The organism is Pseudomonas sp. RIT-To-2 (assembly GCF_029623465.1).
Taxonomy (GTDB): Bacteria; Pseudomonadota; Gammaproteobacteria; order Pseudomonadales; family Pseudomonadaceae; genus Aquipseudomonas; species Aquipseudomonas silvicola.
Genome location: NZ_JAPYKM010000001.1, coordinates 165,083 through 393,571 on the forward strand (window position 1 = coordinate 165,083; position 228,489 = coordinate 393,571).

205 protein-coding genes, 1 tRNA gene, 3 pseudogenes and 1 riboswitch (2 of these 210 only partly in view) are annotated in these 228,489 nt (G+C 63.3%); of the genes and pseudogenes, 95 read left to right on the forward strand and 114 right to left on the reverse strand.

The window, feature by feature from the left end:
• Nucleotides 1-413, reverse strand: partial view of a C40 family peptidase gene (locus QBK88_RS00845; RefSeq protein ID WP_277960523.1) — the 5' portion only. 265 nt of this gene lie to the left of the window's left edge; 413 of the gene's 678 nt are visible here — the first part of the coding sequence; its start codon is at nt 411-413; its stop codon lies off the left edge, out of view.
• 248 nt (nt 414-661) lie between these two features.
• On the opposite strand from QBK88_RS00845, the gene QBK88_RS00850 reads away from it, so the two are divergent.
• Nucleotides 662-1,084, forward strand: a complete 423-nt coding sequence (locus tag QBK88_RS00850) for a TM2 domain-containing protein (protein ID WP_277960524.1) — start codon at nt 662-664, stop codon at nt 1,082-1,084.
• Nucleotides 1,085-1,219: 135 nt separating this feature from the next.
• On the opposite strand, the gene QBK88_RS00855 is transcribed toward QBK88_RS00850, so the two are convergent.
• From QBK88_RS00855 to gshB, 7 genes are all read right to left on the reverse strand, one after another.
• On the reverse strand, nt 1,220-2,491 hold the full coding sequence (locus tag QBK88_RS00855) for a dihydroorotase (RefSeq protein WP_277960525.1): 1,272 nt from the start codon (nt 2,489-2,491) through the stop codon (nt 1,220-1,222).
• A complete protein-coding gene (locus tag QBK88_RS00860; RefSeq protein WP_158153392.1) occupies nt 2,488-3,492 on the reverse strand; it encodes an aspartate carbamoyltransferase catalytic subunit in 1,005 nt (334 codons plus the stop codon). The genes QBK88_RS00855 and QBK88_RS00860 overlap by 4 nt, the downstream gene beginning before the upstream one ends.
• Before the next feature lie 12 nt (nt 3,493-3,504).
• Nucleotides 3,505-4,023, reverse strand: coding sequence for a bifunctional pyr operon transcriptional regulator/uracil phosphoribosyltransferase PyrR (pyrR, locus tag QBK88_RS00865; RefSeq protein WP_277960526.1), 519 nt, complete (start codon nt 4,021-4,023; stop codon nt 3,505-3,507).
• A 53-nt stretch (nt 4,024-4,076) separates the two neighbouring features.
• A complete protein-coding gene (ruvX, locus tag QBK88_RS00870; protein WP_158153390.1) occupies nt 4,077-4,517 on the reverse strand; it encodes a Holliday junction resolvase RuvX in 441 nt (146 codons plus the stop codon).
• On the reverse strand, nt 4,517-5,086 hold the full coding sequence (locus QBK88_RS00875; RefSeq protein WP_158153389.1) for a YqgE/AlgH family protein: 570 nt from the start codon (nt 5,084-5,086) through the stop codon (nt 4,517-4,519). Before QBK88_RS00875 ends, ruvX begins: the two co-directional genes overlap by 1 nt.
• A 63-nt stretch (nt 5,087-5,149) precedes the next feature.
• Nucleotides 5,150-6,055, reverse strand: a complete 906-nt coding sequence (locus QBK88_RS00880; RefSeq protein WP_277960527.1) for an energy transducer TonB — start codon at nt 6,053-6,055, stop codon at nt 5,150-5,152.
• 110 nt (nt 6,056-6,165) lie between these two features.
• The gene (gene gshB / locus QBK88_RS00885; protein ID WP_277960528.1) at nt 6,166-7,119 is read right to left on the reverse strand and encodes a glutathione synthase; all 954 of its coding nucleotides are present in this window, start codon (nt 7,117-7,119) and stop codon (nt 6,166-6,168) included.
• Nucleotides 7,120-7,385: 266 nt separating this feature from the next.
• Between gshB and pilG the strand changes: the two genes are divergently transcribed.
• The 15 genes and pseudogenes from pilG (at nt 7,386) to madM (ending at nt 24,789) form a co-directional block, all read left to right on the forward strand.
• A complete protein-coding gene (pilG, locus tag QBK88_RS00890) occupies nt 7,386-7,784 on the forward strand; it encodes a twitching motility response regulator PilG (protein ID WP_277960529.1) in 399 nt (132 codons plus the stop codon).
• A 21-nt stretch (nt 7,785-7,805) separates the two neighbouring features.
• A complete protein-coding gene (pilH, locus tag QBK88_RS00895) occupies nt 7,806-8,171 on the forward strand; it encodes a twitching motility response regulator PilH (RefSeq protein WP_277960530.1) in 366 nt (121 codons plus the stop codon).
• Between the two features lie 9 nt (nt 8,172-8,180).
• Nucleotides 8,181-8,714: a chemotaxis protein CheW gene (locus QBK88_RS00900; RefSeq protein ID WP_277960531.1), complete on the forward strand. Its 534-nt coding sequence runs from the start codon at nt 8,181-8,183 to the stop codon at nt 8,712-8,714.
• 73 nt (nt 8,715-8,787) lie between these two features.
• Nucleotides 8,788-10,836 carry a methyl-accepting chemotaxis protein gene (locus QBK88_RS00905; protein ID WP_158153383.1) on the forward strand — a complete coding sequence of 683 codons (2,049 nt, stop codon included), beginning with the start codon at nt 8,788-8,790 and terminating at the stop codon, nt 10,834-10,836.
• Between the two features lie 26 nt (nt 10,837-10,862).
• The gene (locus QBK88_RS00910) at nt 10,863-16,703 is read left to right on the forward strand and encodes an Hpt domain-containing protein (protein WP_277960532.1); all 5,841 of its coding nucleotides are present in this window, start codon (nt 10,863-10,865) and stop codon (nt 16,701-16,703) included.
• Nucleotides 16,696-17,154 carry a chemotaxis protein CheW gene (locus QBK88_RS00915; protein ID WP_277960533.1) on the forward strand — a complete coding sequence of 153 codons (459 nt, stop codon included), beginning with the start codon at nt 16,696-16,698 and terminating at the stop codon, nt 17,152-17,154. The genes QBK88_RS00910 and QBK88_RS00915 overlap by 8 nt, the downstream gene beginning before the upstream one ends.
• Before the next feature lie 345 nt (nt 17,155-17,499).
• The gene (gene mdcA, locus QBK88_RS00920) at nt 17,500-19,176 is read left to right on the forward strand and encodes a malonate decarboxylase subunit alpha (protein WP_277960534.1); all 1,677 of its coding nucleotides are present in this window, start codon (nt 17,500-17,502) and stop codon (nt 19,174-19,176) included.
• Entirely contained in the window at nt 19,176-20,036 is an 861-nt protein-coding gene (locus QBK88_RS00925) for a triphosphoribosyl-dephospho-CoA synthase (RefSeq protein WP_277960535.1), read from the forward strand. The genes mdcA and QBK88_RS00925 overlap by 1 nt, the downstream gene beginning before the upstream one ends.
• Nucleotides 20,036-20,335 carry a malonate decarboxylase subunit delta gene (locus QBK88_RS00930; RefSeq protein WP_277960536.1) on the forward strand — a complete coding sequence of 100 codons (300 nt, stop codon included), beginning with the start codon at nt 20,036-20,038 and terminating at the stop codon, nt 20,333-20,335. Before QBK88_RS00925 ends, QBK88_RS00930 begins: the two co-directional genes overlap by 1 nt.
• A pseudogene (locus QBK88_RS00935) lies at nt 20,328-21,188 on the forward strand (biotin-independent malonate decarboxylase subunit beta); the annotation flags it as partial. The gene QBK88_RS00930 and the pseudogene QBK88_RS00935, both read left to right, overlap by 8 nt.
• Nucleotides 21,189-21,191: 3 nt before the next feature.
• On the forward strand, nt 21,192-22,037 hold the full coding sequence (mdcE, locus tag QBK88_RS00940; RefSeq protein WP_277960686.1) for a biotin-independent malonate decarboxylase subunit gamma: 846 nt from the start codon (nt 21,192-21,194) through the stop codon (nt 22,035-22,037).
• Nucleotides 22,028-22,627, forward strand: coding sequence for a malonate decarboxylase holo-ACP synthase (locus tag QBK88_RS00945; protein ID WP_277960537.1), 600 nt, complete (start codon nt 22,028-22,030; stop codon nt 22,625-22,627). The genes mdcE and QBK88_RS00945 overlap by 10 nt, the downstream gene beginning before the upstream one ends.
• Nucleotides 22,624-23,550: a malonate decarboxylase subunit epsilon gene (mdcH, locus tag QBK88_RS00950; RefSeq protein ID WP_277960538.1), complete on the forward strand. Its 927-nt coding sequence runs from the start codon at nt 22,624-22,626 to the stop codon at nt 23,548-23,550. Before QBK88_RS00945 ends, mdcH begins: the two co-directional genes overlap by 4 nt.
• Before the next feature lie 62 nt (nt 23,551-23,612).
• Nucleotides 23,613-24,020, forward strand: a complete 408-nt coding sequence (madL, locus tag QBK88_RS00955) for a malonate transporter subunit MadL (protein WP_277960539.1) — start codon at nt 23,613-23,615, stop codon at nt 24,018-24,020.
• A 1-nt stretch (nt 24,021) separates the two neighbouring features.
• Nucleotides 24,022-24,789, forward strand: coding sequence for a malonate transporter subunit MadM (gene madM / locus QBK88_RS00960; protein ID WP_277960540.1), 768 nt, complete (start codon nt 24,022-24,024; stop codon nt 24,787-24,789).
• Nucleotides 24,790-24,818: 29 nt separating this feature from the next.
• Here madM and QBK88_RS00965 read toward each other — a convergent pair whose 3' ends face one another.
• A complete protein-coding gene (locus QBK88_RS00965) occupies nt 24,819-25,733 on the reverse strand; it encodes a LysR family transcriptional regulator (RefSeq protein ID WP_277960541.1) in 915 nt (304 codons plus the stop codon).
• Between the two features lie 82 nt (nt 25,734-25,815).
• On the opposite strand from QBK88_RS00965, the gene trhA reads away from it, so the two are divergent.
• Entirely contained in the window at nt 25,816-26,433 is a 618-nt protein-coding gene (gene trhA / locus QBK88_RS00970; protein ID WP_277960542.1) for a PAQR family membrane homeostasis protein TrhA, read from the forward strand.
• On the opposite strand, the gene QBK88_RS00975 is transcribed toward trhA, so the two are convergent.
• Both QBK88_RS00975 and QBK88_RS00980 read right to left on the reverse strand, forming a co-directional pair.
• Nucleotides 26,430-27,149, reverse strand: coding sequence for a 16S rRNA (uracil(1498)-N(3))-methyltransferase (locus QBK88_RS00975; protein ID WP_277960543.1), 720 nt, complete (start codon nt 27,147-27,149; stop codon nt 26,430-26,432). The genes trhA and QBK88_RS00975 overlap by 4 nt on opposite strands.
• A gap of 41 nt (nt 27,150-27,190) precedes the next feature.
• Complete coding sequence (locus tag QBK88_RS00980; RefSeq protein WP_277960544.1) at nt 27,191-28,597, reverse strand: adenosylmethionine--8-amino-7-oxononanoate transaminase; 1,407 nt, start codon at nt 28,595-28,597, stop codon at nt 27,191-27,193.
• Nucleotides 28,598-28,849: 252 nt separating this feature from the next.
• Here QBK88_RS00980 and QBK88_RS00985 point away from each other — a divergent pair, with 252 nt between their 5' ends.
• Together QBK88_RS00985 and QBK88_RS00990 are read left to right on the forward strand one after the other, a co-directional pair.
• On the forward strand, nt 28,850-29,401 hold the full coding sequence (locus QBK88_RS00985) for a cytochrome b (protein WP_277960545.1): 552 nt from the start codon (nt 28,850-28,852) through the stop codon (nt 29,399-29,401).
• A 30-nt stretch (nt 29,402-29,431) separates the two neighbouring features.
• Nucleotides 29,432-30,028: a YceI family protein gene (locus QBK88_RS00990; RefSeq protein ID WP_158152935.1), complete on the forward strand. Its 597-nt coding sequence runs from the start codon at nt 29,432-29,434 to the stop codon at nt 30,026-30,028.
• A gap of 51 nt (nt 30,029-30,079) precedes the next feature.
• Here the strand turns inward: QBK88_RS00990 and QBK88_RS00995 are convergent, their stop codons facing one another.
• From QBK88_RS00995 to ahcY, 5 genes are all read right to left on the reverse strand, one after another.
• On the reverse strand, nt 30,080-31,996 hold the full coding sequence (locus QBK88_RS00995) for a DEAD/DEAH box helicase (protein ID WP_277960546.1): 1,917 nt from the start codon (nt 31,994-31,996) through the stop codon (nt 30,080-30,082).
• 220 nt (nt 31,997-32,216) lie between these two features.
• The gene (locus QBK88_RS01000) at nt 32,217-32,999 is read right to left on the reverse strand and encodes an ABC transporter substrate-binding protein (RefSeq protein WP_277960547.1); all 783 of its coding nucleotides are present in this window, start codon (nt 32,997-32,999) and stop codon (nt 32,217-32,219) included.
• Nucleotides 33,000-33,039: 40 nt separating this feature from the next.
• A complete protein-coding gene (locus QBK88_RS01005) occupies nt 33,040-34,119 on the reverse strand; it encodes a hypothetical protein (protein ID WP_277960548.1) in 1,080 nt (359 codons plus the stop codon).
• Between the two features lie 87 nt (nt 34,120-34,206).
• The gene (metF, locus tag QBK88_RS01010; protein ID WP_268147496.1) at nt 34,207-35,052 is read right to left on the reverse strand and encodes a methylenetetrahydrofolate reductase [NAD(P)H]; all 846 of its coding nucleotides are present in this window, start codon (nt 35,050-35,052) and stop codon (nt 34,207-34,209) included.
• 178 nt (nt 35,053-35,230) lie between these two features.
• Nucleotides 35,231-36,640 (reverse strand): adenosylhomocysteinase, encoded by a 1,410-nt coding sequence (gene ahcY, locus QBK88_RS01015; RefSeq protein ID WP_277960549.1) that lies wholly within the window; start codon nt 36,638-36,640, stop codon nt 35,231-35,233.
• Nucleotides 36,641-36,661: 21 nt separating this feature from the next.
• Nucleotides 36,662-36,766: riboswitch (S-adenosyl-L-homocysteine riboswitch) on the reverse strand.
• 195 nt (nt 36,767-36,961) lie between these two features.
• Here ahcY and QBK88_RS01020 point away from each other — a divergent pair.
• Nucleotides 36,962-37,363 (forward strand): hotdog domain-containing protein, encoded by a 402-nt coding sequence (locus QBK88_RS01020; RefSeq protein WP_277960550.1) that lies wholly within the window; start codon nt 36,962-36,964, stop codon nt 37,361-37,363.
• 40 nt (nt 37,364-37,403) lie between these two features.
• Here the strand turns inward: QBK88_RS01020 and QBK88_RS01025 are convergent, their stop codons facing one another.
• The gene (locus QBK88_RS01025) at nt 37,404-38,660 is read right to left on the reverse strand and encodes a cation:proton antiporter (protein WP_277960551.1); all 1,257 of its coding nucleotides are present in this window, start codon (nt 38,658-38,660) and stop codon (nt 37,404-37,406) included.
• A 285-nt stretch (nt 38,661-38,945) separates the two neighbouring features.
• Here QBK88_RS01025 and QBK88_RS01030 point away from each other — a divergent pair, with 285 nt between their 5' ends.
• Nucleotides 38,946-39,332, forward strand: a complete 387-nt coding sequence (locus tag QBK88_RS01030; protein ID WP_277960552.1) for an MAPEG family protein — start codon at nt 38,946-38,948, stop codon at nt 39,330-39,332.
• Nucleotides 39,333-39,342: 10 nt separating this feature from the next.
• A complete protein-coding gene (locus QBK88_RS01035; protein ID WP_277960553.1) occupies nt 39,343-39,792 on the forward strand; it encodes a cytochrome c in 450 nt (149 codons plus the stop codon).
• Nucleotides 39,793-39,801: 9 nt separating this feature from the next.
• On the opposite strand, the gene QBK88_RS01040 is transcribed toward QBK88_RS01035, so the two are convergent.
• From QBK88_RS01040 to QBK88_RS01060, 5 genes are all read right to left on the reverse strand, one after another.
• A complete protein-coding gene (locus QBK88_RS01040; RefSeq protein WP_277960554.1) occupies nt 39,802-40,197 on the reverse strand; it encodes a DUF1090 domain-containing protein in 396 nt (131 codons plus the stop codon).
• Nucleotides 40,198-40,269: 72 nt separating this feature from the next.
• Nucleotides 40,270-41,952, reverse strand: coding sequence for an NAD-dependent DNA ligase LigB (gene ligB / locus QBK88_RS01045; RefSeq protein ID WP_277960555.1), 1,683 nt, complete (start codon nt 41,950-41,952; stop codon nt 40,270-40,272).
• Between the two features lie 92 nt (nt 41,953-42,044).
• Nucleotides 42,045-42,284, reverse strand: coding sequence for a hypothetical protein (locus QBK88_RS01050; RefSeq protein WP_277960556.1), 240 nt, complete (start codon nt 42,282-42,284; stop codon nt 42,045-42,047).
• Between the two features lie 156 nt (nt 42,285-42,440).
• The gene (gene metK, locus QBK88_RS01055) at nt 42,441-43,631 is read right to left on the reverse strand and encodes a methionine adenosyltransferase (protein WP_277960557.1); all 1,191 of its coding nucleotides are present in this window, start codon (nt 43,629-43,631) and stop codon (nt 42,441-42,443) included.
• An 18-nt stretch (nt 43,632-43,649) separates the two neighbouring features.
• Nucleotides 43,650-44,645, reverse strand: a complete 996-nt coding sequence (locus tag QBK88_RS01060) for a metalloregulator ArsR/SmtB family transcription factor (RefSeq protein WP_277960558.1) — start codon at nt 44,643-44,645, stop codon at nt 43,650-43,652.
• Nucleotides 44,646-44,905: 260 nt separating this feature from the next.
• On the opposite strand from QBK88_RS01060, the gene tkt reads away from it, so the two are divergent.
• From tkt to QBK88_RS01095, 7 genes are all read left to right on the forward strand, one after another.
• Nucleotides 44,906-46,903, forward strand: coding sequence for a transketolase (gene tkt / locus QBK88_RS01065; protein ID WP_277960559.1), 1,998 nt, complete (start codon nt 44,906-44,908; stop codon nt 46,901-46,903).
• A 165-nt stretch (nt 46,904-47,068) separates the two neighbouring features.
• A complete protein-coding gene (gene epd / locus QBK88_RS01070; protein WP_277960560.1) occupies nt 47,069-48,127 on the forward strand; it encodes an erythrose-4-phosphate dehydrogenase in 1,059 nt (352 codons plus the stop codon).
• A gap of 12 nt (nt 48,128-48,139) precedes the next feature.
• Nucleotides 48,140-49,303: a phosphoglycerate kinase gene (locus QBK88_RS01075; RefSeq protein WP_277960561.1), complete on the forward strand. Its 1,164-nt coding sequence runs from the start codon at nt 48,140-48,142 to the stop codon at nt 49,301-49,303.
• A gap of 32 nt (nt 49,304-49,335) precedes the next feature.
• The gene (locus tag QBK88_RS01080) at nt 49,336-49,560 is read left to right on the forward strand and encodes a hypothetical protein (protein ID WP_277960562.1); all 225 of its coding nucleotides are present in this window, start codon (nt 49,336-49,338) and stop codon (nt 49,558-49,560) included.
• A 96-nt stretch (nt 49,561-49,656) separates the two neighbouring features.
• On the forward strand, nt 49,657-49,980 hold the full coding sequence (locus QBK88_RS01085; RefSeq protein ID WP_277960563.1) for an MliC family protein: 324 nt from the start codon (nt 49,657-49,659) through the stop codon (nt 49,978-49,980).
• 103 nt (nt 49,981-50,083) lie between these two features.
• Nucleotides 50,084-51,148: a class II fructose-bisphosphate aldolase gene (fba, locus tag QBK88_RS01090; protein WP_158152915.1), complete on the forward strand. Its 1,065-nt coding sequence runs from the start codon at nt 50,084-50,086 to the stop codon at nt 51,146-51,148.
• A 157-nt stretch (nt 51,149-51,305) separates the two neighbouring features.
• On the forward strand, nt 51,306-52,430 hold the full coding sequence (locus QBK88_RS01095) for a hypothetical protein (RefSeq protein WP_277960564.1): 1,125 nt from the start codon (nt 51,306-51,308) through the stop codon (nt 52,428-52,430).
• A 70-nt stretch (nt 52,431-52,500) separates the two neighbouring features.
• Here QBK88_RS01095 and QBK88_RS01100 read toward each other — a convergent pair whose 3' ends face one another.
• Complete coding sequence (locus QBK88_RS01100; RefSeq protein WP_277960565.1) at nt 52,501-53,172, reverse strand: polysaccharide lyase family 7 protein; 672 nt, start codon at nt 53,170-53,172, stop codon at nt 52,501-52,503.
• Between the two features lie 335 nt (nt 53,173-53,507).
• Between QBK88_RS01100 and QBK88_RS01105 the strand changes: the two genes are divergently transcribed.
• Genes QBK88_RS01105 through QBK88_RS01115 form a run of 3 tightly spaced genes read left to right on the forward strand, consistent with a single transcriptional unit; the run spans nt 53,508 to nt 56,486 of the window.
• Nucleotides 53,508-55,628 carry an EAL domain-containing protein gene (locus QBK88_RS01105; protein ID WP_277960566.1) on the forward strand — a complete coding sequence of 707 codons (2,121 nt, stop codon included), beginning with the start codon at nt 53,508-53,510 and terminating at the stop codon, nt 55,626-55,628.
• Between the two features lie 48 nt (nt 55,629-55,676).
• A complete protein-coding gene (locus QBK88_RS01110) occupies nt 55,677-56,171 on the forward strand; it encodes a M48 family metallopeptidase (RefSeq protein WP_277960567.1) in 495 nt (164 codons plus the stop codon).
• 18 nt (nt 56,172-56,189) lie between these two features.
• Nucleotides 56,190-56,486: a winged helix-turn-helix domain-containing protein gene (locus QBK88_RS01115; protein WP_277960568.1), complete on the forward strand. Its 297-nt coding sequence runs from the start codon at nt 56,190-56,192 to the stop codon at nt 56,484-56,486.
• Between the two features lie 36 nt (nt 56,487-56,522).
• Here the strand turns inward: QBK88_RS01115 and QBK88_RS01120 are convergent, their stop codons facing one another.
• A complete protein-coding gene (locus tag QBK88_RS01120; protein WP_277960569.1) occupies nt 56,523-56,987 on the reverse strand; it encodes a GNAT family N-acetyltransferase in 465 nt (154 codons plus the stop codon).
• 144 nt (nt 56,988-57,131) lie between these two features.
• On the opposite strand from QBK88_RS01120, the gene QBK88_RS01125 reads away from it, so the two are divergent.
• On the forward strand, nt 57,132-57,872 hold the full coding sequence (locus QBK88_RS01125; RefSeq protein WP_277960570.1) for a transporter substrate-binding domain-containing protein: 741 nt from the start codon (nt 57,132-57,134) through the stop codon (nt 57,870-57,872).
• Here the strand turns inward: QBK88_RS01125 and yccS are convergent, their stop codons facing one another.
• The 7 genes from yccS to betI all read right to left on the reverse strand — a co-directional run bounded on the left by yccS (nt 57,873) and on the right by betI (nt 68,469).
• On the reverse strand, nt 57,873-60,074 hold the full coding sequence (gene yccS / locus QBK88_RS01130; protein ID WP_277960571.1) for a YccS family putative transporter: 2,202 nt from the start codon (nt 60,072-60,074) through the stop codon (nt 57,873-57,875).
• 119 nt (nt 60,075-60,193) lie between these two features.
• Complete coding sequence (locus QBK88_RS01135) at nt 60,194-61,372, reverse strand: NAD(P)/FAD-dependent oxidoreductase (protein WP_277960572.1); 1,179 nt, start codon at nt 61,370-61,372, stop codon at nt 60,194-60,196.
• A 77-nt stretch (nt 61,373-61,449) separates the two neighbouring features.
• Nucleotides 61,450-62,787, reverse strand: coding sequence for an ATP-dependent RNA helicase DbpA (gene dbpA, locus QBK88_RS01140; RefSeq protein ID WP_268151306.1), 1,338 nt, complete (start codon nt 62,785-62,787; stop codon nt 61,450-61,452).
• Nucleotides 62,788-62,892: 105 nt separating this feature from the next.
• Nucleotides 62,893-64,314: a multidrug transporter subunit MdtD gene (gene mdtD, locus QBK88_RS01145; RefSeq protein ID WP_268147567.1), complete on the reverse strand. Its 1,422-nt coding sequence runs from the start codon at nt 64,312-64,314 to the stop codon at nt 62,893-62,895.
• A gap of 163 nt (nt 64,315-64,477) precedes the next feature.
• On the reverse strand, nt 64,478-66,181 hold the full coding sequence (gene betA, locus QBK88_RS01150) for a choline dehydrogenase (protein WP_277960573.1): 1,704 nt from the start codon (nt 66,179-66,181) through the stop codon (nt 64,478-64,480).
• 168 nt (nt 66,182-66,349) lie between these two features.
• On the reverse strand, nt 66,350-67,822 hold the full coding sequence (betB, locus tag QBK88_RS01155) for a betaine-aldehyde dehydrogenase (RefSeq protein WP_176572147.1): 1,473 nt from the start codon (nt 67,820-67,822) through the stop codon (nt 66,350-66,352).
• A gap of 53 nt (nt 67,823-67,875) precedes the next feature.
• The gene (gene betI / locus QBK88_RS01160; protein WP_158152902.1) at nt 67,876-68,469 is read right to left on the reverse strand and encodes a transcriptional regulator BetI; all 594 of its coding nucleotides are present in this window, start codon (nt 68,467-68,469) and stop codon (nt 67,876-67,878) included.
• A 334-nt stretch (nt 68,470-68,803) separates the two neighbouring features.
• Between betI and QBK88_RS01165 the strand changes: the two genes are divergently transcribed.
• Complete coding sequence (locus QBK88_RS01165; RefSeq protein ID WP_277960687.1) at nt 68,804-70,363, forward strand: BCCT family transporter; 1,560 nt, start codon at nt 68,804-68,806, stop codon at nt 70,361-70,363.
• A 58-nt stretch (nt 70,364-70,421) separates the two neighbouring features.
• Here the strand turns inward: QBK88_RS01165 and choV are convergent, their stop codons facing one another.
• The 3 genes from choV to QBK88_RS01180 all read right to left on the reverse strand — a co-directional run bounded on the left by choV (nt 70,422) and on the right by QBK88_RS01180 (nt 73,459).
• Nucleotides 70,422-71,600 (reverse strand): choline ABC transporter ATP-binding protein, encoded by a 1,179-nt coding sequence (gene choV / locus QBK88_RS01170; RefSeq protein ID WP_268147575.1) that lies wholly within the window; start codon nt 71,598-71,600, stop codon nt 70,422-70,424.
• Nucleotides 71,597-72,442: a choline ABC transporter permease subunit gene (gene choW, locus QBK88_RS01175; RefSeq protein ID WP_268147577.1), complete on the reverse strand. Its 846-nt coding sequence runs from the start codon at nt 72,440-72,442 to the stop codon at nt 71,597-71,599. The genes choV and choW overlap by 4 nt, the downstream gene beginning before the upstream one ends.
• Before the next feature lie 69 nt (nt 72,443-72,511).
• Nucleotides 72,512-73,459: a choline ABC transporter substrate-binding protein gene (locus QBK88_RS01180; RefSeq protein ID WP_277960574.1), complete on the reverse strand. Its 948-nt coding sequence runs from the start codon at nt 73,457-73,459 to the stop codon at nt 72,512-72,514.
• 135 nt (nt 73,460-73,594) lie between these two features.
• Between QBK88_RS01180 and QBK88_RS01185 the strand changes: the two genes are divergently transcribed.
• The 3 genes from QBK88_RS01185 (at nt 73,595) to QBK88_RS01195 (ending at nt 76,757) form a co-directional block, all read left to right on the forward strand.
• Nucleotides 73,595-73,924, forward strand: a complete 330-nt coding sequence (locus QBK88_RS01185) for a hypothetical protein (RefSeq protein ID WP_277960575.1) — start codon at nt 73,595-73,597, stop codon at nt 73,922-73,924.
• A complete protein-coding gene (locus QBK88_RS01190; protein ID WP_277960576.1) occupies nt 73,905-75,284 on the forward strand; it encodes an L-serine ammonia-lyase in 1,380 nt (459 codons plus the stop codon). The genes QBK88_RS01185 and QBK88_RS01190 overlap by 20 nt, the downstream gene beginning before the upstream one ends.
• 369 nt (nt 75,285-75,653) lie before the next feature.
• Nucleotides 75,654-76,757 carry a choline metabolism transcriptional regulator GbdR gene (locus tag QBK88_RS01195; RefSeq protein ID WP_268147585.1) on the forward strand — a complete coding sequence of 368 codons (1,104 nt, stop codon included), beginning with the start codon at nt 75,654-75,656 and terminating at the stop codon, nt 76,755-76,757.
• Here the strand turns inward: QBK88_RS01195 and QBK88_RS01200 are convergent.
• From QBK88_RS01200 to choX, 9 genes are all read right to left on the reverse strand, one after another.
• Nucleotides 76,747-77,589: an amidohydrolase family protein gene (locus QBK88_RS01200; protein WP_277960577.1), complete on the reverse strand. Its 843-nt coding sequence runs from the start codon at nt 77,587-77,589 to the stop codon at nt 76,747-76,749. The genes QBK88_RS01195 and QBK88_RS01200 overlap by 11 nt on opposite strands.
• 7 nt (nt 77,590-77,596) lie before the next feature.
• Nucleotides 77,597-78,961 carry an MFS transporter gene (locus QBK88_RS01205; RefSeq protein ID WP_277960578.1) on the reverse strand — a complete coding sequence of 455 codons (1,365 nt, stop codon included), beginning with the start codon at nt 78,959-78,961 and terminating at the stop codon, nt 77,597-77,599.
• Between the two features lie 166 nt (nt 78,962-79,127).
• Nucleotides 79,128-79,388, reverse strand: coding sequence for a hypothetical protein (locus QBK88_RS01210; RefSeq protein WP_277960579.1), 261 nt, complete (start codon nt 79,386-79,388; stop codon nt 79,128-79,130).
• A 253-nt stretch (nt 79,389-79,641) separates the two neighbouring features.
• A complete protein-coding gene (locus QBK88_RS01215; RefSeq protein ID WP_277960580.1) occupies nt 79,642-80,217 on the reverse strand; it encodes a hypothetical protein in 576 nt (191 codons plus the stop codon).
• 33 nt (nt 80,218-80,250) lie between these two features.
• The gene (locus QBK88_RS01220) at nt 80,251-81,198 is read right to left on the reverse strand and encodes a hypothetical protein (RefSeq protein ID WP_277960581.1); all 948 of its coding nucleotides are present in this window, start codon (nt 81,196-81,198) and stop codon (nt 80,251-80,253) included.
• A gap of 12 nt (nt 81,199-81,210) precedes the next feature.
• Nucleotides 81,211-81,669 (reverse strand): thioesterase family protein, encoded by a 459-nt coding sequence (locus QBK88_RS01225; protein WP_445764875.1) that lies wholly within the window; start codon nt 81,667-81,669, stop codon nt 81,211-81,213.
• On the reverse strand, nt 81,666-82,631 hold the full coding sequence (locus QBK88_RS01230) for an L-carnitine dehydrogenase (protein WP_277960582.1): 966 nt from the start codon (nt 82,629-82,631) through the stop codon (nt 81,666-81,668). Before QBK88_RS01230 ends, QBK88_RS01225 begins: the two co-directional genes overlap by 4 nt.
• Nucleotides 82,632-82,640: 9 nt before the next feature.
• Nucleotides 82,641-83,528 carry a 3-keto-5-aminohexanoate cleavage protein gene (locus tag QBK88_RS01235; protein ID WP_277960583.1) on the reverse strand — a complete coding sequence of 296 codons (888 nt, stop codon included), beginning with the start codon at nt 83,526-83,528 and terminating at the stop codon, nt 82,641-82,643.
• Between the two features lie 69 nt (nt 83,529-83,597).
• A complete protein-coding gene (gene choX, locus QBK88_RS01240) occupies nt 83,598-84,542 on the reverse strand; it encodes a choline ABC transporter substrate-binding protein (protein ID WP_277960584.1) in 945 nt (314 codons plus the stop codon).
• 167 nt (nt 84,543-84,709) lie between these two features.
• Between choX and QBK88_RS01245 the strand changes: the two genes are divergently transcribed.
• A complete protein-coding gene (locus tag QBK88_RS01245; protein WP_277960585.1) occupies nt 84,710-85,654 on the forward strand; it encodes a GlxA family transcriptional regulator in 945 nt (314 codons plus the stop codon).
• A 48-nt stretch (nt 85,655-85,702) separates the two neighbouring features.
• On the opposite strand, the gene QBK88_RS01250 is transcribed toward QBK88_RS01245, so the two are convergent.
• Both QBK88_RS01250 and QBK88_RS01255 read right to left on the reverse strand, forming a co-directional pair.
• A complete protein-coding gene (locus QBK88_RS01250; RefSeq protein WP_277960586.1) occupies nt 85,703-86,125 on the reverse strand; it encodes a DUF3010 family protein in 423 nt (140 codons plus the stop codon).
• Nucleotides 86,126-86,148: 23 nt separating this feature from the next.
• Nucleotides 86,149-86,574 carry a lysozyme inhibitor LprI family protein gene (locus QBK88_RS01255; RefSeq protein WP_277960587.1) on the reverse strand — a complete coding sequence of 142 codons (426 nt, stop codon included), beginning with the start codon at nt 86,572-86,574 and terminating at the stop codon, nt 86,149-86,151.
• Between the two features lie 346 nt (nt 86,575-86,920).
• Between QBK88_RS01255 and QBK88_RS01260 the strand changes: the two genes are divergently transcribed.
• From QBK88_RS01260 to etfB, 6 genes are all read left to right on the forward strand, one after another.
• The gene (locus QBK88_RS01260; protein WP_158152883.1) at nt 86,921-87,898 is read left to right on the forward strand and encodes a dipeptidase; all 978 of its coding nucleotides are present in this window, start codon (nt 86,921-86,923) and stop codon (nt 87,896-87,898) included.
• A gap of 51 nt (nt 87,899-87,949) precedes the next feature.
• Complete coding sequence (locus tag QBK88_RS01265) at nt 87,950-88,480, forward strand: DUF5943 domain-containing protein (protein WP_277960588.1); 531 nt, start codon at nt 87,950-87,952, stop codon at nt 88,478-88,480.
• A gap of 15 nt (nt 88,481-88,495) precedes the next feature.
• Complete coding sequence (gene dgcA, locus QBK88_RS01270) at nt 88,496-90,556, forward strand: dimethylglycine demethylation protein DgcA (RefSeq protein ID WP_277960589.1); 2,061 nt, start codon at nt 88,496-88,498, stop codon at nt 90,554-90,556.
• A gap of 150 nt (nt 90,557-90,706) precedes the next feature.
• A complete protein-coding gene (gene dgcB / locus QBK88_RS01275) occupies nt 90,707-92,653 on the forward strand; it encodes a dimethylglycine demethylation protein DgcB (RefSeq protein WP_277960590.1) in 1,947 nt (648 codons plus the stop codon).
• On the forward strand, nt 92,653-93,873 hold the full coding sequence (etfA, locus tag QBK88_RS01280; protein ID WP_277960591.1) for an electron transfer flavoprotein subunit alpha: 1,221 nt from the start codon (nt 92,653-92,655) through the stop codon (nt 93,871-93,873). Before dgcB ends, etfA begins: the two co-directional genes overlap by 1 nt.
• A gap of 7 nt (nt 93,874-93,880) precedes the next feature.
• Nucleotides 93,881-94,651 (forward strand): electron transfer flavoprotein subunit beta, encoded by a 771-nt coding sequence (gene etfB / locus QBK88_RS01285; protein ID WP_277960592.1) that lies wholly within the window; start codon nt 93,881-93,883, stop codon nt 94,649-94,651.
• 5 nt (nt 94,652-94,656) lie between these two features.
• Here etfB and QBK88_RS01290 read toward each other — a convergent pair whose 3' ends face one another.
• The 4 genes from QBK88_RS01290 to gbcA form a co-directional block, all read right to left on the reverse strand.
• The gene (locus tag QBK88_RS01290; RefSeq protein WP_277960593.1) at nt 94,657-96,321 is read right to left on the reverse strand and encodes an ATP-binding cassette domain-containing protein; all 1,665 of its coding nucleotides are present in this window, start codon (nt 96,319-96,321) and stop codon (nt 94,657-94,659) included.
• 37 nt (nt 96,322-96,358) lie between these two features.
• On the reverse strand, nt 96,359-96,622 hold the full coding sequence (locus QBK88_RS01295) for a hypothetical protein (RefSeq protein ID WP_277960594.1): 264 nt from the start codon (nt 96,620-96,622) through the stop codon (nt 96,359-96,361).
• A 93-nt stretch (nt 96,623-96,715) separates the two neighbouring features.
• Nucleotides 96,716-97,201: a hypothetical protein gene (locus QBK88_RS01300; RefSeq protein ID WP_277960595.1), complete on the reverse strand. Its 486-nt coding sequence runs from the start codon at nt 97,199-97,201 to the stop codon at nt 96,716-96,718.
• A gap of 182 nt (nt 97,202-97,383) precedes the next feature.
• Complete coding sequence (gbcA, locus tag QBK88_RS01305; protein ID WP_277960596.1) at nt 97,384-98,679, reverse strand: glycine-betaine demethylase subunit GbcA; 1,296 nt, start codon at nt 98,677-98,679, stop codon at nt 97,384-97,386.
• Between the two features lie 285 nt (nt 98,680-98,964).
• On the opposite strand from gbcA, the gene gbcB reads away from it, so the two are divergent.
• Complete coding sequence (gbcB, locus tag QBK88_RS01310; RefSeq protein ID WP_268147625.1) at nt 98,965-100,065, forward strand: glycine-betaine demethylase subunit GbcB; 1,101 nt, start codon at nt 98,965-98,967, stop codon at nt 100,063-100,065.
• A 92-nt stretch (nt 100,066-100,157) separates the two neighbouring features.
• Here gbcB and QBK88_RS30760 read toward each other — a convergent pair whose 3' ends face one another.
• Together QBK88_RS30760 and QBK88_RS30765 are read right to left on the reverse strand one after the other, a co-directional pair.
• Nucleotides 100,158-101,030 carry a methyl-accepting chemotaxis protein gene (locus tag QBK88_RS30760; RefSeq protein ID WP_445764878.1) on the reverse strand — a complete coding sequence of 291 codons (873 nt, stop codon included), beginning with the start codon at nt 101,028-101,030 and terminating at the stop codon, nt 100,158-100,160.
• Nucleotides 101,013-101,783 (reverse strand): annotated as a pseudogene (locus QBK88_RS30765) (MCP four helix bundle domain-containing protein); the annotation flags it as partial. The gene QBK88_RS30760 and the pseudogene QBK88_RS30765, both read right to left, overlap by 18 nt.
• 283 nt (nt 101,784-102,066) lie before the next feature.
• On the opposite strand from QBK88_RS30765, the gene QBK88_RS01320 reads away from it, so the two are divergent.
• The 4 genes and pseudogenes from QBK88_RS01320 (at nt 102,067) to QBK88_RS30775 (ending at nt 104,741) form a co-directional block, all read left to right on the forward strand.
• Nucleotides 102,067-102,297, forward strand: coding sequence for a hypothetical protein (locus tag QBK88_RS01320; RefSeq protein ID WP_158152872.1), 231 nt, complete (start codon nt 102,067-102,069; stop codon nt 102,295-102,297).
• Nucleotides 102,294-102,596: a cell division protein ZapA gene (locus tag QBK88_RS01325; protein ID WP_268147627.1), complete on the forward strand. Its 303-nt coding sequence runs from the start codon at nt 102,294-102,296 to the stop codon at nt 102,594-102,596. The genes QBK88_RS01320 and QBK88_RS01325 overlap by 4 nt, the downstream gene beginning before the upstream one ends.
• A 255-nt stretch (nt 102,597-102,851) precedes the next feature.
• Nucleotides 102,852-103,877, forward strand: a pseudogene (locus tag QBK88_RS30770) (HAMP domain-containing protein); the annotation flags it as partial.
• Nucleotides 103,878-104,012: 135 nt separating this feature from the next.
• Entirely contained in the window at nt 104,013-104,741 is a 729-nt protein-coding gene (locus QBK88_RS30775; protein WP_445764879.1) for a methyl-accepting chemotaxis protein, read from the forward strand.
• Nucleotides 104,742-104,822: 81 nt separating this feature from the next.
• On the opposite strand, the gene QBK88_RS01335 is transcribed toward QBK88_RS30775, so the two are convergent.
• Nucleotides 104,823-105,860, reverse strand: a complete 1,038-nt coding sequence (locus QBK88_RS01335) for a threonine aldolase family protein (RefSeq protein WP_277960598.1) — start codon at nt 105,858-105,860, stop codon at nt 104,823-104,825.
• A 253-nt stretch (nt 105,861-106,113) separates the two neighbouring features.
• Here QBK88_RS01335 and glyA point away from each other — a divergent pair, with 253 nt between their 5' ends.
• The 7 genes from glyA (at nt 106,114) to fdhA (ending at nt 114,906) form a co-directional block, all read left to right on the forward strand.
• On the forward strand, nt 106,114-107,367 hold the full coding sequence (glyA, locus tag QBK88_RS01340; protein WP_277960599.1) for a serine hydroxymethyltransferase: 1,254 nt from the start codon (nt 106,114-106,116) through the stop codon (nt 107,365-107,367).
• A gap of 16 nt (nt 107,368-107,383) precedes the next feature.
• Nucleotides 107,384-108,634 (forward strand): sarcosine oxidase subunit beta family protein, encoded by a 1,251-nt coding sequence (locus tag QBK88_RS01345; protein ID WP_277960600.1) that lies wholly within the window; start codon nt 107,384-107,386, stop codon nt 108,632-108,634.
• 15 nt (nt 108,635-108,649) lie between these two features.
• Nucleotides 108,650-108,946, forward strand: coding sequence for a sarcosine oxidase subunit delta (locus QBK88_RS01350; protein ID WP_277960601.1), 297 nt, complete (start codon nt 108,650-108,652; stop codon nt 108,944-108,946).
• Entirely contained in the window at nt 108,943-111,960 is a 3,018-nt protein-coding gene (locus QBK88_RS01355) for a sarcosine oxidase subunit alpha (RefSeq protein WP_277960602.1), read from the forward strand. Before QBK88_RS01350 ends, QBK88_RS01355 begins: the two co-directional genes overlap by 4 nt.
• Nucleotides 111,961-112,035: 75 nt before the next feature.
• Nucleotides 112,036-112,668 carry a sarcosine oxidase subunit gamma family protein gene (locus QBK88_RS01360; RefSeq protein ID WP_277960603.1) on the forward strand — a complete coding sequence of 211 codons (633 nt, stop codon included), beginning with the start codon at nt 112,036-112,038 and terminating at the stop codon, nt 112,666-112,668.
• A gap of 85 nt (nt 112,669-112,753) precedes the next feature.
• Entirely contained in the window at nt 112,754-113,611 is an 858-nt protein-coding gene (purU, locus tag QBK88_RS01365; protein ID WP_277960604.1) for a formyltetrahydrofolate deformylase, read from the forward strand.
• A gap of 95 nt (nt 113,612-113,706) precedes the next feature.
• Nucleotides 113,707-114,906 carry a formaldehyde dehydrogenase, glutathione-independent gene (fdhA, locus tag QBK88_RS01370; RefSeq protein ID WP_027980277.1) on the forward strand — a complete coding sequence of 400 codons (1,200 nt, stop codon included), beginning with the start codon at nt 113,707-113,709 and terminating at the stop codon, nt 114,904-114,906.
• A 133-nt stretch (nt 114,907-115,039) separates the two neighbouring features.
• Here fdhA and QBK88_RS01375 read toward each other — a convergent pair whose 3' ends face one another.
• Both QBK88_RS01375 and QBK88_RS01380 read right to left on the reverse strand, forming a co-directional pair.
• The gene (locus QBK88_RS01375) at nt 115,040-115,714 is read right to left on the reverse strand and encodes an anti-sigma factor (RefSeq protein WP_277960605.1); all 675 of its coding nucleotides are present in this window, start codon (nt 115,712-115,714) and stop codon (nt 115,040-115,042) included.
• Nucleotides 115,711-116,277: a sigma-70 family RNA polymerase sigma factor gene (locus QBK88_RS01380; RefSeq protein WP_277960606.1), complete on the reverse strand. Its 567-nt coding sequence runs from the start codon at nt 116,275-116,277 to the stop codon at nt 115,711-115,713. Before QBK88_RS01380 ends, QBK88_RS01375 begins: the two co-directional genes overlap by 4 nt.
• A 177-nt stretch (nt 116,278-116,454) precedes the next feature.
• Between QBK88_RS01380 and QBK88_RS01385 the strand changes: the two genes are divergently transcribed.
• Nucleotides 116,455-117,003 (forward strand): DUF2780 domain-containing protein, encoded by a 549-nt coding sequence (locus QBK88_RS01385; RefSeq protein WP_268147647.1) that lies wholly within the window; start codon nt 116,455-116,457, stop codon nt 117,001-117,003.
• Nucleotides 117,004-117,097: 94 nt separating this feature from the next.
• On the opposite strand, the gene QBK88_RS01390 is transcribed toward QBK88_RS01385, so the two are convergent.
• Nucleotides 117,098-117,988: an acyltransferase gene (locus QBK88_RS01390; RefSeq protein WP_268147649.1), complete on the reverse strand. Its 891-nt coding sequence runs from the start codon at nt 117,986-117,988 to the stop codon at nt 117,098-117,100.
• 192 nt (nt 117,989-118,180) lie between these two features.
• Here QBK88_RS01390 and rloA2 point away from each other — a divergent pair, with 192 nt between their 5' ends.
• The 4 genes from rloA2 to creD all read left to right on the forward strand — a co-directional run bounded on the left by rloA2 (nt 118,181) and on the right by creD (nt 122,221).
• A complete protein-coding gene (gene rloA2, locus QBK88_RS01395; RefSeq protein ID WP_277960607.1) occupies nt 118,181-118,684 on the forward strand; it encodes a retropepsin-like aspartic peptidase RloA2 in 504 nt (167 codons plus the stop codon).
• A 4-nt stretch (nt 118,685-118,688) separates the two neighbouring features.
• Nucleotides 118,689-119,363 carry a two-component system response regulator CreB gene (gene creB / locus QBK88_RS01400; protein ID WP_277960608.1) on the forward strand — a complete coding sequence of 225 codons (675 nt, stop codon included), beginning with the start codon at nt 118,689-118,691 and terminating at the stop codon, nt 119,361-119,363.
• Complete coding sequence (gene creC / locus QBK88_RS01405; protein WP_277960609.1) at nt 119,363-120,787, forward strand: two-component system sensor histidine kinase CreC; 1,425 nt, start codon at nt 119,363-119,365, stop codon at nt 120,785-120,787. Before creB ends, creC begins: the two co-directional genes overlap by 1 nt.
• Before the next feature lie 72 nt (nt 120,788-120,859).
• Nucleotides 120,860-122,221, forward strand: a complete 1,362-nt coding sequence (creD, locus tag QBK88_RS01410; protein ID WP_277960610.1) for a cell envelope integrity protein CreD — start codon at nt 120,860-120,862, stop codon at nt 122,219-122,221.
• Between the two features lie 85 nt (nt 122,222-122,306).
• On the opposite strand, the gene QBK88_RS01415 is transcribed toward creD, so the two are convergent.
• The 7 genes from QBK88_RS01415 to QBK88_RS01445 form a co-directional block, all read right to left on the reverse strand.
• Nucleotides 122,307-122,477 carry a hypothetical protein gene (locus QBK88_RS01415; RefSeq protein WP_176572128.1) on the reverse strand — a complete coding sequence of 57 codons (171 nt, stop codon included), beginning with the start codon at nt 122,475-122,477 and terminating at the stop codon, nt 122,307-122,309.
• A complete protein-coding gene (locus QBK88_RS01420; protein ID WP_277960611.1) occupies nt 122,474-123,574 on the reverse strand; it encodes a PepSY-associated TM helix domain-containing protein in 1,101 nt (366 codons plus the stop codon). Before QBK88_RS01420 ends, QBK88_RS01415 begins: the two co-directional genes overlap by 4 nt.
• 62 nt (nt 123,575-123,636) lie before the next feature.
• On the reverse strand, nt 123,637-126,078 hold the full coding sequence (locus QBK88_RS01425; RefSeq protein WP_277960612.1) for a TonB-dependent siderophore receptor: 2,442 nt from the start codon (nt 126,076-126,078) through the stop codon (nt 123,637-123,639).
• A gap of 102 nt (nt 126,079-126,180) precedes the next feature.
• The gene (locus QBK88_RS01430; protein ID WP_277960613.1) at nt 126,181-127,161 is read right to left on the reverse strand and encodes a FecR family protein; all 981 of its coding nucleotides are present in this window, start codon (nt 127,159-127,161) and stop codon (nt 126,181-126,183) included.
• Entirely contained in the window at nt 127,158-127,676 is a 519-nt protein-coding gene (locus QBK88_RS01435; protein WP_268147665.1) for an RNA polymerase sigma factor, read from the reverse strand. Before QBK88_RS01435 ends, QBK88_RS01430 begins: the two co-directional genes overlap by 4 nt.
• A gap of 157 nt (nt 127,677-127,833) precedes the next feature.
• Nucleotides 127,834-128,541 carry a 3'-5' exonuclease gene (locus QBK88_RS01440; RefSeq protein WP_277960614.1) on the reverse strand — a complete coding sequence of 236 codons (708 nt, stop codon included), beginning with the start codon at nt 128,539-128,541 and terminating at the stop codon, nt 127,834-127,836.
• Nucleotides 128,538-130,475, reverse strand: a complete 1,938-nt coding sequence (locus QBK88_RS01445; RefSeq protein ID WP_445764876.1) for a putative nucleotidyltransferase substrate binding domain-containing protein — start codon at nt 130,473-130,475, stop codon at nt 128,538-128,540. Before QBK88_RS01445 ends, QBK88_RS01440 begins: the two co-directional genes overlap by 4 nt.
• Nucleotides 130,476-130,691: 216 nt before the next feature.
• Between QBK88_RS01445 and QBK88_RS01450 the strand changes: the two genes are divergently transcribed.
• Nucleotides 130,692-131,135 (forward strand): response regulator, encoded by a 444-nt coding sequence (locus QBK88_RS01450; protein ID WP_277960615.1) that lies wholly within the window; start codon nt 130,692-130,694, stop codon nt 131,133-131,135.
• Nucleotides 131,136-131,254: 119 nt separating this feature from the next.
• Here the strand turns inward: QBK88_RS01450 and QBK88_RS01455 are convergent, their stop codons facing one another.
• On the reverse strand, nt 131,255-133,432 hold the full coding sequence (locus tag QBK88_RS01455; protein WP_277960616.1) for a malate synthase G: 2,178 nt from the start codon (nt 133,430-133,432) through the stop codon (nt 131,255-131,257).
• A gap of 332 nt (nt 133,433-133,764) precedes the next feature.
• Here QBK88_RS01455 and QBK88_RS01460 point away from each other — a divergent pair, with 332 nt between their 5' ends.
• Nucleotides 133,765-134,283, forward strand: coding sequence for an ACT domain-containing protein (locus QBK88_RS01460; RefSeq protein ID WP_277960617.1), 519 nt, complete (start codon nt 133,765-133,767; stop codon nt 134,281-134,283).
• A 213-nt stretch (nt 134,284-134,496) separates the two neighbouring features.
• On the opposite strand, the gene rarD is transcribed toward QBK88_RS01460, so the two are convergent.
• The 5 genes from rarD to QBK88_RS01485 form a co-directional block, all read right to left on the reverse strand.
• Nucleotides 134,497-135,384, reverse strand: a complete 888-nt coding sequence (gene rarD / locus QBK88_RS01465) for an EamA family transporter RarD (RefSeq protein ID WP_277960618.1) — start codon at nt 135,382-135,384, stop codon at nt 134,497-134,499.
• Between the two features lie 120 nt (nt 135,385-135,504).
• Nucleotides 135,505-136,479, reverse strand: coding sequence for a serine/threonine protein kinase (locus QBK88_RS01470; RefSeq protein ID WP_277960619.1), 975 nt, complete (start codon nt 136,477-136,479; stop codon nt 135,505-135,507).
• A 75-nt stretch (nt 136,480-136,554) separates the two neighbouring features.
• Nucleotides 136,555-138,423 carry a PhoX family protein gene (locus QBK88_RS01475; protein ID WP_277960620.1) on the reverse strand — a complete coding sequence of 623 codons (1,869 nt, stop codon included), beginning with the start codon at nt 138,421-138,423 and terminating at the stop codon, nt 136,555-136,557.
• 101 nt (nt 138,424-138,524) lie between these two features.
• Nucleotides 138,525-139,289, reverse strand: coding sequence for a TOBE domain-containing protein (locus tag QBK88_RS01480; RefSeq protein WP_277960621.1), 765 nt, complete (start codon nt 139,287-139,289; stop codon nt 138,525-138,527).
• 62 nt (nt 139,290-139,351) lie between these two features.
• On the reverse strand, nt 139,352-140,089 hold the full coding sequence (locus QBK88_RS01485) for a ComF family protein (protein ID WP_277960622.1): 738 nt from the start codon (nt 140,087-140,089) through the stop codon (nt 139,352-139,354).
• Between the two features lie 91 nt (nt 140,090-140,180).
• Between QBK88_RS01485 and bioB the strand changes: the two genes are divergently transcribed.
• The 10 genes from bioB (at nt 140,181) to QBK88_RS01535 (ending at nt 151,008) form a co-directional block, all read left to right on the forward strand.
• A complete protein-coding gene (bioB, locus tag QBK88_RS01490) occupies nt 140,181-141,239 on the forward strand; it encodes a biotin synthase BioB (protein WP_277960623.1) in 1,059 nt (352 codons plus the stop codon).
• 6 nt (nt 141,240-141,245) lie between these two features.
• Nucleotides 141,246-142,418 carry an 8-amino-7-oxononanoate synthase gene (bioF, locus tag QBK88_RS01495; RefSeq protein ID WP_277960624.1) on the forward strand — a complete coding sequence of 391 codons (1,173 nt, stop codon included), beginning with the start codon at nt 141,246-141,248 and terminating at the stop codon, nt 142,416-142,418.
• The gene (locus tag QBK88_RS01500) at nt 142,411-143,145 is read left to right on the forward strand and encodes an alpha/beta fold hydrolase (RefSeq protein WP_277960625.1); all 735 of its coding nucleotides are present in this window, start codon (nt 142,411-142,413) and stop codon (nt 143,143-143,145) included. Before bioF ends, QBK88_RS01500 begins: the two co-directional genes overlap by 8 nt.
• On the forward strand, nt 143,138-143,962 hold the full coding sequence (bioC, locus tag QBK88_RS01505; protein WP_277960626.1) for a malonyl-ACP O-methyltransferase BioC: 825 nt from the start codon (nt 143,138-143,140) through the stop codon (nt 143,960-143,962). Before QBK88_RS01500 ends, bioC begins: the two co-directional genes overlap by 8 nt.
• A gap of 1 nt (nt 143,963) precedes the next feature.
• The gene (gene bioD / locus QBK88_RS01510; protein WP_268147696.1) at nt 143,964-144,644 is read left to right on the forward strand and encodes a dethiobiotin synthase; all 681 of its coding nucleotides are present in this window, start codon (nt 143,964-143,966) and stop codon (nt 144,642-144,644) included.
• A gap of 107 nt (nt 144,645-144,751) precedes the next feature.
• The gene (locus QBK88_RS01515; protein ID WP_268147698.1) at nt 144,752-145,048 is read left to right on the forward strand and encodes a pyrroloquinoline quinone biosynthesis protein PqqE; all 297 of its coding nucleotides are present in this window, start codon (nt 144,752-144,754) and stop codon (nt 145,046-145,048) included.
• A gap of 264 nt (nt 145,049-145,312) precedes the next feature.
• A complete protein-coding gene (locus QBK88_RS01520; RefSeq protein ID WP_277960627.1) occupies nt 145,313-147,118 on the forward strand; it encodes a phenylacyl-CoA dehydrogenase in 1,806 nt (601 codons plus the stop codon).
• Between the two features lie 196 nt (nt 147,119-147,314).
• Complete coding sequence (locus QBK88_RS01525) at nt 147,315-148,601, forward strand: GGDEF domain-containing protein (RefSeq protein ID WP_268147702.1); 1,287 nt, start codon at nt 147,315-147,317, stop codon at nt 148,599-148,601.
• A 107-nt stretch (nt 148,602-148,708) separates the two neighbouring features.
• Entirely contained in the window at nt 148,709-150,487 is a 1,779-nt protein-coding gene (locus QBK88_RS01530) for an acyl-CoA dehydrogenase C-terminal domain-containing protein (RefSeq protein WP_277960628.1), read from the forward strand.
• Between the two features lie 362 nt (nt 150,488-150,849).
• The gene (locus tag QBK88_RS01535; protein ID WP_003228885.1) at nt 150,850-151,008 is read left to right on the forward strand and encodes a YqaE/Pmp3 family membrane protein; all 159 of its coding nucleotides are present in this window, start codon (nt 150,850-150,852) and stop codon (nt 151,006-151,008) included.
• Between the two features lie 259 nt (nt 151,009-151,267).
• Here QBK88_RS01535 and QBK88_RS01540 read toward each other — a convergent pair whose 3' ends face one another.
• The 26 genes from QBK88_RS01540 to QBK88_RS01665 form a co-directional block, all read right to left on the reverse strand.
• The gene (locus QBK88_RS01540) at nt 151,268-153,103 is read right to left on the reverse strand and encodes an alpha/beta hydrolase family protein (RefSeq protein ID WP_277960629.1); all 1,836 of its coding nucleotides are present in this window, start codon (nt 153,101-153,103) and stop codon (nt 151,268-151,270) included.
• Entirely contained in the window at nt 153,069-154,229 is a 1,161-nt protein-coding gene (pqqE, locus tag QBK88_RS01545; protein WP_268147712.1) for a pyrroloquinoline quinone biosynthesis protein PqqE, read from the reverse strand. Before pqqE ends, QBK88_RS01540 begins: the two co-directional genes overlap by 35 nt.
• A complete protein-coding gene (pqqD, locus tag QBK88_RS01550; protein ID WP_268147714.1) occupies nt 154,201-154,476 on the reverse strand; it encodes a pyrroloquinoline quinone biosynthesis peptide chaperone PqqD in 276 nt (91 codons plus the stop codon). Before pqqD ends, pqqE begins: the two co-directional genes overlap by 29 nt.
• Nucleotides 154,473-155,228, reverse strand: a complete 756-nt coding sequence (gene pqqC / locus QBK88_RS01555; protein WP_158154975.1) for a pyrroloquinoline-quinone synthase PqqC — start codon at nt 155,226-155,228, stop codon at nt 154,473-154,475. Before pqqC ends, pqqD begins: the two co-directional genes overlap by 4 nt.
• 10 nt (nt 155,229-155,238) lie before the next feature.
• A complete protein-coding gene (gene pqqB / locus QBK88_RS01560; protein ID WP_277960630.1) occupies nt 155,239-156,150 on the reverse strand; it encodes a pyrroloquinoline quinone biosynthesis protein PqqB in 912 nt (303 codons plus the stop codon).
• Nucleotides 156,151-156,219: 69 nt separating this feature from the next.
• Nucleotides 156,220-156,291 (reverse strand): pyrroloquinoline quinone precursor peptide PqqA, encoded by a 72-nt coding sequence (pqqA, locus tag QBK88_RS01565; protein ID WP_008365141.1) that lies wholly within the window; start codon nt 156,289-156,291, stop codon nt 156,220-156,222.
• Nucleotides 156,292-156,463: 172 nt separating this feature from the next.
• The gene (gene pqqF / locus QBK88_RS01570; RefSeq protein ID WP_277960631.1) at nt 156,464-158,917 is read right to left on the reverse strand and encodes a pyrroloquinoline quinone biosynthesis protein PqqF; all 2,454 of its coding nucleotides are present in this window, start codon (nt 158,915-158,917) and stop codon (nt 156,464-156,466) included.
• A 121-nt stretch (nt 158,918-159,038) separates the two neighbouring features.
• Nucleotides 159,039-160,118 carry a polysaccharide biosynthesis/export family protein gene (locus QBK88_RS01575; protein WP_277960632.1) on the reverse strand — a complete coding sequence of 360 codons (1,080 nt, stop codon included), beginning with the start codon at nt 160,116-160,118 and terminating at the stop codon, nt 159,039-159,041.
• Between the two features lie 53 nt (nt 160,119-160,171).
• Complete coding sequence (locus QBK88_RS01580) at nt 160,172-161,584, reverse strand: undecaprenyl-phosphate glucose phosphotransferase (RefSeq protein ID WP_268147723.1); 1,413 nt, start codon at nt 161,582-161,584, stop codon at nt 160,172-160,174.
• Between the two features lie 15 nt (nt 161,585-161,599).
• A complete protein-coding gene (locus tag QBK88_RS01585; protein WP_268147725.1) occupies nt 161,600-162,802 on the reverse strand; it encodes a glycosyltransferase family 4 protein in 1,203 nt (400 codons plus the stop codon).
• A 42-nt stretch (nt 162,803-162,844) separates the two neighbouring features.
• Complete coding sequence (locus QBK88_RS01590) at nt 162,845-163,951, reverse strand: glycosyltransferase family 4 protein (protein ID WP_277960633.1); 1,107 nt, start codon at nt 163,949-163,951, stop codon at nt 162,845-162,847.
• 31 nt (nt 163,952-163,982) lie between these two features.
• A complete protein-coding gene (locus QBK88_RS01595; RefSeq protein ID WP_277960634.1) occupies nt 163,983-165,290 on the reverse strand; it encodes a hypothetical protein in 1,308 nt (435 codons plus the stop codon).
• A 7-nt stretch (nt 165,291-165,297) separates the two neighbouring features.
• Nucleotides 165,298-166,617, reverse strand: a complete 1,320-nt coding sequence (locus QBK88_RS01600) for a hypothetical protein (RefSeq protein WP_277960635.1) — start codon at nt 166,615-166,617, stop codon at nt 165,298-165,300.
• Nucleotides 166,586-167,833 carry a glycosyltransferase family 4 protein gene (locus tag QBK88_RS01605; protein WP_277960636.1) on the reverse strand — a complete coding sequence of 416 codons (1,248 nt, stop codon included), beginning with the start codon at nt 167,831-167,833 and terminating at the stop codon, nt 166,586-166,588. The genes QBK88_RS01600 and QBK88_RS01605 overlap by 32 nt, the downstream gene beginning before the upstream one ends.
• Nucleotides 167,830-168,831, reverse strand: coding sequence for a glycosyltransferase (locus tag QBK88_RS01610; protein ID WP_277960637.1), 1,002 nt, complete (start codon nt 168,829-168,831; stop codon nt 167,830-167,832). Before QBK88_RS01610 ends, QBK88_RS01605 begins: the two co-directional genes overlap by 4 nt.
• A gap of 38 nt (nt 168,832-168,869) precedes the next feature.
• Nucleotides 168,870-169,373, reverse strand: a complete 504-nt coding sequence (gene rfaH / locus QBK88_RS01615) for a transcription/translation regulatory transformer protein RfaH (protein ID WP_268147737.1) — start codon at nt 169,371-169,373, stop codon at nt 168,870-168,872.
• 58 nt (nt 169,374-169,431) lie between these two features.
• Nucleotides 169,432-171,642, reverse strand: coding sequence for a polysaccharide biosynthesis tyrosine autokinase (locus QBK88_RS01620; protein WP_277960638.1), 2,211 nt, complete (start codon nt 171,640-171,642; stop codon nt 169,432-169,434).
• A 38-nt stretch (nt 171,643-171,680) separates the two neighbouring features.
• Complete coding sequence (locus tag QBK88_RS01625; RefSeq protein ID WP_277960639.1) at nt 171,681-172,610, reverse strand: glycosyltransferase; 930 nt, start codon at nt 172,608-172,610, stop codon at nt 171,681-171,683.
• A complete protein-coding gene (locus QBK88_RS01630) occupies nt 172,607-174,124 on the reverse strand; it encodes an oligosaccharide flippase family protein (RefSeq protein ID WP_277960640.1) in 1,518 nt (505 codons plus the stop codon). The genes QBK88_RS01625 and QBK88_RS01630 overlap by 4 nt, the downstream gene beginning before the upstream one ends.
• Nucleotides 174,125-174,127: 3 nt before the next feature.
• Nucleotides 174,128-175,237 carry a DegT/DnrJ/EryC1/StrS family aminotransferase gene (locus QBK88_RS01635; RefSeq protein WP_268147745.1) on the reverse strand — a complete coding sequence of 370 codons (1,110 nt, stop codon included), beginning with the start codon at nt 175,235-175,237 and terminating at the stop codon, nt 174,128-174,130.
• A 42-nt stretch (nt 175,238-175,279) separates the two neighbouring features.
• Nucleotides 175,280-176,050 carry a hypothetical protein gene (locus tag QBK88_RS01640; protein ID WP_277960690.1) on the reverse strand — a complete coding sequence of 257 codons (771 nt, stop codon included), beginning with the start codon at nt 176,048-176,050 and terminating at the stop codon, nt 175,280-175,282.
• Between the two features lie 654 nt (nt 176,051-176,704).
• The gene (locus QBK88_RS01645; RefSeq protein ID WP_277960641.1) at nt 176,705-177,505 is read right to left on the reverse strand and encodes a carbon-nitrogen hydrolase family protein; all 801 of its coding nucleotides are present in this window, start codon (nt 177,503-177,505) and stop codon (nt 176,705-176,707) included.
• Between the two features lie 9 nt (nt 177,506-177,514).
• Complete coding sequence (locus QBK88_RS01650; protein WP_268147751.1) at nt 177,515-179,197, reverse strand: flavin monoamine oxidase family protein; 1,683 nt, start codon at nt 179,195-179,197, stop codon at nt 177,515-177,517.
• A 144-nt stretch (nt 179,198-179,341) separates the two neighbouring features.
• Nucleotides 179,342-179,803: an Lrp/AsnC family transcriptional regulator gene (locus tag QBK88_RS01655; protein ID WP_277960642.1), complete on the reverse strand. Its 462-nt coding sequence runs from the start codon at nt 179,801-179,803 to the stop codon at nt 179,342-179,344.
• A 192-nt stretch (nt 179,804-179,995) separates the two neighbouring features.
• Nucleotides 179,996-180,724, reverse strand: coding sequence for a CbtA family protein (locus QBK88_RS01660; RefSeq protein ID WP_277960643.1), 729 nt, complete (start codon nt 180,722-180,724; stop codon nt 179,996-179,998).
• Nucleotides 180,725-180,745: 21 nt separating this feature from the next.
• On the reverse strand, nt 180,746-180,958 hold the full coding sequence (locus QBK88_RS01665; RefSeq protein WP_268147755.1) for a CbtB domain-containing protein: 213 nt from the start codon (nt 180,956-180,958) through the stop codon (nt 180,746-180,748).
• A gap of 258 nt (nt 180,959-181,216) precedes the next feature.
• On the opposite strand from QBK88_RS01665, the gene QBK88_RS01670 reads away from it, so the two are divergent.
• A complete protein-coding gene (locus tag QBK88_RS01670; RefSeq protein ID WP_277960644.1) occupies nt 181,217-182,170 on the forward strand; it encodes an NAD-dependent epimerase/dehydratase family protein in 954 nt (317 codons plus the stop codon).
• Between the two features lie 72 nt (nt 182,171-182,242).
• On the opposite strand, the gene QBK88_RS01675 is transcribed toward QBK88_RS01670, so the two are convergent.
• The 5 genes from QBK88_RS01675 to rpsU all read right to left on the reverse strand — a co-directional run bounded on the left by QBK88_RS01675 (nt 182,243) and on the right by rpsU (nt 190,718).
• Nucleotides 182,243-182,319, reverse strand: a tRNA-Ile gene (locus tag QBK88_RS01675).
• 15 nt (nt 182,320-182,334) lie between these two features.
• A complete protein-coding gene (locus QBK88_RS01680) occupies nt 182,335-186,069 on the reverse strand; it encodes a bifunctional diguanylate cyclase/phosphodiesterase (protein WP_277960645.1) in 3,735 nt (1,244 codons plus the stop codon).
• Nucleotides 186,070-186,219: 150 nt separating this feature from the next.
• The gene (rpoD, locus tag QBK88_RS01685) at nt 186,220-188,067 is read right to left on the reverse strand and encodes an RNA polymerase sigma factor RpoD (RefSeq protein WP_268147784.1); all 1,848 of its coding nucleotides are present in this window, start codon (nt 188,065-188,067) and stop codon (nt 186,220-186,222) included.
• 67 nt (nt 188,068-188,134) lie between these two features.
• Complete coding sequence (gene dnaG / locus QBK88_RS01690; RefSeq protein WP_277960646.1) at nt 188,135-190,117, reverse strand: DNA primase; 1,983 nt, start codon at nt 190,115-190,117, stop codon at nt 188,135-188,137.
• A 385-nt stretch (nt 190,118-190,502) separates the two neighbouring features.
• Nucleotides 190,503-190,718 carry a 30S ribosomal protein S21 gene (gene rpsU, locus QBK88_RS01695; protein ID WP_002551877.1) on the reverse strand — a complete coding sequence of 72 codons (216 nt, stop codon included), beginning with the start codon at nt 190,716-190,718 and terminating at the stop codon, nt 190,503-190,505.
• Between the two features lie 201 nt (nt 190,719-190,919).
• Between rpsU and tsaD the strand changes: the two genes are divergently transcribed.
• Entirely contained in the window at nt 190,920-191,945 is a 1,026-nt protein-coding gene (tsaD, locus tag QBK88_RS01700; RefSeq protein WP_268147789.1) for a tRNA (adenosine(37)-N6)-threonylcarbamoyltransferase complex transferase subunit TsaD, read from the forward strand.
• A 25-nt stretch (nt 191,946-191,970) separates the two neighbouring features.
• On the opposite strand, the gene plsY is transcribed toward tsaD, so the two are convergent.
• Nucleotides 191,971-192,540 carry a glycerol-3-phosphate 1-O-acyltransferase PlsY gene (plsY, locus tag QBK88_RS01705; protein ID WP_268147791.1) on the reverse strand — a complete coding sequence of 190 codons (570 nt, stop codon included), beginning with the start codon at nt 192,538-192,540 and terminating at the stop codon, nt 191,971-191,973.
• Nucleotides 192,541-192,615: 75 nt separating this feature from the next.
• Here plsY and folB point away from each other — a divergent pair, with 75 nt between their 5' ends.
• Together folB and folK are read left to right on the forward strand one after the other, a co-directional pair.
• Entirely contained in the window at nt 192,616-192,969 is a 354-nt protein-coding gene (gene folB / locus QBK88_RS01710; RefSeq protein ID WP_277960647.1) for a dihydroneopterin aldolase, read from the forward strand.
• Complete coding sequence (gene folK, locus QBK88_RS01715) at nt 192,960-193,469, forward strand: 2-amino-4-hydroxy-6-hydroxymethyldihydropteridine diphosphokinase (protein ID WP_268147795.1); 510 nt, start codon at nt 192,960-192,962, stop codon at nt 193,467-193,469. The genes folB and folK overlap by 10 nt, the downstream gene beginning before the upstream one ends.
• A gap of 24 nt (nt 193,470-193,493) precedes the next feature.
• Here folK and QBK88_RS01720 read toward each other — a convergent pair whose 3' ends face one another.
• From QBK88_RS01720 to QBK88_RS01770, 11 genes are all read right to left on the reverse strand, one after another.
• Nucleotides 193,494-194,585 carry a multifunctional CCA addition/repair protein gene (locus tag QBK88_RS01720; protein WP_277960648.1) on the reverse strand — a complete coding sequence of 364 codons (1,092 nt, stop codon included), beginning with the start codon at nt 194,583-194,585 and terminating at the stop codon, nt 193,494-193,496.
• Nucleotides 194,586-194,648: 63 nt separating this feature from the next.
• On the reverse strand, nt 194,649-196,211 hold the full coding sequence (locus tag QBK88_RS01725) for a SpoVR family protein (RefSeq protein WP_268147799.1): 1,563 nt from the start codon (nt 196,209-196,211) through the stop codon (nt 194,649-194,651).
• Complete coding sequence (locus tag QBK88_RS01730) at nt 196,208-197,482, reverse strand: YeaH/YhbH family protein (RefSeq protein WP_158153222.1); 1,275 nt, start codon at nt 197,480-197,482, stop codon at nt 196,208-196,210. Before QBK88_RS01730 ends, QBK88_RS01725 begins: the two co-directional genes overlap by 4 nt.
• 136 nt (nt 197,483-197,618) lie before the next feature.
• A complete protein-coding gene (locus tag QBK88_RS01735) occupies nt 197,619-199,541 on the reverse strand; it encodes a PrkA family serine protein kinase (protein ID WP_268147803.1) in 1,923 nt (640 codons plus the stop codon).
• Nucleotides 199,542-199,821: 280 nt separating this feature from the next.
• On the reverse strand, nt 199,822-200,151 hold the full coding sequence (gene glpE / locus QBK88_RS01740) for a thiosulfate sulfurtransferase GlpE (protein WP_277960649.1): 330 nt from the start codon (nt 200,149-200,151) through the stop codon (nt 199,822-199,824).
• Between the two features lie 145 nt (nt 200,152-200,296).
• On the reverse strand, nt 200,297-201,145 hold the full coding sequence (locus tag QBK88_RS01745) for a symmetrical bis(5'-nucleosyl)-tetraphosphatase (protein WP_277960650.1): 849 nt from the start codon (nt 201,143-201,145) through the stop codon (nt 200,297-200,299).
• Nucleotides 201,145-201,525: a Co2+/Mg2+ efflux protein ApaG gene (gene apaG, locus QBK88_RS01750; protein ID WP_277960651.1), complete on the reverse strand. Its 381-nt coding sequence runs from the start codon at nt 201,523-201,525 to the stop codon at nt 201,145-201,147. The genes QBK88_RS01745 and apaG overlap by 1 nt, the downstream gene beginning before the upstream one ends.
• Nucleotides 201,526-201,629: 104 nt before the next feature.
• Nucleotides 201,630-202,436 carry a 16S rRNA (adenine(1518)-N(6)/adenine(1519)-N(6))-dimethyltransferase RsmA gene (gene rsmA / locus QBK88_RS01755; protein WP_277960652.1) on the reverse strand — a complete coding sequence of 269 codons (807 nt, stop codon included), beginning with the start codon at nt 202,434-202,436 and terminating at the stop codon, nt 201,630-201,632.
• The gene (gene pdxA, locus QBK88_RS01760; RefSeq protein WP_277960653.1) at nt 202,433-203,422 is read right to left on the reverse strand and encodes a 4-hydroxythreonine-4-phosphate dehydrogenase PdxA; all 990 of its coding nucleotides are present in this window, start codon (nt 203,420-203,422) and stop codon (nt 202,433-202,435) included. The genes rsmA and pdxA overlap by 4 nt, the downstream gene beginning before the upstream one ends.
• Nucleotides 203,419-204,747, reverse strand: coding sequence for a peptidylprolyl isomerase (locus tag QBK88_RS01765; RefSeq protein WP_277960654.1), 1,329 nt, complete (start codon nt 204,745-204,747; stop codon nt 203,419-203,421). The genes pdxA and QBK88_RS01765 overlap by 4 nt, the downstream gene beginning before the upstream one ends.
• Nucleotides 204,728-207,547, reverse strand: a complete 2,820-nt coding sequence (locus QBK88_RS01770; RefSeq protein WP_277960655.1) for an LPS-assembly protein LptD — start codon at nt 207,545-207,547, stop codon at nt 204,728-204,730. Before QBK88_RS01770 ends, QBK88_RS01765 begins: the two co-directional genes overlap by 20 nt.
• A 128-nt stretch (nt 207,548-207,675) precedes the next feature.
• On the opposite strand from QBK88_RS01770, the gene QBK88_RS01775 reads away from it, so the two are divergent.
• Genes QBK88_RS01775 through QBK88_RS01785 form a run of 3 tightly spaced genes read left to right on the forward strand, consistent with a single transcriptional unit; the run spans nt 207,676 to nt 210,138 of the window.
• A complete protein-coding gene (locus QBK88_RS01775; RefSeq protein WP_277960656.1) occupies nt 207,676-208,701 on the forward strand; it encodes a phosphotransferase in 1,026 nt (341 codons plus the stop codon).
• Nucleotides 208,698-209,369, forward strand: a complete 672-nt coding sequence (murU, locus tag QBK88_RS01780; protein WP_277960657.1) for an N-acetylmuramate alpha-1-phosphate uridylyltransferase MurU — start codon at nt 208,698-208,700, stop codon at nt 209,367-209,369. The genes QBK88_RS01775 and murU overlap by 4 nt, the downstream gene beginning before the upstream one ends.
• Before the next feature lies 1 nt (nt 209,370).
• The gene (locus QBK88_RS01785) at nt 209,371-210,138 is read left to right on the forward strand and encodes a TerB family tellurite resistance protein (protein WP_277960658.1); all 768 of its coding nucleotides are present in this window, start codon (nt 209,371-209,373) and stop codon (nt 210,136-210,138) included.
• Nucleotides 210,139-210,198: 60 nt separating this feature from the next.
• Here the strand turns inward: QBK88_RS01785 and QBK88_RS01790 are convergent, their stop codons facing one another.
• Nucleotides 210,199-211,179, reverse strand: a complete 981-nt coding sequence (locus tag QBK88_RS01790) for an alpha/beta hydrolase family protein (protein WP_268147824.1) — start codon at nt 211,177-211,179, stop codon at nt 210,199-210,201.
• Between the two features lie 94 nt (nt 211,180-211,273).
• Here QBK88_RS01790 and QBK88_RS01795 point away from each other — a divergent pair, with 94 nt between their 5' ends.
• The 14 genes from QBK88_RS01795 (at nt 211,274) to QBK88_RS01860 (ending at nt 226,533) form a co-directional block, all read left to right on the forward strand.
• A complete protein-coding gene (locus tag QBK88_RS01795; RefSeq protein WP_277960659.1) occupies nt 211,274-213,667 on the forward strand; it encodes a sensor histidine kinase in 2,394 nt (797 codons plus the stop codon).
• Nucleotides 213,664-214,293: a response regulator gene (locus QBK88_RS01800; RefSeq protein WP_268147828.1), complete on the forward strand. Its 630-nt coding sequence runs from the start codon at nt 213,664-213,666 to the stop codon at nt 214,291-214,293. The genes QBK88_RS01795 and QBK88_RS01800 overlap by 4 nt, the downstream gene beginning before the upstream one ends.
• 252 nt (nt 214,294-214,545) lie before the next feature.
• Nucleotides 214,546-215,667, forward strand: a complete 1,122-nt coding sequence (locus QBK88_RS01805; protein ID WP_277960660.1) for an ABC transporter ATP-binding protein — start codon at nt 214,546-214,548, stop codon at nt 215,665-215,667.
• 55 nt (nt 215,668-215,722) lie between these two features.
• Nucleotides 215,723-216,757: an ABC transporter substrate-binding protein gene (locus QBK88_RS01810; RefSeq protein ID WP_268147832.1), complete on the forward strand. Its 1,035-nt coding sequence runs from the start codon at nt 215,723-215,725 to the stop codon at nt 216,755-216,757.
• 65 nt (nt 216,758-216,822) lie between these two features.
• A complete protein-coding gene (locus QBK88_RS01815) occupies nt 216,823-218,070 on the forward strand; it encodes an ABC transporter permease (protein ID WP_277960661.1) in 1,248 nt (415 codons plus the stop codon).
• 13 nt (nt 218,071-218,083) lie between these two features.
• A complete protein-coding gene (locus QBK88_RS01820) occupies nt 218,084-218,908 on the forward strand; it encodes an ABC transporter permease (RefSeq protein WP_268147836.1) in 825 nt (274 codons plus the stop codon).
• Between the two features lie 105 nt (nt 218,909-219,013).
• Nucleotides 219,014-220,162 carry an iron-containing alcohol dehydrogenase gene (locus QBK88_RS01825; protein ID WP_277960662.1) on the forward strand — a complete coding sequence of 383 codons (1,149 nt, stop codon included), beginning with the start codon at nt 219,014-219,016 and terminating at the stop codon, nt 220,160-220,162.
• A gap of 89 nt (nt 220,163-220,251) precedes the next feature.
• Nucleotides 220,252-220,926 carry a ribulose-phosphate 3-epimerase gene (rpe, locus tag QBK88_RS01830; protein ID WP_277960663.1) on the forward strand — a complete coding sequence of 225 codons (675 nt, stop codon included), beginning with the start codon at nt 220,252-220,254 and terminating at the stop codon, nt 220,924-220,926.
• Nucleotides 220,923-221,738: a phosphoglycolate phosphatase gene (locus tag QBK88_RS01835; RefSeq protein ID WP_277960664.1), complete on the forward strand. Its 816-nt coding sequence runs from the start codon at nt 220,923-220,925 to the stop codon at nt 221,736-221,738. Before rpe ends, QBK88_RS01835 begins: the two co-directional genes overlap by 4 nt.
• 72 nt (nt 221,739-221,810) lie before the next feature.
• Nucleotides 221,811-223,301 carry an anthranilate synthase component I gene (gene trpE, locus QBK88_RS01840; protein ID WP_277960665.1) on the forward strand — a complete coding sequence of 497 codons (1,491 nt, stop codon included), beginning with the start codon at nt 221,811-221,813 and terminating at the stop codon, nt 223,299-223,301.
• Nucleotides 223,302-223,312: 11 nt separating this feature from the next.
• Complete coding sequence (locus QBK88_RS01845) at nt 223,313-223,912, forward strand: aminodeoxychorismate/anthranilate synthase component II (RefSeq protein ID WP_277960666.1); 600 nt, start codon at nt 223,313-223,315, stop codon at nt 223,910-223,912.
• Between the two features lie 9 nt (nt 223,913-223,921).
• The gene (gene trpD, locus QBK88_RS01850) at nt 223,922-224,971 is read left to right on the forward strand and encodes an anthranilate phosphoribosyltransferase (protein ID WP_277960667.1); all 1,050 of its coding nucleotides are present in this window, start codon (nt 223,922-223,924) and stop codon (nt 224,969-224,971) included.
• Nucleotides 224,968-225,783 (forward strand): indole-3-glycerol phosphate synthase TrpC, encoded by an 816-nt coding sequence (gene trpC / locus QBK88_RS01855; RefSeq protein ID WP_277960668.1) that lies wholly within the window; start codon nt 224,968-224,970, stop codon nt 225,781-225,783. Before trpD ends, trpC begins: the two co-directional genes overlap by 4 nt.
• A gap of 45 nt (nt 225,784-225,828) precedes the next feature.
• Entirely contained in the window at nt 225,829-226,533 is a 705-nt protein-coding gene (locus QBK88_RS01860) for a lipoyl protein ligase domain-containing protein (RefSeq protein WP_277960669.1), read from the forward strand.
• Here QBK88_RS01860 and crp read toward each other — a convergent pair.
• The gene (gene crp / locus QBK88_RS01865; RefSeq protein WP_277960670.1) at nt 226,530-227,168 is read right to left on the reverse strand and encodes a cAMP-activated global transcriptional regulator CRP; all 639 of its coding nucleotides are present in this window, start codon (nt 227,166-227,168) and stop codon (nt 226,530-226,532) included. The two genes, QBK88_RS01860 and crp, sit on opposite strands and share 4 nt — an antisense overlap.
• Nucleotides 227,169-227,380: 212 nt before the next feature.
• Between crp and QBK88_RS01870 the strand changes: the two genes are divergently transcribed.
• Entirely contained in the window at nt 227,381-227,803 is a 423-nt protein-coding gene (locus tag QBK88_RS01870) for an OsmC family protein (RefSeq protein WP_008365263.1), read from the forward strand.
• A gap of 59 nt (nt 227,804-227,862) precedes the next feature.
• Here the strand turns inward: QBK88_RS01870 and coq7 are convergent, their stop codons facing one another.
• Nucleotides 227,863-228,489, reverse strand: partial view of a 2-polyprenyl-3-methyl-6-methoxy-1,4-benzoquinone monooxygenase gene (gene coq7 / locus QBK88_RS01875; protein ID WP_277960671.1) — the 3' portion only. Its footprint extends 21 nt past the window's final position; 627 of the gene's 648 nt are visible here — the last part of the coding sequence; the start codon falls outside the window, past its right edge; its stop codon occupies nt 227,863-227,865.

Below are 228,489 nucleotides of genomic sequence, written 5' to 3' on the forward strand. Positions count from 1 at the left end.
CGTGGCAGGTCGACTGCCTTGACGTCGTTGAACGCATATTTCACGAAACCACTGCAATCGAACCCTTTGGTTGGGCTGCTACCGCCCCAACGATAAGGGGTGCCCAGCGCATTCACCGCGCGCGACAGCACTTCGCTGCTTTGCTTGGGCGACATCTGCGCGACGGCCGGGCCGCCGACAGCGATGGTCTTGCGGCCGGTGTGGCGGTTGCGCGCCGACTGGCGTTTGCCGCGGCTGGTGGTGTTGGTGGCCAGTTCGGTGGTTTCCACCGGGGTCTGGGTGTGTTCCGCGGCACCGGTCTTGGCGGCGTGACCGGTGAAGCCGGCGGGAAGTCTTTGCTCACGATTGGTGGCGTGGGCAGCCAATGGCAATAATAGGCAGATGGTCAGCCATGTCTTCAAAAATGGACGCATTAGGCAGGCTCGTATGGGTAAGCGCGCAACTTTATAACAGCTTTTTGATCAGTTTTTAACCCGTTGGTCGGTAGTGATCCTGAGTGAAAAATGATCAATCTACGGCAAATTCCCACAAAAATTCTGTGGAAGTCAGGCGGGGCAAGGGTTTGCTCGACTTGTCGGTCACGCGACCACACGTCGGCAAGAGACAAAAAAGTCACATAAACGTTTAGAAAATTTAATTATCAGAGGGTATCAGAGCGCTCATGAACAGCTATCAGAACGACAGCCGCTACCAGGATACCCACAGCAAATTGCTGGGTTACCTGCTGTGGATTTTTGGTTTTACCGGGGCACATCGCTTCTATTACGGCAAGCCGATCACCGGAACGATCTGGTTCTTTACCTTCGGTTTGCTAGGCATTGGCTGGTTGATCGACTTGTTCCTGATCCCGGCCATGGACCGGGAGGCGGACCTGCGTTTTTTCGCGGGACCATTGGATTACAACGCGGGGTGGATCCTGCTGACCTTCCTGGGGGCATTCGGGGTGCACCGGATGTACCAGGGCAAATGGATCAGCGGGATCATCTACTTCCTGACACTGGGCGTGTGCGGGCTGGGGGTGCTGTATGACTTCTGGACCTTGAACGACCAGATTTCCCTGAAAAACGCGCAAAGCACCCGATAAGTCCCGGGACCGGGTGCACCGGCTTTCTGTCGGGCTGGTTGATGCTCGGGAGGGGCCGGCCCGAGCAACCGCGGTGCCTGTTTCCCGGGCTTGCGCCCGGTCCCACAGGACCGCGTCCGGCTGCCCGGGCAGGTATCAGTCGGTATGAGCGATGTGGCCATCCACCAGGGTGTAACGCACCGCGCCTGGCAGGCTGTGGCCCAGGAACGGGCAGTTCTCGCCCTTGGACAACCAGCGTTCGCCCGCCACGGTGGTGACGTTCTGGGTGAACAACACCAGGTCGGCCGGGCTGCCCACGCTCAGTTGCCCCACTGGCAAGCGCAGCGCCGCGGCTGGGCCGCTGCTCAGGCGGGCCAGCAGGGTCGGCAGGTCCAGCAGGCCGTCTTCCACCAGGGTCAGTGCCAGGGGCAACAACAGCTCCACGCTGCTGATGCCGGGCTCGGTGGCGCCAAAAGGCGCCAACTTGGCATCACGCTCGTGGGGCTGGTGGTGGCTGGAAATGGCCTGGATCACCCCCGACCTGACCCCTTCACGCAAGGCATCGCGGTCGGCGCGGGTGCGCAGTGGCGGTTGCACGTGGTACAGGCTGGAGAAGTCGATCAGCGCCTCATCCGTCAGAATCAGCTGGTACAGCGCCACGTCAGCGGTCACCGGCAGCCCGCGGGCCTGGGCCTGGGCAATCAGCTCGACACCACGGGCGGTGGTCAGCTGGCTGAAGTGCGCACGCACACCGCTTTGTTCCACCAACAGCAGGTCACGGGCCAGGGCCACGGTCTCGGCGGTTTCGGGGATGCCCGGCAGGCCGAGGAAGCTGGCCGTCGGGCCTTCGTGGGCCAAGCCACCCTGGGCCAGGTCGCGGTCCTGGGAGTGGAAAATCACTGTCAGGTCGAAGGTAGCAGCATATTCCAGGGCGCGGCACAGGGTGCGGGTGTTCTGGAAGCTGGTCAGGCCATTGCCGAAGGCCACGCAACCGGCGTCACGCAGGGCTACCAGTTCGGCCAGTTGCTCGCCTTCCAGGCCCTTGCTCAAGGCGCCGATGGGGAACACCTTGGCATGGCCGGCTTCGCGGGCGCGGTCGAGGATCAGCTCGGCTACGGCCGAGGTATCCAGTACCGGTTTGGTGCGCGGCGGGCAGCACAGGCTGGTGACGCCACCAGCGGCGGCGGCGCGGGTTTCGCTGGCGATGGTGCCCTTGCGGCTGTAACCGGGTTCGCGCAGGGCAACGCTCAGGTCCACCAGGCCAGGGGCGGCGATCAGGCCATTGGCTTCCAGGGTATGGTTTGGGCTGAAGCCTGCGGGCGCGGCGCCGATGGCCACGAGCTTGCCTTCGCTGATGTGCAGGTCGGTGACCTGGTCCAGGCCGGTGGCCGGGTCGATGACGCGAGCGCCTAGGATACTGAGGCTCACTGGGCGTTCTCCTGCTCGAATTGACGCTGGGCGTTCTGGCCGCTCATGGCCATGGACAAGACTGCCATGCGCACGGCGATACCGTACGTGACCTGGTTGAGGATGACCGAGTGGGCGCCATCGGCCACGGCCGATTCGATCTCCACGCCGCGGTTGATCGGCCCCGGGTGCATCACGATGCAGTCAGGCTTGGCCCCGGCCAGGCGCGCGGTGGTCAGGCCGAACAGACGGTAGAACTCGCCTTCGCTGGGCAGCAGGCCGCCGGTCATGCGCTCACGCTGCAAGCGCAGCATGATCACCACGTCGACGTCTTTCAGGCCTTGTTCCAGGTCGGTGAAGACCTTCACGCCATACTGCTCCACGCCAATTGGCAGCAGGGTCTTGGGGGCCACCACGCGGATGTCGGGGCAACCCAGTGCCTTGAGGGCGATCATGTTCGAGCGGGCCACACGCGAATGCAGGATATCGCCGACGATCGCCACCGAAAGGTTCTCGAAACCGCCCTTGTGCCGGCGGATGGTCAGCATGTCGAGCATGCCCTGGGTGGGGTGCGCGTGACGACCGTCACCGCCGTTGATGATGGCCACGTCGGGGCACACATGTTCGGCGATGAAGTGGGCGGCGCCGGAGTCGGCGTGGCGTACCACGAACATGTCGGCAGCCATGGCCTCCAGGTTGCGCAGGGTGTCGAACAGGGTCTCGCCCTTGCTGGTGGAGGAAGTGGACACGTTCAGGGTGATCACGTCGGCCGACAGCCGCTGGGCTGCCAGCTCGAAGGTGGTACGGGTGCGCGTGGAGTTCTCGAAGAACACGTTGCACACGGTCTTGCCGCGCAGCAGCGGGACTTTCTTGACCGCCCGGGCGCCGACTTCGAGGAACGAGTCGGCGGTGTCGAGGATTTCGGTCAGCAGCTCACGGGGCAAACCGTCGAGCGAGAGAAAATGGCGCAGCTGGCCCTGGTCATTGAGCTGCAGCGGGCGCTTGGCGTCGATAGGCGTCATCGCGGGGGACTCTTAAAAGGCGGAAGCGGAGGCGAGGTCCTGGCGCTCGAGGGCGAGCGGTGCGGGCCCGGTCAATTTTACCCGTTCATGGGGTGCCAATGACAGGGTTGCGCCAACAACATTGGGGCGGATCGGCAATTCGCTGGCGTCCAGGTCCAGCAGGCTGACCAGGGTGACGCTGGCAGGGCGGCCATAATCGAACAGTTCGTTGAGGGCGGCACGGATGGTACGGCCGCTCATCAGCACGTCGTCCACCAGGATCAGGTGCTGGCCCTCGATCTCGAACGGCAGCTGCGAAGGACGCACTTGCGGGTGCAGGCCATTCTGGCTGAAGTCGTCACGGTAGAAGGACACGTCCAGGGTACCCAGCGGCGAATCGCTGCCCAGTGCTTCGAGCAAGGCCTGGGCCACCCACACGCCACCGGTGCGAATGCCGATGAAGCGTGGCTCGGTGATGGTGCGGCGGGCCAGGTGGGCCTTGAGGTCGACCGCCATCTGGCTGATCAGTTGGGCGGGGTTTGGAAGGCTCATCACTTGCTCCTTGAAAGGCCGGGCGGCCAGCGCCCGGCTTTTGAAACGGGGGGTCAGGATTGGAAGGTGCCGGCGTTTTCCTCAAGCCAGCCCTGCAGCAGCAGCGCGGCGGCAATGGCGTCCACCGGGTTGTCACGGTAGCTGCCCTTCTGGCCGCCACGGGCCATGCGCTGGCCCTTGGCTTCGAAGGTGGTCAGGCGTTCGTCGTGGGTGTGCACCGGCAGGTTGAAGCGACCGTTGAGGCGGCGTGCGAATTTTTCCGCGCGCTCGCACATCTCGCTGGGGGTGCCGTCCATGTTCAGGGGCAGGCCCACCACGATGGCGTCGGGTTTCCACTCCTTGATCAGGGCTTCCACCTGGTTCCAGTCGGGCACGCCGTTCTGGGCCTTGAGTGTGCACAGCTCGCGGGCCTGGCCAGTGATGACCTGGCCAACCGCGACGCCGATCTGTTTGGTGCCGTAGTCGAAGCCCAGCAGCAGGCGTATGGCGGCCATCAGGCGTGCCCCGCCTGGTTGGTGAGCAGGCTGAGGTTGACCCCCAGCAGGGCCGCGGCGGCGCCCAGGCGTTGCTCGCTGTCCATGCCGAACAGAATGTCGGCGTCGAACGGGCAGGTCAGCCATGCGTTGTCGGCAAGCTCGGCTTCCAGTTGCCCGGCTTCCCAGCCGGCATAGCCCAGGGTGATCAGGCTTTGCTTGGGGCCCAGCCCGTCGGCGATGGCGAACAGCACGTCCTGGGACGTGGACAGCGAAATGCCACCCAGCTCCACCGTGGCCTGATAGGTCGGGCCGCTGGGGTGCAGCACGAAGCCGCGGTCGGTCTGCACCGGCCCGCCGCCATAGATAGGGATGAGCTGGCAACTGGCCGGCGGTTCGATGTCCGGGCGCAGCTGTTCAAGGATATCGGCCAGGTTCAGTTCCTGGGGCCGGTTGACCACCAGACCCATGGCGCCACTGGCCGTGTGCTCGACGATGTAGGTCAAGGTCTGTGCAAAGTTCGGGTCCGCCATGTGGGGCATGGCGATCAGGAATTGATGCTTGAGGTAACTCGGGTCGACGTTCTTCATACCTGTAGTGTGGCGTCGAGCAGCCGGGCTGACAAGCCGCCGTTAAAGACTGTTTCGTCGCTATCAGTTACTGGAAAGACGATCACCCTTGGCGAAACGCCAGGTGCGGATGATTTCCAGGCGGTCGACGTCCGACAGGTCGCCGGTAAAAGGCGCGAATGGCGCGGCCAGGCGCACGATGCGCTGGGCGGCCTGGTCCAGCAAGGGCTGCCCGGACGACTCCAGCACCATCACGTCATACAAGGAACCGTCACTGTTGATCGACACCATCAGCCGCAGGCTGCCGTAGATCTGCTGGCGCCGTGCTTCCTCGGGGTAGTTGAGGTTGCCAATGCGCTCGACCTTCTTGCGCCAGTCGTCTTTGTACCAGGCCCCCTTGTCGTGCATGGTCGAGGCGGCCGTCAGGCGGTGGATGCGTGGGCGCTTGGCGTACAGCTGTTGTTCGTGGGCCAGTTCGGCCTCCAGGCTGGAGATCTCGCTGGACAGCTTGGTGCTGTCGAAATCTGGCGTCGCGGGTTTGGGCTGGGCCTCCTGCTTGACTGCTTCGCGGCGCGTGTCGACCTTCTGCGGCTTGGGCGCCACGGTGGTCACCGCCTTCTTCACGGGTGCCACCTCGGGCTTGACCTCGGGTTTCACCGCGGGGGGCGGGGTGACCTTGTTGATCACGTTGTCCTGGAAAGGCGCCACCTGGGTAGTCTTGGGCAGTGCCTTCTGCTCCAGGGTGCCGCTGCCCTGCTGGTTGTCCTGGGCCAGGTAGTCGGCCTTCTTCGGCGCCTTGGCGTCCTTGAAGGTAGACAGGGTGATCTCCAGGGTCTGGCGAATTTCCTCAGGCTTGGTGACGGTGAAACTCACGCCCAGGATCACCACCACGTGCACCAGGGCGGCCACGAACAGGGTAAAGCCGAGCCTGTCCGCCGGGCGCACGGCAGCACGGGAAAACTTGGCAGGGATGTCGGTTGCGGCAGTCATCGGTTATCCGGCAGTCGTGCGGCGCGGGGGTGTTCCGGCAGCGCACGCCCAACAGCAAAAAATGGGCGTGCATCATAACTCACCGCGCGGAAAAACCCCTGCCTTGTCGCTCAGCGGGCCTTGAGCTTGCGATCGATGGCGTCCATCAGCTGGCCGCCGATATTGGTGCCGAAGGCAGCGTCGATCTCGCGGATGCAGGTGGGGCTGGTGACGTTGATCTCGGTCAGGTGCTCGCCGATCACGTCCAGGCCCACGAACAGCAGGCCCTTGGCGCGCAGGGTGGGGCCGACCTGTTCGGCGATCCAGCGGTCCTTGTCGGTCAGCGGGCGGGCTTCGCCACGGCCGCCGGCGGCCAAGTTGCCGCGGGTCTCGCCTGCGGCGGGAATGCGCGCCAGGCAATAGGGTACCGGCTCGCCGTCGATCATCAGAATGCGCTTGTCGCCGTCCTTGATGGCCGGCAGGTAGGTCTGCGCCATGATCTGCTGGGTGCCGTTGGCGGTCAGGGTTTCCAGGATCACCGACAGGTTGGGGTCGCCCGGGCGGTGCCGGAAAATCGAGGTACCGCCCATGCCGTCGAGCGGCTTGAGGATTACGTCGCCGTGTTCGGTGGCGAACTGGCGCAGGATATCGGCCCGGCGGCTGACCATGGTGGTCGGTGTCAGGTGCGGGAACAGCGTGGCGAACATTTTCTCGTTGCAGTCACGCAGCGATTGCGGCTTGTTCACCACCAGTACGCCGTCGTTTTCCGCCTGTTCGAGCAGGTAGGTGCTGTACACGAACTCCAGGTCGAAGGGCGGGTCCTTGCGCATCAGGATCACGTCCAGGTCGGCCAGGGGGGCATCGACTTCGGACTCGAATTCGAACCAGTGTTCGGGGTTGGCGAAGACTTTCAGCGGGCGCATGCGCGCGCGGGCCTTGCCACCGGCCTGGTACAGGTCCTGGATTTCCATGTGGAACAGGGTCCAGCCGCGTTCCTGGGCAGCCAGCAGCATGGCCAGCGAACTGTCCTTTTTATAGGAAATTTCGGCGATGGGGTCCATGACAATGCCGAGGCGTACGCTCATGGGAAGCTCCTTGGGACGGCTGGGGCCGCCGGAAATAGGTGTGCAAAAGTGGCGTCAGGGTGGCGCTGCCAAGGCCCGGGGTCAAGGGGGGCGTGAATGGAACCCGCCGCCTGAGTGTGCTAAAAAGGCTTGTTATTGTGGAAGAACCCCGCAGCCGCGAGGGCTACGCTGTCGTACAGAGAACATGCGGATGGTGAAGCGCCGCTGCGCCCCCGCTGCCGCATCGGTATGGTCAGCTCGTTTGTCAGCGCCCAAAGCAGATCCCTATGAAACAGCACCCCGTAGCGCTCAAGGTGATGGTGATCGACGACTCGAAGACGATTCGCCGCACCGCCCAGATGCTCCTGGAAAACGTCGGCTGCGAGGTGATCACCGCCACCGACGGTTTCGACGCATTGGCCAAGATCGCCGACAATCATCCGCGTATCATCTTTGTGGATATCATGATGCCGCGCCTGGACGGTTACCAGACCTGTGCGCTGATCAAGAACAACAGCGCCTTCAAGGCCACCCCGGTGATCATGCTGTCGTCCCGCGACGGCCTGTTCGACAAGGCTCGTGGGCGCATCGTGGGTTCCGATCAGTTTCTGACCAAGCCTTTCAGCCAGGAAGAACTGGTGGGGGCCATCAGGGCTCATGTACCGGGTTTCGCCGCCGCGCACTAACTAATGAAGATGGGGAACAGCATGGCTCGTATTCTGATCGTCGATGACTCGCCGACCGAAATGTACAAACTGACCGGCATGCTCGAAAAGCACGGTCATGAAGTGCTCAAGGCCGAGAACGGCGCTGATGGCGTGGCCCTGGCACGCCAGGAGAAGCCCGATGCAGTGCTGATGGACATCGTCATGCCCGGCCTCAACGGCTTCCAGGCGACCCGCCAGTTGCACAAGGAGGAGGAGACCGCTCACATCAAGGTGATCATGATCACCACCAAGGACCAGGAAACCGACAGGATCTGGGGTACCCGCCAGGGCGCCAAGGACTACCTGACCAAACCTGTGGATGAAGAAACCCTGATCCGGACACTGAACGCCGTGCTGGCGGGCTGACCCCCGGCCATGGCGCAGACAGCCTTTGAACTGCTGCTGGACATCGACCAGCGCTGTCGGCAACGAGCGGCGCAGTTGCCGTCGCAGGAAAACCGCCTGCAGACCTGGAGCGGCATCGGCTTTCGCCTGGGCGAGCACTGGTACGTGGCGCCCATGGGCGAGGTGGCCGAGGTACTGCACGAGCCACGTCTGAGCCAGGTGCCCGGGGTCAAGCCGTGGCTGCTCGGCGTGGCTAACGTGCGCGGGCGGCTGTTGCCGGTGATGGACCTGTGCGGGCTGCTCGGTCATGAGCTGTTGCAGCCGCACAAGCATCGACGGGTACTGGTGATAGACCGTGACGAGCTGTTTGCCGGCCTGCTGGTGGACGAGGTGGGCGGCTTGCAGCACTTTCCGCTGCACAGCCTGGACCCCGCCGTGACCGCCGGCCTGCCCCAGGGCATGTCCGCCTTCGTCCAGGGGCACTTCCAGCGTGACCAGCTATGGAACGTCTTCAGCCCCAATGCACTGGTGCAGACCCCTGGTTTCATGAATGTGGCACTTTGAAACTCCCTACTCGTCAGCGGCGCGCCGGCAGTGGAATGAACAACGCACGGCAGTGCAGGCGGGGACCTGAGCAATGAACAAGGCAGCAACCGGAAACACGGTACAACGTTCGCGCAGCAGTGCGCAGATCGCGGGGCTGTTCGTCGTCCTGATTGTCTCGATCATGCTGTTGTTCGCCAACTTCGCCTACCTCAACACGCAGTCCAACTACGACAAACAGTACATCGGCAACGCCGGCGAGCTGCGGGTGCTGTCGCAGAACATTGCCAAGAATGCTACCGAAGCCGCCTCCGGCAAGCCCCAGGCGTTCAAGCTGCTGGCCGAGGCGCGCAACGATTTCGACCGCCGCTGGGCGTTGCTCAAGTCCGGCGACACGGGTACAGGCCTGCCGCCGGCCCCGGCCTCGGTGCACCAGGAAATGCGCCTGGTGCAACGTGACTGGGAGAGCCTGCGCAAGAATACCGACGCCATCCTGGCCAGCGAGCAAACCGTGCTGTCCCTGCATCAGGTGGCCGCCACCCTGGGCGAGACCGTGCCGCAGCTGCAGGTGGAATACGAGAAGGTGGTGGAGATATTGCTGCTGCGCGGTGCCCCGGCCAGCCAGGTGGCGGTGGCGCAGCGCCAGTCACTGCTGGCTGAACGAATTCTGGGGTCGGTCAACACCGTGCTCTCCGGTGACGAGTCGGCTGCTGCCGCGGCCGCCTCTTTTGGCCGCGATGCCAACCGTTTCGGCCAGGTGCTCAAAGGCATGCTCGATGGCGACCCGAGCATCCAGATCAGCCAAGTACAGGACCGGGATGCCCGGGCGCGGCTCAAGGAAATCGCCGAACTGTTCGAATTCGTCTCGGGCTCCGTCGACGAGATACTGGAGACCTCGCCGCAGTTGTTCCAGGTGCGCGAGGCCTCCACCACCATCTTCGGCCTGTCGCAGACCTTGCTGGACGAAGCGTCGCACCTGGCCAACAGCTTCGAGAACCTGGCCGGCAGCCGCACCCTGGATACCGTGGGTGGCTACGTGCTGGGCCTGCTGGCGCTGGGCTCGATCATTCTGATCGGCCTGGTGATGGTGCGTGAAACCAACCGTCAGTTGCGGGAAACGTCGCAGCGCAACGAACGCAACCAGGCCGCCATCATGCGGCTGCTGGATGAGATCGAAGACCTGGCCGACGGCGACCTGACCGTCACCGCTTCCGTCACCGAGGAGTTCACCGGCACCATCGCCGACTCCATCAATTATTCCATCGACCAGCTGCGCGACCTGGTGGCCACCATCAACCTCACCGCCGAGGAGGTGGCCGCCGCGGTGCAGGACACCCAGGCCAGCGCCCGGCAGCTGGCCCGCGCCTCGGAAATGCAGGCCCAGCAGATCAGCGAAGCGTCCATGGCCATCAGTGACATGGCCGAGTCCATCGACCGTGTCAGCACCAATGCCTGGGAGTCGGCCAAGGTGGCCGAGCGCTCGGTGACCATCGCCAGCAAGGGCAGTGAAGTGGTGCACAACACCATTCGCGGCATGGACAACATCCGCGAACAGATCCAGGACACCTCCAAGCGGATCAAGCGCCTGGGCGAGTCTTCCCAGGAAATCGGCGATATCGTCAGCCTGATCGACGACATTGCCGACCAGACCAACATCCTGGCCCTGAACGCCGCTATCCAGGCATCCATGGCCGGTGAAGCGGGCCGTGGCTTCGCCGTGGTCGCCGACGAAGTGCAGCGGCTGGCCGAGCGTTCGTCTTCGGCCACCCGGCAGATCGAGATGCTGGTGCGGGCGATTCAAGCCGACACCAACGAAGCGGTCATCTCCATGGAGCAGACTACCTTCGAGGTGGTGCGTGGCGCGCGCCTGGCCCATGACGCCGGCGTGGCGCTGGAGGAGATCGAAGGTGTGTCCGAAGACCTCGCCGCGCTGATCCAGACCATCTCCGCTGCCGCGCAGCAGCAGACCAGCTCGGCGGGGCAGATATCCCATACCATGTCTGTTATTCAGCAGATCACCGAACAGACCTCGTCCGGCACCACCACCACCGCCGAAAGCATCGGCAACCTGGCGCAGATGGCCAGTGAAATGCGCCGCTCGGTGTCCGGCTTCACCTTGCCCAAGGCCCGGGAGCCCGGCTGAGTTGACGTATCTTCAGGGGAAGCGACATGGCTGACCGCCACGACTATGTAGCGCTGGAGTGGGTCAAGGGCGAAATCGTCGAGACCCTCGGGCAGGCTCGCGCGGCCCTCGAAGCCTTTGGCGCCGAACCTCACGCAGGCGAGGCCATGGGCCGTTGCCTGGGCTACCTGCACCAGGTGCATGGCAGCCTGCAGATGGTTGAGTTCTACGGCGCCGCCTTGCTGGCCGAGGAAATAGAACACCTGGGCCGGGCATTGGCCCATGGCCGCGTCAACCAACAGGCCGAGGCAGTGAAATGGTTGCTTCAGGCGTTTACCCAACTGCCGCTCTACCTGGACCAGGTGCACCTGGCCCGCCGCGATCTGCCCTTGGTGGTATTACCTTTGATCAATGATTTACGCAGCGCACGCGGTGCGCCGCCGCTGGCTGAAACCAGCCTCTTCGCTGTCGAACTGCCTACCCCGGAGCCGCTGGACGCCAGCGAGCTCGCCAGGCTCGACGAGCCGCCACTGCTCGACTCGCTGCGCAAATGGCATCAGAGCCTGCAACAGGCACTGGTGGGCCTGATGCGTGAACAGGAAGTCGCCAGCCACCTGGGGCAGATGGCCCGGGTGTTCGAACGCCTGGAAACCCTGTGCGCCGGTGCGCCGCTCAACCCCTTGTGGCAGGTGGCGGCGGGGTTGGTCGAAGGCCTTCAGAGCGGCGCGGTGCATAACACCCCGGCGCTGCGCAGCCTGCTCAAGGACTGCGATCGCGAACTCAAGCGCCTGCTGGAACAAGGGGCGGTGGGGGTCAACCAGCCCGCCCCGGCGCAATTGCTCAAAGGCCTGTTGTTCCACGTAGCCACCGCCACTGGCCAGTCGCCGCGCCTGCAAGCCCTGCGCGCTGCCTATGAACTGGATGACTCGCCGGCCCCCGGGCGCAGCCTGGCGCAGGAGCAAGCCCACCTGGTGGTACCGGACCCCGACGCCCTGCGTTCGGTGGTCAGCGCCCTGTGCGAAGAGTTGGTGAGGGTCAAGGAGCAGTTGGACCATTTCGTCCGGGGCGATCGCCAGCACGTGGCTGAACTGCACGCCCTGGTGCCACCGTTGCGGCAGGTGACCGACACCCTGGCGGTATTGGGCTTTGGCCAGCCGCGCAAGGTCATCCTCGACCAGATGGCGGTGGTGCTCGGCCTTGCCCAGGGCGTGCGTGAAGCCAATGACTCGGTGCTGATGGACGTGGCCGGGGCCTTGCTTTACGTTGAGTCGACCCTGGTAGGCATGGTCGGTCCCGATGAGCCTGCACGCGCCGACGACAGCCAGCTGCCCGGCACCGAGCTGGTGCACATTCATCAATTGGTGATCAAGGAAGCCCGTTTTGGCTTGCAGCAGGCCAAGGACCTGATCAGCGACTACCTGGAGTCGGGTGGCGACCATGAGCGCCTGCAGCCGCTGCCCGCCTTGCTGACCCAGGTGCGCGGCGCATTGGCGATGATACCGCTGGCGCGGGCTGCGGGCCTGCTGGAAACCTGCAACGAATACATCCAGGCGCATCTGCTGGCCGACCCCCAGCCGCCCGAGGCACCGCAACTGGATGCCTTGGCAGACGCCATCAGTGCCATCGAATATTACCTTGAACGCCTCAGCGAAGACCCTCAGGCCCCGGGCGAGCGCATTCTGGACGTGGCGCAGGAGCGCTTGGCGGCGCTGGGCTACCTGCCCCTGGCCGCGCAAGTGCCCGTGTTGCAAGACGTTCTCAGCCCCACCGAGGCCCTGGTGATGCGTGAGTTGCAGCCGTTGGACAGCCTCGGCATCACGCAGTCTCTGGCCCAGGTGCTGGCCAACCCGGTGTCAGGTTTCAATCCGCCGGCCCAGTCCGCCCCCGCCAGCCTGTTGCCACCCCCTGCTGAAGAAGCCGCGGTGGACGATGAACTGCGTGAAGTGTTCATGGAAGAGGCCGATGAGGTGCTGCAAGTGCTGCGTGAGTACTTGCCCCGTGACGACGCACGCGCCCTGGGTGAAGTGCGGCGCGGCTTCCATACGCTCAAGGGCAGCGGGCGCATGGTGCGTGCCCTGGTCCTGAGTGAATTGGCCTGGGCGTGCGAAAACCTGCTCAACCGGGTGCTGGAGGGCAGTGTCGAAGTGGGGCAGCAGGTACGCGAACTGCTGGAACACGTGCTGCAGACCCTGCCTTTGATCATCGAGGACTTTGCCAGCCACCAGCAACGCCAGCGCGACGATGTCGATCAATTGGCGGCGCGGGCTCATCAACTGGCCAATGCCGCTGCCGGCGACCACGGCCTGGACCCGCAACTGCTGGAGATCTTCCGCAGCGAGGCCCAGGGCCACCTGGCCACCGTGGAGGCATTTCTGTCGGCAGCCGATGCCCATGAGGCGCCAGTGGATGATGCCCTGCAACGTGCACTGCACACCCTCAAGGGCAGCGCCTACATGGCGGGTGTGGTACCCATGGCTGAACTGGCCAGCCCGCTGGATGCCTTGACTCGGGAATACAAGGCCCATCAGTTACCCATGGACACCACCGACCTGGCCTTGCTGCGCCAGGCCGTGGGTTGCTGGCATCAGGGCCTGGGGCAATTGGCGACCACGCCGCTGGCACCGCTGGCCGGCGCCAGCGTGCTCATCGAGCAACTGCGCACGCGCCTGCCAGAGCGTCTGGGGTGTCCTGGCGAGCGCCCTGTGGCCGCCAAGCGTGACCCCCGGGTAACCCAGGCCTTCCTGGGCCAGGCCATGGACATTCTGTTTGATAGCGAATCGCTACTGCGGCGCTGGCGCCAGCAGCCCGCCAGCCGTAATGAACTGGAGCGCCTGCTCGATGAGCTGACGCGCCTGGGCGAGGGCGCGCAGTTGGCCGACGTGCCCGAGGTGGACGAGCTGTGCGAGGCCCTGCTGGACCTGTATGGCGCGGTGGAAGAAAGCAGCGTCAGTGTCAGTGAGCGGTTCTTCGAGGAGGCCGAGCAGGCTCACGACGCCCTGATCGACATGCTCGACCAGGTGGCCGCCGGCCAGGCGGTGGTACCGCAGCCGGGCCGTATCCGCGCTCTTCACGCGTTGCTCGACGAGGGGCTGGCGCCCGATGCCATGGGGCACGTGGGCCAGAACGGTATCACCGACCTGGCTACCCTGACCGGCCAATTGCAGCAACAGGCTCCTGGGGTGGGTGCAGCGGACGACGGCATCACGGCATTCTTCCTGGACGAGGCCGCCGACATTCTCGAAAGCGCCGACCTGGCCTTGCAACGCTGGCTGCTGGAGCCCGATAGCCAGGCATCGCTGGCCGCGCTGCAGGGCGACCTGCACACGCTGAAGGGCGGCGCGCGGATGGCTGATATTGCCGCCGTCGATGATCTGGCCCAGGAGCTGGAACTCACCTATGAAGCCCTGGGCAAGCGTCGCCTGGGCTTCAGCGAGGGCCTGGCAACGTTGTTGCTCGACTGCCATGAGCAACTGGCGACCATGCTCGAACAGCTTCAGCGGGGACAACGCGCCAGCGATGCGCCGGACCTGATCCAGGCGCTGGTCGACGAGCGCCAGGGCGGGGTGCCGGCTACCGTCGAGCCAGCACCCAACCCGGCGCCGGCCGGCGATAAGGAGTTGCTGGCGGTGTTCCTCGAAGAGGGCCTGGATATCGTCGAAAGCTCGGGCGCGGCCTTGCAACGCTGGCAGGCCGACCCGCGTAACAGCCTGGAAGTGGAGAACCTGCTGCGTGACTTGCACACCCTCAAGGGTGGCGCGCGCATGGTCGAGGTCGCACCCATCGGTGACCTGGCCCATGAAATGGAGTTTCTCTACGAGAACCTGTCCGCAGGGGTGCTGGCCCCCAGCCCGCCCTTGTTCAGCCTTCTGCAGAATGGCCACGACCGGCTGGCGCACATGCTCGATACCCTGCGCCAGAACCAGCCGGTGCAACCGGACCCCACGCTGATCGCCGCGATTCGTGGTTTTGTCAGCCCGGTGCCGGCCACGCCCCAGCCCGAGCGCGCGGTGTTACTGCCTGAACAACCGGTGTCGGCACCCGAGCGCGCGCCCGGTGACATGGTCAAGGTCACCGCCGAGCTGCTGGAGGACCTGGGCAACCTGGCCGGTGAAACCTCGATCTTTCGTGGCCGCATCGAACAGCAGGTCAATGACACCCAGATCGCCCTGGGGGAAATGGAAACCACGATCGAGCGCATGCGTGAGCAACTGCGGCGCCTGGATACCGAAACTCAGGGCCGCATCCTCAGCCGCGAGCATGCTGACAACGAACGCCAGGGCTACGAAGATTTCGACCCGCTGGAAATGGATCGACACTCGCAATTGCAGCAATTGTCCCGGGCGCTGTTCGAGTCGGCCTCCGACCTGCTCGACCTGCACCAGACCCTGGCCTCGCGTAACCACAAGGCCCAGGCCCTGCTGCAATTGCAGGCGCGGGTGAACACCGAACTGCAGGAAGGCCTGATGCGCACGCGCATGGTGCCCTTCGAGCGCATGGTGCCGCGCTTGCAGCGCCTGGTGCGACAGGTAGCCGGCGAGCTGGGCAAGCAGGTGGAATTCGAAGTGGGCAACGCTGAAGGGGAGATGGACCGCAGCGTGCTGGAGCGCATGCTGGCACCCCTGGAGCACATGTTGCGCAATGCAGTGGATCACGGCCTGGAACCGACCGAAGTGCGTCTGGCCAAGGGTAAGCCGGAGGCCGGGCGCATTACCCTGAACCTGCTGCACCAGGGCGGAGACATCGTCATCGAACTCAGCGACGACGGCGCCGGGGTGCCGCTGGAGGCCGTGCGGGCCAAGGCCATCAAGCGCGGGCTGATCGACGCTGGCAGTGAAATCAGTGACCACGATGTGCTGCAGTTCATCCTTGAGCCCGGCTTTTCCACGGCCGCCAAGGTGACCCAGATATCCGGGCGCGGGCTGGGCATGGATGTGGTGCACGAAGAGGTCAAGCAACTCGGCGGGTCGATGATCATCGACTCCAAGCCGGGCCAGGGTGCCCGCTTCCAGATTCGCCTGCCGTTCAGCGTGTCGGTAAACCGCGCCCTGATGGTGCAATGCGGCGATGACGTCTACGCGCTGCCGCTCAATGGCCTGGAAGGGATCGTGCGGGTGATGCCGGCTGAACTGGAAGCCCATTACCAGAATGACCCGCCGCGTTACCACTATGGCGGCCAGACCTACGAGCTGCGTTACCTCGGCGACCTGCTATACAACACCCCTAGGCCGAAACTGCTGGGCCAGAGCCAGCCGTTGCCGGTGTTGCTGATACACGGGCATGAACAGCAGATGGCGGTGCAGGTTGACGCCCTGGCCGGTTCGCGGGAAATCGTGGTCAAGAGCCTGGGCCCGCAGTTTTCCGCGGTGCAGGGCTTGGCCGGGGCGACCATCCTGGGCGACGGCAGGGTGGTGATGATCCTCGACCTGCCGGCGCAGATCCGTGCCGCCAATGTCCGCCAGTTGCAGGCCCCGCCAGCACAGGCGCCGTTGCCGCCGATGGACTCGGACTCAGGCCGGGCACGCCTGGTGATGGTGGTGGACGACTCGGTGACCGTGCGCAAGGTCACCAGCCGCTTGCTGGAACGCCACGGCATGAACGTGCTGACCGCCAACGATGGGGTCGACGCCATGGCCTTGCTGCAGGAGCACGTTCCCGACGTGCTGTTGCTGGACATCGAAATGCCGCGCATGGACGGGTTCGAAGTGGCCACCGAGATCCGCCGCGACCCTCGGCTCAAGGACCTGCCCATCATCATGATCACCTCGCGTACCGGCCAGAAGCACCGCGAGCGGGCCATGGCCATCGGCGTCAACGATTACCTGGGCAAGCCGTATCAGGAGTCGGTGTTGCTCGACAGTATCGCCCAATGGAGCCGCAGCCATGCTTGAGCGCACCATTGGCCGGCGCACCACCCTGACCGCGCTGTTGCTGCCACTGGCGGACCGCACCCTGGTGCTGCCCAACGTTGCCGTGGCCGAGTTGATTGGTTACCAGTATGGGCAGCCAGCGCCAGACCGGCCGGCCTGGCACCTGGGCCACATCACCTGGCGCAACCAGTTGCTGCCGCTGGTCAGCTTCGAGGCCGCCTGCGGTGCCCAGGCGGTGGTCAACGAGCAGGCGCGCATCGTCGTGCTCAACGCCGTGGGTGAAAGCCCGCTGCGCTTTATCGGCTTGCTGATTCAAGGTGTGCCGCGGTCGTGCCGGCTGGACAGCCAGCTGAGTTACATCGACGTGCCGCTGGCGCCGTTGGAGATTGCCGCCGTGCAGGTGGGCGAACAGGTCGCGCGGGTGCCCGACCTTGAGGGCCTGGAACGGCTGCTGGATGAAGCCGCGCTCTGATAACCCAGGCGGTGGCATTGCGGTGTCGGCTTCCCGAGCTTCGCCCGGTCCCACAGACAACCCCGCCACCGCATTAACCCCTGTGGGACCGGGCGCCAGCTCGGGAAAGGTGCGGTGCGGTGGAGCTGGGAGACCGCGGCGTCTGGTTCCCGAGCTTCGCCCGGTCCCACAGAGACAACCCCGCCATCGCATAAAACCGTGTGCCTACCGAAATCTACTTGGACCATCATAGGTCCGCCAGCTTTTAACGTTAACCTCAGGGTAACGGTTCCACCGGCTGCTTGATTGATGCCACGCCACCACGCGCCTATGGTCTACCCACGACATTCCCGCCGTGGAGGCCCCATGACAACGACAATCACCCCCGAGCCACAGTGGACGCGGCGGCGCAGCGAGAAGCAGCGGCGCCTGGAGCAGGTTCGCACCATGGCCGATGGCGTGGTGCTGCCCACCGAGGGCATTGTCGCCGCCCTCGAAGCGCTGCTGATGCCTGGCGACCGGGTGGTGCTGGAAGGCAATAACCAGAAGCAGGCCGATTTCCTGTCGCGCTCCCTGGCCCAGGCCGACCCCGGCAAGCTCCACGACTTGCACATGATCATGCCCAGCGTCGGCCGCCCCGAGCACCTGGACCTGTTCGAGAAAGGCATCGCCCGTAAACTCGACTTCTCCTTCGCAGGTACCCAAAGCCTGCGAATCAGCCAACTGCTGGAAGACGGGCTGCTGGAAATCGGCGCCATCCACACCTACATCGAACTCTACGCACGCCTGGTGGTGGACCTGATCCCCAACGTGGTGCTTTCCGCCGGCTTCATGGCCGACCGCCAAGGCAATATCTACACCGGGGCCAGCACCGAGGACAGCCCGGCGCTGATCGAGCCGGCTGCGTTCAGCGATGGCATTGTCATCGTCCAGGTGAACCAACTGGTGGACGACGTCAGCGACTTACCGCGGGTGGATATTCCCGCCTCCTGGGTCGATTTCGTGGTGGTGGCCGACCGGCCTTTCTACATCGAACCGTTGTTCACCCGCGACCCCCGGCATATCAAGCCGGTGCATGTGCTGATGGCGATGATGGCTATTCGCGGCATCTACGAGAAGCACAACGTGCAGTCGTTGAACCACGGCATTGGGCTCAACACCGCGGCCATCGAGCTGATCCTGCCTACCTACGGTGAGTCTCTGGGCCTCAAAGGCAAGATCTGCCGCAACTGGACCCTCAACCCGCACCCCACGCTGATTCCCGCCATTGAAAGTGGCTGGGTGCAGAGTGTGCACTGCTTCGGTACCGAACTGGGCATGGAGAACTACATCGCCGCCCGGCCCGATGTGTTCTTCACCGGCCGCGATGGCTCGATGCGCTCCAACCGCATGTTCTGCCAACTGGCGGGGCAGTACGCCGTCGATCTGTTCATTGGTGCGACGCTGCAAGTGGACGCCGACGGCCATTCCTCCACGGTCACCCGTGGGCGCCTGGCCGGGTTCGGCGGCGCCCCGAACATGGGCCACGACCCACGCGGCCGCCGCCATGGGACACCGGCGTGGCTTGACATGCGCCGCCCCGGTAGCGATGACACCAGCACCTTGCTCGAGCGCGGGCAGAAACTGGTGGTGCAGATGGTCGAGACCTTTCAGGAGGGCGGCAAGCCCACCTTTGTCGAAACGCTGGACGCGGTGGATGTGGCGAAGAAAACCGGCATGCCCCTGGCGCCCATCATGATTTACGGCGACGACGTTACCCACCTGCTCACCGAAGAGGGCATTGCCTACCTGTACAAGGCGCGCAGCCTGCAAGAGCGCCAGGCGATGATCGCCGCCGTGGCCGGGGTCACTGCCATAGGCTTGCGCCACAACCCCAAGGACACCGAGCGCATGCGCCGCGAAGGCCTGATCGCCTTGCCTGAAGACCTGGGCATCCGCCGCACCGACGCCACCCGCGAATGGCTGGCGGCCAAGAGCATCGCCGACCTGGTGGAATGGTCGGGCGGCCTTTACAACCCTCCGGCCAAATTCAGGAGCTGGTGATGCACGCACTCAACCCGATACCCAACGCCTGCCCCTTGGCAGACCTGGCCGTGGAAGCACTGATCGATGAAGCTGACCTGTCGCCCAAGCCGGCGCTGGTCGACCGCCGTGGCAATGGCGCCCATACCGACCTGCACCTGGGCTTGATGCATGCTTCGGCGCTAAGCCTGTGGCCTGCGTTTCAGGGCATGGCTGACGCGGCCGAGCACCACGGGCATGTCGACCTGCCATTGCGCGAAGCCCTCGGCGAATTGGGCCGTGAGGGCGAGGCCGATATGCTGCGCACCACGGGCGGGGTGAACACCCATCGGGGGGCCATCTGGGCCCTGGGCCTGCTGGTGGCAGCAGCGGCATTGGCGCCGCACGACACGGGGGCCGCCGCACTGGCGGCCAGGGCGGCAGCGCTGGCGTGCCTGCCAGATCGCTCGGCGCCGCAATCCCTGAGCCACGGCCGAGTCGTGGAGCAGCGCTATGGTGCCGGTGGCGCCCGCGCCGAGGCCCAGGCCGGCTTCCCGGCAGTGCTGGAGCACGGCCTGCCACAACTGCGTGCCAGCCGCCTCGCCGGCCATGGCGAGCAGAATGCCCGCCTGGATGCCTTGCTGGCGATCATGGCCAGCCTGGCCGATACCTGCGTGCTGTACCGCGCCGGGCCCGAAGGTCTGGCCGCCATGCAGGCGGGCGCCCAGGCAGTACTGGCCGCCGGTGGCAGCGCCAGCCTGGCAGGCCGGCGTCGCCTGCACCAACTCGACCAGCGCCTGCTGGCGCTCAATGCCTCCCCGGGGGGCGCCGCCGACCTGCTGGCCGCCTGCCTGTTCATCGATCGCCTGGAACGTGGCGAGCATTCACGGAGCCTTGCCTGATGGAAACCCTGACCTTCGAATTTCCCGCCGGGCAACCGGCCCGCGGCCGCGCCCTGGTGGGCTGTGTTGGCTCGGGCGACCTGGAAGTGCTGCTCGAACCCGGCCAGGCCGGCACCCTGGCGATCCAGGTGGTGACCTCGGCCAACGGCGCTTCCCAGCGTTGGGAGCACCTCTTCACCCGCATGTTCAGTGGCCAGGCGCTGCCGGCCCTGCGCATCGACATCAATGATTTCGGCGCCACCCCGGGGGTGGTTCGCTTGCGCCTGGAACAGGCCCTGGAGGAGATCGGCCATGACTGACACCGCGCGCCTGTTGCAACAACACAGCTTCATCGAACTGGGTGCCCGTCAGCGGGCCAAGGCCTTGCTTGACCCAGGCAGCTTCCGTGAACTGGTCGACCCGTTCCAGCGGGTCATGTCCCCGTGGCTGGAACGTCAGGGCGTGGTAACGCAGGCCGACGATGGCGCGGTCATCGCCAAAGGAACCGTGGGCGGCCGCCCGGTGGTGCTGGCGGCTATCGAAGGTGCCTTTCAGGGCGGCAGCCTGGGCGAGGTCAGTGGCGCCAAGATAGCCGGTGCGCTGGAGCTGGCGGCTGAAGACAACCGCAATGGCATCCCCACCGCCGCGATCCTGTTGCTGGAAACCGGTGGTGTGCGCCTGCAGGAAGCCAACCTGGGCCTGGCCGCCATCGCCGATATTCACGCGGCCATCGTCGACTTGCGTCAATACCAGCCAGTGATCGGTGTGGTGGCTGGCAGCGTCGGTTGCTTCGGCGGCATGTCCATCGCCGCTGGGTTGTGCAGCCACCTGATCGTCACCCGCGAAGCGCGCTTGGGGCTCAATGGCCCACAGGTGATCGAGCAGGAAGCGGGCATTGCCGAATACGACTCCCGTGACCGGCCGTTCATCTGGAGCCTGACCGGTGGTGAGCAGCGGTTTGCCAGTGGCCTGGCCGATGACTATGTCGTTGATGATGCCGTCGAGATTGGCCAGCGGGTGCGCGAATGCCTGGAGCAGGGCGCGCCGAAGCGGGTGCGCAGCCAGCAGCATGAAGAGTATCTGGCGCGCCTGGCAGCGGTCGACACCGAGGTTCAGATCACTGCCCAGGCCGTACGCGATCTCTATACCGCCGCGCGCGCCTCCAATGCTTCAGACCTGCCACGTCGCAACCTTCCCGAGCTTCGCCCGGTTCCACAGAACGCGGGGCACGGTCGTGGCGCAACCTGGTTCCAGGCGCTGGCTGGTACCGCTACTCCAGCCGTTGGCCTGCCAGCCTCGGTCCTCGTCGCCGACAGCTGCCTCGATAATTACCCAGCCCGCTACCTGGCGGTTATCCCCGACCCCAACAACCCTTTTCCCCGCGCTCGGCAGGGCGAGGTTGGCCTGCTGGAAGGCTGGGGCCTGGCCAAGGCCGTCGACGAAGCCATCGAAGCCGACCGCGAGGCGCCCGAAAAGCGCGCCCTGGTCGCGATCGTTGACGTGCCCAGCCAGGCCTACGGCCGGCGGGAGGAAGCCCTGGGCATCCACCAGGCCCTGGCTGGCGCCGCCGATGCCTACGCCCGTGCACGCCTGGCCGGCCACCCGGTGATCGCGCTGCTGGTGGGCAAGGCCATGTCCGGCGCGTTCCTGGCCCACGGCTACCAGGCCAACCGCTTGATCGCCCTGCGCGACCCGGGTGTGCAGGTACACGCCATGGGCAAGGCTTCGGCGGCGCGGGTGACCCAGCGCAGCGTGGAGGCACTGGAAGCCTTGGCCGCCAGCGTCCCGCCCATGGCTTACGACATCGATAGCTATGCCAGCCTTGGCCTGCTGTGGGAAACCTTGTCGGTGGCGCAGATCGAGCAACCCGGCGGCGACGACCTGGCCCGAGTGCAGGCGTGCCTGGGGCAGGCCCTGGCCGACATCGCCCAGCGCGGCCGTGATCTGTCCGGGCGCCTTGGCGCGCCCAACCGGGCGGCTTCCGCACGAGTACGGCAACTGCTGCGCGAGCAATGGCAGTGATACGCCCCCATGACCTGCTCTGGGGCCTGACGCCCCGGCACCTGCCGGCCGATGCGCCGGCCTGGGTAGCGGCTGCCTTGGCTGATGGCCAGCCCGTGGTGGTGCGCCGCGATGCTGCGGCCCCGGGGCAGGTGGCGGTGGGCGTGCGCGGCAGCCGGCGCGAACAGCGCTATGCCACGCACATGCCCGTGGCCACCATCAGCCGGCAGGTCAGCCCGGAAGCCTTGTGCCACCGTACCGGACAGGCGAACTGGCCCGCCCTGCAGGCCTTGTACCGCTTGCGCCCGTGCCTGGACGAGCTGGGGTGGGTGTGGGGTGTGAGCGGCAGTGCCGGTTTCGAATTGGCCAGTGGCTTCGGCGCGCTGCATGCCGACAGCGACCTGGACCTGATCATGCGTACCCCGCAGCCCGTGCCACGTGACGACGCACGGCGGGTTCTGGCCTTGCTGGAGGATAGGGTAGACATGCAATTGCAGACCCCCGCTGGTGCGGTGGCCCTGCGCGAATGGGCAGGCAATAGCGCCAAGGTGCTGCTCAAGGCCGCCGATGGCGCGCGCCTGGTCAGCGACCCCTGGAGCCTGCCGGCATGAGCACACTACTGGCATTCCCCGGCCAGGGTGCCCAGCAACCTGGCATGCTCCATGGCCTGCCAGACCATGGGCGGGTGCGGGAGTGCCTGGCCGAGGCGAGCGACGCCCTGGGCCAGTCGGTGCTGGAGCTGGACAGTGCCAGCGCCCTGGCATCGACCCGTGCGGTGCAACTGTGCCTGCTGGTAGCGGGGGTCGCCAGTGCGCGCCTGCTACTGGCCGATGGGCCGGCGCCAGACTACGTCGCCGGGCTCTCCATCGGCGCTTACCCTGCGGCCGTGGTCAGCGGCGCCCTGGCTTTTGCCGACGCGGTGCGGTTGGTGGCGCTGCGCGGTGAGCTCATGCAGGCCGCCTACCCGCAGGGCTATGGCATGACCGCTATTGTCGGGCTGGACCTGAGCCGCGTTGAACAGCTGCTCGCCGAGACCGAAGGGCCGGTGTACCTGGCCAATATCAATGCCGACAACCAGGTGGTGATCGCCGGCCGCGACGATACCATGGCCGAGGTAGCCAAGCGCGCCCGGGCCGAGGGCGCCGCCCTGGTCAAGCCGCTGGCGGTCAGCGTGCCGTCCCATTGCGCGTTGCTGGCTGAGCCTGCCGCACGCCTGGCCGAAGCCTTTGCCGCTGTGCCGCTGCAGACACCGAAGCTGCGCTATCTCAGTGGCACCACTGCGCGGCCCATCGCCCAGCCGGGCAAGCTGCGCGACGACCTGGCCTTCAACATGTGCCGCGTCGTCGACTGGCGCGCGCTGGCGCGAACCGCCTTTGAGCGCGGCGTGCGCCTGCAGATCGAAATGCCGCCTGGCAGCGTGCTCACCGGGCTGGGACGCCGAGCGTTTGCCGAAGGCACCCTCATCGCTTTCCAGGGCGCACGCCTGGATACCCTGCTAGCCCTGATGCAGGAGGAGGCCCGCCGACCCCAATAGACCCGCAACGTTTTCGAAGACAAGAACAACAACTTCGACTGTGCAAACCGAGGACAACAATAATGATTATTTACGGTGTGGCATTGCTGGCTATCTGCACCCTGGCCGGGGTCATCACGGGCGACATGCTCGGAGTGCTGCTAGGGGTGAAATCCAATGTGGGCGGCGTCGGGATCGCCATGATCCTGCTGATCTGCGCCCGGTTGTACATGGGCAGGCAAGGCGGCCTGAGCAAGGACTGCGAGATGGGCGTGGGCTTCTGGGGCGCGCTGTACATTCCGGTGGTGGTGGCCATGGCCGCCCAGCAGAACGTGGTCACCGCGCTGCACGGTGGCCCGGTGGCGGTGATAGCGGCGATTGGCTCAGTGCTGATCTGCGGCGCCACCATTGCCCTGATCAGCCGAACCCACAAGGGCGAACCCTTGCCGCCCGAAGAGCCGGTAGCGGCTCAACCGCTGGGGGCGCGCTGATATGTGGAACCTCATCGAACATGCATTGGAAGCCAACGGCCTGGTCACCGCTTTTGCCTTCGTCGGCATCGTGATGTGGGTGTCGGTACAGCTGTCCAGGCGTCTCACGTTCGGCCGTGTCCATGGCTCTGCCTTCGCCATTGTCATCGGCCTGGTGCTGGCCTGGGTGGGCGGCACGCTCACGGGCGGGCAGAAGGGCCTGGCTGATCTTTCGTTGTTTTCCGGTATCGGCTTGATGGGCGGGGCGATGCTGCGCGACTTTGCCATTGTCGCCACGGCGTTTGAAGTGCAGGCCACCGAAGCGCGCAAGGCGGGCTTCATTGGTGCCTTTTCGCTACTGCTGGGCACCCTGTTGCCATTCGTGTTCGGCTGCTGCGTGGCCTGGGTGTTCGGCTATCGAGATGCCGTGAGCATGACCACCATCGGCGCGGGGGCAGTGACCTATATCGTCGGGCCGGTGACCGGCGCCGCGATCGGTGCCAGTTCGGATGTTGTCGCGCTGTCGATCGCCACCGGGCTGATCAAGGCGATCCTGGTAATGGTGGGCACGCCCATGGCGGCACGCTGGATGGGGTTGGACAACCCGCGCTCGGCGATGGTGTTCGGTGGGTTGGCGGGAACGGTCAGCGGCGTGACCGCGGGGCTGGCGGCGACGGATCGGCGGTTGGTGCCCTATGGCGCATTGACGGCGACTTTCCACACCGGGCTCGGCTGCCTGCTGGGGCCTTCGGTGCTGTACCTGGCCGTGAGGGCGCTAATAGGAGCGTAGCTGCTGGCCACCCCCACGGAAGCTGCCACTCAACCCAATCGGTTGGCGTACATGCGGCATTCGGCGAGCAGCGCCAGCAGGTTAGGGTCACGCTCCTTGGCCTTGAGGAACACCACACCGATGTGCTGCTGCAGGTGGTAACGCGCCTGCAATGGCACCAGCCGCACACGGTTTTCATACACCGCCGCCACTCGCCCCGGCAGCAACGCGTAACCCACCCCCGAACTGACCATGCTCAGCAGCGTGAAGATATCGTTGACCTGCATCGCCACCTTGGGCTCGAAACCGGCCTGCTGAAACACGCGCACCCCGTCCTGGTGGGTAGCGAAGCCCTGGGTCAGGGTGATGAAGGTGTCTTCGCGCAGGTCGGCCAGGTCCACTTCACTTCGCCCGGCAAACGGCGAATCAGCTGGGGTAGCGAGGAAAATATCGTCCGAGAACAGCGGCAATTGCTCGCAGTCCGGGTCGCTGATGCTTTCGTCCAGTGACACCAGGATGGCATCCACCTCCATGTTCTTTAGCTTGTACAACAGGTCGATGTTGGAGCCCAGGATCAGGTCGATATTCAGTTCGCTGCGCCGCAGCTTGAGGCCCATGATCAACTGGGGCACGGTCTTCACCGTCAGAGAATAAAGCGACCCCAGCCGAAAACGCTCGGCGGAGAAGCCGGCCGCCTCGCGCGTCAGCCGAACCGCGCCAAGCACATCCTGCACCAGCTTCTGCGCGTGCTCCTCCAGCACATAGGCACTCTCCAGCGGCGTCAGGTTGCGCCCCTCATGCTTGAACAGCGGGCAGCGCAGGGCACTTTCCAATGAGTGAATGGCCCGGTGCACGCTGACATTGCTGGTGCAAAGCTCCGCCGCCGCACGGCCCAGGTTGCCGGTGCGCATGAAGGCCAGGAATATTTCCAGCTTCTTCAAGGTCAACTCTTCGTCGATCAACATGGCACGAGCTCTGGTAGGGTAGGAGAGGATTGTGCCTGAGACGGCATTGTCGACCCAATGGAAACCAAGGAGAAACGACTGCATGTATCACGGCGAACGGTTCAACGCCTGGACACACCTGGTCGGTGCCGTGCTGGCTTCAATTGGCGCAGTATGGATGCTGGTGCTGGCCAGTCTTCAGGGGGATGCATGGAAGATCGTCAGCATGGCGATCTACGGGGTAACCCTGGTGACGCTCTACAGCGCTTCCACGGTTTATCACAGCGTGCGAGGGCGCGCGAAAGTGATCATGCAAAAGGTTGATCATTTTTCGATCTACCTGCTGATTGCCGGCAGCTACACGCCTTTCTGCCTGGTGACGCTGCGCGGGCCCTGGGGCTGGACGCTGTTCGGAGTGGTCTGGGGGCTGGCGGTGATCGGCATGCTCCAGGAAATAAAACCGCGCTCGGAAGCGCGGGTATTGTCCATCATCATCTACGCCGTAATGGGCTGGATCGTGCTGGTGGCGGTCAAGCCACTGCTGGCCACCCTGGGCACTGCCGGGTTCACCTGGCTGGCCACCGGTGGGGTGTTGTACACCGTCGGCATCATCTTCTTCGCCTATGACACGCGCTTCCGCCACTGGCACGGCATCTGGCACCTGTTCGTGATCGCCGGCAGCCTTTTGCATTTCGTGGCGGTGTTTTTCTACGTGCTTTAGAAATCGCCCCATAACTGCTGGGCGACCGCCAACGCCACCACCGGCGCCGTTTCGGTACGCAGCACCCGCGGGCCGAGGCGCGCCGAATGGAAGCCTGCCGTCTGAGCCTGGCTGACCTCGGCATCTGCCAGGCCGCCTTCAGGCCCGATCAGGAACGCCAGAGTGGCTGGCCTGGCATGGCTCACCAAAGGTTCGGCCACCGGGTGCAGCACCAGTTTCAGTTCCGCGTCGCAGGCTTTGAGCCATTCGCTGAGCAGCAGTGGCGGGTGAATGACCGGCACCGTGGAGCGCCCGCACTGTTCGCAAGCACTGACGGCGATCTGCTGCCAGTGGGCCTGACGCTTTTCCGCGCGCTCGTCCTTGAGGCGCACTTCGCAGCGCTCGCTGATGATCGGGGTGATCTCGCTGACGCCCAGCTCAGTAGCCTTCTGGATGGCCCAGTCCATGCGTTCGCCACGGGAAAGGCCCTGGCCCAGGTGAATCTTCAGGCTGGACTGGGGCTGGCCGGCGAAGGCCTCGTCCAGTTGCACGCGCACGCGCTTCTTGCCGACTTCCAGCAGCGCGCCGCGGTACTCCTGGCCTGAACCGTCGAACAACTGCACGGCGTCGCCCTCGGCCATGCGCAGCACGCGGCCGATGTAGTGGGCCTGGGCCTCGGGCAGCTCGTGCTCGCCCAGGCTCAGGGGCGCATCAATGTAAAAGCGGGAAAGTCTCATGGAGTGTCTCGAATCTGATGGTGGGGCCGGGTAGCGGGCTACTAGCCCGGGTCGCGGAAGTCGGGGTGGAAGTCGCTCGGCACGGCCACGCTGACGCTGGTGCGGGTGGCGATGTCGATGCCTTCACTGGCCACTTCGGCGAGGAAGTCGATCTGCTCCGGGGTAATGATGTAAGGCGGCAGGAAATACACCACGCTGCCCAAGGGGCGCAGCAGGGCACCGCGGGTCAGGGCGTGGTTGAACACCTGCAGGCCGCGGCGTTCCTGCCAGGGGTAGGCGGCCTTGCTGGCCTTGTCCTGGACCATCTCGATGGCCAGTACCATGCCGGTCTGGCGAATCTCCGAGACGTGGTCGTGGTCGGCCAGGTGCGCGGTGGCGCTGGCCATGCGCGCAGCGAGGGCCTTGTTGTTCTCGATGACGTTGTCCTGCTCGAAGATATCCAGCGTGGCCAGGGCCGCCGCGCATGCCAGCGGGTTGCCGGTGTAGCTGTGCGAGTGCAGGAAGGCGCGCAGGGTGGGGTACTCGTCGTAGAAAGCGCTGTACACGTCATCGGTGGTCAGGCACGCGGCCAGGGGCAGATAGCCGCCGGTGAGGGCCTTGGACAAGCACAGGAAGTCCGGGCGGATGCCGGCCTGCTCGCAGGCGAACATGGTGCCGGTGCGGCCGAAGCCCACGGCGATCTCGTCATGGATCAGGTGCACGTTGTAGCGGTCGCAGGCTTCGCGCAGCAGCTTGAGGTACACCGGGTGGTACATGCGCATGCCACCGGCCCCCTGGATCAGCGGCTCGACGATGACGGCGGCGACACTGTCATGGTTCTCCGCCAGGGTCTGCTCCATGGCCTGGAACATGTGCCGCGAATGTTCTTCCCAGCTCATGCCCTCGGGGCGCAGGTAGCAGTCGGGGCTCGGCACCTTGAGGGTGTCCAGCAGCAGTGCCTTGTAGGTCTCGGTGAACAGCGGTACATCGCCCACAGCCATGGCGGCGATGGTCTCGCCGTGGTAGCTGTTGGTCAGGGTGACAAAGCGCTTCTTGTTCGGCTGGCCGCGGTTGACCCAGTAGTGGAAGCTCATCTTCAGCGCCACTTCGATGCAGGACGAACCGTTATCGGCGTAGAACACCCGGTTCAGGCCCTCGGGGGTCATCTTGACCAGGCGCTCGGACAGCTCGATAACCGGCTGGTGGCTGAAGCCAGCGAGGATCACGTGCTCCAACTGGTCGACCTGGTCCTTGATGCGCTGGTTGATGCGCGGGTTGGCGTGGCCGAACACGTTTACCCACCATGAGCTGACGGCATCCAGGTAGCGCTTGCCTTCGAAGTCTTCCAGCCAGACGCCTTCACCGCGTTTGATCGGGATCAGCGGCAGCTGCTCGTGGTCTTTCATTTGGGTGCAGGGGTGCCACAGGACCTTGAGGTCGCGCTGCATCCACTGGTTGTTGAGGCCCATTTTCTCTCTCCTGGCAGCGGCGTGGTCGCCATGCTCGGCAAACAATCGCGCAAGCCTATGCAATGGCTGCCTTCGGGGCAACCGCCAACCCTGAAACCTTGATGATCGGCCCCGTCGCCGTGTTAACGATCGCTTAACGCTTTACGTCTAAGGTATTGCATCGTGTATTTCGATATTTCAAAGCGAAATTTTCCGCTTTAATTCGATAGATAAAAAGCTAGTCTTTGTATCAGAACCTACAGGATGACCGTGATGCAGTTACGCAACTCAACTTCCCGCTACGGCTGGGTCAGCATGTTCCTGCACTGGGGTGTGGCGCTGGCGGTATTCGGTTTGTTCGCCCTGGGCCTGTGGATGGTTGACCTGGGGTACTACGACCCATGGCGCAAGGCTGGCCCCGACCTGCACAAAAGCATCGGCCTGACGCTGTTCCTGTTCATGGTGTTGCGCGTGGTCTGGCGCTTCATCAGCCCACCGCCGCCGCCTCCACCTACCCAGGGCCGGTTGACGCGTATCGCTGCAAAACTGGGTCATGCCTTCCTTTACCTGGACCTGTTCCTGGTGATGGCGGCCGGTTACCTGATCTCCACGGCTGATGGCGTGGGAATTCCGGTGTTCGGCCTGTTCGAAGTACCCGCGCTGGTCAGCGGCCTGCCCAACCAGGCGGAAACCGCAGGCGACGTGCACCTTTACCTGGCCTGGATCCTGGTGATCTTTGCTGTACTCCATGGCCTGGCTGCGCTCAAGCACCACTTTATCGACCGTGACGCGACCCTGGTACGCATGCTGGGACGCAAAGCCTGAACCTCAACTCAATCCCAAGGAATATTGCACATGTTGAAGAAGACACTGGCCGCTCTGGCTCTGGGTACCGCACTGCTGACGGCCGGCCAGGCCATGGCTGCTGACTACACCATCGACAAGGAAGGCAACCATGCCTTCATCAATTTCAAGATCAGCCACCTGGGCTACAGCTTCATCTACGGTACGTTCAAGGACTGGACCGGTACCTTCAGCTTCGACGCCGCCAAGCCTGAAGACAGCAAGATCAGCATCACCCTGAACACCAAGAGCGTGGACACCAACCACGCTGAGCGTGACAAGCACATCCAGAGCAAGGACTTCCTGGAAACCGACAAGTACCCGACGGCTACGTTCGTCTCCACCAGCGTCAAGCCAACCGGCAAGAATGCTGATGGCAAGCTGACCGCCGACGTGACCGGTGACCTGACCCTGCACGGTGTGACCAAGCCAGTCGTGGTCAAGACCGTGTTCCTGGGTGAAGGCAAGGACCCATGGGGCGGCTACCGCGCCGGCTTTGAAGGCACCACCACCATCAAGCGCTCTGATTTCGGCAAGATGATGGACCTGGGCCCGCAGTCCGACACCCTGACCCTGGACATCACCTTCGAGGGCGTGCAGAAGAAGTAATTTCTTCAGGCACAAAAAAACCGCAGCCAATGGCTGCGGTTTTTTTTCGGCTCAACCTTCGCGGTTACGGGTCAGCAGCGCTGGCTTTTCACCGTTGCGACGGCTCGGCAGCGACTCCAGCTGTTCCAGCTGTTCGGCGGTCGGGAAGCGATCGATCTTCGATTCCTTGTGCACGATGCGCGGCTGGTTCTGCGGTGCGCGCGAGTTGCTCACGGCCGGTTCCTGACGAGGTTGCTCGTCACGGGCCGGTCGACGGTTGCGGCCGCCGCCATTGTTGTCGCGGCGTGGCTGGCCATCACGGGCGCCACCACCATTGCTGCGTGGGCCGTTACGCTTGTCACCGGCCGGTTTGCCAGCGGCTGGCGTGTTGCTGCGCGGCGTGCCCTGGCGGGGCGGGCGCGGCGCCGAAGCCGGAGCCGCGCCGCCTGCTGGTGCCGGGGCACCTGGGCGGCGGTTACGGCCCTGGTTCTTGTTCTGGTAAGGGCTGACGTAGTCGGCGCGGTTACCAAAGTTGTCCACTTCGTCATCCAGGAACTCGTCCGGCGCGCGGTCGGCAGGAGCTACCGGCGGCTTTGGAGTGGACTGGGCCTGACGCGGCTTCTGGTCACGGGGTTGGCGTTCAGAACGCGCCCCGGCGGGCTTTTCCTTGCCTTGCTCCTTACCTTGTTCCCTGGCCTTCTCGCGGCCCTTGTCCTTGCCTTTGTCCTTGCGGCCAGCACCGTTGCTGGCGTTGGCACCGTCACCACGCGGGCCACGGGCGTTGCGCGGGGCGTTGGCCTGCGGGCGCTCGCGCACCTCGGGCTTCTCGGCCTCCACGGCATTGATGTCGAAGCCCATCAGGTCGCCGTCAGGGATCTTCTGCTTGGTCATGCGCTCAATGCTCTTGAGCAGCTTTTCCTCGTCCGGGGCGACCAGCGAGATAGCCTCACCGCTGCGACCGGCACGGCCGGTACGGCCGATACGGTGCACGTAGTCTTCATCGACGTTGGGCAGCTCGAAGTTCACCACGTGCGGCAACTGGTCGATGTCCAGGCCGCGGGCAGCGATGTCGGTGGCGACCATGATGCGCACGGCACCGGCCTTGAAGTCGGCCAGGGCTTTGGTGCGGGCGTTCTGGCTCTTGTTGCCGTGGATGGCAACGGCGCTCAGGCCGTGCTTTTCCAGGTACTCGGCCAGGCGGTTGGCGCCATGCTTGGTGCGCGTGAACACCAGTACCTGTTCCCAGGCACCCAGGGTGATCAGGTGAGCCAGCAGCGAACGCTTGTGGGCGGCAGGCAGGCGGTAGACCCGTTGCTCGATGCGCTCCACCGTGGTGTTGGGTGGCGTGACTTCGATGCGCTCTGGGTTGTGCAGCAGCTTGCCGGCAAGGTCGGTGATGTCCTTGGAGAAAGTGGCCGAGAACAGCAGGTTCTGGCGCTTGGCCGGCAGGCGTGCCAGCACTTTCTTGACGTCATGGACGAAGCCCATGTCGAGCATGCGGTCGGCTTCGTCCAGCACGAGGATTTCCACGTGGGAGAGGTCGACGCTGCCCTGGCCGCACAGGTCGAGCAGGCGACCGGGGCAGGCCACCAGAACGTCGACGCCGCGGGCCATGGCCTGCACCTGTGGGTTCATGCCGACGCCGCCGAAGATGCAGGTGCTGACGAACTTCAGGTCGCGAGCATAGATCTTGAAGCTGTCATGCACCTGGGCCGCCAGCTCGCGGGTGGGGGTCAGCACCAGCACGCGCGGTTGGCGCGGGCCATGACGCTGGGATTTGTCCGGGTGACCGTTGGGAAACAGCCGTTCCAGGATCGGAAGGGCGAAACCACCGGTTTTACCTGTACCTGTCTGTGCCGCGACCATCAAGTCACGACCTTGCAACACGGCGGGAATAGCCCGCTGTTGCACCGGAGTAGGCTGGGTATAGCCCGCCGCCTCGATGGCGCGGACTAAAGCCTCGGAGAGACCGAGGGAAGCAAAGGACATGAGTAATCCTGTTCTAGTGAGGGCTTTGCCCAATGGGAATCTTGCCTGGCGCGACGGGTGCACGAGGGCACTATCGCGTCCGGTCCTGCCGGGCCTTCAATGCGCATCCGGACCTCGCTGAGCGGGCATGAGCCGGGCAGTCGAGCGGGTCGGGGTGCCTTTTGCAAGGCCGGGCGTCCGGGCGTAAGCCTGGCGGGAAGGTCGGAGTATAACAGAGCAATCACAGCGCGCTGCTTTCATGCTGCTCAACGGTTTTATTCGCCGAAGATACAGTAGCATAGCGAGTCGTCAGCTCCGTGTAGGCGGGCTCGCGCTTGAAGCGTCGAAGCTCGATGGCAAAGCGCAGCGCCAGCTGGTCCATGCCGGCGCCACGGCGTACCGCCAGGTATTGGGGCTGGCGGTTGATCACCAGGGGCAGGGCACTGACCTTGCCCTGCAGGCCCATGGTCTCGAGGGTGTATTGCCCCACGCGCAGGTCAGTGATGACCAGGTCCACCCGGTTGCGGATCAGCTTGCCGAAATTGGCTTCCTGGCTGGCGGCGGCCTCGCGGTTGAATTCGCTGGCTTGCATGAACGCGTCACCGTAGTTGTAGCCAGCGGACGTTCCGATGGTTAGCCCGCCAAGGTCGCCCAGGCTGTTGACGGCATGGGGGCTGGAATTGGCCTGGAACAGCACGAACTGAGTGTCGGACAGCGGTTCGTCAGGGTACAGCAGCTTCGCTTCGCGCTCCGGGGTGCGGAAGATATCCAGCACGCCATCGGCTTCGCCCTGGTCGAGCATGGCCAGGCAGCGCTTCCAGGGCAGGAACTGCCATTCTATTTCCACGCCCAGGCGCTCGAAAACCTTGGTGGCGACCTCGTAGTCGATGCCTTTTCCCTGGCCATCCTCCTGGTAGGCATAGGGCGCCCAGGGGTCGGTGACAATGCGTAGCCGCTCGGCCTGGGCGCTCAGGCTCAGGCAAGTCAGGAACATGGCTGTCAGCAGCGTTAGGAAAGCGGGCATGGCGGCAGAGTACGACGCCGCCCATGGGTTGGCAACGCCATCAGTTGCTCTGGTTGCTGACCAGGTGCTGGTAGATGGCCTTGCGGCGCTTGCCCAGAATCAGGCGGTTTACCGGTGAATCCAGCCAATGCTGCAGTTGCCCGGCCTCCATGGGCGCGGCCTGGCGTTCCTGCAGGTTCTGCCGAGCCTTGTCCCACCACACCGGGGCGCAAGCCCGGTCGAATTCGTTGGCATGCTCGTAGCAGCCGTAGAGGATTTCGCGCATGAACTGGCGCTGCTGGCGCGGCAGGGCCAGGGTCACGGTCTTGTATAGCAGGCGCTGCAAGGCCGGTGGCCTTGGAATGTGGCTGCTGACCTGGCGTATATCCGCCAGAGCCTGGGGGGCCAGGGGCTGTTCGCGGTGTTTGCGCAACCAGGCCTGAACCTTGGCTCGCATCAGCAGCTTGCGGCTCCAGTAATGGTGGATCAGCTCGGGGCATTCACGCACCTGGTACTGCTTGTAGGCAGCCAGCGTCAGGCAGAACTCTTCCAGGGTGTAGGCGGTGGGCGTGCGAGGGTAAAAGTCGTCCATCAGTTCGATGGAGCGGTCCAGCAGGCCGATGTCGCTCTGGTACAAGCCGATCACCCCGGAGTTGAGCAACCACATGTCATCATCGGCCATGCCCGCGGCCTTGAGCTCGTCACCCAGTTCGTCATACAGCGGTGAACCATTGGCCTGCTGGTAGCGCATGGTGAAAGCATTGCACAGCAGTGTGCCCGGTTGGATACGCTCGAACAGCGCCAGGGGCGATACATGGAAGAACGTATCGGTGTCGATCAGCAGGGCCAGTTCCGATTCCTGGAGAATTTCACGCAACGCCACGTGCTTGGTGCGGAAGTGGTAGCCGTGGGGCAAACTCCAGGCCTGACGGGTTTCGGCACTCAATGGGCGTACGCGTACCGGCAGCCGTGCGTAGGGCGCGGGGTTGTCGGTGAAGACCTGGATATCAAGCGGCAATTCAGCTGCCGGCCCCAGTTGAGCAATGGCGCTGGCGATGCTGAAGATGGCTTCCTGGTGATAAGTGTCGGAACCGAACACCAGGTAAACCAACTGCGGGCGCACCGCGGTTACAGAAGGCATGTCGTGTGTCGTCCTTGAAGCAAAGTGGAAATAAAAAAGGCCTTGGTACTTTACCAAGGCCTTGCTGAATTTCCCCTTAAGTTTTGACTAGCGGGGCAATTTCAGGTTGTTCCATACCGCCAGGCTTGGCTCGGCCTGGTTCAGCGTATAGAAGTGCAGCCCCGGGGCGCCGCCTTCCAGCAGTTGCTCGCACATCTGCGTGATCACTTGCTCGCCGAACCGCTGGATGCTGGCGACATCGTCCGCGTAGGCTTCAAGCTGCTTGCGGATCCACCGTGGGATCTCGGCGCCACAGGCGTCGGAGAAGCGTGCCAGCTTGCTGTAGTTGGTGATCGGCATGATGCCCGGCACGATCGGGATGTCCACGCCGGCCTTCTGCACGCGCTCGACGAAATGGAAGTAGCTGTCGGCGTTGAAGAAGTACTGGGTGATGGCGCTATCGGCACCGGCATTGGCCTTGCGCACGAAGTTCTTGATGTCGTCTTCGAAGTTGTGCGCCTGGGGGTGCATCTCCGGGTAGGCGGCCACTTCGATATGGAAGTGATCGCCGCTCTCGGCGCGAATGAACTCCACCAGGTCATTGGCATGGCGCAGCTCGCCGCTGGCCATGCCCATGCCAGAAGGCAAGTCACCGCGCAGGGCGACGATGCGCTTGATGCCGGCATCCTTGTACTGCGCTAGCAGGGCGCGCAGGTCGGCCTTGCTGTCACCAACGCACGACAGGTGCGGGGCGGCAGGGACCTTCACCTCGTTTTCCAGCTGCAGCACGGTGTTGAGCGTGCGGTCGCGGGTAGAGCCCCCGGCACCATAGGTGCAGGAGAAGAAATCGGGGTTGTAGCCGGCCAGCTGGCGGGCCACGTTCAGCAGTTTTTCATGCCCAGCGTCGGTCTTGGTCGGGAAGAACTCGAAGCTGAAGCGGCGTTCCTGGGACATGGTTGTTCCTCAGCTGCAAGCTTTTAGCTGCAAGCTGCAAGGAGGACCGGGTCCGCCTGCAGGTTTTGCAGAAGCTTCAGCGCTATCAGGGAGCAAATTTCGCGAAGACAAAAAGCTGCAAGCAGGTCAGCACGGTCGCGCTTCTGCTTGCAGCTTGCAGCTCACAACTTGCCGCTGCTTAGTAGCGGTAAGCGTGCGGCTTGAACGGGCCGTCGACGGTCACGCCGATGTAGTCGGCCTGCTGTTTGGTCAGTTTGGTGACCACGCCGCCGAAGCCGCGGACCATTTCCAGGGCCACTTCTTCGTCGAGCTTCTTCGGCAGTACTTCAACGGTCAGGCGCTCGGCTTTCTGGGCTGGCGACAGGTCGGCGTACTTCTGCTCGAACAGGAAGATCTGTGCCAGTACCTGGTTGGCGAACGAGCCATCCATGATGCGGCTTGGGTGGCCGGTAGCGTTGCCCAGGTTAACCAGGCGGCCTTCGGCCAGCAGGATCAGGTAGTCGTCGTTCTGAGCGTCGAAGGCGCCCGGGCCGGTACGGTGGATCTTGTGTACCTGTGGCTTGACCTCTTCCCATGCCCAGTTCTTGCGCATGAAAGCGGTGTCGATTTCGTTGTCGAAGTGGCCGATGTTGCAGACAACGGCGCGCTTCTTCAGGGCTTTGAGCATGTTTGCATCGCAGACGTTGACGTTACCGGTGGTGGTGACGATCAGGTCGATCTTGCCCAGCAGGGCCTTGTCGATGCTGGCTTCGGTACCGTCGTTTTCACCGTTGACGAACGGCGAGACCAGTTCGAAACCGTCCATGCAGGCTTGCATGGCGCAGATCGGGTCGACTTCGGTGACCTTGACGATCATGCCTTCCTGACGCAGGGACTGGGCCGAGCCCTTGCCCACGTCGCCGTAGCCGATCACCAGGGCTTGCTTGCCCGACAGCAGGTGGTCGGTGCCGCGCTTGATGGCATCGTTCAGGCTGTGACGGCAGCCGTATTTGTTGTCGTTCTTGCTCTTGGTCACCGAGTCGTTGACGTTGATGGCCGGGATTTTCAGCTCGCCCTTGGCCAGCATGTCCAGCAGGCGGTGAACGCCAGTGGTGGTTTCCTCGGTCACGCCGTGGATGCGCTCCAGCATGGCCGGGTATTTCTTGTGCAGGATTTCGGTCAGGTCGCCGCCGTCGTCCAGAATCATGTTGGCGTCCCAAGGCTGGCCATCCTTGAGGATGGTCTGCTCGATGCACCACTCGTACTCTTCCTCGGTTTCACCTTTCCAGGCGAACACAGGAATGCCGGCGGCGGCGATGGCGGCAGCGGCCTGGTCCTGGGTGGAGAAGATGTTGCACGACGACCAGCGTACTTCGGCACCCAGGGCAACCAGGGTTTCGATCAGCACGGCAGTCTGAATGGTCATGTGGATGCAGCCCAGGATCTTCGCGCCCTTGAGCGGTTGCTCGCCAGCGTATTTGCGGCGCAGGCCCATCAGTGCAGGCATTTCCGACTCGGCGATGATGGTCTCGCGACGGCCCCAGGCGGCCAGGGAGATGTCGGCAACCTTGAAATCGGTGAAACCTGCAGGCGTGTGTACAGCGCTCATGAAGAGCCTCCATTCGTAATGTGCGAATGGGCGCCGTTGTGCGTTTAGAGCCCGTACGGACCAACCGTGCGGGCAACGCCCCATCCGAGCCTGACAGGTGTCCCTGCTGCAGCGCCCCTCGGACAGGTGGCGGGAGCGGCCTGGAAACACGTGGCCGCTGTAATCGAACGCAGCGATTATATAGAGGAAGGCGGCGCTGCCCAAGGCTTTCTGCTGATAACCGCTCGAAGGTTTATCGACGCCATAGCGATAGTCCAATGGAGGCTGTGGCGAAGGTCTGCGATGATGGGGGCATCAAAGGCAAGACGGTCAGGAGCGAGCATGAACTTCCACACCCGCAAATGGGTAAAACCCGAAGACCTCAACCCCAACGGCACGCTGTTCGGTGGCAGCCTGTTGCGCTGGATCGACGAAGAGGCGGCGATCTACGCCATTGTCCAGTTGGGCAACCAGCGCGTGGTCACCAAGTACATCTCGGAGATCAACTTCGTCAGCGCCTCGCGTCAGGGCGACATCATCGAGCTGGGCATCACGGCCACAGAGTTCGGCCGCACTTCCATCACGCTTACGTGCGAAGTGCGCAACAAGATCACCCGCAAGAGCATCCTCACGGTCGACAAGATGGTGTTCGTCAACCTGGGCGAAGACGGCCTGCCCGCGCCCCATGGTCGCACCGAGATCAGGTACATCAAGGATCAGTTCGACGTGGAATCGGTCGAGTAACGACTGTTTGTGGGACCGAGCCTCGCCCGGTCCCACAGGTTCAGTGTGCGGCTTCTTCCTGTTGCGCATCGCGGGTCACGCTTTTCACCAGCTTGCCGATGCTCAGGCCTTGCAGCAGGATCGACGACAGCACCACGATGTAGGTGATGCTCAGCAGCAGGTCGCGCTCCGGGCCCACTGGCAGCGCCAGCGCCAAGGCCACCGATACGCCGCCGCGCAGGCCGCCCCAGGTCAGGATGCGGATGGTGCCCCGCGGCACGCTGCGCCAGCGGCGCAGCAGCAGGATCGCCGGGGCCACGGTCAGCAACCGCGATAGCAGTATCGCTACCGCCAGCAGGCTGGACGCCACCACGTGCATCCACGAGAACGGCAGCAGCAACAGCTCCATGCCGATCAACGCGAACAGCAAGGCGTTGAGCATGTCATCCAGCAGTTCCCAGAAACCGTCCATGTAGCGACGGGTCATGTCGTTCATGGCCAGCTTGCGGCCCAGGTTGCCGATGATCAGGCCTGCGGTGACCATGGCGATGGGCGCCGAGACGTGCAGCTCGTAGGCCATGGCCGAACCACCAATCACCAGTGCCAGGGTCAGCATGACCTCGACCTGATATTGCTCGATGCTCTTGATCATGCGGTACACCACGTACCCGATCAGCGCGCCAAACAGCACGCCGCCGATGGCTTCGTGAACGAACAGCATGGCGGTTTCGCTGATCGACGGCGTCTCACCCTGTTGGGCGATGCCCAGCAGAACGGTGAACACCACCACGGCGGTACCGTCGTTGAACAGCGACTCGCCGACGATGGTGGTCTTCAGTGGTTTCGACGCATTGGCCGTGCGCAATACGCCCAGCACGGCGATGGGGTCGGTAGGCGAAATCAGCGCGCCGAACAGCAGGCAGTAGAGGAAGCTCACGTGCCAGCCAAACATGCCGAAGATATAGAACGCCAGGGTGCCGATCACCAGCGTGGCAATCAATACACCGAAAGTGGCCAGCAGGCCGATGGGCCAGCGGTAGCTGCGCAGGTCGTTGAGGTTGACGTGCAAGGCGCCGGCGAACAGCAGGAACGCCAGCATCCAGTTCATCAGCAGGTCGCCGAAATCGATCTGGCCGATCAGGCTCTGCACGCGTGCTTCCAGGCCGGGGTAGCCCAGCACGCTCAGGCCTTGCAGCAACAGGGAAAACATCAGCGCCGTGACCATCACGCCGATGGTGGGCGGCAGGCCGATGAAACGGAAATTGACGTAGGTGAGGAGGGTGGTAAGGCAGATGAAGGCGGCAACTAATTCGAGCATCCGGGCTCCCATGGTGGTGTGGTGGTGTGGTGGTGGGGCGTGGTGAAACGCCTGTGTACTGTCTGGGACGGGCCAGCGTTGGGCCGGGGCACAGCTGAAATGTCGCAGTTGTTACAGGCTGTTACTGCGGCAGGGATACTCATGGAGGTTGTCGTTGCCCCGGTTTGGCGATGAGTTCCGACAGGCCACGGTACGTTGCATCAACAGCGGGACCGCATTGATCAGCTACAGTTTGCGGGCCTTGTGATATGTATTCCCATTCTTTCGTTTAGAAAAGGAACAAGCATGACCGTCGCATTCTGGTGTGTATTGATCGCCATCCTGCTGCCCTTCGTGTGCACGGGCATCGCCAAGTTCAGCGGTGGCCAGTTCGGCGCTCGGCAGAACCACGACCCGCGGGCTTTCCTGGACAACCTGGACGGGTTCGCCAAGCGTGCCCATGCGGCGCAGATGAACAGTTTCGAAGCATTCCCCGCGTTCGCCGCGGCGGTGATCATCGCCGATATCTGCCACAACGCTCAGCAGGTGACCATGGACGTGCTGGCCGTGATGTTCATCACCAGCCGGCTGCTGTACATCATCTGTTATCTGGCCGATTGGGCTATGCTGCGTTCGCTGGTGTGGCTGGTTGGCGTGGGGCTGATCGTCAGCCTGTTCTGCGTGTCCGTCTGACAGGAATGCCATGAGCTTGAAACGTCTGAGCGCGGTGATGCTCGCCTGCCTGGTGCTGAGTGCCTGTGGCGGGGTGGACCCTGCTTCGCCACTGGGTAAGCGCAAGGCCATCTTCAAGCAGATGCTGCACACCAGCGAAGACATGAACGGCATGCTGCTGGGGCGCCTGACGTTCGATGCCGCGACGTTTGCCGCCAGCGCCCAGACGCTCGACGGCCTGGCGCACCAGCCCTGGCAGCATTTCCCCCAGGTGCGTGAGCAGGACCATACCAGCGCCAAGCCTGAAGTCTGGGAGCGTCAGGCCCGATTCCAGCAATTGGCGCGGTCACTGGAGGCGGCCACCGGTGCATTGGTGGTGGCCAGCCGCGCCCAGCCGCTCAAGGACCTGGATCTGGACCAGCCCATGCAGAACGTGGAAAACGCCTGCAAGGCGTGCCACCGGGAGTTCCGCGACCACTGACCGTGTGGGTTACTGGTCGATTTCGTCCAGCGCCTGCTGCAATTCCTTGCGCGACTCGGCGAGTTTGTCCTTGCGCTTGTTGATCTTGTCCGAGTCGCCTTTCTTCATGGCCTTGTCCAGGTCGGCCTGGCGTTGCGCCACTTCACGACGTGCATCCAGTACCTTGTTTTCCCGTTCCTTCTGCAAGCCGGCATCGGTGCAGTTGGCCTGGCTCTGGGCCAGGGCTTTCTCCAGGCCCGCCTGCTGGTCGGTATTGCCGTGGGCCTTGGCCTGGTCGATCTGGGTGCGAATGGCCTGTTGTCTGGCCGCGCACCCCTTGAGTTCCAGCGGGGCTTGGGCGGCCATCAGCGGGGTGCACAGGCTGCCGCACAGGGCCAGCACAGTCAGAAGGGGTAGTGGTTTCATGGTGACTCCGTGTAAAGACTGCGCTATTGAACGGCTTATTGAAGCCAAAGTCTGTAAGAAGTTTCTTAGTTTTTAACCAGTAAAGCCCTCAATGCCTACAGTACGGAGTGTGTCGGCGACGGAGAGCACATCCGGGTGACGGAAGAATTCGAACAGATGCCTGGCCCGCGTCGCACCGATGCCAGGCTGCGCTTGCCATTGCTCAAGGCTCCGGTTGGCCAGTTGTTGCCAGGTCTGTCCTGTACTTGACGTACCCATGGCAGGTGCCCCGAGCGCCTTGAGCCAGCCCTGCAGGCCATGGCGGCGAGCCGCCTGCAAGCTTTCCAGCAGGCGGGCGCTGCTGCGTGCACCCAGTTGTGGTACCTCGGCCAGGGCCTGCGCGTCCAGCAGCAGCCAGCCGGCCAGGTCGTCGACTTTTCCGGCCTGGATCAGGCGCTCCCACGTCCCGGCCCCGACGTGAGGCATGTGCAACCCCTGTTTACCGCTCAGCCAGGCCAGGCGCGCACGAAACTGCGCCTGGCAACCCTCGGTGGGGCGCCAGCAACTGAGCGCGTGGTAGGCACCCGGGTCGGGAACCGTGAGGGGCTGCCTTTCGGGCGCGCGCCATACCACGTCACCCAGCCGTGGGATGGTCAGGCCGGCAAGCTGCACGGCCACCTGGTCCCCGGGCCGGATGTCCATGGCGCGCCAACGGTCGAGCGAGCCGACGCTGACGCGCCTTACCGTGCGGTCGTCCAGGCGCACCGGCAGCAGTTCCAGCACGGGTGTTATGCGCCCGGTGCGGCCGATGCTGAATGTCACCTCGCGCACATGGGCCAGCGCCTGGGCATAGGGATATTTCCAGGCGGCTATCCAATACGGCACCTTGGCCTGCCAGCGGCTGGCGGGTGGCCGCTGGCTCAGGCGCAGTATCAGGCCGTCACTGGCGAAGGGCAGGGGGGTGTTGTACCAGTGGTTGCGCCACTGGTTGGCCTGGTCGGCGTCTGTGATGGGCTGGCTGTAACGTGCCTCCAGCTCGAACCCCAAGGCCGCCAGCCCCGCCAGGCGTTCGGGCAATGTGGGCGGCCCCTCTGGCCAGTCCCATGCGAACAGGCCTATACGAGCACCGTCGGCGGCGTCCAGCTGGGTACGAGCCATGAGCCCAGCGACCCTGCCCCGGGCGTTGTCGCTGCCATCGCGGGCCTGGACATGCCCTTCGTAACGCCAGTAAAGCTCGCCCTGCAGGACCAGGTCCACCGGCTGGGGCAGGGGCCGGGACAGGGCGGCGATGGCACGGGCATTGGCGGTCCAGTCATGCCCCTGCACGCCGTCGCCGCGGCTGATGACCTGGTGCAGCCTGCCTTGCCGGTAGGTCACCGTTACCGCTACGCCATCCACCTTGGGCTGCACCCAGACATCGGTCTTGTGCCGCAACCAGTCGGCGACCGTGGCCTGCTCGGCATGCTTGCCCACGCCGGTGTGGGGAACGGGGTGCGCTATCGTGCCACGGGCAGCCTGCAGCGGGTGCGGGCTGCCAGAGTCCAGCGCGGAAAAGCACTGCTGCCAGTGGTCTAGCCGAAGGCGGGCCTGGTCATAGAGTTCGTCGGCGATGGCGGAGACGCCGTCGCGGTGATATTGGGTGTCCCACTGGCTGAGTTGTGCTTGCAGTGCAGTGAGCTGAAGCGCGGCGTGGGCGGGGTTCCAGTCCGGGCAACTATCAGCAGTTGCCAGGGCCGGTACCAGCAGGGCACCCAGCAGCAGAAGGGCGGGGTTCATTGTCGGCTTCCTTGCGCGACCCAGTGGAACCCCAAGCCTAGGAAAGGCTTGCTGCGGATGCTCGGTGGCGTGGTTACCGCATGTTGCTCAACTCAGCGCTGGTTGGGCGTGTCGTGCTGGGCGCGGGTGGAGTGAACCAGCGGCTTGTGCGGCGGGGCCTTCTTGACCACGACCTTCTTGTGCACCGGTTGTGGTGCCTTGTGCTTCTGTTGCTGGCTGTGAGTGTCGTGACTGTCGGGGGAATTGGCCATGGTTGCCATGTTGGCGGCCTGGGCATTGATGGCAAACAGGCCCAGCAGGGCAGCGGCGGGGGCGAACAGCGAAATGCGCATCGGAACCTCAAAAGTCTGGAAATAAAAGCGACCCGCTCAGCGAGGGGCGGGCATAGGAACGAAAAAGCCCCGGCCAGTTTCCTGGCCGAGGCTTTTTATTTTGTAAGCTGCAAGCTACAAAACTGAGTGCCGTCCGTTGTTGCTTGCAGCTTCCCTTTACAGGCCGGCAGCAACGCGCAGTGCGTCAGCGCGGTCGGTGCGCTCCCACGTGAAAGTGGTGAAGGTGTCTTCGCCCACGGTCACTTGTTCCGGGGTGCGGCCGAAGTGGCCGTAGGCCGCGGTACGCTGGTACATCGGGTGCAGCAGGTCGAGCATGGTGGTGATTGCGTACGGACGCAGGTCGAAGTGCTCGCGGACCAGCTTGACGATCTTGTCGTCGCTGATCTTGCCGGTGCCGAAGGTGTTGATCGAGATCGAGGTGGGTTGGGCCACGCCGATGGCGTAGGACACCTGGATCTCGCAACGGTCGGCCAGGCCGGCGGCGACGATGTTCTTGGCCACGTAGCGACCGGCATAGGCTGCCGAACGGTCAACCTTGGACGGGTCCTTGCCGGAGAAGGCGCCGCCGCCGTGACGGGCCATGCCGCCGTAGCTGTCGACGATGATCTTGCGGCCGGTCAGGCCGCAGTCGCCCACCGGGCCACCGATGATGAAGTTGCCGGTAGGGTTGATGTGGAACTGGGTGCCCTTGTGCAGCAGTTCGGCCGGGATCACCTTCTTGACGATTTCTTCCATCACGCCTTCACGCAGGTCGGCGTAGGAAACGTCCGGGTTGTGCTGGGTCGACAGCACGATGGCGTCGATGCCCACCACGCGGCCGCCTTCGTACTGGCAGGTGACCTGCGACTTGGCGTCCGGGCGCAGCCATGGCAGTGTGCCGGCCTTGCGTGCTTCGGCCTGGCGCTCTACCAGACGGTGCGAGAAGCAGATCGGCGCTGGCATCAGCACGTCGGTTTCGTTGCTGGCATAGCCGAACATCAGGCCTTGGTCGCCAGCACCCTGGTCTTCAGGTTTGCTGCGGTCGACGCCCTGGGCGATGTCCACCGACTGCTTGCCGATGATGTTCATCACCGCGCAGGTGGCGCCGTCAAAACCCACATCGGAGCTGTTGTAGCCGATGTCGACGATGACCTTGCGCACGATGTCTTCCAGGTCGACCCAAGCCGAAGTGGTCACTTCGCCGGCGATGATGGCCACGCCGGTTTTCACCAGGGTTTCGCACGCCACGCGGGCAAACTTGTCTTGCGCAATGATGGCGTCCAGGACCGCATCAGAGATCTGGTCGGCGATTTTGTCCGGATGCCCTTCAGACACGGACTCGGAGGTGAAAAGGGAGTATTCGCTCATCTCGACGGTTTCCTAAATTTACCGATGGTGAGTGTCGCCAGCCGGTCGCTGAAAGTGGCGGACCTGGATCTGGAAACCATTACGTAAGCCCACATACAGGCTTTCCCCGGGAACGAGTCCCGCAGCGGTGGCCCAACGGGCCAGGTCTTCCTGTTCAAAACCCAACCAGAGATCACCGCAGGCCTCCCTGGCCCAACTCTGGTTGTGACTGCACAACTCGGTCACCAGCAGGCTGCCGCCGGGGATCACCCGGGCGGCCAGCCGTTCGAGGGCCATGGCCGGGTCGGGGAAGTGGTGCAGCACCATGTTCAGCACCACGCAGTGGGCCTGTACATGGCTGTCGCCCAAGGCATCGGCCAGGGTCAACTGGACATTGCCCAGTTGGTCGCGCTGGCAGAGCTGGCGGGCCAGTTCAAGCATTTCGGCGCTGTTGTCCAGCGCGGTGACCCGGGCAAAGCGCCGGGCCAGATCCGGCAGAAAGGCGCCGTCACCGGGGCCTATCTCCAGGGCGCTGGCCTGCTCGCCGAAGCTGAGCTTGTCCAGCAGCGCCAGGACGCTGTCGCGGTATTGCGCCAACCCGGCGATCAGGTCCTGCTGTGCACGGAATTTCTCTTCCATGCGCGAGAAAAAATCTTCGCTGGCTGCCGCCCGCTGGCGCTGTACCAGGGCCATGCGGGCCCGCACGTCGACGGGCAGGGCAAGGTCGTCGGCTTCATCGAACAGCGCCGCGTGCAGGCGTCCACCAGGGGCCTCGGCGGCGGGCAGGGCGCGCCGGTAGAAGATCGCATTGCCCTCGCGCCGGGTCGCTACCAGGCCTGCCTGGGCCAGCACCTTGAGGTGGTGGCTCATGCCCGACTGGCCGATGGCGAAGATCTGCGCCAGCTCCAGCACGCCGAAAGAGTCGCTCGCCAGTGCCCGCAATACATTCAGGCGCAAGGCATCGCCACCGGCCTTGCACAGGGTGGCAAGGGCGTCGTGGTGCTCAGGGCGGATCTCGGGTGCGGGCAAGTTCATAGGTTCGGCAGTCTAGTCAGCGAAAACCAGCACCGCAAGGGCAATATCAAAAAGTTTTGATATTGCACGATGGGTGGAGCCGAATGGGGCGAATAGTGGTCCATTGCAGGAAGACGTTGCAGGCAGACTGACAATTACCTCCCCGACGGGCAGGAAAAACGCTGCCCTTTGACTATCTGTCATTGCCCAGAGGCGTGACGTGGGGGAAAATGCCGGTCTTTTCAAAATCCGTACTTTTTATAAAGCCCAGGAGATAAGCGATGCCCAGCCGTCGTGAGCGTGCCAACGCCATTCGTGCCCTCAGCATGGATGCCGTGCAAAAAGCCAACAGCGGCCATCCCGGTGCCCCGATGGGCATGGCGGATATCGCCGAAGTGCTTTGGCGTGATTTCTTGAAGCACAACCCGACCAACCCGTCGTTCGCCAACCGTGACCGGTTCGTGATGTCCAACGGTCACGGTTCGATGCTGATCTACTCGCTGCTGCACCTGACCGGTTACGACCTGTCGATCGACGATCTGAAGAACTTCCGCCAATTGCACAGCCGCACCCCAGGCCACCCGGAATACGGCTACACCCCAGGTGTCGAGACCACCACCGGCCCGCTGGGCCAGGGCGTGGCAAACGCCGTGGGCTTCGCCATCGCCGAAAAGACCCTGGCGGCCCAGTTCAACCGCCCAGGCCATAACGTTGTGGACCACCACACCTACGTGTTCCTGGGTGATGGCTGCATGATGGAAGGCATTTCCCACGAAGCGGCTTCGCTGGCCGGTACACTGGGCCTGGGCAAGCTGATCGCTTTCTACGACGACAACGGCATCTCCATCGACGGCGAAGTCGAGGGCTGGTTCACCGACGACACGCCAAAGCGTTTCGAAGCGTACCACTGGCAGGTGATCCGCAATGTCGACGGCCATGACGCCGACGAGATCAAGACCGCCATCGAGACCGCCCGCAAGAGCGACCGCCCGACCCTGATCTGCTGCAAGACCACCATCGGTTTCGGCTCGCCGAACAAGCAGGGCAAGGAAGAGTCCCACGGTTCGGCCCTGGGCGCTGAAGAAGTGGCCCTGACCCGCGCCGCGCTGAAGTGGAACCATGGCGCCTTCGAAATCCCGGCCGACATTTACGCCGAATGGGACGCCAAGGAAAATGGCCGCGCGCTGGAAGCCGAGTGGGACCAGCGTTTCGCTGCCTACTCGGCCGCCCACCCGGAGCTGGCCAACGAGTTCATCCGCCGCATGGCCGGTGAACTGCCAGCCGACTTCGCGCAAAAGGCCGACGCCTGGATCGCCGAAGTGGTCGCCAAGGGTGAAACCATTGCCAGCCGCAAGGCCAGCCAGAACGCCCTGAACGCCTTCGGCCCGCTGCTGCCTGAGCTGCTGGGCGGCTCGGCTGACCTGGCCAGCTCCAACCTGACCTTCTGGAAAGGCAGCCAGAGCATCAGCGCCGAAGCCCCGGGTGGCAACTACCTGCACTACGGCGTTCGCGAGTTCGGCATGAGCGCCATCATGAACGGTATCGCCCTGCACGGTGGTTTCGTGCCCTACGGCGCCACGTTCCTGATCTTCATGGAATACGCCCGCAATGCCGTGCGCATGTCGGCACTGATGAAGAAGCGCGTGGTATACGTGTTCACCCACGACTCCATCGGCCTGGGCGAAGACGGCCCGACTCACCAGCCGATCGAGCAACTGGCCAGCCTGCGCTGCACGCCGAACCTGGACACCTGGCGCCCAGCCGACGCCGTTGAATCCGCCGTGGCCTGGAAGCACGCCATCCAGCGCAACGATGGCCCTTCGGCCCTGGTCTTCTCCCGTCAGAACCTGCAGCACCAGCCCCGTGATGCCGCGCAACTGGCCGACATCGAGCGTGGTGGCTACGTGCTGAAGGATTGCGACGGTGAGCCGGAACTGATCCTGATCGCCACCGGTTCCGAAGTGGGCCTGGCCATCAACGCCCAGGCCAAGCTGGCCGAGCAGGGCCGCAAGGTGCGTGTGGTTTCCATGCCGTGCACCAGCGTGTTCGAAGCCCAGGACGCCAGCTACAAGCAGGCCGTGCTGCCGCTGGAAGTGGGTGCGCGCATCGCTATCGAAGCGGCGCACGCGGACTACTGGTACAAGTACGTGGGCCTGGAAGGCCGCGTCATCGGCATGACTACCTTCGGCGAGTCGGGCCCTGCGGCTGAGCTGTTCGAAGAGTTCGGCTTCACCGTCGACAACATCGTCGGTACGGCTGAGGAACTGCTGGAAGACTGATGTACCGCCTGCCCTTCGGGGCAGGCACCGCATGCCTGGTTTGTGTGGGAGCGGGCTTGCCAGCGAGCTTTGAGTGCATCAGAAGCTCGCTGGCAAGCCCGCTCCCACACAAGCATGGGCATGTTGAGCAGCAAGGTTTGACCCATTGTTTTCAGTGAGCACCTCATGCCCCAGCCGCGTCCCTATAAAGTTGCACTCAATGGCTACGGCCGCATTGGCCGCTGCGTCATGCGCGCGCTTTACGAACGCGGCGCCGAAGCGGGCGTCGAGGTGGTCGCCATCAATGACCTGGCCGACATGGCCAGCCTCGAATACCTGACACGCTTTGACTCCACCCATGGCCGCTTTCCTGGCCAGGTGCGCAGCGAAGGCGATTGTCTGATGATCAATGGCGACTGCGTGAAAGTACTGCGCAGCGCTACCCCCGAGGGCATCGACTGGGCGGCGCTTGGCGTCGACCTGGTATTGGAGTGTTCCGGGGCCTGGCATACCCGTGCCGACGGCGAGCGCTTTATCGACGCCGGCGCGCCGCGGGTGCTGTTCTCCCAGCCCATGGCCAGCGAGACCGATGTCGACGCCACTGTGGTGTTCGGCATCAACCAGCAGGTATTGACCGGTACCGAGACGCTGGTGTCCAACGCTTCCTGCACCACCAACTGCAGCGTGCCGTTGCTGCGGTTGCTGGATGAGGCCTTGGGCCTGGAGTACATCTCGATCACCACCATCCATTCAGCCATGAATGACCAACCGGTGATCGATGCCTACCATGCCGAAGACCTGCGCCGTACCCGCTCGGCCTTCCAGTCGATCATCCCGGTGTCCACCGGGCTGGCGCGGGGAATCGAGCGGTTGCTGCCGGAACTCGGTGGCCGTATCCAGGCCAAAGCAGTGCGCGTGCCGACCGTGAACGTGTCCTGCCTGGACATCACCCTGCAAGTGAAACGCGACACCGACGCCCGGGAGGTCAACCGTATCCTCCATGACGCCGCGCTCAGCGGGCCACTCAAGGGGCTGGTGGCCTACACGGAACTGCCGCACGCCAGCTGTGACTTCAACCACGACCCGCATTCGGCCATCGTCGATGCCAGCCAGACCCGTGTATCAGGCCCGCGCCTGGTCAATATCCTGGCCTGGTTCGACAACGAGTGGGGTTTTGCCAACCGCATGCTCGACGTGGCAGAGCACTTTCTGTACGTCGTGAACCAACAATCAAAACAGGCTTGAAGGACTGAACACATGACTGTGTTGAAGATGACCGACCTCGATCTGCAGGGTAAGCGCGTGCTGATCCGCGAAGACCTCAACGTCCCCGTGAAGGACGGTGTGGTCACCAGCGATGCGCGTATCCTGGCCTCGCTGCCGACCATCAGACTGGCCCTGGAGAAAGGCGCCGCCGTGATGGTCTGCTCACACCTGGGCCGCCCGACCGAAGGCGAGTTTTCCGCCGAGAACAGCCTCAAGCCCGTTGCTGATTACTTGAGCAAGGCGCTGGGCCGTGACGTGCCGCTGGTGGCCGACTACCTGGACGGTGTCCAGGTGAACGCTGGTGACCTGGTGCTGTTCGAGAACGTGCGCTTCAACAAGGGCGAGAAGAAAAACGCCGATGAGCTGGCACACAAGTACGCCGCTTTGTGCGACGTGTTCGTGATGGACGCCTTCGGCACCGCCCACCGTGCCGAGGGTTCCACCCATGGCGTGGCCAAGTTCGCCAAAGTCGCCGCGGCGGGCCCGCTGCTGGCCGCCGAGCTGGATGCACTGGGCAAGGCCCTGGGCGCGCCGGCCAAGCCGATGGCTGCCATCGTTGCCGGCTCCAAGGTCTCCACCAAGCTGGACGTGCTCAACAGCCTCAGCCAGATCTGCGACCAACTGATCGTCGGTGGCGGCATCGCCAACACCTTCCTGGCGGCTGCCGGGCACCCGGTCGGCAAGTCGCTGTACGAGCCGGACCTGCTGGACACCGCCCGTGAAATCGCCGCCAAGGTCAGCGTGCCGCTGCCGGTGGACGTGGTGGTCGCCAAGCATTTCGCCGAAACCGCCGAAGCCACCGTCAAGTTGATCAGCGAAGTGGCCGATGACGACATGATCCTCGATATCGGGCCGAAAACCGCTGAACAGTTCGCCCAGTTGCTGAAGTCCTCCAAGACCATTCTGTGGAACGGTCCGGTTGGCGTGTTCGAGTTCGACCAGTTCGGCAACGGCACCAAGGTGCTGGCCAAGGCCATCGCCGAAAGCCCGGCGTTCTCCATCGCCGGCGGCGGTGACACCCTGGCTGCCATCGACAAGTATGGCGTTGGCCAGGATATTTCCTACATTTCCACCGGTGGTGGTGCCTTCCTCGAGTTCGTCGAGGGCAAGGTACTGCCAGCCGTCGAGATGCTGGAGCAGCGGGCCAAAGGCTGATCCTCATGTACAGGTGGAAAGGAAGCGTCCAGATGACCAAGGCATTGCCGTTGTTGCTGTTGGCCACCGCGCTGGCGGGCTGTGCCCACAAGGCAGGCACCGCCCCGGCCCAGCCCGACCACGTGCCGGGCAAGGGCGGTTGTTACCAGTCCGACTGGCAGGCCGAGACGGCGCCGGTCATCAACAAGCGCCTGGGCCCGGATGGCCTCGAAAAGTACGACACCGAGCGCCAGGCTCCGGGGCAGGGTTGCCCTTGAGTCGACCGCTGGTCGGAACAACCGGCGGGCTTTTCAGTCCGATGGAATTGAACGGCAGGCCATGGCCTGCCGTTGCGCTGCGATCGAGGAAGTAAAATGAAAGGCTTTGTGGCCATGATGGCGTTTGCAGTGCTGGGTGGTTGTGCAAGTTTCAACCAGGCCCCGGCGCCCGCTGACTGGGCCCACTGGACCTGCGACAGCCAGGCGACCGTCGATTGGCGCTACCTGGATGCCAGCAAGAACAGCGTGGAAGTGAAGCTTGGTGGCAGTGCGCAGGTGTATCACCTGAAGGCTGAACCAGGTGCGTCGGGCGAGCTGTACAGTGATGGCGTGCTCGCGTTCCACAGTAAAGGTAACGAAGGCCTGGTGTACTGGGTCGCGACCAACGATTTGATTGGCCGGGCCTGCAAGGCCCAGTGATGAGCAGGGCCGGGCCCATGCCCGGCCTACACTACTTGAATGGCAGCCGCCGCTACGGCAGGCTTGCACGATTAACGACCCTCGACCGGGAGAGAGACTCACAATGGCACTCATTAGCATGCGCCAGATGCTGGACCACGCCGCTGAATTCGGCTACGGCGTTCCAGCCTTCAACGTCAACAACCTTGAACAGATGCGCGCCATCATGGAAGCCGCTGACAAGACTGACTCCCCGGTAATCGTCCAGGCGTCCGCGGGCGCCCGCAAATACGCTGGCGCACCTTTCCTGCGCCACCTGATCCTGGCGGCGATCGAAGAGTTTCCGCACATTCCGGTGTGCATGCACCAGGATCACGGCACCAGCCCTGACGTGTGCCAGCGCTCCATCCAGCTGGGCTTCAGCTCGGTGATGATGGACGGCTCCCTGGGCGTCGACGGCAAGACCCCGACCGACTATGACTACAACGTGCGCGTGACCCAGCAGACCGTGGCCATGGCCCACGCCTGTGGTGTGTCGGTGGAAGGCGAGCTGGGCTGCCTGGGTTCGCTGGAAACCGGCATGGCCGGCGAAGAAGACGGTATCGGTGCCGAAGGCCAACTGGACCACAGCCAGATGCTGACCGACCCTGAGGAAGCCGCTGACTTCGTCAAGCTGACCCAGGTCGACGCCCTGGCTATCGCCATCGGCACCAGCCACGGCGCTTACAAGTTCACCAAGCCGCCTACCGGCGACGTGCTGGCCATCGACCGCATCAAGGAAATCCACAAGCGCATCCCCAACACCCACTTGGTGATGCACGGTTCTTCCTCGGTACCGCAAGAGTGGCTGGCGATCATCAACCAGTACGGCGGCGACATCAAGGAAACCTACGGCGTGCCGGTCGAAGAGATCGTCGAGGGCATCAAGCACGGCGTGCGCAAGGTCAACATCGACACCGACCTGCGCCTGGCGTCCACCGGCGCCATGCGTCGTCTGATGGCCACCAACCCGAGCGAGTTCGACCCGCGCAAGTTCTTCGGTGAAACCGTGAAGGCCATGCGTGACGTGTGTATCGCCCGCTACGAAGCTTTCGGCACCGCCGGCAACGCTTCGAAGATCAAGCCGATCTCCCTGGAAGCGATGTTCCAGCGTTACGCCAAGGGCGAGTTGGCTGCCAAGGTCAACTGAGTTTCCTGCTTCGGACAAAACCGCTCTTCGCAGAGCGGTTTTTTTTTGCAAGCGGCATGGAAGTCCTTGTCCGCCGGGAACAACTTGAATATTAACCCGATCATTTGCCCACCCTATATTCGCCGGTAGAAACCAACCCGATATAAAGGACGGCAACATGAACATTGATGTGACTGCGGATGCCTCGGTCAATCCGCTGGATATTTCGGTGGACGGAACAATCCTGCCCTATGTGCCTGCTTGCGATAGTTTTGATATCGACGCAGGTGCGCCTGCTCCGATCGAGGATGCGCCTCTGTTCGGCGAAGAGCCGATAACCCCCGAAGAGCCCGGCTGTGAAAGTGGTGACGACGATGGGGGTGGCATGGAAATCATGGCGGGTTATTGCCCGAACGGGAGCTGGTCAGGCGGTATATGCAAGGCCTACAACAATGTCCGCGAGGACTGGATGCGGCGCTACAGTGGCGCGCGTTCCCTTAGGATTCAGGATTGCATCCTGCCTGGCACGCACAATTCGGCCTTCGACAAGGAGGCGCCTTCCACGCCGTCCAGCGAAACCTGCCAGGATGTATCGCCGCTCAAGCAACTTCGCGCCGGCATTCGGGTTCTGGACCTGAGGGTACAGTTCTTCTCTGGCTATTCGGCTGGGGACCCGCGCCGGTTCTCGATTTTCCATAGCACCACCTCCGGGCGGACCGTCGCCAATGACATCCTGGGCGCTCTCAACCAGTTCAGGGCGACGCCGGGGTACGACACGTCCAGGGAAATCGTCATTCTGGATTTCCATGAATTCAGGAACTTCACCGACGCGGCCCATGTGGAACTCGCCAACCTGATCAAGTCAAGGCTGGGTCAAGACCGGATTCTGCCAACTTCCATGGCCGCCAAGACGATTGGCGAGATCTGGAGCAGTTCCTCTGCCAATACCGTGATCGCCTACAACGACCGCCGTCGCGACGCCTTGTTCTGGGCTGGGGTGAATCAACGCTGGATTGGCAAAAACACGCCAACCAACAATCAGCTTCGTGACTTCATCAAAAAGGTGGGGAACGAGAAGAAGGGGGCGTGGGAGCTACGATCGGTTCAGGCGGCCAAATACGCCTTGCCCATGTTTGTACCCAATGACCGGTCCGGTGATCTCATGAGCTGGTTCAGTTCCAGCGGTAGCCAGCCTATCTTGAGCCACTACATTATCAATACTGACTGGTCGCTGCGTCAGCGGCTGGTCGACAATTGCATCCATGGCAATTCGTTGCGCGCCAAATACCTTTCTTATCTCTGATAGTTGAACCAGCCGCGAATAAACCGCAGCGGGGGCGGTTTATTCGCGGTGCGCCGGGGGTGAGGGGCCGTCAGTCTGACGTATGAGCGATGGCGAGCTTGTAAAAGGTCACCGTGCCGCCTTCGCTGGTATCGCCGGTGTTGTCCTGGGTATACACCCCTGCCTTGAAGTACAGCTGCGACGCCTTCCAGGTGGCGCTGATCTGGTCCACCCACTGGTAGCCCGCGGAGTCGACGCTGAGTGCGCCACCCGGGCTCAGGTGAATCAGGTAGTTGAACTGCTGGCCCAGCGGCACGCCGGTGGCCACCTGAATCACCGTGGGCTCATCGTCATCCAGGTGGTAGCGCACCTTGGCGACTATGTTGCCGGTCTGGGTCTTGGTCTTGTACTGGTACTCGACCTTGAGCAGCGGCTGGTTGCTGCCGTACACGTGGATCTGGCCAATCACCACCTTGCCCGACGAGGGCACCTGGTCGACGCTGAGCGTTGCGCGCAGGGTATTGTCGGCGGCGCCGTACAGCCAGTTGCGCACCGAGCCGTCGGCATTGGCCTCGCGCAGTTCGCAGCGGGGGTAGATGGCGCTTTCGGTCACGGTGCCGGTGACGGGTGCCCAGAAGAACAGGGTGCCGGTGTCGGAATGGAAATACTTGTCCTTGAAGCCGGACACCAGAGTTGGGGTGCTGATGGTCTGGGCCGGTGTGCCTTCCGGGACACTCAGCATCCAGGTCGATAGGTCGATCATGATAATAGCCTTCCATTTTATCGCGGCGGTCGACTGCCGAGAAACCAACCCGGCCGCTTCAGCTCGGGATTGAGAGGGCGCTCTTTATAGAGTCTTGAAAATAGTTTGTTAATGATGGCTAGTCGACAACTTGGCGCCAACCTTACGTCGAATTCCCTGCAGCCCTTTATTTACAGGGGCTGCGGGAACTTACCGTTAGTCGGGTAAGTCTGTATTGGCAAGGTACTGGCACGTCCGCTGCTCCCGCTCTCTTGGATCCTTGTCTAGAGTAAGGAGCAATCTGTATCCGGTTTATGCCTGAACGCCGGTGCCAAACGTCTCGATGAGAAGCATGCATGGAATGCGCGCAATCCCAGCCTAACGACGGCGGCTCGACGCTGCTGGTCGTTGATGATTATCCGGAAAACCTGATCAGCATGCGGGCTTTGCTCGAGCGTCAGGACTGGAAGGTGGTGACGGCGGCATCCGGGGTGGAAGCCTTGAGCATGTTGCTGGAGCACGAAGTCGACCTGGTCCTGCTCGATGTGCAGATGCCAGGCATGGACGGGTTCGAGGTGGCGCGCCTGATGCGTGGCAGCCAGCGCACGCGTTTGACCCCGATCATCTTCCTTACCGCCAACGAACAGAACCAGGCCTCCGTGCTCAAGGGCTACGCCAATGGTGCGGTCGACTACCTGTTCAAGCCTTTCGACCCGCAGATACTGCGCCCCAAGGTCCAGGCCCTGCTGGAGCAGCAGCGTAACCGCCGAGACCTGCAGCGCCTGAGCCGCGACCTGGAAACAGCCCGCGCCTTCAATGCCTCGGTGCTGGAAAACGCAGCCGAAGGTATTCTGGTCATCGATGAGAAAGGCCGGATCAGTTTTGCCAACCCAGCCATCTCCCGATTGCTCAACGCTTCGGTGGCTGAACTGACGGGGGCTGACCTGCTCAAGTTTGTCGCCAAGCCCGCCGTCGCCCAATGGCAGGATTCGGAGTTTTACCGCGCTTACACCAACCGCGAGACCTTTCGGGTTCACGATGCCGTGCTGTGCACGGTATCCGGCCAGCAGCTGCCGGCGGCCCTGTCCTGCGCACCGCTGCCCGGCGAGCAGCACGCCATGGTCGTCACGGTGCTGGACATGTCCGTGGTGCGCAACCTGCACCAGCAACTCGAATACCAGGCAGTGACCGACCCGCTGACCGGCCTGCTCAACCGTCGTGGTTTCTACCAGACCGTGGAAAGCGCCCTGGTGCGCAACGAGCGCTCGGACAAATCCCAGGCGTTGCTCTACCTGGACCTGGATGGGTTCAAGCGCATCAACGATATCCATGGCCATGACGCCGGCGACCGGGTGTTGCGGTGGGTAGCCGAGCAGCTCAAGGATTGCCTGCGCTCTTACGACATCGTGGCGCGCATGGGCGGTGATGAATTCACAGCGTTGCTCGACACCCTGGAATACCCGGAGCAGGCGGCCAAGGTCGCGGAGAAGCTGATTGATCGGGTTTCCATGTGCCAACAGGTCGATGGCCTGGACGTGACCCTGGGTGTCAGCATCGGCATTGCCACCTACCCTGAATGCGGCTCCAATCTGGACAGCCTGCTGCGCGCCGCCGACATCGCCATGTATGCGGCCAAACAGGCTGGGCGCCAGCAATACCGTTATTACGACCAGGACATGAACGGCCGCGCGCGTTCGCGCCTGATGCTGGAAGACAGTGTCAGCAGCGCCATCGAAAAGAAAGACTTCACTCTGGTCTATCAGCCCCAGGTGGCCATTGCCGATGGCCGCCTGCGCGGTTTCGAGGCCCTGTTGCGCTGGCGTCACCCCAGTGTTGGCGACGTGCCGCCCGGCCTGTTCATTCCCTTGCTGGAAGAAGCCCGCTTGATCAGCCGTCTCACCAGCTGGATCTACCAGCAGGGCGCCGCCCAGCGCCACGCCTGGCGGGACAGCTTCGACGACCAGCTTATTCTGAGCATCAGCCTGAGCAACGCCCAGTTTGCCATGCCCAACCTTGTGCCGGAGCTGCAGCGCGCCATTGCCATGAATGGCCTGCAGGCCCAGCAACTGGAAGTGGAAGTGGTGGAAACCTCGCTGATGCATAACCAGGAGGAGGCGCTGCGCCAGTTGCACGAACTGCACAACCTGGGCGTGCGGGTGGCACTGGACGATTTCGGCACGGGTCACTGTTCGCTCAAGCTGCTGCGCGACTTGCCCATCGATACCCTCAAGCTCGACCGCCACCTGGTGGCACGCCTGCCCGAGTCCAGCCGCGACGCGGCGCTGGCGCGCAATGTCATCGAGCTGTGCCAGGACTTCGACATCACCGTGATTGCCGAAGGGGTCGAAACCCGCGAGCAATATCAGTGGCTGCAAGCCAATGGCTGCGAGCTGGCCCAGGGCTTCATCGTTGCCAAGCCACTGACGTCCGAGGATGCCACCGGCTTCCCCGGGTACTTCGATTGGGCATCAGTGTAGCCACGCAATTGGGTACACTGGTGACCGATCTCACTGTGCAGCGCCACCATGACTCCGCTCAAATACCTCCAGGCCTACCCCGCGCACCTGCAAGAGCAGGTGCGCAAGTTGCTGGCTGAAGGCCGCCTGGGCGACTACCTGCAGCAGCGCTACCCCGGCCGGCATGACGTGCAGAGCGACAAGGCGCTGTACAGCTACGCGCTGGAGCTCAAGCAGGAGCACTTGCGCAATGCGCCGAACCTGGACAAGGTACTTTATGACAACCGCCTGGACCTGACCCATCGGGCTCTGGGGCTGCATACTGCTGTGTCACGGGTGCAGGGCGGTAAGCTCAAGGCCAAGAAGGAGATACGCATTGCCTCGTTGTTCAAGGAGGCCGCGCCGCAATTTCTGCGGATGATCGTGGTGCACGAGCTGGCACACTTCAAGGAATCCGATCACAACAAGGCGTTCTACAAGCTCTGCGAACATATGCAGCCGGGTTACCATCAACTGGAATTCGACCTGCGCATTTACCTGACCTGGCGCGACCTGCCGCAATGACCGACCAAGGATAGTTCGATGGATGTCAGCAAGACCAAGACCAGTTTCTACCGCCGCCTGTACGTGGCATGGCTGATCGACAGCGGCACTGCCAGCAGCGTGCCGGCCATCACGGAAGCGACCGGCATGCCCCGGCGCACTGCTCAGGACACCTTGCTGGCACTGGCCGATCTGGACATCGTCTGCGAGTTCGAACAGAGCGAAGGCGAGCGCAACCACATCGGCCAGTACCTGATTCGCGACTGGGGCGCCATCGACAAGGCCTGGATCGGCCGCAACCTTTCGACCATCAAAGCCACCCTCGGCTACCCCTGACTCCGCCACTGCGCCCTCGTGTGGGGCCGGGCATGCTCAGGTGACGGGTTGCGATCGGCGCATGCCAATATGGGGAATGCCGTCTTCCAGGTACTGCTCACCCTGCGCCACAAACCCGTACCGCCCGTAATACCCCTGCAAATGAGACTGGGCTGACAGATAGATCGGCACCTGCGGCCATAGTTTGTCCGCGTGCCACAGTCCCTGCTCCAGCAATGCGTTCCCCAACCCCTTGCCTCGCGCGAACGGCGCGGTCACCACGCGGCCGATGACCACATCGCCGTCGTGGGCCGCTGGGTCCAGCAGGCGCAGGTAGGCGGCCAACTGGTTGCCTTGCCAGCCCATCAGGTGGCAGGTGTCGCCTTCCAGGTCCTGCCCGTCGACTTCCTGGTACGGGCATTGCTGCTCGACCACGAAAACTTCGGTTCGCAGTTGAAGAATCCGGTAGAGCTGGTCGATACCTAAATCAGCGTGGTGTTTGCAGACCCAGTCGAGGGACATGTGTGCTCCTGAGAATAAAGGCCGGTTGCCTACCGCCATCATAGTGACAGACACGGTTGATGTTGAGCTAAGGTTAGAATCGGGATGTTGAACGCAAGGCTTGACCAACACGCCGGGCCAGGAGCCCGCTACAGGATCTTGAGCATGCTGCATTTGCTTCGAGTCTCGTATTTGCTTGGATTGCTGTTGGTCGCCCAGCCGGCGTCAGCAGACAGGTTGCGGCTGGTGGCTGACGCCTGGCCACCGTTCACTGACGCCACCATGGTCAATGGCGGCCTGGCCACGGAGCTGGTGACCACGGCTCTGGCCCGGGCCGGCTATGCCAGCGAGTTCGACCAGGTGCCGTGGGCCAGGGCGCTGCTGGGTATCGATGAAGGCCGCTACGACGTCCTGGTCAATGCCTGGTACAGCGACGAGCGCACCCGTATCGGCCAGTTCTCCGGCAGCTACCTGCAGAACCGCATCCTGTTCATCAAGGCCAGGGGATCGCCGATCGGCTTCAGCGGCAACCTGGACGAACTGCACCCGTACCCCATTGCCATCGTGCGCGGCTATGCGTACTCCGGCGCGTTCGACAGTGACGGCGAATTGCAGAAAGTACAAGTGCACAACTTTCCCATGGCCGTGCGCATGCTGGCCGCCGGCCGGGTACAACTGACCCTGGAAGATGAGCTCGTGGCGCGCTATTACCTGGGGCGCGAAATACCGCGGGTGCGCGATGCCGTGGAATTTTTGCCGGTGCCGCTCAGCCTCAACCACTTGCACATTCTGGTCAGCCTGCGAAACCCGGACCATGCCAAGATCGTGGCGGCGTTCGACAAGGCCATCGGCCAGATGCAGGCCGATGGCACGTACAGCAGGTTGCTCAAGCAGTACGGCCTGTAGTCAGGCGGCCACTGGCGAATCCTGCTGCGTCTTGTCCTTGATCAGGTGGGCCGCCAGGGTACGCAAAGGCCCCAACTGCCGGCAGATCAACGCCAGTTGGGTCTGCACCAGGCGCTGGCCCTCGTCGACCTCTTCGGGCATCTGCTCCAGGGCATTGGCCAGGGCCTCCTCGGCATCGCTGTGCAATGCCACCGGGGTCTTGTTGGCCAGGCTGGTGGCGATTTCTTCGATGCTGGCCGCCAGGGTCTGGCCCGTGCCTTCGATCAACTCGCTGCGCACCGGCTCAGGCAGCTCGGTGGCACGGTGCGCGCCCAGGCCCGACAGGTAACTGAGCAAGGTGTGCGACAGCACCAGGAAGCGGAAGCCCACGTCCGCCTCTTTGCGGAAATGGCCGGGCTCCATCAGCATGTTCGCCAGGGTAGTGGACAGCGCGGCGTCGGCGTTGTGTGCGTTGCGCCGGGCCAGGCGGTAACTGAGGTCGTCGCGCTTGCCGCGTGCGTACTGCTCCAGAATCTGGCGCAGGTAGATGCTGTTGCAGCTCAGGGTGTTGGCCAGCACTTTGTTCAGCCGGCGGCCCTGCCAGTCGGGCAGGAACAGGAATACCGCGACAATGGCGATCAGGCTGCCCAGCAGCGTATCGAAAAGGCGCGGCAGGAACAGGCCATAGCCATCACCCACCTGGTTGAAGCAGAACAGCACCATCAGCGTGATGCCCGCGGTGGAGACCGTGTAGCGCGTGGTGCGGTTGACGAAGAACACCAGGCCAGCGGCGATGGCGAACATGGACTGCACCAGGGGGCTGGGGAACAGGTTGAACAGCGGCCAGCCGATCACCAGGCCAATGGCCGTGCCGATGATCCGCTGGCCCAGCTTGCGGCGCGTGGCGCCGTAGCTGGGCTGGCAGACGAATACCGTGGTCAGCATGATCCAGTAGCTCTGGGTCGTGGGCACCACATGCACCATGGCGAAACACACGATCAGTGCCAGCGGCAGGCGCAGTGCGTGGCGGAACAGCAGCGAGGTGGGTGTCAGGTTCTGGCGGATACGGCCCCATACGTCCTTCAGGTTGCGCGGTGAACGGTCCAGCAGGCTGCTGTCGCTCTCGTCGGCGAGCTTGTCGGGGTTGCTGGCGTCGCTGAGCAGGCGGTCCAGGGTGCCGAGGTTGGCCGCCAGCGCGCGCAGGGAGCGCAGCAGCCCGCGCCAGGCCGGGTTGCTCTGAATGCGCAGGTGCTCCAGCGACGCATGCAGGTCGCCCAGGGCCTCGGCAAAGCTGTCGTCGTAGACGAACGGCTGGCGCAGCTGGATAGACTCCGACAGGCGCCGGCACGCAGCGCCTTGCTGGCGCAGCAGGCGCTGGCAGCGGAACAGTACGTCGCTGTGGAAAAAGGCTTCGGACAGGGCGTTGTAGGGGTAGTGCGAAGAGCTGGCGCGCTCGTGGATATCCTGCGCCAGGAAATACAGCTTCAGGTACCGGCTGATCTTCGAGCCGGGCCGGCCGCCGCCTACCCGGTGCAGGATGATTTCCTTGGTGGCGTTGAGCGCCGCCACCACCCGGCCATTCTGCTTGGCCAGCTCCAGGCGTCGGGCCTCGATGTCCAGGCCGCGAATGGGCTCGAACAGGCTCGCCTTGAGCTTCAGGTAATAACCCAGTTCACGGAACAGCCGGGCCAGTGCTTGCTGCACGGGCTGGTTGGCGAACAGCGCCTGCCACAGTACCGACAGCAGTCCGTACCAGGCTGCCCCGGTCACCAGCAGCAGCGGCTCCTCCCAGAAATTGCTGACTTCGCCGCCACGCTGGTCGACGCCAATCATGGTGTACACCGCAACGATCAGCGTCGCATAGGCCACGGCGTTGTAGCGCTCGCCCAGCGCCCCGAGCATGGTCAGGCCAAAGGCCGCCACAGCCAGGGCGATGATGAACAGGTAGGGGTAGGGGAACAACAGTTCAACTGACAGCGCCGAGCAGCTGAAACACACCAGCGTCACCGCCAATGCCTTGATCCGGCCCTGCCAGTTATCATCGGTCTCGGCCAGGGCGCAGGCGATGATGCCCAGGAAGATCGGGATCAGCGCATGCATTTCCCTTTGGTACCAACAGAACGCCATGGACCCGGTGAGGGCGATGAATACCCGCACGCTGTAACTGAACTTGTCGAGCGCCCATAAACGGCGCATGGATTGGCGGAACGAGGTCGATGCCATAGAGGGGACGCGAACCTGTTGGGCAGTTGATCTGAATAAAGCGGGTGCGTGCGGCGATTCACTGTCGCCGCTCTCTTATTACCAGCAAAATTTGTTCCGGGATACTGCCTGCCGCGTTATTACACGAACTGCGCCGCGGCGTAGCCCGACGCCCATGCCCACTGGAAGTTGAAACCACCCAGGTGCCCGCTGACGTCCAGCACCTCGCCCACGAAGTAAAGGCCAGGGCTTTTCAGGGACTCCAGCGTCTTGGACGAGACTTCGCGGGTATCGACGCCCCCCAGGGTGACTTCAGCGGTGCGGTAGCCCTCGGTGCCCGCTGGCACCAGTTGCCAGGCGCCCAGCTTGTCGGCGACGTCGCGCAGCTCGGCCGGCGTGTATTGCTTCATCGGCCTGGAGGTGAACCACTGCTCGGCCAGCAGGTTGGCCATCTTCTTGGTGAACAGCTCGCCCAGCAGGGTCTTGAGTTCGCTGTTGGGGCGCTCGGCCTGCTGCTGTTGCAGCCAGGCCAGGGCGTCGTGGTCGGGCAGCAGGTTGATTTCCACCGTGTCGCCGGGGTTCCAGAACGAGGAAATCTGCAGAATCGCCGGGCCGCTGAGGCCGCGGTGGGTAAACAGGAGGTTCTCGCGAAAGCTCTGGTCGTTGCAGCTCACCAGGCAGTCCACCGAAGTGCCCGACAACTCGGTGCACAGGGCCTTGAGCTGGTCGGTAATGGTGAAAGGCACCAGGCCGGCGCGGGTGGCCAGCACGTTGTGGCCGAACTGGCGGGCGATCTGGTAGCCGAAGCCCGTAGCGCCCAGGGTCGGGATAGACAGGCCGCCGGTGGCCACCACCAGCGACTGGCAGGTGACCTGGCCCAGGCTGGTGTCCAGCAGGTAGCCTGCCTCGGTCTTCTCGATGCTTTGCACCGAAGTGTCCAGGCGCAGGTCGACCTTCACCCCTTCGCATTCGCTGATGAGCATTTCCAGGATGTCGCTGGACTTGTTGTCGCAGAACAGCTGGCCCAGTTTCTTCTCGTGGTACGGCACACCGTGTCTGGCGACCATGGCGATGAAGTCCCACTGGGTGTAGCGAGCCAGTGCCGACTTGCAGAAGTGCGGGTTCTGCGACAGGAAATTGGCCGGTTCAGTGTACATGTTGGTGAAGTTGCAGCGCCCACCGCCCGACATCAGGATCTTCTTGCCGGCCTTGTTGGCGTGATCGATGAGCAGTACCCGTCGGCCGCGGGCGGCAGCGCTGAAAGCGCACATCAGGCCGGCGGCACCTGCGCCAATGATCACAACGTCGGTAGAGCGCACAACATCATCCTTTCATTCGAGTGGAACCCTGTGGGGCTGGGCGAAGCTCGTTCCCACAGGAGAGGGGTTGCAGGGGGTTACAGGATGCGCACGCGCAGCGAGCGGCCCTTGATCTTGCCGTTGTTCAGGCGCTGCAGGGCCTGTTTGGCGATTTCGCGGTCCACGGCCACGTAGGCCTGGAAGTCGAAGATCGCGATCTTGCCGACCTGGGTGCCCGGGATGCCGGCATCACCGGTCAGCGCGCCCAGGATATCGCCTGGGCGAACCTTGTCCTTGCGCCCGGCAGCGATGCACAGGGTGGCCATGGCCGGCAGCAACGGGCCGCCTGCCTGGGCGGTCAGGCTGTCCAGGGGCTGCCAGTTGAGCGGCGACTTCTGCAGTTGCTCGATGGCCTGGGCGCGCTGCGCTTCGGCCGGGGCCACGAAGCTGATCGCCAGGCCGTTTTCGCCGGCACGGCCGGTACGGCCCACGCGGTGAATGTGAATTTCCGAGTCGCGGGCCAGCTCGACGTTGATCACCATGTCCAGGGAATCGATGTCCAGGCCGCGGGCCGCCACGTCGGTGGCCACCAGCACCGACGTGCTGCGGTTGGCGAACATGGCCAGTACCTGGTCGCGATCGCGCTGTTCCAGGTCGCCGTTCAAGGCCACGGCGCTGATGCCTTTGGCGGTCAGGTGGTCGACGACTTCCTGGCACTGCTGCTTGGTGTAGCAGAACGCCACACAGGACTGCGGGCGGAAATGGCCCAGGGCCTTGGTCACGGCGCTCAGGCGGTCTTCCGGGCTGATCTCGTAGAAACGTTGTTCGATCTGGCTGTCGGCATGCAGCGACTCGGCCTTGACCGTCTGCGGGTCGCGCATGAACTTGGAGGCCAATTGCTTGATGCCCACCGGGTAGGTCGCGGAGAACAGCAACGTCTGGCGACGGGCAGGGGTCTGCTCGATGATGTCTTCGATCGAGTCGTAGAAGCCCATGTCCAGCATGCGGTCGGCTTCGTCCAGCACCAGGGTGTTCAGGCCGTCGAGCACCAGCGAGCCCTTGCGCAGGTGCTGCTGGATACGCCCCGGGGTGCCGACGATGATGTGCGCGCCGTGCTCCAGCGAAGCGATCTGCGGGCCGAAGGACACGCCGCCGCACAGGGTCAGCACCTTGATGTTGTCTTCGGCGCGGGCCAGGCGACGGATTTCCTTGGCCACCTGGTCGGCCAGTTCGCGGGTCGGGCACATGATCAGCGCCTGGCAACCGAAGTAGCGCGGGTTGATCGGGTTCAGCAGGCCGATGCCGAAGGCCGCGGTCTTGCCGCTGCCGGTCTTGGCCTGGGCGATCAGGTCCATGCCCTTGAGAATCACCGGCAAGCTCTGCGCCTGGATCGGCGTCATCTGGGCATACCCGAGTGATTCGAGGTTGGCCAGCATGGCGGCGGACAATGGCAGCGTATTAAAAGCGGTGGCGATGGTGGTCACGGGACTGGCCTGCAAAACAAAATGTCGCGCAGTGTACCAGCCCTGTGGCCTTTGGCCCTAAGCCTCTATCTCCGGTTCCGGACGAACAGCGTTGCTGCTGTCCTTTTTGCCGTCGCTGTTGGACAGCTGCACGAAGATTGCCGCGGCCAGCATCGCCATGATGCCGATGGTCAGGAAGGTCAGGTGGAAAGCTTGCAGCACGTTGGTATCGGCCTCGGTGGTGAAACCGCCCAGCAGCGCGCCGGCGCAGGCCACGCCCAGGCTCAGGGACAGCTGCGCCACCACCGAGAGCAGGCTGTTGCCGCTGCTGGCGTTGGCGTCGTCCAGGTCGATCAGGGTCACGGTGTTCATGGCCGTGAACTGCAACGAGTTCACCGCGCCCATGATGCCAAGCTGCACCAGCAGCACGACATAAGGCGTGTCTGGCGTCACCAGGCCCAGGCTGGCAAGCATCACGCCCAGTGCCAGGGTGTTGGCGGTCAGCACGATGCGATAGCCAAAGCGCTCGATCAACGGCCGCGCCACCGACTTGGCCAGCATCGCCGAAGCCGCCAGGGGGATCATGCTCATGCCGGCCTCGGCGGGCGAATAGCCCAGGGCTACCTGCAACAGCAGCGGCACCAGAAATGGCAGGGCGCCGCTGCCCAGGCGGGCGAACAGGTTGCCCAGAATGCCCACCGCAAAAGTGCGGGTACGGAACAGCGTGGGCGAGAACAGCGGCTCCGGGTCATGGGCGGCGCGTACCCAGTAGGCGGCCAGGCAGGCCATGCCGCCGAACAACAGCAACATGACCCGCAGGTGCGGCAGCTGCAGTTCGCCCAGGCCTTCCATGGCGATGGTGATCAGCACCATGGCGGCGCCGAACATCAGGAAGCCCAGGGTATCGAAGTGCGTGCGGCTGCTGCCGCGCAGGTCCGGCACGATGGTCCACACCGCCCAGCAGCCCAGCAGGCCCACGGGCAGGTTGATCAGGAAAATCCAGTGCCAGCTCAGGTATTCCACCATCCAGCCGCCCAGGGTCGGGCCCAGCAGCGGCCCGAGCAGGCCTGGGATGGTGACGAAACCCAGTATGCGCACCAGCTCCGAGCGCGGGTAAGCGCGCAGTACCACCAGCCTTCCCACCGGCAGCATCAGCGCGCCACCCAGGCCTTGCAGCACCCGCGAGCAGACCAGCACCGTGAGGCTGCCGGAAATGGCACAGGCCAGCGAGCCGAGGCTGAACAGGGCGATGGCGCTGAAGAACACGCGTTTGGTGCCGAAGCGGTCGGCTATCCAGCCGGAGGCCGGGATCAGCAGCGCCACGGTGAGCATGTAGGCGATGACCACCGACTGCATGCGCAGCGGGTCTTCGGCCAGGTCGCGGGCCATGGCGGGGAGGGCGGTGTTGAGGATGGTGCCGTCCAGCGACTGCATGAAGAAGGCGATGGCGACTACCCAGGGCAGTAGTTTGGCGGTGCGGGGGTCTAGTGCGGTGGGCATGACATCCCTTTTTTGTGAGGTGGGGTGTCTAGCTTAGGTGGCTGCGGTGATTTGTCGCAAGGATTGTAGTCGGTGTGGCCCTTTTTCCCGAGCTCCGCCCGGTCCTGCATGGGATCGTGTTTCCCTATAGGACCAGGCGAAGCCCGGGAAGCAGGCGCCGCGGTTACTGGGCGGTACGGCTCACTTCACGCAGCGGCTTGCCACGCACCGGCGCGTCCCCGGCCACGTAGTAGTCGGCGGTGCTGCGGGGCAGAGGCTGGCGGCCACGGATCTTGTCGGCGATTTTCTCGGCGATCATGATCGTCGGCGCGTTGAGGTTGCCGGTGGTGATGATCGGCATGATCGACGCGTCGACAACGCGCAGGCTTTGCAGGCCATGCACGCGGCCCTGGTGGTCAACCACCGCCATCTCATCGGTGCCCATCTTGCACGAGCAGGACGGGTGGAACGCGGTTTCGGCGTGCTCACGCACGAACTTGTCCAGTTGCTCGTCGGTCTGCACGTCGATGCCAGGGCTGATCTCACGGCCACGGAATTCGTCCAGGGCCGGCTGCTGCATGATTTCACGGGTCAGGCGGATGCCGTCACGGAATTCCTGCCAGTCCTGTTCGGTAGCCATGTAGTTGAAGAGGATGCTCGGGTATTCGCGCGGGTTCTTCGATTTCAGCTGCACGCGGCCGCGGCTAGGCGAACGCATGGAGCCCACGTGGGCCTGGAAACCGTGCTCCTTCACGCCGTTGCTGCCGTTGTAGTTGATCGCTACCGGCAGGAAGTGGTACTGAATGTTCGGCCATTCGAATTCCGGACGCGAGCGGATGAAACCGCCGGCCTCGAACTGGTTGCTGGCGCCGATGCCAGTACCGTTGAACATCCACTCGGCACCGATGGCCGGCTGGTTCCACCACAACAGCGACGGGTAGAGCGACACCGGCTTGGTGCAGGCGTACTGCAGGTACATTTCCAGGTGGTCCTGCAGGTTCTGGCCCACGCCCGGCAGGTCATGCACAACCGGAATGTCCAGGCTCTTGAGCAAGTCTTTCGGGCCGACGCCGGAACGCTGCAGAATCTGCGGCGAGGCGATGGCGCCGCTGCACAGCAGTACTTCCTTGCGGGCACGGGCTTCTACCGGTGTATTGCTCTCGCCCACCAGGTACGACACGCCCACGGCGCGCTTGCCGTCGAACAGGATACGGTCGGTGAGGGCGTGGGTGACGATGGTCAGCGTGTCGCGCTGCTTGGCGGTATCCAGGTAGCCGCGGGCGGTGCTGGCGCGACGGCCCTTGGGCGTCACGGTGCGGTCCATGGGGCCGAAGCCTTCCTGCTGGTAGCCGTTCAGGTCGTCGGTGCGCGGGTAGCCGGCCTGCACGCCGGCCTCGACCATGGCGTGGAACAGCGGGTTGTTGCCGGCCTTGGGCGTGGTGACGCTCACCGGACCTTCACCGCCGTGGTAGTCGTTGGGGCCGATGTCGCGGGTTTCGGCCTTGCGGAAGTACGGCAGGCAGTCCAGGTAGGTCCAGTCTTCCAGGCCTGGCAACTTGGCCCAGCCGTCATAGTCCATGGCGTTGCCGCGGATGTAGCACATGCCGTTGATCAGCGACGAGCCACCCAGGCCCTTGCCGCGGCCGCATTCCATGCGGCGGTTGTTCATGTGCGGCTCCGGGTCGGTCTCGTACGCCCAGTTGTAGCGGCGGCCCTGCAGCGGGAAGGCCAGGGCGGCGGGCATCTGGGTACGGAAGTCGAAGCGGTAGTCGGGGCCGCCAGCTTCCAGCAGCAGGACGGTGACGCCCTGGTCTTCGGTCAGGCGGGTGGCCAGGGTGTTACCGGCCGAGCCGGCCCCAATGATGATGTAGTCGAATTCTTTGGACATTTCTGCTCCCTCGTTTTGGGTGGGGGAAAATCGTCGTGGGGTTGCGCGGCCCCCGCTCATGTGGGGCCGGGCGTCAGCTCGGGAAGGGGCGCCGCGGTGGATGGCGGTGGCCTTTTCCCGAGCTTCGCCCGGTCCCACAGGGAATGGCGGGCCGGGCAGGGGGCGGCTTTAGAACACCGAGGCGTAATCGCCCAGTTCAACCTGGATCGATTTGATCCGGGTGTACTGGTTCAGCGAGCTGATGCCGTTCTCGCGGCCCACGCCCGATTGCTTGTAGCCGCCGACCGGCATCTTGGCGTCGGATTCGCCCCAGGCGTTGATCCAGCAGATACCGGCTTCCAGTTGGTGAATCACGCGGTGGGCGCGGGTCAGGTTCTGGGTGACGATGCCGGCGGCCAGGCCGAAGTCGGTGTCGTTGGCACGGCGGATCACTTCGTCTTCGCTGTCGTAGCCGAGGATGGCCATCACCGGGCCGAAGATCTCTTCGCGCACGATGGTCATGTCGTCACGGCAGTCGGTGAACACGGTCGGGGCCACGTAGGCGCCCTGGGCGAATTCACCCTCGGTCAGGCGCTCGCCGCCGCACAGTACGCGGGCGCCTTCTGCCTTGCCCTTGGCGATGTAGCCCAGCACGCTTTCCATGTGGGCGAAGCTCACCAGGGGGCCGAAGTTGGTGTTTTCATTTTCCGGGTTGCCGACGCGGATACGCTTCACGCGCTCGACGATCTTGGCTTCGAAAGCTGCCTTCAGGGCGTTGGGTACGAACACGCGGGTGCCGTTGGTGCACACCTGGCCCGAGCTGTAGAAGTTGGCCATCATGGCGATGTCCGCGGCGCGGTCCAGGTCGGCGTCGTCGAAAATGATCAGCGGGCTCTTGCCGCCCAGCTCCATGGTGACTTCCTTCAGCGAGCTGCTCGACGCGCTGGCCATGACCTTCTTGCCGGTGTCGGTGCCGCCGGTGAAGGAGATTTTCTCGATGCGCGGGTGCTCGGTCAGCCAGCTGCCCACTTCACGGCCGCTGCCGGTCAGCACGTTGAACACACCGGCTGGCAGGCCGGCTTCGGTGTAGATCTCGGCCAGCTTCAAGGTGGTCAGCGAGGTGACTTCGCTGGGCTTGAAGATCATCGCGTTGCCTGCGGCCAGCGCCGGGGCGGATTTCCACAGGGCGATCTGGATCGGGTAGTTCCAGGCACCGATACCCACGGTCACGCCCAGCGGCTCGCGGCGGGTGTAGACGAACGAGGTGTCGCGCAGCGGGATCTGCTCGCCTTCGATGGCGGGCACCAGGCCGGCGTAGTACTCCAGTACGTCGGCACCGGTGACGATGTCCACGTAGCGGGTTTCCGAGTACGCCTTGCCGGTGTCCAGGGTTTCCAGGGCAGCCAGCTCGTCGTTGCGCTCGCGCAGAATGTCCACGGCGCGGCGCAGGATGCGCGAACGCTCCATGGCGGTCATGGCGGCCCAGACTTTCTGGCCCTTTTCGGCGCTGACCACGGCGCGCTCCACATCGGCCTCGGTGGCCCGCTGAACCTGGGCCAGCACTTCGCCGTTGGCCGGGTTGATGGCGTCGAAGGTGGCGTCGCTGGAAGCGTCCACGTAACCGCCGTCAATGTAGAGTTTTTGCAGTTCGAAACGGGCCATAGTGTCCTCGCAAGTGCTTGTCTGGGTAGCGGGCAGATGCGAGCGTGTCACCGCTAGTTCATCTGCTTCGCCAGTTGCTGATCCATGTATTCGTAGGCGATTTGCTGCGCCTGCTCAGTGTCAAACGCGTCGCCCGAAAGCGCGCCGCGCAACCACAGCCCGTCGATCAGTGCAGCCAGCCCGCGGGCGGCGCTGCGTGCCTGTTCCTGCGGCAATACGCGGCGGAACTGGCAGCACAGGTTGGAATACAGGCGGTGGTCGTTGATCCGCTGCAACCGGTGCAAAGACGGCTGGTGCATGCTGGCGGCCCAGAAGGCCAACCAGGTTTTCATCGCCGGGCCGTTGACCTGGCTGGCGTCGAAGTTGCCTTCGATGATCACCTGCAGGTGGGCGCGGGGGCTTTCGTCCCCCAGTGCCTGGCGCCGCGCCCGGACATTTTCGATCAGGGCGTTCATCAGGTAGCGCATGGTCGCTGCGATCAGGCCGTTCTTGTCCTGAAAGTAGTGACTGATGATTCCATTCGAGACCCCCGCCAGGCGGGCGATCAGCGCAATGCTGGCATCTGCCATGCCGACCTGGTCGACCGCCAGCAACGTGGCTTCGATCAACTGCTGGCGGCGTATGGGCTGCATACCGACCTTGGGCATTGAAAACTTCTCCTTTGGCCTTGCGACGGACAGCAAGCCGCCCGTCTCGGCGAAGACCAGTCTATTTTGTTTTGATTGAACGTTCAATCAACAAAGAATAAGATCTGCGACAATTTGTGCCATTGACATGCTTTGCGGGCGTCCGAATGGCACAAATGGCACCCCGAAAAAAATCGAGGTGCTTTATATCACTCCTTGGCGTGTGGGCATTGCCCCATTCACCTAAGGAATGAGTCCCTGTGTGTCCTTCTCTCGCACTGCCTGGAGCATCTGTGCCATGAGTTCTGCCTCCTTGATCAAGAACCCCACCGAAAGGGTTCGGCTCAACCCCGTCGTGTTTTATGCGTCGACGATTCTGATACTGCTGCTCACCGCGGTGCTGATTGCCGCGCCCCAACAGGCCGGGCATGTGCTCGGCCAGGCCCAGGATTGGCTGTCGAGAAGTTTTGGCTGGTATTACATGCTGGTCATTGGTGCTTACCTGGTGTTCGTGGTGGGCCTGGCATTCACTTCGTTCGGCAAACTCAAGCTGGGCACCAAGGACGACACTCCCGACTTCAGCTATGGCGCCTGGGCGGGCATGCTGTTCTCCTCTGGCATCGGCATTTCCCTGCTGTACTTCGGTGCATCGGAGCCGCTGGATCACTTTTTCAACCCGCCCGAGGGCGTTTCGGCCAGCAGCGCTGCCGCTCGTCAGGCCGTGCAACTGACCTTCCTGCACTGGGGCCTGCATGGCTGGGCCATCTATGCGCTGGTAGGCCTGGCCGTGGCGTATTTCGCCTACCGGCACAATCAGCCGCTGGCGCTGCGCTCGGCGCTTTACCCGCTGGTAGGGCAGCGCTGGGTCAAGGGCCTGGCGGGTGATGCGGTGGACGGGTTCGGCATGTTCGTGACGCTGCTGGGCCTGGTCACCAACCTGGGCATCGGTGCCATGCAGGTGTCCTCGGGGCTGGAACACCTGTTCGGCATGCAGCACAACAACACCAACCTGCTGATCGTGATCCTGGTGATGAGCACGGTGGCGACCATCGCTGCGGTGTCGGGGGTGGAGAACGGTATTCGCCGCTTGTCGAACCTGAACATCATCCTGTTCAGCGGCCTGCTGTTGTTCGTGCTGCTGGCCGGTGACACGCTGCACCTGCTCAACGGCTTCATTCAGAACATCGGCGACTACCTCAACGGCGTGGTGCTGAAAACCTTCGACCTGTACGTGTACACCGGCGACACCGCCAAGTCGGAACGCTGGTTGGGCCTGTGGACCCTGTTCTACTGGGCCTGGTGGATTTCCTGGGCACCATTCGTGGGTATGTTCATCGCGCGTATCTCCCGTGGCCGCACGGTGCGTGAACTGGTGTTTGGCGTATTGCTGATTCCGTTGGGTTTCACCCTGGCGTGGCTGTCGGTGTTCGGCAATACCGCCCTGGACCTGGTGATGAACCAGAACGTGGCGGAGCTGGGCAAGACCGCACTGGAGCAGCCGTCCATGGCCATGTACCAGTTGCTGGACCACTTCCCGGCGTCGAAGATCGTCATCGGCGTGGCCATTTTCGTCGGCTTCGTGCTGTTCCTCACCCCGGCGGACTCTGGCGCGGTGATGATGGCGAACCTGTCGTGCAAAGGCGGCGATGTGGATGAAGATGCCCCTCACTGGCTGCGTATCCTCTGGTCGGCGATCATCACCCTGGTGACCATCGGCCTGCTGTTCGCAGGCAACTTCGAAGCCATGCAGACCATGGTGGTACTGGCGGGCCTGCCGTTCTCGGTGGTGCTGTTGCTGTTCATGTGGGGCCTGGTCAAGGCCATGAAGCAGGACGCCAAGGCTGAAGAAGACCGCTTGGAGCAAATGCAGGCCGAGCTGCTGGCACTGGGTGGGCGCGAGTTCATCCGCCGCTGAGGTAGCCCCTGTTCAGGCCTCTCGCGAGCAACGCTTGCTCGCGATGAGGCCATCAGCTTCACCCCAGGTTCTTGCCCAACAGCGCGTGATACAGCTCGCTGTCACCCAATATCCCCACCACCCGGTTGTTGTCGTGCAGCACCAGCTTGTTGCCCGTCTGGTAGCGAATCTGCAAGGCATCGCGCATGCCGATGTCGGCACCCACCAGCGTCGGCTGGCGGCCCAGGCCTTCTACCGCTTGCCCTGGTGCCCAGTTCTGCAGGTCCAGTACCCCGGCGCCCTGGCGGGCACCCTTGATGGTGTTGCCTTCGGCCAGGTCTATCCAGGAGTCACCACCGGGGTCCAGGCACACTGAGCCGTTGATGCGTTTGCAGTTGTCCAGGGTGCGCATCAGGCTGCGGCCGCACAGCACGTTGAGCGGGTTGGTATGGGCGACGAACGTGCGCACGTAGTCGTCGGCGGGGTTGAGCACGATTTCTTCAGGCTTGCTGTACTGGATGATCTTGCCGTCTTTCATGATGGCGATGCGGGTGCCCAGCTTCAGCGCCTCGTCCAGGTCATGGCTGACGAAGACGATGGTCTTGCTCAGCTTGTTCTGCAGGGCCAGCAGTTCATCTTGCAGGCCTTGGCGAATCAGTGGGTCGAGGGCGGAGAACGGTTCGTCCATCAGCAGAATATCGGCGTCCATGGCCAGGGCGCGGGCCAGGCCCACGCGCTGCTGCATGCCGCCGGACAACTCATCGGGCTTCTTGTTGCGCCATTGGGTCAGGCCCACCAGCTCCAGCTTCTCGTCCACCAGCTTGCGCCGTTCCTTTTCGGGGCGGCCCTGCATTTCCAGGCCGAAGCTGATGTTCTCGCGCACCGTCAGCCAGGGCATCAGGGCGAACTTCTGGAACACCATGGCGATGCGCTTGGTGCGCATCATCTTCAATTCCGCCGGCGTACAGTGGGCGATGTCGATCTGCGCCCCTTCATGCTCGATGTACAAGTTGCCGCGGCTCACGGTGTTCAGGCCGTTGATGCAGCGCAGCAGGCTGGACTTGCCTGAGCCCGACAGGCCCATCAGTACGCAGATCTCGCCTTTGTTGATGTCCAGGCTGGCTTTCTCGACGCCCACCACCAGGCCGGTCTTTTTCAGGATCTGGTCCCGCGAGAGGCCTTGGTCCAGCAGGCTGAGCGCCTCCCGCGGTTTATTGGAGAAGACGACGTCTACCTGGTCGAAGCGGATTATGCTCATGCGTCACCCCCTACTTTTGCATCGGGTTGTTTGCAGATACGGTCGAGCATGATCGCCAGCAGCACGATCGCCAGGCCAGCTTCGAAGCCCAGGGCGATATCGGCGGTGTTCAGTGCGTTGACCACGGGTTTGCCAAGGCCGTCGGCACCTACCAGCGCGGCGATGACCACCATCGACAGCGACAGCATGATGCACTGGGTAATGCCGGCGGCAATGCTCGGCATGGCATGGGGCAGTTCAATGCGCGACAGCAGTTGGCGGCGCGAGCAGCCGAAGGCCTTGCCCGCGTCCAGCAGTTCATGGGGCACGTCGCGGATGCCCAGGTAAGTCAGGCGGATGGGCGCGGCAATGGCGAACACCACCGTGGAAATCAGCCCGGGAACCACGCCCAGGCCGAACAGTGTCAGGGTAGGGATCAGGTACACGAAAGTGGGCACGGTCTGCATCAGGTCGAGCACGGGGCGCATCATGGTATAGAACATCGGCTTGTGCGCCGCGACGATACCCAGGGGAACGCCGATGGCCACGCACACCAGGGTCGCGAACAACACCTGGGCCAGGGTCTCCATGGTTTCCTGCCAGTAGCCCAGGTTCAGGATCAGCAGAAATGAGAGCACCACGAACGCGGTCAGCCCCCACTTGCGCTGAATGAAATGCGCCAGCGCGGCAACCAGGGCGATCAACACCAGCGGATTGAACCAGGTCAGGCCGAACGTCAGGCCATGGATCATGGCTTCGAGAGTTGATGAAATGGCGTCGAAGGTGTTGGCGCCATGTTTCGTCAACCAGTCGACGAAGCTGGCGATGTATTGGCCCAGCGGGATTTTATGATCAGTCAGCATGGTAGTGAACGTCCGCATGCAAGTTGAAAGAACGGCTTGCGGCGGGCGCACCCGCCGCAAGTTCTGCGGTTACTGCGTCAGCTTTGCCTTGGCGGCCTCCAGGCCTGGTTTACCGTCCACGGTGGTCACGCCCGCCAGCCAGGTTTCCAATACCTGCGGGTTTTTCTTCAGCCACGCCTTGGCGGCCACATCAGGCTTCATCTTGTCGTCGAGGATGTTGCCCATCAGCGCGCTTTCCATCGGCAGGGTGAACGACAAGTTTTTCAGCAGTTGGCCCACGTTGCTGCATTCCTGGGTGTAGCCCTTGCGCACGTTGGTGTAGATGGTGGCCTGGCCGAAGTTGGGGCCGAAGTAGTCGTCGCCGCCGGTCAGGTACTTGATCTTGAAACGGGTGTTCATGGGGTGCGGTTCCCAGCCCAGGAACACCACGGCAGTGTTGCGCCGCTGCGCACGGTCCACCTGGCTGAGCATGCCGGCCTCGCTGGATTCCACCACCTTGAAGCCTGCATCCTTCAGGCCAAAGGCGTTCTTGTCGATCATGCTCTGGATCAGCCGGTTGCCGTCGTTTCCGGGTTCGATGCCGTAGATCTTGCCGTCCAGCTCCTTCTTGAATTTGGCGATGTCGGCGAAGTCATGCAGGCCCTTGTCGTACAGCTCTTGAGGCACGGCCAGGGTGTATTTGGCGTTTTCCAGGTTGGCGCGCACGGATTCCACGGTGCCCGCGTCTCGGTAGGGCTTGATATCGTTTTCCATGGTCGGCATCCAGTTGCCGAGGAATACGTCCATGTTCTTGCCGTCGGCCAGGGACTTGTAGGTCACGGGCACGGAAATCATGGTGGTGTTGGTTTTGTAGCCCAGCGACTGCAACACGGCGCTGGTGACCGCGGTGGTGACGGTAATGTCGGTCCAGCCGACGTCGGAGAAATTCACGGTCTGGCATTGGGCCGGTTCGGCGGCCTGGGCCAGCATCGGCAGACTCAACATGGCGGCCAACAACAACGATGGTGAACCTTTCATGGGGTTGCGCTCCTGGATGTTTTTTCTCGGGCGGCCTGCTCAGGCTGACCCGCTTTCTGGTCGCGGTTGGGTGGCGGGCAGCGCTTGAAACAGACAGCGCTGGCCGGGTGCCTTGCAATCGAGTCGAGACTGATCATGTACCAGCGAAAAACCGTCGCCTACAGGGGGGGTCGTAACCAGTACATAGGGGGTCGCTTCCAGTGCCGGTGGTGTCGTTTACAGATTTTCCGAACCCTGCAAGCGTGGTTTTCGACCGTTGGCGTCGCTGAAAACGCCTTCCTGGCGGCGTGGGCGCTGGTGGGCATGGGCGGGTCGGTTGCAGACGTCGCACCCGTGGCAGGAAGCCCGATGATGAAGGCAATCCGGCGCACGCCGCTCAAGCGTAGCAGTTGCGCCAGCGGCCGCAGTGACGGCCCGGTCTGCCCAATTCAGGAGGTGCTCGGCAATGGCTATCAGCGTGTTTGACCTGTTCAAGATCGGCATCGGGCCATCCAGCTCCCACACGGTCGGCCCCATGCGCGCCGCCGCCCTGTTCGTGCAGGGCCTGCGTGAACGGGGTGAACTGGAACAGGTACAACGCGTTGAAGTGCGCCTGTATGGTTCGCTGTCAGCCACCGGGGTTGGGCATGGCAGCGACAACGCCGTGGTCATGGGCCTGATGGGCGAGTGGCCTGACGCCGTCGACCCCTCGACCATCGGCCTGCACATCGCCACCTTGCGGGAAACCGACACGCTGCAGTTGGCCGGCGCCCGTGCGATACCTTTCGTGTGGCAGCGCGACATGCTGTTGCTGGACGAAAACCTGCCTTACCACCCCAACGCCATGACCCTGATCGCCGAAACCGCGCAAGGGCGCGAGTTGCACCGCGACACCTATTATTCGGTAGGTGGCGGCTTCGTGGTCGATTCGGCCCAGGCCGCCAGCGGCGTACTGGATGCCGACAACACCGTGCTGCCGTACGACTTCGATAGCGCGGTCGAACTGCTGGAACTGTGCGAGAAAAACGACCTGCGCGTGTCGCAGTTGATGATGGCCAACGAGAAGGTCTGGCGCAGCGAAGAAGAGATCCGCGCCGGGCTCATGAAGCTCTGGCACGCCATGCAGGACTGCGTGGAGCAAGGCCTCAAGCACGAGGGCATCTTGCCTGGGGGCTTGAACGTCAGGCGCCGCGCCGCGCGCCTGCACCGCAGCTTGCAGGAACTGAACAAACCCAATGTCATTGGCTCCACCCTGAGTGCCATGGAGTGGGTGAACCTGTTCGCCTTGGCGGTCAACGAAGAGAACGCCGCTGGCGGGCGCATGGTGACCGCTCCGACCAACGGTGCTGCGGGGATCATCCCGGCGGTGCTGCATTACTACATGAAGTTCAGCGACGAGGTCAGCGAAGCCAGCGTCGTCGACTACCTGCTGGCGGCTGCGGCCGTTGGCATCCTGTGCAAGAAGAACGCTTCCATCTCCGGCGCTGAGGTAGGGTGCCAGGGTGAGGTCGGTTCGGCGTGCGCCATGGCCGCGGCGGGGTTGGCGGAAATCCTCGGCGCCACCCCGGCGCAACTGGAAAATGCTGCGGAAATCGGCCTGGAGCACAACTTGGGGCTGACCTGCGACCCGGTGGGCGGCCTGGTGCAGGTGCCGTGCATCGAGCGCAACGCCATTGCCGCGGTAAAAGCCATCAACGCTGCGCAGATGGCCCTGCGCGGCGATGGCCAGCACTTCATTTCCCTGGACCGGGTGATCCGCACCATGCGCGATACCGGTGCCGACATGCACGACAAGTACAAGGAAACGTCGCGCGGGGGTCTTGCGGTCAGCGCCATCGAATGTTGAACCTTTTTTGCACACACCGAGTTTCGCTCGCGACGTTTTGGCGCGTTTAGCCTTGTACGATCGTTCCTACGGCGGCCTGCCCCGGATGGCCGCCTCTCCGTGCTTGCGGTGACACTGTGGCGGTGCCACCGCCTGTCGCTTCACACAAGTGCTACCGAATTGCTCACAGCCCTTGATCTCAGCCAAGGGTGGCATTTTGCCGTGTGCGGCAAGTGGCCGCAGAGCGACGTCGTTTTCAGGTTTAATTGAATGGGCATTCAATTTCAGGCATGGCATTTGCGTTGTCATTGCAAAGCCCTTCTGCGAGCAGGGCGATAAGAAGAGCCTCCGCCTGAGGCCATCACCCGCTTTGAGTGAGGAGATACCGCGATGACGTCGTTCAACTCCGGGGCCCAACCCCAGACCCGTACGCCTCAATCCATCGGCTTTCTGCTGCTGGATAATTTCACGCTGATTTCCCTGGCCTCCGCGGTCGAACCGCTGCGCATGGCCAACCAGCTGTCCGGCCGCGAGCTGTATCGCTGGACCACCCTGAGCGTGGACGGCGGGCAGGTGTGGGCCAGCGACGGCCTGCAGATTACCCCGGACGCGGCCATGCACAAGGCGCCGGCCATGGACACGGTGATTGTCTGCGGCGGTATCGGCATTCAGCGCACGGTCACCCGCGAACACGTGACCTGGCTGCAGAGCCAGGCGCGCCAGTCCAAGCGCCTGGGCGCGGTATGCACGGGCAGTTGGGCACTGGCCTGCGCCGGTTTGCTCGACGGTTTCGACTGCAGTGTGCACTGGGAATGCCTGGCCTCCATGCAGGAAGCTTTCCCCCGAGTGGCCATGAGCACGCGCCTGTTCACACTGGACCGTAACCGTTTCACCAGTTCGGGCGGGACCGCGCCGCTGGACATGATGCTGCACCTGATCAGCCGCGACCATGGTCGCGAACTGTCGGCGGCCATCTCGGAGATGTTCGTCTACGAACGCATTCGCAACGAGCAGGATCACCAGCGCGTGCCGCTCAAGCACATGCTGGGCACCAACCAGCCGAAGCTGCAGGAAATCGTCGCGCTGATGGAAGCCAACCTGGAAGAGCCCATCGACCTGGATGAACTGGCGGTCTATGTGGCGGTGTCACGCCGGCAGTTGGAGCGGCTGTTCCAGAAGTACCTGCACTGCTCACCGTCGCGTTACTACCTCAAGCTGCGCTTGATCCGCGCCCGGCAACTGCTCAAGCAGACGCCCATGTCGATCATCGAGGTGGCATCGGTCTGCGGGTTCGTGTCTACGCCGCATTTCTCCAAGTGCTACCGCGAATACTTCGGCATTCCGCCACGTGACGAGCGTGTGGGGTCCAACACCACCCAGCAGGTGGCGATGATGCCGATCCCGCAGGCCATGGTGCTGGCGCCGCTGTCGGGGCCCATGTCGGCGTTGAGCCAGGCGCGCAACGAGTCGACGTTCGCCAGCGTCAGGATCTGAGGCTATTGGCGAAGCCGAACAGATGCCTGGGCGTGCTCCACAGTATCTGTTCGCGCACGGTTTCATCGGGGAACAGCTGCTCTACCAGCAGCAACAGGCTGCCGATGTCCATGCGCTCGTTGGCGCGCAGGAACGGCCAGTCCGAACCCCACATGCAGCGCTCGGCCCCGAATGCTTCCAGCAGCGCCCGTTGGTAGCAATGGCCGTCGGCCCAGGGATAGGCCTGGCGGGAAAACTTCGACAGCCCCGACAACTTCACGAAGGTGCGTTCCTGGCCGGCCAGCGACAACAGCGCCCGGAACGCCGGCTGGCCAACGCCAGCGCGCACGTCCGGGCGGCCGCTGTGGTCGATAAGCAGTGGCGTGCGGTTGCGCTTGAGCAGTGGCATCAACGCGGGCAACTGATCGTCCATCACTTGCACCTGGGCGAACAGGTCCAGTTCGGCCAGGCGCCCCATCAGGCCATCCACGTCCAGGAACGGTGCAGTGCCGAGCATGGCCACGTTGAAAGCGATGCCGACCACGCCCTGTGCCTTCAGCGCCGCCAGCTCATCGCTGGTGATATCCAGCGGCACCACCGCGATGCCCTTGGACCGTCCCGGGCGTTCGGCCAGCGCCGCCAGCAGGCAGCGGTTGTCGGTGTTGTAGCCTGACGTAGGGCCCACGATCACCGAGTGGCGAATGTTGTAGGCCTGCATCACAGCGCTGTACTGCGCTGCGGTACCCAGTTCATGGCCCTCGGGGCGGTACTGGGTATCGGCTACGTACGGGAACCGGGCAGGGTCGAAGATGTGGTGGTGGCAATCAATCTTGGGTTGGGTCAATACACTCATGAATCACTCATCGGGCAGGTGCTTCAAGCAGGCGCGCAGCGCGCTTGATCGGTGGGGCCACTACGGCATTGCGATGATTGACGATCGCCAGCGCGGCGAACAGCGCAGGGATCGACAACACGATGAAGATACTGGTTGTGCCAGGGAACGCCCCCAACAGCAGGCCGCCCATCGACGAGCTGATGATAGCGCCGCTGCGGCCAATGCCATGCATCCAGCTGACGCCGGTGGCGCGCATTTCGGTAGGGTAGAAACTCGGTGAGAAGGCTTGCAGGCCGGTTTGCGCACCGTTCACGCACAGGCCGCTGACAAATACCAGCATGCCCAATACCGCCGGGCCGAAGCCGAAGATGCCTTCGGCCAGAAGGCAGCACATGCCCAGCAGGTAGAACAGGCCGATGACCTTCTTGCGGGCCTGGAAGTGGTCCATCAGGCTGCCCACCAGCAGGCCGCCCAGGGTGCCGCCCAACTGGAACAGGCCGGCAGTGATCGCTGCTTTTTCCAGGCTCAGCCCGCTGGTACGCATGATGGTTGGAAGCCAGCCGTTGAGCAGGTAGATCACGAACAGGCCCATGAAATAGGTGAGCCAGAGCATCAAAGTACCTTGGGCATAGCCTTTGGAAAACAGCTTGAGCACCTGGGCTTTCTTGTCGATGGCCGGGGTCTTGAGTACAAAGCGTGTACCCTGGGCGAAGGTGCCGCCCATGCGCCGCAGCACCGCACTGATACTGCCTTGGGCATGGTTGCGTACCACCATGTACAGGGCTGACTCGGGCAACAGCCAGACCAGTAACGGCAGCGCCAGCAGCGGGCCAAGGCCGCCCACCAGCAAAACAGCCTTCCACCCGCCCTGTGGTAACAGCCCTGCGGCGATGAAACCGCCAGCGCCGGAGCCGATGTTGAAACCGCAGTACATCAGGGTGATCAGCAAGCCGCGACGGCGCTCGGGCATGTACTCCGAAACCAGGGTCACGCAGTTGGGCATCACCGCGCCCAGGCCCAGGCCGGTCAGGAAGCGCAGCAGCGCCATTTCATAAGGGTTGCGAGCAAATACACAAAGCACGCTGAACACACCGAAGCTGGCAATGGACACCAGCAGGACGCGCTTGCGCCCCAGTCGGTCAGAGTAGGGGCCGGCCACCAGCGCGCCCAGGGCCACGCCGAACATCGCCGCCCCGAGTATCAGGCCCATCTGTGCCGGGGCCAGCCCCCAGTCCTGGGACAGGGCAGGGGCAATGAAGCCCATCACCGCGGCATCGTAGCCGTCGAACAGGATGATCAGTGAGCACAGTGCAAGCACCAGCCACTGGTACGGGGAGATGGCACGGGCGTCGATCCACGCCTTCACGTCAACGGCTGCACGTTGGTTCATCGGCATACACTCTCTTTATTTTCATGGCGCCAAGGCGCTGTAAAGAGACGGTACGACCAGATTTACCCCACGTCTGCCGCGAAACGGTTATGCAGGTATGTGTTCTGTTTATGCCGTGCTGAACGAAAAGCGTCTGGCCCGCTGCTTTCGGGCCAGTGCCGGGATGTCATGCGCGGGCCTGCTGATACTGCGCCAAAGCCGGGAGCAGCTGCTTGTCGATGGCCTGGCGCACGGCAGGCAGGATGGTCGCGCTGCCGGTCAGCAGTTGCTCGACCATCTTGCGCAACGCCTTGGCGCGCGGTTCATCCAGGCCGCGCACCGCGCACTCGCAGGCTTGATCTGCGCTGGCCCCGGCCGGCATGTCGAAACCCAGGGCCCGAAGATGGCCGAGCAGGTCGTCCTGGTCAATCAGATCCACGTGCATCATGAGGCGAGTCCTTGTACAGGGGGCTTTGGGCTGATTCTGTAAGCGCCCGCAACGCGCGGCAAGGGGTGAGCGGCGAGATGGCCGCGGTGGGCATGAGCGTGTCGTTTTCGGCTAAATGAAGGGGGGCCGGCCCGGGGCACACTGGCATCGGCTTCCAGCGTGCGGGTCTGGTCACCTTGGTCACGCTGTTCGCCGCACTGTGCCCCGATCCGGATACGGCTGGATCGGGGCTTTTTTATCAGTGCCTGTGCGGTCAATCTTCGGCGACGGCCTGAAGGCAATGCAGATTGCGGGTCACGTAAGCGCCCACCGACGTTTGCAGTTGTGTGCTCAGGTCCCAGAAATCCGGGAAAATGCGGTATTGGCTGCAGGTCAGTTGCAACAAGGCCGGGTCCTGATACACGGCCGTGATGACACTGGCCTTGGCAGCAGAGGCCACGGTTGCCAAAACCAACGAACCCGTGGGAGCCGCGCCCAGCAGTGCAGGTGGCGCGGTCTGTGTCATCAACTGTTCAATGAGCAAGCGGATGGCCGACGCCTGATCAGCGGGCAAGTACCGCTTGGCAAAGCTCGCCACCGCCGGCCCCACGCCCAATGGGGCCTCATCGGTGATGGACTGTTCCCGTGTCTTGGCCCACTCCAGGTTTTGCAGCACTTTGGAGTGTGCGTGCCCCCAACGAGTGCCAGGCGCTTGTTCTTGCTGTTGGTCGGCTCGTAGTTGTGCGAAAACCAGACCCTGTATCAGCGTGTCACGCTGCTCTCCTACCGTTGCATTCACGTTGCAGGCGGTACGCGAACAAATGAATGCTTCCAGTTGCGACGTGTTCATGGGAACCCCCGTCCTGTGATTCAGAAGTCGAGATTATTTTTTCTTGTCGTCGTCCAGTTTCATCCTGGCGAATTCTTTGGCAGCGTTCTGTTTCAACCACCGGCTTACTTCTTGGCGCGCTTCGTCATCGTAGTCTTCGCGGATGAACAGGGTACGCTGTGCGCTGCCATAGATTTCGATCTTGGATTTGTTCCACGACACGAACAAAACTTTGCCTTTATTGATTGAAGTCTTGAAGTAAGTACATGACAGCAGCACGATGCAACTGCCGTTCACCTTCTGCGCCGCTGGCATCATCTGGAAGTTGGCACCTGTCTTGTGAGAGCTGCGCTGTTCAAATACACCCAGGGCCTTCTCGTCATCCTTGATGGCCGCGAGCGCATCCTTCATGGTGGCAATCAGGATCTGGCCAGCCTTGCCTGCGCCCAGTGCAGCGCCGCCCAGCAGCTTGAGGGCCACGGCATCAGCTTTGATGGATGTGTCGCTGGTGCCCAGTTCCTCAAAGCCGAAGCTTTGTACTCCGAGGCCCAGGGTCTTCATCATCTTCGCGTATTCGCGGTACCAGTTGCGGGTATCGGCTTCCAGGTCAGCCCTGCGGTCGGCATAGGCCGCCGCGTAGCGTCCCATGTTGTTGATGTCGCGTTCGTTCGCCAGCGACATTTCACCTTCGAACGTGTTGATACTGTTGCCTGCCACGACTCCACGCCGTTCGCTTTCGTCCGGGGCGTCTTCATCGCTCATCAGGTCAAGGGCATTGAAATCCGAGACCGGCAGGTCAGGAAGTGCCATGGCCTGGAAGTCGGCCAAACGTCGGGTGATGGAGTCTTCATTGGTAATAAGCATGGTGTAATCCTCGTGAGTGTCGTCATTGCGAAAGTGTTCTTTCGCGGGACTTACAATAAGCTGGGCACGAGGGGCGAACGAGATGGAAGTACAATCATTATTGCCGGGGAATGAGGGGTAGAGAACATAGAAGCGCAAGGGGCACTATTATCAGTGCCCCTGGTGAAGACTTATGGCGCGCCCGCTGTGCGCTGGCAAGGGCAAGTGTCGAGTACCTTCCAGCCAGTGTTCCAGGCACTGCACCGTGGACTCGCTGAAGGCGGTGGCGTGGGGGCCTTGCAAGTCAACATGCAGCAGCATCTGCTCATTTGCGGCCAGCAAGTTGTCCTGCCCAGCAGCTTTCAGACAGTGATAGAGCTGCAAGCGCTTGCTGTCATGGGCTATCACGCGGGTATGCACTTGCACTGGCGTGCCTGCCTTCACCTCCTGCAGATAATTCAGATGGCACTCCAGGGTGAACAGCGACCGCTGATCACGCAGCGGGTCGATGCCTGCGAGCGACATGAACGCATCGGTGGCATAGCTGAAAATCAGCAGATAGAAGGCATCGCGCAGATGCCCGTTGTAATCCACCCACTCCTCCAGCACCGGGGTCTGGTAGGTAATCATTCGCTGAATGCCATGCCATGTTTCGCCTTGGTAGTGCGCACCGCCTCCAGCACCGCCAGCAGGCAGTCGTCGCGGTAGCGTTCGAGTGCCGCGATGCTGTGGTGGCCCAGTTGCTCGCTGGTGCCCCGGACCACGTCATCAATCAGGTGGGCGGTCAGTTCCGGGGCCGGCAGGTAGGTCCAGGGTAACTTCAGCGCAGGGCCGAACTGGTTCATGAAATGGCGCATGCCGGCGTCACCGCCGGCCAGCGTGTAGGTCAGGAACGTGCCCATGAACGACCAGCGCAGGCCGGCGCCAAAGCGAATGGCATCGTCGATTTCGCCGGTGGTGGCCACACCGTCGTTGACCAGGTGCAGGGCTTCACGCCAGAGCGCTTCCAGCAACCGATCAGCGATGAAACCGGGGACTTCCTTGCGCACGTGCAGAGGGCGCATGCCCAGTGATTCGTAGACCTTGATCGCTGCCAGCACCGCTTCGGGCGCTGTCTGTCGCCCCCCTACCACTTCCACCAGCGGCAGCAGGTACACAGGGTTGAAGGGGTGGCCGACCACGCAGCGCTCCGGGTGCGTAGCGCCTTCGTAGAACTCGCTGGGCAGCAGGCCCGAGGTGCTGGAACCGATCAGCGCGTCTGGCTTGGCGGCGGCGCTGATGCTGGCGTGCAGCTCAACCTTGAGGTCCAACCGTTCGGGAGCACTTTCCTGGATGAAGTCGGCGTTGCGCACGCAGGCTTCGATGGTGGCGACAAATTGCAGCCGTTCCTGCGACGCGCCGGGCACCAGGCCTTGTTGCACCAGGGCTGGCCAGGCGTTTGCCACGCGTTTGCGCAGGGCGGTTTCGGCCCCCGGCGCAGGGTCCCAGGCGACCACGTCCAGGCCTTGGGCCAGGGCGCGCGCTACCCAGCCGCTGCCGATTACGCCGCAACCCAGGGTAGCGAAGGTCTTGATCTCGGTGATGAAGGTCATGGCGGTTCCTCAGGTGCGGCGGGTCAGGTTCATTTTGGCGCGGCCTTCGGCTGGCGTAAGCACGCGGGCGCCCAGGCGCGTGAGAATCTCGCTGGCGCGCTCCACCAGTTGGCCATTGGTGGCCAGCACGCCTTTCTCCAGCCACAGGTTGTCCTCCAGGCCCACCCGTACGTTGCCGCCGAGCAGCACTGCCTGGGCGGCCATGGGCATTTGCATGCGGCCGATGCCGAAACCGGCCCACACGGCGCCTGCAGGCAGGTTGTCGACCATGGCTTTCATGGTGGTGGTGTCGGCAGGTGCACCCCACGGGATGCCCAGGCACAGTTGGAACAGCGGGTCGTGCAACAGGCCTTCTTTGATCATCTGCTTGGCAAACCACAGGTGGCCGGTATCGAATATTTCAAGCTCTGCCTTCACGCCCAGCTCAGTGATACGTTTGGCGCCCGCGCGCAGTTGCGCCGGGGTCGACACGTAGATGCTGTCGCCGTCGCCGAAATTCAGTGTGCCGCAGTCCAGTGTGCAGATTTCCGGTAGTAGTTCCTCCACGTGCGCCAGGCGCGTCAGTGGGCCCACCAGGTCGGTGCCAGGGCCGAATTCCATGGGGCTTTCGCCGGGGCCTATCTCCAGGTCGCCGCCCATGCCGGCGGTGAGGTTGACGATGATGTCGATGTCTGACTCGCGGATGCGCTCCATCACTTCGCGGTACAGCGCCACGTCGCGGCTGAACGTGCCGGTGCGCGGGTCGCGCACGTGGCAGTGCACCACGGTGGCGCCCGCCTTGGCCGCCTCGACGGCAGCCTCGGCGATCTGTTTTGGGGTAATGGGTACCAGGTGGCTTTTGCCCGTAGTGTCGCCGGCGCCGGTGAGGGCGCAGGTGATGATCACGTCGTGGTTCATGCTTTCTCCTTTATCGCGGGCGCACTGGCCTGTAGCCGCTGCCGCGGGCTGCGGCTACAGGCAGGAGCATCAGGGATTGGTGGTGAGTTGCAGGTTCTGGTCGGCTGGCTTGCCGTCAAACGTAGTCACGCCGCTGAGCCAGCGCTTCTGGTCTTCGGGGTGGGCCTTGAGCCAGGCCTTGGCCGACTCCAGTGCGTCCTTGTGGTCGAGCAGTGGCTGCATCATGCGGCTCTCGTCTGCGGCGCTGAAGGTCAGGTTGGTCAGCAGCTTGTCGACATTGGGGCAGCGGCTGGCGTAGTCCGGCGCGGTGACCGTCCACACGGTGGCCATGCCTTCGTTGGGGCCCAGGGCGTCCTGGCTGCCGCTGAGGTAGGTCATCTTCAGGTTGACGTTCATGGGGTGCGGCGCCCAGCCGAAGAACACGATGGCTTCATTGCGCTGGGTGGCTCGGGTGACGGCTGAGAGCATGCCGGCTTCACTGGACTCCACCAGCTGGAAATCGCCCAGGCCGAACTGGTTCTTGGCAATCATGTCCTTGATCTGCTTGTTGGCGCCGGAGCCGGGCTCGATGCCGTAGATCTTGCCCCCCAGTTCCTTCTTGAACCTGGCGATGTCGCTGAATGTTTTCAGGCCTTTGTCCGCGAGGTAGGTGGGCACGGCAAGGGTGGCCCGGGCATCCTTGAGGCTTGGCTCGGCCAGCACTTTCACCTGGTTCTGTTCAACGAAAGGGGTAATGGTCTGGGTCATCAGCGGGTTCCAGTAGCCCAGGAACAAGTCCAGCCGCTGGTCGCGAATGCCGGCGAAGATGATCTGCTGGGAGGCGCTGGTCTGTTTGGTCTCGTAGCCCAGGCCGTCGAGCAGTACCTGGGTCATGGCGCTGGTGGCCATCACGTCGGTCCAGTTGACCACGCCCAGGCGCACGCTTTTGCAGCTTTGCGGTTCGGCGGCGTGGGCGGCCGAGAGTATCGCGGTACCGGTGAGCATCAGCAGACAGCAGCTGATCAGTCTTTTCATGATGGCTCCTCTCGCGGCAGGTTCTAGTTGTTATGGGGGAGGGCGTCTGCGCACCCTGGACACCAAAGTAGCTTGCCTTGCGTCCACGAATTCGCACTGCGGCGACCCGCACTTGCACAGTGGCGACCTGCGGCGTATTAACAAGGCTTCCCTGTACGAGAGCAGCCATGCCCCAGGATTTCCATTTCCTATTGCTGCCCGGTTTTTCCGCCATCGGCTTCATCTCGGCGGTAGAGCCGCTGCGGGTGGCCAATCGCTTTCGTGGCGAGCTGTATCGCTGGCATGTGCTGAGCCTGGACGGTGGCCCGGTGTTGGCGAGCAATGGCATGTCGGTGAATGCCGATTCGGCGTTGCACGCCTTGGGCCCTGGCGCTACCTTGCTGGTAGTCGCCGGTTTCGAACCCCTCAAGGCCGTTACGCCAGCCCTGCAGCAATGGCTGCGGCGCCTGGACCACGCTGGCGTGACCTTGGGTGGCATCGACACCGGCGCCTTCATCCTGGCCCAGGCCGGCCTGCTCGACGGCCACCGGGTTACCTTGCACTGGGAAGCGCTGGACGCTTTCAAGGAAACCTATCCGCGGTTGCAGGCCACCCAGGAGCTGTTCGAGATCGATCGGCGGCGCATCACCTCGGCCGGCGGTACCGCCTCCATCGACCTGATGCTGGACCTGATCGCCCAGGCCCACGGCAGCGGCCTGGCCATCGATGTGTCCGAGCAGTTCGTGGTGGGGCGTATCCGCCCGCGCAAGGACCACCAGCGCATGCAGATCGCCTCGCGCTACGGCGTCAGCAACCAGAAGCTGGTACACGTGATTGGCGAAATGGAACAGCACACCGAGCCGCCGCTCAGCACCTCGGCGCTGGCCGAGGCCATCGGCGTTACCCGCCGCCAACTGGAGCGCCTGTTCAGGCTGCACCTGAACACCACGCCCAGCGCCTTCTACCTGCGCTTGCGCTTGGAGAAGGCCCGGCAACTGCTGCGCCAGACCGGCATGAGTGTGCTGGACGTCAGCATAGCCTGCGGGTTTGACTCAGCGTCGTACTTCACGCGCAGCTACCGGGCCCGGTTCGCGCGGTGCCCGCGGGAGGAGCGTGCGGTGCGTCTTGCATAAGGCCATGCGCTTCACGCCGGACGCCGCCTGGCGGCAGCTGCTACGAGGTTATTTGCCGGCTTTGAGCAGCAACGCGCAGGCAGCCTTATAGGCGTCATGCTGGTATTTGTTCAGCGTGGCGGGTAAGGCCAGGTCGTGTTTCTTGGCCTGGGCGTTGATGGTTTGCGGCGACACCAGTTGCACGTCGCAGCCGTCCAGCAGTTGCAGGATGCCTTCGATCTTGAAGGTGATGGGGCCGCCAGCGAATTCGCCTTTCTTGCTGCGCTTCTTGATGGCCAGGTGGGTGATGGCGTTGGCGCTGACGAATTCGGCCAACTGGCGGGCGAAGGCTTTCACCTGAGCGGCGTCCTCATCATCCTCCAGCGCCAGTTTCTTCAGGGGCAGGGCCAGGTGCTCCAGCGCGCCGCCCTGTTGGCTGGCCAGCGCGAAGATGGCTTCGCTGGCCTTGATGTCGATGCCGCAGATTTTCATGAGGTGCCTTGGGTAAAGGGGTTTTACTGCTCGGGTACGTCGCCTTCATCGCCAGGGTTCGCCAGGGTCTGCAAGTACTCCGACCGTTCGTCGCTCTTCTGCGCGATGCAGTCATCCTGGGCCGTGGTGAATTCCGGGGTGCCCGGCTTGGCTTCGAAGGTCTCGATGGCGCAGTCGGCGTCGCGGGTCTTTTCCCACTGGGCCTCGGCGACGGTGATCAGGTCTTTCATCTTGGCCTGCTTGGCCGGTTCGCCGGTGAAGTTGGTCTTGGCCCGGTCCAGCAAGTCCTTGAAGGCGTCCTTGAGCTCGCTTTCGGCGGTTTTCTTGTTGTACGCCGAGCAGGCCAGGCTGGCCTTGCTGTCGTCAACGTTGTCGCAGGGGGTAGGGCCGTCTTCGGCCGCGTGGGCACCCAGGGAAGCCAAAGCCAGTACCAGTAACCAAGATTTCATGTGCGAGATCCCCGCCAAGATGTGCAGAACAATGACGGGGATTTTGGCTTACGGCGTGGCTAATGAATAGGGGGCTAAGCGTGAAAGACTGCCGTCGAGCAAGGCACTGATCACTGCGCGGGAGTTTTTACCGGGTGGATAAGTGCAAGTGCCACGCCGTGGGCCGTGTCGCTGGGGCTTTCGGTGAGTTCTGAGGCGAAGCAGTCGACGCAATTCCCGCCGTTGACGCTTTCAGCGATTCCCCTGTCGTTTTTGCATCCGGCTCCCTCGCCGCGCAGGCATATGCTGGCCCCAAAGCGCCGGCACACGATTCGGCGCGCGTCTTGAACCAAGAGGGGACAGCCTGATGAGCCCAGCCGAATTGCACGCCGACAGCATCGTTATCGACGGGCTGATCATTGCCAAGTGGAACCGCGAGCTGTTCGAGGACATGCGCAAGGGCGGCCTGACCATGGCCAACTGCACCGTGTCGGTGTGGGAAGGGTTCCAGGCCACGGTGGACAGCATCTGCAAAAGCCAGAAACTGATGCGTGAAAACAGTGACCTGGTCATGCCCGTGCGCAGCACCGCTGACATCCGCAAGGCCAAGGAGCTGGGCAAGACCGGCATTCTGTTCGGTTTTCAGAATGCCCACGCCTACGAAGACCAGATCGGCTACGTGGAGGTGTTCAAGCAACTGGGCGTGGGCATCGTGCAGATGTGCTACAACACCCAGAACCTGGTGGGTACCGGCTGCTATGAGCGCGATGGCGGCCTGTCGGGTTTCGGCCGCGAAATCGTCGCCGAGATGAACCGCGTGGGTGTCATGTGCGACCTGTCCCATGTCGGCTCCAAGACATCCGAGGAAGTGATTCTCGAATCAAAGAAACCGGTGTGCTACTCCCACTGCCTGCCCTCGGGCCTGAAGGAGCACCCGCGCAACAAGTCCGATGAAGAGCTGAAGTTCATCGCTGACCACGGCGGCTTCGTTGGCGTGACCATGTTCGCGCCGTTCCTGGCCAAGGGCATCGACTCCACCATCGATGACTACGCCGAAGCCATCGAATACACCATGAACATCGTCGGCGAAGACGCCATTGGCATCGGCACCGACTTTACCCAGGGTCATGGCCAGGAGTTCTTCGAATACCTGACCCACGACAAGGGCTACGCCCGCCGCCTGACCAACTTCGGCAAGATCATCAACCCGCTGGGCATCCGCACCGTGGGCGAATTCCCGAACCTGACCGAAACCCTGCTCAAGCGCGGCCATAGCGAGCGCGTGGTGCGCAAGATCATGGGCGAAAACTGGGTCAACGTTCTGAAGGATGTGTGGGGCGAGTAACGCCTTAACCCGCCTCATCACCTCATTTCAATTTTCTGGAGTTAAGTTTCCATGGCCAAGATCGCCCCGCAATTGCCTATCGAAGTCGACAGCGAAACCGGTGTCTGGACCTCCGATGCCCTGCCGATGCTGTACGTGCCGCGGCATTTCTTCGTCAACAACCACATGGGTATCGAGGAAGTGCTGGGTGCCGACGCCTATGCCGAAATTCTCTACAAGGCCGGCTACAAGTCCGCCTGGCACTGGTGCGAGAAAGAAGCCGAATGCCATGGCCTGGAAGGCGTGGCGGTGTTCGAGCACTACATGAAGCGCCTGTCCCAGCGCGGCTGGGGCCTGTTCAAGATCCAGGACATTGACCTGGACAAGGGCACCGCCAGCGTGAAGCTGGAGCATTCGTGCTTCGTGTACGTGTACGGCAAGGTCGGGCGCAAGGTCGACTACATGTTCACCGGCTGGTTCGCTGGCGCCATGGACCAGATCCTGGCCGCCCGAGGCAGCAAGACCCGCACCGTGGCCGAACAGGTCTACAGCGGGTCGGAAGAAGGCCACGAAGATGGCCTGTTCACCGTCAAGCCGTTGTAAGTCGAGGAAACCGTCATGGCTTTCGAAGCGATGTTCCAGCCGATCCAGATCGGCAAGTTGACGATCCGCAACCGCGTGCTCAGCACCGCGCACGCCGAGGTCTACGCCACCGATGGCGGCATGACCACCGATCGCTATGTCAAATACTACGAAGAGAAAGCCAAGGGCGGTATTGGCCTGGCGATCTGCGGCGGTTCTTCCAGCGTGGCCATCGACAGCCCCCAGGGCTGGTGGAAATCGGTGAACCTGGCCACCGACAAGATCATCCCGCACTTCCAGAACCTGGCCGACGCCATGCACAAGCATGGCGCCAAGATCATGATCCAGATTACCCACATGGGCCGCCGCTCGCGCTGGGACGGCGAGCACTGGCCCACCCTGATGTCGCCCTCGGGTATCCGCGAGCCGGTGCACCGGGCTACCTGCAAGACCATCGAGCCCGAAGAGATCTGGCGGGTGATCGGCAACTACGCCAGCGCTGCGGCGCGAGCCAAGGCCGGCGGCCTGGACGGCGTGGAATTGTCCGCCGTGCACCAGCACATGATCGACCAGTTCTGGAGCCCGCGGGTCAACAAGCGCACCGACGAATGGGGTGGCAGCTTCGAGAACCGCATGCGTTTCGGCCTGGAAGTGATCAAGGCCGTACGCAAGGAAGTGGGCCCGGACTTCTGCGTGGGCCTGCGTATCTGCGGTGACGAATTCCACCCCGATGGCCTCAGCCACGAAGACATGAAGCAGATCGCCAAGTACTACGACGACACCGGCCTGATCGACTTCATCGGCGTGGTGGGCTCGGGGTGCGACACCCACAACACCCTGGCCAACGTCATCCCCAACATGAGTTATCCACCGGAGCCGTTCCTGCACCTGGCGGCCGGTATCAAGGAAGTGGTCAAGGCCCCTGTGCTGCATGCGCAGAACATCAAGGACCCGAACCAGGCCACGCGCATTCTGGAAGGCGGCTACGTGGACATGGTGGGTATGACCCGTGCGCACATCGCCGACCCGCACCTGATCGCCAAGATCAAGATGGGCCAGGTGGACCAGATCAAGCAATGCGTGGGCGCCAACTACTGCATCGACCGCCAGTATCAGGGCCTGGACGTGCTGTGCATTCAGAACGCTGCCACCTCGCGTGAATACATGGGTGTGCCGCATATCATCGAGAAGTCCACCGGGCCCAAACGCAAGGTGGTCATCGTCGGTGCGGGCCCAGCGGGCATGGAAGCGGCGCGGGTCTCGGCCGAGCGCGGCCACGACGTGACGCTGTTCGAGAAAAAGGACTTCATTGGCGGGCAGATCACCACGGCCTCGAAAGCACCGCAGCGTGACCAGATCGCGGGTATCACCCGCTGGTTCCAGCTGGAACTGGCGCGCCTGAAGGTCGACCTGCGCCTGGGCACCGCTGCCGATGCGGCGACCATCATGGACCTGCGCCCCGACGTAGTGGTGCTGGCCGTGGGCGGCCATCCGTTCCTGGAGCAGAACGAGCACTGGGGGGCCGAAGAAGGCCTGGTGGTCAGTAGCTGGGACGTGCTGGACGGCAAGGTGGCGCCCGGCAAAAACGTGCTGGTGTACGACACCATCTGCGAATTCACTGGCATGTCGGTGGCCGACTTCCTGGCCGACAAAGGCGCCCAGGTGGAAATCGTCACCGACGACATCAAGCCAGGCGTGGCCATTGGCGGTACGTCATTCCCCACCTACTACCGCAGCATGTACCCCAAGGAAGTGATCATGACCGGCGACCTGATGCTGGAAAAGGTCTACCGCGAAGGCGACAAACTGGTGGCGGTGCTGGAGAACGAATACACCGGCGCCAAGGAAGAGCGCGTGGTGGACCAGGTGGTGGTGGAGAACGGCGTGCGGCCGGACGAAAAGCTGTACTACGAGCTCAAGCAGGATTCGCGCAACAAAGGCCAGATGGACATCGAAGCCTTGTTCGCCATCCAGCCGCAGCCGTCGTTGAGCCAGGCTGGCGATGGTTACCTGCTGTTTCGCATCGGCGACTGCGTGGCCCAGCGCAACACCCATGCCGCGATCTATGACGCTTTGCGCCTGTGCAAGGACTTCTGAGGCTCCGCGACCCTTGCAGGAGCGGGCCGTGCCCGCGAAGAGGCCGGCCCTGAAACCGCGTCGTCTGCTTCGCGGACACGGTCCGCTCCTGCAGGAGCAGCGATTGGCATTTATTCATCAGGGGCCGACATGCCTCTGGGAGCCAGCACCATGTTAAATACTATCCTCCCCATCCTGCTGTTTGCCGCCCTGGCCCTCGGCGTACTCGGCGCCCTGCGCCGCGTGCGCCTGTGGCGCAACGGCCGCGCCTCGCCGGTGGACCTGCTTGGCGGCCTGCTGGCCATGCCGCGCCGCTACATGGTCGACTTGCACCACGTGGTGGCCCGCGACAGATACATCGCCAACACCCACGTGGCCACCGCCGGTGGCGCGGTGCTGTCCATCGTCCTGGCGATCCTGGTACACGGCTTCGGGCTGCATAACCGTATCCTCGGCTATGCGCTGCTGTTTGCCACCGTGGTGATGTTCGTCGGCGCCGTGTTTGTCTTCAAACGCCGCCTCAACCCGCCTTCGCGGTTGTCGAAAGGTCCCTGGATGCGCCTGCCGAAAAGCCTGCTGGCGTTCTCGGGCAGCTTCTTCCTGCTGACCCTGCCCGTGGCCGGCATCCTGCCCGCCGATTTTGGTGGCTGGGTACTGGCGGCGATCTTGGCCGTGGGCGTGCTGTGGGGCGTGTCCGAGCTGTTCCTGGGCATGACCTGGGGCGGCCCCATGAAACACGCGTTCGCCGGTGCCCTGCACCTGGCCTGGCATCGGCGCGCCGAGCGCTTCGGTGGCGGCCGGTCCACCGGGCTCAAGCCGTTGGACTTGGCTGACCCTACCGCGCCATTGGGCGTGGAAAAGCCAAAAGACTTCACCTGGAACCAGCTGCTGGGCTTCGATGCCTGTGTGCAGTGCGGCAAATGCGAAGCAGCGTGCCCGGCCTTCGCCGCCGGCCAGCCGCTGAACCCCAAAAAGCTGATCCAGGACATGGTGGTGGGCCTGGCCGGCGGTACCGATGCCTCGTTCGCTGGTAGCCCGTACCCCGGCAAGGCGGTGGGCGAACACGGGGGCAATCCGCACCAGCCCATCGTCAATGGCCTGGTAGACGCCGAAACCCTGTGGTCGTGCACCACCTGCCGTGCCTGCGTGGAGGAGTGCCCGATGATGATCGAGCACGTGGACGCCATCGTCGACATGCGCCGCCACCTGACCCTGGAAAAGGGTGCCACCCCCAATAAGGGCGCCGAGGTACTGGATAACCTGATCGCCACCGACAACCCCGGTGGCTTCAACCCGGGCGGGCGGATGAACTGGGCCGCCGACCTGAACCTCAATCTGATGAGCGAGAAAAAGACCGCCGACGTACTGTTCTGGGTCGGTGACGGTGCCTTCGACATGCGTAACCAGCGCACCCTTCGCGCCTTCGTCAAAGTGCTCAAGGCCGCCAAGGTGGACTTCGCCGTGCTGGGCCTGGAAGAGCGCGACAGCGGCGATGTGGCCCGGCGCCTGGGTGATGAAGCCACTTTCCAGACGCTGGCCAGGCGCAACATCCAGACCCTGGGCAAATACAGTTTCAGCCGCATCGTCACCTGCGACCCGCACAGCTTCCACGTACTCAAAAACGAATACGGCGCCTTCAATGGCAACTACCGGGTGCAGCACCACAGCACCTTCATGGCCGAACTGGTGACGGCTGGCAAGCTCAACCTGGGCCAGCACAAGGGTGGCAGTGTTACCTACCACGACCCTTGCTACCTGGGCCGCTACAACGGCGAATACCAGGCCCCCCGCGACGTGCTCAAGGCCTTGGGCATCGAGGTGCGCGAGATGCAGCGCTCCGGCTTCCGTTCCCGTTGCTGCGGTGGCGGTGGCGGTGCGCCGATCACTGACATCCCCGGCAAGCAGCGTATTCCCGACATGCGCATGGACGACATCCGCGAGACCCAGGCCGAACTGGTGGCCGTCGGTTGTCCACAATGCACCGCCATGCTCGAAGGCGTGGTTGAACCTCGCCCCCTGATCAAGGACATCGCCGAGCTGGTGGCCGATGCGCTGGTGGAGGAAGTCGTGGTGGTAAAGCCAGCACCGGTTAAACGTATTCCAGCGGAGGTGCATTGATGAGCGATATTATCCGCCGCGACCCGCGGGCCGAGTGGATCGCCCGTAACCGCCTGCACCCGCTGCACGCGGCCATGCAGCCCGCCCAGGCGTCCTGGATGGGCCCCCAGGGGGTGATCCGCAAGAATCCCCATGCCGTGGGCTTCATCGGGCCCAATGGTGTCAAGCGTATCGACCGCAGTGGTGCCCAGCAGGGCGGCGCAGGCAAGCGCAGCGCTGCTGCTGAAGTGTTGCTACCGTTGCACCAGGTGGTGGCCCCAGCGTTCTACATCGCCGTGGTACCCGACATGGTCGGCGGCCGCCTCAGCAGCCACGACCGGGACCTGCTTGGCCTGGCCCGTCAACTGGCTGGCAACGACGGCGCGGTGTTGGCCATTGTCTTTGGCGAACATAAGGAAAGCGGGTTTTCCACAGCCGGCGTCGACCGTCTGTTGGTGATCGCCGGCAGCGAATACGAAGGCTATGCCCCCGAGCAGCGGGTGCAGGGCCTGCGGGCTGTGGATAACCAGTTTGCCCCTCGCCACTGGCTGCTACCCGACAGCCGCAGCGGCGGCGGCGAACTTGGCCGCCGCCTGGGCGCCAGCCTCGGCGAGCGCCCGGCGACACGCATCTGGCAAGTCAAGGACGGTGCCTGTGTTGGCCGTGCTGGCGCCGGCCAGCAAGACATCAGCCGCGCTATGCCGCGCTTGATCCTGGCCGCCGCCGAGTGCGCCGAACCGGTGGATGAAACCCGTCACGAAGCCCTGCCGGTGGCATTGTCCAGCGCCGTGGCCCGCTCCCTGCCGCGCATCGAGGACTTGGGCGCGGTAGCCGTGGACCCGGCCGCCATCCCGATGGCCGAGGCCGAATTCATCTTTTCCGGCGGCAACGGCGTCAAGGACTGGGCCCTGTTCCACCGCACCGCCGCCGCCCTGGGCGCCACCGAAGGCGCATCCCGGGTGGCCGTGGACGATGGCTTCATGACCCGCGACCGCCAGGTGGGTGCCAGCGGCACTTGGGTGACCGCGCGGGTGTACGTGGCCGTGGGCATCTCCGGGGCCATCCAGCACTTGCAGGGTATCGGCGCCTGCGACAAGGTCATCGCCATCAACCTGGACCCTGGTTGCGACATGATCAAGCGCGCCGACCTGTCGGTGATCGGCGACAGCGCCGAACTGCTCGAGGCCCTGATCGACGCGGTCGCGGCCTACCGAAACGAAGCCAAGCGCGATGCCGCCTGAGGTGCACATGAACATGAAAGTCGTCAGCCTGGTGTCCATCGGCGCCCACCCCACCTCCGGCCGCAGCCGCCGCGCCGAACAGGATTCGCGCGCCGTCGAGCTGGGCTTGCAACTGGCTGGGGATAACTTGCAGGTCGTGCACGCCGGCGACGTTCGCGAACCCGCCCTGCGCGCCTACCTGGGCATGGGCCTGGAACAGATGGACGTCATCGAGCAAACCCCGGGCAGTGACGTGGTGCCGGCCTTGGCCGATTTCCTCAGAGACGTCGGCGCCCAGCTGGTGCTCACCGGTAGCCAGGCCGAAACCGGTGAAGGCTCGGGCATGCTGCCCTTCCTGTTGGCCGAACGCCTGGGCTGGCCACTGGTGACCGGGCTTGCCGAAGTGGAGTCGGTCAGCAATGGTGTCGCCCAGGTCCTGCAAGCCCTGCCACGCGGCCAGCGTCGCCGTCTCAAAGTACGCTTGCCGCTCCTGGCCACCGTCGACAACGCCGCCCCCAAAGCCCGGCAAAGCGCCTACGGCCCAGCCCAGCGGGGCCAGTTCCAGGTGGACAAGGTAGAGATAGTGCTCGACGACTTATACACAGGGGCCGAGCTGACCCCCGCCAAGCCACGGCCCAAGCGGTTGAAAGTGATCAAGGCCAAGAGCGGCGCCGACCGCATGAAGGCGGCCACGGCGAAGGCCAGCGGTGGCGGCGGGCAGGTGCTCAAGGGTGTGAGTGCGCAGGAGGGGGCGCAGGCGATTCTGAAGGTGTTGGTGGAGGAGGGGGTAGTGCGCTAAGCACCTCACCCGCCAATTTCTTCGATCATCGTGCCGACGTCCCGCCGGCCTTTCAGCTCCTGCCAAGGGCCGTCTGCCACCACACGACCGGCGCGCATCACCAGGACTCGGTCAAAACGGTGCAGCGCGTCGACATCGTGGGTGATGCACACCAGTCCCTTTCCTTGAAATACAGCAAACAACACGTTCCAAACCCGGGTGGTCGTTTCGGCGTCCAGGGAAGCAGTGGGCTCATCAAACAGGTTGAAGCGGCCAGGGCGGTTTATCAGTCGCAACAGGGTGAGACGTTTCGCCTCCCCCCCGGAGATATTCTTTCCCCCCTCGCTGATCGTGCGGTTATCCACAAGGGTTCGCAGCCCCAGTGCGTCAACGTACGGCTCCATGACCGGGGCCGGAGGTTGCCCGAACAGCACCGCTTGGCGAAATTCCCCTTCAACGAAACCGGGGTGCTGGGGGCAGTACCTGACCATCTTCAGGTAACAAGTGAGGTGTTCCATGGGGCTATCGTTGATTATCAAGCGATGCCGGGCCGTTGCCACCAGTCCCGCCAGGGTTTCCAGCAGCGTTGTCTTGCCAGCGCCGCTCGCCCCCACGATGGCTACTGATTGGCTGGTGTTGAAGCGCAGTGGCACTAACGCTTCACCGGGCTGAGGAAGGAGTCCGATCTGCTCTGCTTGCAGGTCATCGGGCCTAGGGTGATCAAGCGGTAGCCCGTCGAGGTCCAGCAGCTCAACCAATCGACGCTTGTCGGCGATGTACTGGTCGAGCGTCCGATAGGCATCGGCCAGGCCACTGATGTTGACCAATAGCCCGCCAGCGATCGAAAAGATGGCCACCAGTTCGCCGACCGACAGTGTTGGGACGGGCTGAAACCTATCGTGTATTCCCCATGCCAGTAACGCGGCTGTCGACAGGCCCACGAATAAAATTCGTGCAGACCCTAGTACCGCGGCTGAACTCGCAACCTGTGTAGCCGCCTGTGCATAACTACCGTAGCTATTGAAAAGCGGTTGCAACGCATGGAGGGTGGCGTGTTCCAACTTGATGGCTTTGCCGGCGCTCAAACCGTCGAACAGTTGAGTCGAGACAAGATCTTCCTGGTCATTGACCGCCTCCAGGTGTGGCCTGCGCCAAATGATCAGTCGATGACATGCCGTTAGATACGCAATTGATGTCGCCAGCAGCATCACGAATAACAGGTTTCCACCCACGTAGATGAAGGCGGCTGCTACCAGTAGCAGTTCGATGGTGAGGGGCAGAGCGTTCAGGATGAAAAATGAGAGCAGCTTTTCATGGGCCGTGATACCCCGTTCCACTCCCTTGATCAGGGCGCCGAGCCGGAGCGAGGAAAACTGCTCGAACTCCTTGTTCATAATGGCTGTTGTCCACTCGATGGATTTGTCCTTGAGGGTCAACTGAACCAGTTTTGTCAGCTGGTAGGTCTGAAGGGGGTTGATAACAGACTGCAAAATGGTCACAGCGCAAAAAGCAGCCAGTAGCAAGCCGATCGTGTAGGCATTCAGCGCTTGATGCGCAGAGAGGCTGTCTATGATTCTTCCGAGAAAGAACGCTGGAGCGAGGGCACACAGTTTCAGAGTAGCGACCATGACCGTAGCCCCCGTGAAAAGTAGCCGGTGGGCCAGAATGGCTTCCTTGATGAACGACAGCACGGCCGCCTCCAGGTTATCGAGTGGTTTCTGCGCAAGCTCAGGAGTTGCGCCGCCCCACCCCTTCCCACCGTACATTCACCCACACCATCAACAAGCTGCGCGTCGGCTGGACCTGCTTGCGTGCCTGGCTGCGCGGCTGGTGGCGGCGTAGCCAGTAGAACACTGCCACCACGCCCGCCATGCACAGCGGCAGCCCCACCTGCAGCACGTCGTGCCAATTGGTATGAGGCTCGGCGCTGGCAAGGCTGATGCCCAGCAGCAGGGCGATGGCGAAAGCGGAGAGCAGGCTGTCTGGATGCATGGGAGGTCCCTTTTCTTATTGATGCATACAGGGTGGTCACTCATCCAAATGGGGGCAATCCCTACAGATGTAGGGGGTCCTGCGACGAGTTGCTCACATTCCGTGTGGGTGTGCGTGTGGATAAGTTGTTGGTGCATGGCTGCAGGCCACGGTGGCTATGGCTTGGAGGTTGTTGGTCAAAAAATGATCATTGCAGGAAGCTGATTTTCCTCGGGTTTTGCTGTGGACAAGGGGCATGCGGTGGCCAATGTTGCCCACAATCCTTGTTGGTGCCTCTGTGGATAATCTGTTCGCGTAACGCTGGAAGCCTTGTGATTCAAGGCGTTGCCGGTTTTGATCATTTTTTGATCGATACGGGTGAATTTCCTCGTCTTCCTGCGGGAAACGCCTGTAATCCGCTGCTTTCAGCGGTTTTCCACAGGGTAGGGTTGGCACCGCCAAACTTGCGCACAAAGTCTGTTGGCGCTTCTGTGGATAAGGTGTTCGCCTAAGCCTGTGAGCCTTTAAAGACGTGGCCTGTAGAGATTTGTTCGTTTTTTGATCAAATACAGCCAACAGGTATGTTTCTGAATAAGTCACGGTTTTTCTTGGGTTTCTTTCACAGGCGGGCAGCGGTTGCCCACAATTACTGTGGGCCTGGCTGTGGATAAGATGTTGGCGGAAGGCCAAGGCCCTCGTGGGGAGAGGGCTGCACCGGGTTTGATCACTTATTGACCAAGCGGTTGAGTGATGCCCTCCGCTGACCGGACCTGGCCGTGGGGTTACTCGTGAACGGCCACGCCCTTGAGGTAAGGCGCCGGTGCCGCGCCCAGGTTGCTGAGCATGCGTTCGCTGTACCAGTCGATGAAGTTCACCACGCCGAACTCGTAGGTCTTGGAGTACGGGCCGGGCTGGTAGGCGGTGGAGTTGATGCCTTTCTGGTTTTCCTCGGCCAGACGGCGGTCCTGGTCGTTGGTGGCGTCCCACACCTGGCGCATGCGCTCCACGTCGTAGTCCACGCCTTCCACGGCGTCCTTGTGCACCAGCCATTTGGTGGTGACCACGGTTTCCTGGGCGCTGATGGGCCATACGGTAAAGACGATGATGTGGTCGCCCATGCAGTGGTTCCACGAGTGGGGCAGGTGCAGGATGCGCATGGAGCCGAGGTCGGGATTCTGGATGCGGCCCATCAGTTTCTTGCAGCCGACCTTGCCGTCCAGGGTCATGGACAAGGTGCCCTTGAGCAGGGGCATGCGTACGATGCGGTTGCGCAGGCCAAAGCTGGCATGGGCGTAAGGGATCTTCTCGGCTTCCCAGGCGGCGGCCGAGGCGGCCACATGGTCCTTGAAGGCCTGGTCGGCACGTGGGTCGGTGACGTCGTCCCATTCCAGCAGGGTTTTCAGCAACTCGGGGTGCGAGCCGCCGCAGTGGTAGCACTCGCGGTTGTTTTCCAGCACCAGCTTCCAGTTGGCCTTCTCCACCAGGGTGGTCTGCACCGCCACCTTGGTGTTCTCCATGTCGTAGGGCTCCATGTAGTGGTCCAGGGTGCGCAGGAACTCGTCGATGGCCGGTGGGTTGTTGCTCAGGCTGATGAAGATGTAGCCGCCGGCGGTTTTCACGTTCACCGGTTTGAGACCGTACTGCTTCATGTCGAAATCGGCGCCCATCTCGGTGCCGGCGAAGAGCAGGCGGCCGTCCAGTTCGTAGGTCCACTGGTGGTAATGGCAGACCAGCTTGGCGACCTTGCCCTTCTCGCTGGTGCACAGGCGCGAACCGCGGTGGCGGCAGACGTTGTGGAACGCGTGCACCACGCCTTCGGCGCCGCGCACCACGATGATCGGGTTCTTGCCGATCTGCAGGGTAATGAAGTTGCCCTTGGTGGGGATCTCGCTGGTCATGCCGGCGATCAGCCATTCCTTGTGAAAGATCTCCTGCATGTCGATATCGAACAGGCGCTCGTCGTTATAGAACGGCTGGGGCAGCGAGAACGTCCGCTCCCGGGTCTGGAGCATTTCGGCAGTGGCCTTGCGTGCGGGTTCCAGCGGGTCGCCCAGGCTCAGGGTAGCGGTAACGTCCATCGTGTGTGTCCTCATGGCCGTCTGTGCGGCCGCGAAAAGTGGCTGATACGGTTTGCAACGCAAGGCACGGAAGAAAGCAGGTTCATTTGCGGTGGAGTGTGCGTCCGCACGGGCCGCGAACCTTATCCATGGGCGACATGGCCCAATCCATTCCCGACGCGCCAGGCCCTGTACCATGGGGCTGGTCGCCATAAGCATGTGAATGTCGCAGATAGGAAAGTGACGCCCACACGGCCCAAGCAGAATCCTTCCCCATGAGGCCGACAGTCGGCCGTGGAGAAGAGCATGTCCAACAGCTTCCTGAGCCCGGTAAATACCCAGACATGGGCCAATGGCCGCCATGTGGTCCGTTGCGTCAAGGTCATCCAGGAAACCTGGGACGTGCGCACCTTCTGCTTCATGGCCGACCAGCCGATCCTGTTCTTCTTCAAGCCCGGCCAGTTCGTGACCCTTGAGCTGGAGATCGACGGCCAGCCCGTGATGCGCTCCTACACCATTTCCAGCTCGCCATCGGTGCCGTACAGTTTCTCCATCACCATCAAGCGTGTACCGGGCGGGCGTGTGTCCAATTGGCTGCACGACACCCTGCATGAGGGCCAGGAGCTGGCGGTGCACGGCCCCGTGGGGTTGTTCAACGCCATCGACTACCCGGCGCAGAAGGTGCTGTACCTCAGCGGCGGGGTGGGCATTACCCCGGTGATGTCGATGGCACGCTGGTTCTACGACACCAACGCCAACGTCGACATGGTGTTCGTGCACAGCGCCCGTTCACCCAAGGACATCATCTACCACCGCGAGCTGGAACACATGGCGTCGCGCATCGACAACTTCAGCTTACACATCATTTGCGAGAAGCATGGGCTGGGTGAGCCGTGGGCAGGCTACCGTGGCTACTTGAACCACAAGCTGCTGGAACTGATCGCCGCGGACTTCATGGAACGTGAAATCTTCTGCTGCGGCCCCACGCCCTACATGAATGCGGTGAAGCGCCTGCTGGAGGCGGCGGGCTACGACATGTCCCGTTACCACGAGGAGTCCTTCGGCGCCACGCCGCCGGAGGCTCGCGCCGATGCGGTGGAGAATGCCGAACAGGCTGCCGAGGCACCCGAACCGGATGCGTCAGACCTGCACCAGGTGGAATTCACCGCCGCCGGCAAGAGCATTCGGGTGGCGCCGGGGGAAACCGTGCATGCGGCAGCGGCCAAGCTCGGCCTGATGATTCCCAAGGCGTGCGGCATGGGTATCTGCGGCACCTGCAAGGTGATGAAGCTGGGCGGGGAGGTGGAAATGGAGCACAACGGCGGGATTACCGACGAGGACGTAGCCGATGGCTACATCCTCTCGTGCTGCAGTGTGCCGAAAGGGGATGTGCGGATCGAGTATTGATCTTGTGATGCTTCCCCAAGCGTCGTCCGGTCCCAGCAGATCACGGAGGAACCTGTGGGACCGGGCGGAGCTCGGGAAACGGGCGACGCAGTTTACAGGCTGAAACGCGCGACCATGCTGTTCAGGTCCACCGCCAGGCGCGATAGCTCTGCGCTGGCCGCGGTAGTCTGGTTGGCACCGGTAGCCGATTGCACCGACAAGTCACGAATGTTCACCAGGTTGCGGTCAACCTCACGGGCCACCTGGGCCTGTTCTTCCGCCGCGCTGGCGATTACCAGGTTGCGTTCGTTGATCTGTACGATGGCACCGTTGATGGTGTCCAGGGCCAGGCCGGCGCCCTTGGCGATGTTCAGCGTCGATTCGGCGCGCTCGGTGCTGTTGCGCATCGAGTTCACGGCCTGTTCGGTACCACCCTGGATGCTGCCGATCATGCGCTCGATTTCAGCGGTGGACTGCTGGGTGCGGTGGGCCAGGGCTCGGACTTCGTCGGCGACCACGGCAAAACCACGGCCAGCTTCACCGGCGCGCGCAGCCTCGATGGCGGCGTTCAGGGCCAGCAGGTTGGTCTGGTCAGCCAGGCCACGGATCACGTCCAGCACCTTGCCGATGTCGCGGGACTCGTTGGCCAGGTTGCCGATCAGCTCGGCGGTGCTCTGCACGTCGCTGCTCATGCGCTCGATGGCGCCCACGGTTTCCTGGACCAGGTCACGGCCGTCGCTGGCCGAAGTGGTGGCGTCCTTGGAGGCCTCCGAGGTGCTTACCGCGTTGCGGGCCACTTCTTCTACGGCGCTGGTCATTTCGTTGACCGCGGTGGCGGCCTGCTCGATCTCGTGGTTCTGCTGGGCAAGGCCACGGGCGCCTTCGTCGGTGACGCTGTTGAGCTCTTCGGCGGCGGAAGCCAGTTGGGTCGCGGAGCCAGAGATACGCTGCAGCGTGTCGCGCAGCTTGTTCTGCATCTTCTCCATGGCAACCAGCAGGCGCGCGGCCTCATCACGGCCTTCCACGTGAATCGGGCGGGTCAGGTTGCCTTCGGCGATTTGCTCGGCGGCGGCCAGGGCCTGGTCGATCGGCACCACGATGCTACGGGTCAGCAGCCAGGCGAACAGGAAAGTCAGCACGGCGGCGATGATCAGCAGCGTCACCACCAGGGTGAAGGCCGACGAATACTGGTCAGCGGCCGTCTTGTTCATGTCGGCGGTCTGCTGGGTATTGATCTCCACCAGCCGGTCGAGCGCGGCGTTCAGGCGCGACGAGTTGTCCTGCAGGTCGGTATTGACCGCCTTGCGCAGGGCATCCATGTCGTTGGCGGCGTTGGCGTTGCGCATCTGGCCTTCCAGCTGATGGTACTCGGCCAGCGCCGATTTCAACTGCTCGTAGGCAGCACGCTCTTGCGGCCCGGCAATCAGCGGCTCATAGGCGGCCTGGGCCTTGGCGATCAGTTGGTTGCGCGAGTCCAGCAGTTGCAGGGCTTCGGCCTGGGTCTGGGCGTCCCGGTTGGCCAGCAGGCGGTAGGACAGCACGCGCAGGCGCAGGGTCATCTGGGTGATCTGGCCCAGGTTGGAAAGGCTGGGCAGGGTGTTGTTCTCGATTTCTTCACCGGCCTTGCGGATATTGCCCATCTGCACCAAGGCGAAAATGCCCAGAATGATCATCAGGGCGCCGATACAGGCGAAGCCGGAGAGCGCACGGGGTGCGATATTCATGTTGCGTAGGGACATGGCGAGTTCCAGGTAGGGGGTGCGTTCCGTGCGGGGTGCAGACAGTTGCCATGCCTATCGGTCTTTGGCACCAAGTCTTTAGGGACCTTTTGTCGCACGGCCAATGGCCAGTGGGAACCGGGTGCAATTATGCCGGTCCATCTGAGTCTGTTTCGGGTTTGGCCCGAAGCGTGGCCAGGAAGGTCGCCGCAGCGGATTTCATGGTTCCGAGCCCGATAAACCCTGGCCTGCGCGGCGACTTTTCTTTATCGTTACCGCCCCTTGAATCTGCCGAGATAACACCATGCTTGAAACAACTCTGAGCCAACTGGAACAACTGGTCAGCGAACTGGTTGAACAGAACCGCCAACTGACTGAAAACAACACCCAGCTCACCGCCCAACTGGCCCAGGCCAAGGAAGAAAACGAGAGCCTGCAGCTGAACCTGATGGAACAGGAAGAGAAGCAGACCTCCACCGTTTCGCGCATCCAGGCCCTGGTTCAGCGTGCTAGCGCTGGTGCCGTGAGCGCATGAGTACCGACCAGGAGTCGATCAAGGTCGTCTCGATCCTGGGCAATGACTACTCGCTCAAGGCGCCGCCGGGTGAAGAGCAGAAGCTGCTCGACGCCACTCGCCTGCTCAACGCGTCGTTGGCCGAGACCAAGCGCAAGTACCCTTCCCTCATCGGCGACAAGTTGCTGGTGCTGGCGGCGTTGAACTTGTGCTCCAAGCAGCTGGAAATGCAGCAGCAGCACGCCGAAGCGCTCAACCGTTATCAAGAGCAAGTCAACGCCACGGTTGATGTGATCAAAAACACCATCAGCCACGGCTGATGGATGGGCCTCGCCAGCAGCGGCGGGGCCTTTGCCCGACTCCCCCGATCCTGCAGAAGCTGGCTTGCCAGCATGCTTTCGAGCGCCAGCCGCTCCCTAGCAAGCCAGCTCCTGCCCACATCTTCTTGTGTAACCGTTGGTCTGGTTAATGTATACAATCGGCATGGCTGTTGCAGGTCATCCGATGTAGACATTCAGAGGGTTACACCCATGCAGTTGTGGCGCCGCAGTATCCAATGGCAATTGATCCTCAGCATGGGCACCGCCTTGCTGGTCAGCATCCTGATAGTGGTGGGTATCTACACCGTGGTGGTGAACCGCCTGGCCCAGAGCTATTTGCTGGAAACCGCACTGCCTGCCAGTGTGGAAGCGATGCGCAATGACATTGAACGGATATTGAGCAAGCCATTGACGGCTGCCAACGACATCGCCAGCAACACGCTGGTGCAGCAATGGCTGGCTGAGGGCGAAAATGGTGCCCAAGTGCCATCATTCACTCGTTATCTCGAAGGTGTGCGCAGCGAGCACAAAGCCTTCACCGCCTTGATTGCCAGCGCCGACAGCAACCATTACTACACCGAGAAAGGCCTGGACCGTACCTTGAGCCGGGCCAACGCCCAGGACGCCTGGTTCTACCAGTTCCTGGACAGCGGCAAGCCGCGCACCCTCAACATCGACACGGACACCAGCACGGGCGCCTTGACCCTGTTCATCGACCTGCGGGTGCAGCAAGCGGGCAAGACCCTGGGCATCGCAGGCCTGGGCCTGAGCATGAGCGAACTGTCGGAATTGATTCACAACTACAGTTTCGGCGAGCACGGCAAGGTGTTCCTGGTGCGCAACGACGGTTTGATCCAGGTTCATCCCGATGCTCAGTTGAGCGGCAAGCGGCAGTTGGCCGAGCAGATCGGCCCGCAAGCCGCCGCTGCCGTGCTGGGCCACCCCGGCCTGACCACCAGCGCTTTCCAGCGTGACGGCGAAGATTACCTGGCCCTGGCCTTGCCCCTGCGCGACCTCAACTGGAGCCTGGTAGCGGAAGTGCCCGAGGCGCAGATCTACGCCCAGGCACGCCAGGCCATGTGGCTGACCAGTCTGATCGGCCTGGCGGTGGCGTTTGTCTGCCTGTTGCTGGTGGTGGTACTGGCCCGTGGCCTGGTACGGCCTATCCGCCAGGTGACGGCGGCCCTGGTGGCCATCGGCAGTGGCGGTGGTGACCTGACCCACCGCCTTGACGATGCCCGCGCCGACGAGCTGGGCGATCTGGCCCGTGGTTTCAACCGCTTTCTGGGTAGCCAGCGCGACATGATTGCCGACGTGTTGGCCACCAGCGAGCGCCTGCGCAGTTCGGTGGGAAATGTCGCGCAAGTGGTAGACAACACCGCCGAACGCGCGGGCCGCCAACAGGAAATGACCGACATGGTAGCCACGGCGGTGCACGAGATGGGCCTGACCGTGCAGGAAATCGCCCGCAACGCGGGCAATGCCGCCGAAGCGTCGCAAAGCGCTCGGGATGAGGCCTTGCAGGCGCGGGATATCGTGGGCCGTTCCATCGCGCATATCGAAGGCATGTCGCAGGAAATTGGTAGTGCGGCCAGCGCGGTGGGTGAGCTGGCCGAGCAGGTGGGCTCCATCGACCAGGTGCTGGCGGTGATCCGGGGTATCTCCGAGCAGACCAACCTGCTGGCGCTGAACGCCGCCATCGAGGCCGCTCGGGCCGGGGAGATGGGCCGTGGCTTCGCGGTGGTGGCTGACGAGGTACGCACCCTGGCCCAGCGTACCCAGGCCTCCACCGACGAGATTCAGAAGATGATCGGCCGGCTCAAGCAAGGGGCCGACACGGCGGTGGCGTCGATGCACAGCGGCCAGGCAGCGACGGGCACCGGGGTAGCCGCGAGCCAGCGGACCGGTACGTCGCTGACGGCCATCACCGACCAGGTGGAGCGCATCAGCGACATGAACCACCAGGTGGCCACGGCGACGGAAGAGCAGACGGCGGTGACCGAAGAGATCAACCGCAACGTACAAGGCATTTCCGACCTGGCCCGCGCCACGGCAGGGGAGGTGCGCAACGGCCGCGAGGAATGCCAGGCGTTGCGTGGGCTGGCCGATGACCTGGCGCGGCAGATGGGAGGGTTCAAGCTCTAGAGCGCTGTTTCGCCCGGTCCTGCTATTGGCATGCGTTCAATATGGGACCGGGCGAAGCTCGGGAAAAGGCCAACCCCTGTTTCAGCTCATGACCTGGCGAATGTCCGCGGCCAACTCCCGTACCCGCGGTTCTTCGGTATCCCACGAGCACATGAACCGCGCACCGCCGCTGCCAATGAAGGTATAGAACCGCCAGCCCTTGCCACGCAACGCTTCCAGCGCCGGTTCCGACATCTGCAGGAACACCCCGTTGGCTTCCACCGGGAACATCAACTCAACCCCGGGAATGTCTGCCACCAATTGGCTGAGCAACGTGGCGCAGTGGTTGGCGTGGCGGGCGTGCTTGAGCCACGCGTCGTTTTCCAGCAAGCCCACCCAAGGCGCCGACAGGAAGCGCATTTTCGATGCCAGTTGCCCGGCCTGCTTGCACCGGTAGTCGAAGTCCACCGCCAGCTCATGCTTGAAGAACAGAATGGCCTCGCCGACCGCCATGCCGTTCTTGGTGCCGCCGAAACACAGCACGTCCACCCCCGACTTCCACGTCAGTTCCGCCGGCGAGCAGCCCAGGGTGGCGCAGGCATTGGCAAAGCGCGCACCGTCCATGTGCAAGTTCAGCCCCAGCTCCTTGCAGGTGGCGCTGATGGCCTTGAGTTCCTCGGGGCGGTAGACGCTGCCCACTTCGGTGGCCTGTGTCAGCGTAACCACGCGCGGTTTGGGGTAGTGGATGTCCTGGCGCTTGAGCGCCACTTCGCGGATCGCCTCGGGGGTGAGCTTGCCGTTCTCACTGCGGGCGGTGAGCAGCTTGGAACCGTTGGAGAAGAACTCGGGAGCGCCGCATTCGTCGGTCTCCACGTGGGCCGTTTCCGAGCAGATGACGCTGTGGTAGCTCTGGCACAGGGACGACAGCGCCAGGGAGTTGGCTGCGGTGCCGTTGAAGGCAAAGAATACCTCGCAGTCGGTTTCGAACAGGCGGCGAAATTCATCGGCGGCCCGTGCCGTCCATTGGTCGTCGCCGTAGGCCCGTTGATGGCCTTGGTTGGCCTGCTCCATGGCCGCCCAGGCTTCAGGGCAGATGCCCGAATAGTTGTCGCTGGCAAACTGTTGGCTTTGGTCGTTCATGGCCGGTTCCTTGTGTTCTTGTAGCCGGTCACTGTAAACCAGGAATATCGCCGCGGGTATTGGCATGTTGTTCTGTGGCGCCGGGCGACTCTCCACTGGTTTTGCGGGGATGTCGTAAACGCACCTTTGTGTGGCGTGCGCAGGCATCTGGTCTGCAAGCGCCGGCCCTACCATCGCTTCCAAAGGGGGGCCCTGTCGCACGGCGGCCGCCAACCAATATCAAAGGCGCCACGCCGCCGCTGGGAGATCCGCGATGTTCAGCAAGCAAGACCAGATCCAGGGTTACGACGATGCACTGCTGGCGGCAATGAATGCCGAGGAACAGCGTCAGGAAGATCACATCGAGCTGATCGCTTCGGAAAACTACACCAGCAAGCGCGTGATGCAGGCACAAGGCAGCGGCCTGACCAACAAGTACGCCGAAGGCTACCCGGGCAAACGCTACTACGGCGGCTGCGAACACGTGGATAAAGTCGAGCAACTGGCCATCGACCGCGCCAAGCAGTTGTTCGGCGCCGATTACGCCAACGTCCAGCCCCACTCGGGCAGCCAGGCCAACGCCGCGGTGTACCTGGCCCTGCTCCAGGCCGGTGACACCGTGCTGGGCATGAGCCTGGCCCATGGTGGCCACCTGACCCACGGCGCCAAGGTCAGCTTCAGTGGCAAGCTTTACAACGCCGTGCAGTACGGCATCGACACCGACACCGGCCTGATCGACTACGACGAAGTGGAGCGCCTGGCCGTCGAGCACCAGCCGAAAATGATCATCGCTGGCTTCTCGGCCTACTCCAAGACCCTGGACTTCCCGCGCTTTCGCGAGATCGCCGACAAGGTGGGCGCGTACCTGTTCGTCGACATGGCCCACGTGGCGGGCCTGGTCGCCGCGGGCCTGTACCCCAACCCCATTCCATTCGCCGACGTAGTGACCACCACTACCCACAAGACCCTGCGCGGCCCACGTGGCGGCCTGATCCTGGCCCGCGCCAACGAGGCCCTGGAAAAGAAACTCAATGCCGCGGTATTCCCCGGCGGGCAGGGCGGCCCGCTGATGCACGTGATCGCGGCCAAGGCCGTGTGCTTCAAGGAAGCCCTGGAGCCTGGCTTCAAGGCGTACCAGCAACAGGTCATCGATAACGCCCAGGCCATGGCGGGCGTGTTCATCGAACGTGGTTACGACGTGGTGTCCGGCGGTACCGACAACCACCTGTTCCTGGTCAGCCTGATTCGCCAGGGCCTGACCGGCAAGGATGCGGACGCCGCCCTGGGCCGCGCCCATATCACCGTCAACAAGAACGCGGTGCCCAACGACCCGCAGTCGCCGTTCGTGACCTCGGGCCTGCGCATCGGCACCCCGGCCGTGACCAGCCGTGGCTTCAAAGTGGCCCAATGCACCACGCTGGCCGGCTGGATCTGCGACATCCTCGACAACCTGGGTGATGCCGACGTGGAGGCCGATGTGGCCCGCAATGTCGCCGACCTGTGTGCTGACTTCCCGGTTTACCGCTGAGCTGGAGTAACCCCCTATGCAACGCTATTCGGGCTTCGGCCTCCTCAAGCACTCCCTCAGCCACCACGAGAACTGGCAGCGCATGTGGCGCACGCCCACGCCGAAAAAAGTCTATGACGTGGTCATCGTCGGTGGCGGCGGGCACGGCCTGGCGACTGCCTACTACTTGGCCAAGGAGCACGGCATCAAGAACGTGGCCGTGGTGGAGAAGGGGTGGCTGGGTGGCGGCAACACCGCCCGCAACACCACCATCGTGCGCTCGAACTACCTGTGGGACGAATCGGCCCACCTGTACGAGCACGCCATGAAACTGTGGGAAGGCCTGTCCCAGGACCTCAACTACAACGTCATGTTCAGCCAGCGCGGTGTGTACAACCTGTGCCACACCCTGCAGGACATGCGCGACTCCGAACGCCGCGTCAGCGCCAACCGCCTCAACGGCGTGGACGGCGAGCTGCTGAACGGCAAGCAGGTGGCGGAAGAAATCCCCTACCTGGACTGCTCGAAGAACACCCGCTACCCGATCATCGGCGCGACCGTTCAGCGCCGTGGCGGCGTGGCTCGTCACGATGCCGTGGCCTGGGGCTTTGCCCGTGCCGCCGACGCCTTGGGCGTGGACCTGATCCAGCAGACCGAGGTCATCGGCTTTCGCAAGGAAAACGGCGTGTGCATCGGCGTTGAAACCACCAAGGGCTTCATCGGCGCCAAGCGCGTGGGCGTGGTCACCGCCGGTAACTCCGGGCACATGGCCAAGCTGGCCGGTTTCCGCCTGCCGGTCGAGTCCCACCCGCTGCAAGCGCTGGTGTCGGAGCCGATCAAACCCATCATCGACAGTGTGATCATGTCCAATGCCGTGCACGGCTACATCAGCCAGTCCGACAAGGGCGACCTGGTGATCGGTGCCGGTATCGACGGCTGGGTCGGTTACGGCCAGCGCGGTTCGTACCCGGTGATCGAGCACACCCTGCAGGCCATCGTCGAAATGTTCCCGGTGCTGTCGCGCGTGCGCATGAACCGTCAATGGGGCGGCATCGTCGACACCACCCCCGACGCCTGCCCGATCATTTCCAAGACCCCGGTGCCAAACATGTTCTTCAACTGCGGCTGGGGTACCGGCGGCTTCAAGGCCACCCCGGGCTCGGGCAACGTGTTTGCCGCCAGCCTGGCCAAGGGCGAGATGCACCCCCTGGCCAAACCCTTTTCCATCGAGCGCTTCCACAACGGCGCGCTGATCGACGAACACGGCGCTGCCGCCGTCGCCCACTAACAGGAGAACCCCACCATGTTGCATATCTTCTGTCCTCATTGCGGCGAGCTGCGCTCCGAAGAAGAATTTCACGCCTCCGGCCAGGCCCACATTCCTCGCCCGCTGGACCCTGGCGCCTGCACCGACGCGCAGTGGGGCGACTACATGTTCTTCCGTGACAACCCGCGCGGGCTGCACCACGAACTGTGGATTCACGCTGCCGGCTGCCGCCAGTACTTCAACGCCACCCGCGACACAGTGTCGTACGAGATTCTCGAAACCTATCCGATCGGCACCAAGCCCCAGTTCACGGCCGCGGGAGATAAAGCATGAGCCAGGTCAATCGCCTGTCCAGCGGCGGTCGTATCGATCGCAGCAAGAAAATAACCTTCACCTTCAATGGCCAGACCTACAGCGGCTATGAAGGTGACACCCTGGCGGCCGCGTTGCTGGCCAACGGCGTCGACATCGTGGGCCGCAGCTTCAAGTACTCGCGCCCTCGCGGCATCATCGCCGCCGGTGCCGAAGAGCCGAACGCCATCCTGCAGATCGGCGCCACCGAAGCCACGCAGATCCCCAACGTGCGCGCCACCCAGCAGGCGCTTTACCAGGGCCTGGTAGCCACCAGCACCAACGGCTGGCCCAACGTCAACACCGACGTGATGGGCATTCTGGGCAAGGTCGGCGGCAAGCTCATGCCCCCTGGCTTCTACTACAAGACCTTCATGTACCCGCAGTCCTTCTGGATGACCTACGAGAAGTACATCCGCAAGGCCGCGGGCCTGGGCCGCTCGCCGACCGAGAACGACCCTGACACCTACGACTACATGAACCAGCACTGTGATGTGCTGATCGTCGGTGCCGGCCCTGCTGGCCTGGCCGCCGCGCTGGCTGCTGCCCGCAGCGGCGCCCGCGTGATCGTCGCCGACGAACAGGAAGAGTTCGGCGGCAGCCTGCTCGACACCCGCGAAAGCCTGGACGGAAAGCCCGCGGCCGAGTGGGCCCACCAGGTGGTCAGCGAATTGCGCGGTATCGCCAACGTGACCCTGTTGCCACGTGCCACGGTCAACGGCTACCACGACCACAATTTCCTGACCATTCACGAGCGCCTCACCGACCACCTGGGCGACCGCGCGCCCATCGGCCAGGTTCGCCAGCGCATGCACCGCGTGCGGGCCAAACGCGTGGTATTGGCCACTGGTGCCCATGAGCGCCCGCTGGTGTACGGCAACAACGACGTACCGGGCAACATGCTGGCGGGTGCCATTTCCACTTACGTGCGCCGCTACGGCGTGGCGCCTGGCAAGAAGCTGGTGCTGTCGACCAACAACGATTACGCGTACCGCGTGGCACTGGACTGGTTCGACGCCGGCCTGCAGGTGGTGGCCATCGCTGATGCACGCCACAACCCCCGGGGCTCGCTGGTGGAGGAAGCGCGTGCCAAGGGCATCCGCATCCTGACCGCAAGCGCGGTGATCGAAACCCGTGGCAGCAAGCACGTGAGCGCGGCCCGCGTGGCGGCCATCGACCTGAAGGCGCACAAAGTGGCCAGCCCGGGTGAATGGCTGGACTGCGACCTGGTGGGTAGCTCGGGTGGTTATAGCCCCGTGGTACACCTGGCTTCGCACCTGGGCGGCAAGCCTGTCTGGCGCGAGGACATCCTCGCCTTCGTACCCGGCGATGCCCCGCAGAAGCGCGTGTGCGTGGGCGGCGTGAACGGTGTGTTCAACCTGGCGGATGCCCTGTCGGACGGTTTTGAAGGGGGTGCGCGCGCCGCCGCCGAGGCCGGCTTCAAGATCGTCGAGGGCACCATGCCCAAGGCTCTGGCCCGCCAGGAAGAAGCCACCGTGGCGCTGTTCCAGGTGCCCCACGACAAATCCACTGCCCGGGCGCCGAAGCAATTCGTCGACCAGCAGAACGACGTCACCGCCGCCGCCATCGAGCTGGCGACCCGCGAGGGCTTCGAGTCGGTGGAGCACGTCAAGCGCTACACCGCGCTGGGCTTCGGTACGGATCAGGGCAAGCTGGGCAATATCAATGGCCTGGCCATTGCCGCCCGCAGCCGCGGCATCTCGATCACCGAGATGGGCACCACCATGTTCCGCCCCAACTACACCCCGGTCACCTTTGGTGCCGTGGCCGGCCGCCACTGTGGCCACCTGTTCGAGCCGGTGCGCTTCACCGCCCTGCATGCCTGGCATGTGAAGAACGGCGCCGAGTTCGAAGACGTGGGGCAGTGGAAGCGCCCCTGGTATTTCCCCAAGCGTGGCGAAACGCTGCACTCGGCCGTGGCCCGTGAGTGCAAGGCCGTGCGTGACAGCGTCGGCCTGCTGGATGCTTCCACCCTGGGCAAGATCGACATCCAGGGCCCGGACGCCCGCGAGTTCCTCAACCGCATCTACACCAACGCCTGGACCAAACTGGATGTGGGCAAGGCCCGTTACGGCCTGATGTGCAAGGAAGACGGCATGGTCTTCGACGACGGCGTGACCGCCTGCCTTGCCGACAACCACTTCCTGATGACTACCACCACCGGCGGTGCGGCTCGCGTGCTGCAGTGGCTGGAAATCTACCAGCAGACCGAGTGGCCGGACCTGAAGGTGTATTTCACCTCGGTCACCGACCACTGGGCCACCCTGACCCTGTCGGGGCCCAACAGCCGCAAACTGCTGAGCCACGTCACCGACATCGACCTGGACAAGGACGCCTTCCCGTTCATGACCTGGAAGGAAGGCCAGGTTGGCGGGGTACCGGCCCGTGTGTTCCGTATCTCGTTCACCGGTGAACTGTCGTACGAAGTGAACATCCAGGCAGACTACGCCATGGGTGTGCTTGAACAGATCGTGGAGGCGGGCAAGCAGTACAACCTGACCCCGTACGGCACCGAGACCATGCACGTGTTGCGGGCCGAGAAGGGCTTCATCATCGTCGGCCAGGACACTGACGGCTCCATGACCCCGGACGACCTGAACATGGGCTGGTGCGTGGGCCGTACCAAGCCGTTCTCGTGGATCGGCTGGCGTGGCATGAACCGCGAGGACTGCGTGCGCGAACAGCGCAAGCAACTGGTGGGGCTCAAGCCGACCGACCCGAACAAGGTGCTGCCGGAAGGCGCGCAACTGGTGTTCGACACCCGGCAGGCGATCCCCATGAGCATGGTGGGCCACGTGACCTCCAGCTACATGAGCGCCACCCTCGGCCATTCGTTTGCCCTGGCGGTGGTCAAGGGTGGCCTCAAGCGCATGGGCGAGAAGGTTTACGCGCCGCTGGTGGATGGCAGCGTGATCGAGGCCGAAATCTGCTCTTCGGTGTTCTTCGACCCCAAAGGCGAACAACAGAACGTTTGATATCGACCGTAGCCGCTGCCCGAAGGCTGCGGCTACGAATGGTGTCAGCTCACTGAGTTTTTGATAGGTGTCCACATGACCACAGTCAACGTATACGAACAACGCCCGGCCACCGGCGCCAAGGCCGAGGCACCGCTGCACCACGCCGACCTGGCCAAGCTGGTGGGCAAGGGCCGCAAGAACGCCGGTGTGAAGCTGCGCGACAGGAAACTGCTGGGCCACCTGACCCTGCGCGGCAACGGCCATGACGTGGCTTTCGCCGAAGGCGTGTCCAAGGCCCTGGGCCTGGAACTGCCGGGCGCGCTGGCGCTGGTGAGCAAGGGTGATACCTCGCTGCAGTGGCTGAGCCCTGATGAGTGGTTGCTGATCGTGCCCGCGGGCGAAGAAGTAGCCACCGAAAACCGCCTGCGTGAAGCACTGGCCGGCCAGCATATTGCCGTGGTCAACGTCAGCGGTGGTCAGAGCCTGCTGGAACTGAGCGGCCCCAATGTGCGCCAGGTGCTGATGAAATCCACCAGCTACGACGTGCACCCCGACAACTTTCCGGTGGGCAAGGCCGTGGGTACGGTGTTCGCCAAGTCGCAACTGGTGATCCGTCGGCCCAGTGAGGATGTCTGGGAGCTGCTGGTGCGCCGCAGCTTCTCCGATTACTGGTGGCTGTGGTTGCAGGACGCGTCGGCCGAATATGGCCTGGAAATCACCGGTTGATCCTTCCTGAGCTTCGCCCGGTCCCACAGGTGCGTGGGGCCGGGCGAAGCCGGGGAAGGTCTCACCACTGCACTGGAGCCCTACCATGAGCCGTGCCCCCGATACCTGGATCCTCACCGCCGACTGCCCCAGCATGCTCGGCACGGTAGACGCAGTGACCCGTTACCTGTTCGAACAAGGTTGCTATGTCACCGAGCACCATTCGTTCGACGATCGCCTGTCGTCGCGGTTTTTCATTCGTGTCGAATTCCGCCAGCCCGACGGCTTCGATGAGCAATCCTTTCGCGCCGGCCTGGCCGAACGGGGCGAATCGTTCGGCATGGTCTTCGAGCTGACGGCCCCGCAGTATCGGCCCAAGGTAGTGATCATGGTCTCCAGGGCCGACCACTGCCTGAATGACCTGCTCTACCGTCAACGCATCGGCCAGTTGCCCATGGACGTGGTAGCGGTGGTGTCCAACCATCCGGATCTGGAACCATTGGCTCGCTGGCACGAAATTCCCTACTACCATTTCCCCCTGGACCCGAACGACAAGCCTGCGCAAGAGCGCAAGGTGCTGGAGGTCATCGAGCAGAAGGGAGCCGAACTGGTGATTCTCGCCCGCTACATGCAAGTGCTGTCGCCCCAGCTGTGCCGCCGCCTGGACGGCTGGGCCATCAATATCCACCACTCGCTGCTGCCCGGCTTCAAAGGCGCCAAGCCCTACCACCAGGCGTACAACAAGGGCGTGAAGCTGGTGGGCGCCACGGCGCACTACATCAACAACGACCTGGACGAAGGCCCGATCATCGCTCAGGGCGTCGAGGTCGTGGACCACAGCCATTACGCCGAAGACCTGATCGCCAAGGGGCGCGACATCGAATGCCAGACCCTGGCTCGGGCGGTGGGTTTTCACATCGAGCGGCGGGTGTTCCTGAACGGAGGTCGGACGGTTGTCCTCTAGGTGCAAGCTGGCACGAGCCGCGGTCCGCTTTTGCTGGCCGCTTGAAGCTCAGGGCTTGCAGCTGTCTTTAAAAACAACAACAGTGAGGTGAAAGCATGTCTGGTAATCGCGGTGTGGTGTATCTCGGCGGCGGCAAGGTCGAGGTGCAAACAATTCCCTTCCCGAAAATGCAGGACCCGCGTGGAAAACGCATCGAACATGGGGTGATTCTGCGGGTTGTCTCCACCAATATCTGCGGCTCGGACCAGCACATGGTTCGCGGCCGTACCACGGCCCAGGTGGGCCTGGTGCTGGGCCATGAAATTACCGGCGAAGTACTGGAAGTCGGCAAGGACGTGGAAAACCTCAAGGTCGGTGACCTGGTCTCGGTACCCTTCAACGTTGCCTGCGGCCGCTGCCGGTCCTGCAAGGAACAGCACACCGGCGTCTGCCTGACGGTGAACCCGGCCCGTGCTGGCGGCGCCTACGGCTATGTCGACATGGGTGACTGGGTAGGCGGCCAGGCCGAGTACGTGCTGGTGCCTTATGCCGATTTCAACCTGCTCAAACTGGGCGACCGCGACCGGGCCATGGAGAAGATCCGTGACCTGACTTGCCTCTCCGACATCCTGCCGACCGGTTACCACGGCGCCGTCACCGCAGGCGTCGGCCCCGGCAGTACCGTTTATGTGGCCGGTGCCGGGCCGGTGGGCCTGGCCGCGGCGGCCTCGGCGCGCCTGCTGGGTGCGGCGGTCGTCATCGTCGGCGACGTCAACCCGGTGCGCCTGGCCCATGCCAAGGCCCAGGGCTTTGAAATCGCCGACCTGTCCAAGGACACGCCGCTGCATGAACAGATCGCCGACCTGCTGGGCGAACCTGAAGTGGATTGCGCGGTAGACGCAGTGGGCTTTGAAGCCCGCGGCCATGGTCATGCCGGGGCACAGCACGAAGCGCCAGCCACGGTGCTCAACTCGTTGATGGGCGTGGTACGGGTAGCTGGCAAGATCGGTATCCCCGGCCTCTACGTGACCGAAGATCCGGGTGCGGTGGACGCCGCGGCGAAGATGGGCAGCCTGAGCATTCGCTTCGGCCTGGGCTGGGCCAAGTCCCACAGCTTCCATACTGGCCAGACCCCGGTGATGAAGTACAACCGCCAGCTGATGCAGGCCATCATGTGGGACCGCATCAACATTGCCGAGGTGGTGGGTGTGCAGGTGATCACCCTGGACCAGGCGCCGGAAGGCTACGGCGAGTTCGATGCTGGCGTGCCGAAGAAATTCGTCATCGACCCGCACAAACTCTTCAGCGCCGCCTGAAAACCGTGTAACCGCGGCCGCAAGGCCGTGGCAACCCTGTGGGGACCTTGTAGCAGCGGACCTGGCCGCGTCGGCGGTGCATGAGGGTAATGCCTGATGCTGCGCGCCGCCGGGGACGCGGCCAGGTCCGCTGCTATAGGCTGACCACCTGGCCATGGTAGAGCACTGGGCCCGTTGGCTGCCCGGTAGGCGAACCGCCTGCCGGCTCCAGGCTGATGGCCAGGGCAATGGGTTCGCCCAGCAGTTTGCGCTGGCTTTCATCCAGCCTGATGCGGCCTTTGCCACCTTCGGGCATCAGGCCCAGGGATACCGGCATACCCTCGGCCGGAATCGCCCACAATTGCATGCTGCGGTCCGCCGGCGCGCTGGCAAGGTTCAGCGGCGCGACCTGCAGATATTGATCAAACGCCTCGATGGTCACTGCCGGCTGGTTGCTGGCGCTGACCAGGGTGGCGCTGTACATCGCCTGGTCGCGGTTGTAGTACATGCCGATGCCCACCGCCAGCACCACCGCTGCCGCCAGTGCGGTCGCCCGCAGCCAGTGGCGCGTCCGCGAGCGCGTTGGTACGTGCAAATGCTGGGGCTCGATCCGTGCCTTGATGTTTTCCCATACCCGTTCCGGTACCGGGGCGTCGGGCACCGGCGTCGCCAAACGGGCGAGGGCATCCTGCCATTGGCCCAGCTCCTGTTCCAGCGCGCGGTCCTCGGCCAATAGCCGCTCGAAGCGACGGCGTGCGGTGGGTGCCATCAGGCCGATTGCGTAGTCCGCGGCCAGTGCGCGGCGCAGCGCCGGGTGCTGGTAGTTCATGATTCCAGGCACCGGCGCAGGCGCTCCATGCCCCGGCGTATCCACGATTTCACCGAACCCAGCGGCGCCGAGAGCTGGCGCGCAAGGTCTGCGTTGGACAGGCCGTGGAAATAGGCCGTGAGGATCGACTGTCGCTGCATACCCTCCAGGTCATCGAGGCAGCGGTTCAGCGCCGCCGCCTCACGGGCCCGGCCCAGTTGCTCGTCTGCCGAAGGGCCATCGTCACTCAGGGCCTGCAGGTGGGCATCGTCCAACGGCACTTCGTGGCGGCGGCGCAGCAGGTCTATGGCCAGATGGCGCGTGATGTTGACCATCCAGGTCATGGGCGCGGCCAGGTTGGGGTCATAGCGCGAAGCGTTGTTCCAGATGCGCACGAAACTCTCCTGCACCACCTCTTCGGCCAACTCGCGGCGGCCCACGCAACGCAGCGCCACGCCGTGAAGGCGGGCACTGCTGCCGCGGTAGAGCGTTTCGAACGCGCGGCGGTTGCCTTGAGCGCAGTCGGCGAGCAAGTGGCGTAGCTGATCGGTATCGATGGTTCCGGCCTCCGCTGGGTGGGCCACTAGAGCCTAGACCAGCCACAAGGCCGCTGCGTGATATACGCGGTGGCTATCGCGTTGGATGCGCTTTTGTACGAATTTATTTCAGGCCTGGAACACAATGGCGTATTTCCCGGTCAAAACCTGGCTTTTGCCGTCTGGCTACCTGTGCCAGCGGCCCAACGATCCAAGGGGAAAACCATGAACACCTTGCGCGCCATCACCCTGGCAACGCTGACCGCCGTGGCGGCCAGCCCGGTCTTTGCCTTCAACCTCAACGATGCGGTGAACGCGGCCTCTTCACTACAGAACGGCCAGGCCGGCAACGCTGCTTCCACCCCCCAGGCCGCGGGGCTGCTCAATAACCTGGGTGGCCAGTTGAAGGTCACGCCGGAGCAGGCGGTAGGCGGTACGGGCGCCATGTTGGGCCTGGCGAAGAACAAGCTGAGTTCGTCGGACTACTCCCAGCTGACCCAGCAAGTGCCAGGGCTGGACAAGCTGGCCGGGGCCAACGCCGTGGGCAGTCTGGGCGGGTTGCTGGGCAAGACCGGCACCGACAAGGGTGCCCTGACCAGTGCGCTGGGGGATGTGAAGAGCACCAATGACCTGAACAACGCCTTTGGTGCTCTGGGCATGAACAGCGGCATGGTAGGCCAGTTCGCGCCGGTTATCCTGCAGTACCTGGGGCAGCAAGGCGTGGGCGGTGGCCTGCTGAAGACCCTGGGTGGTATCTGGGGTACAGGCGGCTAAACCGCGTTGGTTGATTCCCGACTTTGGCCCGGTCCTGCAGCAGGCAGGTCTCTGTGCAGGAACGGGCGAACTCGAGAATCAGGCACAACAGTGCTTACTGGCTCAACTCCCGGCGCAACGCCTCGATCCGCGCATCCTTCTCACGCCACAAGCCGTTCACCCAGTCTTGCACGGTCTGGCGAAACGCCGGGTCGTTCTCGTAGTCGCCGGCCAGCAGCGCCGGGTCGATATCGCGTGAGTGAATCTCGACGATCACCTGCTTGAGATCACCGCACAGCAAATTCCAGAAACCCGGAATTCTGCCTTCGGGGTACACCACGGTCACGTCGAGCATGCGGTCCAGCTGCGGGCCCATGGCCGCCAGCACGAAGGCCACGCCACCGGCCTTGGGCTTGAGCAGGTTTCTGAACGGCGAGGCCTGGGCGTCACGTTTGGCCTGGGTGAAACGCGTGCCTTCCAGGTAGTTGACCACGGTCACCGGTTGGCGCTTGAACAGCTCGCAGGCTTCGCGGGTGATCTCCAGGTCCTTGCCCTTGAGGTGCGGGTGCTTGTCCAGGAAGGCCTTGGTGTAGCGCTTCATGAAGGGGTAGTCCAGCGCCCACCAGGCCAGGCCCAGGAAAGGCACCCAGATCAGCTCTTTCTTGAGGAAGAACTTGAAGAACGGCGTGCGGCGATTCAAGGCCTGGATCAAAGCGGGAATGTCGACCCAGGACTGGTGGTTGCTGACCACCAGGTAGGAAGTATCCCCGCGCAGGCTTTCGGCGCCGCGTATGTCCCAGCGGGTGGGGATGCACAGCCGGAAGATCAGCTTGTCGATTTCAGCCCAGGTTTCAGCGATCCACATCACCACCCGCGAGGCGCGGTCGCGCCAGTGCCCGTGGACGACGAGCTTGAGCAGGGCAAAGAGCAGAAGAGGGCCGATGAGCACCAGGGTATTGAGCAAAAGCAGCAGTGTGGTGAAACTGCCGGCGAGCAGGCGACGCATAAAACGACTCTTGGAGTAATTATGGCCGGCAATGATAAGCAGGTCCGCGCCTGACGCCAAATTGCCAGTGCCGAATGGTAATCAACAATTGTTTCACGATTTTTTGGGTATGCTCCCACGCACCTGAAATATCGGCTGAACGCGCCCCCATGTGGGAACGGGCGTAGACATATCATCTGAGGAATACTGCCAGTGAAATCCGTTCTTGCACTGCTATCGCTGCTGGCCCTGCCGGTCATGGCTGCCGAGCCGACCCTGTATGGGCGCTACGAAAACATCAAACTGCCGGAAATCGGCGGTGCCACGCTCAAGGCCAAGATGGACACCGGCGCGCTTACCGCTTCGCTTTCGGCCCGCGATATCCAGTTGTTCAAGCGTGACGGCGAAGACTGGGTGCGCTTCCGCCTGGCGACCAGGGACGCCGACGGCAAAGTGTTCGAGCACAAGGTGGAGCGTATCAGCCGCATCAAGAGCCGCGCCGACGAGGAAGACGAAGGCGACACCGCCGAAGTGGCCAAGCGCCCGGTAGTCGAGCTGGAAATGTGCCTGGGTGGCACCAAGCGCACCATCGAGGCCAACCTGGTAGACCGCAGCAGTTTCAACTACCCGCTGCTGATCGGTGCCAAGGGCCTGCGCGAGTTCGGCGCGGCGGTGAACCCGGCACGCCGCTACACCGCCGGCGACCCTGAGTGCTGAGACCATGGCGCACATATTGATCGTCGAAGACGAAGCCGCCATCGCCGACACGCTGATCTACGCCCTGCAGGGTGAAGGGTTCGAGACTACCTGGGTCAGCCTTGGCCAGGCCGCGCTGGAGCACCAGCGCCGCCAGCCGGCCGACCTGCTGATCCTGGACGTGGGCCTGCCGGATATAAGTGGCTTTGAAACCTGCAAGCAACTGCGCCGTTTCAGCGAAGTGCCGGTGATCTTCCTCACTGCGCGCGATGCCGAGATCGACCGGGTGGTGGGCCTGGAAATCGGTGCCGATGATTACGTGATCAAGCCGTTCAGCCCCCGGGAGGTCTCGGCGCGGGTGCGGGCCATCCTCAAGCGCGTGGTACCCCGGCAGGACACGCCGGCGCCGGTGTTCCAGGTAGACAACGAGCGTTTTCTGATCAGCTACCGTGGCCAGCCGCTGAGCCTGACGCGCCATGAATTTCGCCTGCTGCAGACGTTGCTTGACCAGCCTGAACGGGTGTTGAGCCGGGAACAATTGCTCGACGCCGTGGGTGTGCCCAGCGACGCGGGCTACGAGCGCAGCATCGATACCCACATCAAGAGCCTGCGCGCCAAGTTGCGCCAGGTAGCCGGTGATGCCGAGCCGATCCAGACCCACCGGGGCCTGGGTTACAGCTATAGCCCGGGCAACAGCTGATGCGCCTGGGGATACGGATATTCCTGGTCTACTTCTTCTTCGTCGGCCTGACCGGTTACTTCCTGCTGTACACCGTACGCGAGGAAATCCGCCCAGGGGTGCGCCAGTCCACCGAAGAAACCCTGGTGGACACCGCCAACCTGCTGGCCGAGATCCTGGCCCCCGACGTCAAGGCCGGCACCCTGAACCAGAGCCGCCTCAACGACGCCCTCAAGGCATACGGCCGTCGAGAACCCAAGGCCGAGATCTGGGGGCTGGCGAAAAACCAGGTCAGCCACCGCATCTACGTCACCGACGCGCGGGGCATCGTATTGCTGGACTCCGCCGGGCAGGCGGTGGGCCAGGACTATTCGCGCTGGAATGACGTCTACCTGACGTTGCGCGGCCAGTACGGTGCCCGGTCCACCCGCAGTGATCCCGCCGACCCCGAGTCCTCGGTGATGCACGTGGGCGCGCCGATCATGGACGGCGAGCAGATCATCGGCGAGGTCACCGTGGCCAAGCCCAACCGCTCGCTGCAACCCTACATCGACCGCTCGGAGCGCCGGCTGCTGGCGTTCGGCCTGGGGCTGATCATCATGGGGTTGCTGGTGGGCGCGGGCCTGTCGTGGTGGCTGACCCGCTCGCTGCGCAAACTGACCTACTATGCCCAGGCCGTCAGCGAGGGCGAGCGCGTGGCGCTGCCTGCCTACGGCGGGGGGGAGCTGGCGCAACTGGCAAGCGCCGTGGCGCACATGCGCACTCAACTGGAAGGCAAGGACTACGTAGAGCGCTACGTCCACACCCTCACCCATGAACTGAAAAGCCCGCTGGCGGCCATTCGCGGCGCGGCTGAGCTGTTGCAGGGGCCCATGCCGGCCGATCAGCAACAGCGCTTCGTCGGCAACATCGACCGCGAAAGCGCGCGCTTGCAGCAGTTGATAGAGCGGTTGCTGAACCTGGCCATGGTTGAACAGCGCCAAGGGTTGCAGGAGCAGTCCGATGTCGCCGTCGCGGCGTTGTTCGACGCTGTGGTGCAGAGCCAGGCAGCGCGGGTGCAGAGCAACGGTTTGCACATCAGCAATGAAGTGCCGCAAGGGTTTGCCTTGCTGGGCGAACCCTTTCTGCTGCGCCAGGCCCTGAGCAACCTGCTGGACAATGCCCTGGACTTCACCCCGCCCGGTGGCCAGTTGCGCCTGCGGGTGGAAGGCCAGCAACTGCTGTTGTTCAACCAGGCCGAGGCTATCCCTGATTACGCGCTGGCGCGCTTGAGCGAACGCTTCTACTCGCTGCCAAGGCCCGGTACCGGACGCAAGAGTACCGGCCTTGGGCTGAACTTCGTCGAGGAGGTCCTGCAATTGCACGGTGGCCACCTGCACGTGGGCAACGTCGATGGCGGTGTGGAAGTACGCCTGTGGTTTCCGTGGACGCGAATCTCCACATAAGCTCCACACACGCCACATAAATCCCTCATTCGGTGCTCGCACACTCGCTCCATTGCCAAGGAGCGACTGCCCATGAACCGAAACCTGAGTGTCAAACTGGCCATGATCACCACGTTGATCGTGTTGCTACTCATTCCCCTGTTGCTGATTGGCAACCTCATCAGCGAGCGCCAGTCGCGCCGCGATGGGGTGCTGGAGGATATCGCCCGCAGTTCCAGCCTGAGCCAGCAGCTCAGCGGCCCGGTGCTGGTGGTGCCGTTCCGCAAGACCCTGCATCAGTGGAAAACCGACGAGAAAACTGGCCAACGCTACCAGGAAGATTCCCACGCCAGCGGGCGCCTCTACTTCCTGCCCCAGCGCTTCGACCTGGCGGCAGACCTGCGCACCGAGCGCCGGGCCCGGGGCATCTATGAAGCGCGGCTGTACCACGCCAGCAACCACATCGAAGCTGACTTCACGTTGCCGGAACGCCTGGGTATTACCGATGACCTGGCCGATTACCAATTCGATGCCCCGTGGTTGGCGGTGGGCATCAGTGACATACGCGGCATCGAAGCCGGGCTGAAACTGGCAGTGGATGATCAGACCCTGGACTTCCAGCCCGGCACCCAGGTGGCCTGGCTGGGCAATGGTGTCCATGCCCAGTTGCCGGCGCTGGATGCCGCCACGGCCCGCGAGTTGAAGGTGAAATTCGACCTGGGCCTGCAAGGCACCGGCCGTTTCGATGTGCTGCCGGTGGGCCGCGAGAGCAGCGTGGCGCTCAAGGCTGACTGGCCACACCCCAGCTTCGTGGGCGACTACCTGCCGGTGCAGCGCAACGTCGCCGCCAGTGGTTTCGACGCTCAATGGCAGACGTCCTTTTTCTCTACCAACCTGCAGGAACGGCTGGACGATTGCCTGCAGACCAACCAGTGCGAGGGGTTCACCAACACCCGTTTCGGCGTCAGCCTGGTGGACCCGGTGGACCAATACCTCAAGGCCGACCGGGCGATCAAATACGCGCTGCTGTTCGTGGCCCTGACGTTCGCCGGTTTCTTCCTGTTCGAAGTGCTCAAGCGCCTGGCCATTCACCCGGTGCAATACACCCTGGTGGGCTTCGCCCTGGCGTTGTTCTACCTGTTGCTGCTGTCGCTGGCCGAGCACATAGGCTTCGCCCTGGCTTACGGCCTTTCGGCCAGCGGGTGCGTGCTGTTGATCGGCTTCTACGTCAGCCACGTACTGCACAGTTGGCGCAGCGGGCTGGGCTTTGGCGTCGGGCTGGCAGGCCTGTACGGGCTGCTGTTCGGGTTGCTGAGTGCCGAGGACTACGCATTGCTGATGGGTTCGCTGCTGTTGTTCGCAATGCTCGGGTTGTTCATGGTGCTGACCCGTCGGCTGGACTGGTATGGCGTGGGGCAGGTCAAGGCGGTGCAGGAGGTGAGCGATGTTGCGTGAAGAGCGGCGGTGGGCTGAAGGGTTTTTGATGTTTGTGCTGACCGGTGCCCCTGTCTCCACCGGTCAGCAGGCGCCTGTGGCCGTTCTAACGCAAGGCCCGCAGGCTCAGCGCGGCGGGGATGCCGAGTCCCAGCCACGACAACCAGTCCCAGGCGCCATCGCCCAGCAACGCGGCAAACAGGCCCAGCGCACCCAGCAGGGCGATGGCCAGCGGGGCGCCGAACACGGGCCAGAAACGCGATGGCTTGCGGCTCATGCTTTCACCTTGCGCCGTACCCACCACAGGTACAGCCCGCTGCCCAGCACAATGATGGTCAACACGTCGATCACCGCCCACAGGATCTGCATGGGCCGGCCGCCGTAATCACCGTAATGCAATGGCTGCGACAGCCCCAGGGCGTCCATGTACCAAGGGCGCGCGCCCACGGCGGTGACGGCCAGGGTGCTGGCGTCGATCAGTACCGGTGTCAGCAGATGCGAGGTCAGGTGGGTGGCGCCTTTCATGAACACCGCGTAGTGGTGTTCACTGGAGAAACGCGTGCCGGGGAAGGCAATGAAGTCCGCTTCCATGCCCGGCGCGGCTTGTTCGGCGATGGCCAGCACCTGGCTGGCCGGTGCCCGCTGAACCAGCGGTGGCGCATCACGGTACGGGGCGACCATGGCGGTGAGGGTGTCGTTGCGCCAGGCGTCGATCAGCAGGTCGGCGCAGGCGTTGATCACGCCGGTGATGCCCACCACCAGCGCCCAGGTGAGGGTGACGATGCCGATGAGGTTATGCAGGTCCAGCCAGCGCACCCGGGTGGACTTGTCCCGCCGCACGCTGGCGAAGGCCAGGCGCTTCATGAACGGCGCATACAGCACCACCCCGGAAACGATGGCCAGCACGAACAGCAGCCCCATGAACGCCAGCAGCAACTTGCCCGGGAGCCCGGCGTACATGTCCACGTGCAGGCGCAGCATCACCATCATGAAACCTCCGTTGGCCGACGGCATTTCCACCACTTCGCCCGTGCGGCTGTCCAGGCCGAAGGTGTGCGAGGTGTTGGGGTCGGCATCGGCGCTGGCGGCGGTGATGGCGAACAGGCCCTCTGGATTGTCGTCGTCCCAGCCGAAGTACTGCACCACCTCCCCGGGGCGGTGGGCCTCGGCGGCCCTGACCAGTTGCTCAAGGTCCAGGCGCGGCGTGTCGGCGGGCAGTTGCCGGTACTGGGGCGCGTCACCGAGCAGGGTTTCGATCTCGTGATGAAATACCAGCGGCAGGCCGGTGACGGCCAGCATCAGCAGGAAGAGGGTGCACACCAGGCTGGACCAGGTGTGGATGAAGGACCAGCGACGTATTGTTTTACTTTTCATTTCACAGAAGTCCGGAATGACAAAGCCGCCCCGGGGGGCGGCTTGTATGGTGCATCAGGCTTTTACCATTTGTAGGTGGCGCTGGCGACCACGCTGCGTTGGTCGCCGTAGTAGCAGTAGTAACTGTCGCAGGTGGAGATGTAGTCCTTGTCAAAGATGTTCTTGGCAGTCACGCCCAGCGAAGCACCCTTGAGGGAGCTGGACAGTACGCCCAGGTCATAGTGGGCAGAGGCGTCGAACACGGTGTAGGCGTTTGCCTTGCCCAGCCAGGTATTGGCCTGGTCGCCGTAGGTGTTGCCGGTATAGCGGGCGCCACCGCCAATGCCAAAGCCTTCCAGCAGGCCCTGGTGCCAGGTGTAGTCAGCCCATAGGGAAGCCTGCTGATTAGGGATCAGCGGCAAACGGTTGCCTTTGTAAATGCCGTCCTGCACCTCTGACTTGGAGAGGGTATAGGAGGCGATCAGCTTGATGTGCTCAGTCAGGTCGGAGACTGCTTCGAGTTCAAGGCCTTTGACCTTGACTTCGCCGGTCTGGCTTGTGACCGAAATACCACCAACGTTGTTGGTGACGCTGACGTTTTTCTGAGTCAGATCATACACCGCAGCAGTCAGCAGCGTCTTGGAGCCCGGCGGCTGATACTTGATGCCCAGCTCCCATTGTTTGCCTTCGGTTGGCTTCAGCACACTGTTGGAGGTCATGTCCGCGCCGGTGGTGGGCTGGAACGACTCGGCGTAAGACAGGTAAGGCACGAAGCCGGAATCGAATACGTAGCTGACGGCGGAGTTGAGGCTGAAGTTGCTGTTCTGAGCGGTATTGGTGGCACCGCCCCGGTTCAGGAACTTGATGCCGGTATGTACCCAGTCTTCACGGCCACCGATGGTGAAGCGCCATTTGTCCACGGCCATCTGGTCCTGCAGGTAGACGCCGGTCTGAGTGGTCTTCTGGTCGTAGTCGTAATAGGCATCTGCGCGCGAGGGGCGTGTGATGGTATCGGTATAGACCGGGTGAAGGACGTTGGTGTCCGGGACGTTGAAACCATAGATCGACAGGTAGTTGGTGTTGAAGTGCTGCACGTCTGCGCCGATCAGTAGGGTATGGCTGATGTCTGCGGTGGTGAAGTCGGCCTGGAAGTTGTTGTCCATGGCAAACTGGCTGATGTCTTCGTCGACGTTCGTGCTCATGCGGCCGATATTGCCGTTTGCATCAACGGTGGCGCTGGCGGAGTCGGGGTTATAGGCATTGACCGTGATCTGCTGGAAATCCAGATCCGACTTGGTATAGCGCACGTTCTGGCGGAACTGCCATGTATCGTTGAAGCGATGCTCGAACGAGTAGCCCAGCGCATAGTAAGTGCGGTCGTAATGGTCGTAGTTCGGATCGCCCAGATTCTTGTGGTGCGAGATGTCGCCCAGCGGCGAGCTGATCTTGGTGCCCTGGATGGGCAGGAATTGGCTGGTAGCACCGGTATCGTCACGGGTGAACTGGCTGAGGAAGGTCAGCCTGGTGTCCGGGTCGATGTTCCAGGTCAGGCTCGGGGCGATGTTGTACCGCTTGTTGTCGATGTGGTCGACCTGGGTGCCGCTGTCGCGGATCACGCCGCTGACGCCATAGAGGAACTTGCCCTCGTCGTCGATTTTGCCAGTGCTGGCGAAGTCTATCTGGCGCCAGTTGTCGCTGCCGTACTGCAACGAGACCTCGTGGCTGGTTTCATCGCTTGGGCGACGGCTCACCATATCAAGCAGGCCCCCAGGCGGGGTCTGGCCATACAGCGACGAGGCTGGGCCGCGCAGCAGGGCGATGCGATCCAGGTCCCAGGTTTCCATTTTCGGGTTGGCATAGACGCCCTTGGGTAGCGGCAGGCCATCCAGGAACTGCGTCGGTTCGAAGCCGCGCACGCGCATCCAGTCGTATCGGGAGTCACTGCCGTAGCTGGCCGAGACAATGCCGGGCATGTATTTCACGGCATCTTCCAAAGTCTGCACACCGCGATCATCCATCTGTTGGCGGGTGGCTACGGAGATAGAGCGTGGTGCTTCAACCAGTGCAGTGTCAGTCTTGGTCCCTGCCGCAGTGCGTGTCGCCAGGTAGCCTGTCGCGGGGCCCCAGGCGCTTTCGGAATCACTGGCCGCATTCACATTGGTGTCGGGCAAGGCCAGTGTCCCTTCTGGCGCCGCGATCAACGTGAAGGTGCCAGCACTGGTCTGCACCAGTTGCAACCCACTGCCGGCCAGGGCCTGGCGCAGTGCGCCCGCTGCATCGAATTGTCCGTTCACCGCTGCACTGGTCTTGCCGGCCACCAGGCCGGGCTCAATGGCCAGCACCAGCCCCGCGCCGCTGGCGATCTGGTTCAGGGTGCTGGCCAGCGGGGCGGCAGGCAGGTTGTAGCTGCGTACCTGGCTGGCCTGTTCCGCCGCCTGCAGCGCAGTGCTGGCCAGCGGGACGGCAAGGGCGATGGCGACGGCCATGAGGCTGGGCCGAAGCAGCGTTTCGAATGGGCGGGACATGCGGCACTCCTGAGAGGGAATAGTTCTCGATTGCCTCTGTGCCGAACGAGATCGAAAAAGTGATAGTCCTTATCGAAAATAATTTTGATTTAGATCTGTAAGCTAGCGTTTCTGCGTGCTGGCCGGGCGTTTTTCCAGGGTGACCCACCAGCGGGTGTGGGCCTGGATCTGAATCGGCAGGGTGGGCAGCAGGGCGCTCAAGGCCAGGTCAGTGTCCTTGAGGGGGAAGCTGCCGGTGATGCGCAGGTCGGCGACGTCCGGGCTCACCCCCAGGTAACCAGGGCGGTAACGCGACAGCTCCTGCGCCAGATCGCCCAGGCGAGCGTTGTCCACTACCAGCATGCCGCGGGTCCAGGCGTCGGCACCGGGGCTGAGGGCAGCGGTTTCACCCAACTCGGCGCGGCGCATCAGCACTTGCTGGCCTTCATGCAGCACCACTTCGCCGGGCAACTCGCGGGCGTGGGCAGCAACGGCTGACTGCAGCACACTGAGGCGCGTACCCTGGTCCTCGCGGAGCACCAGGAAGCGGGTGCCCAGCGCGCGTAGCTGACCGTCCTGGGTTTCGACGATGAACGGGCGCTGTTCGCCGGCCGGGTGGCCGGTGCGTACCATGATCTCGCCTTCACGCAGGACAATGCGGCGCTGGTCCTGGTCGAAGCGCACGTCGATGGCGCTGTGGGTGTTGAGTTCCACCAGGGTGCCGTCGGCCAGGGTCAGGGTGCGCTGCTCGCCGGTGGCGGTGCGCTGGTCGGCCAGGTAGTAGTTCAGCGGTACCCAGCGGTGCAGGCTGAACGCCGCCAGGCCCAGCACCAGCACCACACTCGCCAGGCCGCTGCCCAGCCTGCGCACCCGCTGGCGTGCAGTGGCGTTGCTGTTGAGCAAGGCCTTGCGGCCAGCGGCCGGGGCCACGCGCAAGCGTTCGTCGAGCATGCCCAATTGCCGCCAGGCGCGTGCGTGCTCTTCATCGGCAGCGTGCCAGCGCGCGAATTCGGCCTGCTGCGCCGTGCTGCTGTCGTCGAGCGCCAGTTGCCACTGGATGGCGGCATCCAGCACCTGGGCCGATACCGGGCCGTTTGGGCTCACGTCGGCTCTCCGTACAGGGCCACGTAGCACTGGCGCATACCTTGGGCCAGGTATTGGCGCACCCGCGGCACGGACACCCCCAATTGCTCGGCGATTTCGGCGTGGCCCAGGCCCTCCAGGCGGTTGAGCAGGAACGCCGAGCGTGCCTTGTTCGATAGTTTGCAGAGCATCTGGTCGATGGCGTGCAGGTCTTCGAGGATCAGTTGCTGCTCTTCGGGGGAAGGCTGTTCGCCTTCCGGGATTTGCATCAGTTCGGCCAGGTAGGCCTGTTCCAGGGCGCTCCGCCGGAAGTGGTCGAACAGCAGGCCCTTGGCGATGGCCACCAGGAAGGCGCGGGGCTGGCGGGGTGCGCTCAGGGTTTCGCGGCCCAGCAGGCGCACGAAGGTGTCCTGGCTGAGGTCTTCGGCCCGTTGCGCGCAGGCGATATTGCGCCGTAGCCAGGCAAGCAGCCAGCTTCGGTGGTCGCGGTAGAGCGCACCCACCAACTCACCGTGAGGGCTATGGGCTGAAGACAAGATGTTCCCCGAATGCAAGCGCTTTAACTAACGAGAATTATTCGCGATTGTGTCAGGGATGCTGGCGCGGTGCAATTGGCGCTCGTCGGGCGCTCTGTATCCATATTTTGCTAGCCCGGTCCCACATGGAGCGGCCGCGCCAAGTAGGCTGGTGCACTCAAAGCGACGGCATGTTCTGCCGGCGGCGCCATTGGCTCAGGCGCTCCAGTAGCAAGGCGGGGCTGTCCAGGCCCTGGCGGCGCGCCTGGCTCAGCAGGATCAGCGCCAGTTGCGCGGTGACATAGGCGTCGGCACTGGCGTTGTGGCGTTCATCGGCCTGCAGGCCGAAATGGCCGGTCCAGTCATCCAGCGAGGCTTCGCGCAGCACGGTCTGGGGGTTGAGCAAGGGCGCCAGCTCGGCCACGTCGATGAAGGGGTGCTGCAATTTGTAGCCCAGGCTGTCCTTCAGCGCGCGGCCGAGCATGCGCTGGTCGAACGGTGCGTGGAAGGCCAGCACCGGGCTATCGCCCAGAAAACTCATGAAGTCGAGCAGGCCATCGGCCGGTGCGCAGCCGGCGGCGATGGCACCGGGGCCCAGGCCGTGCAGCAATACACTGGGGCTCGTTTTGTGGCCAGTGCGCTGCAGGGTGCACTCGAACTGCTGGGACAGGTCGATGGCGCCATCCTCGATCACCACCGCACCGATGGACAGCAACAGGTCGCGGTTGACGTTCAACCCCGTGGTTTCCAGGTCCAGTACCACCCAGCGCTGTTGGCGCAGGCTGCCATCGCCAAGGGCTGCGGGCCCGCGCAGGCGCTGCACGGCCAGTTGCTGGGCCGGGTCGAGGCCCGGCCCGGCCGGGCGCAACCAGGCAAACAGGCTCATAGCTGGTACCTCAGGGTCAGGCTGGCCTGCAGGCGTTGGGCCTGGCGCAGCGACTCGCGCAGGATGCGCCGGTCCAGGTCGTTGAGGCTGTCGGGGTCGATACGGTTTGACCAGGGCTGGTTGTCGCGGGTCTGGCGCTGATGCTGCTGCATGCGGGTCTGTTGAATGAAGTGGTAAGCCTCTTCGTAGGCAGCGCCGTCGAGTTTGTCGATGACTTCCCGGGCCACCAGCTGGCGCAGGCGTTGCAGCGTGTTGGTGGCTTCGATGCCATTGGCCAGCGCCAGCAGGCGCGCGCCGTCGACGAACGGGGCCAGGCCTTGCCCCTTGAGGTCCAAAGTCCCCGCCCGGTCGCTACCCTTGCGGCTGAGGACGAATTCGCGAAAGCGCCCCACGGGCGGGCGCTGGCGCAAGGCATTTTCAGCCAGCATGCGCTGGAACAGACGATTGTCGGCCACTTGGTCGAGCACCTGGCGACGCAACTGTGCACAACCCTGCTCGTCACCCCACACCACCCGCAGGTCGAAATAGATGCTGGAGCCCAACAGGTTTTCTGGCGTGGCTTCACGCACAAAGGCGGCGAAGCGCCGCGCCCATTCGGCCCGTGACAGGCACAGCTCGGGGTTGCCGGCCATGATCTTGCCCTGGCACAGGGCGAACCCGCATTGGGCCAGGTTGAGGTTGACCTGATGGGCGATGGGCAGCAGCTTGCCGCGAATCTCGGCGGCATGGGCCCCGTCCCGGGCCTCGAAGAGGATACCGTTATCCTGGTCGGTATACAGGGTCTGCTCCTGGCGGCCTTCGCTGCCAAAGCACAGCCAGCTGAACGGCACGCCGGGGTCGCCCTTGTCCTGCAGCACCAGTTCGATGACGCGGCACACGGTGTGGTCGTTGAGCAGGGTGATGATCTGGGTAATCTGTGTGGACGACGCGCCGTGGGCGAGCATGCGCTCCACCAATTGGCTGATCTCGCCGCGCAGGTGCACCAGTTGTTCCAGGCGCGCGGCATTGCGGATGGTGCGTGCCAGGTGCACCAGGTCTACCCGTTGCAGCGAGAACAGGTCGCGCTCGGAGACCACGCCGCACAAGCGCCCTTCCTTGACCAGGCAAACGTGGGCGATATGGCGTTCGGTCATGGCAATGGCCGCATCGAAGGCGCTGGCATCGGGGCTCAGGTAGAAAGGCTCGGCGATCATGTGGCGGCCGATGGGCTGGGTGAAGTCGGCGTCCATGGCCGCCGCTACTTGGCGCAAGTCGCGCAGGGTGAAGATGCCCTGTGGATAACGTTGCTCATCGACGATCACGATGCTGCCCACTTGCTGTTCGTGCATGAGCTTCACGGCTTCGCGCAACGGCGTCAGGGCATCACAGGTGACCGGATGGCGCATGGCCAATTCACCCAGGCGGGTGTTGAGCGAATATTGGGTGCCCAGGGTTTCCACGGCGCGGCGCTGCACTTGCAGGTTGACCTGGTCCAGCAAGCTGCTGACCCCTCGCAGGGCGAAGTCGCGAAAGGGCGCTGACAAGGAAAACAGCTTGATGAAGGCCAGCTTGTGCAGTTGCAGGCAGAAGGTATCCTGCGCCGCCAGGTGTTCGGTGCGGGTGGCCCGTTCGCCGAGCAGCGCGGCCAGGGGGAAACATTCGCCGGTGGTGATTTCGAAGGTGGTTTCGGTACCGCGCCGTGAGGTGTGGGGGCGCTCGCCTGCTACCAGGCCTTGCTTGACGATGTAGAAGTGTTCCACGGGCCCGTCGGCGGGCTTGATGATGCTTTCGCCAGCGGCGTAGAAACGTAATTGGCACTGTTCCACCAGGTAGGCCAGGTGAGCCTGGTCCATCTGGTTGAAAGGCGCGTGGCGCTGCAGGAATTGCAGGGTACCCTGAATGTTCTGCAGCACCGCTGTCTTGCCCGCCAGGGCATAGGCGTCCGGTTTACTCATGTGCATGACCGCATTGTTCTTATCGTTCAACATGGTCGGCTTGATGGGCGGGGCTTCCCATTGGACGTAAGTCTAAAAAAAATGCTTCAACTGAGTCGTATTCCTAGACATCATGCTGGTCTTCACGTGACGACCCGACGAAGTGCACAGGCAAAGCCACTCGTCTGCGGTCTCAACCAGGTGGGTGCACCTGGTTTTCCCTATGATGAGAGGCATATGTCCGATCACGATATTTTGAGCGATGCCGAGCGCGAGGCACTCAGTGCTGTGATGCACGTGCCGGATCTGCCCCCACAGCAGACGTTGATTGTCGACGACGATCAGGTGTCGCGCGAACTGCTGGCCGAGATTCTGGGCTTGCAGGGCATCCCTTGCCTGACCGCCGCAAGCGCCGCGCAGGCTTTGCAACTGCTGGCTTCGAACAAGGCCATCGGCCTGCTGGTCACCGACCTGCGCATGTCGCCGGACAACGGCCTGGACCTGATACGCAAAGTGCGCGAATCCGATCGCGCGGCGCTGCCGATCATCATCATGTCGGGTGATGCGGGCGTGAAGGATGCCATCGCGGCCATGCACCTGAGCGTGGTGGACTTCCTGCTCAAGCCGATTGATACCGAGCAGTTGGTCAAGCTGGCCAGGAAGGAACTGGGGCTGGAGTAGCAGCGACTATCCGACTGGCGATTGTGGGGGGGGGATGGCGTGCCACCGAGCTTTTCAGGCCCTTCGAAAAACTCGCTGGCACCGGTATGGCAAGCGGCCGTTAGGCCGCTACAGGTAGGTTACAGCCCGTTGCGGGCCTTGAACTCGCGGCGTTTGCGGTGCAGTACTGGCTCGGTGTAGCCGTTGGGCTGCCTGGCCCCTTCGATCACCAGTTCCACCGCCGCCTGGAAGGCGATGTTGTTGTCGAAATCCGGTGCCAGCGGGCGGTACAGCGGGTCGTTGGCGTTCTGGCGGTCCACTACCGGTGCCATGCGCTTGAGGCTTTCCAGAATCTGCGCTTGCGTAGCGATGCCATGGCGCAGCCAGTTGGCCAGCAGTTGGCTGGAAATACGCAGGGTGGCGCGGTCTTCCATCAGGCCCACGTCGTGAATGTCCGGCACCTTGGAGCAACCCACGCCCTGGTCGATCCAGCGCACCACGTAACCCAGAATGCCCTGGCTGTTGTTGTCCAGTTCGTTCTGGATCTCCTCGGCGGACCAATTCGTCTCCTTGGCCAGCGGAATGGTGAGGATGTCATCCACCGATGCCGGTGCGCGCTTGGCTAGTTCAGCCTGGCGCGCGAACACGTCCACCTTGTGGTAGTGCAGCGCATGCAGTGCTGCGGCGGTAGGCGAAGGTACCCAGGCGGTATTGGCGCCGGCCAGCGGGTGGGCGACCTTCTGTTCGAGCATGGCGGCCATCAGGTCGGGCATGGCCCACATGCCCTTGCCGATCTGCGCACGGCCTTGCAGGCCGGTTTTCAAGCCGATATCGACGTTGGAGTTCTCATAGGCGCCGATCCACTTCTCGGCCTTCATGGCCGCCTTGCGCACCACGGCGCCGGCCTCCATGGAGGTGTGGATCTCGTCACCGGTACGGTCCAGGAAGCCGGTGTTGATGAACACCACGCGCTCGCTGGCGGCTTGGATACAGGCCTTGAGGTTCACCGTGGTGCGGCGCTCCTCGTCCATGATGCCAACCTTGAGGGTGTTGTGCGCCAGGCCCAGCACACCTTCGATACGGCCGAAGAGTTCGTTGGTGAAGGCGGCTTCTTCAGGGCCGTGCATCTTCGGTTTGACGATGTACACCGAGCCGGTGCGGGTGTTCTTGCGGCTGGTGTTGCCGTTGAGGCTGTGGATCGCCGCCAGGCTGGTGAGCAGGCCGTCGAGGATGCCTTCAGGCACTTCGTTGCCTTGTGCATCGACAATGGCGTCGATGGTCATCAGGTGGCCGACGTTGCGCACGAACAGCAGCGAACGCCCGTGCAGGCTCAGTTCGCCGCCATTGGGGCCGGTGTACTGGCGGTCGGGGTTCATGGTGCGGGTGAAGGTGCTGCCGCCTTTGGACACTTCTTCGGCCAGGTCGCCTTTCATCAGGCCCAGCCAGTTGCGGTAGATTACCACCTTGTCGTCGGCGTCCACGGCGGCCACCGAGTCTTCGCAGTCCATGATGGTAGTCAGGGCCGCTTCCATCAGCAGGTCCTTGACCCCGGCGGCATCGGTCTGGCCGACAGGGCTCTGGGCATCGATCTGGATTTCGAAGTGCAGGCCGTTGTTCTTCAGCAGGATGGCGGTGGGGGCCGCCGCGTCGCCCTGGTAGCCCACCAGTTGCGCGTCGTCGCGCAGGCCGCTGTTGCTGCCGCCCTTGAGGGTGACCACCAGCTTGCCGTCGACGATCTTGTAGGCAGTGGAGTCAACGTGGGAGCCGGCCGCCAGGGGCGTGGCTTCGTCCAGGAAGGCACGGGCGAAGGCGATGACCTTGTCGCCGCGAACCTTGTTGTAGCCCTTGCCTTTCTCGGCGCCACCTTCATCGCTGATGGCGTCGGTGCCATACAGGGCATCGTACAGCGAGCCCCAGCGGGCATTGGAGGCGTTGAGGGCAAAGCGGGCGTTCATCACCGGCACCACCAGTTGCGGGCCGGCCATGTGGGCGATTTCTTCGTCGACGTTTTGCGTCGTGGCCTGGAAGTCTGCCGCTTCTGGCAGCAGATAACCGATTTCCTGCAGGAAGGCCTTGTAAGCCGGGGCGTCATGAGCCTGGCCCTGACGCGCCTGGTGCCAGCCGTCGATCTTGGCTTGCAGGGCGTCACGCTTGGCCAGCAGGGCTTTGTTCTTTGGAGCGAGGTCGTTGATGATCTTTTCAGCCCCGGCCCAGAACTGGTCGGCGTCGAGGCCGGTTCCGGGAATGGCTTCGTTGTTCACGAAGTCGAACAGGACTTTGGCGACCTGAAGGCCACCGACTTGAACGTGTTCAGTCATTGCTTGCCTCACTCTGCTCAGCTATTCAGCTCTTGTATTTAAGCCTGTAGCGCTTCTCTCGGGCGCCTCGGCAGACCTCGATCTGGCATTATGTAGTCCGCGCTGCGGCATACTACATGATGCCGTGCGGTTGTGAAAATCAGACTAAATACGTCGCTCTGCGACTATTTTTGCACTACCAGTCACGCCACGAATCGTATGTTCTCAAAACTACGGCCAATTGTTCCAGATAAATCTAAAAAACGTACACAGGTTTTCAGCTCGTCTGCTACGCCACACGGTCCTCGGCCCTTGCCTATACTGCTTGGGCTCACAACAAGAGGGGTGGCAGCGTGGACCACTTAGTATTGACCGTTTTTGCCCCGGACAAGCCCGGGCTAGTCGAACGGATAGCCCAATGCGTGGCCGACCATAACGGTAACTGGCTGGAAAGCCGTCTGTCGCGCATGGCCGGGCAGTTCGCGGGCATCCTCCGGGTGGCGGTGCCGCCTGAAAACCACAGCGAACTGGTGGATGCGTTGCAAGGGCTGTCAGCCAAGGGCATTCGGGTGATGTTTGCCCAGAGCAGTGCCGAACCCACCTGCACCTCTAAACCCATCACCATGGAACTGGTAGGCAATGACCGCCCTGGCATCGTGCGCGACATCAGCCGCTTGTTGGCGCAGGAAGGTGTGAACGTGGAGCGCCTGACCACCGACGTGCGCCCGGCGGCCATGAGCAGTGAACTGCTGTTTCACGCCGATGCGGTGCTGGGCTTGCCCCTGAGTCTGTCGCTTGACCAGTTGCAAACGCGGCTGGAGACGTTGGCCGATGACTTGATGGTGGAACTGGTACTGCGCACCGAGCCGTGAAAGTTGTTCATCTTTATCTTGCACCTGCCTGTGGATAAGCTGGGGGAACACCGCGCAGACGACGGCGGGCCGGGCTTCTCCGGCATTTGGCTAAAAAACGAGCAATTTCAGGGGCTTGTGCACAAACGGCGGGGATGGTGCTGTGGATAACCTTGGGGTAGTCCGTTGCAGGCCACGAGAACCGTGGCCTGCAGAGGTTTGATCGTTTTCTGATCAGGTTTTTCTACGCAAATTCACCACGGCATCGATGCTGTAGATCAGCAGCCCTGCCCAGATGAATGCGAAGGCCACCAACGCGTTGGCGGACAACGGCTCATGGTATTTGAACACCGCCAGTAGCAGCACCAGGGTCGGCGCCAGGTATTGCAGGAAGCCCAGGGTGGTATAGGGCAAATGGCGGGCCGCGGCGTTGAAGCTCACCAGCGGTACCAGGGTGATAGGCCCGGCGGCCAGCAGCCACAGGCCGTCGGTGGTCAGCCAGAAGTCGGGTTGGGCACTGTTGGCCCCCGGGTTCAAGGCCAGCCAGATCAGGGCCAATGGCACCAGCAGCCAGGTTTCCACCACCAGCCCCGGCAGTGCCGCCACTGGCGCTTGCTTGCGGATCAGGCCATAGAAACCGAAGGTCAAGGCCAGGGCCAGTGATACCCACGGCACGCTGCCGACCTGCCAGATCTGCTGGGCCACGCCTGCGGCAGCCAGGCCCACGGCCAGCCATTGCAGGCGGCGCAGGCGTTCACCCAGTACCAGCATGCCCAACAGCACGTTGACCAGCGGGTTGATGTAGTAGCCCAGGCTGGCTTCCACCATGCGCCCGTTGTTCACCGCCCACACGTAGATCAGCCAGTTGGCGGCTATCAGGGTTCCGCTGCCGGCCAGGATGGCCAGGCGCCGCGGGTTGTCGCGCAACTGGCGGAACCAGCCAGGGTGCTTCCAGGCGGCCAGCAGCAGGCTGCCGAACAGCGCCGACCACAGCACGCGGCTGACGATGATCTCGACGGCGGGCACGGCCTCGATGGCCTTGAAGTAGAGCGGGAACAATCCCCAGCAGATGTAGGCGGTCAGGCCCAGCAGATACCCGCGGCGCGGGTTGGCGGCTTGCATGCTATGTCCTAGGGGCAGCTTTGAGCGTCAAGCTGCAAGTAAAAGCGGATCGTGGTTAGTGGGGGCCACGCTGCAAAAAGCGTGGCTTCGCCCGGCATCAACTGCAGCTTGCGGCTGCTTTCAGAACAGTTTGAGCGGCTCTTCGTTGAGGGCCGCCAATTGTTCGCGCAGGGCCAGTACCTGGTCGCCCCAGTAGCGCTCGGAACCGAACCAGGGGAAGCTGCGCGGGAACGCCGGGTCATCCCAGCGGCGGGCCAGCCAGGCGCTGTAGTGCATCAGGCGCAGGGCGCGCAGGGGCTCGATCAGCGCCAGTTCGCGGGGGTCGAAGTCGTGGAATTCGCTGTAGCCATCCATCAGCTCGGACAATTGGCCCAGGCATTCCTGGCGGTCGCCCGCCAGCATCATCCACAGGTCCTGAACGGCCGGGCCCATGCGGCAGTCGTCAAGGTCGACGATGTGGAATACTTCGTCGCGGCACATCATGTTGCCGGGGTGGCAGTCGCCATGCATGCGAATGTTCTGGTGCGGGGTGTCGCGGTATACCTCTTCAACGCGCTTGAGCAGGTCGCGGGCCACCGATTCGTAGGCCGGTAACAGACTACGGGGGACGAAGTTGCCTTGCAGCAGGAAATTCAGCGAATCCTGGCCGAAATTCTTCACGCCCAGTGCTTCGCGGTGCTCGAACGGACGGGTGGCTCCCACGGCGTGCAAGCGGCCCAGCAGTTGGCCCAGACGGTACAGCTGGTCCAGGTTGCCAGGCTCTGGCGCGCGGCCACCGCGGCGCGGGAACAGGGTGAAGCGAAAGCCCTGGTGTTCGAACAGTGTGCGGCCTTCATGAACCATGGGGGCGACCACCGGCACTTCGCAGTCGGCCAGTTCGGCGGTGAAGCTGTGTTCTTCCAGGATGGCGGCGTCGGTCCAGCGGTCCGGGCGGTAGAATTTGGCGATCAGCGGCTGGCCGTCCTCGATGCCCACCTGGTAAACGCGGTTCTCGTAGCTGTTGAGCGCCAATACGCGCGCGTCGCTGAGGAAACCGATGCTTTCCACGGCATCCAGCACCAGGTCGGGGGTGAGGGTTTCAAACGGGTGAGACATGCTGACTCCTGCGTGCGGCAGGCGGCCGCGTCCGGCCAATCATGGTAACAGACGCGGCGGGCCGGCGGCGGTTCATCAGGCGCCGATCACACCCCCGTCGTCACGGGTGATGGCCATCACCGAGGAGCGTGGCTTGCCGCCGGGCTTGTGTTCGGGGAACGTCGAACCGCCGTTCTCGCCGGGGTGCTGGATGCCCACGAACAGGGTGCGCTGGTCGGGGGCGAAGCTGATGCCGGTGACCTCGCAGCCTACTGGGCCAACCATGAAGCGGCGGATCTCGCCGCTATGGGGGTCGGCGCAGAGCATCTGGTTGTTGCCCATGCCAGCAAAGTCGCCCTCGTTGCTGACGTCGCCGTCGGTCAGTATCCACAGCCGGCCGGCGTCGTCGAAGCCCAGGCCATCGGGGCTGTTGAACATGTTCTGGGCAGTGACGTTGGCTGAGCCGGCCTCGGGTTTGCCGGGGTGGACGCTGGGGTTGCCGGCCACGGCAAACAGGTCCCACTCGAAATTCATCGCACCGTGGTCATCGCCGGCCGGGCGCCAGCGCAGGATCTGCCCGTAGATGTTCTTTGCCCGTGGGTTGGGGCCGCCCACGGGCTGGCCGTCTTCGCCGCGCTTGATGTTGTTGGTCAGGGTGCAATACACCTGCCCGTCTCGGGGGCTGACCACTATCCATTCGGGGCGGTCCATACGCGTCGCCTGGCGGTGGCTGGCGGCCAGGCGTGCGTGAATGAGCACGTCGGCCTGGCTCGCGAAGCCATTGCTGGCGTCCAGGCCCTGTTGGCCGTGGCTCAATTCCAGCCACTGGCCGGCGCCCTTGTGTTCGGCGCCGGCTTCGAAGCGGGCGACGAACAGGGTGCCGTGGTCCAGCAGGTCGCGTTGGCCACTGTCGACGCGGTCGCGACTGATGAAGCGGTAGATGAATTCGCCGCGTTCGTCGTCACCCATGTACACCACGGCCCGGCCATCGAGGGTTTGCGCCAGGGCGGCGTTCTCGTGCTTGAAGCGGCCCAGGGCGGTGCGTTTGACGGGCGTGGAGGAGGGGTCGAACGGGTCTATTTCCACAATCCAGCCGTGGCGGTTGAATTCGTTGGGGTTATGAGCCAGGTCGAACCGCGGGTCGTGAGGGTGCCAATCGACCTCCTTGCTGGTGACGCTGGCGCCGTAGCGTTTCTGCGCGGCATTGAACGCCTGGCTGGCGTTGCTGCTACCGAAACAGTCGCTGAAGTTTTCTTCGCACGTGAGGTAGGTACCCCAGGGCGTCTTGCCATTGGCGCAGTTCTGGAACGTACCCAGCACATGGTGGCCTTCTGGGTCGGAGGCCGTGCGCAGCAGCGCGTCGCCGGCGGCGGGCCCGCTGAAGGTAATGGGCGAGTTGCCGTGTATGCGCCGGTTGTAGGGCGAGCCCTGAACGAACTGCCAATGGCCGCCCCGGCGATGCACCTCGATCACCGATACCCCTTCGCTGGCCAGGGCCTTGCGCACCTCCTCGGGTGACTGCGGCCTGCCGCCGTGGGCGTACAGGTAGCGATAGTTGGTGTATTCGTTATTGATCGCCAGCAGGGCGCGGTCGGGGTCGTCCTTGAAGGGGAACAGGCTCATGCCGTCATTGTTGTCGCCGAATTGCCGTTCCTGGTCTGCGGCACTGCCGTGGCCGCTGGCGTCGAACGCGGGGCCGTTGGCGTGCAGCGGCTGCCCCCAGCTGATCAATACCGATGCCTTGTAGCCGGGCGGCAGGCTGAGACTGTCGGCGGTGGCGGCGGGAATGCCGGCGAAACCCATCAGTGGGCTGCTGCTGAAGGCGGCATTGGCGCTGCGGCTGAGCAGGCTGCCGCCCAGGAACAGCGCGGCGCCACCCAGGGCGCCAGCGCCGAGAAAACCGCGGCGGGTCAGGCCGGTCAGGTGTTCGAGGTCGGTGGGTTCTTGGTCTTGTAGTAGGTGCATGAATCAGGCTCCCTGCGGGTAAGGGGCATCACGCTAGGCAGGCGGTATGACAGGCGTGTTGCAATACATATCTCGCAACAATCCTGCAGGGCTCGGCAAGGTCAGAGGGGCGTCCCCAGCAATACGAACCCAGGCGCGAACGACACCAATACGTCCTTGCCCGCGGCCAGCCCCAGGTCTTCCACCCGCGCGGCCTCTTCCAGCGCGCAGAGCGTCTGCCCATTGGCCAGGCCTACGCGTACCTCGGTGGGGCCGTGCGGGTCTTCGATCACTTGCTCCACGCGGCCCACCAGACCGTTTTCACCCGTTGGCACAGGGCCGGCAGCGTCGTGCAGACGCAACCAGCCGGCTTTGATCAACGCCAGCACCTGTACGCCGTCGGCCAGTTCCAGGTTGTCGGTGCTTTCGTGGGTGATTTGCGCACTCAGGCACAGCCCGGCACCCAGGTCCAGGTCTATCAAGTCATTGCGGCCCTGGGCCGTGATACCGCACACCGTGCCCTGCAACTGGTTGCGGGCGCTGGTGCGCAGCATCAGGCGGCTGAGCAGGTCCAGGTCACTGACGTCCTCGGCAGCTTCCAGCACCTGGGCCTGCAGGGCCTGCAAACGCTGATACAGGCGCAATACGCGCTGGCCTTCCTCGGACAACCGTGCGCCACCGCCACCTTTGCCACCCACTGCGCGCTCCACCAGAGGCTTGTGGGCCAGGTTGTTCAGTTCGTCGATGGCATCCCAGGCCCCCTTGTAGCTGAGCCCGGCGGCCTTGGCGGCGCGGGTGATGGAGCCCTGTTCAGCGATGTGCTGCAACAGGGTGATACGCTGGGGACGGCGGGCGATGTGCTGGGTAAGCAGGCTGGGCAAGGGCATGGCTGGGGCGCTTTCAGACAATTTTGTAGTGCGCACGACGGTGAACCCGGCGGCCCGCCAAGTCAAGAACTGCCCGGTTTGGGCGTGCGCGCCAGGCAATAGACGTCCACCCGGCTAGCGCCAGCCCGCAGCAGCAGGTTCGCGAGGGCCCTGGCCGTGGCGCCGGTGGTCATCACGTCATCCACCAAGGCGAAATGGCGGCCCTGAACCCGAGGCCGCGGGCACAGGGTGAAGGCCTGCAGCAGGTTGCGCTGGCGCTGCCGTGCGCCCAATTCCTGCTGGGCACGGGTTTCATGGGGGCGCAGTATCAGCTGTTCATCCACTGCCAGCTCCAGTTGCGGCCCTAGCCAGCGGGCCAGCATCGCCGCCTGGTTGAACCCCCTCTGGCGCAGACGCTTGCGGCCCATGGGTACCGGCAGCAGGCAGTCGGGGCGTGCCAGGCCATCGTCGAATCGCTGCTGCAGCCAGTGCCCCAGCAGCACGGCCAACAGGCGCCCCAATGGCCAGCGGGCCTGGTGCTTGAAGCGGCTGATCAGGCTGTCCACTGGAAAACCGTAGTGCCATGGCACCTCCACCTGGTGGAACGGAGGCCGGCGCCGCGCGCATGTTTTGCACAACATGCCGTCGATCGGTAGCGGCAACGCGCAGCACAGGCACCGTTCGTGCAGCCAGGGGAGCTCCATTTCACAGGCGTCGCACAGAGGGTAGGGGTGATTCGCTTGCTCATCGCACAACAAGCACGATTGATTGTTTTTTAGCCAGTTGTAAACCGGCCTTCCGTGACCTGGTTGACAGTGCATGCGTCTTCCTTAAATATGCCGTTTAACCGTGTCGCGCCTGTGGACATTTCCTTGTCCCGGCGCCAGCCCCAGCATAACCAAGGAATCGCCCATGAGCGCCAGCACAACTGCAACGCTTCGTCACGACTGGACCCTGGCCGAGGTCAAGGCCCTGTTCACCCAGCCTTTCAATGACCTGTTGTTCCAGGCCCAGACCGTGCACCGGGCGCATTTCGATGCCAACCGCGTGCAGGTATCGACCCTGCTGTCGATCAAGACCGGTGCCTGCCCGGAAGACTGCAAGTACTGCCCGCAGTCGGGCCACTACAACACCGGCCTTGAAAAAGAAAAGCTGATGGAAGTGCAGAAGGTGCTGGAAGAGGCAGCGCGGGCCAAGGCCATCGGTTCCACCCGATTCTGCATGGGCGCGGCGTGGAAGCACCCGTCGGCCAAGGACATGCCCTACGTGCTGAAAATGGTCGCGGGCGTGAAAGCCATGGGCCTGGAAACCTGCATGACGCTGGGCAAGCTGGACCAGGAGCAGACCGCCGCCCTGGCCGAGGCCGGCCTGGACTACTACAACCACAACCTGGACACCTCGCCGGAATTCTACGGCAGCATCATCACCACTCGTACGTACGGTGAGCGCCTGCAGACCCTTGCCTATGTGCGCGACGCGGGCATGAAGATCTGCTCGGGGGGCATCCTGGGCATGGGCGAGTCGCTGGACGACCGCGCCGGGCTGTTGATCCAGCTGGCCAACCTGCCTGAACACCCGGAGTCGGTGCCCATCAACATGCTGGTCAAGGTGGCCGGCACGCCGCTGGAAAACGCCGAAGACGTCGACCCGTTCGATTTCATCCGCATGCTGGCAGTGGCTCGCATCCTGATGCCGCAATCCCATGTGCGCCTGTCCGCTGGCCGCGAGGCCATGAACGAGCAGATGCAGGCCCTGGCGTTCTTCGCCGGCGCCAACTCGATTTTCTACGGTGACAAGCTGTTGACCACCGCCAACCCGCAAGCGGACAAGGACATGGCACTGTTCGCCCGCTTGGGTATCAAGCCCGAAGCCCGCGAAGAGCACGCCGACGAAGTGCACCAGGCGGCCATCGAACAGGCACTGGTCGAGCAGAAGAGCAGCGAGCTGTTCTACGACGCCGCGTCGGCGTAAGCGCCGATGGCCTTCGACCTCAGCGCGCGGCTGGCTGAACGCCGCGCCGCCGACCTCTACCGTCAGCGACCGCTGCTGCAAAGCCCCCAGGGCCCGCAGGTGGTGGTCGATGGCCAGCCCCTGCTGGCCTTCTGCAACAACGATTACCTGGGCCTGGCCAACCACCCCGACGTAATCGCCGCCTGGCGTGCCGGCGCCGAGCGCTGGGGCGTGGGGGGCGGAGCCTCGCACCTGGTGATAGGCCACAGCGGCCCTCACCATGACCTGGAACTGGCCCTGGCCGAGTTGACCGGGCGCCCCCGGGCGTTGCTGTTTTCCACCGGCTACATGGCCAACATCGGCGCGGTAACCGCGCTGGTGGGGCAGGGCGACACCGTGCTGCAAGACCGCCTCAACCACGCTTCGCTGCTGGATGCCGGGCTGCTCAGCGGTGCGCGTTTCAACCGCTACCTGCATAACGATGCGGCCAGCCTGGCCAACCGCCTGGAGAAAGCCACCGGCAACACGCTAGTGGTGACCGACGGGGTATTCAGCATGGACGGTGACATCGCCGACCTGCCGGCCCTGGCCAGGGTTGCCCGGGCCAAGGGCGCGTGGCTGATGGTGGACGACGCTCACGGCTTCGGCCCCCTGGGCGCCAACGGCGCGGGCATTGTCGAGCACTACGGCCTGGGCATGGACGATGTGCCAGTGCTGGTTGGCACCCTGGGCAAGGCATTCGGTACCGCCGGTGCCTTTGTCGCGGGCAGTGAAGACCTGATCGAGGCCCTGGTGCAGTTCGCCCGGCCCTACATCTACACCACCAGCCAGCCGCCGGCGCTGGCCTGCGCCACGCTCAAGAGTCTGGAGTTGCTGCGCCGCGAGCAGTGGCGCCGCGAGCACCTGGCCAGCCTGATCCGCCAGTTCCGCCATGGCGCCGAGCAGATCGGCCTGCACCTGGTGGACAGCTTCACGCCCATCCAGCCGATCCTCATCGGCGATGCCGGGCGTGCCGTGCGCCTGTCGCAGATGCTGCGCGAGCGCGGCCTGATGGTCACCGCCATTCGCCCGCCTACCGTGCCAGCAGGCAGCGCACGCCTGCGCGTGACCCTGTCGGCGGCCCACAGTGAAGCGCAGGTGCAGCTATTGTTGAATGCATTGGCCGACTGTTATCCGCTGCTGGAGCCGAGCAATGCGTGACCGCCTGATTCTGTTGCCAGGCTGGGGCATGGGCCCTGAGCCCTTGCAGCCCCTGGTTGCCGCGTTGCATGGGCTGGATGAGCGCCTTCAGGTGCAAATCCAACCCTTGCCCGAGCCGGGCACCAGCGAGGTGGCCGATTGGCTGGATGCACTCGACGCGAGCATCCCGGCGGACTGCTGGCTGGGCGGCTGGTCGTTGGGCGGCATGCTCGCCGCCGAGCTGGCCGCGCGGCGCGGCGAGCATTGCTGCGGGCTGATCACCCTGGCCAGCAACCCCTGCTTCGTGGCTCGCGCCGAGTGGCCCAACGCGATGCCGGCGCAAACCTTCGACGCTTTCCTGGCCGGTTGCAGCGTTGACCTGAAGACCACGCTGAGGCGCTTCAGCCTGCTATGCGCCCAAGGCGCACCGGACGATCCGCGAGCCCTGTCGAAGCTGCTGGCAGCCAGCGCACCCACCGTTTCGCCCGCGGCTTTGCTGCATGGCCTGGAGCTGCTTGCACAGCTGGACATCCGCAACGCCCTGCAAGCTTTCAGCGGGCCGCAGCTGCACCTGTACGCCGGCGCGGATGCCCTGGTGCCGATCGAGGCCGCCGCGGACGTCCTGGCGCTGCTGCCCGATGTCGAAGTTGGCCTCATTGAAGAAGCCAGTCACGCTTTCCCCCTGGAAGACCCCCATGAACTGGCGGCGGCCATCCAGGCCTTTCTGCACGAGTCCCCCGATGACTGATCTTTCCACGCCACCGTTGCCCGGCAGCCTGCCGGACAAGCGTCAGGTGGCGGCTTCCTTTTCCCGTGCCGCGGCCACCTATGACAGCGTTGCTGAGTTGCAGCGCGCCGTTGGCGCCGCCCTGATCGAGCGCCTGCCCGAGGGCCTGGACCCTCGGCGCTGGGTCGACCTGGGCAGCGGCACCGGCCACTTCAGCCGAGCCTTGGCGGCGGCCTGGCCCGAGGCTTATGGGGTGGCCGTGGACATTGCCGAGGGCATGCTCCAGCACGCCAGGCCCCTGGGTGGTGCGCAGGCCTATGTAGCGGGTGATGCCGAGCGCCTGCCGTTGTGCGAAGCAAGCCTGGACCTGCTGTTCTCGAGCCTGGCAGTGCAGTGGTGCAGCGACTTCCCCGCGGTGCTTGCCGAGGGCCGCCGCAGCCTGCGGCCCGGCGGCGTCATGGCCTTCGCCAGCCTGTGCGTGGGCACCCTGGGCGAGTTGCGCGAAAGCTGGCAGGCCGTGGACGGCATGGTTCACGTCAACCGTTTCCGGCATTTCGACGATTACCAGCGGCTGTGCGCTGCCAGTGGCCTGGATGTGCTGTGCCTGGAACAGCTCCCCCATGTCTTGTACTACCCTGATGTGCGTGGGTTGACCCATGAACTCAAGGCATTGGGTGCGCATAACCTCAACCCGGGCCGCCCGGGCGGGTTGACCGGGCGCGCACGCATGACCGGGTTGTTGCAGGCTTACGAACAATTCCGCCAGCCGCAAGGCTTGCCGGCCACTTATCAAGTGGTCTACGCGGTACTGCGCAAACCGCTGGAGGGGGGGAACTGAGATGGGCCCAGCTTACTTTATCGCCGGCACCGATACCGATGTCGGCAAGACCACTATCGCCGCCGGCCTGTTGCATGCAGCGCGCCTGAACGGCCTCAGCACTCTGGGGGCCAAGCCGGTCGCTTCCGGTTGCGAGGTAACGCCTCGGGGCCTGCGTAATGCCGATGCCCTGGCATTGATCGCCGAAAGCTCATTGCAGTTGCCTTACGAGCAGGTCAACCCGGTCGCCTTCGAACCGCCCATTGCACCGCACCTGGCAGCTCGTGAAGCGGGCGTGACACTGAGCGTACCCGGCTTGCTGGCGCCGATGCGCGATATTCTGGCTCACGGGGCGGACTTCACCCTGATCGAGGGGGCGGGTGGCTGGCGCGTGCCGTTGTCCGGCCAGGCCAACCTGTCTGACCTGGCCATTGCCCTGAAGCTTCCGGTCATTCTGGTGGTGGGTGTACGCCTGGGCTGTATCAACCACGCGCTGCTGACTGCCGAGGCCATCGCCCGCGACGGCCTGCAGCTGGCGGGCTGGGTGGCGAACGTCATTGATGCCCGTACTTCCCGGCTGGAAGAAAACCTCGCGACCCTGGCCGAATGCCTGCCTGCCCCATGTCTGGGGCGGGTGCCTCGGCTCAAGGGGATCTCTGCCGCCATGGTGGCAGAGCACCTGCAACTGGACCTGCTGGATTAGCTTTGGCTATGGGCTAAGCAATGTGCCATTAGGGTTTTTGACGTGTGTTTTTTGACACGCTCTGCTTCAATATCGGTCATCACCCTATCCGTCCCCGGAGTTCGACCATGCAAATCTCAGGAGGCAGCGCCTATTACGCAGGCCTGAGCGCTGTGCAGAACGGCCTTGCCCGCGTTGATCAGGCTGCCAGCCAGATCGCCAGCAACTCGGTTGACCGCCCGGCGGTGAGCAACCAGTCCACCAACCTGCAGGCCCAGCAAGTGCTATCGGTGGATCGCAGCCAGCAAGACCTGGCCGGCAGCGCCGTGGAACTGACCCAGGGCAAGCTGCAGGTCGAAGCCGGTCTGAAAGTGACCCATGCAGCCAACGAAACCCTTGGCACGCTGATCGACACCTACGCCTGATTTTGCGGGAGCTGGTTTCCAGCTCCCACATGCCGTTTGCACCTCCTCTCCCTGATCTCCCCTCATTCACCACACCTTTGCAGGCCTGTGGCGTGCCCGGCTGCGCGCATTCGTCGCACGCCGGGTGTAGTCTGGGATGAACGAGGCTTGACAACTTTTCGGCGTAAACGTATGTTTCAAACACCTGTTTGACAGAGAGCCGACAATCGCGAGTTGGCCTGTTGCGGTCACACATTCCTGTTTCATCAGCAGAGGTTTATCGCTATGCCTGACTACAAGGCCCCCTTGCGTGATATTCGCTTCGTACGTGACGAACTGCTTGGTTATGAAGCGCACTATCAGAGCCTGCCGGCTTGCCAGGACGCTACCCCGGACATGGTCGACGCCATCCTCGAGGAAGGCGCGAAGTTTTGTGAGCAGGTACTGGCGCCGTTGAACAGGGTGGGTGACACCGAAGGCTGCACCTGGAGCGAGTCGGGCGTGAAGACGCCGACCGGCTTCAAGGCAGCCTACAAACAGTTCGTGGAAGGCGGCTGGCCAAGCCTGGCCCACGACGTCGCCCATGGCGGCCAAGGGTTGCCCGAATCGCTGGGCCTGGCGGTCAGTGAAATGGTTGGCGAGGCCAACTGGTCGTGGGGCATGTACCCCGGCCTGTCCCATGGCGCGATGAACACCATTTCCGAGCACGGCACGCCCGAGCAGCAGGACGCCTACCTGACCAAACTGGTATCAGGTGAATGGACCGGCACCATGTGCCTGACCGAGCCGCATTGCGGTACCGACCTGGGCATGCTGCGCACCAAGGCCGAGCCACAGGCCGATGGTTCCTACAAAGTCACCGGCACCAAGATCTTCATCTCGGCCGGTGAACACGACATGGCCGATAACATCATTCACATTGTGCTGGCCCGCCTGCCCGACGCGCCGGCCGGCACCAAAGGCATCTCGCTGTTCATCGTGCCCAAGTTCGTGCCCAACGCAGACGGTAGCCTGGGTGAGCGTAACGCGGTCACCTGCGGTTCCATCGAACACAAGATGGGTATCCACGGCAATGCCACCTGCGTGATGAACTTCGACGCGGCCACCGGCTTCCTGATCGGCCCGGCGAACAAGGGCCTGAACTGCATGTTCACCTTCATGAACACCGCTCGCCTGGGGACTGCGCTGCAAGGCCTGGCCCATGCCGAAGTGGCGTTCCAGGGCGGCTTGAAATACGCCCGCGACCGCCTGCAGATGCGCTCCCTGACTGGCCCGAAAGCGCCCGACAAGGCCGCCGACCCGATCATCGTGCACCCTGATGTGCGCCGCATGCTGCTGACCATGAAGGCCTTCGCCGAAGGTAACCGTGCCATGGTCTACTTCACGGCCAAGCAGGTGGATATCGTCAAGTACGGTACCGACGAAGAAGAGAAGAAAAAGGCCGACGCACTGCTGGCCTTCATGACCCCGATCGCCAAGGCGTTCATGACCGAAGTGGGTTTCGAAGCCGCCAACCACGGCGTGCAGATCTACGGCGGTCATGGCTTCATCGCTGAATGGGGCATGGAGCAGAACGTTCGCGACAGCCGCATCTCCATGTTGTACGAAGGCACCACCGGCATTCAGGCCCTGGACCTGCTGGGCCGTAAAGTGCTGATGACTCAAGGCGAAGCCCTGAAAAGCTTCACCAAGATCGTCCACAAGTTCTGCCAGGCCAACGAAGGCAACGAAGCGGTCAATGAATTCGTGACCCCGCTGGCCCAGTTGAACAAGGAGTGGGGCGAGCTGACCATGAAGATCGGCATGGCGGCCATGAAGGACCGCGAGGAAGTGGGCGCCGCGTCGGTGGACTACCTGATGTACTCCGGCTACGCCTGCCTGGCCTACTTCTGGGCTGAGATGGCCCGCCTGGCAGCCGAGAAACTGGCAGCCGGCACCAGTGAAGAGGCGTTCTACACCGCCAAGCTGCAGACCGCGCGCTTCTACTTCCAGCGCATCCTGCCGCGTACCCGCACGCACGTGGCGGCTATTTTGTCGGGTGCCAGCAACCTGATGGACATGAACGAAGAGCATTTCGGCCTCAGCTACTGAGGTCTGCCGCCAGACTAAAAAACCGCTGCCCCTGGGTAGCGGTTTTTTTATGGCGTGAAGCACACAGGCCAGCTTTTACCGGGAGGAATCTCTGGCGCCAGGAAATCGTTGTTTTCTTCATTAAGCATTCGTAATAACGGCCGATACACTTGAAGGCACAATGCCATGACCTTGCCACCGTATCGGACCCCACCTTTTGCTGCGTTTATCCGCTTTTCGAATCAGCCATTTCCTGCCATCGCTGCTCTTGTTGCTTGCGGGGTTGGCGGCTGCCTACGTAAGAGACCTGAACGTCTTCTTCACCTCTCTGTTCAACGTGCTGCCTACCCTGGTGCTGTTGCTCGGCGGTGCCTACTGCGCGGTCTACCGCCGCCAGCGCGAGCTGTTCCTGATGGTCACGGTGTACATCGCCTATTACCTGCTGGACACCCAGACCGACTTCTACCGCGATAATGGCCGGGTGCGCGAAGACGCCGCCGTGGTGTTCCATCTGTGCTGCCTGCTGTTGCCCGCCCTGTTCGGGCTGTTTGGCGCGTGGCAGGAGCGCACGCATCTGTTCCAGGACATGGTCGCCCGCTTTGCCGTGCTGCTGGCGGTGGGCAGCACGGCGCTGGGCCTGGAGCAGAGCTTTCCGGTACCGTTGCTCAACTGGCTGGCGGAGATACGCTGGCCCTCGTTGCACGGCCAGTGGATGAGTTTGATCCAGTTGGCGTACCCGATGTTCTTTCTGGCCTTCGTGCTGCTGGTGGTGCAATACCTGCGCGAACCACGGCCGCTTCACGCCGCGCAACTGGTGGGGCTGGTCGGCCTGTTCTGGATGCTGCCCAAGACCTTCATCCTGCCGTTCACCCTGAACATCATGTGCAGCCAGGTGATGCTGATGATTGCCGCGGCGGTGGCCCACGAGGCTTACCAGATGGCCTTCCGTGACGAGTTGACCGGCTTGCCCGGGCGGCGCGCACTGAACGAGCGCATGCAGCGCCTGGGCCGCAACTATGTGCTGGCGATGACCGACGTCGACCATTTCAAGAAATTCAACGACACCCATGGGCACGACGTGGGTGACCAGGTGCTGCGGCTGGTGGCCAGCAAGCTGGGCAAGGTCACCGGTGGCGGGCGGGCCTACCGCTACGGGGGTGAGGAGTTCGCCCTGGTGTTCGCCGGCAAGACCATGGAAGAGTGCATGCCGCACCTGGAAGCCATTCGCGAAGTCATCGCCAACTATTCCATACAACTGCGCAACCCCGAGAACCGCCCACAGGATGACAAGCAGGGCCGCCAGCGCCGCTCGGGGCCTGGGGCATCCGCCGTGTCGGTGACTATCAGCATTGGCGTCGCCGAACGGCTGGTCGAACATCGCACACCTGAACAAGTGCTCAAGTCCGCCGACGAAGCGCTTTACAGCGCCAAGGGCGCGGGGCGCAACTGCGTGATGGGCTATGGGCAGACCCGCAGGGGGGCCGTGCGCAACGCCGCAGCCTGATGTGACCATGGTTGACCATATGGTCACATGACGACCCTATGTGTCGCAAAAGTTGTTGGGTTACACTGGATTCATCCTCTGTCCCAACTCCTTTTTGCGAGGTTGCCATGGCTGACTACAAAGCGCCCCTGCGCGATATGCGCTTCGTCCTCAATGAAGTTTTCGATGTCGCCAGCCTCTGGGCTCAGCTACCGGGCCTGGCCGAAGTAGCCGACGCCGAGACGGTCGAGGCAATCCTCGAAGAGGCCGGCAAGGTGACCAGCCGCAGCATCGCGCCCCTGAACCGCGCCTCCGATGAAGAGGGTTGCCACTGGAAAGACACCGTGGTAACCACCCCCACCGGTTTTCCCCAGGCGTACCAGACGTACGCCGAAGGCGGCTGGGTGGGCGTGGGCGGCGACCCGCAATATGGCGGCATGGGGATGCCCAAGGCGGTGTCCGCCCAGGTCGAGGAAATGGTCAACTCCAGCAGCCTGGCTTTCGGCCTGTACCCGATGCTGACGGCCGGCGCCTGCCTCTCGCTCAACGCTCATGCCAGTGAAGAACTCAAGGCCACCTACCTGCCCAACATGTACGCCGGCACCTGGGCCGGTTCCATGTGCCTGACAGAGGCCCACGCCGGTACCGACCTGGGCATCATCCGCACCCGGGCCGAGCCCCAGGCCGACGGTAGCTACAAGGTCAGCGGCACCAAGATCTTCATCACCGGCGGCGAGCACGACCTCACCGAGAACATCATTCACCTGGTACTGGCCAAGCTGCCGGACGCCCCGGCCGGGCCCAAGGGCATTTCGCTGTTCCTGGTGCCCAAGTTCATGGTCAACGCCGATGGCAGCCTGGGTCAGCGCAACAGCGTGAGCTGCGGTTCCATCGAGCACAAGATGGGCATCCAGGCGTCGGCCACCTGCGTGATGAATTTCGACGCCGCGGTCGGTTACCTGGTCGGCGAGGCGAACAAAGGCCTGGCGGCCATGTTCACCATGATGAATTACGAGCGTCTGGGCGTTGGCATCCAGGGCCTGGCCTCGGCCGAGCGCTCGTATCAGAATGCCGTCGAATACGCCCGCGACCGCCTGCAAAGCCGTTCGCCCACTGGCCCGAAAGCCAAGGACAAGGTCGCCGACCCGATCATCGTGCACCCTGACGTGCGCCGCATGCTGTTGACCATGAAGGCCTGCAACGAAGGCGGCCGGGCTTTCTCCACCTATGTGGCCATGCAACTGGACACCGCCAAATACAGCGAAGACCCGGCCACGCGCAAGCGTGCCGAGGACCTGGTAGCGCTGCTGACGCCGGTGGCCAAGGCGTTCCTGACCGACCTGGGCCTCGAAACCACAGTTCATGGCCAGCAGGTGTTCGGCGGCCACGGGTTTATCCGCGAGTGGGGCCAGGAGCAACTGGTGCGTGACGTGCGCATTACCCAGATCTACGAGGGCACCAACGGTATTCAGGCCCTGGACCTGGTCGGGCGCAAGGTCATCGGCAGCGGCGGCGCGTTCTATCAGTTGTTCGCCGATGAGATTCGTCACTTCATCCAGACTGCGGCCCCGCAGTTGCGCGAGTTCACCCAGCCGCTGGCCGCTGCGCTGGGCAACCTCGACGACCTCACTGCCTGGCTGCTGGACCGGGTGAAAAATGACCCCAACGAGATCGGCGCGGCATCGGTGGAATACCTGCATGTGTTTGGGTATACCGCCTACGCCTACATGTGGGCGCTGATGGCCAAGGCGGCACTGGGCAAGGAGGGGCAGGAGGATTTCTATGCGAGCAAACTGGGTACTGCCCGCTTCTATTTCGCCCGCCTGTTGCCGCGCATTCATTCGCTGACCGCGTCGGTGAAGGCAGGCAGCGAATCGCTGTTCCTGCTGGACGCGGAGCAGTTCTAAAATGTAAGCATTTTCCTACATTGCGTGGCGGTGTTCGGCGATACCGGCAGGCTGGATCCATGGGTACTATTGCTCCATGGACGTCGCGCAGGAAGCGCCAAGCAGAACACGGACACGTAAGGAACCCGCCACAGGACGGTGGGCCGAAATGGATGTCAGGATACAGACTGAAAAACCTCGCTCAGGCGGGGTTTTCTTTTGCCCTGAATAAATGCCTCGTAGCAGCGGACCGTGGCAACCCTGTGGGACCGGGCGAAGCTCGGGAAGGGGCCCGCCAGCCCCACACCGCCAACGCTGGAATTCGGTGGAACGACTTCGGTAGCAGTGATGTCAATCAGGTATCAATCTCCAGGAGCCGTACCATGGACTTCATCCGCATCATCATCGCCATTCTGTTGCCACCGCTGGGCGTTTTCCTGCAAGTCGGTTTTGGCGGGGCGTTCTGGCTCAACATCCTGCTGACCCTGTGCGGCTACATCCCCGGAATCGTGCATGCGGTTTACATCATCGCCAAACGTTAATCATTGGAGGGCCAGGAAAGGGCCCACCTAAATCCAGGACCGGCCTGACATACAGCTTCAGTCAGTTCAAATAGGCTTCTTTCTTCTTTGAGATCGAGGCCTATTATGTTTGCGCCAGCCCTAGGCTCTGTACGAAATGCCAACTCGGCCATGCTGCGTTGAAAACAGGCTCGGAATGCTCATTTACAACACGTAAACTCCGCTTCCTCGCCTGTTTTCGCCTTGCCTTGCCTTCGCTGGAATACATTTCATACAGACCCTAGGCTTCGATCACCCGTCTGTAAAACCCCCACTCCTGTTCCAGGGCATGCGCCAGGTTCGCCGCCTGGCGGAAGCCATGGCGTTCTTCAGGGTAGAAGTGCGCTTCAGCCGCAAGGCCGTTGTCGTGCAGGGCCTTGAGCATGTCGCGGGTTTGCTGGGGGACCACCACGGCATCCAGTTCGCCCTGGAAGAAGATGACCGGGGCCTTGATGTTGCTGGCGTGAAACAGCGGCGTGCGCTCGCGATAGCGGGCTTCGTCACGTTGCGGGTCGCCGATCAGCCAGTCCAGGTAGTCGCCTTCGAACTTGTGGGTGGCCTTGGCCAGGGCCAGCGGGTCGCTGACGCCATACAGGCTGGCGCCTGCGCGGAACACATCGTGGAACGCCAGCGCGCACAGGGTGGTGTAGCCACCGGCGCTGCCGCCGCGGATGAACGCCTGGTCTGGATTGATCAGGCCGCGATCCGCCAGGTGGCTGACCACTGCGCAGGCGTCTTCCACGTCGGCTTCACCCCAACGCAGGTGCAGGGCCTGGCGGTAAGCACGGCCGTGGCTGCTGCTGCCACGGTAGTTGAGGTCGGCCACGGCGAAGCCGCGCTGGGCCCAGTACTGGATGCGCGGGTCGAATACCGGATAGCAGGCCGACGTCGGGCCGCCGTGGATGAACACTACCAGGGGTGGCTGGCTATCGCCGTTCATGGCCGGGTAGAAGAAACCGTGGGCATGGCCGTCGCCACTGGCATAGCGCAGCGGTTGCGGGCGGCTGACCTGGTCGGCGGGCAATGGCAGCACGCCACCGGCCAGGATACGTGCCTGGCGGCTGTGCCGGTCGATGGCAACCACGGCAGGCGGGCAGGTGGCCGAAGCTGCAATGGCATAAAGGCTGTTGTCATCCAGCGCCAGGCTGCGGAAACGGGTGTATTCACCGCTGTAGTCCTCGACCTGCCCGCCACGCGCGCAAATGCCCAGCCGCGCAAAACCATCGTCGAACCAGGTGGCCAGGAAGCGCTCGTCAGGAAGTGGCAGCCAGGTACATGCACCCAGTTGCCACGGGGCGCCGGCATGGTCGGCGAGCTGCGCAGGCAACGCAGCCCAGCCGTGGTCCGTCTCGGCCCACGGTTGCCAGTAGCCATCGAGGTCAGACAGGCAGTGCAACCGCCCCTGGGTGTCGAAGCGCGGCTGTTGCAGGGACTGCTCAGCGGCACTGTTCACCTGAAGCGGGGTGCTCCATTCGCCAGGCGCCAGCCGCCGGGCGGTCAGCAGGCGGGTGCTGGTCCAGGGTTGATGAGGCCGGCTCCATTCGATCCAGGCCAGGCGCTGGCCATCGTCGCTCAAGGTCGGGGAGGCATAGAAATCGGCGCCTTCGGCCAGCACCTGGCGCTGGCCATCAGCCAAGGCGATGCTGACCAGGCGGTGCACTACCTGCTCGGGTTCGTGACTTTCTTCCACAGCCAGGACACGCTCACCGGCCGGCTGCACATCGCCGTAGCGGTACTGGCCGACCGTCAGCGGGCGCGGGGCAGTGCCGTCGGTTGCCTGGGCGTAGAGCTGCTGGTCGCTTTCATTGACGAACACCAACCCGTCACCTGCCAGGCAAAATGACCCACCACCGTATTCATACACGCGGCTGCGTACGCTGAAACCGTCGGGCGTCAGGCAGCGGGCCTGGCCGGCGTGCCAGTGCCAGATACGGCAGGCGGCGTCCTGGGGGCGGAATTCGTTCCAGAACAGGCCGGCCGGCCCGACTTTCAGTTCGGCGAAATCGGTACCGGCGGCCACGGCCTGGGCGGCGCTGAACAGGTCAGGCTTTTGCGATGATTCTCGAGTTTCGTTCATTTCGGAAGGCCAGTTGTTCGATCGTCTGAGTGGCAGTCTCGGATTCTTCGCGGGCCTTGAGAATGATCCCGTGGTCCGCGGATTTGCTGCACACAGGGTCGGCATTACTGGCATCGCCGGTCAGCATGAATGCCTGGCAACGACAGCCACCGAAGTCCTTTTCTTTCTCGTCGCAGGAGCGGCACGGCTCGGGCATCCAATCATAGCCACGGAAGCGATTGAAACCGAAAGACTCGTACCAGATGTGCTGCATGCTGTGCTCACGCACATTGGGAAACTGGATCGGCATTTGTCGGGCGCCGTGGCAGGGCAACGCGGTGCCGTCCGGGGTCACCGTGAGGAAGATGCTGCCCCAGCCGTTCATGCAGGCCTTGGGGCGCTCCTCGTAGTAATCCGGGGTGACAAAGATCAGCTTGCAGGGGTTACCTTCGGCCGCCAGCTTTTCCCGGTATTCATTGGTGATGCGTTCGGCCCGCACCAGCTGTTCCTTGGTGGGCAGCAAGCCCAGCCGGTTGAGTTCGGCCCAGCCGTAGAACTGGCAGGTGGCGAGCTCGACGAAGTCGGCTTCCAGGGCAATGCACAGCTCGATGATGCGGTCGATCTTGTCGATGTTGTGCCGGTGGGTAACGAAGTTCAGCACCATGGGGTAGCCATGGGCTTTCACGGCGCGGGCCATCTCAAGCTTCTGTTTGAAGGCTTTTTTCGAACCGGCCAGCAGGTTGTTCACCTGCTCGTCGCTGGCCTGGAAGCTGATCTGGATATGGTCCAGGCCCGCGGTCTTGAAGTCGGCGATCTTCTGTTCGGTCAGGCCGATGCCGGAGGTGATCAGGTTGGTGTAGAACCCCAGTTGCCGCGCCTCGTGAATCAGCTCGGCAAGGTCCTGGCGCACCAGCGGTTCGCCGCCGGAGAAACCGATCTGTGCAGCGCCCATTTCCCGGGCTTCACGAAATACCTTGAACCATTGCTCGGTCGTCAGCTCCTTGCCCTGGGCTGCGAAGTCCAGGGGGTTGGAGCAGTACGGGCACTGCAACGGGCAGCGGTAGGTCAGCTCGGCCAGCAGCCACAGGGGCAAGCCGACCGCAGGCTTGGCCGGCAGCTCAGGCAAGTTCGATCCAGTGCTCTGCACGAGCGACCTCCATGAATTGCTCGATGTCGGCACCGAGCTCGGGTACGCCGGGGAACTGCTTGTCCAGCTCGGCGATGATGGCGGCGACACTGCGCTGGCCATCGATCAGACCGCCAATGGCGCTGGCGCTGTCATTGAGCTTGATCATCCCTTCAGGATAGAGCAGTACGTGGCCTTTCTGCGCCGGTTCGTACTGGAAGCGATAGCCGGGGCGCCAGGTCGGGGTTTTGCTGCGGTCGAAACTCATAAGGCTATCCCCTTGTGCCAGACACGCTGGTCGGTAACGCTGTGATAGGGCGGGCGGTTCAGTTCGTACGCCATGGTCATGGCATCGAGCATGGTCCACAGAATGTCCAGTTTGAACTGCAGAATTTCCAGCATGCGCTGCTGGCCTTCAGCCGTGGTGTAGTGTTGCAGCGTGATGGCCAGGCCATGCTCCACATCACGACGGGCCTGGCCCAGGCGGGTGCGGAAGTATTCGTAGCCGGCCGGGTCGATCCACGGGTAGTGCTGCGGCCAGCTGTCCAGGCGCGACTGGTGGATCTGTGGCGCGAACAGCTCGGTCAGCGAGCTGCTGGCCGCTTCCTGCCAACTGGCACGGCGAGCGAAGTTGACGTAGGCGTCCACGGCAAAGCGTACGCCCGGTAACACCAGTTCCTGGGAGCGCAGCTGGTCGGGGTCCAGGCCCACGGCCTGGCCCAGGCGCAGCCAGGCTTCGATACCGCCGTCTTCACCCGGGGCGCCGTCGTGGTCCAGCAGGCGCTGAATCCACTCGCGGCGTACCTCGCGGTCCGGGCAGTTGGCCAAAATCGCCGCATCCTTCATGGGGATGTTGACCTGGTAGTAGAACCGGTTGGCCACCCAGCCCTGGATCTGCTCGCGGGTGGCGCGGCCTTCGTACATCGCCACGTGGTACGGGTGGTAGATGTGGTAATAGGCGCCCTTGGCCCGCAGGGCCTGCTCGAATTCGGCGGGGGACATTGCCTTGGTGTCAGTCATGCTCACACTCCTACAGCTCGATACTCATGCCGTCGTAGGCCACTTCGACGCCACGACGGACCACTTCGGCGCGCTCGGGCGAGTCTTCGTCGAGGATCGGGTTGGTGTTGTTGATGTGGATCAGCACCTTGCGCGGCTTGCTCAAGCCGTCCAGCACCTCCAGCATGCCGCCGGGGCCGTTCTGGCACAGGTGGCCCATTTCGCGGCCGGTACGGGTACCGACGCCACGGCGTTGCATTTCATCGTCATCCCACAGCGTGCCGTCCACCAGCAGGCAGTCGGCGTCGGCCATGTGGCCCAGCAGGGTGTCATCCACCTGGCCCAGGCCGGGGGCATAGAACAGTTTGCCGCCGGTGCGCAGGTCCTCGACCCTCAGGCCCAGGTTATCGCCCGGGTGCGGGTCGAAGCGGTGCGGGGAATAGGGTGGCGCGGCGCTGCGCAGCGGGAACGGGGTGAAGCGCAGGTTCGGGCACGCCGGAATGGTGAAGCTGCCCTCCAGCTCGATGCGGTTCCATTGCAGGCCGCCGTTCCAGTGGCTGAGCATGTTGAACAGCGGGAAACCGGTGGTCAGGTCCTGGTGGACCATGTCGGTGCACCATACCTGGTGCGGGCAGCCTTCGCGCAGGCTGAGCAGGCCGGTGGTGTGGTCGATCTGGCTATCCAGCAGGACAATGGCGCTGATACCGGTGTCCCGCAGGGCCCGGGCCGGCTGCATGGGCGCGAAGCCTTGCAGCTGCGCGCGGATGTCCGGCGAGGCATTGCACAACACCCAGTGCACACCGTCGTCGGACAGCGCGATGGACGACTGGGTGCGCGCCCTGGCGTTCAGGGTGCCGTCGCGGTAGCCCTTGCAGTTGACGCAGTTGCAGTTCCACTGCGGGAAACCGCCACCGGCGGCGGAGCCTAGAATCTGGATGTACATGGCAGGCCTGTGTCTGACTTCAAAAATAAAAACGCCCCGGCTGACCGAGGCGCTGTACTGCGATAAAAATCAACGGCTGGCGAAGTACATGGTGACTTCAAAGCCGATGCGCAGGTCGGTGTAAGCAGGTTTGGTCCACATAGGATGACTCCTTCTGGGTGATGGATGGAAGTGGTGCCCTTACAACACATCAGAACCACCTCCGGGGGAGATGTTCGCAATGCTTAGGGCACTATCTTACTAAATTCCAGTGTACTGAAACGTTAAATTGCATTCACCAGGCTGAGAAAGCTCGTTACAGCCTGCGTAATGATCATTGCGCCACTTGCCAGTCGGTGTCCACCGCAGGCCCGTTGGCCAGGCACAACCAGCCAGCTTGAGCCTCCAGCAACTGTTGGGCCGCGCCGAGCAGCGTGTCGGTGCGCAGGCGGCCGAAGGCCTTGCGCAATTGGTCAATGAAATCGGACGAATGGCCCCCCAGCCGCGCTTGCCACAGGCTGTCCGCCGCGAGGCCCAGCTCCATGTCGGCCAGGCTGGTACGCGCGGCCAGGTCACGGCATTCGTTCGCCAGCGCAGGGCCCGAGCAGGCACGTATCAACCCGGGCAATGTGCGCAGGAAGGCCTGCAGATGGTCGAGGATATCGGCCATGGACGTGCTGGGCGATTGCACGCCGAACAGCAGCCCGGATCGGCCGGCTACCTGACGAAAGCCGCTGAACACCGCGTAGCCCAGTTGCAACTCCACCCGCATGCGCTGGTAGAACGCCGCCTGGCTGAGTTGGGCCAGCATTTGCCATGCGGCCTGGTCGATGATCTGGTCGCCCGCCGTGGGGCAGAACAGCAGCAGTGCCTGTTCATTGGAGTCGGTGGCTACCTGGCTCCAGGTGCGGCCGTGCAAAGGCAAGGGGGGCTGGCACAGGCCGGTGTCCGCGCGCCCCGGCATCTTCAGCAGTACCGTGTTCAGGGCTTCATTCACGTTCGGGCTCAGGCCCAGCGTCAGCCCATCCCAACGTGCTTCGCTCCACAAGCGCTGCAGCATGGCCGGTTGCAGGTGTTCAGCACGGCCGCGCTGCGGTGTCTGGTAGTAGCCCAGGCTGTGTTCGGGCAGACGCTGCAGCAGTTCGCGAATGGGGATAAGTGCTGGCGGGGCATTGAGCTGCCCGGCTTGGCGCCATACGTCGGGGGTGGGTTGAGTGAGGTTTTCCAGCGCCTGCTCTACCAGCGCGGGCAGTGGCTCCTGCACGCCGCACAGGCGCAGTTGCCAGTGGTCACCCAGGCTGCTGAAGGTCAGTTGGACCCCGGCCTGGCTGGCCTCCTCGCGCAGTTTCAGCAGGTTGTGCTCCAGCAACCGCCACAGCGCCGCGCGCTGCGCTGACTTCACCCGCCAGCGCAGGTACACACAGCCTTCATGGCTCGCCGGCTGCTGGCTATCGATGCTGTCGAGGCACGCAGGCCGTGCCACGGGCTGCGGGGGGCGGCGGCTGGGGCGAAGAAAGCGGTTACGCTGGGGCAGACGCCATTTCACCCCGGTGTCGCTGCGCACAGCGGCCAGCGGCTCATGCAGGATGGTGTCGCCGCGCAATTGACCCAGAATGGCCCTCAGCGCGGTCAGCGCCTCGGGTTCGAGCGCCAACGCGCTGCCTTTGCCGAAGTGTTCACTGTCGTGGCGCGCCAACTGCAGGGCCGTGCTGACCAGTTGGCGGCGCTGGCGCAACAGTTGGTATTCCTCGCGCAGCCCCTGCCAGTCGTCGTGTGACTGAAAGAAATCCAGCCAGTCCAGGCACAGCTCGGCGATCAGGCGCCGAGGCTGCTGCCCGGTAGCCGTGAGCTTGAACTCGATGTTGACGACCACCTGGCCGTCGAACTGGTACAACGGCGCAAGGCTGGCGGCTTCCACCAACTCCCGTCGTTGCAGTTCGGCCAGCAGGCCACCGGGTTGCGGTGAGGCCAGCCAAGTAGCCAGAAAATCCACGGCCGCGGCGCTGTCGCCGGGTATGTCCTGGCAAGCGAACACCAGGTTCAGGCGGGTTTCATCCTCCGGCGGTAGTGGCTGCCAGGGGGTATCGAGCAGTGGCGGGCAGGGCGCGCGCAGCTGTGGTTCGCCCTGGCGCAACTGGCTGCCGGCCTTGCTGGCCAGTGCTCGCAGCTCCTCCAGCGGTTGTGGACCTGCCAGGTTCAGGGTCATCTGCCCGGTATGGTAGAAACCCTGGTAGAAGGCCTGCAAATGCTGCTGGAACGCCTGGCGCGGTACCGGCAGGCTGTAGCGGTTACCGGCGTGGAAGGCCCGCAGCGGGTGGGTGGCCGACAAGGGGGCGGTCAGCCATTGCTGGTGGCGGGCCTGGGGGTCGCGCGACCAGGCGATGAACTCGGCATGCAGCACTTCCCGTTCGCGCAATTGGTACTCGCGGTCCAGGCGCGGCTGGGCGAGCATTTCGCACAGCCGCTCCAGGGCGCCAGGGAATGACTCCACGGGCAGTTCGCAGAAGAAATCAGTGGTGCGTTCGCGGGTGCTGGCGTTCAGTTGCCCGCCGTGGCGCTGGACGAACGGCATCAGCGCCTGTTCGTCGTGGTAGCGCGCGGTGCCGAGGAAGAACAGGTGCTCCAGAAAGTGCGCCAGCCCTGGCCAGGCCGGGTCCACATCATGGCTGCCGGCGCCGACGCGCAGGGCAGCGGCGGCGCGTTTGAGGCGCGGATCGTGACGCAACTGCACCCGCAGGCCGTTTTCCAGCACCAGCGAGGCGAATTCGGGGGGCGCTACATCCTGCATGACGGTTCCGTTGGCAAAGCGATATCAGGCTAATGCTAGCGGATCTTTGGCCGGGCATAACGCAAAAAAGCCCGCCGGACGGCCGGCGGGCTTTTTTGGGGTAGCGGTTGCTGGTTGCCACTCAGTTGCGGTTGAAGGCCGCGGTGGTGCCTACAACGGTGGCAGACGGCAGCAACTGGCTGATGAAACGGTTCCAGCGGGTGATGTTCGCTGGCCCCACGAAGACTACGTCGGAGGTGCGCAGGTCGAACTGGCGGGCCAGCAGGAACGCCGTGGGTTTCTTGGCGTTCAGGTAGAACACTGTGGCCGGCTGGCCATTGCCGTCCTGGGCGCCGCGGATCACGTAGATAGCCTCGGCATTGGCGGTTTCCTGGCTGATGCCGCCGGCGTTGCCCAGCGCTTCCATCAGGTTGAACGTACTGGTGCCGTAGTTCATGACCTGCGGTTTCTGTACTTCGCCCAGCACGTAGATCTTGTTGGCGTGGTCGTTGCCCAGGTGCAGTTGGTCGCCATCCTTCAGGTAGATTTCGTTGAGCCGGGAGTTGGTGCGGTTGAGGGTGTCGATGTCCATGACGTATTCATGGCCATCGCGTTTGAGTATCAGGTTGGCCAGGTTGGCATCCGAAGACTCGCCCCCCGCGCGGCTGATGGCGTCCACCAGGTTCAGCGGGATGTTGGTCAGCGACTGCGGGCCGGGATTTTTCACCGCCCCGGAGATGATGACCTTCTGGCTGTCATATTTCTGGATATTCACGTCCACCTGGGCGCCGGTCAGGTACTGCCCCAGGGCCTTCTGCAGGTTGGCGCGAAACTCCGGCACGGTCAGGCCACCGGCCTTGATCGAGTTGATATAGGGGTAGTACAGCGTGCCATCCAGGCGCACTACCCGGGCACTGGCCTCTACCTGGGTCTGGGCGCTCGGCGAGTTGAGCTCGGCGTGTTCCCATACGGTGATGATCAGGTTGTCGCCCGGGCCGATGCGGTAATCACCGGGCCGGTACCCCGTCAGGGTGGCGGGTACAGGCTGGGCCTGGTAGATGACTTTCTGCTGGTTGACGCTGGTGGACGTGATGGGCACCACGGTCACCGGCCCGGTGTCCTTGTCTTGCACATCGTCAGGGGTCATGTGTTGCCCGGGCGCGAATGCGCAGCCCTGGACCAATGCAGTGATGAGCAGTACACAGAGTAACGATCGCTTCATGGCAAAGTCTTCCTTGGAGAAAGCAGTTTTCTCCATCGATGGGTCTTGTAGGATCAAAAGGCGTTTTTATGGATAAAGCCCTTGAACAGGGTCAATGCGATGATTTTCAGGTCCAGCCACACAGACCAGTGTTCGATGTAGTCGAGGTCGAATTCGATGCGCTTCTGCATTTTGTCCAAGGTCGTGGTCTCCCCGCGCCATCCATTGACTTGCGCCCAGCCGGTAATGCCGGGCTTGACCTTATGCCGCAACATGTAGCAATTGACCTGCTTGCGGTACTGCTCGTTATGCGCCACTGCATGGGGGCGCGGGCCGACGATGGACATGTCGCCACGCAGCACGTTGAAGAACTGGGGCAACTCGTCCAGCGATGTCCGCCGCAGAAATGCCCCGAATGGGGTCACGCGACAGTCATTGCGACTGGCTTGACGGACTTCATGGCCATTTTCCTGGACCGTCATGCTGCGGAACTTCCAGACCATGATCGGTCGTCCATCTAAACCATAGCGCGTCTGGCGGAAAAGCACGGGCCCGCGCGAGGTGATTTTGATGCCCAGGGCGATCAGCACCATGGGCAGGGCGATGACCATGAGGATCAGGCTGCTGACGATCACGTCCTCGAAGCGTTTGACCAACTGGCTGGAGCCATCCATGGGGGTGTCGACCAGGCTGATGCTGGTCAGGCCGTTGATGCTCTCGCTGCGCGCATGCAGCAGGTCGAACATGAACACGTCAGGTATCAGGTACACCGAGGCGGTGGTGTCGCTCAGGCCCTTGACCAGGTTGCACAGCGACGGCTCGCAGCTCATGGCCAGGGTGATATAGACCTTGTCGATGCGCCCGGCTCGGGCATCGAGCACCAGCTGGTCCAGGCCCCCCAGCACCGGCAGGCGCTTGCCTGGTTCGTCCAGGGCCATTTGTTGCGGCTCGTCATCGTAGAACCCCAGCAGGTTCAGGCCCATCCAGGGTGCGGCCGTGATTGAGTAGGCCAGCCGCTCACCGATCTGCCCGGTGCCGACGATGGCCACCGTACGGGTATTGAAGCCCCGCCGGCGCAAGGCCTGCAACGTGCTGCGGATCAGCAGCCGGTAACCGCACAGGGCAAACAGCACCAGCGTGAACCAGGCCATGAGGCTGCGGTCGAGCACCACTTCAGAAGTATTGAAGCTGTAGTCGATCAGCAGCAGGCAGCAGAACGTCAGGGCCCAGTAGTTGAAGACGCGCAGCAGTTCACGTGTGACCCGCTCGCCGCGCCAGGAGCCATACAGCTGGTGGTATTCGGCGAGCCAGTGGAACACCAGCACGATCGCCATCAGCCGGCCCCAGGTGTCGCTGTTGTGCAGCGTGCCGGACATCCAGTTGAACCACAGGGTGCAAGCCACTATCAGGGCGATGTCCAATGCCCGGTGGGCCAGTGAAAGCGCCGATTGGTGGGCCTGCAGGATACCTTTCAACGGTCTTGCCATAGCAATGCTCCCCGATCACAAAGGTTTGGCGCCGACGGCCAATGACGGTGCCAGGCTCAGGCGTGGCGTGCTGGCCAGTTGGGGCACCGGCACGGGCGGGTGTTCCTGGTTCCAGCGGCTTTCCACGAACTGGCGCATCTCGCGCTCGAAGCGTTGCTCGGAGAAGCGCTCGGCGTTTTCGCGACAGGCCTGGGGCGTGATGCGGTGGGCATTGCACTCGAACTCGCGCACGCCCTCGATGATCGCGGCCACGCTTTGCTGGTGGTAGAACACCCCGGTGGGTTGCTCGTGGTCCAGCCCATGCACGGTTTCCAGGGTGCCACCGCGCCCGAAGGCAATCACTGGCGTACCGCAGGCCTGGGCCTCCACCGGGCTGATGCCGAAGTCTTCCTCGGCGGCGAAGACAAAACCCTTGGCGTTGCGCAGGTATTCACGCAGGGCACTGAAGGGCTGGTAGCCCAGCAGCGTGACGTTGGTGGCCCCCAGGGCCTGGCACTTCTCCATTTCGGGGCCGTCGCCGATCACGATCAGGTGCTTGTCCGGCATCGCCCGGAACGCCTCGACGATCATCGGCACGCGCTTGTAGGGCACCATGCGCGAGGTGGTCAGGTAATACTCTTGCTTGATGGGCTGCAGGTCGAAACCGTGGGTATCCACCGGGGGGTAGATCACCGTGGAATGGCGTCGGTAAGCCTTGTCGATACGCCGGCCGATGAATTGCGAATTGGCGATGAACTCGTCCACCGCGGCTGCGGTGCGTTGGTCCCACATGCGCATGTAATGCAGGACCATGCGCGCTACCTTGCTTTTGAGGCCGTGCTTGAGCCCGGCTTCGTTCAGGTATTGATGCTGCAGGTCCCAGGCATAGCGGATAGGCGAGTGCACGTAGCTGATGTGCAACTGGTCGGGGCCGGTGAGCACGCCCTTGGCCACGGCATGGCTGCTGGAAATGACCAGGTCGTAGCCCGAGAGGTCCAACTGCTCGATGGCCAGGGGCATCAGCGGCAGGTACTGCTGGTAGCGGGTGCGGGCCTTGGGCAAGTGCTGGATGAAGGTGGTCTGGGCGTGCTTGCCGCCCAGGTGGGCGCGGTCTTCATCGCTGAGGAAGTCGATGACCGAGAACAGGTCGGCCTCGGGCCAGATCTTCAGCAGGGCCGAAAGCACGCGCTCGGCCCCTGCGTAAGTCACCAGCCAGTCATGGATGATTGCGATTTTCATAGTGCCACCACGTGTTGTTATGGCGGGCGCTGGGCCCGGCGGTTATTTGGGGATGCTGGCATTGAACGGAAGTGTGGCGCGGCTGGGAGGCTGCTCGGCCAGCAGGGCGTCGATGCGGTCACTGATCAGCCCCGCCGAGTGGTCCCAGTCGAAGCGCGAAACGTTGTGCAGCCCCAAGGTGCGCAACTGCTGGCGGATGCACTGGTTGGTCAGTGCCAGGTGCATGGCCTGGGTGATGTGCTCCACGTCCAGCGGGTCGAAGTACAGCGCGCTGGACTGCAGCACTTCAGGCATCGACGCGGCATTGGCGGCCAGCACCGGGCAGCCACAGGCCTGGGCTTCCAGGGGAGGGATGCCGAAGCCCTCGTACAGCGAGGGGAACACGAACGCGGCGGCGCCCTGGTATTGGGTGATCAGTTCCTGGTCGCTGAGGCGGCCCAGGAAACGGATACGGGTATCGCTGTTGGCGAGGTTTTCCAGGTGGGGGTCGGAGAAAATGGCATTGGCCGCCCCAACGATGCGCAGTTGCACGCGGCCATGGCCCTTGAGTTGCAGAAACCCCTGGATCATGCGCGCGAAGTTCTTGTGCGCGCTGGGCGACGATACCGCCAGCAGGTAACCGCCTCGCGGCTGTACCGGTGGGCCAGGCTGGAACTCGTCGCCCACGGCGTTGGGCACCACCATGATGCGGTCCTTGGGAAACCCGTAGTGGTCGCTGATTTCCGTGCGGGAGAACTCGCTGACCGTGATCAGGGTTTTCAGGTTGCGCAGCAGCAGCGGTGTCATCAGCTGGTAGCTGGTGCGAAAGGCCCAGGAGTAGCTTTCCGGGTGGCGCACGTAGGTAATGTCGTGGTGGGTCGCTATCTGGTTGCGGTACAGCAAGGGCCCGGTGCCACCCAGGGAAAGCAGCAGCGGCGAGCCATGGCGATGCAGGTAACGGGGAAGGTCCAACTGTTCCCACAGGTGGCCACTGCGTTTGCCCACGGTCTGTACGTTCAGGCGCCGGGCGCTGTCGTGCATCTGGATACGGTCGGGGCAGACGAATACCAGGTCCGAGCGCCTTGCCTGCAATGCCAGGCTGATCTGCTCGGCGAAACGCTGCACGCCACGCAATTCCTGGGTCAGAAAGCGAGCATTGATAACTACCATCGGTTCGTCCTTCAAGGCGTGGCCTTGCTGCTCAGCGGGTGAATAGCCAGCTGGCGTCGCCCAGGCTGATGATTCGGGGAAAATCGTCCAGGGTGATCACCGTGGTGCAGTGTTCTTCTTCGGCCTTGGGGCATTGCCATTGGCCGGTGGCGGTGCGGCCGCGTTCGGGGTGATGGGTGTCGACCATCTGTACTGGCCCCTGCTGGCGGCCGTTGGCCTCGATCTTCACCTGGCGGGGGTCGCCCACCGCCCAGGCCACCAGCACCTGCTCATCGCCCTTGGTGAAATTGAGCAAGTACAACTCGTCGGTTTGCAGGCTCTTCAGGCTGTCGTATTGGTACTGCGCCAGAAACGGCGCGATGGCCTTGAGCACCCGGTAGGCCGGCTTGGGCTCCAGGCCCGGCCTGAGCAGGCCGAAATGGTGTTCGCGTTCGTCCGGGTCCACGCCGTCATCCACCAGGTCGTACCACCACATGCCCTTGATGTTGGGGCGTGTCTTGGCCAGGAAGTACGCCCTGGCCAGGAACTTGGCCTGCGTGGGCTCGTCCACCCCGCAGGTTTTTTCGCTCGAGGTGGGCCAGCTCATTTCCGTGAGGTACAGCGGTACCGGCTTTCCCGCCAGGCGCGTCAGGCGCTGGTCGATGCTGGACAGCCACTTGATCCAGCTCTCCGGTGTCTTGCCCTGTTTGCCGGCGCAGTGCACATAGGGGTGCAATGACAGGCCGTCGACCTGATCGGCCAGGCCGGCCTGGACCAAGCGGTCAGCGAAGCCCTTGTTCAGCCCGTCGCTGGTGATGGCACCGGCCAGCACCTTCGCCTTCGGGTCATTGCGTTGAATCTGCTGGCGGGTGAGTTTGACCAGGCTGGCATAGTCATCACTGACGGCCCGGTCGCCGGGCCCGGCCTGGTCCCATTCATTCCAGACCTCGTAGAAGTTGACCGTGCCGGCCAACGCCCGGGTCACGAAATCCACGTAATTGGCAAAGGCGGTGCTGACCATGGGCGAACGTGGCAGCGCGTTGTTGTCGTAGAACTGGTTGCCGTAATCGAGCACCACCACGTTGCCCAGCTTCCTGGCCTCGCGCGCCTCCTGGTAAGCGCGCCAGCTGGCAGGTACCTGCAGGGTGCCCGGCTGCAGTTCCACGCGGGCCCAGTAGGCGTCTTCGCGCAAGGAGCCGATACCCGCTTCGCTGGCCAGCTGGAACTGGTGCGCAAGCTGCGGCGAACCATCCATCACATGGGTTGCGGTGCCGATGATGAAAGGTTCGTTGGCCGCCTGCGCGCCCGGAGTGAAGAAGCCCTGCAGCAGCACGGCCAGGCAAGGTAGCAGTTTGCGCATAGTCGTTTCACTGGGTTCGCAGGGGCGTGACGAACGCCGGGCTTCGGGGAATGGTTGCACGCAGGCTGACACTGTCGGTAAGCGGCATGGCCTTGCGCCTCAGCGCCACCGAGACAGCCAGGCCCAGGAACAGATCCGCGACCGAGACTTCCGGAATGTCGGTGGTCCAGCTGATCAGCGTCAGGCAGAAGCAGATGCACACCAGCGCCCTGGCCAGCCGAGTGGGTTTGTCGCGCAACAGGCTCATCAACGGCACCAGCAGGCAGTACACCGCCAGGCCACCCAGGCCGAACGTGGCCCACAGGTACATGGCGCTGTTGTCGGCCACCATCGACACCGTGGCCGAGTACACCGGGAAGGCGGCGACGGTGCTGCCCACCATGCCGAACCCGGCGCCCCACAGCTGCCAGCCTTGCACCCACTGGTTGTGGGCCAGGTTGGGCCAGGTGTAGATCAGCCGGTCATAGAACGACGACAGGAAACCGACCTGCGCCGCCGGGGCGTTGGGGTCGAAGTCCATGGTCAGGCCAATGATCGGCAGGGCTATACCTATGGCCACCACGGTGGCGAACAGTACCCGGCAGGTCATGCGGTGGCGAAGCAGGGGCATCAGCAGCAGTGTGCAGGCGTAGGCCACGGCAGTGGATTTGTTGGTGGTTATCCAGATGGCCGCCATGCTGACGCCGAACAGCGGCAGCAGAATCAGCCGTGAGCGGATGAAGGCGCTCAGGTACAGGCTGTAGAGCGCGAGGATCACCGCCAGGGTAGTGGACAGGCGGGTGAAACCGGCCAGCCGGTCGACACCGTCGGCACTCCACATCAGGTTACCTGCCACCTCGGTATCGCCCACGCTGTAGCTATAGCCCTTCCAGGGCACGGTGGTGTACTTGTCCAGCAGCACACCGCCCAGCGAGGCCAGCAGGCACAGTCCCACCACCAGGGCGAGCGTGCGCTTGCGGTGTTCCAGGTGGGTGCCGCAGACCATGCCGAACAGGAACGGGCCATACATGTACAGGGAGAACAGGATATTGCCCGGGCCTGCGCCATGCAGCATGCCCAGCGCCGAGGCGATGGTCAGCAACAGCATCAGGGTCCAGAACGCCCGGCCGCCCTTGAAGGTGAACAGCTCCAGCGCGAACAGGCCCAGGCAGGCGATTTTCGCCGGGTACATCAATATCGACAGCCCGGCGTGGTCCAGGTAGTAGCGCAAGGCGCCGCCAAAGGTTTCGGTGACGATCAGGGCGATGGCGACCAGCAGGACGATCAGCGATTTGCTGAGGGCAATGCGCGGGCGTCTAGAGCGGCTCGGAGGCAGGCTGGGATTCATGGAAGGTGCCCTTGTTCTGGTAAACCTGGAAAAACAGCTGTTGGTAGCCGTCAAGCATGCGGTCCATGTCCAGCAGCGGCGCTACGCTGGCCCGGGCCTGGGCGGCCAGTTGGCGGCGCAGTTCGGGTTGGCGGTACAGGCGCAGCATGGCCAGGGCCAGGGACTCCGGTTCATCGGGGTCGCACAACAGGCCGTTGATACCCTCGCGGATAATCTCCGGCAGGCCACCGCGGTGGCTGGCGATGACTGGCACCGAATGGGCGCAGGCCTCGACCGCGACCATGCCGAACGGCTCGTTCCACAGTGACGGCACCAGGGCTACGTCGATCTGGCGGTAAAAGCTTTCCGGCGACTGGTAGCCCACGAAATGGATGTTTTCGTCCGTCTCGGCCAACTGGCGAATATCGCGTTCGTAGTCCTGTTGGCCGCGCCCGGCAATCTGCAGCGTGGCGTTGAACGGCAGGCGCTTGAACTGTTCGATCATCCAGCGCACGCCCTTGTGGTCCGACAGGGTGCCCAGGTAGCCAAACCTCAGTGGCTCGCTGTCTGCCAACCGACCCTGGGGGTGGGGGCGGTGCACTTCCTCGACCTTGGGGCTGGCGTTGTAGATGACATGGGCGCTGGCGTTGCGGAAGAACCGCGCATTCTGCAGGCGGTCGAGCAGAAAGTGGCTGACCCCCACCACTGCGTCCACCTGCGCCGAGCGTTCGGCGTGCCCCTGGCGCAGCGTGCTGCACAAGGTGCAGGGGCCGCCGCAGCACTGGCGCTTCTTGAACATCAGGCTGCCGGGGCACAGCAGGTACATGTCGTGCAGCACTTGCACGATCGGCACCCCGGCCTTGGAAATTTCGTCCCAGACCGCCACGGACCATCCACCCAGGTTGTGGCACACCACCAGGCCGATGTTCTCCAGCCTCATGACCTGGCGCACATAGGCGCGCATGCCCATGTTGTAGCGGTCGCGCACGTGCCAGCTCAGGCGCGCCAATGCATTGGGCCGCTGGTCGCTGAAGTGCCAGTAGGTATTGAGCAGGCCGGCGCGGTAGACCTTCACACCCTTGACCTGGTCTTGCACCAGGCCTGGATCGGCACCGGTGGTCAATACACATACATTCATGCCGCGTTGGTGCAACCCTTCGACCGTGCGTTGCAGCACGATTTCAGCCCCACCGCCGATGTTCGGCGCGTACAGGCTGGAGAGGAACAGCACGTTCATAGCGGAAACGACTTGTTGAGGCCCAACCGCCCGGACTCGCCGTCGGCGATGGCTTGCTGTAGCAGCGCCAGGCGCTGGTGCGTGCCGCGGCGCAGGGCCACCAGGCGCAACAGGGTCATGAACACGGCGCGGTTGAGGTGGTAGAGCCAGCCCCAACGCGCCCAGACGAATTTGTCGAACCAGGCCTGGTTGCGGGCGGTGTAGTAGGCGCGCATGTCGGAATCACCCATCAGGAAAGTCTCGTAGATGTTGTTGGTGCGGGCCTTGATGTTCCAGGAGTGCTCCAGGTCTTCTAGCAACGCGTCGGTGACCAGGAAAATGTGCCCGCCGCTGGCAGTGATACGCCGGGTGTATTCGGTATCGTCGGCGTACAGGATCATGTCGGCGCGCGGGAGGCCGATGTTCTCGTACATGGCGCGGTGCCCGAGCAGCCCGCCATAGGTGGCGAACGGCAGTTTCACCAGGCTGTGATGCACGTCTTCGGCGTGTGGCTTGCCCCATGGGGTGCGGCGCCACACCTTGTAAGGCAGTTGGGCAATGTGAAAACCGAAGCAACTGGAACGGTGGGGAAACGCGTGGCGGCGCGGTACCCCAGCGGCAATGTCGGCCTGGTGGGTGGGGCGAAAACCCAGCACGGCCACCTGGGCACGGCCGAGCTTGCGTGCGCATTCGGCCAGGCGCTGGTGCAATTGCTCCACGGCGCCAGGGGTAGGCGCGTTGTCATCGTCCATCAGCCAGATGTACTCGGCACCCGCTTCCAGCGCCGCGGCGATACCCACCGCATAACCGTTGGCCGACCCGGTGTTGGCCGGCAGGTCGATGACCTTCACCTGGGTCGGCCAACGCTGCAGCAATTGACCAAGGTCCGAGCGCGAAGCGTTGCTGACCACGATCACCTGGCCGATGGCGGCGCAGGTCAGTGACCGCTCGATCAGCGCTTGCAGGTAGTGAAGGCGATCACCGTAGGTCAGGGTGACCAGGGTCGTGGTAGCGGGCATGGCAGTTTCCCCCTTTCTTGTTGTCGGGCCGTCGCGGCTCAGCAGGCTGGCAAGGCCATGCGCGACAGGCTGCTCTTGGGCAGGCTGATGCGTTGTTCACGTTGCAGCAGGTTGAGCAGGATCACCGCGCGCTCCTGGCCGTCATCGCTGAGGAAGATGGCCTGGATCTCGCTGCCACCGGTGCGCACCAGCACCGCTTCGCCCTGGTTGAAACAGGGCTGTGGCGCGGGTGTCGCCAGGCGCCGACGGATCTGGATGATCAGGCTGTCGGGCACCGGGCAAGGCGCGCCGCCGAAGGCGACGATGCGGCACACGCCACGGGTGGAGCGAATGGGGTACCAGCTTTCACCCTGCTCCAGGCGGATGAACAGGTAGCCTGGGAACAGCTCTTCTTCAGCGGCCTTGCGCGGTTTGTCCAGCGCCGGTTTCAGCGGGCGAAAGCATTCGAAGTGCTGGCGAGCCAGGTGTTCTTCGGCGCGGGCCTCCTGGCGTGGCTTGGTCTGGATCAGGTACCAGTTGGAACTGTCATTCAGGTAGCTCATGGTCAGTGTCTCGCGTGCCGCCCCGGCTCCTGCCGGGGGAATGGATCGGTGGCCCTGTTTATTTCTTGTTCGGGCTGTAGTCGTAGGCGGAGCAGTCGTATTCGGCGGTGGACGCCTTGCGTTGCACACCGTTGAAAATCGCGCCTTTGACCAGCACGCCGTTTTGCGCGAGGCGGCGCTTGGCGACTTCCAGTTCCTTGGCCGAGCTTTTCCCGAAGCGCGCCACCAGCAACGTGGTGCCGGACTGCCGGCCCACCAGCGCAGCGTCGGTCACGGCCATGATCGGTGGGGTGTCGATGATCACCAGGTCATACTTGGGCGAGAGTTCGCGCAGCAGCTTGTGGAAGTTGTCGTGCATCAACAGCTCGGACGGGTTGGGCGCCGCGAAACCACAGGATATGAAGTGCAGGTTGTCCACCGCCGTGGCGTTGACCACCTCGCGGTTGCTCAGGCGCGCGGCCAGTGCGTCGGACAGCCCGTGGCGCGGTTGCAGGCCCACCACTTTGTGCAGGTAGCCCTTGCGCATGTCGGCGTCGATCAGCAGCACTTTCTTGCCGGCCTGGGCAATGGTCACGGCCAGGTTGGCGCTGATGAACGATTTGCCCACCGCAGGGCTGGGGCTGGAAATCATCAGGATGTTGTTGCGGGCTTCCATCATGGCGAAGTGCAGGCTGGTGCGCAGGCTGCGCAACGACTCCACGGCCAGCTCACCCGGTTCGGCGACGCTCAGCAGTTGGGTGTCACCACTGCCTTTGCGCGGCGCGCGGCCTTTGTTCAGGCGGTCCTGCAGCCGCGACAGGGGTACCGAGGCATAGACCGGAATGCCCAGGTTCTCGATGTCGTCCGGGTTGACAATGCCGCGGTCGAAGGCCTGGCGCACGAAGATGATCGCCACGGCCACCAGGCCGCCGAGCAGGATCGAGATCAGCACGATCAGTTTCTTCATCGGCTTGACCGGCTCTTCGACGTTGGCGTCCGCCTTGTCGATGATGTGCACGTTGCCGATGTTGCCGGCGCGGATGATGTCCTGCTCCTGGGTCTTGTTCAGCAGTTGTGTGTAGGTCTGGTTGGTGACCTGTTGCTCACGGGTCAGGCGCAGCAGTTCCTGCTGGGTTTCGGGCAGGTTGTGCACCCGGCCTTGCATGGCGGCCTTTTGCGCTTCCAGCTGGTTGATCTGGTTGGTCAGCGCCACCTGGGTGGGGTGCTGACGGGTGTACAGGCGGTCCAGGTCAACGCGTTTGAGCTTGAGCTCGGAGATCTGGTTGTCGACGCTGACCACCTGGGTCAGCAGCGAGCTGGTTTCCTGGGAGATGTCCACCGAACGGCTGCGCATCTGGTAGTCGTGCAGCGCATCTTCGGCCTTGGTCAACTCGCCGCGCACGATAGGCAGTTGCGAGCGCAGGAATTGCAGGCGCTGTTCGGCTTCGGCCGAGGTACGTTCCAGGTTCTGGCGCACGTACAGGCGGCTGATCTCGTTGAGCACGCGGTTGGCCTGGGCCGGGTCGGGGTCTTCCAGGGACAGGTAAACGATGCCCGAGTCCTTGCCGGCCTCCGCCACCTTGAGTTTGGTCTGGTAGTCCAGTTGGGTCACCAGGGCGCGGTTGCGTGCCAGGGTGAATTCAGTGCCAGGGCGTGCTTGCAGGGTGTCGACCTGCAGGCTGATACCGCCAGCGGCCGCCAGCTGCCCCACCTGGCCGCTGAGCAGCGCGTCGCCATCACTGTCCAGCAGGCGGTACTGGCCGTTTTCGCCAGCCACCAGAGTCATCTTCTTGCCCAGCAGGGTGTCGGGCACCTCCAGGGTCGAGACGTCCAGTTTTTCACCGCCCCAGGCGAAGCTGTCCAGGCCCAGCAAGGGCGCGGCGAGCGGCTCGCTGGCGGTGGGCTTGAAGTGGCGGGCCATGAAGGCGCCGATGCCCGGCAGGTAGTTGGGCTTGTGGACCACGTCCAGGTTCAGTTCGTTGACCACCTGGCCCAATACGGCGCGCGAGCGGATCAGTTCGATCTCGGCGGTGGCCTGGGACACGGCATTGGGCTTGGTATTGATTTCGGGCGTGGCGTCCAGGCCCACTCGACGGGGTTCGATCTGGATCATCACGTTGGCCTGGTAGCTGGGGGTGGCCAGGATGGCGAATGCCAGGCCGGCCACCGCGAAACTGCCAACCACGCCGGCGATCAGGCGCTTGTGGTCTATCAGGGTGCGCAACAGGGTCGCCAGGTCTAACTGAGTGTCCTGGTAGTGCTCAAGGGAGGAGCGGTTCATCGCAGTCATTTTTGTTGATCCTCAATACTCAGGTAGGGCGGGCTTGGTCAGCCTCGGGCCGTCGACGCGGTGGCGCGGCGCAGCAGGTTGACGCTGACGTTGCGGGCCACGAGGGCCAGGGCCAGCAGTTTCTTCAGGGGCGAGATGGCGGAAATGGACAGGCCGAACAGTTGCACCTGGCAGTGCTCGTACAGCGGCACGTTGCCGATGCGGAAGTAGTAATTGGCCAGGGCGCCGTAGGTGTGCAGGGTCATCTGCAACTTCTTCTTGTCCGACCGCATGGAGAACACCCCGCCGCTGTGAACCCGGTAGGCCGCGGGGCTGATGTCGCCCATGTACTTGCCCTTGCCGTGCGCGCCCAGCAGCGCCCACCACACCAGGTCATTGAGCGGCGCGCCCGCCAGTTCGCGGGGCATTTCATGCAGCACATTGCGAAAACAGGTGGTGAGGGTGGAAATCGGCCGGCCCTGCATCAGTTCCAGGCTGGTGGAATCGCGCTGGCCTTTGCCCTGCAACTGCACGCCCTGCATGCCGTGCTCGTTGAAGGCCACGGCGTCGTGGTAGGTGAGTACGTAGTCCAGGTGGTGCTCCAGGAAGTCCACCTGCTTTTGCAGCTTGAAGGGGTCGGTCCAGTAGTCATCGCCTTCGCAGAACGCGATGTACTTGCCGCGGGACAGGCGAAATAGCCCGGGGCAAGGGTGGTTGCCTTGCTGGTACTGGTTCTCGCTCTGGAACTGCGGCCGAATGATGCCGGGGTAACGCCGGGCATAGTCGGCAACGATGGCCGCGGTGCCGTCGGTGGAGCAGTCATCGTTGATGACGATCTCGAACGGGAAGTCGGTCTGCTGGGCCAGGAAACTGTCCAGTGTCTGCGCCACGAAGTGTTCGTGGTTGTAGGTAGGGCAGACGATGCTCAGCAGCGGTTCGCGTGCCGCGCCCCAGTTTCTGGTGATGTCGCTTTCGGGTCTGCTGTTCATCGTTGCGCACTCACACGGTTGAAGATCAGGAGGACACGTTGCAGCACGGGCCGGTGGCTGCCGGCCACCAGCAACAGGCTGATCAGGCCGCACAGGGCCAGGGCCAGGAACGTCTGCAAGCGGTTTTCGCCGGCCAGGGCATGCACCAGCGGCAGGGTCACCAGCAGCCCCACTGCGCTCATCAGGCTGATACGCAGCACGTCATGCAGCCACTCGCGGTGCAGCCCGGGTGCCAGGCGGTGGTGAATGAACGCGGGCCAGAAGGCAAAGGTCAGCAGGCGCAGGGCAAACCAGGCTATCGCCGCGCCCATGGCACCGTGGAACTGCACCGCCAGTACCAGAACTGGCACGGTGACCACGGCCGAGACCAGGCTGTACCACAGGTGCAGGTGCATTCGGCCGTGGGCGTACTGCAGGTAGAACTGAAACCCGCTGAGGCTCAGGATGCCGCTGCCCAGGGCGTACCAGAACAGCACCGGCGCCACCCAGCGCGCGGCTTCCTGGTCACCGCTCCAGGCGTACACCAGGGCATCGCCGTGTATCGCGATCACCGCTGACAGCGGCACGATGAAGGTGGCGATGAAGCGATGGGCGTTCAGGTACAGGCGCTGCATGTCGGCATCGCGCCCCTCGGCCATCAGTGCGGTCATGCGCGGCAGCAAGGTCTGCACCAGCGGGTTGATCAGCATGACGATGCCGGTACTGATCAGCGCCACCAGGGAGAAGTAGCCGTAGTCCTTCAAGGTCAGATGCGAGGACAGCAGTACCTTGTCCAGTTGCGTCAGCAGAAGCCACAGTACCGAGCTGAGCGAGAGGCTGGCGGCGAAGGGCAACACCGGCTTGATCAGTGCGCGGTTCAGACCGCTGTACCAGCGCGGCGCTGGCAGCTTGCGCCAGGCCTTCACGGCGAAAATCAGGGTTTCCAGCAGCGCCACGCCCACCTGGAACTGGAAGAACACGATCGGGTCCTGGGACACCCAGGCGACCAGGGCCAGGCCGCCGAAGTAGCGCAGGGTGGCGATCAGCATGTTGGCGCCGTTGAGCCAGGCATGCAGTTCCAGGCCTTGCAGGCCACTCTTGTACAGGGTGGCGTAGAGCCTGAGCGCTACCATCACGCCCATCAGGGCTACGCAGTGGGCCAGGGTCTGTGGTGCCAGGTGCTGGGCGTTGAGCCATTGCCCGGCGATCCAGGGGCTGGCGAACCACACGCCCAGCACGCACAACAGTGCCAGGGGCACGAAGATCAGCTCGAAGGAGCGCAGCAGCCAACCGGATTGGCGCAACTGCCGGGCGCTCCCCTGGTGGTGGGCGATCTCGCGTACCAGTGAAGGCGACATGCCCGCGTCCAGCAGGGTCAGCCAGGCTTGCAGCACCGCGTAGAAACCGATCAGGCCGTACGTCTCGGCACCCAGGTGGCCGAGGTAGAACGGCATGATCAGTATTCCCACCAGCAGCGTATAGGCCTGGCCCAGGTAGCTGATGGTGGTGTTGTGAACCACCGAGAGCTTTTTCATGCATTACACCGCATGTGCCAGGGAGGCATCCTGGGGCTGCTCGCGCTGGCGCAGCAGTGTGTCGATCACCTTGTCCTGAATGTCTCGGGCCAGGCCCGGGTAGATGGGCAGGCACAGGATGCGCTGGCTCAGGCCGCGTGAATGCGGCTGGGCGGCCTGGGGCTGCAGGTAGTCCAGGGTGTCCAGCGATGGGTAGAAGTAGCGGCGCGGGTTGATCCCCTGTTCCTGCAGGGCGTCGCGCACGGCCAGGGCTTCGGTCTGGTTCTGCAGGCCTACCGGAAAGTAGCTGTAGTTGATCTCGTCGCCGTCGTGTACGCCTTGCAGGTCGAAGTGCCCACCCAGGCGCTGCTCGTAGTAGTGGCCCATTTCGGCACGCTGCTCGAAGATGTGCTCGATGTCGTCCAGTACGCACAGGCCCATGGCCGAGGAGAACTCGTTCAGCTTGGCGTTGGTGCCCAGGCCTTCGATGCGGTCCACGCCAGTGATGCCGAAGTTGCACAGCTTGCGCACTTCGCGGGCCAGGTCATCGTCCTGGGTGACGATGGCGCCACCTTCGATGGTGTGGAACAGTTTGGTGGCGTGGAAGCTCAGCGTGCTGGCGTCGCCCCAGTTGTACACCGACTGGCCGGCATGGCGTACGCCGAAGGCATGGGCACCGTCATACACCACCTTGAGGTTGCGGCGCTTGGCGATGGCGTCGATGCGTTCCACCTCGCACGGGTTGCCGAACACGTGGGTGGCGACGATGGCGCTGGTGTCGGAGCCGATGCGTGATTCGATCTGGTCGGGGTCGATATTCCAGGTGCGTGGGTCGATATCGGCGAACACCGGGCGGATGCCTTCCCATTGCAGGGTGCTGCTGGTAGCCACGAAGCTGAAAGGGGTGGTGACCGCGCTGCCGGTCAGTCCCAGCGCCCGGTAAGCCACCTGCAACGCCAGGGTGCCGTTGTTGGTGAGGATCAGGTTGCGCACACCCAGGTGTTCCTTGAGGCGCTCCTCCAGCTCGCAGCACAGCGGGCCGTGGTTGGTCATCCAGTGCGAGGCGTAGATCATGTCCACGTACGCCTTGAACTTGTCGATGTTGCCCAGATAAGACTTGGTCACGTTAATCATGGTGCATCTCCCGGCAATGGCCGCAGGGGCCTCGAGGCGTACTCAGGAAAGGGGGGCGTCGGTGCGAGTGATAACTTTTCGGGCCCGCCGCTGGTTCAGTTTCAATATCCAGCGGGTCACCAGGCTGCCGGCGTGGGGGTCGCCGTAATGAAATAACGCGGTGGCACGCCGGAAGGCCGGATCACAGGCCTGGTTGGCATGCAGTGAGCGATAACCCCAAAAGAAATAAACGTTGCCGGGCACAATGCGTAATGTCGCGGGTTTTAATATTTTGCGATCAATACAGGCACTTATGAACTTTCTGCAAAGTGCATTCTGGAATAGGGCTTTTTCAATCACGTTCACCAGCACCCAGCGGCGAACCCGGCGCAAGTTGGGAAACAGGATCAGGTCACCGCGTTGCTCGCCTTCCTGCGGGGTGAAGATGGGCACCAGTACGGTCAACACGGTGGCATCGTAGTGGAAGGCATTGGATTCCTTGCGCCCGGTACCGCCCTGCACGCAGCGCAGTACCGGGAAGATTTCGTCGCTGGGGGCATCGTGACCGTTGCCCTGCTTATGCATGCGTGACAGCAACTCCTTGAATTCTGGCGTTTTTCCGAACGCCGCCAAGGCGCTGCCGGCCAAGGCCGGGTAGCCGTGGTAAGCGAAATACTGGTTGTTGTGGCGGGTAGCCTGTTCCTCGACGTAGGCGCGCAGGTTGCTCAGCGCAGCCTCGTCGAGGGCATTTTCCAGGCTGGCGAAACCCTGGTGGTTCATGTCGTGAACCAGGCGGGCAGAGGTGCTTTCATCGATTGAAATCAGTGGCGACATGGCAACAGACTCGCTGCGTTTCAGGAAGGGTCGCGAAGGCAGGACATCGACGCTTTTATTGTTCTTCACACTTTCTTGCGGCATGGCTACCGCAGGGTTCGGCCCGTTCAAGCCATTTGAAAGTGTTTTACCTGGGACAAAGCTACCGCCCGCTCGTCGAAACAAGCTGTTTGCGAATTACTCTGTCAAAACCCATACGGGCTCGATAAAAAACGAGCCAGGAAAAGTAAAATAAGTGTTGGCAGGTTTAAGCAGTTACTACCAGATTGCTCATCGGCCGCACTCTGTGTTGCGGCTCGACCCACAACTTCTTGGCGGTGGGTAGAGAGATATATCGACTGTCTTCAAGGGACTGTCAATCGCTTTTGTCAAAAAAATTGCAGGTGGGTGAGAATGCCACCGTGAGCGAATGTAACTAGTTGAAATATAACGAAGTTGAAAAGTTGACGCTGGAGATCGGATCACTTTTCCACGGTTTTATGGCGCATTGCCCTGTTTGCGCCTTGCCGCCCCCACGCCGCCCCTGTATTTGCTGGGGGCTGTGCACCACGGGGCTTTCGGGCGGCTGACACGGAGCGCGGGAGGCTGAAAGATTACCGACGCCAAAAAAATGAAGCCCTCGATAAGAGGGCTTCGTGGTTGGCGGAATATTGACTACTGTTCGGAAATTGACCGATACAGCTCCGGCCTTCTGTCCCGCAGGTAGTCATAGGCTTCGCGCACCGTGGTGAGCGTGCCACGGGATAATTCGGCGTAGAGCAGCGATGGCTCTGTTCCGGCGGTAGCAGGCAGGCTGCCGTCCGGCCCGGCGACGCTGCTAAGGCCGCAGTAACGGAGGCTGCCTTCGGCGCCGCAGTAGTTGGCGTAGGCCAGATAGCATTGGTTTTCGAAGGCCCGGCTGCGCACTGTCACCTGAGCGATAAACTCGAACGGCAGCATATTGGCGGTGGGCACCAGGAGCAGTTCGGCACCGTTCAGGGCCAGCCGCCTGGCGGCTTCCGGGAATTCGATGTCGTAGCAGATCAGCAGGCCTATGCGCCAGCCATCGACTTCGGCCACCGGGAAGTCATCGCCCCCGGGGCTGAACATGTTGTGGTCCAACGCGCCGAAAAGGTGGGTCTTGCGATAGTTGAGGCGGCTGGTGCCACGGCTGTCGAACAGCTGCGCGCTGTTATACAGGCGCCCGTCCGTGCCGCGCTCGGGGTAGCCGTAGGCAATGGCGATACCGTGGGCTTCGGCGATGCCGGCGATAACGTGGGCTGACGGGCCGTCGGCCGGTTCCGCCAGGCGCTGTACGGCGCCCAGGCCGATGTTGTAGCCCGTCAGGAACATCTCCGGGAATACCACCAGGCTGGCGCCCTGGGCCTTGGCCATGCGCACCTGGGCCTGCAGGCGCGCCAGGTTGTCGATGACCGCCAATGGCTGCGGCTGGCATTGGCAAAGCGCGATTTTCATGGGGGCTCCTTATTCGGCGAGGGCGATGGGGCCGATCTCGTGGAAGACATCCCCAGGCCCTGGATTCTCGGCGTGGCAGCGGCCACCGAAGTGTTTCATGATGCCCCACACTGCATTCAGCGAGGTCTGCACCGCGCCTTCCACCCAGGCGGGCGTCCAGGAAACGTCGTCGCCGGCGATGAAGATGCCGCGCTGGTCATCCGGCATCTCGTGTTGCATGAAGTGTGCGTACATTCGCTGGTTGTAGCGGTAGTGGCCAGGCAGGGCACCCTTGAAGGCCCCCAGGAAGTACGGGTCGGCCTCCCATGACACGGTGATCGGGTCGCCGATGATGTGGCCGGCAATGTCCACGTCCGGGTAGATTTTCTTCAGCGCGTCCAGGGCCAGCTTCACACGCTTCTCCACCGGGTGCGGGAGCATCTTCAAGGCATCGCTCATCCACGAGTAGGACAGGCAGATGACCCCCGGTTTGTCATCGCCGTTGTCGAACAGGTAGGTGCCGCGGGTCAGGCGGTCGGTCAGGGTCATGCTGAGGGTATCGCGGCCGGTCCGGGGGTTCTTGTCCTTCCAGAAGGGCCGGTCGACCATCACGAAGGTCTTGGACGACTGCATGTAGCGGGTACGGTCCAGGGCCATCCACATCTTTTGCGAGAACAGCGACTCCTCGCATTCGATCTGGGTAGTCAGCAGCCAGCTCTGGCAGGTGGCGAGCACCGCGGCGTAATGGCGGGTATCGCCCCAGTTGTCGGTGACAGCGAAGCGGCCGTCGGCGGCGCGGGCAATCTTCTTGACCCCGGAGCGCGGCGCCCCGTGGTGCAGGGAACTGAGGCTGGTGCCGGCCGGCCAGTGGGCGCACTTTGCCGGCACGTGGCGCCAGATGCCTTCAGGCACCTGGCCCACGCCCCCTACCACCAGGTGCTGGTGGTCATCACAGTTGGTCAGCACAACCCGCAGTATTTCCAGCATCGAGTTGGGGAAGTCCGAATCCCAGCCACCGGTACCGAAGCCTACTTGGCCGAACACTTCCCGGTGGTGGAACGAAAGCTTGGCGAACGCCTTGGAGGTGGCGACGAAGTCATAGAAGGTACGGTCATCCCACAGCGGTACCAGGGTGTTCCACAGCGACTTGAGGCGCGGCACGTCACGGTCGCGGATAGCCTGCTGGATCTCCCTGAACTGGGCCCCGGCTTCCAGGGCGTCAGCCCAGGCGTCGGCTACTTCCTGAAACAATGCCGGCAAGTCGCTCAGGGTGCGGGCGTAGTAGGTCTCGCCTTCCAGGTCGATGACCGTGCTGCCCGAGGCAGCCGTCAGCGGGTTGGGGAAAGGGCGAGTTTCCAGGCCGAGCTTGTCCACGTAGTGATAGAACGCCGTGGACGACACCGGGAAGCGCATGCCGCCCAGTTCGGCAACGATGCCGTCGGTGCCTTCGAACGCCTGCGAACGCAAGCGCCCGCCCATCTTCGAGGCTTCATACAAGACCGGCTTGAGCCCCAGCTTCATCAGTTCATACGCCGCCACCAGGCCCGCGATACCCGCACCCACGATGGCGACTTCGGCGCCATGGTTTTCTTCGGGGATCATGCCCAGGCCCGCCGGGTGCTCGATCCAGTCGTCGAAGGCGAAAGGGAAGTCCGGGCCGAAGATGGTAATGGGCTTCTTGCCGTCGGCGGGGTGGCGGTTGTGCTGAGTCATGGCAGGCCTTATGGGCGGCTACTGAGCGGAGCTTTCAGTATAGGAAAGGGGGTGCCAGCCATTTTAGGGAGAGGCGTTGCCGTTATTAAGGCACAGAGTGTCGTCTTAATGACATGTTTCGCTGCATAGTGACGAGGAATGACGTCAAATAGACTGGCCCCGATCCACCTTGCTGCTCAAGATAATGGAGGTGGTGGTTTTCTCCACGCCGTCGACGCTGCCGATCTGGTCCAGCAACTGGTCCAGTTGTTCCGGCGACTCGGTGCGCAGCCAGGCCACATAGTCGAACTCGCCGCTGACCGCGCACAACTGCTGCACCTGGCCCATGGCACTGAGGCGGCGCACCACTTCCTTGCCCGAACGCGGCTGCACGGTGATGCCTACATAGGCCTGCAGGCCGCCGTCGGCCAGGCGCTGGCCCAGGCGCACGCCATAGCCGGTGATGACTTTGGCTTTTTCCAGGCGCGCCAGGCGCGAGGTCACGGTAGTGCGGGCGATGCCCAACTGGCGGGCGAGCACGGCCACGCTTTCACGGGCATTGATCTGCAAGGCGGCAATGAGCTGGCGGTCGATTTCATCCAGGGGCAGGGTGCGGGTGTCAGTCACGGGTTGGCTCGCGCGTGGGCAGGTTGATCGGGTAGCGCGTACTGCGGCCTGCCCCCGGCAGCCGGTACAGGTCGTGCGCGATTAAGGCAGCTAATCGACCCACTGTCCAGGGGCCGGGCATGTTGTCAGTAGGTGTCATCGCGCGGACAAAAAAAACCGCGCCTGGGCGCGGTCTTTTGGCGAACGGTTGGCTCAGGTACGCGCCAGGCGCGGCGCCGGGTTCAACAGGCGCTCTGCCAGCGGCCCGAAGATCAGGCCGATGCTGGTCCACAGCACCACCTGAATACCCAGGGACGAGGTGCGGAATTTCCACAGCACGTCAGCCGAGAAGTGCTCCGGAACCTCGTTGATCACGGGGAACAGCGAGCCGGCCACGGCCATGATCACCAGGTAAAGCGCCACGCCAGCGATGGCGCCGGCCCACGGGCCGCGGTTGGCGGCGAGCTTGCGCGCGGCGTTGACGGCGATCACCGCGGCGACCACCGAGACCAGCAGCATCAGGAAATACACCTGAGTACGCAGGCCAATGGTGTCCGGGTTGCCCACGGAAGGCGGGTTTGCCGGGTATTTGAGTTCCGGTACCAGGATCAGCACCATGAACGCAGCCAGGGCCAGCAGGGCCGACAAGCCGCGTGGGCCAACCTTGCCAATGCGGCCCAGGGAGTAGGCGAACACCAGGGCGAAAATGCCACCCAGGGAAACGCTGTACACCACCACGCCTGTCAGCAGGCCGAAGGTGCTTTGCACCTCGCGGCTGACCAGCTCGGGTTCTTCGGCATCGCCGTGCATGTGCGACATGCTTGCTTCGAAGGCAATGGCGCGGTCAACCTGTGGCTCACCGAAAACCTTGGCGAAGCCAAAAGCCAGGATGCCGGCGATCAGACCCACAAGCATGCCCCTGACGAGTAAACGACCAGTCATGTGAAACACCTCAGGGAGCGATCAGTGGCAGGGGAAGCCCAGCAGGTGGCGACCATCGTGCACGAACTCGTGAACGTACATGCCCTTGAACAGCGCGGTAGCGCCTTGCTCGGCGCCGACGAAGTAGATCGCCAGCATCAGCAACAGGCCGCCAAAGATCGCCCAGGGCAGAATTTCACCCAGGGGAATGGTCGGGATCGAGATGTCGGTTTGTGAAGTAGTGCTATAGGCCATGATTACCTCTGGGATTACGCGTCCCGGTTGCGGTGGGCAGGTCGAAGAAAGGTCTGGCTTACGGCTGGGAGCCGACTACAGTGGCGCGACCGCGTCGGTTTTGGACCGACTTCTTTCATCGAAACATATTGATACAGCCGGCACAGTGTAACCGTTTGGTCGGAGAACGTCGTGACAATTGCCCGGCGACCCTGAGCATTGTTCAAAGCATGGCTATGCTGCTCGCATACTCCGCACCCAGCGAGGCTCTGGAACGCCATGAATGTACTTGTCACCGGAGCCACCGGCTTCCTCGGCCAGGCGGTCTGCGAAGCCTTGGCCGCCCGGCCTGATACCCATGTGCGCGGTAGCAGCCGCGCCTCGACGAGCCGTCAGGGCGCCATACCCCTGGTCGCCGTGGGCGACATCTCGGCCGATACCCACTGGTCCGCCGCCTTGCAGGGCATCGACGTGGTGGTGCACGTGGCCGCGCGCCTCAACCTGCAGTCCGACAGCAGCCCGGATCCGCTGGCCGAATACCGCCGCACCAATCTGCAAGGCACCCTGGCCTTGGCACAGCAGGCCCTCGCAGCGGGCGTGCGGCGCTTCATCTTCATCAGCTCGGTGGGGGTCAACGGCTCGTTCACCACCGGCACCCCCTTCGATGAATCCTCGGTACCGGTCCCCGATGGTGACTATGCCCAATCCAAATTCGAGGCCGAAGAGGGCTTGCGGGCGCTGGTGCAGGGCACGGCGATGGACCTGGTGATCATTCGTCCACCGCTGATCTACGCCGCCCACGCCCGGCGCAACTTCCCGCGCTTGCTCAAGCTGGTGGCCTCCGGCGCGCCGCTGCCGTTCGCCAGCCTGGACAACCGCCGCAGCATGGTCGCGCTGGAGAACCTGGCGGACTTCATCGTGCTCTGCACTCACCACCCGGCGGCGGGCAACCAGCTGTTCCTGATCTCCGACGGCGAAGACGCCTCCACCGCGCAGATGGTTCGCTACCTGGCCGCCAGCATGGGCCGCCCGGCACGCCTGGTGCCGGTGCCCGACGGCCTGATGCGCTGGGGCGCGAAGCTGGTGGGCAAGCAGAACATGTACACCACCTTGTGTGCGTCATTGCAGGTGGATTCGGGCAAGGCCCGGCGGGTGCTGGGGTGGGTGCCGCCGTTGACGCTGGAGCAGGCGTTGACCCGGACGGGGCAGGCGTTCAGGCAGGGGCGGCCATAGCGTTTTTGATGCCCCCGCCACCGGGAGTTTCAGAAACGCAAAAGCCGCGCTTTCGCACGGCTTTTTCATAGGTGGTGGGCCCAGCAGGACTCGAACCTGCGACCAAGGGATTATGAGTCCCCTGCTCTAACCAACTGAGCTATAGGCCCCCAGTAGGTCGCGGATTATAACGACGGATTCCCGCCAGTGCTATCCGAAAAGTCGGAAACACGCATACGAAGAAACGCCGCGGCGAATTCTTCGGGTCGCAGGGGCTGGCTGAAGATGAAACCCTGTACTTGTTCGCAGCCTTCTTTTGCGAGGAATTGCTGCTGTGCCGGGTTCTCTACGCCTTCGGCGATGACCGTCAGCTGCATGCTGCGGCCCAGGGCGATGATGGCTCGCACGATGGCGGCGTCGTGGGGGTCGGCGGGCAGGCCGCGCACGAATGACTGGTCGATCTTGAGGATGTCCAGCGGCAGGCGCTTGAGGTAGCTGAGCGAGGAATAGCCGGTGCCGAAGTCGTCGATGGCCAGTTGCACGCCCAGTGCCTTGAGCTGGTGCAGCACGGCCAGCGCTTCCTCTGCCTGGCTCATGATGAAGTTTTCGGTAATTTCCAGTTGCAGGTAGCCTGGGTCCAGGCGGCAGTCACCCAGCAGTTGCTCGATACGCTTGAGCAGGTTGGGTTGGCGCAACTGGGCCCCGGCCAGGTTGACCGACAGGGGACCGAAGGCGTGGTACAGGCCCTGCCAGGTTTCCATCTGGCGGCACGCCTGCTCCAGCACCCAGTCACCCAATTGCAGGATGCTGCCGTTTTCCTCCGCCAAGGGAATGAAGCGTTCGGGCGGTACGTCGCCGAAGGTGGGGTGGGCCCAGCGGACCAGCGCCTCGGCGCCTACCAGCGTCTGGTCCAGCAGACTGAACTTGGGCTGGTAGGCCAGGCTCAGTTCGCCCCGCTCGATGGCGCGGCGCAGTTCGTATTCCAGGGCCACGCGCTCACTGGCCTGGGCGGTGAGGTCGCGCGTGTAGGACTCCACGCGGTTGCGCCCTTTGGCCTTTGAACGGTACATGGCGGCGTCGGCATTCTTGATCAGGGTGGCGACGTCGGTGCCGTCCTGGGGGTACAGGCTGGTGCCGATGCTGGCGCTGGTGAAGAACTCGTGCTCACCGGCCTGGAAGGGCGCGCTGAAGCAGGCCAGGAGCTTGTTGGCGATGTGTTCGGCATCGCTGGCCTGCTGCAGGCCCGGCAGCAGAATGATGAACTCGTCGCCCCCCAGGCGGGCCACGGTGTCGATGTCGCGCACTTGTTCCTTGAGGCGCTGGGCGATGCCGGTCAGCAGCAGGTCGCCCACCGGGTGGCCCAAGCTGTCGTTGATGTGCTTGAAACGGTCCAGGTCCAGGAACAGCACCGCGCCCTGGCCGTTGTCGTCTCGCTGGCGGTTGAGTGACGCCTGCAGGCGGCTTTCGAACAGGGTACGGTTGGGCAGGCCGGTAAGCGGGTCGTGGTGGGCCTGGTAGTCCAGGCGCGCCTGGGCGTGCTTGAGGCTGGAGATGTCAGCGAACACGGCAACGAAATGAGTCAGCGCGGCGTCGGTGTTGCGCACGGCGCTGATGGTCAGCCAGCAGGGATACAGTTCGCCATTCTTGCGGCGGTTGTGGATCTCGCCTTGCCAATGGCCTTCTGCGGTCAACTGGTGCCACATGGCCGCATAGAATGCGCTGTCGTGCTGCCCCGAGGCCAGCAGGGTAGGGGTGCTGCCCACGGCCTCCGCCTCGCTGTAACCGGTGATCTCGCTGAACGCGCGGTTGACCGCGGTAATGCGCTGGCGAGTATCGGTGATCAGCACGCCTTCGGCGGTACTTTCAAACACCGTGGCGGCCAGTTGCAGCTTCTCCTGCATCATATGGCGCTCGGTGATGTCCCGGGCGATGGTCAGCAGGCAGGCGTCGCCGGCGATGGGCAAGGGGCTGGTGGACACCTCGCAAAGGCGGATGGCGCCGTCGCAGCGGCGAATAAGGCAGCGGAAATCACGAACGAAGCCATCGCGTGCAAGCATGCCCAGCAGGCGCTTGCGCTCGTTGAGGTCAACCCACAGCCCCAGGTCCAGGGTGGAGTGATCGATGGACACGCCACTGGGGTACCCACTGATGCGGCTGAAGCCTTCATTCACCTCCAGCAGCATGCCGTCGCGCATGCGGGTGAGCAGCATGCCGTCGGGCGAGGCATGGAAGGCCTTGGCGAATTTTTCCTCGCTGGTCTGCAAGCGCTGCTGAGTTTCCTTTAGCTCGCTGATGTCACGCACTACCACGACCAGCGCCGGGGTGGTGTCCAGCTCGAACCGCCCGGCCGAGATCAGGCCGGTGAAGGTCTGGCCGTTGTGGCGGCGCAGGGGCATTTCGAGGTTGCGGATACTGCCGGTCTGCAGGCGCAGCTGTAGCTCGGCGCCTACGTCCGGGGTGGTGAAAATGGTCAACTGGCTGGCAGTTCGGCCGACCACGTCGGTGGCGTACAGGCCGGTCTGTTCCTCGAAGGCCTTGTTCACCTCCAGCAGGCAGCCGTCACTGAGGCGGGCAATGATCAGCATGTCCGGGAACTGGCGGAAGACAGACGCGAACTTCTGCTCCGACAGGCGCAGGGCTTCTTCGGTACGTTTTATTTCGCTGATGTCGATCATCAGGCCGCGCATGACCGGCACATGGCCTTGGCGGATCAGGCTGACGATATCCCGCACCCAGATCACCCGCTGGTCCGCAGTCACCACTCGGTAGTCCACCACATGGTCGCGCCCGGCAAGGGTTTCCGCGGTACAGAATGCGTCTGCGCAGGCGGCGTCGGCAGGGTGCAGGATGCTGCGCCAGAACCCGCGCTTCAGCCAATGGGCCAGGGGGTAGCCCAGCAGGGCTTCGGCATGGGGGGAAACGTAGCTGTAGGAGAAGTCGGTGGGGGAGGCTTCCCAGGCAATGGCCGACAGGCTTTCCACCAGGCCCCGGTAATGGTATTCGCTGCTGCGCAGTTCCTGCTCCAGGGCTATGCGCCGCGATATTTCGGAACTGAGCCGCCGGTTGATGCGGATCACACTGGCCAATATCACCAGCACCAGCAGCAGTACCGGCAGCGCGTAGAGCAGGTAGTCGTACCACAGCGTGCGTTGGTCGATGATTTTCCCGACCCAACGCTCCTGAATCTGTTCTACCTGCCGGGGATCGAGGTCGGCGATGACCTTGTCGAGGATATCGGCCAGGACCCTTTCACCAGCAGGCACGCCCATCGCCAACTGGTAACGGTAGGGGGTGTCACCACTGACATAGAGGCCTTTGAGCTTGAGCTGGCGCAGGCTCCAGACGCTTGAGGCCAGGTCGCCGACCACGGCGTCCGCCTGCCCCGTGGCCAAGGCCTCGAGTGCGGAATTGATGTTGGGCAGCGCCTCCAGGTTGAGGTCGGGGTGGTGGGTGCGGAGCAGTTCGTGGGGTGCGTAATTTTCCACCACGGCGACCTTCAGGCCATACAGGTCTTTGAGGTTGCGCGGCTGGGGGCCGTCCTTGCGCGCGAGGATAACGATGGGGAAGTCCAGGTAGGGGCGGGTAAACGCCATGTAGGCCTGGCGCTCGGGCGTCGACATGACGCCAGGCAACAGGTCCACCTGGCCTTTGCGTGCCTGTTGCAGGGTTTCGGTCCAGCTGACGGGTTCCACCGGCTTCAGCGTCACGCCCAGGCGCTTCTGCACCAGGTTGACATAATCGGCCGCCAGGCCCTGGTATAAGCCGCTGGGGTCGCGAAACTCGAAGGGCGGCCACGAGGCATCCACACCCAGGCGCAGTTCGGGGTGACTGCGAAGCCATGCCTGTTCTTCGTCTGACAAGGGCAGCGCAACCGCCATGGCTGCCCGGCACATCAGGAACAGCAAGAGCAGCACGCGCATGTGGGCCTCGATTTCATTCCCTGGAATGAAACGAGTGTAGACGGCGGTGGAAGGGGTGCGCAGCGCAGGCGGCGATGAGGTGCATCACCTGGGGAAAACGGACGCGGGGAGCAGAAAGCAAAACCCCCGGCAGGGCCGGGGGTTCTGGTATCACTCGTCGAGGAACGAACGCAGATGTTCGCTTCGCGTCGGGTGGCGCAGCTTGCGCAGCGCCTTGGCTTCGATCTGACGAATCCGCTCACGGGTTACATCGAACTGCTTGCCGACCTCTTCCAGCGTGTGGTCGGTATTCATGTCGATGCCGAAACGCATGCGCAGCACTTTGGCTTCGCGTGCGGTCAGGCCGCCGAGGACTTCACGGGTGGCTTCCTTCAGACTTTCCACGGTCGCCACGTCGATCGGCGATTGCATGGTGGAGTCTTCGATGAAATCGCCCAGATGCGAGTCTTCGTCGTCACCGATCGGCGTTTCCATGGAGATCGGCTCTTTGGCGATCTTCAGTACCTTGCGGATCTTGTCCTCAGGCATTTCCATGCGCTCGCCCAGCTCTTCCGGGGTCGGTTCGCGACCCATTTCCTGCAGCATCTGCCGGGAAATGCGGTTGAGCTTGTTGATCGTCTCGATCATGTGCACCGGAATACGGATGGTGCGCGCCTGGTCGGCGATCGAGCGGGTAATGGCCTGACGGATCCACCAGGTGGCGTACGTCGAGAACTTGTACCCGCGACGGTATTCGAACTTGTCCACCGCCTTCATCAGGCCGATGTTGCCTTCCTGGATCAGGTCGAGGAACTGCAGGCCGCGGTTGGTGTACTTCTTGGCGATCGAGATCACCAGACGCAGGTTGGCCTCTACCATCTCTTTCTTCGCGCGGCGGGCCTTGGCCTCGCCGATCGACATGCGACGGTTGATGTCCTTGATTTCAAGGATGGTCAGCCCGGTCTCGGCTTCGAGGTCGACCAGCTTCTGCTGGCAACGCACGATGTCGGCGTTCAGGCGGCCCAGGGCTTCAGCCCACTTGGTGCTGCGCTTGGCCAGGTCACCAGCCCAGGTCATGTCGACTTCGTTGCTCGGGAACAGGCGCAGGAAGTCGGCACGTGGCATGCGGGCATCACGTACGCACAGCTGCATGATGGCACGCTCTTGCTGACGCAGACGGTCCAGGGCACCCCGTACTGTCTCGACCAGTACTTCGAACTGCTTGGGCACCAGCTTGATCGGCATGAACAGCTCGGCCAGGGCCTGCATCTCGGCAATGCCTTGCTTGCTGTCGCGACCGTGCTTCTTCAGCGCCTTGAGCGTGATGTCCAGCTGTTCGGAGACTGCACCGAAACGCTGGGCCGCGACGACCGGGTCCGGACCGCTTTCGGCCTCTTCCTCGTCGTCACCGCCGTCGCTTTCCTCGTCTTCATCCTCGGACTCGGCCTTGGCCGGTGCCTTGGTGTCGATCGGCGGCGGCACTTCGGCCGGCGGCGCGATGCCGTCGTCCGGGTCGATGTAACCGCTCAGAACGTCGGACAGGCGGCCACCTTCGCTGGTGACGCGATCGTATTCGCCGAGGATGTGGCTGACCGTGCCAGGGAAGTGCGCGATAGCGCCCATCACTTCACGGATGCCTTCCTCGATGCGTTTGGCGATTTCGATTTCGCCTTCACGGGTCAACAGCTCGACCGTGCCCATTTCGCGCATGTACATGCGCACTGGGTCGGTGGTGCGACCAATGTCGGTTTCCACGGCCGCCAACGCTGCGGCAGCTTCTTCGGCCGCCGCTTCGTCGGTATCGGCTTCGGCCAACAAAAGGGCATCCGCATCCGGAGCACTCTCGAATACGTTGATCCCCATGTCGTTGATCATGCGGATGATGTCTTCCACCTGCTCCGGATCTGAAATATCCTCTGGCAGGTGGTCGTTGACCTCCGCGTAAGTCAGGTAGCCCTGCTCACGACCGCGGGTGATCAACTCTTTGATGCGAGACTGCTGTTGCGCTTTTCCGGACATAACACCCTATCCACTGAAGGTCTTGGCGGGCAAAAAACAAGCCGAGGATTATACCCGAGCTAGGACCTCACGCGCCAGTTGAGGTCGGGGTTTGTGCGTGAACATTGCGAGTTAACAGCTGGAGAAGCTGATTTTTCTCCTCGTCGCTCAATTCACCTTGCCTGGCTTTGAGAAGCAGACGTTCCAGGCTCCGTTCGCGTTGGCGAGCGGTCAAGCTAGTTATGGTGTCGAAAAACTGCTGTTCAAGGTTATCGGCCTCGATCAGCCATTCTTTCTCCGCCAGCACGCGCAGCAGGCGACCCTGTTCGGTGCCATGCCAGCGCGCGATCAACTGTAAAGAGCGTAGCTTAGGATTCTTCTGCAAGGCTTCGAGCAGGGCCACCAGCAGCTGCGAGTACAGGTGCTCTTCGTCGGCAAAATGGCTGGTGCTTTCTACCTTCCCCGCCAGTTGCGGGTGGTGCAGCAGGGTGCGCAGGGCGCTGAGGGTCGGTGGTTCCACCGATGTCGGCACCCGCGGCGGCACCCGTGGCTCGAAATTGCGCCCGCCCTTGCCCTTCCAGTCCTTGTTGCCATCCCATTTCTTCTTGCCGCCGCCCTTGTTGGGCGTCCACGCCTGCTGCTGCGGCTGGAATTCCTGGGGGGCATGTTGCTGGTGAAAATCACTGTAGTCGGGCGTGAAATCGGGCACCGAGTCGTAATCGAAACCGGGGTCGTAACTGGGTTGCGGCTGCGCGGGGGCAGGCGTGCTGCTGGCCAGTTGCTGCACTGCTTCGCCGCTGAGGCCGGTGATCTCGCTGAGGCGGTTGCGCATCAGAATGCGCAGGTTCGCCCCGGGCACCTTGTCGATCAGCGGTGCTGCCAAGGTGGCCATGTGGGCCTTGCCTTCCAGCGACCGTGGGTCGGCTTCTTCCGTCAGTTGCTGGAAGAAGTAATCGGCCAGCGGTTGGGCATGCTGGTTGATCCGGGCCTTGAAGGCGTCGGTGCCTTCGGCGCGCACCAGGGTGTCCGGGTCTTCGCCTTCGGGCAGGAACAGGAAGCGCGCCTTGCGGCCGTCCTGCAGGTTGGGCAGCGTCGCTTCCAGGGCGCGCCAGGCAGCGTTGCGGCCGGCCTGGTCGCCGTCAAAGCAGAACAGCACGCTGGGCACCACGCGGAACAGGCGCTTGAGGTGTTCCTCGCTGGTGGCTGTGCCAAGGGTCGCCACGGCATTGCGCAGGCCTTGCTGCGCCAGGGCAATGACGTCCATGTAGCCTTCGACCACGATGATCTCGTCGAGGTTGCGGTTGTGCTTGCGCGCCTCGAACAGGCCGTACAGCTCCTGGCCCTTGTGGAATACCGGTGTTTCCGGGGAGTTCAGGTATTTGGGCTTGTCGTCGCCCAGTACCCGGCCGCCAAAGGCGATCACCCGCCCGCGGCTGTCGCGGATGGGGAACATCACCCGGTCGCGGAAGCGGTCGTAGCGTTTGCCGGACTCGGCGTTCTCGATCAGCAGCCCGGCGTCGATCATCACCTTCTGTTGCAGGCTGTCGCTGGCCAGGTGCTTGTACAGGTTGTCCCAGCCTGGCGGGGCGAAGCCCAGGCCGAAATCGCGGGCAATCTCCCCCGACAGGCCGCGGCCCTTGAGGTATTCAACCGCGGCGCGGCGCGAGGGGTGGCTCTTGAGCGCCTGGCGGTAGAATTCGGCGGCGGCAGTCAGCAGTGGGTACAGCGGCGAGTCGGTGGGCTGGCGCGGCTTGTGCCCGCGCCCGCCGTCCTCGCGCGGCACTTCCATGCCGGCCGCCTTGGCCAGTTCTTCGACGGCCTGGGGGAAGTCCAGGTTGTCGTGGTCCATGATGAAGCCAAGGGCGTTACCCCCGGCGCCGCAGCCGAAGCAGTAGTAGAACTGCTTGTCGGGGCTGACGGTGAAAGAGGGGGTCTTCTCCTTGTGGAACGGGCAGCAGGCGGAGTAGTTCTTGCCCGCCTTCTTCATTTGCACGCGCGAAGTCACCACATCGACGATGTCGGTGCGGTTCAGAAGGTCGTCAATGAAGCTCTGGGGAATCAGCCCGGCCATGGCTCTCTCATCATCAGGCTAGAAAGCTGCTGTGCAGTGTAACTGGGTGCAGAGGGTGCTGTTGCCCTTTGCCGTCCTGTTTGTTTGTCGGAAACGGCGTCGCTTCCGATCAGCCGGGGCTGGTATCGAAGCGGGACGTTGAAACAGGAAAAAAGGGGGTGTGCTCGTCTGCAGCCCGTGAAGGCTCGTCAGTTCTGACGTGCACTCTGGCGATGAGGCCAGCTCTGACGTTTCAGGCAGGTTTGCTTCGGTGCACAAGGCAGCCTCGGCATCCGTTCGGGCAGTACCTGAACGGGGTGTTGCAACAACGGCTCTTGCAACAGCAACAACTGCCGGCAGCCCGGCTGTGGGCCGGGCGAGGCAGAAGCTTGCGACGCAGTCTGTATTAGTACAGACGGACGGCGCGGCGCTGTTCGCGCTGAACTTTCTTGGCGTGACGCTTAACAGCAGCAGCTGCTTTGCGCTTACGCTCGGAAGTCGGCTTCTCGTAAAATTCGCGGCTACGAACTTCAGCCAGTACACCGGCTTTTTCGCAGGAGCGCTTGAAACGACGCAGAGCTACGTCGAAGGGTTCGTTCTCTTTAACTTTGACGGCTGGCATCTAGAGCTACCTTCATTCATTACCGGGATCGACGTGCCAATGGCAAAAACATGCGCTGAAGTACGTCGGTTTTTAAGGGTTGCGGATGTTAACCCTTAGCAGCCCGGAATGCAAAGCCTCTGATCGAAAACCGCTGGCCGGGGCACTGAGTGGCGACTATCATGCGCGCCTTCGAATTCAGCCTCAACAAGGCCATGACCCATGTTAGTACTGGGATTGGAAACATCCTGCGACGAAACCGGCGTCGCCCTTTATGACAGCGAACGCGGCCTGCTGGCCGAGGCGCTGTTCAGCCAGATCGACCTGCACCGCGTCTACGGCGGCGTGGTACCGGAGCTGGCGTCGCGCGACCACGTCAAGCGCATGCTGCCCCTGATCCGTCAGGTGCTGGCCGAAGCCGACTGCGTGGCCACCGAGATCGACGCCATCGCCTATACCGCCGGCCCCGGGCTTGTGGGCGCGCTGCTGGTGGGCGCTTCATGCGCCCAGGCGCTGGCCTTTGCCTGGGGTATCCCGGCGCTGGGCGTGCACCACATGGAGGGCCATCTTCTGGCACCCATGCTGGAAGAACAACCCCCCGAGTTTCCGTTCGTCGCCTTGTTGGTGTCCGGCGGCCACACCCAGTTGGTACGGGTGGATGGCATCGGCCAATACGAGCTGCTGGGCGAGACACTGGACGACGCGGCGGGTGAAGCTTTCGACAAGACCGCGAAGATGATCGGCCTCAACTACCCCGGTGGTCCCGAGATCGCGCGCCTGGCCGCCCAGGGTGTGCCGGGGCGCTTCACCTTCCCGCGGCCGATGACCGATCGCCCAGGGCTGACCTTCAGCTTCAGCGGTCTGAAAACCTCAGCCCTGAACACCTGGCAGCAGTGCCAGGCAGCCGGGGACGACACCGACCAGACTCGTTGCGACATCTCCCTGGCCTTCCAGCAGGCCGTGGTGGACACTCTGACCATCAAGTGCCGTCGTGCCCTCAAGCAGACCGGCCTCAAGCGCCTGGTGATCGCCGGGGGTGTGAGTGCCAACAAGGCCCTGCGCGAATCGCTGGACAGCATGCTGGGCGAGTTCAAGGGCAAGGTGTTCTATGCTCGCCCGCAGTTCTGCACCGACAACGGCGCGATGATCGCCTACGCCGGCTGCCAGCGCCTGCTGGCCGGCCAGCATGAGGACCTGGCGATTACCGTGCAGGCCCGCTGGCCTATGGAGCAGCTGCCAGCGCTGTAACCTGGGCGCGGTTCATGGGCGGCGTTCAGAAATGCCGTTCGCGCCCGGCGAACAGGTCGCGTAGATTGCCGCGGTGGCGCCAGACGATGAGCAAGGTCAGCACGCTCATCGGCAACAGCGCCTGGGGTTCCTGCCATGCGAGCAAGGGCAGGGTCAGGGGCGTGGCGATCAGTGAGGCCAGGGAACTGGTACGGGTGAGCCAGAAGGTCAGGGCCCATACCGCCACGGCCAGCAGCGCGGCAGGCGGGTACAGCGCCAGTATCATGCCGGCGGCGGTGGCCACGCCCTTGCCACCCTGGAAGTGGAAATACACCGGGAACATGTGGCCGATGACGGCGCACAGGCCCACCCAGGCCTGGTCCTGCAGGTCCAGGCCGGCCAGGCGTGCCACCAGCACCGGCAGCAGGCCCTTGCACAGGTCGCCCAGCAGGGTGAGGATGGCGAGCTTGCGGCCGGCCAGGCGCAGCATGTTGGTGGCGCCGGCGTTGCCGGAACCGCTCATGCGCGGGTCGGGGTTGCCGGTCACGCGGCTAAGCACAATGGCGAAGGACAGCGAGCCGAGCAGGTAGGCGAGAATCGCCAGTAACCAAAACATGCTAACTATTCCGGGCGAGGACGCCCCTGATTCTAACGGCGCATTGCGCCCTTGTCGTGCTGCGGAGAGAAGTGCTTGGACAGAGTGTTTATCGAGGGCCTGGAAGTGGATACCGTGATCGGTGCCTATGACTGGGAGCGGGGCATCCGCCAGTGCCTGCGTCTTGACCTGAGTTTTGCCTGGGACAACCGCCCGGCAGCCCAGGGTGATGACCTGAGCCTGGCGCTGGACTACGCCAGCGTCTCCACACGCATTCAGGCCTTTGCCGAGGCCAGTCAGTTCCAGTTGGTCGAGACCTTCGCCGAGCGCCTGGCGCAGGTGTTGATGAGCGAGTTCAACATTCCCTGGCTGCACCTGAAATTGACCAAGCCCGGTGCCGTCGCGGCTGCCAGGGGCGTTGGCGTGGAGATCGAGCGCGGATGTCGCTGACGCGGATTTACCTGGGCCTGGGCAGTAACATCGACCGGGAAGCCCATTTGTGCGCGGGGCTCGATGCCCTGGCCGGGTTTCTGAGCGACATGCACTGTTCGGCGGTGTTCGAAAGCCAGCCGGTGGGCATCAAGAGCGGGCCGTTCTTCAACCTGGTGGTCAGTGCGCTGACCGACTTGCCGTTGACCGAACTGGACCGGCGACTGAAGTTCATCGAGGCCGACAATGGCCGCTATGCGCCCGAGCGCAAAGGCTTGCCGCTGGACATCGACGTGCTGATGTACGGCGAGCTGGCAGGCAATTTCGACGGCCTGGTGCTGCCACGGGCGGAGATTCTGAAGAATGCCTTCGTGCTGTGGCCCCTGGCGCTGATCGCGCCCGACGTGGTGCACCCTGGCGTGGGCAAGCCCCTGGCCGAGGTGTGGGCGCAGGCGCAGATCGACCAGGTGTTGGCGCCGGTGCCGTTCCAGTGGCGCGACCAGCAACTCACGCGGATTTGACCCGGGCCCACAGGGCGGGGCGTGTCAGGCCTTTGCTTTGAAGGCCTGCAAGGCCTTCAAGCGTTCGGCCTTCAGGGCTTCACCCAACTGCTGGCCAGTGAAGCCCGCCTCCACCAGCGGTTTTACCGCCACCCCGCGCGCGGCATCCGCGGCGCCGCGCAGGTAGTCCCCCTGTGGATAACCCTGCTCGCCCGCGTCCATGGCACAGGCCATGATGAACTCCTCGAAGCGCTGAGGCCGACGATACACGTCAAAACTCTGCAGCAACTCCAGCAGCCGCTCAGGTGCCAGTTCGAGCGCGCCGTGGCCGTCACCTTGATGCTGCCCCACCAGCATCGCCAGCTCCTGGCAGTCACGCGGCACTTTGAAGCGCTCGTTGATGGCCTTGCCCAGGCCCTGCACCAGGCAGGCCCAGCGCACGGTCAGCGGTAGCCGGCGGCAGGCAGCCTGCCGCAGCGCGGCAAGACGGCGTTCGCCGCCTGCGTCGACCTCGGGCATGAGGACCTTGAGCGCCCCGCAATCACGCAGTACCTCAATGAAAACCTGGGGCTGGTCTTCCATCAGTGCGCGGGAAATTTCCTTCCAGCTGCGCTCCGGCGTCAACGCCTGCAGCTCACCTGACTCGCTCAATTCGCGCATCAGCGCAAGCGTCTCTGGCGCCACCTGGAAGCCCAGGCCCGCGTAACGCGCGGCGAAACGTGCCACTCGCAACACCCGCAGGGGATCTTCGGCGAACGCCGGCGATACGTGGCGCAACAGGCGGGCTTGCAGGTCAGCCTGGCCGTGGTGGGGGTCCACCACGTTACCGTCATCGTCCTCGGCCATGGCGTTGATGGTCAGGTCGCGGCGAATCAGGTCCTGTTCCAGCGTAACGTCCGGGCTGGCATGGAAAACGAAGCCGCCATAGCCGCGGCCACTCTTGCGCTCGGTACGCGCCAGGGCATATTCCTCGCCGGTGCGAGGGTGCAGGAACACTGGAAAATCCGCGCCTACGGGGCGGTAGCCCAACGCGTGCATCTGCTCGGTGGTGGCGCCGACCACCACCCAGTCGATGTCGGTGACGGCCTGGCCGAGAAGACGGTCGCGAACGGCACCGCCGACTTTGAAAATCTGCATGAAAAAAGCCTCCTGGGGCCGCACAGGATAACCTGTATGGCCCAGGGAGGCTCGGTGCCTTGGCTAGAGGTGAACAACAGCGAGGTCAAGGCGCCCGTAGTCACCTTCGCTGTGTTCCGTCTTTGGGGGGACGTGGTGAGTCTTCATGATCTGGTCGCCCTGCAGGGTCTCCAGGTGGATATCGAAGCCCCACAGCCGGTGCAGGTGCTTGAGCACCTCGTCGGTGGACTCGCCCAGGGGTTTGCGGTCGTGCTGCTGGTGGCGCAGGGTCAGCGAGCGGTCGCCGCGGCGGTCGATGCTCCAGATCTGCACGTTGGGTTCACGGTTGCCCAGGTTGTACTGGGCTGCCAGGGTTTCACGGATGACGCGGTAGCCGCCTTCGTCGTGGATGGCCGGTACCAGGAGGTCATCGCGCTGGTCGTCGTCCATGATGCTGAACAGCTTCAGGTCACGAATGACCTTGGGTGAGAGGTACTGCAGGATAAAGCTTTCGTCCTTGAAGCTGGTCATGGCGAACTTGATGGTAGAAAGCCAATCGCTGCCGGCAATTTCGGGGAACCAGCGGCGATCCTCTTCAGTTGGCTCTTCGCACATGCGCCGAATGTCGCGGTACATGGCAAAGCCCAGGGCGTAGGGGTTGATACCGTTGTAGTAGGGGCTGTCGAAGCCCGGCTGGAACACCACGCTGGTGTGCGACTGCAGGAACTCCATCATGAAGCCGTCGGTGACCAGGCCCTCGTCGTACAGGTCGTTCATCAAAGTGTAGTGCCAGAACGTGGCCCACCCTTCGTTCATGACCTGGGTCTGGCGTTGCGGGTAGAAGTACTGGGCGATCTTGCGCACGATGCGCACGATTTCACGCTGCCAGGGCTCCAGCAGCGGGGCGTGCTTCTCGATGAAGTAGAGAATGTTCTCCTGGGGTTCGGCCGGAAAGCGTGCGTTGTCGCGTTCGCTGTTCTTGTCGGCGCTCTTGGGGATGGTGCGCCACAGGTCGTTGATCTGCTTCTGCATGTGCTCTTCGCGGTCCTTCTGCCGCCGCCGTTCCTCTTCGGCGGAGATGGGGTAGGGGCGCTTGTAGCGGTCTACGCCGTAGTTCATCAGCGCGTGGCAGGAGTCCAGCAGGTCTTCCACGGCGTCGATGCCATGGCGCTCCTCGCACTGCATGATGTACTGCTTGGCGAACACCAGGTAGTCGATGATGGAACTGGCGTCGGTCCAGGTACGGAACAGGTAGTTGCCCTTGAAGAAGCTGTTGTGCCCGTAGCAGGCGTGGGCCACGACCAGGGCCTGCATGCAGATGGTGTTTTCTTCCATCAAGTAGGCGATGCAGGGGTCGGAGTTGATCACGATCTCGTACGCCAGGCCCATCTGGCCCCGGGTGTAGGATTTTTCAGTGCTCAGGAAGTGCTTGCCGTACGACCAGTGATGGTAGCCCAGGGGCATGCCCACCGAGGCATAGGCGTCCATCATCTGTTCGGCGGTGATCACTTCTATCTGGTTGGGGTAGGTATCCAGCGCGTAACGCTCGGCAATCCGGCTGATTTCCCGGTCGTAGGCCTGGATCAGTTCGAAGGTCCACTCGGAGCCCGTGGACAAGGGTTGGCGTTTTTGCTCTCTAGCGGTCATGTCACTAACCTGCGCTGGAAGAGTTCACGGAAGACCGGGTAGATATCCCCGGCCGACACCAGCTGCTGCTGGGCGAACGTGTCGGCGAAGGCTTCGCCAATGCGCTCGTACTCGAACCACAATGCCTGATGTTCGCGCGGAGTGATCTCCACATAGGTGTAGTACTGGACGAACGGCATGATCTGCTTGGTCAGGATCTCGCGGCAGATGGGTGAGTCGTCGTTCCAGTTGTCACCGTCCGAAGCCTGGGCGGCGTAAATGTTCCATTCGTTCGTGGGGTAGCGCTCGGCCATGATCTCCTGCATCAGCTTCAGGGCGCTGGAGACAATGGTGCCGCCGGTTTCGCGGGAGTAGAAGAATTCCTCTTCGTCCACCTCGCGGGCACTGGTGTGGTGGCGGATGAACACCACTTCGATCTTGTCGTAATTGCGCTTGAGGAACAGGTACAGCAGGATGAAGAAGCGCTTGGCGATGTCCTTGGTGGCCTGGGTCATGGACCCGGACACGTCCATCAGGCAGAACATCACCGCCTTGGAACTGGGATTGGGGTGCTTGACCAGCAGGTTGTATTTCAGGTCGAACGTATCGAGGAACGGCACCCGGTGAATCCGCGCGCTGAGACGTTCGATTTCCGTCTCCATTTCCTGAATATCACCGAAGTTGTCCGGCTCTTCGCGGCGCAGGCGCTCAAGTTCTGCCTTGGCCTCCTTGAGCTTGGCGCGGCTGCTGCCCGACAGGGCGATGCGCCGCGCATGGGCTGAGCGCAGGGTACGAATGATGTTGATGCGCGAGGGGTTGCCTTCGTTGCTGATGCCGGCGCGCACGGTCTTGAAGGTGTCCGTGCCGCTGAGGTTGCGCTTGACCAGGTTGGGCAGTTCAAGGTCTTCGAACATGAACTCCAGGAATTCCTCCTGGGTGATCTGGAACACGAACTCGTCCATGCCCTCGCCGGAATTGCCCGCCTTGCCAGGCCCCTTGCCACCGCCACCGCCCCCTTGCGGCCGGGCGATGTGCTCGCCAGCGGTAAACTCCTTGTTGCCGGGGTGCACGACGGTCTGTTTGCCACCGCGGCCATGGTGCAGCACCGGTTCGTCGATGTCGCGGCCGGGGATGCTGATCTGTTCGCCATGTTCCATGTCGGTGATGGAGCGACGGCTGACCGCCTCTTCCACCGCCTTCTTGATATGGTCACGGTAACGCCGCAGGAAGCGCTGGCGGTTTACCGTGCTCTTGTTCTTGCCATTCAGGCGTCGGTCGATCACGTAGCTCATAGGCCCTCCGGGCAGCTGCAAGCCTTAAGCTGCAAGCCGCAAGTCAAAAGCCGTGCGCTGCAAGGCGGGCGGCCGGCGCAGTCGCAACGACCTGCGCCAACAGCTTGCCGCTTGCAGCTCACAGCTTACCGCTGCTTCACTGCGACTTTCTGACCCGCAGGTACCACTCGGAGAGCAGCCGTACCTGTTTGTCGGTGTACCCGCGTTCGACCATTCGAGTAACGAAGTCGTTGTGTTTCTGCTGGTCCTCTTTGCTGGCCTTGGCGTTGAAGCTGATGACGGGAAGCAGGTCCTCGGTGTTGGAGAACATTTTCTTCTCGATGACCACCCGCAGCTTCTCGTAGCTGAGCCAGGTGGGGTTCTTGCCGTTGTTGTTGGCCCGGGCGCGCAGCACGAAGTTGACGATCTCGTTGCGGAAATCCTTCGGGTTGCTGATGCCGGCCGGCTTCTCGATTTTCTCCAGTTCTTCGTTGAGGGCCACGCGGTTGAGGATTTCGCCGGTTTCCGGGTCGCGGTATTCCTGGTCCTGAATCCAGAAGTCGGCGTACAGCACGTAGCGGTCGAAGATGTTCTGGCCGTACTCGCTGTAGGACTCCAGGTACGCGGTCTGGATTTCCTTGCCGATGAACTCGATGTAGCGCGGCGCCAGGTATTCCTTCAGGTAGCGCAGGTAGCGCTCGCGCACCTCGGCGGGGAATTGCTCCTGTTCGATCTGCTGTTCCAGTACATACAGCAGGTGCACCGGGTTGGCAGCGATTTCGTGCGGGTCGAAGTTGAACACCTTGGACAGGATCTTGAAGGCGAAGCGGGTCGACAGGCCATTCATGCCTTCGTCCACGCCGGCGCTGTCGCGGTATTCCTGGATCGATTTCGCCTTGGGGTCGGTGTCCTTGAGGTTCTCGCCGTCGTATACGCGCATCTTGGAGTAGATGTTGGAGTTTTCCGGTTCCTTGAGGCGTGACAGCACCGTGAACTGGGCCAGCATCTTGAGGGTGTCGGGGGCGCAATGGGCCTTGGACAGAGAACTGTTGAACAGCAGTTTGTCGTAGATCTTGATCTCGTCGCTGACGCGCAGGCAGTACGGCACCTTGACGATGTAGATCCGGTCGATGAACGCCTCGTTGTTCTTGTTGTTGCGGAAGCTGTGCCATTCCGATTCGTTGGAGTGGGCCAGCAGGATGCCGGAGTAGGGGATGGCCCCCAGGCCTTCGGTACTGTTGTAGTTGCCTTCCTGGGTAGCGGTGAGCAACGGGTGCAGGACCTTGATCGGCGCCTTGAACATCTCGACGAATTCCATCAGGCCCTGGTTGGCCCGGCACAGCGCGCCCGAGTAGCTATAGGCATCGGCGTCGTTCTGTGGGTATTCCTCGAGCTTGCGGATGTCGACTTTACCCACCAGGGCAGAGATGTCCTGGTTGTTCTCGTCGCCTGGCTCGGTCTTGGCCACGGCGATCTGGTTGAGGATGGACGGGTACAGCTTGACCACGCGGAACTGGCTGATGTCGCCGCCGAACTCGGCAAGGCGCTTGGTCGCCCAGGGCGACATGATAGTGCTGAGGTAACGGCGCGGGATGCCGAAATCCTCTTCCAGGATGGCACCGTCTTCCGTGGCATTGAACAGCCCCAGGGGCGATTCGAACACGGGCGAACCCTTGATGGCGTAGAACGGCACCTTTTCGATCAGTTGCTTGAGTTTTTCGGCAAGGGACGACTTACCGCCGCCCACCGGGCCCAGCAGGTAGAGGATCTGTTTCTTCTCTTCCAGACCCTGCGCAGCATGGCGGAAATAGGACACGATCTGGTCGATGCACTCCTCCATGCCGTGGAAGTCTTCGAAGGCCGGATAACGGCGGATCACCTTGTTGGAGAAGATCCGTGACAACCGTGAATTGGTCGACGTGTCGAGCAATTCCGGCTCCCCGATTGCCATCAGAATGCGTTCGGCGGCAGAAGCGTAGGCACTGCGATCCTTTTTGCAGAGCTCCAGATACTCCTGCAGCGAGAGTTCTTCCTGACGAGTGGACTCGAAACGCTGTTGGAAGTGGCTAAAAATACTCATGACGTCACCTCGCTCGATACGTGGAGCCGACGTCGGATCAATCAGTTGATGCTGGCAGCCGCCGAAACAATCGGCCGCTGTATACCCCCCAGAACACCTCAAAGTCGCTACCGATGACCCGCGCGTCGGTGTACCGGCTCTCCCCTGTTTTGGATGGCCTGATCCTAAGGATAGTTGGGAATCTCAGACTTCAAGGTGCAATGAGCGATATGTTATGGGCAGACCGTTCGTCAGCCCGCGCCAACCCCCGTGGGGCGGGGGCTTGGCGCCAGAAAAAAAATTATTCGGCGCTGCCTTGGGTGGTTTGCAGAGGGTAGGTGGTTTTCCACAGCTCGAAACCGCCGTCCAGGCTGTAGACGTCCGAGAAGCCCTGGCTGATGAGGTAGGCGGCGGCGCTCTGGCTGGAGTTGCCGTGGTAGCACACCACCACCGTGGGCTTGTCGAGGTCGGCGCCGCGGATGAAATCCTGCACCGAGTGGTTGTCCAGGTGCTGGGCGTTGGGGATATGGCTGGCGGCGAACGTCTGCGCGTCGCGCACGTCGACCAGGGCGGCGCCGTTGGCCAGCAGTTCATGGGCCGTTTGTGGCGGGATGCGTTTGAATTCGGTCATGACGGTGCTCCTGAAGAGAATGGACGGTCTGCATTGGCCCTGTAGCCGCGACGCTTCCCGTTATGGGCCGAGCTTCGCCCGGCCCCACAGGAGCTCGTACACCACAGGAGGTGGCGCGGCCTGGTGATGTTCCGATTCTACCGCGTCAGGGTTGAGCTATCGAGCCACGGATGTGGCCATGCTCGTCGCAGTCGCAACCAAACCTCTGGCCAGTGTCGACGTTCATCAGGGTCATGGACCCGCCCCACACGCAGCCGGTATCCAGCGCCGATACCCATGGCGCGTTGCAACGCCCTTCCAGCGCTGCCCAGTGGCCGAAGATGATCTTCACGTCCCGGGTCTTGCGCCCCGGGTAGCTGAACCACGGTGCATAGCCTGGCGGCGCGGAGTCGGCGCCTTCCTTGCCTTTGAGCTCCAGCTTGCCCTGGGCGGTGCAGAAGCGCATGCGGGTGAAGTAGTTGGTGATCACCCGCAAGCGGTCGATGCCGGTCAGCTCGTTGCTCCACTTCGCCGGCTCATTGCCGTACATGCCGTCCAGGAACGGCTTGAACAGGTTGTCGTCGCGCAAGGCCTGCTCCACTTCCGCAGCGCAGCGCAGCGCCTTCTTCAGCGACCACTGGGGCGGAATGCCGGCATGCACCAGAGCCATGTTGCGCTGTTCGTCGTAGTGCATCAGCTTTTGCTGGCGAAGCCAGTCGAGTAGCTGGGGCGCATCCGGTGCGTCGAGGATCTCGCGCAGGGTGTCGCTTTTCTTCAGCCGTTCCACATTGCAACCAGCCGCCACCAGGTGCAGGTCATGGTTGCCCAGCACGCACACCAGCGAATCGCGCATGCGATAAAGAAAGCGAAGGGTTTCCAGTGATTCAGGGCCGCGGTTGACCAGGTCGCCCACCAGCCACAGGCGATCGTGTTCCGGGTTGAATTGAACGCGCTCCAGCAGGCACTTGAGTGGTTGCAGGCAGCCTTGCAGGTCTCCGACCGCGTATACCGCCATCAGTGCAGGGCCCCGGGCACGGCCAGGCGGAAGGGCGCAATGACGGCGTCAAAATGTTTGCCGTCCTCGGCCACCATCTGGTAACTGCCCTGCATGGTGCCCACCTGGGAGGTCATCACCGTACCGCTGCTGTAGGTGTGGCTTTCTCCCGCGTCGATCAACGGTTGCTGGCCGACCACGCCAGCGCCGCGGACTTCCTCCACCTTGCCGTCACCGTCAGTGATGACCCAGTGCCTGGAGACCAGCTTGGCAGGCAGCTGCCCACTGTTGTGTACCGTGACCGTATAGGCGAACGCGAACCGCTGGTGTTCGGGTTGGGATTGTTCGGCGAGAAAGCGGGTGACGACGCTGACGTCGATCTGATAGCGGGGATCGGACATGCGAGGGGCCTTATTGCAAAAACGAAGGGGCAATCGTGGTGCCGGTTTCTGCAGTTTAGGCCATCGTGCGCCAGGACAGTAGTCAAGGCGCGCGATGAGGTGGATCAGGCGGCGCCGTTCTGCTCGAACAGCTTGTCGGCCAGGCGCACGAAAGCGGCCAGGTCCAGCTGTTCAGGGCGCAGGCTGCCATCGACGCCGGCGGCCGTGATTTCTTCACTGCTGAGCAGGGCTTTGAGGGTGTTGCGCAGGGTCTTGCGGCGCTGGTTGAAGGCTTCGCGTACGACGCGTTCCAGCAGCTTGTGGTCCTTGGCTGGGTGCGGCAGGGTTTCGTGAGGCACCAGGCGGACAATGGCCGAGTCGACCTTGGGTGGCGGGTTGAATGCCCCGGGGCCGACGTTGAACAGGTGTTCCACGCGGCAGTGGTACTGGACCATGATCGACAGCCGGCCCCAGTCGCCGCCGCCAGGCCCCGCGGCCATGCGCTCGACCACTTCCTTCTGCAACATGAAGTGCATGTCGCGAATCAGGCCGGCGTTGGACAGGAGGTGGAAGATCAGCGGGGTGGAAATGTTGTACGGCAGGTTGCCGACCACGCGCAGGCTGCCAGGCGCGGCGCCCAAGGTGTTGAAGTCGAACTTCAGGGCATCGCCCTGGTGCAGGCGGAAGTTGCCACGGCCAGCGAACTGCTGGTTCAGGATAGGCACCAGGTCCTTGTCCAGCTCGACCACATCAAGCTGTGCGCCGCTGCCCAGCAGGCCTTCGGTCAGGGCGCCCTGGCCCGGGCCGATTTCCAGCAGGCGCTCGCCTTCGCGGGCATGAATGGACCGCAGGATGCGGTCGATCACGCCTGCGTCGTGCAGGAAGTTCTGGCCGAAGCGCTTGCGCGCCCGGTGTTGGTATTGCTCGGTCATATACGGGTCTCGGCCATCTGGTAGGCGGTGTCCAGCGCGACCTTGAGGCTGCCGGTGTCGATCCGGCCGGTGCCGGCCAGGTCCAGGGCGGTGCCGTGGTCAACCGAAGTACGGATGATCGGCAGGCCCAGGGTGACGTTCAACGCGGCACCAAAGCCCTTGTACTTGAGTACGGGAAGGCCCTGGTCGTGGTACATCGCCAGCACTGCGTCGCAGTGCTCCAGATATTTGGGGGTAAACAGAGTGTCGGCTGGCAGCGGTCCGCGAAGGTCCATGCCCTCGCTGCGCAGGCGCTCCAGTGTCGGTTCGATGATCTCGATCTCTTCACGGCCCAGGTGGCCACCTTCGCCGGCATGTGGGTTGAGGCCGCATACCAGTATCCGGGGCCGGGCGATGCCGAACTTGTCCTTGAGATCCGAGTGCAGGATACGGGTGACCCGCTCCAGGCGTTCTTCGGTGATGGCGTCGGCCACGGCACGCAGGGGCAGGTGAGTGGTCACCAGGGCGACCCGCAGGCCGTGGGTGGCGAGCATCATCACCACCTGTTCGGTGCGGGTCAGCTCGGCCAGGAATTCGGTGTGGCCGGAAAACGCGATGCCCGCCTCGTTGATCACGCCCTTGTGCACCGGGGCGGTGATCATCCCGGCAAAACGCCCGTCCAGGCAACCCTGGCCCGCGCGGGTCAGTGTTTCAAGGACGAAGGCGGCATTGGCGCGGTCCAGCACGCCAGCCTGCACGGGGGCGCCCAAGGGCGTGTCCCATACATAGAGGCTGCCGGCATCGGCTGGCTGGTCGGGCAGGGCGTCGGGGTCGACGGCCTGCAAGGTGACGGCCACCCCCAGTTGCGTGGCCCGCTCTGCGAGCAGGTCACGGCTGGTGATGGCAATCAGGGGGTGTGGCTGGCGATGCGCGGCGAGCAGAAGGCACAGGTCTGGGCCTATGCCTGCCGGCTCGCCGGGCGTCAGTGCGAAGCGCTGGGGCTTCACTGGTCGGCCTGTGCTGCCTGTTCGGCGCCAGGCAGCTTGATCTCGACGTAGGCCTCGTCGCGGATCTGGCGCAGCCAGCTCTGCAGCTCTTCGTCGTACTTGCGGTTGCGCAGCACCATCATGGCTTGCTGTTCGCGAGCCTGTTCGGTGTTGTCGGTGGCGCGGCGGCCCAGCACTTCAAGGATGTGCCAGCCGAACTGGGTCTTGAACGGCTTGGAGACCACGTCTTGTGCGGTGTCTGCCATGACCTTACGGAACTCCGGTACCAGCGACTGCGGGTCGACCCAGTTCAGGTCACCGCCGTTGAGGGCCGAACCCGGGTCTTCGGAATAGCTCTTGGCCAGCTCGCCGAAGTCTTCACCATCCTGGATGCGCTCGTACAGACGGTCTGCCAGTACCTTGGTTTCGGCATCGCTGCGTACTTCGTTGGGCTTGAGCAGAATGTGCCGTACGTGCACTTCGTCACGGGTAACGTTGCCGCCACCGCGTTTTTCCAGCAGCTTCAGGATAATGAAGCCGCCCGGGGTGCGGGTGGGCTCGGTCACGTCGCCCAGGGACAGCGCGCTGACCTGAGCGTCGAACGGCGGTGGCAGTTGCGCGGCTTTGCGCCAGCCCATGTCGCCGCCTTCCAGGGCGTTGTCGCTGCCCGAGTTGGCCACGGCCAGTTGGCCGAAGTCGGCACCCTGCTTGAGGCGGGTGTAGATATCGCCGGCCTTGCGGCCCGCTGCCTGGATGGCTTCAGAGCTGGCGCTTTCCGGTGTTGCCACCAGGATGTTGGCCAGGTGGAACTCTTCCGACAGCTGGGCCTTGCCCAGGTCCGAAGCCAGGAAGTTCTTCACTTCCTGCTCCGATACCTGGATGCGTTCGGCCACGCGGCGCTGACGCACACGGCTGATGATCATCTCGCGACGCACCTGGTCACGGGCGTCCTCGTACGACAGGCCGTCGTGAGCCAGTGCCGCCTGGAACTGCGCCACGCTCATGTTGTTGCGCTGGGCGATGGTGCCGATGGCCTGGTTCAGTTCTTCGTCGGTGATGCGAACGCCGGAGCGCTCACCAATTTGCAGCTGCAGGTTTTCGACGATCAGGCGCTCGAGCACCTGCTTTTCCAGGACATCGGCAGGGGGCACGTTAGTGCCGCCACGCTTGGCGATGGTCTGTTGAACCTCGCGGACGCGTTTGTCCAGTTGGCTCTTCATGATCACATCGTTGTCGACGATCGCGGCAACGCTGTCCAGAGGTCGCACGTCGGCGTGAACCGCGCCACTCAACAGCAGTGCGCCCAACAGCAAGGGGCGCAGACAATTAGTAAGCTTGCTCTTCACGTTCTTTATAACCCTGAATGCCCTTGTCGAGGAAAGACTCGACTTTATTGCCCACTACGCCGCCGAGCCCTTTGAGCACGACTTGCAGGAAGACACCGTGGTCGCCTTTTTCGTTCTGCGGCAGCGACTGGCTGAAGTCGTCGTAGTCAACCCAGTAACGGCTGATCAGGCGCAGCTTCCAGCAGCAGTTGTCGTACTCGAAACCGGCGAAGGATTCCAGGGTACGGTTGCGGTTGTAGTCATACTGCCAGCGAGCGATGGCGTTCCACTGCGGGACCACTGGCCACATGATCGAGAAGTCATGCTGCTGGATCTTGTAGTAGTCCTTGATGTAGTTCGCGTCGCCAGGGTTCCCATAGTCACCACCAAAGCCCCACTTACCGGTGGACGAGTCGTAGTGAACGATGTCGTCGCGGTAGCGATAGCCCAGGTTGACCACCTTGTTCGGGTTGTCTTCAGGCTGGTAGTGGAACATCGCGCTGCCCGAGCGGGTTTTGTGAGTGTCCGGATCCCAGTTGTAATCCGAATTGAAGCGCCAGTCGCGGTTGAAGTGGTATTCGTACTCCAGGGCATACGGGGAACGGCTGGCAGTCGCCTCGGCGCGGTCCTTGTAGTAGATGCCTGGCAGCTGGACCTTGCGGTCCTGCATGTAGAAGGCTTCGCCGAAGCTGAACTTCTGACGTTCGAAGCCGTTGTCTTCGATCCAGCGAGAGGTCGCGCCGAGCGAGATCTTGTTCTCGTCGCCGATGCGGTCATAGCCGGAGAAGCGGTTATCGCGCCATAGAGAGGAGTAGCTGAACTGGTTTTCTGCCGAGTCGAAGATCGGGATATTGTTCTGATTCTCGTACGGCACGTACAGGTAGTAGGCGCGCGGTTCGAGAGTCTGGCGATAGTTGGTGCCGAACATCGACGTGTTGCGGTCGAAGTACAGGCCGCTGTCCACGCTGTAGATCGGGATCGAGCGATCCAGATTGCTGTGGAAAGTTTCATACGTGCTAGAGGTAGCAGACTGTTGGGACAGGTCGTACTTGCCCTGAGCGTCCAGATCCAGTTGGTAGTCGGTGTAAACGAACTTGACCGACGGTTTGATGTAACCCCACGAAGCGGTCAGCGGCAGGCTCATTTGCGGCGCCAGGGTCAGGCGGTCACCATTGGCACGGGCAAGGCCAGAGACGTTCCTGTCGATCACGCCGCCGTCGGAACGGAAGGAAGTGTCGAGTTCGCCGTCTTCGTTGTAGTAGGTGCCATCACGCAGGTTGCGGTCGAACCGCACGGCCTCGGTCTGATAGGTAAAGTCCAGACCAGCCGGGTGGTAGGGTAGCGAACCATTGAAGGTAATCTGCGGCAGGCGCTTGTACGGGGTGATGTTCGACACCGTGGTCAGCTGATAAGCCTGCAGGTTGATCGCGGCATTGTAGTTGTCACCACGATAGTTGGCGGTCGCCTGCTGGTTCAGGTAATCCTGGTTCTTCACGCCGATCTGGTTGGTTTCCAGATCCTGGAAGTAGTAAGGGTCACTGATCTTGGTGTAGTCGACCTTGTAGGTCAGACGCTTGTCCAGGTCACCCTTGTGCTGCCAGTTGATCATCCAGCGGTCTTTGGAATAGTAAGACTGCTTGCTGCGCTCGTCGTCCTCGTCGCTCAGGTACGCGCCACCGAACTGCCCTTCGCTGGTCGGCGTCAGGTAGCGGAACTCGCCCTCGGTGAGCATGCCACGCTTGCTCATGTAGTGCGGGTACAACGTGGCGTCGTAGTTGGGCGCCAGGTTGAAGTAGTAAGGCGTGAGCAACGAGAAGCCGGTCTTGCTGCCGCTGCCGATGCTCGGCGGCAGGAAGCCGGACTGACGACGGTCGTCGATCGGGAAGTAGATGTACGGCGTGTACAGGACAGGAATGTCATGCACGCGCAGGGTGGCGTTGGTCGCCGTGCCGAAGCCGGTCGCCGGGTTCAGGGTGATGTTGTTACCCTTGATTTCCCAGGCGTTGCTCGCCGGCTCACAGGTGGTATAGGTACCATCCTTGAGGCGGATGATGGCGTTCTCGCCACGCTTGGCGTACAGGGCGCTGCCGCGAATACGCTGCTTGTGCATCACGTATTCGGCGTTGTCGACCTGAGCCGCGCCGGTGTCCAGCTGGATCTCGGCGTGGTCGCCCACCATCAGGGCGCCCTGGTCGCGGATCTTGACGTTGCCGGTCAGCTCGCCACGGTTCTCGGCCTGGTGCAGGCTGGCCTCATCGGATTCGGCCTGCATGCTGCCCTGGCGCAGGACCACGTCACCGGCCAGGGTAGCGGTCTGCTGCTCCTGGTCGTAGCGCGAGGCCTTGGCACCGATGAAGGTCGGCGAGTCCTGCTTGGAAGTCTTGTCGTCCATGCCCGGCCGGATCGGCTCGACATAGGCGCCTTCGCAGTAAGGACCGGTCTCGGCCAGCTGGGCAGCGGTGAGCTTGTCCCGTGGTACCCAATCGAGATGGCTGTAGTCGGCACTGCGGGATTTCAGGCCACGGCCCTTGCTCTCGGTAACGAGCATGGGGCCCTTGGCCTTCTCTTCCGCTGCGGCGGGCTGGCTCTGGTCGGCGCTTTCTGGCGCCGACGAGACAGCGCTGCCGTCATGGACCGGGCGAGGCGGCAGGACACCCACTGGGGCTTTGGGTTTGCACTCCCAGGCTCCCGCCGCGGAGACAGTACAGTCATACTGCTCGGCGGCCACCGCGAACGGTACGGCCAGGGGTTGCATCGCCAGCAAACCGCCGGTGACCAGCAACGGGAATTTTTTACGAAACGCGGGGGATTTCAATGCCATCTTATTAGTCCGGGCTTCCTGCGTGCCATCTGCCCGCGGTGGGGCCGCACGCCTCTCGATGGTCTGAAAAAGATGCTGGATAATAAAGCATGACCCGCTTGACGGCTAGCGCCGTCGGAGACTCTGTAATGCCCGATCAAGATGTACGCCTGCAACAGCTCCAGGTATGGCTCGACGAACAACTGGTGAAACTCTTTGTGGCCGGGGGCTGGGGGCCTGTCCCCCCGTCTTCGTTGACCGCCGCCAGCAGTGATGCAAGCTTCCGCCGATATTTCCGCTGGCAGGGCGGTGACCACAGTTTTATCGTCATGGACGCCCCGCCACCCCAGGAAAACTGCAAACCCTTCGTGGATATCGCCGCGCTGCTGGCCACGTCCGGCATCAATGTGCCGAAAATTCATGCCCAGGACCTGGAACGTGGCTTCCTGTTGCTCAACGACCTGGGCAACCAGACCTACCTGGACGTGATCGACGCCGGGAATGCCGATGCATTGTTCGCCGATGCCATTGATGCGTTGCTGGCGTTCCAGCAATTGCCCATGGACGCGCCATTGCCCAGCTATGACGTGGCCCTGCTGCGCCGTGAGGTGGAGCTGTTTCCCGAGTGGTACGTGGGGCGCGAGCTGGGCCTGACCTTCAGCGACGCCCAGCAGGCGCTGTGGCAGCGTACCAGCAGCCTGTTGATCGACAGCGCCCTGGCCCAGCCCAAGGTGCTGGTGCACCGTGACTTCATGCCGCGCAACCTGATGCACAGCCAGCCGAACCCCGGCGTGCTGGACTTCCAGGATGCGGTCTACGGCCCGGTGACCTACGACATCACCTGTCTGTTCAAGGACGCCTTCCTCAGTTGGCCCCTGGAGCGCGTGGATGCCTGGTTGCAAGGCTACTGGAACCAGGCGCGTGCCCGGGGCATCGCGGTGCAGGCCGACTTCGAGGACTTCCTGCGCGCCAGCGACCTGATGGGAGTGCAACGGCACCTCAAGGTCATCGGTATATTCGCGCGCATCTGCCACCGTGACGGCAAACCCCGTTACGTGGCGGACGTGCCGCGCTTCTTTGCTTATATAGAAGCAGTACTGGCGCGCCGGCCAGAGCTTGCTGAACTGGGCGAGCTGTTGGCCAGCTTGCGCGCAGTGAAGGAGGCGCGCGCATGAAAGCGATGATTCTGGCCGCAGGCAAGGGCGAGCGCATGCGCCCCCTGACCCTGCATACCCCCAAGCCGCTGGTGCGCGCCGGCGGTGTACCGTTGATCGAGTACCACCTGCGGGCGCTGGCGGCAGGGGGGTTCACCGAGATCGTCATCAACCATGCGTGGCTGGGACAGCAGATCGAAGACCACCTGGGCGACGGCTCGCGCTTTGGCGTCGTCATCCGTTATTCGGCTGAAGGTGAGCCGCTGGAAACCGGCGGCGGTATTTTCCAGGCGCTGCCGTTGCTGGGTGTGGAGCCTTTCGTGGTGGTCAATGGCGACATCTGGACCGATTACGACTTCAGTCGGCTGCGCCAGCCGTTGACCGGCCTGGCGCACCTGGTGCTGGTGGACAACCCGGCTCACCACCGCGCCGGTGATTTTCTACTGCAGGACAGCACGGTGACTGATGAGGGCGAGGCGGCGGCGCGCCTGACCTACAGCGGTATCGCCGTGCTGCACCCGGCGCTGTTTGCCGGTTGCAGCCCCGGGGCGTTCAAATTGGCGCCGCTGTTTCGCCAGGCCATGGCAGCAGGCAAGGTCACCGGCGAACACTTCACCGGGCGCTGGGTGGATGTCGGCACCCACGAGCGCCTGGCCGAGGTTGAAGCGCTAGTGCAAGGGCAGCACTGAGATGCTGTGGCCAGGGACCATCATAGGGGCGGGTGCTGGTTTCGCCATCGCCAATATTCCCGGGGCTCTGTTGGGCGCGTTGCTGGGGCAGGCGCTGGACCGGCGCTTGCAGCTGCAAAGCTGGGGCGAGCTGCTGGACCGAGTGCGTGGCAAATCGCCCTTGGGCGACGACCAGTTGCTGTTTGTCTTGCTCGGGCGGTTGGCCAAGTGTGACGGGCGAGTGGTGCAGAGCCATATCCAGCAGGCTCGGCAGGAAATGCGTGCCTTGGGCCTGGATGCGCCCCGGCAGCGGGTGGCCATCGCCGCGTTCAACCGCGGCAAGGGCGGCCGTGACCGTTTGCAGCACCACCTGGAGCGCCTGGGGCGCCAGCCCAATTCGGCCGAAGGTGTGCTGCGTGCCTGTTGGCGCATGGTGTGGGCCGATGGCCAGGCCACCCGTGGCGAGCGTGAACTGGTGGTGCAGTGGGGCAAATGGCTGGGCTGGAGCTCTGTGCAGGTGCAGGGGTTGTCGGCGGACTACGAGCCGGCGCGCAAGCCCCTGGCCAACAGTGGCGGCACCTACCAGGAAGCCATGCGCCTGCTGGGCGTGGCCGCTACCACCGAACCTGCGCAGATCAAGCGTGCCTACCGGCGCCTGCTCAGCCGCCATCACCCGGACAAACTCGCCGGTAGCGGCGCCACCCCGGCCCAGGTGCGCGAAGCCACCGAACGCACCCGTGAGCTGCATAGCGCCTATGCGATTATCCGCGAGCGTCGGGATTTTCGCTGACGGGTGAGCTGCAGCGGCCAGGTCCGCTGCTTGTTCTTGCTAGCCGCAGGTGCAGCGGGTTCAATCCACTGGTTTGGGGCTCAGCCAGCCACGTACGCGGCGGAACAGTTGCTCTTGTTCTGCCGTCTTGTCGGCCGGCAGTGCATTGAGCGAGATTTGCGTGTAACCGGTGTCCTTCAGCCGTTTGCTGGCCTGCAGCCGCGCCTTCGCGGCTTGCTGGGCGGCGACGGTGTCGCTGTAGAAGATGTCGGCGGTCGGCACTTTCAGCGTTGGCGCCAGGTCCTGCAGGCTCTGGCTGGCGCTGGTCGGGGTCATCGGGGCTACCATCACCAGGCGCTGGGCGTGGGGTTGCGGGCGCTCCTTGAGGTAACGCGCGGCCCAGTAGGCGCCCGTACCGTGCCCCAGCAGCACCACGGTGCGGGACTTCTGCTGCTGAGCAAAGGTCACCGCTGCGTCGATGCGGGCAAAGATGCGCTCGGCGTCGGCCTTGGCCAATTCATCGGCCGACTGCGCCGGGGCCTTGTCCGGCTCGGTGGCGGTCGCCTGTTCCACGGATGGGTTGGCGGGCGGGGTCGACTTGCTGTCGGCTTCCTTGGGGGGTGGCGCCTTGTCTTCCACCCGCGGTTGCGGGGCGTCGGCGCTCAGGTCCGGCAGGCTGATGCTCAGGCTGTGCCAGTTGGCGTCGGGCAGCTTGTTGCGGATGGGGCCGACGGCGTTGGGCCAGTCGGCCGTTTCGCCCGTGCCCGGGATGATCACCACCGCACCGGCAGGGTTACTGGTGTTGGCTGGCTTCCACAGGCCAAGAAAGCTGTCGCTGCCAGCCTGCAGTTGCTGTTGTTCGTCCTGGGGCAATTGCCGTTCCAGGGCCAGGGTATCTTCCTGGCTGCGCTCGAGCAGCGGTTGGCGCTCGACCTTGGGTTGCTCGGCCGCTTTGTCTGTGGCGGGTTTCTGCGCCGCGTCATCGGCCATCGCCGGCAGTGCCAGGGGCAACATCAGCGATAGGCAGAACGCCGGCAGCGTTGTGCGGTAGATTGAAGACATCGGATATTCCACGCCAGGTTGGTTCTGGCAGCCTAATGGTATTTGTCCCGAACCGCCAAACGTATAGCGTCGGTCATGGGTGATGAGAGCTGCGATGATTCGATTGTGCTGGGTGCTTATCGGCTGGTTGTGCATTCCCTTGATCGCCCTGGCCGCGCCGGTGGCGCTGAGCCCTGAACAGCAGTCATGGCTGGACCAGCACCGGGAGATTCGCGTGGGGGTGGTCTTGCAGGCACCGTTCGCCCAGTACGACCGGCGCTTGCAGCAGCTGTCGGGGGTCAATGTCGAGGTGATCACCTGGTTGGCCAAAAGCTTGCAGCTGGACCTGCACTGGCGCAATTTTCCTGACCAGGCTGCGCTGGAGCGCGCCCTGCGCGACGACGAGGTCGACATGGCCCCCGGCTTGGTACAGACCCCGGCCGGCCTGCGCCTGTGGTTGTTTTCCGACCCTTACATGCGCATTCCGCAATTGGTGGTGGGCGAGCGCAGCGGCGCCGTGGCCGTGGACCTGGAAAAACTCGACAGCAAAGACCGGGTAGCCGTGCGCATGCCCAGCGCCGTCGCCGATTACCTGCGCAGCACCTATTCGAACCTCAACCTGCAAGGCGTTCCACTGGAGCGCCAGGCGTTGCAGTTGTTGCTGAGCGAGCAGGCGCGGTATGCCGTGATCGATGAGGCGCAACTGGGGCGGCTGTCGGGGGAGAGCGATTTCGCCGACCTGGTGGTAGTGGGCGATATCGGCCTGCCGCAGTTATTGCGCGTGGCTTCGCGGCGCGATTGGCCAGTACTGGCCCAGGTACTGGAGGCGGCCCTGCAGGCCATTCCCGCCAAGGATCTGGAACAACTTCACGGCCGCTGGTTGCAACCACGCTACCCGCGCCTGACCGAGTCCCCCGGTTTCTGGCAGAACCTGAGCCTGCTCTTCGCCGTGCTGGCCCTGTCGGCCATCGCCATCGTCTTCTGGCAGCGTCGCCAGCAACACTGGCTGGAGGGCCGGCTGATGGAGGCCCGGGATGACATCGCCCGCCGCCAGGCCGGCGAAGAAGCGCTGCGCCTGACCCAGTTCTCCATCGACCAGAGCACCGTGGGCATCCTGTGGGTGAACTGGGACAGCCATGTGCGGTACGCCAATCGCGCCGCCGAAAACCTGTTGGGCTACCCGCCCGGTGCTGTGCTCAACCGCCCGCTGATCGATTTCGAGCCTGGCCTGCACATGGACCGGTGGTTGAACCTGTGGAAGCGTGCGCGGGCCAGCGAAGGCGAAGCCTTGAGCTTCGAGAGCCAGTGCCTGCGCGCCGATGGCAGTTTTCTGCCTGCCGACGTGTCCCTGAGCTTTCTGCGCTTTCACGACGCCGAGTACCTGGTGGTGTACCTCACCGATGTGACCGACAGGCGCCGCGCGACAGCGGCCCTGCAGGAAAGCGAGGCACGCCTGCAGGGCATCGCCGCCAACGTGCCCGGCCTGGTTTTCCGCCTGGAACGGCTGCAGGCCGGTGGCCAGTTGGAGTTTGCCTACATCAGCGAGGGCAGCGAGAGCCTGGTAGGGTATTCGCCGGCCGCGTTGCGCCACCCCGACATGGGCCTGCGCAACCTGGTGCACCCCCAGGACCGCGCCAGTTACCACCGTACCCAGGACCAGGCGCTGGACACCGACAGCGACTGGTCGTGGCAGGGCCGTATGCTCACCCGCGACGGCCGCGAGCGCTGGGCCGAGATCAAGGCCATGTCCCGCGGGTTGGGCGAAGGCCGGGTGTGGGATGGCATCGTCTGGGACATCAGCGAAAGCAAGCACGCTGAACTGGCCCTGGCGCGCTCCCAGGACCAGCTGCGCGAATTGTCGGCGCACCTGGAGAGCGTGCGCGAGGAAGAAAAGGCCCGTATCGCCAGGGAAGTGCATGACGAGCTGGGGCAGATGCTCACGGTGCTGAAACTGGAAACCTCCATGTGCGAACTGGCCTACGCAGACCTGGACCCGGGCCTGCAGGAGCGGCTCAATAGCATGAAGCGCCTGATCGCGCAGTTGTTCCAGTTGGTCCGCGACGTAGCCACGGCCTTGCGGCCGCCGATCCTGGACGCGGGGATCGGCTCGGCCATCGAGTGGCAGGCGCGACGCTTCGAGGCCCGTACGCAGATACCCTGCCTGGTACAGGTGCCCGAGCATGTGCCGGCGCTCAGCGATGCCAAGGCCACCGGCCTGTTTCGCATTCTTCAGGAAGCGTTGACCAACGTGATGCGCCACGCTCAGGCGCAGACAGTCGACATTGCCCTCGAGGTGGATGAAGATTGGCTGGTGCTCAGTGTCAGCGATGATGGCCACGGCTTCGTGGTCGGCGCGGGCCCTTCCACATCGTTTGGCCTGGTGGGCATGCGCGAGCGAGTGCTGATGCTTGGCGGGGTGTTGCAGTTGCACAGCGAGCCGGGGCAGGGCACTACCCTGCGGGTCCGCGTTCCAGTCAATGAGCGTTCGGTGTTGGGGGTAGGGCAGTGATTCGGGTATTGGTAGCGGAAGATCACACCATCGTGCGCGAGGGCATCAAGCAGTTGATCGGCCTGGCCCGGGACCTGCTGGTGGTGGGTGAAGCCAGCAACGGTGAGCAGTTGCTGGAAACCCTTCGGCACACGCCGTGCGAAGTGGTGCTGCTGGATATCTCCATGCCCGGGGTCAACGGGCTGGAGGCGATCCCGAGGATTCGCGCGCTGACCAACCCGCCGGCCATTCTGGTGCTGTCCATGCACGATGAGGCGCAAATGGCCGCCCGAGCGCTAAAGGTTGGCGCCGCGGGCTATGCCACCAAGGACAGCGACCCGGCCCTGCTGCTGACCGCCATCCGTCGGGTTGCCAACGGCGGACGCTACATCGACCCGGACCTGGCCGACCGCATGGTCTTCGAAGTCGGCCTCACCGATGCTCGCCCCTTGCATTCGCTGTTGTCGGAGCGCGAATTCTCGGTATTCGAGCGCTTGGCCCAAGGCGCCAACGTCAACGACATCGCCCAGCAACTGGCGCTGAGCAGCAAGACCATCAGCACCCACAAGGCGCGGTTGATGCAGAAACTCAACGTCACCTCCCTGGCCGAGCTGGTGAAATACGCCATGGAGCATAAATTGGTCTGACGCTGGACCAGGCTGAAAAACTCGCCGGCAAGCCAGCGCCTGCCACGGAGTATTTATCCAATTGCGACAGGGGTGGGGGCCTGATTCCGCGCCTTGCCGAAAAAACATATCCATCCCCGCCATCCGTGTAGGGCAATCCCTACCCCCAGCCCTCCAACCGGCTGATGTCATTCTCTCCCAGCCCCCGATTTGCGCGGCCTGCAGCCTTCACTAGGCTTGTTCACACGGCAGTCATAATCGAAAGGTGTGGGTATGAGCGAGGTGAATTCAAGCGCTGGGGCGAGCGATGTGCTGGTCAGCTTTCGTGGCGTGCAAAAGAGCTACGACGGTGAAGTGCTGATCGTTAAAGACCTCAATCTGGATATCCGCAAGGGCGAGTTCCTGACGCTGCTTGGCCCTTCTGGCTCGGGCAAGACCACCAGCCTGATGATGCTGGCCGGCTTCGAGACGCCGACCGCGGGCGAGATCCTGCTGGCCGGGCGCTCGATCAACAACGTGCCACCGCACAAGCGCGATATCGGCATGGTGTTCCAGAACTACGCGCTGTTCCCCCACATGACCGTGGCTGAAAACCTGGCGTTCCCGCTGTCCGTGCGCGGCCTGAGCAAGACCGATGTCAGCGAGCGGGTCAAGCGGGTACTGGACATGGTGCAACTGGGCAAATTCGCCGCGCGTTACCCGGCCCAGCTGTCCGGTGGCCAGCAACAGCGCGTGGCCCTGGCGCGAGCGCTGGTGTTCGAACCACAACTGGTACTGATGGACGAGCCCCTGGGTGCTCTGGACAAACAGCTGCGCGAACACATGCAAATGGAGATCAAGCACCTGCACCAGCGCCTGGGCGTCACCGTGGTCTACGTGACCCACGACCAGGGCGAGGCGCTGACCATGTCCGACCGGGTGGCAGTGTTCCACCAGGGCGAGATTCAGCAGATCGCCCCGCCACGCACCTTGTATGAAGAACCGCGCAACACCTTCGTGGCCAATTTCATCGGGGAGAACAACCGCCTCAGTGGCCGCCTGATTACCCAGGATGGCGACCGTTGCGTGGTTGGCCTGGAGCGCGGCGAGAAAATTCAGGCGCTGGCGGTGAACGTCGGCGAGCCGGGCTCCCCGGTGACTTTGTCGATCCGCCCCGAGCGGGTGTTCCTCAATGGCCATAGCGAGCAATGCAGCAACCGATTCTCTGGCCGGGTTGCCGAATTCATCTACCTGGGCGACCACGTGCGTGTGCGCCTGGAGGTGTGCGGCAAGTCGGATTTCTTCGTGAAGCAGCCAATTGCCGAGCTGGACCCGGCACTGGCGGTGGGCGATGTGGTACCGCTCGGCTGGCAGGTCGAGCACGCGCGTGCGCTGGACCCGTTGTTAGTCGACTAGAGGCGAGCCAATCGCCCCAAGCAACACCAACCCTGCACTGTGGAGAAACGCATAAATGCTCAAGCACTTGAAGTTCACCGCCCTGGCACTGGGCCTGATGGGCGCGGGCCAGGCCATGGCGGCGGCCGACCTGACCCTGGTCTCCTTCGGTGGCGCCAACAAGGCGGCCCAGGAGAAAGCCTTCTACCAGCCGTGGGAAAAGTCCGGGCAAGGCAAAATCGTCGCCGGTGAATACAACGGTGAGATGGCCAAGGTCAAAGCCATGGTCGACACCAAGAGTGTGTCCTGGGACCTGGTGGAGGTGGAGTCACCGGAACTGGCCCGTGGCTGTGACGAGGGGATGTTCGAACAGCTTGACCCGAAACTGTTCGGCAATGAATCCGACTACGTGAAGGGCGCCATTCAGCCCTGCGGCGTGGGCTTCTTCGTGTGGTCCACCGTACTGGCCTACAACGCCGACAAACTCAAGACCGCACCGACCAGTTGGGCCGATTTCTGGGACGTGAAGAAATTCCCCGGCAAGCGCGGGCTGCGCAAAGGCGCCAAATACACCCTGGAATTCGCCTTGATGGCCGATGGCGTGGCGCCCAAGGATGTGTACAAGGTGCTGGGCACCAAGGAAGGCCAGGACCGCGCCTTCAAGAAGCTCGACGAGCTCAAGCCCAGCATTCAGTGGTGGGAAGCCGGCGCCCAGCCGCCGCAGTACCTGGCCTCCGGTGACGTGGTGATGAGCTCGGCCTACAACGGCCGCATCGCTGCCGTGCAGAAGGAAAGCAACCTCAAGGTGGTGTGGAACGGCGGCGTGTATGACTTCGACGCCTGGGCCATTCCCAAGGGCGCCAAGAATGCCGAGGAAGCGAAGAAGTTCATCGCCTACTCGGTCAAGCCGCAGCAGCAGAAGGTCTTCTCCGAGAACATTGCTTATGGCCCGGCCAACAGCCAGGCGGTACCGCTGCTCGACAAGGGCATTTTGAAAGACATGCCTACCACCCCGGAGAACATCGCCAACCAGGTGCAGATCGACGTGGGCTTCTGGGCTGACAACGGCGAGCAACTGGAACAGCGCTTCAACGCCTGGGCCGCCAAGTAACCCCATGCAGGCGGCGCGCCACCCCCGGTGGCGCGCCTTGAGTTCAAAGATTCGCGGAGTAGACCATGGCCCTTGCAGTGCCCCTCAAAGAGGTCGCCAGCCCTAACCTGAAACAGCGCCTGGCCCGTGCCGAGCGGTTCAACCGCCTCAAGGCCCAGGCCTTGATCGCGCCGCTGGTGCTGTTTCTGCTGCTGGTGTTTCTGGTGCCCATCGCTGTGCTGCTCTACAAGAGCGTCGGCAACCCGGAAGTGGTGGAAGGCTTGCCGCGTACCGTCGTTGCCGTGAAGGCCTGGGATGGCAAGAGCCTGCCGGACGAGGCCGCGTACAAGGCCCTGAGCGATGACCTGGTGGATGCGCGCAAGAACCAGACCCTGGGCGATCTGTCCAAACGCCTGAACATGGAACTGGCCGGTTACCGCAGCCTGCTGTCGAAAACCGCCCGTGCCATGCCCTTCACGCCTGAGCCGGCCTCTTATAAAGAAGCGCTGCAAAGCCTCGACGAACGCTGGGGTGACCCTGCCTACTGGCAGGCGATCCGTCGCAACACCAGCAATGTCACCCCCTATTACCTGCTCGCGGCCGTTGACCACCGTATCGACGACCTCGGCGAAGTGGCCCCGGCTACCCCGGACCAGGCCATTTACCTGGACATCTTCGCCCGTACCTTCTGGATGGGCCTGGTGATCACGGTCATCTGCCTGTTGCTGGCCTACCCCTTGGCGTACCTGCTGGCCAACCTGCCAGCGCGCCAGAGCAACCTGCTGATGATCATGGTGCTGTTGCCGTTCTGGACCTCGATCCTGGTACGGGTAGCCGCCTGGATCGTACTGTTGCAGTCCGGTGGCCTGATCAACAGCGCGCTGATGGCCATGGGCGTCATCGACAAGCCACTCGAACTGGTGTTCAACCGCACTGGCGTGTACATCTCCATGGTGCACATTCTGCTGCCCTTCATGATCCTGCCGATCTACAGCGTGATGAAAGGCATTTCGCCCACCTATATGCGCGCGGCGATCTCACTGGGTTGCCACCCCTTCGCCAGTTTCTGGCGCGTCTACTTCCCGCAGACCTACGCGGGTGTTGGGGCTGGCTGCCTGCTGGTGTTCATCCTGGCCATCGGCTACTACATCACCCCGGCGCTGCTGGGCAGCCCCAACGACCAGATGGTCAGCTACTTCGTGGCCTTCTACACCAACACCAGCATCAACTGGGGAATGGCCACCGCGCTGGGCGGCCTGTTGCTGCTGGCCACCGTGCTGCTTTACCTGGTGTACAGCAAACTGGTCGGCGCCAGCCGCCTGCGCCTGAGCTGAGGAGATTCGGAAAATGCTGAGCCCTTACATGTCGCCCGTGGAGCGGGTGTGGTTCTACAGCCTGCGCATTCTGTGCGGCCTGATCCTGCTGTTCCTGATCCTGCCGGTGCTGGTGATAATTCCGTTATCGTTCAACTCCGGCAGTTTTCTGGTGTACCCATTGCAGGGCTTCTCGCTGCACTGGTACCAGGACTTCTTCGCTTCTGCGGAGTGGATGCGCGCGCTCACCAACAGCATCATTGTCGCCCCGGCGGCCACGGTGCTGGCCATGGTCTTCGGTACATTGGCCGCCATCGGCCTGACCCGCGGCGATTTTCCCGGCAAATCGCTGGTGATGGCCCTGGTGATCTCGCCCATGGTGGTGCCAGTGGTCATCATCGGCGTGGCCAGTTATCTGTTCTTTGCGCCGCTGGGGTTGGGCAACAGCTTCACTTCATTGATTCTGGTGCATGCGGTGCTGGGCGTGCCCTTCGTGATCATCACGGTGTCAGCGACCCTGCAGGGCTTCAACCACAACCTGGTGCGCGCCGCGGCCAGCCTGGGGGCCTCGCCACTGACCGCGTTCCGGCGGGTGACCCTGCCGTTGATTGCACCCGGTGTGATCAGCGGTGCGTTGTTTGCCTTCGCCACCTCGTTCGACGAGGTGGTGGTGACCCTGTTCCTGGCCGGCCCCGAGCAGGCCACCTTGCCCCGGCAGATGTTCAGCGGCATCCGCGAGAACCTGAGCCCTACCATTGCCGCGGCTGCCACCTTGCTGATCGCCTTTTCGGTGGTGCTGTTGCTCACCCTGGAGTGGCTGCGCGGGCGCAGCGAGAAGTTGCGCACAGCCCAGGCCTGATCGCCGGTACGTGATTGGCGGTTATCAACGGGGCCAATGATCCTTCATTGGCCCGCACCCTTGGCTAGTCTGAATGCAGCCCTTGTCCGAAAAAAGGCCGCATTCATGACCCTTTCTGCCTTCAAGATCGCCAACAAGCTGCTCACCGGCGCAGGCGCCATCGAGCAGTTGGACAGCGAACTGACCCGCCTCGATGTGCACAACCCATTGATCGTCACCGATGCAGTGCTGGTGCAGTCCGGCACCGTGGCCATCGCGCTGGCGCAACTGGGTGGGCGCCGCCATGGCCTCTTCGACCGCGTGCAGCCCGAGCCCGAGATTGCCATCGTCGAGGACTGCATGAGCGTGTATCGCGAGGGCGGTCATGACGGGCTGGTCGGGGTAGGGGGCGGCAGTGCCCTTGATATCGCCAAGAGCGTCGCGGCCTATGCCGGGCATGACGGGCCCTTGGCCGCGCTGTTCGGTGTGGGCCTGGTGGCGCGCAAGGGGCCGCCTTTGATCGCCATTCCCACCACGGCCGGCACGGGGTCGGAGGTGACCAACGTGGCGATACTGTCCGACAAGCAGGCGCACCTGAAGAAGGGAATCGTCAGCGATTACCTGCTGCCGGACGTCGCGCTGGTCAGCCCGCAGATGACCCTGACCTGCCCGCGCAGTGTCACCGCCGCCAGCGGTGTCGACGCATTGGTGCATGCCATCGAGTCCTATATCTCGGTCAACGCCTCGCCCATTACCGACTCCCTGGCGCTGGGGGCCATCAAGCTGATCGTTCGGGCCTTGCCCAAGGCCTACGCCAACCCTTCCAACCTGCAGGCCCGCGAAGACATGGCCACTGCCAGCCTCATGGCCGGCATGGCGTTCGGCAACGCCGGGGTAGGGGCGGTGCATGCGCTGGCCTATCCATTGGGGGGGCGGTTCAACATCGCCCATGGGGTAAGCAATGCCCTGTTGCTGCCTTATGTCATGGCCTGGAACAAGATCGCCTGCCTGGAGCGGTTCCGCGATATCGCCGTGGCCATGGGGCTACAGGTGGCGCAGCTGTCGGACCAGCAGGCGGCCGATGCGGCGGTCGAGGCCATGGTGCAGTTGTGCGCCACCGTCGAGATTCCCAAGGGCATGCGCAGCTTCGGCGTGCCCGAGGACGCCATCCCGGCCATGGCCGCCGAGGCTTGCGGCATTGACCGGCTGATGCGTAACAACCCGCGCAAGCTCAGCGCCAGGGACATCGAGCAGATCTACCGCAGTGCTTACTGACCACCGCTGGTGGTCGACCTCGCCACCCCCATTCCGACAAGCTGAGGTACAATGCGCGCCACCGTGATTCCAGCCCAGAAAGGTGCGTCATGCAGCCCTTTGCAATTGCTCCGTCCATTCTCTCCGCAGATTTCGCCCGTCTGGGCGAGGAAGTCGACAATGTCCTGGCCGCTGGCGCCGACATCATTCACTTCGATGTCATGGACAACCACTATGTGCCCAACCTGACCATCGGCCCGATGGTCTGCGCCGCACTGCGCAAGTACGGCATCACCGCGCCCATCGACGCACACCTGATGGTCAGCCCGGTGGACCGCATCATCGGCGACTTCGCCGAAGCCGGTGCCAGCTTCATCACGTTCCACCCCGAAGCCACCCTGCACGTCGACCGTTCGCTGCAACTGATCCGTGACAGCGGCTGCAAGGCCGGCCTGGTGTTCAACCCGGCCACGCCCCTGGACGTGCTCAAGTACGTGATGGACAAGGTCGACATGGTGCTGCTGATGAGCGTCAACCCAGGTTTCGGCGGCCAGAAGTTCATTCCCCACACCCTCGACAAGTTGCGCGAAGCCCGCGCCCTCATCGATGCCAGTGGCCTGGACATTCGCCTGGAAATCGACGGCGGCGTGAACGTGAACAACATTCGCGAAATCGCCCTGGCAGGCGCCGATACCTTCGTTGCCGGCTCGGCGATCTTCAACGCCCCGAACTACAAGGAAGTCATCGACAAGATGCGCTCCGAACTGGCGCTGGCCCGTTCATGAGCGGCTTCGAGCAGCGGGTTCAGGCCAAGCTGCCACGGCTGGTGATGTTCGATCTGGACGGTACCCTGATCGACTCCGTCCCCGACCTGGCCGCGGCCCTGGACGCTACGCTGCTCAAGCTCGGCCGTGCCCCGGCAGGCCTGGAGGCCGCGCGCACTTATGTCGGCAACGGCGTGCGGGTACTGGTGCGCCGCGGCCTGGCCGGCAGCCTCGACCACACCGGCGTGGGCGAGGTGGAAACCGACCAGGCGCTGGCGGTGTTCATGGATGCCTACAGTGGCGGCCATGCCCTGACCAAGGTCTACCCCGGCGTGCGCGAGAGCCTCAAGTGGCTGCAGAAACGCGGCGTCGAGATGGCCCTGATCACCAACAAGCCGGAACAGTTCGTCGCGCCGCTGCTCGATGAAATGAAACTGGGCCGTTTCTTCCGCTGGATCATCGGTGGTGACACCTTGCCCCAGCAGAAGCCCGACCCGGCCGCGCTGTTGCAAGTGATGCGCATGGCCGGCGTGGAGCCGGCCGATGCCCTGTTCGTCGGTGACTCGCGCAACGATGTGCTGGCTGCCAGGGCCGCCGGTGTGCGCTGCATCGCCCTGAGCTATGGCTACAACCATGGCCGGCCCATTGCCGAAGAGTCGCCGGCAGTGGTCATTGACAATTTCAGCGACCTGATCAGTTGCTTAGATCCAGCGGCTGAGATAACGTTGGGGGCTAGTACACCTTCCCCTCGCAGAGATTCCATCGTGGTGGTCACTCGCAAACTCTGGATGAAAGTCATCAAGGCCCTGGCCCGCTGGCGTTGGCGCGCCTGACTTTTACCTGGCCGGCCTTGCCGGCGCGTTTGCATACCTGACCGTTTTGCCCCTCATGCCACGAGGCTGATCATGATCCGTGAAGAATTTCTGCGCTTGGCCGCTGCCGGCTACAACCGCATTCCGCTTGCCCGCGAAACCCTGGCCGACTTCGATACCCCGCTGTCGATCTACCTGAAACTGGCCGACGCGCCCAACTCCTATCTGCTGGAGTCGGTGCAGGGCGGCGAGAAATGGGGCCGTTACTCGATCATCGGCCTGCCGTGCCGCACCGTGCTGCGTGTGCACGAGCACGAGGTGGTGATTACCCGCGATGGCGCGGAGGTGGAACGCCACGACCACGTCGAAGACCCGCTGGCTTTCGTCGAGGCTTTCAAGGCCCGCTACAACGTACCGACCATCCCCGGCCTGCCGCGCTTCAACGGCGGCCTGGTGGGCTATTTCGGTTACGATTGTGTGCGCTACGTCGAGAAACGCCTGGGCAAATGCCCCAATCCCGACCCCATCGGCGTGCCGGATATTCTGCTGATGGTGTCCGATGCCGTGGTGGTGTTCGACAACCTGGCCGGCAAGATGCACGCCATTGTACTGGCAGACCCGGCCCAGGCCGGCGCCTACGAGCAGGGCCAGGCGCAACTGGATGCCCTGATGGACAAGCTGCGCCAGCCGATCGCGCCGCGCCGCGGCCTGGAGCTTGACCGCCCGCCGGCGGCCGAGCCCGCGTTCCGCTCCAGCTTCACCCAGGAAGACTTCGAGCGGGGTGTGAACACCATCAAGGAGTACATCCTGGCCGGTGACTGCATGCAGGTGGTGCCGTCCCAGCGCATGTCCATCGAATTCAAGGCAGCGCCCATCGATCTGTACCGGGCCCTGCGCTGCTTCAACCCGACGCCGTACATGTATTTCTTCAACTTCGGCGACTTCCACGTGGTGGGCAGTTCGCCGGAAGTGCTGGTGCGCGTCGAAGACAACGAGATCACCGTGCGCCCCATCGCCGGTACCCGCCCGCGCGGTGCCAACGAGGAGGCCGACCTGGCGCTGGAGCAGGACCTGCTCAGCGACAAGAAGGAACTGGCCGAGCACTTGATGCTGATCGACCTGGGCCGCAATGACACGGGCCGGGTATCGGAGATTGGCTCGGTGAAGCTCACCGAGAAAATGGTCATCGAGCGCTATTCCAACGTGATGCACATCGTCTCCAATGTCACCGGCCAGCTGAAAAGCGGGCTGACCGCCATGGACGCCCTGCGTGCCATCCTGCCGGCCGGTACCCTGTCCGGGGCGCCGAAGATCCGGGCCATGGAAATCATCGACGAACTGGAACCGGTCAAGCGCGGTGTTTATGGCGGCGCGGTCGGCTACTTTGCCTGGAACGGCAACATGGACACGGCGATCGCCATTCGCACTGCCGTGATCAAGGGCGGTGAACTGCACGTTCAGGCCGGTGCCGGCATTGTCGCCGACTCGGTGCCAGCCCTTGAGTGGGAGGAAACCCTGAACAAGCGCCGCGCGATGTTTCGTGCCGTGGCGCTGGCCGAACAAACCTCCCCGAAAGACGCCTGAGGAAGCAGACCATGTTGCTGATGATCGACAATTACGACTCCTTTACCTACAACGTCGTGCAGTACCTCGGTGAGCTGGGCGCGGAGGTGAAAGTGGTGCGCAACGATGAGGTGACCATCGCCGATATCGAGGCCATGAACCCCGAGCGCATCGTGGTTTCCCCCGGCCCGTGCACGCCAAGCGAAGCAGGTGTGTCCATCGAAGCCATCCGGTATTTTGCCGGCAAACTGCCTATTCTGGGCGTGTGCCTGGGCCACCAGTCCATCGGCCAGGCATTTGGCGGTGACGTGGTGCGCGCCCGCGTGGCCATGCACGGCAAGACCAGCCCCCTGGTTCACGAAGACAAGGGCGTGTTCGAAGGCCTCAACCACCCGTTGACCGTCACCCGTTACCACTCGCTGGTGGTCAAGCGCGAAACCCTGCCTGATTGCCTGGAACTGACCGCCTGGACCGCCAACGACGACGGCTCGGTGGACGAGATCATGGGCCTGCGCCACAAGACCCTGAATGTGGAAGGGGTGCAATTTCACCCGGAGTCGATTCTTTCCGAGCAGGGCCACGAGCTGTTCGCCAACTTTCTCAAGCAGACCGGCGGCACCCGTCAGGCCTAAGGAACCATCATGGATATCAAGAGCGCGCTGAACCGCATCGTCGGTCAGCTGGACCTGAGCACCGATGAGATGCGCGATGTGATGCGCGAGATCATGACCGGGCAATGCACTGAAGCGCAGATCGGTGCCTTCCTGATGGGCATGCGCATGAAGAGCGAGAGCATCGACGAAATCGTCGGCGCGGTCTCGGTCATGCGCGAGCTGGCGGATCGGGTGGAACTCAAGACCCTGGACGGCGTGGTCGATATCGTCGGTACCGGCGGCGACGGCGCCAACATCTTCAACGTGTCCACGGCGTCCTCCTTTGTCATCGCCGCGGCGGGTTGCACCGTGGCCAAGCACGGCAACCGCGCGGTATCGGGCAAGAGCGGCAGCGCCGACCTGCTGGAAGCCGCCGGCGTGTACCTGAACCTGACGCCCGTGCAAGTGGCGCGCTGCATCGACAGCGTGGGGATCGGCTTCATGTTTGCCCAGGCGCACCATGGGGCCATGAAACATGCCGCGGGGCCGCGTCGCGACCTGGGCCTGCGCACCCTGTTCAACATGGTCGGCCCGCTGACCAACCCCGCAGGCGTCAAGCACCAGGTGGTTGGGGTGTTCAACCAGGCCTTGTGCCGGCCGCTGGCGGAAGTGTTGCACCGCCTGGGCAGCAAACATGTACTGGTGGTGCATTCCAAGGATGGCCTGGATGAGTTCAGCCTGGCGGCACCTACCTTTGTCGCCGAACTGAAGAACGGCGAGATCAGCGAGTATTGGGTCGAACCCGAAGACCTGGGCCTCAAGAGCCAAAGCCTCTATGGCCTGGCGGTGGAAAGCCCGAAAGCGTCGCTGGAGCTGATCCGCGATGCCCTGGGCAAGCGCAAGACCGAACACGGCCAGAAAGCCGCCGAGATGATCATCCTCAATGCTGGCGCCGCACTGTACGCCGCTGACCATGCCTCTTCGCTCAAGGAAGGCGTGGCACTGGCCCACGACGCGCTGCACACTGGGCTCGCCCGCGAGAAGCTCGAAGAGCTGGGTGCCTTTACCGCCGTATTCAAGCAGGAGAATGAAGGATGAGTGTGCCGACGGTTCTGGAAAACATTCTGGCCCGCAAGGCCCAGGAAGTCGCCGAGCGCTTGCAGCGGGTCAGCTTCGCCGAACTGGAGCGCCTGGCCGCTAGCGCCGACGCACCGCGAGGCTTCGCCAAGGCACTGATCGACCAGGCGGCTACCAAGCACCCGGCGGTCATTGCTGAAATCAAGAAAGCATCGCCAAGCAAGGGCGTGATCCGCGAACACTTCGTGCCTGCCGAGATTGCCCAGAGCTACGAGAAGGGCGGGGCGACCTGCCTGTCGGTGCTCACCGATATCGACTACTTCCAGGGCGCCGACGCCTATCTGCAACAGGCCCGCGCCGCGTGCAGCCTGCCAGTGATCCGCAAGGACTTCATGGTCGACCCTTACCAGATCGTCGAGTCGCGCGCCCTGGGCGCCGACTGCGTGTTGCTGATCGTTGCCGCGCTGGACGATGTGAAAATGGCCGAGCTGGAAGCGGCAGCGTTCGGCGTGGGGCTGGACGTGCTGGTGGAGGTCCACAATGGCGAGGAGCTGGAGCGCGCGCTCAAGCACCTGAAGTCGCCGCTGCTTGGGGTGAACAACCGCAACCTGCACAATTTCGAAGTCAGCCTGGAGAACACCCTCGACCTGTTGCCGCTGATCCCGCGGGATCGCCTGGTGGTAACGGAAAGCGGCATTCTCAACCGGGCCGACGTCGAGTTGATGGAAATCAGCGAAGTCTATTCCTTCCTGGTGGGCGAAGCGTTCATGCGCGCCGAGCACCCGGGCGACGAACTGCAACGTCTGTTCTTCCCGGAACGCGTACAGGCCTGACAGTTCGGTCACTGACCTCTCTGTGGGCGCTGCAGGAGATTTGAAATGGCTGTTGCCCTGCGTCTCGACACCCAGGCTGGCCTGCAGGCTGAACAGGACCTGCTCGCCGCCGTCTGCCGTGGTGAGCAATCCGACGGACTGCTGTTCTGGCAGTCCACCGACCAGACCCTGGTCATGCCCCGGCGCCTCAACCGCCAACCCGGCTTCGAAGCGGCCTGCGCGGTTTCGGCGCAAGCCGGGTGGCCGGTGTTGCTGCGCGAAACCGGTGGCGAGCCGGTGCCGCAATCGGCAGCGACCCTCAACGTGGCACTGGTTTACGTGGCACCGCGCAGCGAAGGCGACCAGAACCGCATCGAAACCGCGTACCAGCGCTTGTGCCAACCCCTTTGCGACGTGGTCAAGGAGCTCGGCGGCGACGCTTCACTGGGAGAAGTGCCCGGGGCTTTCTGTGACGGCCGCTATAACGTCAACATTGATGGCCGCAAATGGGTCGGTACCGCACAGCGCTGGCGTCAGGGCTTGAGTGGCACCCGGCCGGTAGTGTTGGTACATGGGGCGATGCTGATGGACAACGAGCGCGAGCCGATGGTGGCAGCGGTCAACCGCTTCAACCAGGCCTGCGGCCTGCCCCAGCGCTGCGAGGCTGCCAGCCATATCGCCCTGAACGAGCGTTTCGCCGCGCCACTGGTACTGGAGCGGCTGACCCAGGCCTATCAGCAGTTGTTGGCCGAGGTTCGCAGCAAGGGCTAACGGGTACCGAAGACCACCATGGTCTTGCCCTTCACGTTGACCAGGTTGCGCTCTTCAAGATCCTTGAGTACACGCCCGACCATTTCCCGCGAGCAACCGACGATACGGCCTATTTCCTGGCGGGTGATCTTGATCTGCATGCCGTCGGGGTGGGTCATGGCATCGGGTTGCTTGCACAGCTCCAGCAAGCAGCGCGCTACACGCCCGGTTACGTCGAAGAAGGCCAGGTCACCCACCTTGCGGGTGGTATCACGCAGGCGCTGGGCCATCTGGGTGCCTAGCGCGAGCATGATTTCCGGGTGCTGCAGTGCCACTTCGCGGAATTTTCCATAACCGATCTCGGCCACCTCGCACTCGGTCTTGGCCCTTACCCAGGCACTGCGCTCGTGGTCATGGCCGGGGGAGTCGAACAGCCCCAGTTCACCAAAGAAGTCCCCGGTATTGAGGTAGGCGATGATCATCTCGCGGCCATCTTCGTCCTCGATGAGGATAGTGACCGAGCCCTTGATGATGTACGACAGGGTTTCGGAGCGGTCGCCGGCGCAGATGATATTGCTCTTGGCGCCATAGCGGCGACGCTGGCAGTGCGCCAGGAGTTTATCGATGTTCTGTATCGGCTGGGTGAGAGCAACCATGGCTGGATCCCGGGGCAAGACAATCAACGGCAAAGTGTATTTTTTAGGACACTGGACATTGGCGCCAGTGATTTGGCGCCAGCTTATCAGACACCCGTTTTGTGTATCGGGGAATTTACTGATCACCTTATCGGCAGGCATCGGCGTGGCTACAGGGCTTATGCAAGAGCCTGTGCTAAGCTGGCGGCCTTTTTTACAGTGGAGTCCTGGTGATGAAGGCACGTATCCAGTGGGCAGGCGAAGCCATGTTTCTTGGCGAGTCGGGCAGCGGTCATGTGGTGGTGATGGACGGCCCGCCCGAGAGCGGCGGCCGCAACCTGGGTGTGCGCCCCATGGAGATGTTGCTGTTGGGCCTGGGTGGCTGCAGCAACTTCGACGTGGTCAGCATCCTGAAGAAATCCCGCCAGCCGGTGGAAAGCTGTGAAGCTTTTCTGGAAGCCGAGCGCGCCACCGAGGACCCCAAGGTGTTCACCAAGATCCACCTGCACTTCGTGGTCAAGGGCCGTGGTCTGAAAGAAGCCCAGGTCAAGCGTGCGGTCGAGCTGTCGGCGGAAAAATACTGCTCGGCCTCGATCATGCTGGGCCGTGCCGGCGTGGAAATCACCCATGACTACGAGATCATCGAACTGGGTTGATCCACGGCAGGCATGAAAAAAGGGACCCTGGGGTCCCTTTTTCGTGGCTCGCACCCTGGTCAGATCCGGTAGGTACTCTTGGTCATGACCTTGGCCAGCAGGCTCATGCCGAATTTCACCGGCGCCGGGAAGCGGAAACCGCCGGCGTCCAGCGCGGATTCGGCGTGTTGTTCCTCATCGATACGCATCTGCTCCAGAATGGCGCGGGACTTGGCGTCCTCGGCCGGCAACTGTTCCAGATGTTCATTGAGGTGTTTGCACACCTGGTCTTCGGTTGCCGCGACGAAGCCCAGGCTCACCCGGTCGCTGACCAGGCCGGCGACTGCGCCGATGCCGAACGACATGCCGTAGAACAGCGGGTTGAGCACGCTGGGGTGGCTGCCCAGCTGGCGGATACGTTGCTCGCACCACGCCAGGTGGTCCACTTCTTCCTCGGCGGCATGTTCCATGGCCTTGCGCACCTGCGGCAGCTTGGCCGTCAGGGCCTGGCCCTGGTACAGCGCCTGGGCGCACACTTCACCGGTGTGGTTGATGCGCATCAGGCCAGCGACGTGGCGGGTTTCGTCTTCGCTGAGGGTGGGGTCCGGCTGGACGATGGCCGGTGACGGCCGCGACGGCTGACCGCTGAAAGGCAGCAGTGTGCGCATGGCCGTATCGGCCTGCAGCAGCAGTCGGTCGAGGGGGGA

Bases quoted from the DNA above. Each gene is read 5' to 3' on its own strand.
- QBK88_RS01625 (WP_277960639.1), bottom strand. From the start codon at position 172,610: ATGAACAGCAGACCCGAAAGCGACATCACCAGAAACTGGGGCGCGGCA.
- QBK88_RS01595 (WP_277960634.1), bottom strand. From the start codon at position 165,290: ATGCGCAAACTGCTACCTTGCCTGGCCGTGCTGCTGCAGGGCTTCTTC.
- rpsU (WP_002551877.1), bottom strand. From the start codon at position 190,718: ATGCCAGCCGTCAAAGTTAAAGAGAACGAACCCTTCGACGTAGCTCTG.
- QBK88_RS01415 (WP_176572128.1), bottom strand. From the start codon at position 122,477: ATGAGCCGCAAGCCATCGCGTTTCTGGCCCGTGTTCGGCGCCCCGCTG.
- ahcY (WP_277960549.1), bottom strand. From the start codon at position 36,640: ATGAGCGCTGTACACACGCCTGCAGGTTTCACCGATTTCAAGGTTGCC.
- betA (WP_277960573.1), bottom strand. From the start codon at position 66,181: ATGTCCAAAGAATTCGACTACATCATCATTGGGGCCGGCTCGGCCGGT.
- QBK88_RS01805 (WP_277960660.1), top strand. From the start codon at position 214,546: ATGAGCGAGGTGAATTCAAGCGCTGGGGCGAGCGATGTGCTGGTCAGC.
- QBK88_RS01720 (WP_277960648.1), bottom strand. From the start codon at position 194,585: ATGCAGATTTTCAAAGTCGGCGGTGCCGTTCGCGACCGTCTTCTCGGC.
- QBK88_RS01500 (WP_277960625.1), top strand. From the start codon at position 142,411: ATGCGTGACCGCCTGATTCTGTTGCCAGGCTGGGGCATGGGCCCTGAG.
- QBK88_RS01670 (WP_277960644.1), top strand. From the start codon at position 181,217: ATGAATGTACTTGTCACCGGAGCCACCGGCTTCCTCGGCCAGGCGGTC.
- yccS (WP_277960571.1), bottom strand. From the start codon at position 60,074: ATGGCATCGACCTCGTTCCGCCAATCCATGCGCCGTTTATGGGCGCTC.
- QBK88_RS01450 (WP_277960615.1), top strand. From the start codon at position 130,692: ATGTCCGATCACGATATTTTGAGCGATGCCGAGCGCGAGGCACTCAGT.
- dgcB (WP_277960590.1), top strand. From the start codon at position 90,707: ATGTTAAATACTATCCTCCCCATCCTGCTGTTTGCCGCCCTGGCCCTC.
- trpD (WP_277960667.1), top strand. From the start codon at position 223,922: ATGGATATCAAGAGCGCGCTGAACCGCATCGTCGGTCAGCTGGACCTG.
- QBK88_RS01335 (WP_277960598.1), bottom strand. From the start codon at position 105,860: ATGAACGACCAAAGCCAACAGTTTGCCAGCGACAACTATTCGGGCATC.
- QBK88_RS01725 (WP_268147799.1), bottom strand. From the start codon at position 196,211: ATGACCGCTAGAGAGCAAAAACGCCAACCCTTGTCCACGGGCTCCGAG.
- etfB (WP_277960592.1), top strand. From the start codon at position 93,881: ATGAACATGAAAGTCGTCAGCCTGGTGTCCATCGGCGCCCACCCCACC.
- QBK88_RS00925 (WP_277960535.1), top strand. From the start codon at position 19,176: ATGCACGCACTCAACCCGATACCCAACGCCTGCCCCTTGGCAGACCTG.
- choW (WP_268147577.1), bottom strand. From the start codon at position 72,442: ATGCTGACTGATCATAAAATCCCGCTGGGCCAATACATCGCCAGCTTC.
- QBK88_RS01320 (WP_158152872.1), top strand. From the start codon at position 102,067: ATGCTTGAAACAACTCTGAGCCAACTGGAACAACTGGTCAGCGAACTG.
- madM (WP_277960540.1), top strand. From the start codon at position 24,022: ATGTGGAACCTCATCGAACATGCATTGGAAGCCAACGGCCTGGTCACC.
- QBK88_RS01790 (WP_268147824.1), bottom strand. From the start codon at position 211,179: ATGTCTTCAATCTACCGCACAACGCTGCCGGCGTTCTGCCTATCGCTG.
- pqqD (WP_268147714.1), bottom strand. From the start codon at position 154,476: ATGAGTTTCGACCGCAGCAAAACCCCGACCTGGCGCCCCGGCTATCGC.
- QBK88_RS30760 (WP_445764878.1), bottom strand. From the start codon at position 101,030: ATGGAGAAGATGCAGAACAAGCTGCGCGACACGCTGCAGCGTATCTCT.
- QBK88_RS01050 (WP_277960556.1), bottom strand. From the start codon at position 42,284: ATGCGCATTTCGCTGTTCGCCCCCGCCGCTGCCCTGCTGGGCCTGTTT.
- QBK88_RS01080 (WP_277960562.1), top strand. From the start codon at position 49,336: ATGACCAAGGCATTGCCGTTGTTGCTGTTGGCCACCGCGCTGGCGGGC.
- trhA (WP_277960542.1), top strand. From the start codon at position 25,816: ATGTATCACGGCGAACGGTTCAACGCCTGGACACACCTGGTCGGTGCC.
- gshB (WP_277960528.1), bottom strand. From the start codon at position 7,119: ATGAGCGTACGCCTCGGCATTGTCATGGACCCCATCGCCGAAATTTCC.
- QBK88_RS01260 (WP_158152883.1), top strand. From the start codon at position 86,921: ATGAGCCCAGCCGAATTGCACGCCGACAGCATCGTTATCGACGGGCTG.
- QBK88_RS01345 (WP_277960600.1), top strand. From the start codon at position 107,384: ATGCAACGCTATTCGGGCTTCGGCCTCCTCAAGCACTCCCTCAGCCAC.
- pilG (WP_277960529.1), top strand. From the start codon at position 7,386: ATGAAACAGCACCCCGTAGCGCTCAAGGTGATGGTGATCGACGACTCG.
- dgcA (WP_277960589.1), top strand. From the start codon at position 88,496: ATGGCTTTCGAAGCGATGTTCCAGCCGATCCAGATCGGCAAGTTGACG.
- metF (WP_268147496.1), bottom strand. From the start codon at position 35,052: ATGTCCCAGGAACGCCGCTTCAGCTTCGAGTTCTTCCCGACCAAGACC.
- gbcA (WP_277960596.1), bottom strand. From the start codon at position 98,679: ATGGACGTTACCGCTACCCTGAGCCTGGGCGACCCGCTGGAACCCGCA.
- QBK88_RS01845 (WP_277960666.1), top strand. From the start codon at position 223,313: ATGTTGCTGATGATCGACAATTACGACTCCTTTACCTACAACGTCGTG.
- QBK88_RS01810 (WP_268147832.1), top strand. From the start codon at position 215,723: ATGCTCAAGCACTTGAAGTTCACCGCCCTGGCACTGGGCCTGATGGGC.
- bioB (WP_277960623.1), top strand. From the start codon at position 140,181: ATGAGCGCCAGCACAACTGCAACGCTTCGTCACGACTGGACCCTGGCC.
- choX (WP_277960584.1), bottom strand. From the start codon at position 84,542: ATGAAAAGACTGATCAGCTGCTGTCTGCTGATGCTCACCGGTACCGCG.
- pqqC (WP_158154975.1), bottom strand. From the start codon at position 155,228: ATGACTGACACCAAGGCAATGTCCCCCGCCGAATTCGAGCAGGCCCTG.
- QBK88_RS01225 (WP_445764875.1), bottom strand. From the start codon at position 81,669: ATGATTACCTACCAGACCCCGGTGCTGGAGGAGTGGGTGGATTACAAC.
- QBK88_RS01350 (WP_277960601.1), top strand. From the start codon at position 108,650: ATGTTGCATATCTTCTGTCCTCATTGCGGCGAGCTGCGCTCCGAAGAA.
- QBK88_RS01870 (WP_008365263.1), top strand. From the start codon at position 227,381: ATGAAGGCACGTATCCAGTGGGCAGGCGAAGCCATGTTTCTTGGCGAG.
- QBK88_RS01515 (WP_268147698.1), top strand. From the start codon at position 144,752: ATGCAAATCTCAGGAGGCAGCGCCTATTACGCAGGCCTGAGCGCTGTG.
- QBK88_RS01385 (WP_268147647.1), top strand. From the start codon at position 116,455: ATGAACACCTTGCGCGCCATCACCCTGGCAACGCTGACCGCCGTGGCG.
- QBK88_RS01375 (WP_277960605.1), bottom strand. From the start codon at position 115,714: ATGAACTACCAGCACCCGGCGCTGCGCCGCGCACTGGCCGCGGACTAC.
- QBK88_RS01425 (WP_277960612.1), bottom strand. From the start codon at position 126,078: ATGTCCCGCCCATTCGAAACGCTGCTTCGGCCCAGCCTCATGGCCGTC.
- QBK88_RS30775 (WP_445764879.1), top strand. From the start codon at position 104,013: ATGGTAGCCACGGCGGTGCACGAGATGGGCCTGACCGTGCAGGAAATC.
- rpe (WP_277960663.1), top strand. From the start codon at position 220,252: ATGCAGCCCTTTGCAATTGCTCCGTCCATTCTCTCCGCAGATTTCGCC.
- bioD (WP_268147696.1), top strand. From the start codon at position 143,964: ATGGGCCCAGCTTACTTTATCGCCGGCACCGATACCGATGTCGGCAAG.
- QBK88_RS01820 (WP_268147836.1), top strand. From the start codon at position 218,084: ATGCTGAGCCCTTACATGTCGCCCGTGGAGCGGGTGTGGTTCTACAGC.
- mdcA (WP_277960534.1), top strand. From the start codon at position 17,500: ATGACAACGACAATCACCCCCGAGCCACAGTGGACGCGGCGGCGCAGC.
- plsY (WP_268147791.1), bottom strand. From the start codon at position 192,540: ATGTTTTGGTTACTGGCGATTCTCGCCTACCTGCTCGGCTCGCTGTCC.
- tkt (WP_277960559.1), top strand. From the start codon at position 44,906: ATGCCCAGCCGTCGTGAGCGTGCCAACGCCATTCGTGCCCTCAGCATG.
- QBK88_RS00975 (WP_277960543.1), bottom strand. From the start codon at position 27,149: ATGAGACTTTCCCGCTTTTACATTGATGCGCCCCTGAGCCTGGGCGAG.
- ruvX (WP_158153390.1), bottom strand. From the start codon at position 4,517: ATGGCCGCCATACGCCTGCTGCTGGGCTTCGACTACGGCACCAAACAG.
- rsmA (WP_277960652.1), bottom strand. From the start codon at position 202,436: ATGACCGAGCAATACCAACACCGGGCGCGCAAGCGCTTCGGCCAGAAC.
- QBK88_RS01095 (WP_277960564.1), top strand. From the start codon at position 51,306: ATGAACATTGATGTGACTGCGGATGCCTCGGTCAATCCGCTGGATATT.
- QBK88_RS00945 (WP_277960537.1), top strand. From the start codon at position 22,028: ATGGCAGTGATACGCCCCCATGACCTGCTCTGGGGCCTGACGCCCCGG.
- QBK88_RS01000 (WP_277960547.1), bottom strand. From the start codon at position 32,999: ATGCCCGCTTTCCTAACGCTGCTGACAGCCATGTTCCTGACTTGCCTG.
- QBK88_RS01860 (WP_277960669.1), top strand. From the start codon at position 225,829: ATGGCTGTTGCCCTGCGTCTCGACACCCAGGCTGGCCTGCAGGCTGAA.
- QBK88_RS00905 (WP_158153383.1), top strand. From the start codon at position 8,788: ATGAACAAGGCAGCAACCGGAAACACGGTACAACGTTCGCGCAGCAGT.
- dnaG (WP_277960646.1), bottom strand. From the start codon at position 190,117: ATGGCCGGGCTGATTCCCCAGAGCTTCATTGACGACCTTCTGAACCGC.
- QBK88_RS01325 (WP_268147627.1), top strand. From the start codon at position 102,294: ATGAGTACCGACCAGGAGTCGATCAAGGTCGTCTCGATCCTGGGCAAT.
- mdtD (WP_268147567.1), bottom strand. From the start codon at position 64,314: ATGCCCACCGCACTAGACCCCCGCACCGCCAAACTACTGCCCTGGGTA.
- fdhA (WP_027980277.1), top strand. From the start codon at position 113,707: ATGTCTGGTAATCGCGGTGTGGTGTATCTCGGCGGCGGCAAGGTCGAG.
- QBK88_RS00910 (WP_277960532.1), top strand. From the start codon at position 10,863: ATGGCTGACCGCCACGACTATGTAGCGCTGGAGTGGGTCAAGGGCGAA.
- murU (WP_277960657.1), top strand. From the start codon at position 208,698: ATGAAAGCGATGATTCTGGCCGCAGGCAAGGGCGAGCGCATGCGCCCC.
- QBK88_RS01115 (WP_277960568.1), top strand. From the start codon at position 56,190: ATGGATGTCAGCAAGACCAAGACCAGTTTCTACCGCCGCCTGTACGTG.
- QBK88_RS01660 (WP_277960643.1), bottom strand. From the start codon at position 180,724: ATGACTGGTCGTTTACTCGTCAGGGGCATGCTTGTGGGTCTGATCGCC.
- glyA (WP_277960599.1), top strand. From the start codon at position 106,114: ATGTTCAGCAAGCAAGACCAGATCCAGGGTTACGACGATGCACTGCTG.
- gbcB (WP_268147625.1), top strand. From the start codon at position 98,965: ATGTCCAACAGCTTCCTGAGCCCGGTAAATACCCAGACATGGGCCAAT.
- QBK88_RS01600 (WP_277960635.1), bottom strand. From the start codon at position 166,617: ATGAATCCCAGCCTGCCTCCGAGCCGCTCTAGACGCCCGCGCATTGCC.
- QBK88_RS01250 (WP_277960586.1), bottom strand. From the start codon at position 86,125: ATGAAAATCTGCGGCATCGACATCAAGGCCAGCGAAGCCATCTTCGCG.
- bioF (WP_277960624.1), top strand. From the start codon at position 141,246: ATGGCCTTCGACCTCAGCGCGCGGCTGGCTGAACGCCGCGCCGCCGAC.
- choV (WP_268147575.1), bottom strand. From the start codon at position 71,600: ATGAGCATAATCCGCTTCGACCAGGTAGACGTCGTCTTCTCCAATAAA.
- QBK88_RS01230 (WP_277960582.1), bottom strand. From the start codon at position 82,631: ATGACCTTCATCACCGAGATCAAGACCTTCGCTACCCTGGGTTGCGGC.
- QBK88_RS01110 (WP_277960567.1), top strand. From the start codon at position 55,677: ATGACTCCGCTCAAATACCTCCAGGCCTACCCCGCGCACCTGCAAGAG.
- QBK88_RS00930 (WP_277960536.1), top strand. From the start codon at position 20,036: ATGGAAACCCTGACCTTCGAATTTCCCGCCGGGCAACCGGCCCGCGGC.
- fba (WP_158152915.1), top strand. From the start codon at position 50,084: ATGGCACTCATTAGCATGCGCCAGATGCTGGACCACGCCGCTGAATTC.
- QBK88_RS01785 (WP_277960658.1), top strand. From the start codon at position 209,371: ATGCTGTGGCCAGGGACCATCATAGGGGCGGGTGCTGGTTTCGCCATC.
- QBK88_RS01030 (WP_277960552.1), top strand. From the start codon at position 38,946: ATGACCGTCGCATTCTGGTGTGTATTGATCGCCATCCTGCTGCCCTTC.
- QBK88_RS00915 (WP_277960533.1), top strand. From the start codon at position 16,696: ATGCTTGAGCGCACCATTGGCCGGCGCACCACCCTGACCGCGCTGTTG.
- QBK88_RS01200 (WP_277960577.1), bottom strand. From the start codon at position 77,589: ATGAGTGTATTGACCCAACCCAAGATTGATTGCCACCACCACATCTTC.
- QBK88_RS01635 (WP_268147745.1), bottom strand. From the start codon at position 175,237: ATGATTAACGTGACCAAGTCTTATCTGGGCAACATCGACAAGTTCAAG.
- QBK88_RS01195 (WP_268147585.1), top strand. From the start codon at position 75,654: ATGACGTCGTTCAACTCCGGGGCCCAACCCCAGACCCGTACGCCTCAA.
- pyrR (WP_277960526.1), bottom strand. From the start codon at position 4,023: ATGAGCCTTCCAAACCCCGCCCAACTGATCAGCCAGATGGCGGTCGAC.
- QBK88_RS01120 (WP_277960569.1), bottom strand. From the start codon at position 56,987: ATGTCCCTCGACTGGGTCTGCAAACACCACGCTGATTTAGGTATCGAC.
- QBK88_RS00860 (WP_158153392.1), bottom strand. From the start codon at position 3,492: ATGACGCCTATCGACGCCAAGCGCCCGCTGCAGCTCAATGACCAGGGC.
- metK (WP_277960557.1), bottom strand. From the start codon at position 43,631: ATGAGCGAATACTCCCTTTTCACCTCCGAGTCCGTGTCTGAAGGGCAT.
- QBK88_RS00995 (WP_277960546.1), bottom strand. From the start codon at position 31,996: ATGTCCTTTGCTTCCCTCGGTCTCTCCGAGGCTTTAGTCCGCGCCATC.
- QBK88_RS01210 (WP_277960579.1), bottom strand. From the start codon at position 79,388: ATGATGCACGTGGATCTGATTGACCAGGACGACCTGCTCGGCCATCTT.
- QBK88_RS01235 (WP_277960583.1), bottom strand. From the start codon at position 83,528: ATGAACCACGACGTGATCATCACCTGCGCCCTCACCGGCGCCGGCGAC.
- QBK88_RS01255 (WP_277960587.1), bottom strand. From the start codon at position 86,574: ATGAAATCTTGGTTACTGGTACTGGCTTTGGCTTCCCTGGGTGCCCAC.
- QBK88_RS01060 (WP_277960558.1), bottom strand. From the start codon at position 44,645: ATGAACTTGCCCGCACCCGAGATCCGCCCTGAGCACCACGACGCCCTT.
- QBK88_RS01590 (WP_277960633.1), bottom strand. From the start codon at position 163,951: ATGGTAGTTATCAATGCTCGCTTTCTGACCCAGGAATTGCGTGGCGTG.
- QBK88_RS00850 (WP_277960524.1), top strand. From the start codon at position 662: ATGAACAGCTATCAGAACGACAGCCGCTACCAGGATACCCACAGCAAA.
- QBK88_RS00965 (WP_277960541.1), bottom strand. From the start codon at position 25,733: ATGTTGATCGACGAAGAGTTGACCTTGAAGAAGCTGGAAATATTCCTG.
- QBK88_RS01815 (WP_277960661.1), top strand. From the start codon at position 216,823: ATGGCCCTTGCAGTGCCCCTCAAAGAGGTCGCCAGCCCTAACCTGAAA.
- QBK88_RS01730 (WP_158153222.1), bottom strand. From the start codon at position 197,482: ATGAGCTACGTGATCGACCGACGCCTGAATGGCAAGAACAAGAGCACG.
- QBK88_RS01680 (WP_277960645.1), bottom strand. From the start codon at position 186,069: ATGCGCGTGCTGCTCTTGCTGTTCCTGATGTGCCGGGCAGCCATGGCG.
- QBK88_RS01100 (WP_277960565.1), bottom strand. From the start codon at position 53,172: ATGATCGACCTATCGACCTGGATGCTGAGTGTCCCGGAAGGCACACCG.
- QBK88_RS01190 (WP_277960576.1), top strand. From the start codon at position 73,905: ATGGCTATCAGCGTGTTTGACCTGTTCAAGATCGGCATCGGGCCATCC.
- creB (WP_277960608.1), top strand. From the start codon at position 118,689: ATGGCGCACATATTGATCGTCGAAGACGAAGCCGCCATCGCCGACACG.
- trpC (WP_277960668.1), top strand. From the start codon at position 224,968: ATGAGTGTGCCGACGGTTCTGGAAAACATTCTGGCCCGCAAGGCCCAG.
- QBK88_RS01180 (WP_277960574.1), bottom strand. From the start codon at position 73,459: ATGAAAGGTTCACCATCGTTGTTGTTGGCCGCCATGTTGAGTCTGCCG.
- QBK88_RS01605 (WP_277960636.1), bottom strand. From the start codon at position 167,833: ATGAACGTGCTGTTCCTCTCCAGCCTGTACGCGCCGAACATCGGCGGT.
- QBK88_RS01835 (WP_277960664.1), top strand. From the start codon at position 220,923: ATGAGCGGCTTCGAGCAGCGGGTTCAGGCCAAGCTGCCACGGCTGGTG.
- QBK88_RS01650 (WP_268147751.1), bottom strand. From the start codon at position 179,197: ATGACTCAGCACAACCGCCACCCCGCCGACGGCAAGAAGCCCATTACC.
- epd (WP_277960560.1), top strand. From the start codon at position 47,069: ATGCCCCAGCCGCGTCCCTATAAAGTTGCACTCAATGGCTACGGCCGC.
- QBK88_RS01485 (WP_277960622.1), bottom strand. From the start codon at position 140,089: ATGCACTGTCAACCAGGTCACGGAAGGCCGGTTTACAACTGGCTAAAA.
- pqqB (WP_277960630.1), bottom strand. From the start codon at position 156,150: ATGTACATCCAGATTCTAGGCTCCGCCGCCGGTGGCGGTTTCCCGCAG.
- QBK88_RS00990 (WP_158152935.1), top strand. From the start codon at position 29,432: ATGTTGAAGAAGACACTGGCCGCTCTGGCTCTGGGTACCGCACTGCTG.
- QBK88_RS01775 (WP_277960656.1), top strand. From the start codon at position 207,676: ATGCCCGATCAAGATGTACGCCTGCAACAGCTCCAGGTATGGCTCGAC.
- QBK88_RS01035 (WP_277960553.1), top strand. From the start codon at position 39,343: ATGAGCTTGAAACGTCTGAGCGCGGTGATGCTCGCCTGCCTGGTGCTG.
- QBK88_RS01265 (WP_277960588.1), top strand. From the start codon at position 87,950: ATGGCCAAGATCGCCCCGCAATTGCCTATCGAAGTCGACAGCGAAACC.
- trpE (WP_277960665.1), top strand. From the start codon at position 221,811: ATGATCCGTGAAGAATTTCTGCGCTTGGCCGCTGCCGGCTACAACCGC.
- crp (WP_277960670.1), bottom strand. From the start codon at position 227,168: ATGGTTGCTCTCACCCAGCCGATACAGAACATCGATAAACTCCTGGCG.
- QBK88_RS01185 (WP_277960575.1), top strand. From the start codon at position 73,595: ATGTACCAGCGAAAAACCGTCGCCTACAGGGGGGGTCGTAACCAGTAC.
- QBK88_RS01085 (WP_277960563.1), top strand. From the start codon at position 49,657: ATGAAAGGCTTTGTGGCCATGATGGCGTTTGCAGTGCTGGGTGGTTGT.
- QBK88_RS01025 (WP_277960551.1), bottom strand. From the start codon at position 38,660: ATGCTCGAATTAGTTGCCGCCTTCATCTGCCTTACCACCCTCCTCACC.
- creD (WP_277960610.1), top strand. From the start codon at position 120,860: ATGAACCGAAACCTGAGTGTCAAACTGGCCATGATCACCACGTTGATC.
- QBK88_RS01440 (WP_277960614.1), bottom strand. From the start codon at position 128,541: ATGAGCCTGTTTGCCTGGTTGCGCCCGGCCGGGCCGGGCCTCGACCCG.
- QBK88_RS01215 (WP_277960580.1), bottom strand. From the start codon at position 80,217: ATGAACACGTCGCAACTGGAAGCATTCATTTGTTCGCGTACCGCCTGC.
- QBK88_RS01585 (WP_268147725.1), bottom strand. From the start codon at position 162,802: ATGAAAATCGCAATCATCCATGACTGGCTGGTGACTTACGCAGGGGCC.
- bioC (WP_277960626.1), top strand. From the start codon at position 143,138: ATGACTGATCTTTCCACGCCACCGTTGCCCGGCAGCCTGCCGGACAAG.
- QBK88_RS01645 (WP_277960641.1), bottom strand. From the start codon at position 177,505: ATGAAAATCGCGCTTTGCCAATGCCAGCCGCAGCCATTGGCGGTCATC.
- QBK88_RS01580 (WP_268147723.1), bottom strand. From the start codon at position 161,584: ATGGCAAGACCGTTGAAAGGTATCCTGCAGGCCCACCAATCGGCGCTT.
- madL (WP_277960539.1), top strand. From the start codon at position 23,613: ATGATTATTTACGGTGTGGCATTGCTGGCTATCTGCACCCTGGCCGGG.
- QBK88_RS01295 (WP_277960594.1), bottom strand. From the start codon at position 96,622: ATGCATCCAGACAGCCTGCTCTCCGCTTTCGCCATCGCCCTGCTGCTG.
- QBK88_RS01445 (WP_445764876.1), bottom strand. From the start codon at position 130,475: ATGAGTAAACCGGACGCCTATGCCCTGGCGGGCAAGACAGCGGTGCTG.
- QBK88_RS01105 (WP_277960566.1), top strand. From the start codon at position 53,508: ATGGAATGCGCGCAATCCCAGCCTAACGACGGCGGCTCGACGCTGCTG.
- QBK88_RS00985 (WP_277960545.1), top strand. From the start codon at position 28,850: ATGCAGTTACGCAACTCAACTTCCCGCTACGGCTGGGTCAGCATGTTC.
- QBK88_RS01020 (WP_277960550.1), top strand. From the start codon at position 36,962: ATGAACTTCCACACCCGCAAATGGGTAAAACCCGAAGACCTCAACCCC.
- QBK88_RS01735 (WP_268147803.1), bottom strand. From the start codon at position 199,541: ATGAGTATTTTTAGCCACTTCCAACAGCGTTTCGAGTCCACTCGTCAG.
- QBK88_RS01420 (WP_277960611.1), bottom strand. From the start codon at position 123,574: ATGAAAAGTAAAACAATACGTCGCTGGTCCTTCATCCACACCTGGTCC.
- QBK88_RS01745 (WP_277960650.1), bottom strand. From the start codon at position 201,145: ATGGCGGTATACGCGGTCGGAGACCTGCAAGGCTGCCTGCAACCACTC.
- QBK88_RS01620 (WP_277960638.1), bottom strand. From the start codon at position 171,642: ATGACTGCGATGAACCGCTCCTCCCTTGAGCACTACCAGGACACTCAG.
- QBK88_RS01455 (WP_277960616.1), bottom strand. From the start codon at position 133,432: ATGACTGAACACGTTCAAGTCGGTGGCCTTCAGGTCGCCAAAGTCCTG.
- pilH (WP_277960530.1), top strand. From the start codon at position 7,806: ATGGCTCGTATTCTGATCGTCGATGACTCGCCGACCGAAATGTACAAA.
- QBK88_RS01355 (WP_277960602.1), top strand. From the start codon at position 108,943: ATGAGCCAGGTCAATCGCCTGTCCAGCGGCGGTCGTATCGATCGCAGC.
- QBK88_RS01475 (WP_277960620.1), bottom strand. From the start codon at position 138,423: ATGCACCTACTACAAGACCAAGAACCCACCGACCTCGAACACCTGACC.
- QBK88_RS01125 (WP_277960570.1), top strand. From the start codon at position 57,132: ATGCTGCATTTGCTTCGAGTCTCGTATTTGCTTGGATTGCTGTTGGTC.
- QBK88_RS01665 (WP_268147755.1), bottom strand. From the start codon at position 180,958: ATGGCCTATAGCACTACTTCACAAACCGACATCTCGATCCCGACCATT.
- tsaD (WP_268147789.1), top strand. From the start codon at position 190,920: ATGTTAGTACTGGGATTGGAAACATCCTGCGACGAAACCGGCGTCGCC.
- QBK88_RS00875 (WP_158153389.1), bottom strand. From the start codon at position 5,086: ATGAAGAACGTCGACCCGAGTTACCTCAAGCATCAATTCCTGATCGCC.
- QBK88_RS01630 (WP_277960640.1), bottom strand. From the start codon at position 174,124: ATGAAAAAGCTCTCGGTGGTTCACAACACCACCATCAGCTACCTGGGC.
- QBK88_RS01360 (WP_277960603.1), top strand. From the start codon at position 112,036: ATGACCACAGTCAACGTATACGAACAACGCCCGGCCACCGGCGCCAAG.
- QBK88_RS01795 (WP_277960659.1), top strand. From the start codon at position 211,274: ATGATTCGATTGTGCTGGGTGCTTATCGGCTGGTTGTGCATTCCCTTG.
- QBK88_RS01575 (WP_277960632.1), bottom strand. From the start codon at position 160,118: ATGAAGCGATCGTTACTCTGTGTACTGCTCATCACTGCATTGGTCCAG.
- QBK88_RS01610 (WP_277960637.1), bottom strand. From the start codon at position 168,831: ATGCCCGCTACCACGACCCTGGTCACCCTGACCTACGGTGATCGCCTT.
- QBK88_RS01640 (WP_277960690.1), bottom strand. From the start codon at position 176,050: ATGTCGCCACTGATTTCAATCGATGAAAGCACCTCTGCCCGCCTGGTT.
- rpoD (WP_268147784.1), bottom strand. From the start codon at position 188,067: ATGTCCGGAAAAGCGCAACAGCAGTCTCGCATCAAAGAGTTGATCACC.
- QBK88_RS01770 (WP_277960655.1), bottom strand. From the start codon at position 207,547: ATGGCATTGAAATCCCCCGCGTTTCGTAAAAAATTCCCGTTGCTGGTC.
- QBK88_RS01540 (WP_277960629.1), bottom strand. From the start codon at position 153,103: ATGAACGAAACTCGAGAATCATCGCAAAAGCCTGACCTGTTCAGCGCC.
- mdcH (WP_277960538.1), top strand. From the start codon at position 22,624: ATGAGCACACTACTGGCATTCCCCGGCCAGGGTGCCCAGCAACCTGGC.
- QBK88_RS01520 (WP_277960627.1), top strand. From the start codon at position 145,313: ATGCCTGACTACAAGGCCCCCTTGCGTGATATTCGCTTCGTACGTGAC.
- QBK88_RS00900 (WP_277960531.1), top strand. From the start codon at position 8,181: ATGGCGCAGACAGCCTTTGAACTGCTGCTGGACATCGACCAGCGCTGT.
- QBK88_RS01390 (WP_268147649.1), bottom strand. From the start codon at position 117,988: ATGCGTCGCCTGCTCGCCGGCAGTTTCACCACACTGCTGCTTTTGCTC.
- betB (WP_176572147.1), bottom strand. From the start codon at position 67,822: ATGGCCCGTTTCGAACTGCAAAAACTCTACATTGACGGCGGTTACGTG.
- purU (WP_277960604.1), top strand. From the start codon at position 112,754: ATGAGCCGTGCCCCCGATACCTGGATCCTCACCGCCGACTGCCCCAGC.
- dbpA (WP_268151306.1), bottom strand. From the start codon at position 62,787: ATGCTGGCCAACCTCGAATCACTCGGGTATGCCCAGATGACGCCGATC.
- QBK88_RS01075 (WP_277960561.1), top strand. From the start codon at position 48,140: ATGACTGTGTTGAAGATGACCGACCTCGATCTGCAGGGTAAGCGCGTG.
- folK (WP_268147795.1), top strand. From the start codon at position 192,960: ATGTCGCTGACGCGGATTTACCTGGGCCTGGGCAGTAACATCGACCGG.
- QBK88_RS01535 (WP_003228885.1), top strand. From the start codon at position 150,850: ATGGACTTCATCCGCATCATCATCGCCATTCTGTTGCCACCGCTGGGC.
- apaG (WP_277960651.1), bottom strand. From the start codon at position 201,525: ATGTCCGATCCCCGCTATCAGATCGACGTCAGCGTCGTCACCCGCTTT.
- QBK88_RS01530 (WP_277960628.1), top strand. From the start codon at position 148,709: ATGGCTGACTACAAAGCGCCCCTGCGCGATATGCGCTTCGTCCTCAAT.
- QBK88_RS01205 (WP_277960578.1), bottom strand. From the start codon at position 78,961: ATGAACCAACGTGCAGCCGTTGACGTGAAGGCGTGGATCGACGCCCGT.
- QBK88_RS01040 (WP_277960554.1), bottom strand. From the start codon at position 40,197: ATGAAACCACTACCCCTTCTGACTGTGCTGGCCCTGTGCGGCAGCCTG.
- ligB (WP_277960555.1), bottom strand. From the start codon at position 41,952: ATGAACCCCGCCCTTCTGCTGCTGGGTGCCCTGCTGGTACCGGCCCTG.
- rarD (WP_277960618.1), bottom strand. From the start codon at position 135,384: ATGCAAGCCGCCAACCCGCGCCGCGGGTATCTGCTGGGCCTGACCGCC.
- pqqF (WP_277960631.1), bottom strand. From the start codon at position 158,917: ATGCAGGATGTAGCGCCCCCCGAATTCGCCTCGCTGGTGCTGGAAAAC.
- QBK88_RS01825 (WP_277960662.1), top strand. From the start codon at position 219,014: ATGACCCTTTCTGCCTTCAAGATCGCCAACAAGCTGCTCACCGGCGCA.
- QBK88_RS01470 (WP_277960619.1), bottom strand. From the start codon at position 136,479: ATGTCTCACCCGTTTGAAACCCTCACCCCCGACCTGGTGCTGGATGCC.
- QBK88_RS01245 (WP_277960585.1), top strand. From the start codon at position 84,710: ATGCCCCAGGATTTCCATTTCCTATTGCTGCCCGGTTTTTCCGCCATC.
- QBK88_RS00980 (WP_277960544.1), bottom strand. From the start codon at position 28,597: ATGGGCCTCAACAACCAGTGGATGCAGCGCGACCTCAAGGTCCTGTGG.
- rfaH (WP_268147737.1), bottom strand. From the start codon at position 169,373: ATGAGCTACCTGAATGACAGTTCCAACTGGTACCTGATCCAGACCAAG.
- glpE (WP_277960649.1), bottom strand. From the start codon at position 200,151: ATGACCGAATTCAAACGCATCCCGCCACAAACGGCCCATGAACTGCTG.
- QBK88_RS00880 (WP_277960527.1), bottom strand. From the start codon at position 6,055: ATGACTGCCGCAACCGACATCCCTGCCAAGTTTTCCCGTGCTGCCGTG.
- betI (WP_158152902.1), bottom strand. From the start codon at position 68,469: ATGCCCAAGGTCGGTATGCAGCCCATACGCCGCCAGCAGTTGATCGAA.
- creC (WP_277960609.1), top strand. From the start codon at position 119,363: ATGCGCCTGGGGATACGGATATTCCTGGTCTACTTCTTCTTCGTCGGC.
- QBK88_RS01005 (WP_277960548.1), bottom strand. From the start codon at position 34,119: ATGCCTTCTGTAACCGCGGTGCGCCCGCAGTTGGTTTACCTGGTGTTC.
- etfA (WP_277960591.1), top strand. From the start codon at position 92,653: ATGAGCGATATTATCCGCCGCGACCCGCGGGCCGAGTGGATCGCCCGT.
- QBK88_RS01480 (WP_277960621.1), bottom strand. From the start codon at position 139,289: ATGCCCTTGCCCAGCCTGCTTACCCAGCACATCGCCCGCCGTCCCCAG.